Below are 222053 nucleotides of genomic sequence, written 5' to 3' on the forward strand. Positions count from 1 at the left end.
GGTGCGGGCGATGGTGGCGCGGCAACCGGCGCCGCGGCGACTGGAGCGACGACGGGAGCGGGGGCCGGCGGCGATCCCGGCGCTTCAGCGCGTTCGACCAGGTCAAGCACGACCCCGGCCTGGAACCAGCTATGCTTGCAGCTTGCACACCGCACGGTGCGTCCATCCGCTCCGATCGCCGAATCGGGAACGAGATAGCGGGTACGGCACTGGGGACATTCGAGGATCATGCATGGACGCTTTACAGCCGCCGGATGGCCCCGGCTGGTGACCCAAAACTAAACACCCGATGGCCGCGCGTGGCAAGTCCCGCACCGATTCCCGCAGGCATGCTTGATGCCGCGGGGGCGAACGTGCGATGGCGGAGGCGGGGCTGATTTAAGAGCGAGTGGGCGTGCGCCGGTAATGGCCAATATCGTGCAGTTCGAAAATGTGGGGCTGCGCTACGGCACCGGCCAGGAAACGCTGTCCGATGTGAGTTTCACGCTGGCAAGCGGCTCGTTTTATTTTCTGACGGGCGCTTCGGGCGCGGGAAAGACGTCGCTGCTCAAGCTGCTTTATCTGGCGCAACGCCCAACCCGCGGCATGATCCGGCTGTTTGGGGAAGATGCGGTCACGCTCCCGCGCAAGAGATTGCCCGGCTTCCGCCGCCGCATCGGCGTGGTGTTCCAGGATTTCCGGCTGCTCCCGCATTTGTCGGCCTATGACAATATCGCGCTCCCGTTGCGCGTCTCGGGCGTGCCGGAAAGCGATGTCGAAGCACCGGTGCGTGAAATGCTCGCCTGGGTCGGGCTGTCCGACCGGGTCGAAGCCAAGCCGCGTACCTTGTCGGGCGGCGAGCAGCAACGTGTCGCCATTGCCCGTGCGGTGATCGGGCGGCCCGAGATCCTGGTCGCCGACGAACCGACCGGCAATGTCGATCCCGACATGGCCGAGCGCCTGCTGCATCTGTTTGATTCGCTCAACCGGCTTGGCACCACGGTGGTGGTCGCGACGCATGACTTCCATCTGCTTGGACGGATTCCCGGCGCCCACATGATGCGGCTCGACAGCGGGCGGCTGCTCGACCCGACTGGATCGCTGCGCTTCCCGCCGCCGGAGCGTGAGGCATGAGCGTCAGGCTGATCCCTTCCGCCGCCGATCGCCGGTTGCTCGATGAAAGCCGCAGCACGCGCGCCATGACCTGGATCATGGCGATCATGCTGTTCCTGACCGTGCTGGCTGGCGCGCTGGGGCTCGGTACGCGGTCGGCCGCGAGCCTGCTCGACCGACAGCTCGCCGGACGGCTGACGGTACAGATCGTCGAGCCGATCGAGCGCACCCGCGACGCGCAGGCAAATGCAACGGTCGCGGTGCTGCGCGGCTTGCCCGAAGTAGCCAAGGCAACGTTGGTCGATCGTGCCGAACTGGCGGCGTTGCTGCGTCCCTGGCTGGGCGCGGACGGCGCCGATCCCGATCTGCCGATCCCAGCGATGATCGATGTCGATCTCCGCGCCGGCAATGATGCGGAAGTCGCCCGCGTCACCAGAGCGGTGCAGGCGATCGCCCCCGCTGCCCGCGTTGACCGGCACGAGACCTGGATGTCGCCGGTGAGCAATTTCATGACCATGGTCACCAGCCTTGCCGCCGCGCTGGTGCTGTTGATGGCGGCAGCGACGGCAGCGGTGGTGATCCTCGCGGCGCGCGCCGGCCTGGAGACGCACCGCGTCACGATTCAGGTGCTGCACATGCTGGGATCGACCGATGTCCAGGTCGCGCGGCTGTTCCAACGTCGCATCGCGCTCGACACGCTGCTCGGCGGCATCCTCGGCACGATGCTGGCGTGCGGCGCGATCGCGCTAATCGGGTTGCAGCTCGGCACGCTCGGCTCCGACTTGCTCAGCGGCCTGACGCTTGGAACGGGCGACTGGGTCCTGCTCGCGCTGTTGCCCATCGCCTTCGCGCTGCTTGCCACTTTTGCCGCGCGCATCGCGGTGCTTGGCGTGCTGAGGAAGATATTGTGATCTGGCGCACGCTCGCGGTCGCCCTGATCCTGTGGTTGCTCGGCTTCGCGCTGTTTATGCTCGCGCTGCCCAAACCGCTCGATCTTGTCCAGACCGACGCGATCGTCGTGCCGACCGGCAGCGCGGGGCGCATCGACCGCGGGCTTGCGCTGATGAAGCTAAAGGCAGCCAAACGCATGCTGGTCACCGGCGTCGCGCCTGAGGTACGACCAGTCGAACTCGCGGCACAATATAAGAGCTCGTCCAGGCTGTTCGCTTGCTGTGTCGACCTGGGTCATGAAGCGGTCGACACGCGCTCCAATGCCGAAGAAACCGCGCGCTGGGTGCGCGAGCATCATTATAAATCGGTACGACTGGTGACGTCCGACTGGCATGTCGCGCGCGCGCAAATGGAACTGGTCAATGCGCTGGACGACGATGTGACGGTGGTCGGCGACGGTGTGCCGAGCAGCCCGCGCTACACCCTGCTGGTCGCCGAGTATAACAAGCTGCTGCTGCGACGTGTCGCGCTCTGGATCGGGATCGGACGATGAACGCGCTGCGCACATTGCTCTTCCAGCTGGTGTTCTACACCGTATCGGTGCCGATCGTGCTGGCGACGCCGATCAGCGCATTGTTCGGGCGCAAGGCGATCATCGCCAACACGCATCTGTGGACCAAATTCCACCACTGGGCGTCGCGCACCATTCTCGGCATCCACCAGCGGGTCGAAGGATCGCAGTTCGATTCCGGCCCGGTGATTTATGCCGCCAAGCACCAGGCGATGTATGAGACGCTCGAGCTGGGACGGATGCTCAGGACGCCGGCGATTGTGATGAAGCAGGAGCTCGCCAGTATCCCGATATGGGGCTGGGCAGCACGGCGTTACGGCGTCATCGTCGTCGACCGCGAAGCATCGGCCGGCGCACTGCGACGGATGCTGCGCGAAGCCAAGGTCGCGCTGGCGGAGGGACGGTCGATCCTGATCTTCCCCGAAGGCACACGCGTACCGCCAGGCGAACAACCGCCGTTGCGCGCAGGCTTTGCCGGGCTGTACCAGATGCTGAAGATTCCGGTGGTGCCGATCGCGATCGATTCCGGGAAGGTCTGGCCCCGACATGGCCCAAAGCTCCCCGGGATGGTGACCTTCCGGTTCGGCGACGTGATTCCACCCGGCCTGCCCCGCGCCGAAGCCGAGGCGCAAGTCCATGCTGCGATCAATTCGCTGGATGTCGCCCAGCCATCGGCATGAGCGCTGCTCCCGATTATCGCCGGAACCGGGAGCCTGGCGACGATCCCTGCTGATCGTCAGTCCTGAACGAACTCGGCGATCCTGGCTGCGACTTGCCTTGGCTCCTCATGCTGAATCCAGTGAGTCGCTTCGGCAAAGCGTTCGATGCGGGCATCGTCGCACATCGCCGCAGCGGCATCGGCGAGATGGGCGCCGAGAAATCGGTCCTTCATGCCCCATAATATCAGGGCCGGGACATGAATGCGCCCGAGCGGCGCGCGCGGCAGGCGGAGCGCGCGATAATAATTGAGCATCGCGGTGAGCCGTCCGGGACGCGACCAGCCTGCCACATAGGCATCGAGATCGGCGGCATCGAACGCCAAAGGGCGCGATGAGCGCGTGAGCGTACGGCGCAGCGCGCGGCACCGGAACGCGCCGAGCAATGCTTCGGGAAGCCGAGGAATCTGAAAGAAACCGACATAAAGGCTGCGCAGAATCTGGGCGGGATGCGCCCGCAATTCGGCCTTCACGGTGTCGCCATGAGGTGCATTCAGGATGACAAGCCGGCGAATGCGCTCGGGATGCCGCGCCGCGACCGCCCAGGCGATGATGCCGCCCCAATCATGGCCAACCAGCGCGAAGTCCGCTGCGCCCAGCGCATCCGCGAGACCGATCACATCGGCAACCAGCGTGTCGAGCCGGTAGGAGTCGAGGCCGTGCGGCGCATCGCTTTTGCCATAACCACGCAGATCGGGCGCCACGACGCGCAACCCCTTGTCGGCAAGCGGCCGCATGACCTTGCGCCACGCGCGCGATGATTCGGGAAAACCGTGCAGCAGGATGAGGATCGGACCATCCGCCGGCCCCGCCGCCTCGACATGCATATTGAGGGTACCGACCGATATCATCCAGCTCCGGACTATAGAGAGCGATGCCGGCCAGTCCAATCCTTAGATCGGCCAGATTGGCGCCAGTTCCGGATTCAATGAAGCAAATATGCCGGCGGGACCTCAGGCATCACCCGCGCGCATCCGGATCAATCGTGGCTACGTCCGAAATCGGGTGCCGGATCGTCCTGTCCCTGTTCGATGATGCCGCGCCGGATCGCGCGGGTGCGTTCGAAATGGTCGAACAGCTCATCGCCCTTGCCGAGCCGGATCGCACGTTGCAGCGCGGTCAGATCCTCGGAAAAGCGTTGCAGCATATCGAGCACCGCTTCGCGATTGGACAGGAACACGTCGCGCCACATGGTCGGGTCGGACGCGGCGATGCGGGTGAAGTCGCGAAAACCACCGGCGGAATATTTGATCACTTCGGACTGAGTCACTTCCTCCAGGTCGGAGGCCGTACCGACGATGGTATATGCGATCAGATGCGGCAAATGGCTGGTCACGGCGAGTACGCGGTCATGATGGTCGGGCGCCATCATCTCGATATCGGCGCCGAGCCGGCGCCAGAATTCAGCGACGCGCTCCACCGCCGCCGTATCGGCGCCCTCGGGCGGCGTGATGATGCACCAGCGGCGATGGAACAGCGAAGCGAAGCCGGCTTCCGGCCCACTGCGCTCGGTCCCGGCCACGGGATGCGCCGGGATGATCGTCGCACCGGGCAGCGCTTCAGCCAGCGCGCGCGCGACTTCCGCCTTGCACGAGCCGACATCGCTGACGATCGCATCGGCGGGCAGGTCGGCGGCGAATTCGGCGGCGGCGGCACCCATGGCGCCGACCGGAACGCACAGGATAACGAAATCGGCATCGATCACCGCCGCGCCGGCCGTATCGGCAAGATCGTCGCACAATTGCAGCGCATCGGCGGTGGCACGCACGCCGGGATCCATATCATGCCCGGTGAGCCGCACCGTCGGCATGGTCTGACGCACGGCGCGGGCGATCGACGACCCGATCAGCCCCAACCCAATGATCGTGACGCGCGCGAAAGGCAGCATCAGGCGCTCTTGTCGACCAGAGCGCGCAACGCCGCCGCGACGCCGCGCGTCTCCTCCTCGGTGCCGATGGTGATGCGCAAGCCATGCGGCAGACCCTGGCCGGGCAGCCAGCGGACGATATAGCCCGCATCCATCAGCCCCTTGTACGCGACCTCGGCGGTCAGTGCGCCTGCGAACAGCACAAGGATGAAATTGGCCTTTGACGGCACCGCACGCAGGCCGGCGTTGCCCATCGCGGCGATCTGTTGAGCGAACCAGCCGCGCCACTTGGCATTATGGCTGCGCGTATGCTCAACGAAATCCGCATCGCCAACCGCCGCGACGGCGGCATTTTGCCCGGCAATGGTGATGTTGAAGGGCAGGCGGATGCGATGCAGCGCCTCGACGATTGCCGACGAGGCATAGCCCCAGCCGATCCGTTCGGCGGCAAGGCCATGGATTTTCGAAAAGGTGCGCGTGACCAGCACATTGGACGCAGTGGTCGCCAGGGCCATGCCGCCGTCTTCATCCTCGGGTTCGAGATATTCGGCATAGGCCTGGTCGATCACCAGCAACACATCACCGGGCAGGCCGGCATGAAGCCGCGCGATCTCGCTCGCCGACGAATAGGTGCCGGTCGGGTTGTTGGGGTTGGCGATATAGACGACGCGCGTCTTGTCGGTCAGGCACGCAAGGATCGCATCGACATCGGTCGCATAATCCTTGTCCGGTGCGATCACCGGGACCGCACCGACGCGTCGCGCCGCGATCTCATAGACCGAAAAGCCGTAATGGACGTAGATCACCTCATCGCCCGGCCCGGCGAACGCGCCCGCCGCAAGGTGGAGAATCTCATCCGAGCCATTGCCGTAGATCACGCGCTGCGGATCGAGCCCGTGCTTGTCCGCCAACGCCTCGCGCACGATCGCGCCGCTGGCATCAGGGTAGCGCTCGAGCGACATCTTCGCCGCGGCAAAGGCTTCACGCGCCTTGGGTGACGTACCGAGCGGATTCTCGTTCGACGAGAGCTTGGCGACCTTGCGGCCGTCGTCGGTGGTCGAGCGGCCGGGGATGTACGGCGCGATCGCCATGATCCAGGGTTTGGGTATCGGTGCGGTCATGGGCGCGGGGCATAACGTTCCGTCGCGAATTGACAAGGCTGGGGTCTCCCGCCGTTCGCTTCGCGCGACGTCGGGAAGCCGTTCCCTGGGCCTGTTTCTCGACTTCACTCGAAGCCAGCGCGGCGGGATGGTCGCCTCAGGCCGAGAGGGGTGTTCACAATCGTCGGCGAACTCGCTAGCGGCTGATCCGTGTCTTCGACCGATCAACGCTTCGGGCTTGCCCGTACCGTCACTTTGCCCGGCCCACTTCGCCTTGATGGCGGCGTGCTGCTCTCGCCGGTCGACATCGCCTATGAAACCTATGGCACGCTCGCGCCCGATGGCGGCAATGCGATCCTGATCTGTCACGCGCTGACCATGGACCAGCATGTCGCCAGCGCCCATCCGCGCACCGGCAAGCCGGGATGGTGGACCTGCATGGTCGGCCCCGGCCTGCCAATCGATCCCGAGCGTCATTTTATCGTCTGCGCCAATGTGCTGGGCAGTTGCATGGGGTCATCGGGCCCGGCGAGCATCAATCCGGCGACCGGCGCGCCCTGGGCGATGGCATTTCCGGTCATCACGATCCGCGACATGGTGCGTGCGCAGGCAATGCTGCTCGACCATCTCGGCGTCGGCGTGCTGCATGCCGTGGTCGGCGGATCGATGGGCGGGATGCAGGCGCTGAGCTGGCCCGCGACATTCCCGGAGCGAGTCAAGGCAGCGGTGGTGATCGCCTCCACCGCACGGCACACTGCGCAGAACATCGCCTTTCACGAAGTCGGCCGCCAGGCGGTGATGGCCGATCCGAAATGGCGCGGCGGCGATTATTATGCGGATAGCGATCCGCCCGCCGCCGGGCTGGCGGTCGCACGGATGGCGGCGCACATCACATATCTGTCCGAAGCGGGGCTGACCGAGAAGTTCGGACGGCGACTGCAGGCCCGGCCCGACCGGCCGGACGGTGTGAAGTCGTTCGGCTTCGATGCCGATTTCCAGATCGAAAGCTATTTACGCCATCAGGGGATTGCGTTCGTCGATCGCTTCGACGCCAATTCCTATCTCTATATCACCCGCGCGATGGACTATTTCGATCTCGCCGAGGAACATGGCGGGCATCTGGCCAATGCGTTCAAGGCAAGCAAGGCGCGCTTCTGCCTGGTCAGCTTCGATACCGACTGGCTCTATCCGACGCCCGAATCGCGCGCGATCGTCCATGCGCTCAACGCCGCTGGGGCGCCGGTCAGCTTCGTCGAACTGTCGAGTCCGTTCGGGCATGACGCCTTCCTGCTCGAATCACCCGAGCTGAATCGAGTGGTCGACGGCTTTCTGAGAGTGGGCGCGTGATCATATTCTCCGACGACAAGACGCGGCTCCAGGTCGACCGCGTGCACGCCTGGCTCGCCTCGAGCTATTGGTCGCCGGACATCGCCCGGGCACAAGTCGAAAAGGCGATCGCCGGATCGCATTGCCTCGGCGTCTATCGCGATGGCGTGCAAGTCGGATTCGCGCGCATGATCACGGATCATGCGAGCTTTGCCTGGCTCGACGATGTCTGGGTCGAGGCCGAGAATCGCGGCGAAGGGCTTGCCCGGCGCATGGTGCAATGGTTCATCGACCATCCCGACTTCCAGGGCATTCGCCGCATGATGCTGGTCACGCGCGATGCGCACGGCGTGTATGAAGGCGTCGGGTTCCAGCCGCTGATCCGCCCGGAGCGCTTCATGGAACGGCTTACCCCCGAAATCGCCAATCTGCTGCGGGCCAGCCAATGACCCTGCGCCCCGATCTGGCGATCATCGCCGACCATGTCGCGCAAGGGTCGCGCGTGCTCGATGTCGGATGCGGCGACGGCGCGTTAATGGCGGCGCTGCGCGACACACGCGGCGTCGATGCGCGCGGGCTGGAAATCGAAGCGGCCAATGTCGCTGCGGCGGTGTCGCGCGGCCTGTCGGTGATCCAGGGCGATGCCGATACCGACCTGGCCGATTATCCCGACGCCAGTTTCGACTATGCGATCCTCAGCCAGACCTTGCAGACCACCAAGCGGCCCGATGCCGTGCTCGACCATTTGCTGCGGATCGGGCGGCGAGCGTTCGTGTCCTTTCCCAACTTCGCGCATTGGCGGGTGCGCGCGTCGCTATTGTGGGGCGGAAGGATGCCGGTGACGCGGCTGTTGCCCGAACAATGGTTCGACACGCCCAACATCCATCATGTTACGGTCGACGACTTCCGCGCTCTGGTAAACAGCCGCGGAATCACGGTCGAAGGCGCGTGGTTTCTGTCTGGCGACAAGCAAACCAAGTCGGCCGCGGCCAATTTTCTGGCCGAACATGCGGTGTTCCTGCTGAAGAATTGATCTCGATCAAGGAACCAAGCCAGGATTTCATAGTTCTTAGCGGTGACAAACACCTGGAACTGCCTGAAAAAATGTCCGCCACCGCACTTATTGTCGAAGATGAGATCTTCGTCGCCCTCGATTTGGAGCGCATCCTGACCGGTGCGGGCTATACGGTGAAGGCGATCGCGGCGGACCGGCCGGGCGCGCTTGAAGCTGCCGGCCAAGCCGCTGGCGAGTGCAGCTTCGCGCTGGTCGACATCAATTTGCGCGACGGCCCGACCGGCCCCGAACTGGCGAAGACGCTGGCGCGCGATTACGGCATGAAAGTCGTGTTCGTGACCGCCAATCCGGGCCAGATCGCCAACCCCAGCGGTGCGCTGGGGTATGTCCGCAAGCCGTTCAGCGAATCCGCGATACTCGCCGCCGCGGCACTCGCCACCGCCAAGGGCAAGATGGCGATGCGCAAGAGTGACGATTTCATCTTGCTCGACGGCAGCGCTAGCGCCGGCTGAACGCCGTTTGCGGGACTTCGACGGTCACCGTCAATCCCGCCGGATCCCATGACCGGTCGATCCGGCCACCCAACTGGCGCACGACACTCATTTCGATGAGTTGCGAGCCGAAGCCATGGCTTGCCGGCGGTGCCGTCACCGCCGGGCCGCCGCTTTCAACCCAGTTCAGCACCACGGCGTCACCCTTAACAGCACAGTCGAGCGTGACCTGGCCGCTCATGGTCGACAACGCGCCATATTTGGTCGCATTGGTGGCCAGCTCATGGAACAGCAATGCCAGCGGCGTGGCCGAACGGTCGTCGATTTCGACATCGCTGCCGGTAATCATGATGCGCTGTCCGCCGATCGGTTGATAGGGCCGAAACAATTCATCGAAGAGGCCGTGCAGGCTGGTCTGCGCCAGCGCCGGGGCCGATTGCGCGCTATGCGGCCGGACGAAGTCATGCGCTCGTCCCAGCGCTGTCACGCGGGCGCGCAAATCCTCCGCGATCGGCGAGAAACCGGGATTCATCCGCGCCGCGAAGCTGATCAGCCCGGAAATCACCGCGAAGATGTTCTTGATCCGATGGCTTAGCTCCTGCGCAATGACCTCGCGCTCCTCGCTCGCTTCTTTCTGTTCATGGATATCGGTGCATGTGCCGAACCAGCGCGTGATGATGCCCGTATCGTCGCGGATCGGCAGCGCCCGGCCCAGAATCCAGCGATAAGCGCCGTCGGCGCGGCGCAACCTGTATTCGAGCTGATAGGGAGCCCCGCTTTCCAGCGATTGATACCAGATGGTCCAGGCGCGTTCACGATCCTCGGGATGGAAGATGCCATTCCATGCCTCGCCATCGGTCGACCCCTCCGGCACGCCGGTGAAGTCGTACCAGCGCGCGTTATAATAGTCGTGATAGCCATCGGGCCGGCTCGACCAGACCATTTGCGGCATAGAATCGGCAAGCACGCGAAAGCGATTATGGCTTTCGGCAAGCGCGCGATGGCTGGCATTTTCCGAATCGCGCCACGCGGCGGCGTCGCGACTGTCGTTGAGACGCTCCATCACCGAACCGGCCAGCGTCACCAGCCCCTGGTGCTGCAGCGGGGTGAGGGCAGCACGCGGCACCGAATCGATCACACACAACGACCCGAGCGGCACGCCGTCCGCAGCGATCAGCGGGGCGCCGGCATAGAAGCGGATATTGGGATCGCCGGTAACGAGCGGATTATCGGCGAAACGCGAATCGAGCGTCGCATCGGGCACGACCATGATGTCGTCGCCGAGCATGGCAAAAGCGCAGAACGACGTTTCGCGCGGCGTTTCGGACGCAGCCAGCCCAGTGCGGGCGAGGAAGGTCTGGCGCCGTTCCTCGACCAGGCTGACCAGCGCGATCGGCGCGCCGCACAACGCCGCGGCGAAGTCAGTGATTGATTTGAGACCCGAAGAATCACGCAACGATTCGATGTCGTGCCGGGCAATCGCGGCGGCGCGCGCGGATTCATCGATGCGCCAGCCATTCGGCTCAGGCGCATCGGTGGAAGAAATATCGTTCATGCGAACAGGGTAACGCCCATGGACCGTTTCGGGTTCAAAATATCCTGCCCGGGATACTGGCCTTAGAAGGGCACGTCATCGTCGAGGTCGTCGGAGAAGCTGCCACGGCTCGCGCCGCCCGAAGAGCCGCCGCTGCGATTGCCGCCGCCATAGCCGCCGCCCGAACCACCGCCGAAATCATTGCCGCCGCCGAAGTCGTCACGCGATCCGCCGCCGCCCCCGCCAAAGCCGCCGCCAGCGCCACCGCCCGATCCGCCGCCGGCGCCCGGCGCGCCATCGAGCATGGTGAGGACGCTGTTGAAGCCCTGCAGCACGATTTCGGTCGAATATTTATCCTGGCCCTGCGCGTCCTGCCATTTGCGGGTCTTCAGCGCACCCTCGATATAGACTTTCGAGCCCTTGCGCAGATAGCGCTCGGCGACATTGGCCAGACCTTCGTTGAAGATCGCCACCGAATGCCATTCGGTCGCTTCCTTGCGCTCGCCGGTATTCTTGTCCTTCCAGGAGTCGGACGTGGCGATGCGCAGGTTCACCACCTTGCCGCCATTCTGGAAGCTCTTGCTTTCGGGGTCGCGACCGAGATTACCGACCAAAATCCCCTTATTGACGCTGCCCGCCATAACTTATTCCTACAAACCGAGTCCTATTGCGGCCCAGTATGTAGCTCCGGCGGCGACATATGCCAGTGCGAACAGATAGCCGACCATGAAAGCAGGCCATTTCCAGCCATTGGTCTCGCGCCGCGTGACGGCGATGGTCGAAATGCATTGCGGTGCGAACACGAACCACATCAGGAAAGCGAGCGCGGTCGGCAAGCTCCAGCGGCCGCGCAGATTTTCCGACAGCTTGCCCTGGCCGGCCTCATCCTCGGGATTGTCGATCGCATAGACCGTGGCCATCGCGCCAACTGCCGCCTCGCGCGCGGCCATGGCGGGCAGCAGCGACAGCGCGATATCATGATTGAAGCCGATCGGCTTGACCACCACCTCAATCCCCGACGCGATGCGGCCGGCGATCGAATATTCGCTTTGCCGCTGCCCCGCCGGCGCGACCGGATAGCTTGCCAGCACCCAGAGCAGCGCGACGGTCATCGCGATCGTCGTACCGGCGCGCTTGAGGAAGATCAGCGCGCGGCTCCACAGCCCAAGCGCGATATCGCCGAGGCGCGGCCATTGATATTTCGGCATTTCCATCATGAAGCCCGATGACGGGCCCTTGGTCACGGTGCGGCGCAGCGCGAGCGCCGCGAAAAAAGCGCCGACCACGCCGAGCACGTAAAGACCGAGCATCACCAGCCCCTGCAGTCCGACGAATGGCAGGACACGGGTATTGGGGATGAGTGCGCCGATCACCAGCGTATAGACCGGCAAGCGCGCGGAACAGGTCATCAGCGGCGCGATCAGGATCGTGGTCAGCCGGTCCTTCTCATCGTCGATCGAACGCGTCGCCATGATGCCGGGCACCGCGCAGGCAAAGGAGGAGAGCAGGGGGATGAACGCTCGCCCCGACAAGCCGACACTGGCCATCAGCCGGTCCATCATGAATGCCGCGCGGACCATATAGCCGCTTGCTTCGAGCACCAGGATGAAAGCGAACAGGATCAATATCTGCGGCAGGAACACGATCACCGCGCCGACCCCGGCAAGAACGCCGTCCGCCAGGAACGACCGGATCGCGGCGATCACGCCGTCTCCCAATATCGACTGGAGAAAGGTCGGTACCGGCGCGGCGGTGACGCCGCTTTCGATCCAGGCGAACAGCGATTCGATCCAGCCAATCGGCGTTTGCGACCAGGCGAACACCGCCTGGAACATGACGAACAGGATCGCCAGCAACAGGATCGGGCCGGCCACCGGGTGGAGCGCGACCGCATCGAGCATATGCGTCCAGCGCCGCACCGTCGTTTCGGACACAGTCGAGGCGGTGGCGATGCGGCGCGCGCGGCGCTGCAAGGTGACGATATCCTCGCCGACATGGCCTTCGCTCGAGCGCAGCCGCAGCGCGGCGCCCGACCCGATCACCCCAGTCAATGCGGATTTGAGTTCATCCAGGCCGCGCCGGCGCACCGCCACGGTCGGGATCACCGGCACGCCAAGCTCGGCCGACAATTTGGCCGCGTCGAGCGTCAACCCGTCGCGCTCGGCAAGATCGATCATGTTGAGGGCGACCACCACCGGCAAGCCGAGCGCAATCAGTTGCAGCGCAAAGCGTAAGTGATTGTCGAGATTGGCGGCATCGACGACGATGACGATCGCATCGGGCAGCCGTTCGCCGGCCTGAGTCCCGGTGACCACGTCGCGAGTCACGCGCTCATCGGGGCTGGACGGATCGAGGCTGTAAGCGCCGGGCAGATCGACCAGCTCGACCGGGCGTCCATCGGCCAGTGCGAGCTTGCCCGAATGGCGCTCGACCGTGACGCCGGGATAATTGCCGACCTTTTGCCGCGCCCCGGTCAACGCATTGAACAATGCGCTCTTGCCGGCATTGGGATTGCCGACCAGCGCCACCAACGGGATCGTGGTCATGCTATGTATTCAGCCCAACATAGTCAGGGGCGTGACGTGAATCGTCCGCGCGACCGTACGGCGCAATGCAACCGTCATGCGGCCGATGCGGCACGCCATCGGGCCTTGGCCGAGCGGCGAGCGATGCAGCACTTCGACCCCGACCCCCTCATCGAAGCCAAGCTCGCGCAAGCGTCGTGCCTCGGGAATGCTCAGGCCCTGCCAATCGACTTCCAGCACGGTCGCGCGTTGGCCGCGCGGCAGCGACTCGAGGCTGACGGATGCAGCGATGGTGGTAACGGCGTCCATGATGCGATTGATTATCAATAACTGCTTGTCGGCGCCAGCGGAATCACACCACCGGATAGCGCAGCCGACCTATGAAGCGCGACAGGCTGGGCCGGTGTTCGGTCCGCGCGAGGAAGCCGGCCTTGGCCTTTTCGAAGCGCATGATCCCGTCGATGCGGCGCGACAGGAATGCGCGCGTATCGGCCTGGCCGGCGCTTTCATCGTCAAGGAACACCGTCAGTGTCGCGGCATAGACGCCTGCCAGCATTGTACGCTTTGTATAGTGATTATAATCGGTCGCGGTGTCGCCGGCCGCACGCCACATAAGGTCGGCGGCGCGCCAGCCGAGCTTTGCGCCGCGCACGATGTTCTGCGGCAAGCTCAGGATCGCCAGCGCACGGCGCAGCGCTTCCCGGCTGGACGCGGTGAGATCGAGGCGCGCTTCGACCAGGCCGGTGATCTTCGCCCGCACCTTCATCGACGCCAGCCTTTCGGGCGTAAGCGCCACAAGCATGGCGTGGTCGATGCTGGCGAACCAGGCGTCGATCATGTCGACCGGACCATCGGAAAAAGCGAGCAGGGCGATGTCGCGATCGATCCTCGCCGCGTCGGCGGCGGCGTCGCGCGCAGCACCGCCCCAACCGTCGAACGCGGCATTGATGGCGATCAGCGGAGCAAGGTGATCACGGATTTCATCAAGCGTCGGATCCTGGGGCAGCACATCGGTCATCGCGGCGTCTCCTCGGAAGCCAGTTCCTCCGGAACCAATCTAGGCTCGGTAGCGGCCGGTGCAAGCGGCGGGCGGTGCGTGCGCCGTACTAGCACGAGCGCGATCGCGACCAGCACAGCGCCGATCCAGTCGGCAGTGCCAAGACGTTCGTCATAAACCAGCCAGCCGACCGCGGCCGCGACCGCCGGCTGAGTCAGCAAGCCAAGGCCCACGATCAACGGCGACAACTGGCCGAGTGCATAGATCATGAGCCCCTGGCCGAACACCTGGCTGGCCAGCGCGAGACCGATCAGCGGTGTCCAGTTGCCGGGCAGGATGCGCTCGCCCAGCACCCAGGCGAAAATCAGCAGCGGCAGCATTCCGGCGATCGTCGACAGCGCCAGCGCGGGCAGCGGCGACATGGTGTCGCGCACCCGCGCCATGCAGATGAAATAGAGCGTGTAAAGCACACCCGCGAACAGGCAAAGGAGATCGCCGACCAGGTGGCGCGGATTGAGGCTATAGGATTGTCCCATCAGCAGCGCCGCGCCGATCGCGGCGAGGATCAGCGCAACGCCTTGCACGCGAGTCGGCCAGGCGCGCAGGACGAGAAAGCCGTAAAGCGGGAAGATCAGAGTCGCGACATTGCCGAACAAAGTCGCATTGGCGAGCGTGGTGCGCAGGATGCCGAGATGCCAGCTCGCCAGATCGGCGGCGAAGCTGAGCCCGGCAATGGCGATCATCACCCACACCCCCTTGCCCAAGCCGACCGGGCGCCACCCACCCGCCAGCAAGGGGGCAATCAGCAGCGGCGCGGCGAGCGTCACGCGCCAGAAGGCGGCGGCGACCGGCCCGGTGTCCGACAGGCGCACAAGCCATGGCCCGAAGGCGAGCAGGACGTTGGCCACGATCAACGCGGCAAAGGCGAGGCGATGCGGCGCGCGGGGCGTATCGACCGTTTCAGCCATGCTAGTTTTTCTTGGGATCGGACGCGTGCATGCTGCGCCTTAGCGTCCTATCTGGTCGGCGTCAGGTAGCAAAAGGAAACGGAATGCCCAGCCTGTTTGACCCAATCCAGCTCGGGGCGATTCAATCGCCCAATCGAATCCTCATGGCGCCGATGACCCGGGGCCGCGCGACCCAGGAGGGCGTGCCGACCGCCCTGATGATCGATTATTATGCGCAGCGCGCGAGCGCCGGGCTGATCATCACTGAAGGCACCGGGGTCAGCCGCGAAGGCCTGGGCTGGCCGTTTGCGCCGGGACTATGGACCAACGAGCAGGTCGAGGCATGGAAGCCGGTCACCGGTGCGGTGCACGCAGCTGGGGGCCATATCGTCGCGCAGCTCTGGCATATGGGCCGCCAGGTTCATTCGTCGGTGATCGGTGGACAGGCGGTATCGTCATCGGCCACCACCACACCGGGCCAGGTGCATACCTATCAGGGCAAGCAGGATCACGAGACGCCGCGGCCGCTGCGGCTCGACGAGATTCCGCGCTTGCTGAACGATTATGAGCTGGCGACGCGCAACGCACTCGCGGCCGGGTTCGACGGCGTCCAGATCCATGGCGCGAACGGCTATCTGCTCGACCAGTTCCTGCGCGACAATGCCAATTTCCGCGATGACATCTATGGCGGCAGTATCGAGAATCGCGTGCGCCTGATGCGCGAAGTGGTCGAGCGCGTCGTGTCGATCGCCGGCGCCGATCGGACCTCCATCCGTCTATCGCCCAACGGCGAGTCGCAAGGCGTCGACGACAGCAATCCGACGGCCTTGTTCACAGCGGCGGCAAAGGCGCTCGACGAGATCGGCATCGCGTTCCTCGAATTGCGCGAACCCGGGTCCGAAGGCACCTTCGGCCGGACCGATGTGCCCAAGCTGTCGCCGGTGATTCGCGAGGTGTTCAGCGGCCCGCTGGTGGTCAATTCGGACTATACGACAGCCGAACAGGCCCAGGCCGTGCTCGATAGCGGCACGGCGGATGCGATCGCGTTCGGCCGGACCTTCCTGGCCAATCCCGACCTGCCGGAGCGGCTCCGCACCGGCACGCCGCTCAACGCGACGAACTGGAAGACATGGTACAGTCAGGGAGCCGAAGGCTATACCGACTATCCGACGCAGGAGAGCGTCGCGGCGGAATAGGGCTGCCCGACAGGACCTGGCGTGTTTGCGCTGGGCTGGCCCACTTGCCATTCGTTCGCCGCACCCTGTCGGAGGGGAAAACATCCCCACGCCGACAACGGTGCCGCGGCGATTCAATCAAGCAGCGTGATGACGCATTGTGAGGGTCGGACGAGACGCCGCCAGGCGCTCTCGTCCCCTCTTTGCCATGGCCGCGAAGCGCCGGACGCCTGCCGCCCCTGTTTCGATCGGAACGGCCCCTGTTATTGTCCCGGTTCCGCCCCGTTTTCAAAACAGGGGCGGCGCAGCCATATTATTGAAAACAAGCGCATATCCGGCAGCTAGACCCAACAGAACAGGGGCGAGAAAATACAAGCCCGAAAACAGGGGGTAACAGGGGCGAAACCTGGGGCGTCAACAGCTGTGACAGGTCGCCGGGACTTCAGGATTGGCCGGCATCACACTGATGTGATGACCGGCTCGAAACCGCTTCAGCTCAGCGGCACGAAGCGAAGCGGCAGTCCATCCTTTGGCCGGGGGATGGGCACGCTTTGCCAGGCGCGTCCCGATCCCGGGTCGAGCTCGATCCGGTAACGGCTGAGCAATTGCACCATCAGCAGCTTGATCTGCATCGTCGCGAAATGCAGGCCGAGGCACATATGCGCGCCGCCGCCGAACGGTACCCAGGCATATTTGTGCCGTCCCTTGCTCGCCTCGGGCGTGAAGCGCAGCGGATCGAATGTGCCCGGATCGGGCCAGAGCTCGGCCATCTGATGGGTGTGGCGGATGTTGATGCCGACAAAGGTCCCGGCGGGAATGTCGTAGCCGCCGAAACTGAAATCCTTCAATGCGCGCCTGGGCAGCGACGGCACCGGCGGGATCAACCGCAATGCTTCCTTGAAGGCATATTCGGTCAGCACCAGCCGGTCGAGCTGGGTATGCGGCACGCCGGCATCGTTGAGGCCGAGCGAGAGCACCTCCTCGCGCAACCGGTCCTGCCATTCGACATGACGCCCGAGCAGCATGACCAGGCTGGTCGCCGATGAGGTGATGGTGTCGTGCGCCGCCATCATCAGGAAATTCATGTGATCGATGATCGCGGCATCGCTCAGCAACTGCCCGTCATCATCGATCGCGCGGCAAAATTGCGAGAAGAAATCCTGTCCGCCTTCTCCCGCGGCATCGAGCGCGCGGCGTTTCGGAATCTCGCGCGCGAACATGTCCACCAGAAAGGCCCGCGCCTTGACCCCTTTGCGCATTTTCGTACCGGGCAAGGGCACGCGTATCGGGTCGATCGTCGCCTGCACTTCGTCCACGAACGCATGATTAATCTGTTCGGCTTCCGCCCCCAGCGGCATGCCGAGAAAACTCTCCGCCGCAAGATCGAGCGTCAGCGCCTTGATCGCGTCGTAGAATTTGATCCGCTTGCCCGACCAGCCCGCGACCTGACGAGCGATGCCGTCATTCATGCTGTCGGCATAATGGCGCATCGGTTCCGGCTTGAAGGCGACCGACAATGTCTTGCGGTCGGCGCGATGCTTTTCGAAATCCATCAGCATCAGCCCACGCGGAAACAGCAGGTTGAGCAACGGGCCCCAGCCCTGTTCCGATGAAAATATCTTTTCGCGGTCGAACAGCACCAGCTCATTCGCTTCGGGCCCGAGCAGCGCCAGGCTGGGACCGCCGAAGACATTGACGCGATAGACCCGCCCATAAGCCGCTTCCATGCGGCGCGAAAAAGCGATTGGATCCTTCAGCATCCGCAGCGTGCTGCCGATAAAGGGCAGGCCGTCCTCGCCGGGAATTGCCCTTAGCGCGCGCGCTGCCTGAGGCGGCAGCCAGTGGGGATTCGCCTCGTAGCTATGTGCGTAAGCCATGCCGGATCTCCTTACTTACATCAGTATAAGTAAGAGTCGGGACAATTGAAAGTCAGCGTTATGCGGTCTCGCGTTCGGCACGGTCGAGCCATGCCGTAAGAAGCCGGCGTCCCCCCTTACGCAACGCCGGGTTGAGGAGGACGAGCGGCGCGACGAGAAACCAGGGATTGGTGATCACCACCAGCGCGAACACGAACGACGCGGCGAACAGGCCGAGTTTCACGCGTCCGAGCGTCTGCATGCGACCCGGATCTAGCTTGATCGTGCGCGGCGCGCGGTCGTCGAAAAAGGGGTGAGTTGTGATCTCGGCGCTACCGTCGAAGCGGGTCTGCCTGGGCAGCGAGAGCTTTGCCGGCCCGACGAGCGGCGTCATGGACGTTCTGGCCATTGGCGATTGGGTGGGCGGGACCGGCCTGCCGCTCTCGGCCCAGGTGTCGATCACGAAAAGCCGGCGATCCTTCTCGATCACGCGGTAGCGGGATGCCGGCACCCCGCTCATCTCAGTTCATGCCTGCCGAGCGTCGCGCACGCCAGGCCGTTGCGCTCTGGCCCCAATTATCCACCGGGTCGGCTTCGAACGGCGCCGGCAGTCGGATCGGGCCACGATTGGCGCCACCGAGCCGACGCGCCAACGCGATCGACGGCGCATTGCCGGGATCGATCGAATGCATCACATCGTCCCAGCCAAGCACATCGACGGCATAGTCGATCGCTGCAACCGCCGCCTCGAACGCGAAACCCTTGCCGGCGAATTCGGGCAGCACGCCCCAGCCCACCTCGGTGCCGGGCCAGCCTTCCGGTTGCCAGGGCCCTGCCCGGCCGACCCAGCGTCCGCTGCCGCGCTCGACCAGCGCGAACATCGAAAAGCCGCGGATCGACCAGGCGCCGGCCATTGCGCACAGCCCACGCCAGGCGACGCTGCGCGGCTGCACGCCGCCGAGAAATCGCATCACGGTCTCATCGGCATGAAAGCGCGCCCAGTCCTCGAAATCCTCGGCGGCGACGGGCCGCAGGATCAGGCGTTCGGTGAACAGGACGGGCAGAGCCATCAGCCGAAGCGGCCCTTCAGCTCAAACATCGCGATCGCCGCCTTGGCCGCTTCACCGCCCTTGTCCTTCTCGGTTCGGCGCGCGCGGGCAAGCGCCTGCGCCTCATCTTCGACCGTCAGGATGCCGTTGCCGATCGCCACGCCATCCATCGACAGCGCCATCAGCCCGCGCGCGCTTTCGCCCGCCACGATCTCGAAATGATAGGTCTCGCCGCGAATCACCACGCCGAGCGCAACGAAGCCGTCATAGCCGCCACTGTCCGACGCAAGAGCGACTGCGCCAGGAATCTCCAGCGCGCCTGGCACGGTGATCGTTTCATGGCCATGGCCGGCTGCCTCGATCGCTGCACGCGCACCATCGAGCAGCAAGTCATTGAGATGATCGTAGAAGCGCGCTTCGACGATGAGAAACTTGGCCATTATTCGCCTCCGGTCCCGGGAATTGCGCGTTCGCCGACGATCGACAGGCCATAGCCGTCGAGGCCGACCAAGGTATGATGCGTGTTGGACAGCAAGACCATGTCCTGCACGCCCAGTTCGGCGAGAATCTGCGCGCCGACACCGTAATCGCGCAATTCCTCGATCTCGGGTGCGCCCGCGCCCTTCCCTTCGCCGCGCAACTTGATGAAGCGCGATACGCTGTCCTTCATCGGCCGGTTGATCACCACGATCACGCCCGATCCCGCCTCGGCGATCATTTCCATCGAGCGCGACAACAGGCCCGAGCGCTCCGACGTTTCGCCGAACATGTCGACGAACCAGGACGCGGTGTGCATCCGCACCAGCGTCGGCGCATCGGGATCGATGCGCCCCTTGACCAGCGCGATCGTCTCGTCGCCGCTGGCCTTGTTGAAGAAAGTCATCGCACGCCAGTCACCACCCCAGCGGCTCTCGAAAGTCATTTCCGCGCGCTTCTCGACCAGATGATCATGCTTGCGACGATAGGCGATCAGGTCGCGGATCGTGCCCATCTTCAGATTGTGGAGGCGAGCGAAGGCGACGAGGTCATCCATTCGCGCCATTGTGCCGTCATCCTTCATGATCTCGCAGATCACGCCCGACGGATTGAGTCCGGCGAGCCGCGCGACATCAACCGCAGCTTCGGTATGGCCGGCGCGGACCAGCACGCCACCGTCGCGCGCGACCAGCGGGAAGACATGGCCGGGGGTGACGATATCGTCCTTGCCCTTGGCCGAATCGATCGCGACCGAGATGGTCCGCGCGCGGTCGGCGGCGGAAATCCCGGTGGTCACGCCCTCGCGTGCTTCGATCGAGGTGGTGAAGGCGGTTTCGTGCCGTGTGCCATTGGCGCGGCTCATCAATTCGAGACCGAGCGCATCGACTCGCGCCTTGGTCATCGAGAGGCAAATCAGCCCGCGCCCATGAGTCGCCATGAAGTTTATCGCATCTGGCGTCGCCATTTGCGCTGGAATGATCAGATCGCCTTCATTCTCGCGATCCTCGTCATCGACCAGGATGAACATCCGGCCATTGCGCGCCTCGTCGATGATTTCCTCGATCGAGACCAGGGCGGGCGTATCGTCGTTCGAGAAGATGAAGGTTTCGAGCTTGCGCAGCGTGTCAGCCGTCGGATTCCAGTCAAGTTGGTCAAGGTCGCGCAGCGTGTTGGCGTGAAGCCCCGCAGCGCGCGCCAGACCCGATCGGGACATACCGCCGTCGGTCACCAGGCTGCGAAGTTTTTCGATCAGTTGCGTGCTCATGACCATCGCCTAAATCACATCAAGATGTGATCATTAATATGGAGATCACATTGTAATATCAAGAGCGAAGTTCAAGCGGCAGCGAGTCGCTCCTGCATCCGCGCCAGATAGCGCGCCAGCACGTCGATCTCGAGATTGACCGCGCGACCGGCGGCGAAATCGCCAAGTGCGGTCACTGCCCAAGTGTGGGGAATGATATTGAGTCCGAAGGCAGTGGTCCCATCCGACCGATCGACCACATCATTGACGGTCAGCGAGACGCCGTCGACAGTGATCGATCCCTTGGCAGCGATATAGGGCGCGATCTCGGCGGGTGCGATCACGGTGACACGATGCGAGCCGCCCTCCGGGTCGATCGCCTCGACCGTACCAATGCCATCGACATGGCCGGTGACGATATGCCCGCCCAGCTCGTCGCCCAGCTTCAGCGCACGCTCGAGATTGAGGCGCCGGCCTTCGCTCCACTGGTCGCGCGCGGTGCGGCTGATCGTTTCGCCCGAGACGTCGACCGCGAACCAGCCAGGCTCCCCCGGGCCGGATTTGTCGATGACGGTCAGACACACCCCCGAACAGGCGATTGACGCGCCCAGATCCACTGTCGCGGTGTCATAACCGGTCGAGATACGGATTTGGGTGTCGCCCCCCGTCTCGATCGCCGTGTCGATTCGCTCAATCGCGCCGATATCGGTAATGATGCCGGTGAACATTATTCTGGCTCCCTGAGGTCCGTAGCGCTCTGACGACCGTCGCGCTCGTAGACCTGGAGCTGGTCGCTGCCAAGCACCCGGCTGTCGTACAGGCGCCACAAGCCATGAGCGTCGGCGAGATCGCACAGGCCGATTTCGGGCAGCGTCAGGCCGCCTCCGACGAGAATTGGCGCACGATAGATCAGCAGGCGATCGACCAGATCGGCGGCCAGAAAAGCAGCGGCTGTCCGCACGCCCCCTTCGACCAGAAGATGGTCGACATCGGCGAGCGCCGCGATGTCGCCAGGTGTTACCAGCCGCTCCCATTCGTCCTGCGGTCCCACGGATCCGGACAGCAGGATGCGACGTGGACTGCGCGCTTCCAGCCCGGCCACGCGCACGTTGAGCGTCGGAGCATCGGCTTGCCAGGTACCGCGCCCGACCAGAATCGCCTCGTGCCGGGCGCGTTCGACATGGGCATGCGCGCGCGCTTCGGGTCCGGTGATCCACTGGCTCGACCCATTAGCCAGCGCCACCGCGCCATCGAGCGACATCGCCAGTTTTAGCGAGACGAACGGCCGGCCCAACGCCCGCCGGGTCATGAATCCTGCCATCGACCGCCATGCCGCCCGCTCGGCCATGTCCATCACGACCTCGATCCCCGCGTCGCGCAAACGATCCGCGCCCAGGCCGTCAGTGCGTGGATCGGGATCGCGCACGCCGACAACCACACGTGCAACTCCCGCCGCAATCAGCGAGTCGGCGCAGGCAGGCCCGCGCGGCGAAGCGTGCGCACAGGGTTCGAGCGTTACATAGCAAGTCGCGCTATGCGCGGCGTCACCTGCCGCCGCCAGCGCCATCGCTTCCGCATGAGGGCGACCAGCGGGCTGAGTCCAGCCACGTCCGACGACGCGCCCATCGCGGACGATGACGCAACCGACATTGGGATTGGGCGCGGTGCGACCGCGGCCTCGCTCAGCGAGCGCAAGCGCCGCCGTCATCCAGCGCGCATCAGCCCCTCGCCCGCGCGTTTGCGCTGCAATAGTCAGATGCCGAGCTTTTCGAGCTTGCGGTCGAGGCGCTTGAAATCTTCCTGGGTCTTTTTGCGCTGCGCCTCTTCATCGGCCTTGCGCTTGGCCTCGATCGGCGCATCGATCTTCTGCTGCGCGCGGATTTCGGCATCGGTGCGCGATGCGGGCCATTGCTGAACGTAGATGATGTTGGGCCGATAGACCCGCTCTTCATGGCTATCGATCGTGAAGCCGACCAGAATCACCCCGAACAGCGCGACCGACAGCAGCAGGAAGCCGAGTTCATGGGGCCGCCGCTGGCGCAGGAAATCGCGCAGGTCGTTGACTGCGCGGAACATGTTGAAGTGACGAAGGACGCTCATGGCAGCGAAGATAGGCGCGTGGGGACGGCGATGCCAGCCCCACGCGCCTGTGGATCAGGACGGTGCCACAGGAGAGTTGAGCCTGCACCGTCCTGCCCCAATATGCTCAACCGTCCTCGTTGAGCACAAAGCTGACGCTGAGAGTTTGCCATGATTCCTGCGCAACACCATCGCGCATTGCGGGTTTGAAGCGCCATTTGCTCAGCGCCTGGCGCTCGGTCACTTCGAAAAAGGCGTCGCTCGCCGCGCTGACCTTCTCGACTCGCTTCACGCGGCCGTCAGTGCCGATCAGCACGCGCACCGTGACGCGGCCTTCATTGCCTGCCCGACGCTCGCCCGCCGGATAGGTCGGTTGGAACACACCGGCATATCTTGGATCACGTACGGCACCGGTAAGCACCGCGACATGCGGCGGATCAAAGGTGACGGTTCCCGTAACACCAGTGCCGGGGACGAAGGGCGGCTCAACGACCGTCGTGCCGCTGACGACATTGTTCGACTGGGTCGGCATGATCGGATCGGGGTTCACCGGCCGCTCGGGTAGCGCCTGCTGGATTACCCTTGTTTCCACCTTCGGCTTGATCTCAGGTTTAATCGGATCAGGCGGCGGCGGTACGTCGATTGGAATGTTCGTGACATTCAAGATCGTATCGACACCAGTCTTCAATTGGGGAGTCGAGAAAATCAGTGCGGCGAGAATCGCGCCGTTCAATCCGATTGCGACAGTCAGCGAACCGGGCTTGATCCCGGTCTTGCCATAGCGATCCGCATACATTGGCCGTCTCCATCATCTCCTTGAGTGTACCGCCCCGGTCTGGCGCCGGATTGTTGATGGGATGATACAACGTAACTTCTCAAGCTGTCAATGACATAACGTTACACCGCCGTAATGCCACGCCCCGTCGCACGTCGGGGTTCCGTCTCAGCATTCGGACCATGTGAGAGGCTGGTCATTCTGCACGATGGTCGATGGCAGAGCGGGCGATCGCAGCTTGGGCCAGTTGAACCCTTTCGCGCGGGCCCCGATGGACCGACGCGCCGCGCCCGAGCGGGTGGTGCCGACCGAGGGCCGCGAGCGTATCCCCGTTCCTGCAAACGTGACCCCGTTCTTCGGTCCAGCGGCCTTGCACAGCGGCACCGCCGGCACATACTCGAAGAGTGGGATATTGCGTGTCTGCAATATCGTTGCTGGCTCAAAGGCGAACACACGGGGTATCGAAGAGACCAAAGCGGCCACGATCATGCCACAGGAGGCAATGGCCAGCCCAAGTGAGCCAAGCCTGATCCCAGGACCACCGCTGCGATTCATGTACATCGATAGCCCCCTCAAGCTCGCTTGCAGCGACGAATCTAGTTGGGATATATCATTACATGTCAGGCATCAAGGAAAGGCGCTTCTCCGGGAGAACACAAGCCATGCCATCTATGCCGCAAGCCGCTCCATCGCGCGTACGCGGCCAATCAACGGCAGCAGCGTCGCCATGTCCGGACCGTGATCACGCCCGGTCAGCGCACGGCGCAGCGGCAGGAACAGCGCCTTGCCGCCCCGACCACTGGATGCCTTCAACGCGGCGGTCAGCGTATGCCAGGGGTCGGCACTCCAATCGAGATTGCCCGCGACGCGTGCGGCCTCGGCCAGGAAGTCACGGTCGGCTTCTTCGGTCACCGACTCGACCGGTCCCTCAATCACGCGCCACCAGTCAGCCGCCTCGGCGATGATCGCCAGATTGGGACGCACCGCTTCCCATCCGGCGCGGCCCATGCCGGGCGGCAGCCGATCGGCCACGCTGTCGAAATCCAGACCATGGATGATACGGGTATTGACCGCGGCCAGCTCGGCATCGTCGAAACGCGCCGGCGCACGTCCAAAACGCGCGAAGTCGAAGCTGGCGATCAGCGGCGCGGCATCGGCGATCGGCTCGACCGGATCGCTGGTGCCGAGCCGTGCGAGCAATGCGCGAATCGCCTGCGGCTCGATGCCCTGATTGCGAAACGACGCGACGCCGAGCGAACCGAGCCGCTTCGACAATTTACCTTCGCTGCCGACCAGCAATGCCTCATGCGCGAAAGCAGGCGGCGTTGCCTCCATCGCGGCGAACATCTGCAACTGCAGCGCGGTGTTCGACACATGGTCCTCGCCGCGCACGACATGAGTCACGCCCATATCGACATCGTCGATCGCTGACGGGAGCATATAGAGCCAGGATCCGTCAGCGCGGCGAATCACCGGATCGCTCATCGTCGTCGGGTCAAAACGCTGATGGCCACGGATCAGATCGTCCCATTCGATTGCCGCCGAATGGTCGAGCCTGAACCGCCAGTGCGGACGTACCCCGTCCGCCTCCAGCGCGGCGCGATCATCGTCGCTCAGCGCCAGCGCGGCGCGGTCATAGACCGGCGGCAGGCCGCGTCCGGCGGCAATCTTGCGTTTCAGGTCGAGTTCCTGCGCGGTTTCATAAGCCGGATAGATATGCCCCGCATCGCGCAACGCCGCGAAGCGCGTCTCGTACAGGGAAAAGCGCGCCGATTGTCGCTCCTCGCCATCGCGCGCCAGCCCGAGCCAATCAAGGTCGGCGCGGATGGCGGTGACGAATGCCTCCTCGCTGCGTTCGGCATCGGTATCGTCGATGCGCAGCCAGAACTGCCCGCCATTCTTCTGCGCCCACAACCAGTTATGCAGTGCAGTGCGGATATTGCCGACGTGCAGGGTGCCGGTCGGGCTGGGCGCGAAACGGGTGATGACGGTCATATGCGTCGCTTAAGGTCGATAGTCATGAGCCGCAACCGGCGATCGGCGCGGCTTACCCGCCTGCGCGCGCCGCCTGTACCGAAGTGCGAAGGTCGACCAGCTGGTCGGGCGAGAGCGCGCGTTTCGGGATAAAATGATACAGCTGGTCGTTGAGAAAGAAGATGAAAGCCGCCCGCCCCTCGGCCCAGGCATGATAATCCGTCCAGGCGATCATGCTTGTTCCGACATCGGACCTGGTGTCGGTGCCAGCGTCATCCCAGCGAAAGACGAAATCATGCTCCAGGGTGCGCTGCTGGCGAAAAAGCCGCGTCGCGCGGCGCGGTAGCAACGCATAGCTTATCAGCATGAGCATGGTCATGAGGATGAGGAAACCGGCCATCATGCCGAAGACGAACAGCAGCCGGTAACCGAGACTGGAGTCATCCCAGGTAATGAGCACGCCGCCGAACGCCACAAGCGCCGTGATGATCGACAGGCGGATGGAGAAGCGGGGCTTGCGCAAGGCGTGCATGTACCAGACACGCGCCGCTGCGATATAATCGTCGACATTAGGCCGAAAGCTGGTCTCTCCGGGCATCGTCGCACTCCTGCCTTTCGATTTCTCTAGCTCGCCTCTAAGAGACGCTCAATCGGCGAGCAAAAAGGGCGGCCCAAAATGAAGTTACTGACCGGCAATTCGAACCTGCCGCTGGCGCGCGACGTCGCCGCCTATCTCGAGATCGCACTGACCCAGGCGAGCGTGCGACGCTTCGCCGACGAGGAAGTGTTCGTCGAGATCCATGAGAATGTGCGCGGCGAGGACGTCTTCGTGCTGCAATCGACCGGTTATCCGGCGAACGACAATCTGATGGAGCTGCTGATCTGCATCGATGCGCTGAAACGCGCCTCGGCCAAGCGCATCACCGCCGTGGTGCCCTATTTCGGCTATGCCCGGCAGGACCGCAAACCCGGCCCGCGCACCCCGATCTCGGCCAAGCTGGTCGCCAATCTGATCACTGTCGCGGGCGCCGACCGCGTGCTCTCAGTCGATCTCCACGCCGGGCAGATCCAGGGGTTCTTCGATATTCCGACCGACAATCTCTACGGCGCGCCGGTGATGTCGGCGGACATTCTGACTCGGTTCGGGGACCGCAACCTGATGGTCGTCTCACCCGACGTGGGCGGCGTGGTGCGCGCCCGGGCGCTGGCCAAGCGGCTCAACAACGCGCCGCTGGCAATCGTCGACAAACGCCGCGAACGCGCCGGCGAATCCGAGGTGATGAACATCATCGGTGACGTCGAGGGGCGCTTCTGCATCCTGATCGACGATATCGTCGATTCGGCCGGCACCTTGTGCAATGCCGCCGCCGCGCTGAAGGAAGCTGGCGCAGAGGGCGTCGTCGCCTATGTCACGCATGGCGTGCTGTCGGGCGGTGCCGTCGCGCGGGTCGAGGGATCGGCGCTTGAGGAACTGGTGATCACCGATTCGATCGGTAGCCATGACGTGATCAAGGACGCCAAGCGCATCCGCCATCTGACCATCGCCCCGCTCCTCGGCGAGGCGATCAAGCGGATCGCGGACGAAAGCTCGGTGTCGTCGCTGTTCGATTGAGCCGCGTCATATCGTAGAGATCCCACCTCCGTTCGGTTCGAGCGGAGAGAGATCAGGTCAGCGCATCCCAGATGAGCTTCACCCCGACCAGCATCATCAGCGCATAGATCGCGCTGTAGAAGCGGTCGGGCGCGACACGGCGAACCAACCACACGCCGGCCAACGTGGAGGCGATCGCCACCGGCAGCAACAGCCCCGCCACGACGAGATTGTCATGGCTGAACTGGCCCAGCGCCCAATAGGCCGGCACCTTCGCCCAATTGACCGCAGCGAAGAAGATCGCGGTCGTGCCAATCAGCACGTCGCGGTCGAACCGGCGCGGCAACACCCAGACCTGGAATGGCGGCTGCCCGGCATGGGCGATCTGGCTGGTGAAGCCCGAAGCGACGCCGCACAGCATCCCGACCCAACCAGGCGAGCGGGACGAGGCGCGAAGCGTGCCACCCCGCTCGACCCACAGCCGATAGCCGCCGAACAGCAGCGAGATCGCGCCGACCAGCCCGAGCACTGCGTCGGCCGACACCTGCGCGGCGAACAGATAGCCAAGGCAGATACCGATCGCCGCACCCGGCAACATCCAGGCCAGCACATAGCCGTCCCAGCTTTTGCGAAACGCCCACAAGCTCACCACGTCCTGCACGATCAGGATCGGCAACAGGATCGCCGCCGCACGCACCGGCGAGATCGCCAGCGCCATGATCGGCAGCGACAGGGCGCCCATGCCGGCAAACCCGCCCTTGGACAGGCCGAGCAGAATCACGGCCGGCACCGCGAGCGCGAAGAACCAGGCGCTTTCGGTCAATCGACGGGAACGGTGTCCGGCCGCCCGGCGGGCGCGCGGACCCCGGCATGCTGACGGCGCTTGAGTTCGGCCTTCAGCACTTCCGGTTTCGGCGCCCAGAGGAAACCGAAGCTGACCGTGCCGGCCTTGGTCTCGACGACATGGTGGAGCCGGTGCGCCTGGATGATGCGCTTCATATAGGATGACTTGGGCAAGTAGCGCGTCGCGATACGGCGATGGACGATGACGTCATGGAAGCCGAAATAGATCGCACCGTACCCAGCGATGCCCGCCCCGATCCAGATGAAGCCGGGCCACCAGCCAAGCTGTGCGCCGCCGAGCAGCAGCACGAATGACGGGATGGCGAAAATCACCGCATAAAGATCATTCAGCTCCCAATTGCCGGTGCGCGGGCGATGATGGCTTTCGTGCAGGAACCAGCCGACGCCGTGCATCACCCAGCGATGCGCGACATAGGCGACGACTTCCATCACGAGGATCGTCGCGAAAAATAGCGGCAGGCCGGTTGTCCAATGCATGCCGCGCGATATAGCGGGCGCCCCGAATGATTGCGAGGCCGTCGATGCGCCATCCGTTGCTGCTCTCCACGCTGCTGCTTCCAGCCCTGGCCCTCGCCGCCTGTTCGACGCCGGAGACGCTGACCCGTGATGGCCTGATCAAGGCCGGAGTCCCTGCGCCGATCGCGAAATGCATGGCGGGGCGCATGGTCGATCGGCTGTCGGTCCTCCAGCTTCGACGCCTGTCGGGCCTGGGCAAGGCGAAGCAATCGCGCGATCTCGAACAGTTCCTCTATCGGGCGCGCTCGCTCAACGATCCGGAGATCGTCCGCGTGACCACCAGTTCCGCGGCGCTTTGTGCCGTCGGGCTCGGAGACTGATCCGCAGGGCTCATGCCGTAGCCAAGGGGTGGATTCGTCTCCCACCCTGTGCTTAAGGCCCCATGCAACATTGATTTTGCCACATCAGATTTTCGAAAGGCGCTGACGGCCCCATGAACATCCACGAATATCAGGCGAAGGAATTGCTCGCCAAGTTCGGCGTCCCGGTTCCCGCCGGTTTCGCCGCCCTCACCGTGGACGAAGCGGTCGCCGCTGCGGCCAAGCTGCCCGGACCGCTTTATGTCGTAAAGGCACAGATCCATGCCGGTGGACGCGGCAAGGGCAAGTTCAAGGAACTCGGCCCCGACGCCAAGGGCGGTGTTCGCCTGGCGAAAACCGCCGATGAGGTTCGTGCCGCGGCGACCGACATGCTCGGCAACACGCTGGTGACGATCCAGACCGGCGAGCATGGCAAGCAGGTCAATCGCCTGTACGTCACCGACGGCGTCGACATCGCCAAGGAATTCTACCTCGCGCTGCTGGTCAACCGCGCATCGGGCCGCATCTCGATGGTCGTGTCGACCGAAGGCGGCATGGACATCGAGACCGTCGCGCACGACACGCCGGAAAAGATCCAGACCTTCGACATCGACCCGGCGACCGGCTTCATGCCGCATCACGGCCGCGCCGTCGCCAATGCGCTGGGCCTTGAGGGCGACCTTGCCAAGCAGGCCGCATCGACCGCCTCCAAGCTGTATGACGCGTTCCTCGGCACCGATGCCGAGCAGATCGAAATCAACCCGCTCGCCGTCACCGATGACGGGCAGTTGCTGGTGCTCGACGCCAAGGTCGGCTTCGACGGCAATGCGATGTTCCGTCACCCCGACCTGATGGCGCTGCGCGACGAGAGCGAAGAGGATCCGGCCGAGCTCGAAGCCTCGAAGTATGACCTGGCTTACATCAAGCTCGACGGCGATATCGGCTGCATGGTCAATGGCGCCGGCCTCGCCATGGCGACGATGGACATCATCAAGCTCAACGGCATGTTTCCGGCCAATTTCCTCGACGTCGGCGGCGGCGCTTCGAAGGAAAAGGTGACCGCAGCGTTCAAGATCATTCTCGCCGATCCGGCGGTGAAGGGCATATTGGTCAACATCTTCGGCGGCATCATGAAGTGCGACATCATCGCCGACGGCATCGTCGCGGCGGCGAAGGAAGTGAACCTTTCGGTGCCGCTGGTGGTTCGCCTCGAAGGCACCAATGTCGAGGAAGGCAAGCGCATCCTCTCGACCTCGGGCCTGGCGATCGTTCCCGCCAATGATCTGGGTGACGCGGCGCGCAAGATCGTCGCCGAAGTCAAAGCTGCAGCCTGACTTTTCCTCCCCAGGAACGGAACAGGAAGACGGAGAAGTTGCAATGAAGGTGCTGGTGCCGGTCAAGCGCGTGCTTGATTACAATGTGAAACCCCGCGTGAAAGCGGACGGGACGGGCGTCGATCTGGCGAACGTCAAGATGAGCATGAACCCGTTCGACGAGATCGCAGTCGAAGAGGCGATCCGCCTGAAGGACAAGGGTGTCACCGAGATCGTCGTGGTGTCGATCGGCGAGCAAAAGGCGCAGGAAACGCTGCGCACCGCGCTCGCCATGGGCGCCGACCGCGCGATCCTGATCGTGTCGGAAGAGAAGGTCGAGCCGCTCGGCGTGGCCAAGCTGCTCGCCAAGATCGTCGAGGAAGAAAAGCCCGACCTGGTGATCCTCGGCAAGCAGGCGATCGACGACGACAATAACCAGACCGGCCAGATGCTCGCCGGCCTGCTTGGCGTCGGCCAGGCGACCTTCGCGTCGAAGGTCGAGCTCGCATCGGACAGCGTCACGGTGACGCGCGAAGTCGATGGCGGGTCGGAGACCGAGAAGCTCTCACTCCCTGCGATCATCACCACCGATCTGCGCCTCAACGAGCCGCGCTATGCGTCGCTGCCCAACATCATGAAGGCCAAGTCCAAGCCGCTCGCGCAGAAGACCCCGGCCGATTATGGCGTCGATGTTTCTCCGCGCCTGACCACGCTGAAAGTGGTCGAGCCCGCCAAGCGCACCGCCGGCGTCAAGGTCGCCGATGTCGATGAACTGGTCGCTAAACTCAAGGCGATGGGAGTCGCGAAATGAAGACGCTCGTCTGGGTCGAACATGACGGCAAGGTCGTCAAGGATGCCACGCTGGCCGTGGTCACCGCCGCCTCGAAGCTCGGCGACGTTCATCTGCTCGTCGCCGGTTCTGGCGTCGATGCGGTGGCCGCCGAAGCCGCCAAGATCGCCGGCGTGGGCAAGGTCCATGTCGCCGATGACGCGGCCTATGCCCATGCGCTGGCCGAGAATGTCGCGCCTTTGGTCGTGTCGCTGATGGGCGATCATGACGCGTTCCTCGTGCCTGCCACGTCGAACGGCAAGAACATCGCGCCGCGTGTCGCCGCCCTGCTCGACGTGATGCAGATCAGCGACATCCTGTCGGTCGAGAGCGAGGATACTTTCACGCGCCCGATCTATGCCGGCAACGCGATCGCCACGGTGCAGACCAAGGACGCGAAGAAGGTCATTTCGGTACGCGGCACCGCGTTTGAAAAGGCCGCGACCTCGGGTGGGTCGGGCACGATCGAGGCGGTCGCATCGACCGGTGAGAAGGGCCTGTCGACCTATGTCGGCAGCGAGATCGCCAAGTCGGAGCGTCCCGAACTGACCAGCGCGAAGATCATCGTGTCGGGTGGCCGCGCGCTGCAGAATTCGGAAAACTTCCATTCGATCATCGAACCGCTCGCCGACAAGCTTGGCGCGGGTGTCGGCGCGTCGCGTGCCGCGGTCGACGCTGGTTATGTCCCGAACGACTATCAGGTCGGCCAGACCGGCAAGATCGTCGCCCCGGAAGTCTATATCGCGATCGGCATTTCCGGCGCGATCCAGCATCTCGCGGGCATGAAGGATTCGAAGACGATCATCGCGATCAACAAGGACGAGGACGCACCGATCTTCCAGGTCGCGGACATCGGCCTGGTCGGCGACCTGTTCAAGATCGTACCGGAGCTGACCGAAAAGCTCTGATCCTTGGATTCGACGCTCGAACAAAATGGGGCGGTGCGACTGAGTCGCGCCGCCCTTTCGATTCTGGGCGTGCTCGACGATCTGGCGAATCGCCAGCCACGGGACCGTGCGGGGATCAGGTTGCGGGGGATCGCAGCGCTCACACCGCTGGTGACGAAGGACGGGCCGCTCGGCGCGCTCGCCGCCCAGGAACTCGGCAACGGATGCCGGCCGGTACGTGCGATCCTGTTCGACAAGACGGAAGCGGCCAACTGGGCGCTGGGCTGGCATCAGGATCGCACGATCGTCGTGCGCGAGCGGCATGAAACGCCGGGGTTCGGGCCATGGACGATCAAGGCCGGGATGATCCATGTCGCGCCACCGGCCGATCTTCTCGCCGGCATGGTGACGATGCGCGTGCATCTCGACGATGTGCCGGCGGACAATGCGCCACTGCTGATCGCGCCAGGGTCGCATCAGCTGGGCCGAATCGCGGAAGCGGAGATCGACCGCGTGGCGGCACGGTGCGGCACGATTGCGTGCCTGGCCGAGCGGGGTGATGTGTGGCTGTACGCGACGCTGATCCTGCATGCGTCGGCGGCGGCAGCCCGACCGGCACGACGCCGCGTGCTGCAAATCGACTTTGCCGCGAACGACCTGCCCGGTGAGCTCGAATGGCTCGGACTCCGCGGCGGCGATGCCGCGCCGTAGCGCCGATTTTCCCGCAGCTGCGGGAGGTGCTGCGGGAAAATGCCTTTTTGAGCGTTCTGCGGGAATCTGCGGGAAAAGCTGCGGGAATTTTGATGGATCCGCACGGGAGTTTTTCCGCTGCGCTGCGGGAATAACGGGAAATGGCGGTGATCTGGTCATGTCAGGCTCGGGCTTTGCTCGATTCAAATGGTTTGCCGAACGAGGCTTAACCCGACGCGGAGGGCGCGCGCCGGAAACCCGGACATGACACTTGCGGGGACATAACTGAATCGAGCCGACCCCGGGGAGATTGAGCGAGATTTTTGAATGAGTTATCCATCATCGATGATTTGACTATACCATGCGTTCACCCGCCTCACCTGGCCGTTCCCCCGGTGGGCAGGAGAACGGCCATGATCCGTCGATCAGAATTTCGCCGACAATTGCACCCCGTACAGGCGCGGTTCGGCGGGGATGTAGGTGGGAATGCCGAACGCGCCGCCCGTGTTGCCCGCATCGAGCAGATAATCCTTGTTGAACAGGTTGCGGGCGAAGCCGACCAGTTCGAACCGGTCGGCGGCATCGCCGCCAAAGCCGATCCCGGCACGCACATTGACCAGCGTGACCGGGCCCTGCTCGACCGCAGGCGTGTTGGGGATTTCGAAGAAGATACTGCTGCGATAGGTGATCGTCGGAGTCGCGAACAAGCGCAGGCCATGGCCGATCGGCGTATCGATGGTGATGCCGCCCGATGCCTGAACGTCAGGCTGGAGGCGGAATTTCGCACCGCTGAATCCGGGCGCCGTGGTCGCCTTGCGGTCGATACCGCCATCGATATAGCCGATATTGGCGAAGGCACTGAACCATTTGACCGGGCGAATGGTGATTTCCGCTTCGATGCCCTTGTTGGTGGCAGTTCCCGCACTCTTGGTGATGGTCCGGGCGCCGTCGTTCACGCTGACCTGAAAATTGTCATAGGTCATGTAATAGGCGCCGATCGAGCCCGAGACGATGCCCGCCGATCCCTTCAGCCCAACCTCGTAATTCCAGACGATCTCCGCCGCGACCGGCGTGAACGCGGCAATCGGCCCCGTCGCCGTTGACGCCGCGCCGAGTTGCACGGTCGCCGAGCGGCGGCCTTTCGACACCGTGGCATAAGCGTTCACCTTGTCCGACAGGCGGTACAAAGCGTTGAAGCGTGGCAGGACGGCCGCAAAACTGTCTTCGGCGCGGAAGGTCTTGCCGCCGGTATCGACCTGGCCCGGAATGAGCGACGCGCCGCCGGTGATCACTGAACGCGGGACGCGTGCGAAAAAGCCCGACTGGCGCTGTTCGATCAGCAGCCGCACGCCGGCGGTCAGTTCGAGCCGCGGGGTCGGGGTGAACGTGCCGTCGGCAAACACCGAATAGCTGTCGTTGATGCCAGAATTCTGGAACACCGAGCTGTAGGGCACCGGCGTCCCCGCCGCCGCCGGGACGGTACCATTGGCGGCAACGCAGCGCGACCGAGTCGCGGGAGTGGTTTGGGCACATGTCAGAAATACCCGCTCATCGGCGGAGAAAGGCACGTTCTGCAGGCTGTTTTCATGGAAGAAGTTGAAGCCGAACGAGCCACGGAACCGGTCACCGGTATAAGCGAAACGCGTTTCATGGTTGAACTGGTCGCCCTTGGCGCCTTCGGCGAATTCGAGATACCAGGCGGCCGAGCCATCGGCGTCGAACACTTCAAGCGAATCGAATTTGCGATAGGCATTGACCATGGTCACCGACCAGTCGTCGGCAAAATTGTAGCTGAGCGTCAGATTGGCGTCATAGACATCGCGCTTCAGTCCAAGCTTCGCCGCGCCGAGCGCCTGGCGCGAGAGCGGCGATCCACCGAGATAGGCATCGCCGAACGGATTGCCCGGACCCGATGAGGTGGGCAGAGCACGCGAGACGAACGCAGTGCCGGGATTGCGCTGCCGGTCATAGGTCAGGATCAGGTCGGCGGTGACATCCTCGGTCGGCGTGAAGCGCAGCGATCCGCGCACGCCAAGCTGGTTCTGGCCGTTGAGATCATCCTGATTGGGGGCGAGATTGTTCACATAGCCGTCGCGCTTCTTGAACGCGAACGCGATGCGGCCGGCGATCTTGTCCGACCCGAGATTGATGTGGCCGGCAAGCAGGCGCTGGTCGAAATTGCCGATCCCGCCGGTCAGTTCGCCCGAAAACCCCTCTTTCGGACGCGCCGAGATGATGCTGATCGCACCGACCGCCGAAGCGGTACCGAACAGAGTCGCCTGCGGCCCCTTGATCACTTCGATCCGCTCGACATCGTAAATGTCCTGGTACGAGCCGCGCGAGCGCGAGATGTCGACGCCGTTATAATAAAGCGTGACGCGCGCCGCCTGCTGCGCCGAGCCCGAATCCGATGTGATGCCGCGAATGACGATGCCGGGATTATTCGCGCTCTGCTCCTGGATGTTGAGCCCGGGGACGAAGAAAGCCAGTTCGTCGAGATCGGAAACGCCGAGCTGTTTCATCCGCTCGCCGGTCACCGCGCTCAGCGTGATCGGCACATCGACTCCCTTCTCGCTGCGCTTCTGCGCGGTCACGACGATGTCGTTCTCGTCAATCTCAGGGGGTGTTTCCTGCACCTGTGCCATGGCGGGCAGCGCCGCGACCGAGGCGAGCAGAAAGGCGAGTGTAGATGTGATGCGCATGAATAAGCCCCAATTGAAGTACAAAACGCCTTCGCGGGTGCAGCATGGTCGTGACGCGAACATTACCGTTCCGCGTCAGTTTGGATTTCATCGCGACCGCTGGTCTGGTCACGCAGACTCCCGCCGGGTACGACGATCACGCCGCCGCCGGCTCGGCGCCGATCACTCTCCCGGTCTGGGCAGGACGATAGCGATGCATTTCGAACTCGATGACGAACACCGGATGCTCAAGGAGCTGGTGCGGCGTTTCGTCGATACCGAATTGCTGCCGCATGAGGCGGGCGTGCTGGCGCGCGAGGCCGCCGGCCAGCCCAAGGACCTCGCCGCCGAAGATCGCGCGCGCATCGACGCCGTGTCGCGCGACATGGGATTATGGGGCCTGGATGCACCGGCCGATATCGGCGGGATGGATTTGCCGCAGGTGGCGATGGTCGGGGTCAATGAGGAACTGGGGCGCACCATCACGCCCTATATCCTGCCGCCGGATTCACCCAATCTGCGCATGCTGACCGCGACCGTCACCGAGCGCCAGCGCGACGCGTATCTCATGCCCTATGTGCGCGGCGAGACGATCTCCGCGATCGGCATTTCGGAACCCGGCGCCGGCTCGGATCCGTCGGGCATGACCACGCGCGCGGTGCGCGACGGCGACGACTGGGTGCTGAACGGCCGCAAGATCTGGATCACGCGCGCCGATGAGGCCGATTTCACCATCGTCATGGCCGTGACCGAGAAGCGCGAGGGCGCACGCAATGGCATCTCCGCCTTTCTGGTCGATCGCGCTACGCCCGGTTTCAACGTGCTGCGCCGCATCGCCATGCTCGGCGGCGAAGCGACCTATGAGCTGGCGCTGGAGAACTGCCGCGTGCCTGGCTGGAAACTGCTCGGACAGGAAGGCGACGGCTTTGCCCCGATGCAGGTCCGGCTCGGCACGCGGCGGGTCGAAATGGCCGCCTGGTCGATCGGCATGGCGCAGCGCGCGCTCGACATGCTGGTCGACTATGCCCCGCAGCGCACGACCTTCGGCCAGCCGCTGTCGCAGCGCCAGGCGATCCAGTTCTGGGCCGCCGACGCCGCGACGCGCATCCATGCCGCGCGGCTGATGACCTATGACTGCGCCTGGAAGATCGATCAGGGCCGCGATGTCCGGCAGGAAATCTCGATGATCAAGGCCTATGCCACCGAAATGGCCTATGAGGTGGTCGACCATGTCATGCAGGCGTTCGGGGCAATGGGCATGACGCGGGAATTGCCGCTGCACCTGATGGCGTCGAAGCTGCGCATGATGCGCATCTATGACGGGCCGACCGAAGTCCACCAATGGGTCGTGGCCCGCAATTTGTTCGGAATGAAACGCTGAGATGACCGCTGCCGACCACACCATATCGATCGAGCGCGACGGTGATATCGCGATCGTCACCTTCCACCGGCCGCCGCATAATTTCGTCAGCATCGATCTGGTTCGCGCACTGGCCGATGCGTTCGACGCGATCGATGCCGATCCCGGCTGCCGTGCGAGCGTCCTGCGATCCGAGGGCCGCGCATTCTGCGCCGGGGCCGACCTGACGCCGGGGACGGGGGGCGCCGATGGCGTGCGCGAGGATTTCACTCACGCGCTCTACGCTCAGGCCGCGCGCCTCTTCGGCGCGCGCAAGCCGATCGTCGCGGCGGTGCAGGGGGCGGCGGTGGGTGCGGGACTTGGCCTCGCTTTGGTCGCCGATTTCCGCATCGCCGCGCCGGAAGCCCGCTTTGTGGCCAATTTCGTCAAGCTCGGCTTTCATCCCGGTTTCGGCATCACGCATAGCCTGCCCCGGCTGATCGGCGATCAGCGTGCGGCGTTGATGCTGCTGACCGGACGGCGCATTGCCGGCGAGACCGCGCGCGATTGGGGTCTGGTCGACCAGTTGGTCGAGCTCGACGGCCTGGACGATGCCGCCAGCGCCCTGGCGCGCGAGATCGCCGAGAACGCACCGCTCGCCGTGCAATCGACGCGCGCGACGCTGCGCGCCGGGCTGGTTACGGCGATCCGCGACGCGACCGCGATCGAGGCGATACGCCAGGCCGAACTGCGCGATACCGAGGATTTCGACGAGGGCGTCCGCTCGGTCGCGGAACGGCGGCCAGGCCGCTTTACCGGGCGTTAGGCGTTAGTCCTATTCGATATACAGGCTGTTCGAACATCATCAACTCAGGTCGAAACCGCTCAACAGGCTTGTCACATTGGCGCCCAGCGCATCGACCGCATAGCCGCCCTCCATCGCGATGACCGTTGGCCAGCCGCGCGCGGCGATGTCGTGCGCCAGTGTCGCATAGTCGGCGGTGGCGAGCTTGAAGTCGGAAATCGGGTCGCCGTCCCAGGTATCGGCGCCGAAGCTCAGGATCAGCAGCTCGGGGCCGAACCCCGCGATCGCGTCGAGCGCCGTCGCCTGGGCAGCGCGAAACGCGTCGAGCGTCGCACCCTGTAGCAGCGGCAGGTTGAGCGTCGTGCCCGATCCTTCGCCTTCGCCGACTTCATCGGCATGGCCCCAGAAGAATGGATAATCGGTCGCCGGGTCGGCATGGATCGAGGCGTAGAAGACGTCGCCGCGCGTCCAGAAGATATCCTGCGTGCCGTTGCCGTGGTGATAATCGATGTCGAGGATCGCGACGCGCTTCGCCCCCGCATCGCGTGCGGCCTGGGCAGCGATCGCGGCGGTGTTGAGGTAGCAATAGCCGCCAAGATAATCCGCGCCGGCATGATGGCCGGGCGGACGACACAGCGCAAAGGCCGCACGGTCGCCGCCAAGCACGGCTTGCGTTGCCGACAACACGCTTTGCGCGCTCCAATAAGCGGCGTCCCAGGTGTCGGCGGTCAGCGGAGTGGAGGCGTCGAGACTGTATTGCCCCGCCAGTGCATCGATCCGGTCGAGCTTCAACGGACGCCGGCCAACGATCGGCCAGATATAGCCCATCACATCGCCCGGCCGCCCCGCCGCCGCCCAACGTGCCGGGCCGGTCCTGAGGAACGCGACATAGCCGGCATCGTGCACCGCGAGGATCGGCGATTCGCCGTGATCCGCGGGCCGTTCGATACCGGGCAAGGCGGCAAACATGGCTTCCGCCCGTGCCGGGGTTTCGGAATAATCGATGAAGCCGCCATTATGCAGTTCCTGCCGCGGCGCATGGGCAAGCTGGCGTGGATCGAAGAAGCTGCGCATCAAATCTCCCCGGTCATGTCATGCGTCGGCCTGGCGAAACGCAGCACCAGGAACCCGGCAAGCGCCGACAGGATCGATCCCGCCAGCACGCCGATCTTGACCTTGTCGATCAGCACCGCCTCTCCCGGGAAAGCCAGGCCGCCGATGAACAGGCTCATGGTGAAGCCGATGCCGGCAAGCAGCGCGACGCCGTAAAGCTGCGTCCAGCTCGCGCCCTTGGGCCGTTGTGCGATCCGGAACTTCTCGGCCAGTGCGATGCCGCCGATGATGCCGGCCTGCTTGCCGAGGAACAGTCCCGCCGCCACGCCGATCACCAGCGGCTCGACCAGCACCGAGGCCGACATGCCGCCCAGCGCGACCCCGGCATTGGCGAAGCCGAACAAAGGCACGATGAGGAAGGCGACCCAGGGGCTGAGTCCATGTTCGAGCCGGTGGAGCGGCGACTGCTCGGCATCGGGCGCGCCCGGCGTGGCGGTGATCGGAATGAAGGCGGCGGCGAGGACGCCCGCGACGGTCGCGTGCACCCCCGACAGCAGCACCAGCCACCACAACAGCACCGCCGCAATCAGGTAAGGGACAAGCGAGCGCACGCCATGCCGGCTCATCGCCGCCATGATCGCCAGCACCCCGGCCGCCGCCGCCAGCGCGCCGAGATCGAGCCCCTGGCTATAGGCGACCGCGATGATCGCGACCGCGCCCATATCGTCGACGATCGCAACCGTGGTCAGGAACAGTTTCAGCGCCGGCGGCACGCGCGGGCCGAGCAGCGCCATCACCCCGATGGCAAAGGCGATGTCGGTCGCCGCCGGGATCGCCCAGCCGGGACGCAACGCCGCATCGCCCCAGGTGATCGCGAGATAGATCAGGGCCGGGACGATCATGCCCGCCGCCGCCGCGACGATCGGCAAGCGGCGCCGCGCGGGATTGGCCAATTGCCCATCGATCAGCTCGCGCTTGATCTCCAGCCCGACGAGCAGGAAGAACAGCGCCATCAACCCGTCATTGATCCACATATGCACCGTCATCGGCCCCAAAGCGGGCGCGAGGACCGGGCCGGTTTCAAGATGCAGGAACCCGGCATAGGCCGCGGCCCAGGCCGAATTGGCGGCGATCATCGCCAGCACGGCGGCGGCAATCAGCACGATGCCGCCCGCCGCCTCGTCAGCGAGAAAGGCGCGCAACGCGGAGTGTTTATGAGGAACGGCCATACGCCACCCTAGCCGCCGCGCCCGACATGGCAATCACAGCAGCTTCAGTTGATCCTCATCGCTGTCGCCAGACTCACCCGCATCCCTGAGCGCCCAACGGCCGATAATCTCGTGCCGAGTCTGGCCGAGATGGCTGTGGATCAGCACGAATTCGCGCACCTCCCATTCGACCGGCGCGATCCGTTCACTGAACGGTTGACCCTGCCAATAGCCGAGTGTGGTATGCGGGCTGAAGCGATAGCCGCGCCGTTCAGCGATTCCCGCAGCCTGTCGGCGACGGACGATACGCTCGCGAAGCGCGTGCAACCCACCGATACGGCGACGAGGCCGGAGCGCGATCGATCGCGGGCTGCCAACGGCGAGATCGAAGCACGCCCGAAACATACCGTGCGCCACCTCTTCGCCGATCTTCCTCATGCGGCGCCCAAGCGTCTCCACATCCTCGACATCATCGAGGATGTCGACCGTGACATGAACATGTTCCGGCCGCAGCACGCGACCGTCATTGCCGAACCAATGCGCCGCATTGGTCATCTGGCGCGCCAGCGTGAGCGGCGGGCGGATGGCGAAGAAAAGGCGGTGCGCAGGGGGGCCAGACATCATCATCTCCGAGTCGGTAGCGACGATGATGTTCCTTATATGTTCTCGCCCGCCCTGTCGAATCGCCGACCCTATTCCGCCAGCGCCGCGCCGATCAGCTTGCGCGTATTGGCAATACCGTAAAGCGCGATGAAGCTGCCCATGCGCGGGCCCTGTTCGGCGCCGAGCAGGGTTTCGTACAGCGCCTTGAACCAGTCGCGCAGGGTCTCGAACCCACCGGTCTTGCCGATTTCATAGACGATGTTCTGGATGTCCTCGGCGCTGGCATCCTCAGGCAACGCGGCCAGTTCGGCATCGAGCCGTTCGAGTGCGGCAACCTCCACACCCGCGGGCTTGCGGCGCTTGAGCGTCGGGGTGACGAAGTCGCGGCCATAAGCGAGCGCGCGGTCGATCAGCCGGTCGAGCTCGGGATAACGCGCCGCATCGGCATCCTTCACATAGTTGCCGAGATAGCCCCAGACCTGCTCCTTGGTTGCGTCGCCCATCACGCTGACCAGGTTGAGCAGCAGCCCGAAGGTCACCGGCAGCTCACCCTCGGGCAATTTGCCGTCATGGATGTGGTGCACCGGATTGCCGAGCCGCTCCTTCAGTTCCTGCCCGGCATAATTGCCGCGGAACTGCCAGTAATCGTCGACCGCGCGCGGGATCACGCCCATGTGCAGCGACTTGGCCTTTTTCGGCTCGCGATAAATGTAGAAGGCGAGGCTTTCCTCCGGGCCATAGGTCAGCCATTCGTCAAGGCTCAGTCCATTGCCCTTGGACTTGGAGATCTTCTCGCCCTTTTCGTCGAGGAACATCTCATAGTTGAAGCCCTCGGGCGGGCGGCCGCCGAGCACACGCGTGATCTTCGATGATTGCACGACCGAATCGATCAGGTCCTTGCCGGCCATTTCATAATCGACGCCAAGCGCGACCCAGCGCATCGCCCAGTCGACCTTCCATTGCAGCTTGGCCTGGCCACCCAGGATCGACTGCTCGATCCGCTCGCCCTCATCGATGAAGGCGATCATGCCCGTTTCGGCATCGACCACCTCGACCGGCACCTGCAGCACGATGCCGCTCTTCGGGCTGATCGGCAGCACTGGCGAATAGGTCGCCTGGCGATCGGCGCGCAGCGTCGGCAGCATCACGCCGAGGATTGCCTGGAAATGGCGCAACACCGATTTCAGCGCGTCGTCGAAGCGGCCGCTGGTGTAATAGTCGGTCGACGACGCGAAATCATAATCGAAGCCGTAGCGGTCGAGGAAATCGCACAGCATCGCATTGTTGTGCGCGGCGAAGCTTTCATGCGTGCCGAACGGGTCGGGGATGCGCGTCAGCGGCTTGCCGAGATATTCGGTCAGCATCGCCTTGTTCGGGACATTGTCGGGCACCTTGCGCAAGCCGTCCATATCGTCGGAAAAGGCGATCAGCCGGGTCGGCGTGTCGGACAGGGCATGAAAGGCGTTGCGCACCATGGTCGTGCGCAGCACTTCGTTGAAGGTGCCGATATGCGGGAGCCCTGAGGGACCATAGCCGGTTTCGAACAGCACCGGGCCGACCGGTTTGCCGTCAGGATAGCGTTTGAGCAGCTTGCGCGCCTCTTCATAAGGCCAGGCCTTGGATTCCATGGCGGCGGTGCGCAATTCACTCACTTGCTGTTGCCCTTTCGTTCCGGTCGCGCCACTACGGTACGCGAATGGCCGCGTCTTTGCCCTATCCCGCCCTCCACGCAAGCCATAGCGGCATCTGGATCGCCACGACCGATGGCACGCGTCAGGTCGGGCGCGGCGAAGCGATCCGCATCGCCGCCGATACGCCAGTCATCGTGCTCAACGCCGTGCTCGCCGGACAGCGACTCGGCTATGCCGATTTGTCGGGGCTCGATCTGCTCGAACTGTTCGCCTTTCTCTGTCCGGCGCGCTTCATGGTGCCGACGCCGCGCGGCCTGGCGCGCGTCACCGGGATCGCGCTGCCGACGCGCGATGACGAGATGGCGGGGTTCCTGCTGCGCGCGACCCATGCCTTGCTGGCGATCCCCAAGGGCGACTGGCCCGAACGCGAAGGCGCCTGGACCAGCGCGCAGTCGCTGGCCCGGCTGCGCTGGCCCTGGGCGCCCCTGGTCGCCGAGCATGTCGTGATGCCCGAGGCGCATGAACGCTGGCTGTTCTCGCGCTTGCCCGAATGGTCCGAAAACGCGCCGCGCCCCGCGCCGCGCACCGTTTCGATCGACCCGGTCGAGACGCAGGCGCGGCTGACTCACCTGACCGGCAGCGCCGCCGAGCAGCGCCCGGGGCAGCGCGCCTATGCCGAAGCGGCGATCGAAGCGTTCAACCCACGCATGGTGCGCGATGCGCCCAACATGGTGCTGGCTGAAGCGGGCACCGGGATCGGCAAGACGCTTGGCTATCTCGCGCCCGCCTCGCTCTGGGCGGAACAGGCCGGCGGCGCGGTGTGGGTATCGACCTTCACCAAGGCGCTGCAGCGGCAATTGGCGCATGAGACGGTGCGGCTCTATCCGCAGGCCGAAATCCGCAAGGCCAAGGTCGTGACGCGCAAGGGGCGGGAGAATTATGTCTGCCTGCTCAACCTGGAGGATGCGCTGCAGGGCGGGTTCGCGGGACGGGCGGCGGTGCTGGCGCAGCTGGTCGCGCGCTGGGCCGGGTATAGCGCCGATGGCGATATGGTCGGCGGCGATTTGCCCGGCTGGCTGCCGACGCTGTTCCGGCGCAACGGCCCGACCGCGCTCACCGACCGGCGCGGCGAGTGCGTCTATGCCGGCTGCCCGCATTACCGGAAATGCTTTATCGAGCGCGCCGCGCGCAACAGCGCCGAGGCCGACATCGTCATCGCCAACCATGCGCTGGTGATGGTCAACGCCGCGCGCGGCCGCGAACTGACCAGCCGCCCGACCCGCTATGTCTTTGACGAGGGGCATCATATCTTCGATGCCGCCGATGCGATGTTCTCGACCGCGCTGACTGGGCAAGAGACGATCGAACTGCGCCGCTGGGTGCTTGGCCCCGAATCGGGGTCGCGCGGGCGGCGGCGCGGACTGGCCGCGCGGCTGTCGGATGTCGCCAGCTATGACGAACAGGGCGCACGCGCGATCAGCGATGCGGTGACGGCCGCGCAGGGGCTGGCCGGCGAAGGCTGGCTGCAACGGCTGGGCGAAGGCGCGCCGTTCGGACCGATCGAGACCTTGCTCGCAGCGGTACGCGGCCTGACCTATGCGCGCGCCGAAACCGAAGGCGATGCCGGTTATGGGCTGGAGACCGAACTGGCCGAACCCGATGCCGCGCTGATCGAGGCCGCGGGCCCCGCCGCGCATGCGCTCGACGCACTGGTTCGTCCGCTGGTCGCGCTGGGCCGGCGGCTCGAAGCGGTGCTGGCCGAAGCACCCGACTGGCTCGACGGGCAGGCGCGCGCGCGCGTCGAGGGCGCGGTCGCATCGCTTGGCTGGCGCGCCGAGACGGTGGCGGCATGGCTGTCGCTGCTGGCGCGGGTCGGCGGGCCAGCGAGCCCCGATTTCGTCGACTGGCTCGCGGTCGACCGGATCGAGGGGCGCGATTATGATGTCGGGCTGCATCGTCACTGGCTCGACCCGAGCAAACCCTTTGCCGAAACCGTCTTGAAACAGGCGCATGGCGCATTGGTCACCTCGGCGACCTTGCGCGGCGGGGGCGACTGGGAGGTCGCCGAAGCCCGCACCGGCGCACACCATCTGATCAAACCCGCCGCGCGGTTCGAAGCGGTCAGCCCATTCGATTATGCCAGCCAGGCCGAAGTGCTGATCGTCACCGATGTGAAGCGCGGCGACACCGGCGCGCTGGCCAATGCCTATGCGCGGCTGATGTCGGCGGCGGGCGGCGGGACACTGGGCCTGTTCACCGCGATCCGGCGGCTGCGCGCCGTCCATGCGCGAATCGCCGACCGGCTGGCGCGTGATGGGCTGTCCTTGCTCGCCCAGCATGTCGATCCGATCGACACCGGCACCCTGGTCGATATTTTCCGCGACGATGCGTCCGCTTCATTGCTCGGCACCGATGCGCTGCGTGACGGCGTCGATGTGCCGGGCCGCTCGCTGCGGCTGGTGGTGATGGAGGGCGTGCCCTGGCCCAAGCCGACCGTGCTGCACGCCGCGCGGCGGCTGGCCGGGGGCGGCAGCGCTTATGACGACCGCATCGTGCGGGCGCGGCTGGCGCAGGCGTTCGGGCGGCTGATCCGCCGTGCCGATGATCATGGCGCGTTCGTGCTGCTGTCCGCGGCAATGCCGTCGCGCCTGCTCGCCGCCTTTCCGCCCGGCGTGCCGATCACCCGCGTCACCCTCGACGAAGCGGTGGCGCGCGTGGCGCGTCTTCCTTCCGTCATCGAAACGGGGCATGAGGCCGGCGAAGACGTGAGTTTGGAGACGCGACCGGCGCCATGAAGACACTGACGCTGCTCCGCCACGCCAAATCGGGCTGGGACGATCCTGTCGCCCGCGATTTCGACCGCCCCCTGAACGGCAAGGGCAAACGCGCCGCGATCATGGTCGGGCGGCATATGAAGGCGCTTGGCCTGAGCTTCGACCATGTCATCGCCTCGCCGGCCGTTCGCGTGGCCGAGACGCTCGACGAGGTGGCGATCGGCTATGGCGAGGCGCTCGCCCCGGCCTGGGACCGGCGCATCTACCTGGCCTCCGCGGTGACTCTGCTCGACGTGATCCACGACCTGCCCGACACGGTCGATCATGTGCTGTTCGCCGGGCATAATCCGGGGCTCGAGGACCTGGTGCTGCTGCTCGTGCCCGATACGCTGGCCGAACCGCTGCGCGACGCGGTCGAGCAGAAATATCCCACCGCGACCCTGGCCGAGCTGCGCTTCGAATCGGGCAACTGGACCGATGTGGCGGCGGGGACGGCGCGGCTTGCCCGATTCATCCGGCCCCGCGACCTGGATCCGGCGCTGGGTCCCGACGAAGATTGAAGCCCCGAGTCGCGACCGATCCGCGATGCTGTTCGTGCTGTTATTCGCTCGCACATTTTTCCATGCTGTTAAGTTGGATTTTCGCGCCGAATTCGCTCATTCTTTTCAACGGGTTATGAGCCAATATGCTGTTATTCAATAACAGCATCGAAACAGCATGATAACAGCGGCATTTTCAGCCGGAACAGCGTGGTTCCGGGCGGGTTGATACTCTGGTCATGTCAAAGAGCCGCGACGACGCCCGGTTCAGGCGTCGCCCGGCACGATCGTTTCACGATCGGACACGGCATTGAATCGCCGGTCAGTCCTTTTTCTGGTCGAGCAGCCCCTTCAGTCCCGCCAACGCACCGAGCGGCTTCAGTTCGTCCTCGCTGATCACGCCCGCCGCACGCAGCGCCGCCGCCGCATTGGGTCCGCGCGGGAAGGGATCGAGCGCCAGCGCCATGGTTTCCGCCGCCGCTTCGCCGAGATCGATCGCCGACCCGGCATAGAACATGGTGTCGAGCGCATCCTCCGACAGCTCGATCTCCTCCTCATCCACCGCGTCATCGGCGATGAAGCGCAGGGCGACATCCTCCTCGACCTTGGCCGGAATCGGATCGTCGGTGACCGAACAGGCCTGCACCACCGCCGCCGAGACATGGCCGCGCGCGACGATGCCGGCGGCCTCGCTGCGCACCTTGAATTCCCCCTCGAGCCGGTCGACCGCAAGCAGCCCGAAGCGCGCCGCGATCGCCGCGCGTTCGGCTTCATTGGCGGCGATCGACACGGTGCGTTCGCCGGTGCCGAAGGTGTCGATCCGTTCCGGGCGGGAAAATTCGGGCGCGCTCATGGCAATTGCCCCGTCATCACCGCATCCAGCGGCAGCGCGGTGAGCGCGGCGTCGAATGCGACCAGTGAATCGCGCGCATGACCGACCGCCGGGGCGCCCGGATCCACGCCGCGATACAGGTTGCGCAGCAGCGCGGGCGGGAGGTCGCCCGCCGCCAGCCCGTCGCGATAGGCGCCGATTCGCCCGCCGAGCATGCTCATCATCTTGCCGATATGTTTGCCGACCACGACATCGCCAATGCCGAGTTCACGCAGCTGGCCGTCCATGTCGGAGACGAAATGTTCGGTCAGCAGCGCACTGGTCGCGGCACCCGCCGGGTCCTTTTCGAGCCGCAACACGACGAACGACAGGATCGCCGCGACCATGTCGAAACGGCCATCGACCGTGTCGGGCACTTGTCCGTCCAGATACCAATGCGGCGCGCGCGCTCGCGTCACCACCGCATTATAGAGCGGCAGCGCGCTTTCGGACCGGCCCCCGAATATCCCCCCGAACATCTTGGCCATCAACCCCATCTCGACTCCAAACTGCCTCAAACGGCCCTGCGCCCTTGTTTGGCCACGAAGCTCGGCATATTGAGACGAACGGTCCGCGATGCAATGCGCGTTTACCTGAGTATGCGTAGTGCCCCCTGGGAGAGTTTGATGAGCGCCACCACTGCCCAATTGATGAGGGGCCGATTGATACTGGGTGCCGCCCTCGGCCTCGCGACCCTGGCCGCCGGGGCCTGCACGCCGCTGCGTTCGCATCAGGGCTATATCATCGATGCCGATCTGGTGAATTCGGTCCAGCCCGGCGTCGATAATCGCACGTCAGTGCTGCAGACGCTGGGCAAGCCGAGCTTCACCAGCCAGTTCAACCAGGGCGACTGGTATTATGTCGCGCGCGACACGCGCAACATCGCCTTCAACAACCCCAAGGTTGTGACGCAGATCACGCTGCGCGTGATGTTCGATCAGAACGGCACCGTCACCGGGGTGAGCCGCGGCGGTATGGATCAGATCGCCTCGATCAGACCCTCGGGCGAAAAGACGCCGACGCTCGGTCGCAAGCGCGGCCTGTTCGACGAACTGTTCGGCAATATCGGCACCGTCGGCGCGATCGGCGGTCAGCCCGGTGGCGGCGGTGATCGCGACCAGCCGTAAGAATTGGGCCAGCCGGATCTCGCCGAAGAGCGAAATCCGGGACTGCCACCTTACTATTTCCTGACAGACCGGTTCCCGCTCCATTCAGCGCGCGCTTGCGAAAAAGCGCGCGTGACGGCGTGTCCTCCACGCGCCGTCGGCCAACAATGGAGTAAGAATCATGCGTAAACTGATCATCACGGCGCTGATGGTGGCGACTGCCGTTCCCATCCTCGCCCCCAGTGTCGCAAACGCGCAGTCGCAACGCGAAGTGAATCGCGACCGCCAGGATCTCCGCCAGGAGCAGCGCGAATTGCACCGCGCCTATCGCAACGGCGACCGCCATGACATTCGCGAGCAACGCCGCGACGTGCGCGAAGCGCGCCAGGAATTGCGTGAGGATGTCCGCGACCGCAATCGCGCCTGGGGCCGCAACGACTGGCGCGGTTATCGCGATCATAATCGCGGCATCTATGCCCGTGGCAACTGGAATGCGCCGTTCCGCTACACCGCGTTCCGCCCCGGCATCCGCATCGCGCCGAGCTATTTCGGGTCGCGTTATTATATCGCCGATCCGTGGCGCTATCGCTTGCCGCTTGCCGGCCGCTACCAGCGCTGGGTGCGTCACTATAACGACGTGATCCTGGTCGATACGCGGCGTGGGATCGTAATCGACGTGATCCGCAACTTCTACTGGTAAGCAAGCCGGTGCCGGTCCGCTCCGCCGCCAGGCCGCCCATTCAGCATAGCCTGTGGGTGACCAGACGGGGAGCGGGCCGGCACCCCGCTTCACTCCGCCAGCCGTCAGCGGATCGTGAAAATGATCTGATCGACCACCCGGCCGCCGACATCGATCAGGCTGAGTCGGTGTTGTCCCGGACCCGCCAGCACCAATGGATGCGAATCCGCCGCGCCGAGATCGCGCTTGTCGAGCCGCAAGCGGTGCGCGGTAACCTCGCCCGACACGCCGATCGCCAGCCTTTGCCGGTCGGGCGGAATATCCGGGTCGATCGCATACACACTGCCCGATACCGGATTGACGATGCGCGGGCGGCGCGCGCCTTCGGGCGCGACCGCGATGTGCGTCTGGGCCGTGCCGGCGAGAAAATATTCGCGGCGCGGTTGTTCGACCGCATTGGCAAAGCGGATCGCACGCTCCTCGATGCCCGACGGCCGTGCCGGCCGCACGCCGGGGCGATCGGCATGGAGCGCGAGCATCAGGTCGCGCCACACCGGCGCCGCGCCGCTGGTGCCGGACACCGCGCGCATCGGATCGCCCTCCAGATTGCCGACCCACACCGCGACGGTGAAACGGTCGGAAAAGCCGATGCACCAATTGTCGCGCATCGCCTTTGACGTGCCGGTCTTGACCGCCGCCCAGAAGGGCAGACGCAGCGCACTGTCGAGGCCGAAAGTGCCGGCGCGGGCATTGGCGTCGGCGATCATGTCGGACACCAGCCAGGCGGCCTGAGGCGTGGTCACCACGCGCGGCGCGGGGCTTGGATCGTCGGCGGTGAGGCGAAGCGGAGTCCAGCGCCCGCCATTGGCCAGCGCGCGATAGGCGTCGGCCTGTTCAAGCAAGGTCACTTCGGCCGAGCCGAGGGCGAGACTGAAGCCATAATAGTCGCCATCCTCGGTCATGCCGCGATAGCCCGAATCCCAGAGCCGGTCGCGAAAAGCGTCGACCCCGACCAGCAACAAAGTGCGCACCGCCGGCACGTTGAGCGACCCCGCCAGTGCGCTGCGCGCCGACACCGGCCCCTTGAACCCGCGATCGTAATTCTGCGGCACATACAGGCCCGATGCGGTGTCGAGCTGCACAGGCGAATCGTCGAGGATCGACGCGGGAGTAAGATAGCCTTTCTCGATCGCCTGGGCATAAAGGAACGGCTTCAAGGTCGATCCGGCCTGGCGATAGCTTGATGCGCCATCGACGGCGGGCGCGGTCGAGGCGCCCCCGATGCCGCCGACATAAGCCAGCACGTCACCGCTGGCATTATCGACCACCACCACCGCGCCGTCGCGCGCGCGGCTGCCGCCCAGCCCCTGGAGCTGACGGCGCAGTGCGATCGTCGCGATGCGTTGAATCCGCGCATCGAGCGTGGTTTTCACGCGCAGGCCCGGCTTGGTCAGCAGTCGCTGGCTGAGATGCGGGGCGAGGCCGGGATCGAGCGCGAGGCTGCGCGCCGGGCCAAGCATCGAAGCCGCTTCGCCGGGGAAGCGCGCGCAATCCGCTTCGCGCGAAAGCGCACAGGCGCGGCGTGCGACGATACGCGGATCGGCCTGCGGATTGGGCAACAATGCGGCGAGCAGCAGCGCATCGTCCCGTGCGAGCGTTTCGGGCGTCTTGCCGAACAGGCCAAGCGCCGCCGCACCCACTCCCTGTGCTTCGCCGCGGAACCCGGCGAGGTTGAGATAGGCCTCGAGCAGCTGATCCTTGCTCCAGGCACCGTCGATCGCCCAGCCGGCGCGGATCTGGCGCAGTTTTTCCAGCACGCCGCGCGACCCGGGATTGGCAAGGTCGGGTGCGAGGAACCCGGCAACCTGCATCGAGATGGTGCTTGCGCCGCGATGGCGCTTGCCGCGCAGGCGGTCGCGCAGCGCGCCGACCAGGGCGAGACTGTCGACGCCGCCATGACTGTAGAAGCGCCGATCCTCGGCAGCGATCAACGTGTCGCGCGTGACCGGCGAAACCCGGTCGAGCGGCGTCCAGGCGAGACGGCGCGCGGCGAAATCGACCCGGGCGGAATCGATCAGCGTGCCATCCCGGTCATAAAGCCACGCCTCGGACGGGTGCCAGGCGGCGCGGACTTGCCGATAGCCAGGCAAAGGCGGCGGCTGAGTCGCATAATCGGCGGCGGCGACCAGACCGATCACGGCCGCCATGCCGGTCAGGGTCAGGCCCTTCTTGCTGGTCAGCGCCGCCCACCAGCGTTTCGGCTGTGCCTCGCGAAGCGCCGTCTCGCCCTTTTTCCAAAGGTTGAGAAGGGCGGAACCGCCTGCCCGAACCCGAGCCCAAAGGCTCAGGGCGAGCGAGGGTCTTGGATCCGAGTCGGACACCTCACCGTTGCGCCACGGTGACCGGCGCATTGGGCAGCTGGGCACGGATCGCGGGCGAGTACATCGCCTCGACCCGTGTCGGCGGCAGGCTGAAATGGCCGGCGCCGTTCATGCGCATCAGATAGACGATGGTGAAGCTGCCGCGCGGTACCCAAGCGAAATAGCCGCGCCATGAATCGCGCCGCCGTTCGACATAGGAAGCCTGCACCCCGGCCTGCACATCCCAAACCTTGCCATCGCCATCGACCGCGGTGAAATTCTCGCCATCGCCGGCCTTGGCCTGCCCGGCGAGGATCTGCGACTGGCCACCGAGATTGCCGACGATCGTCGCGCCCGCCGGGATCGGGTCATTGACCACCACCCAATTGCGTTCGGCCGAAGCCTCAACCGTGATCGTCACCTTGACCACATCGCCGCGCGTCAGCGTGCCGGGGGTGCGGGCCTGCACCGTTTCGGTTTTTTTGGTCATCTTATAGCCAGCGAACAGCGGCTGTTTGAGCGGCACCGCGGCCGAGACCGAGACCATCGCCCAGGGGCCGGCGGGACCGGCCTGCGCCATTTTCAGCGGCGTCGTCGCGGCCGGAAGCGGGAACGACGCCTTGCGCAGATCGACCGCGAGCGGCCAGGAGCGCGTGATCGTGCTCGAGCCAAGCGACAAAGTGGTGGGCCCGGTGATCGCCGATGCCGGATAAAGCGCGCCGAACTTGCGGGCGGCGACCGTGCCCCAGGCATTGGCGGTGGTCGTGTCCCAATGGCCGCGCAGCTGACGCAGGCTGACGCCGACCATCATCTTCGGCGCATCGTCCTGCCAGCCGGGTCGGCCAAGCGTCGCGATGACCGCCTTGATCGATGCTTCATCGCCCGAGGACATCAGCCACCACGGCGCAGTGTTCTGATCGGACAGATCGAGCCGGGTGCCTTCATAGACCAGGCGCGTGCGCAGTACCGCCTCGGCGCTCGATTTGAGCGCGGCGGCATTGGCGATGCCGGGGATGCGATCAAGCGCGACGAGATAATCGGCGAGCGTGCTGGTCGGCATCTCGTTCGGCGCGATGCCGATCTGACCAAGCATGCCCGGCGTTGCCACGCCCTGCCGCGCCAGCGCGGTGAGGGCAGCGACGCGCTGAAGCCGTACATCGCCATATTCCTCGCGCCGCAAGCGTCCGTCGAGCACCGCCTTCATCGCCTCGATCATCCGCGTGCGCGGCGCTTCGGGGATCGGCAAGCCGGCCTCGGCGGTCATCGACATGACATAGGCGGTCAACGCCTCCGAGCCGGTCAGGCTGTCTGACGGCCAGTAGCGCAACAGCCCGTCCGATGCCTGATAGGTCGGGATGCTCGCCGCAAGCCGCGCCCAGGCGCCGCCATCGCCGAGCGCGACCGCGCGCGACAGCGTCTGTTCGAAACATTCATAGGGATAGGCCGTCATAAAGGCGCGAACGCCCTGCAACGGCGGCTGGAGCGTATCGTCGAGCCGGATATCGACCACGCCGCGGCCAGGCAATGCGCCCGCCGGCGGTGCGATCGCGATCGACGTATCGTTGCCGATGCGGGCAAGCGTCGCCGCCCAGACCTCGACCGGCACCGCGGGGATGACATCCTGGCTGACCGTGATCTGGTCGACCGCCTTCTTGCCGTCGGCCACCGCCTTCACTTGCCAGCGCAAGGTCGCGATATTCTCCGGCGCGGTCAGGTTCCACGCGACCGGCACCGCGCCGCCCGCCGGAATGGTGACGGTCAGCGGACGGCCTTCGGCCACGCGCGGCGACACATCCACCGTCGCGGTGACTTTCATCGGCTTGTCCGAGCCGTTGCGCAGCGTGAACGCGGCGGCATAGAAATCGCCCGAGCGCACCAAAGTCGGCATGCCCGCGAAGATCGAGAGATCCTGCGCGGTGCGCACCGCCGCCATGCCGGTGCCGAACAGATCGGCGCCGTCAGTGGCGATCGCGACCAGCTTGAACGAGCTGAGCGCATCGGACAGCGTCACCGGAACCCGCGCCTTGCCTTGTGCATCGAGCGCGACGCGGCCCTTCCATAGCAGCACCGGCTGGAAATTCTCGCGGTTGAGGCCCGACAGATCACCGCCACCGCCGCCGCCGGCCTCGACCGCCTTGCGGCCATAATGGCGCTTGCCGACGACCTGCATCTGCGCCGTCGAGGTGAGCACCGAGAGCGAGCGTTCGCCCATCATCGCGGTGAGCACATCCCAGCTGTCATTGGGGGCAAGCTGAAGCAGCGCTTCGTCGACCGCGACAAAGGCGACATCAGCGGTGGCCGCCGGCTTGCCGTCGGGTGTCTTTACCTGGATATCGACCTGCGCGGTGTCGCGCGCGGCATAGCGTTCCTTGTCCGCCTTGACCGCGACCTGCAGCTTGTGCGTGTCCCAACCGACCTTCACCTTGGCGATGCCAAGGCGGTAAGCCGGCTTGGCGAGGTCGACCAAAGCGGTCGGTTCCTGCCCTTCGGGCGGTCCGCTGGCGAGGCCAAGGCTTTGCGCGATACCATTGACCCAGCTCCAGAAGCCGCTTTGCACACGCCCGCGCACCGCCATGACCGAGACGAACACGTCGGGTGCATAACTGCCCGGCATCTTGACCTCGACCACCGGATCCTTGCCCGACAGCGTGGTCACGAAGCTGGACAGCACGCCTTCGCGCTCGACCGTGACCAGGGCGGTCGCTTCGCGGAACGGCATGCGCACCTGGAAGCGCGCGGTTTCGCCGGCCTTATAGTCGGTGCGTTCGGGCACCAGATCCATGCGGTCGCCATTGTCGCCGCCGAACCACCAGTCGTCATCGCCGGCCAGCCATACCGAGCGTGTCGCACGCGCGACATTGCCGTTGCCGTCCGCCGTGGTCGCGACGGCATAGACTTCGCCCGAGACACCGGGATCGGCGGCGCATTGCGCCAGCCCCTGCGCATCGGTGGTCGCGCTGCACGTTGCCGACAGCTTTTCAGTGCGCATCTGATTGTCATAGGCATAAAAGCCACCGATCAGCCGGCGCCGCGCGGTCAGCACCTTGCGGCTGTAGAAGGCGACCGAGATCTTCTGGTTGGCGAGCGGCTTGTTCGAGGTGTCGAGCGCGACGAAGCGCAGACGCAGATCGTCCTGCTTCATCAGCCAGCCATCGGTCTTCACGCCGAGCTGCACGCCCGAGGCGTAGATCGGGATACGCCGCGATGCGGTCAGCACTTCGCCATTGGCGTCCTGATAATCCATCTCGACCAGCATATCGGCGCCATTTTCCAGCACCGGCACGTCGATCGTCGTGCGCGTGGTGCCGTCGCCACCCAGGGTCGCGGGCAAAGTCTGGGTCGGCGGCAATGGCGTCGATTGCTCCTCGCCATCGCCATTGAGCGGTTTCACCCCTTCCTTGATGTCCTCGCCGCCGAAGCTGTAGGATTCATAGCCGTCGGGATTGGCGCTGCGCGCGAACCAGCCGACGCGCATATCGACCGCGAGATTCGACGCGCCGCCGCCCGAGAGATAACCGACGAACAGGTCGAGGGGCATCGTCTTGGGCCGGATCGCGGCTTCCTTCGGCCCGGTCACCGTCGCGCGCATCGTTGGCAATTTATACTCGTCAACCTTGAACGATTGCTCGGTGTAGATCGTCCGGTCGCCGACGATCACCTGCAAATCGTAATCGCCCATCGGCGCACCTTGCGGCGCGGTCCATTCGCTTTCGCCGACACCATTGGCGTCGATCGTCAGCGGCAGATCGAATTGCGTGTCCGAGCCGCGATGCGACAGGCGCAAGGTGCCGGTGAAACCAGGCGTCTTGGCAAAGCCGGTATCGATCGGCTTGCGCACGATATGCTTCATATGCACCGTTTCGCCCTGACGGACGAGCGCGCGGTCGAACACGGTATGGAGGATTTCCGACTTGGCCGAATACCCAAAGGGCAAGTCGAAATCATATGGCCGGATGCCCTCGCCCCAGGCGGTCAGGGTGAAGCTGAAATCATCGCCGGCGCGGGCCGAGATCATCAGCGGGCCGGTATTGCCGTTATCGCAGCTGCCATAGGTTTGCGGCTCGGGCAGGCCGGGCGGCACGAACAGCCCGCCCGCCTGGTCGGTCACGCCGCGCGCCAGCAATGCGCCGCTGCAGCTGTCAGTGATGCGCACTTCGGCATTGGCCATCGGCTTGCCGCTGTCGAGCTGAGTCACCCAGGCAAGGCTGCGTTCGCGGCCCCATTTGAAATGCACCGCCATATTGGTGACCAGGGCGGCGCTGGCGACATAACGCGGCGCCTTACGCCCGAGCAGTGCCTGGCCGAGCACCGGGCTGGCCAGTTCCACGACATAGAATCCGGGCCTGGTCAGGTTGATTCCGACGACTTCGAAATCCTTGCCCTTGCCCGGCAGCGGCACCTTGAGCGCAGTGGCCGAGCCGCCGGCAAGGATCGGCGCAGCGCCGGTATTGTTGATTCGGACCTCTTCTCCGCCGCGCTTGATCGTTTCCGATTTTTCATCATCGGCCTTGCCGACGATGCGCAGCCAGTTGGCGATCTGCCCATCCGAGGCATTGACGCGCAGGCTCTGCCCGGCGATCGCGAGGTTGGAGCCTTGCAGGCTATCCTCGACGTTGCGCACGGTGACCGGCAGGACGCCGCCTTCCTTCGCTTCGATGATGCCGAACGGCGCGGCGAACTTCACCAGCGGCGGCGCTTCGTCGAAGCGGACCTCAAGCGGAAAACGCTCGGCATTGGCAAGCGCGCGGCCGCTTTCGTCCTTGAGGCCAGCCGGGATGGTCAGTTTCGCGGTGGTTGCCGCCGGGAGCGGTGCGGCGAACGTGATGTCGCTGATCGTCGCTTTTTTCTTGTCGTCGTCATCGAACACCGGCGCGATCGTCTTGCCGTCGGCGGCGGTGATGCTGATCTGCTGCGCCGCGCTCATCGCGATCGGTGCTGTAAAGCGAATATGCGCCTTTTCGACCGGCGAGCAGCCCGCCTGGGCATTGACCCGGCTGCATTCGAACCGCGCGGTGAAGGGTTTACGCACTGTATAGTCGAAGCGCTGGTCGGCGCCGGCCAGCTTGCCGCCGGCGCCCGCGATATTCGCACCCCATACCAGCGCGACATCGCGGCCGGGGGGCAGCGGACGGCGGCATTTGAGCGCGGTCACGCTTGCATAGGCCTTGGTACGGTCCGCCGCCGCAGCCGGAATCGCCGCTGGCAGCCCGGCGCTCTCCAGGAAACTGCGCACGTTCCAATTGTCGGTGCCCATCTCGCCGAGCAATTTGCCGGCCAGGTCGGCGGGCAGCACGTCGACCGGGATCTTCTCGCCAATGCCCTCGACCGAGCAATAGGCGTTCGCACCGACCGAGGCCGCGGTTGCGGGCAGATTGGCGGCGACCAGGAAAGTCTGGTCCTCCTCGATCTCGCCATTATTGCTCTCGGGCAGGACCGCGCGGGCGACCGGGCCGCCGCTATCGACCTTGAAGCTTTGCTGACCGGTCACGGCATAACCCGACACGCTCTTCAGCTTGCCCTTGAGCTTGAATTCGCAGGTCGTACCGCCGGGCAGCGGATTCTTGAATTCATGCACGAAGGTCTGCGGGTCGACCCAGCGACCGTCGCCGGCGACCGGGCAGGTCACGTCGAACGGACCCGTGGCGCGCGGATCGCCGAGCGCGACCATCGGCTGGCTGAAACGCGCGGTGAAGCGTTCGATCGCGCCGCCGCCAATGCCTGGCGTGGCCATGATGACTTGCGGGCTGTTGTCGCCGAATGCGGCGACCGGCGCGAGCGCGAGGCCCAGCAGAGTGAGACGAACTGCGAGCTTCATCGAACGCTCCCCTAAAGCCAACAAAAAAGGCTAGTGCCTCCAGCGCGGCGAAGTCCAGTGCCGATTTCCCCGTACCGGCTTCCGGTACAGATTTCTCCGCACCGATTTCCGCCACAGATTTCCCCGCACCGATTTATCGGCCGCCCCGCTTCCGCCGCGCCTGCGAACAGGATAGTCACTGGCGGCAATGGACCTGTACCTGCCCATCGCCAATTTGTCGGTCAATGCGCTCGTCATCATCCTGCTCGGCGGCGGGGTCGGGATATTGTCGGGCATGTTCGGGGTCGGTGGCGGCTTCCTCACCACACCCCTGCTGATCGTCTATGGCATTCCGCCGACCGTCGCCGCGGCATCGGCGGCCAGCCAGGTGACCGGCGCGAGCGTGTCGGGGGTGTTCGCCCATGTCCGGCGCAAGGGCGTCGATTTCAAAATGGGCGGCGTGCTGGTCGCAGGGGGGGTGGTCGGCTCCTTTGCCGGCGCGGGAATTTTCCGGCTGCTCCAGGTGAGCGGCCAGATCGATACCGTGATCGCAGTGGTTTATGTCGTGCTGCTCGGGTCGATCGGCGGGCTGATGGCGCGCGAATCGCTTCAGGCGATCAGCGTGTCGCGCGGCGGCACCGCACCCAAGGCGCGCAAGCGCCGGCATCATCCACTGGTCGCGGCCTTGCCGCTCCGCACACGCTTCTATGCCTCCGGCCTGTATATCTCACCGCTTGCGCCGCTGCTGCTGGGGTTTTTTACCGGAATCCTGACCATCCTGCTGGGCGTCGGCGGCGGCTTCATCCTGGTGCCGGCGATGCTCTATCTGCTCGGCATGGGCACGCAGGTGGTGGTCGGCACATCGCTGTTCCAGACCCTGTTCGTCACTGCCGCCGCGACGATGGTCCATGCGACGACGACCAAGGCGGTCGACATCGTGCTGGCGGTGCTGTTGCTGCTCGGGTCGGTGGTCGGCGCGCAAATCGGCGCGCGCTTCGCCAATCGGGTGAAGCCCGAATATCTCCGCCTTGCGCTGGCGATCATCGTGCTGCTCGTCGCGATCCGGATCGGGATCGGATTGGGCTGGCGGCCCGATGAAATCTATACGGTCGAGCTGTCGTGAAGCGGTTGCTGCTGCTGGCGGTCGCTCCCTTGGTGATGGCGCAGGCCAAGCCCGTCCTCGTGCCCGATGTCTCGCAGCGCAATATCGAGATCGCCTATAGTTTCACCGGCGCCGAATTGTTGCTGTTCGGGGCCGTGCTCTATCCCGGCGGGCGCCTGCCGGGGGTGGAGAAGCCGACTGACGTCGTGGTGGTGGTCAAGGGACCGGTGCAATCAATTCTGGTGCGCGAGAAGGAGAAGGTCGCCGGCATCTGGGTCAATGCCGCACGGCTGCGCTACCGGTCGGCGCCGAGCTTCTATGCGATCCTGTCATCCAGGCCGATCGGCGATCTGGTCGACGACCGGACCCGCGCAATCTACGAACTGGGGCTGGGCAGCCTGCAATTGTCGCCCGCCAGCAGCGCTCCGCCCGACGAACAGGACCGTTTCGCCAGTGGCCTGGTCGATCTCAAGCGCCGTTCGGGACTGTATTACGAGGCGCCGCGCGCCGTCGAGATCACCGATGGCGTGCTGTACCGTGCGCGCGTCACCATTCCGGCGCGCGTGCCGGTCGGGCGCTTCACCGCCGAAACTTTCCTGATTCGCGACGGACGTGTGCTGGCGGCAGCGACACGGGATATCGATATCCGCAAATCGGGCTTCGAACGCTATGTCGCGCGCGCCGCCGACAATCATTCGATCGCCTATGGCCTGGTCGCCGTCGCGCTCTCGGTATTGTTCGGCTGGACCGCCGGCTATATCGCGCGGCGCCTGTAATTGAGCCGGCACCGGCTGGTCAGATAAAAACACCAACACCTAATATTTACGAGTTTGCACCATAATCCATCGGGTAACCCCGGGGGACCATCCCAAATGACGGAAATGTTGGGTAGCCAGGCTTTCGACAAGGCGGCGCCCGTGACCTTGGCGGCGTCCGCGAACGCTGTTTTGCCTGGCGCATTGGGCAACGCGATCGGCGTGGTGCTCGAGATCGCCGGATCGAGCAGCCAGGTGATGCTCGATCCGCATGTGCTCGAGACGTTCGCCGACAGCGCCGACCCGGTGGTCGCCAGTGCCGGCTCCGTCGGCAGCCAGATCAAGATGCGCGTCGGCGGTACCTGGCTGATCGCCAATATCCGCTCGCTGCGCCTGGTCGAAGGCACGCAGAACCGGATCGCCGCGCAAGTCGACTTCCTCGGTGAAGGCGATGAGGAGAAGCTGACTGGCAAGCTGTACAAGTTCCGCCGCGGCGTGACGCGCTATCCGGTGCCCGGCACACAGGTCTTCCCGGTATCGACCGCCGACCTGAAGCAGGTCTATGCCGCAGACGACCGCGCCTTTATCGAAATCGGCACGGTCTATCCGACCCGCGATATTCGCGCTTCGCTCTATATCGACGCCATGCTCGGCAAGCATTTCGCGCTGCTCGGATCGACCGGTACCGGCAAATCGACCAGCGCCGCGCTGATCCTGCACAAGATTTGCGAGCTCGCGCCGCAGGGCCATATCGTGATGGTCGATCCGCACGGCGAATATGCCGCAGCGTTCAAGACCAATGGCGCGATCTTCGACGTGTCGAACCTGCAAATGCCGTATTGGCTGATGAATTTCGAAGAACATTGCGAAGTGTTCGTGACCACATCGGGGTCGGAACGCCAAATCGATGCCGACATCCTCGCCAAATGCCTGTTAATGGCGCGCGGCAAGAGCCGGTTGGGGCAGGAAATCAGCAAGCTGACCGTCGACGCGCCGGTCCCCTATCTGCTCAGCGACCTGACCAATCTGATCGGCCTCGAAATGGGTAAGATGGACCGCGCCGGCGACACCGCGCCCTATCTGCGCCTGCGCACCAAGATCGAAGAGATCAAGGCCGATCCGCGCTATGGCTTCATGTTCTCCGGCATGCTCGTCGCCGACACGATGCAAAGCTTCATCGAGCGTATTTTCCGCTTGCCGGGCGACGGCAAGCCGATCTCGATCATCGACGTCTCGGGCGTGCCATCGGACATCACCTCCGTGGTGGTCGCGGTGCTCAGCCGGATGGTGTTCGATTTCGCGATCTGGTCGCGCAACGAACCGAAGCGCCCGATCCTGCTCGTGTGCGAAGAAGCGCATCGCTATATTCCCAACGAACGCAATGCGGACAATTCGTCGGTCGGTCGCATCCTCAGCCGGATCGCCAAGGAAGGGCGCAAATATGGCGTCTCGCTCGGCCTGATCACGCAGCGGCCGTCGGACCTGGCCGAAGGCGTGTTGTCGCAGTGCGGCACGATCATCTCGATGCGCCTCAACAATGATCGCGACCAGGCGTTCGTGCGCGCCGCAATGCCGGAAGGCGCGCGCGGTTTCCTTGATTCGATCCCAGCCCTGCGCAACCGCGAATGCATCATTTGCGGCGAGGGTGTGGCGATTCCGATCCGCGTCTCGTTCGACGGACTGGAAGAGTATAAGCGCCCGGCCTCGGACGATCCGCTCTTTTCCCAATTGTGGCGTGAAGTCGGGTCGGAAGATCAGATCATCGCGCGCACGATCAAGCGCTGGCGCTCGCAAGGGCGGTAAACGCCGTCGTCAATTGACGGTCAGTCCGCAACTGCGGGAAGCCCGCTTCTTCGTTTCGACAGGCGCCAGAGGAATGTCCCTCGCCATGGCGAGGTGACGGCTGACGATGGTCTCCGGGAGAGCGCTTCAGCGTCCGCCCGGCCGGACCGCCATCAGCGCGGCGACGCGTGCCTTGAATGCCTTCAGCGTCGCGCCCGACAGCTGCGCCATCGTCGTGAAGGACACCGAACGCGGGTTGATCGCCACGCCGTTCTTCCACAATTCATAGTGTAGATGCGGGCCGGTCGACATGCCGGTCGACCCGACATAACCGATCACCTGGCCGCGCGCGACGCGGGTTCCCGGACGCACCGCGATGCGGCTCATATGGCCATAGCCGGTGGCCATGCCGCCGCCATGGATCAGTTTCACGAAATTGCCATAGCCGCCATTGCGGCCGGCCAGTGCGACCACGCCGTCCATCGCGGCATAGATCGGCGAACCATAAGCGGCCGCGATATCGAGCCCCTTGTGCATCCGCGCCGTGTGCAGGATCGGGTGGATGCGAATACCGAAGTTCGAGGTCAGGCGACCGGCGACCGGCATGCCCATCGCGCCGCGGCGTTCGCCGACGCCATTGGCCTCGAACCATTGCTCGCGGCCTTCGCTGCCCCATTTGACCAGCTGGACCTTCTTCCGCCCCTGATCGAGCCCGGCATACATCAGGGTACCGAGCCGAACCTCGCCGGTCGCGGCGCGCGCCTGTTCGACGATGATGTCGAACGTGTCGGCCGAACCGACGTCACGGCCGATCGAGATGCGCGAGGCGAGCGCCTTGATATAACCCTCGACCGCCTTGGCCGGCGCCCCGGCGGCACGGGCGGAACGATACAGGCTCGACCCGACCAGTCCCTGAATGCGCATCGGCGTATGATCGATCGCAATCGGCTGGCGCTTGAGGCTGAGCGTATCGCCGCTCCGGGTGAGCAACAATTTGAGATCGAACTTGGCGCGGAAATCAAGCTGTTCGAGCGGCCGGGCGACCGTACGGTCGGGGCGACGCCCAAGAGTCATGCCGATCCGCGTACCGGGCCTGATATCACCCAGCGCCACCGCGCCGGAGATGAGGCGCGCAGCGTTGGCCGAGTCATCCTTCGACACGCCCGCGCGTTCGAGCGCACGCTCAAAACTGTCCCCCTGGCCCAATGTCGTGATCAGGTCGATGACCGGGCGTTCGGGCGTTTCCCGGAGCGGCGCGACCAGGTCATTCGCGGCCATGTGCCGCCCGGTCGCGGCGCCCCAGGCGAGCGGCGCGATCGATTGCGCGCGCGCTTCATCCCATTCGCTGCCCGACAGCGCCGGCGCGACGTCGCCAAGGACGGGACGGTCGAAACCGGGTGACAACAAGCATGTCGTGGCGATCAGTCCGGCGCACGTCGCGGCCCCGCGCCACCAGTCGGCCGAGCCGATCTGCGACCCGAGATCGGGCGCCCAGTCGACCCGGGCGATGGCGGCACGAAGCCGGTCGAGAGTCGAAGGCTGTGCCGGAACGAACGCGGCGCGGCCAAATGACAGGGTGGCTGTGCCACCTGCCTGATCCAGTCCATGATCGCTGCGTAAAAACAAGGCGATGATACCCCCACGCCACTCGCCGCCGTTCCCCCGGCTCGGGTCGAATGACTGTGGCGCGGAAACACTAAAGTCAAATTAAGGAATGTTCTGCACCAGGAAGGGCACGGTCAACCGTTCGGGCGGTGCGGCGAAATGATTTTTTATCCGGAACTTCCAACCATATTAAGTGCTTGGCCGCGATTTCCGTTTTCAACGGGTTGCGCGCGCGCAACGCTGCGCCGATGTTGCTTTTGCCATGAGCCGCGCCGACCACGCCCCGCCCATAACCGCCGTGCTGGGCCCGACCAATACCGGCAAGACGCACCTCGCGGTCGAGCGGATGTGCGGCCATTCGAGCGGCATGATCGGCTTCCCGCTGCGCCTGCTCGCCCGCGAAGTCTATGACCGCGTCGTCAAGCTGAAGGGCGTGAATCGCGTCGCGTTGATCACCGGCGAAGAAAAGATCGTGCCGAAGGATGCGCGCTGGTTTCTGTGCACCGCCGAGAGCATGCCGCTTGACCGCGACCTGGCGTTCGTCGGGATCGACGAGGCACAGCTTGGCGCGGACGCGGAGCGCGGCCATGTCTTTACCGACCGGCTGCTGCGCGCGCGCGGCCGCGAGGAGACCATGATCCTTGGTTCCGAAGCTTTGCGCCCGATGCTCAAGGCGCTGGCGCCCGAAGCGGATATCCAGAACCGCCCGCGCTTCTCGACGCTGAGCTATGCCGGAGCGAAGAAGATCTCGCGCCTGCCCAAGCGATCGGCGATCGTCGCGTTCAGCGCCGAGGAAGTCTACGCCGTCGCCGAGATGCTGCGACGCCTGCGCGGCGGCGCGGCGGTGGTGATGGGCGCGCTCTCCCCACGCACGCGCAACGCGCAGGTCGCGATGTTCCAGGCCGGCGAGGTCGACTATCTCGTCGCCACCGACGCGATCGGGATGGGGCTGAACATGGACGTCGCGCATGTCGCCTTTGCCAGTCTCAACAAGTTCGACGGTCATCGCCAGCGCCGCCTGACGGTTGCCGAAATGGCGCAGATTGCGGGCCGGGCAGGGCGGCACCAGCGCGACGGCAGTTTTGGCGCCCTGGTCGAGGAGGGACCGGGCGCCTTCACGCCCGAAGAAGTGCTGGCGATCGAGGAACATCGCTTTCCGCGGCTCGACTTCCTCTATTGGCGCGACGGCGAACCCGATATGTCGAGCATCGACGATCTGGTAGCGAGCCTGGAAGCGCGGCCCGACGGCCGCGTGCTGCGCGCAGCGCCCGAAGCGACCGACCTTGCGGTTCTGAAGCGGCTGGCCGGCGAAGACTGGGTGCGCGACCGGGTGCGGTCCCCGGCAATGGTTGCGCGACTTTGGGCGGCCTGTGGCCTGCCTGATTTCCGCAAGCTGGGGGTCGATCCGCACACGCGGTTCGTCGGGCGAGTGTTCGGCCACCTCAGCGAGGGAACTGGACATATTCCGCACCAATGGTTTGCCGACGAAATCGCCCGGCTCGACACAATTGCCGGCGATGTCGAGACGCTCGCCGGGCGGATCGCCGGCGCGCGCAGCTGGGCCTATATCGCCAATCGTCCCGACTGGCTGGCCGATCCGGCACATTGGGCGGGTCGGGCAAGCGAAGTCGAGGAGCGGCTGTCCGATGCTCTGCACCTGAGCCTGACGCAGCGTTTCGTCGACAAGCGCACGACGATGTTGCTGCGGCAGATCGGTGCCGACACGCGCGCCTTGCCAGTGGTGATCGGCGAGCAGGGTGAAGTGATGGTCGAGGATCATCCGATCGGCCGGCTCGAAGGGTTCCGCTTCATTGTCGCGCCCGATGCGCGGCACGGCGACAAACGGCTGCTGCTCGCGGCGGCCGAACGCCGGCTGGGCGACGAACGCATGCGGCGCGGCGTGGCGCTGGCCGGCGCGGAAGATGCGACACTGGCGCTGACGACCGAGGGCGGCACGAAACCACTGCTGATCTGGGATGGCTTGCCGGTCGCCGCGCTGGTGGCGGGCCCTTCGCTCATCCGGCCCCGCGTGAAGCTCGACGCTGCGCTCGATTGCCTTGATGCGGCAATGCGCGCGAAGATCGCCGCGCGGCTCGACCGCTGGATCACCGATCAGGCCAAACAGCGATTGCCCGCCCTGGTCGCGCTGGACGCGGCGGCACGCGACGCTTCGGCCAGCCCGGCGCTGCGTGCCGTGGCCGCAGCGCTGGTCGATCGCGGCGGCCTGGCCGTGCGCATCGACCTGCAAGTCGCCGTCGATGGTCTCGACCCGCCGGCGCGCAAGCGATTGCGCGCGATCGGCATCACGATCGGCGCGCTCGACCTGTTCGATCCGCGCTTGCTCAAACCCGCTGCCGCCCGATGGCGGCGCGCATTGCTCGCCGCCCGTAACGGCACGGCGATCGCCGAGGGGCCGCCCGATGGCGCGACGGTGCTGGCGCGCGGGACGCCCGGCGCGACGCTTGAATCCGGGTTTCGCCAGATTGCGACCCAGGCAGTGCGGATTGACCTGGTCGAACGGATCGCCCGTAGCGCGCATGACGCACGCGCCGGGCGTCGACCGTTCACGCCCGATCCCGCACTCGCCACCTCGATCGGGGTTGCACCCGCCACGCTCGAACGGCTGATGGCGGGGCTCGGCTTCCGCGCCGCACCGCCCGACGACGATCGCCCGCGCTGGATCTGGCGCGGCCAAACTCGCGCCAAAGTCGCGCCACCGCCGCGCGACAACGCCTTTTCGGCGCTCGCTGATCTGGCCATGTTCCGGAGCTGAGCGATGCCCGACGGCATGACCATGCGGCTCGACCGGTTCCTGTGGTTCGCGCGGCTGGCCAGGACGCGCAGCGCTGCACAGGCGATCGCCGCCAACAGCCGCTTGCGCATCGACGGACGCCCGGTCGACCGGGCGCATACGCCCGTTCGCGTTGGGTGCGTGCTGACATTCCTTGGCCATGGCGGTGTAAGGGCGATCCGCGTGGAAGCGCTACCGCCCCGGCGCGGCCCCGCACCGGAAGCGAGAGCCTGCTACACCGAGCTCACTGAGAACGTCTCGCAGCAAGCCGCATGCGATTGACGAGGCCGAAAGCGGCGCATAGCAGAAGCGAACTATCTGCCTGTTCGAAGGCCTATTCGGGATACCGCTATGACCTACGTCGTCACCGACGCCTGCATCAAGTGCAAGTATATGGACTGTGTCGAGGTGTGTCCCGTCGACTGTTTCTACGAAGGCGAGAACATGCTCGTCATCAACCCGAGCGAATGCATCGATTGCGGCGTATGCGAACCGGAATGTCCCGCTGAAGCGATCCTGCCCGACACCGAATCCGGTCTCGAGCAGTGGATGGAGCTCAACAACACCTTCTCCGCGCAATGGCCGAATGTCACGCGCAAGGGTGATCAGACTCCTGCGGACGCCGATGAGCACAAGGGCGAGGAGGGCAAATACGACAAGTATTTCTCCCCCGAAGCCGGCGCGGGCGACTGATCGACCGGCTTTCCTGCCCGATATGGGTCGGTTTCAGCGTTAACTGCCTGTGTCCAGCCATGTTTGGCTGGTAATTTTATTACGACTCTGTTAAACAGGCAGGGACGGAAGGCACGGTTGCGCGTTCTTCCGATCTGGAGACGTACTGAAATCAACATTCCCCACCGCGCGTATCCGGCACCGCTGCCGTCGCGCTTCTCCGGGGCATCGGTCCACAGAAAGGCTCAACGGAATGGCTGCCAAGGCGCTGTCCTTCGACGTCGGCGATTATGTCGTTTACCCCAAGCACGGCGTTGGCCGTGTCATCGAGCTGCAACGGCAGGAAATCGCCGGGATGCAACTCGAACTCTATGTGCTGCGCTTCGAAAAAGAACGCATGACATTGCGCGTGCCCACCAACAAGGCCGAGTCGGTCGGGATGCGCAAGCTTTCCTCGGACAAGACGCTGCGCGAGGCGCTCGACACGCTGACCGGCAAGCCGCGGGTCAAGCGCACCATGTGGTCGCGCCGTGCGCAGGAATATGAAGCGAAGATCAATTCGGGCGACCTGGTGTCGATCGCCGAAGTGGTTCGCGACCTGTTCCGTGCCGACGACCAGCCCGAGCAGAGCTATTCGGAGCGTCAGATCTTCGAGGGCGCGACCAGCCGCCTCGCCCGCGAGCTCGCGGCGATGGAGCAGGTCGATGAGCCGACCGCACAGGAAAAAATCCTGGAGATCCTGCGCAAGGCCGCGGCGATCCACAACAAGGACAAGGTTCCCGCCTGATCGGGGCCTGACCGGATGAATGAAAGGGGCGGTCAGCGATGGCCGCCCTTTTTGCTTGCGCCTTCGTTGTCAAGTGTGTTATTAAACCAACACACAGTGGAGAGAGTTTCATGCGCCTGTTCACCCTCATCGCCGCCCTGCCGCTCGCCGCCTGCTCTTTCGGATCGGACTCGGCCGATGCGAAGCAGGGCCTTCCCGGATCGGGCAGCGGTACGACACGCACCTTCGCCGCCACCGGTTTCGACCAGGTCGATCTGCGTGGATCCGACGATGTCGACATTCGCGTCGGCACCGGCTTCTCGGTCCGCGCCGAAGGTCCATCCGAAGAACTCGACAAGCTCAAGATCGAGAAAATCGGTACCACATTGAAGGTCGGCCGGATCAACAGCTCCAGCTTCAACTGGGACGGTGATCACAAGGGCGTGAAGGTCTTCGTGACCATGCCGCGCATCGCCGGCGCGGGAATTGCGGGATCGGGCGATATGGCGATCGATCGCATCGACGGGCAAAGCTTCGCGGGTGAAACCGCCGGGTCGGGTAATATGACGATCGCCGCATTGAACGTTCAGACCGGCAAATTCTCGACTGCGGGATCGGGCGACATGAGCGTGGCGGGCACCGCAAAGCAGCTGTCGATGAAGATCGCCGGATCGGGCGACATCGACGCCGGCGGGGTCAAGGCGCAGGGCGCGAGCGTCTCGATCGCCGGATCGGGCAACGCCAGCGCCGATGTGACCGGACCAGCCGATGTCTCGATCGTGGGATCGGGCGACGCCGATCTCGGCAAGGGCGCAAAATGCACCACGTCGAAGATCGGGTCGGGCGACGTCCATTGCGGCTGATGCCATTCATATTCAAATCCTGAATGACTTGGCACCCTGGCGGATCAATGCGATGCTGGACGCATGATCCGCCACCTGATCGCCGCGACCCTGCTGCTGGCCCCGGCCAGCGCCAGCGCCGCTGACCGGAGCTTCGCCATCGGCAGTTTCGAGCGCATCCGTATCGACGGGCCGTTCGATGTCAGGCTCAGCACCGGCAAAGCGCCGAGCGCACGCGCCGATGCCGATCCCCGCACGCTCGACCGGCTCGCCATCAGGGTCGAAGGCGGCACATTGATCATCCGCATGGGCAATGACGGCTGGGGCGAGACACCGACCAAGGCCGGCAAGGCTCCGGTCATCACCCTGTCCACCCCGACATTGCGTTCGGTCAACGTCAATGCCGGCGCAAGGCTGACCGTCAACGGCATGTCCGGGCAGCGGCTCGATCTTGCGATCAGCGGCTCGGGCGTGCTGACCGTCAATGGGGTTGCCGCCGATCAGCTCAACACGACAGTGATCGGCAGCGGTGCCGTCACGCTGAGCGGTCGCGCGGCGAAGACGCGGCTGATGACCAACGGTCCCGGCACGATCGACGCCAGCGCGCTCGATGTCAGCGATCTGATCGTACGACTGGACGGCACCGGCGAAACCCGCGCCGCGGCACGCTACACCGCGGCCGTCACGACGACTGGCCTGGGCCGCGTTATCGTCACCGGCGAACCCGCCTGTGTCGTCAAGGCGATCGCCGGCGGGCCAGTGACCTGCGGCACGCCAAAGCCGGCTAGATAAGGCCGAGCCCTGACAGCTTGCCCATCAATGCGGCGGGCATCGCGCCGCCGGCAACCTCGTCCACACCCAGATCGACCGGCGCGTCGGCATCCTCCAGATAACGCCAGCCTTGATGCGCACGCTTCGGCCGTGCGTGAGTCAGGATCAGGTGCGGGTCGATATGGATCGCGACCCTCCCGCCCTCCGCTTCACCGAAATGCAGGATCGGCGAGCGCGCGATGAGCTGATGTTTGATGATCCAGAACAGCGAGCCCTGGCCGGCGATTTCCTCATGCCGTTTGGGCAGATAGCGCGTCGTGAGGAAGACCGGTCCGGCCTCGGCGCGGGCCAGCAGGCGTTCGGCAAGGTTTTCGATACCGGTGGCGCCGAACGCGACCTTTGTAAGATGAAGCGGCATGGGTCCGAAATGGGCGCGAAGCGGCTAGCCGCCAAGCCCCCACAGCGTGGCAAGGCCCAGGAAACAGAAGAATCCCATCACATCGGTCATCATCGTCACGAATACCGCCGACGAGACCGCCGGATCGACCCCGGCGCGCTCGAGGCTGACCGGAATCAGTACCCCCGACAGGCCGGCGACAAGATTGTTGATCACCATCGCCATGGCGATGACGATCGCCAGGTCGGATATGCCGAAGATCAGCCAGGTGCCCATGCCGATCAGAATGCCAAGCATCGCGCCATTGGCGGCCGCGATCCGGAATTCGCGCAGGATCATCCGTGCGGTGTTCGAACTGGTCAGCTGATTGGTCGCGAGCGCACGCACCACCACGGCCAGGGTCTGCGTACCGGCATTGCCGCCCATGCCCGAAACGATCGGCATCAGCACCGCGAGCAACGCGAATTTGGCGATCTCTCCCTGAAACAGCCCGACCACCGAGGCCGCCAGCATCGCCGTGCCGAGATTGACGACCAGCCAGGTGATGCGGGTGCGCACGGTCAGTGCGATCGGCTCGTTGATGTCGCCTTCGCCGGCGCCCGACAGGCGCAGAATATCCTCGCCGGCTTCTTCGGAAATAATATGGACGATGTCGTCGACCGTGATCATGCCGACCAGCCGCCCGCCCGCGTCGATCACCGCAGCGGAAATCAGCGCATATTTCTGAAAGCGCAGCGCAACCTCTTCCTGGTCCATATCGACCGGGACCAGCGTCTGTTCGCGCTTCATCACATCGCCGATCGAGACGGTACGCGGCGTGCGCAGGATCCACGACAGCTGGCACGTCCCGACCGGCTTGTGCCCCGGATCGACCACGAAGATTTCCCAGAAATCGGTCGTCAGTTCCTCATGGCCGCGCAGATAGTCGATCGCATCGCCGACGGTCCAATGTTCGGGCACCGCGATCAGTTCGCGCTGCATCAATCGGCCGGCCGATTCCTCCGGATAGGACAAAGCCTCTTCGATCGCGGCGCGATCGTCGGGGTCGAGCGCGCGGAGCACGGCGCGCTGGTCGTCCTCCTCCATGTCCTCGATGATTGCGACGGCGTCGTCGGTATCAAGTTCCGAAGCGATGTCGGCGACCTGAGTCGCACTGAGCGAATCGATCAGGTCCTCACGGACATAATCATTCATTTCGGCGAACACGTCGCCGTCGAGCAAATCGGTGATCGCCTTGGCCAGGTCGCCGCGGCGTTCGTTCGGGGTCAGTTCGAACAGATCGGCGATATCGGCGGGATGGAGCGGTTCGACCAGCGACCGTGCGGCTTCGTCGTCACCCGCTTCGACCGCATCGAGCACGGCACGGACGAATTCGGGCTTGAGCCGGTCATCCTCGTCGAGCTGGCCGGTTTCCAGCTCACCCTCGACGGAATTCAGGTCGGTCTCGTTCATGCTGGACCTCCCCTCTGGAAAACGGCCTGCCTAAACGGCGCGCCCGGTGTCATTGCCGTCTAACGCCGCCTTGCCATAATGCCAATCCAGCTGACGGGCTTTGTCGGCCGCGGCGGTACCGGTCGACGGCAGCGCCAATTTGCCAGCCGTGCCGCAGATCGCTAGGGCGCGGGTTTCCCCTTTCAGGAGCCCCCCATGGCCGATACCCCCGAAACCCTGACGCTGACGCTCGATGGCGGCACCGTGACGATCAAGCTTCGCCCCGACCTCGCCCCGCAGCATGTCGCGCGCATTGCCGAGCTTGCCAATGACGGCTTTTACGACGGCGTCGTGTTCCACCGGGTGATCCCGGGCTTCATGGCGCAGGGCGGCGACCCCACCGGCACCGGCATGCACGGATCGGACAAGCCGAACCTGCCGGCAGAATTCTCCAAGGAGCCGCATGTTCGCGGCACTTGCTCGATGGCGCGCGCGCAAAGCCCCAATTCGGCCAACAGCCAGTTCTTCATCTGCTTCGACGATGCCCGCTTCCTCGACGGCCAGTACACCGTATGGGGCGAAGTGACCAACGGCATGGAGCATGTCGATGCGCTGCCCAAGGGCGAGCCGCCGCGCGAACCCGGCAAGATCGTGTCGATGCGCGCCGAATAACAGAATTCCGGAACGGGGCCGCCACGCGGCCTGCCCCGTTCACGGCCCCTATTTCTCCGCGACCGCCTCGATCAGCCAGTCGTGAAACAGTTTGACCGGCCGCAGCGCGAGCGCGCGCGGGCGGCATACGAACCAGTAGCTATACGGGCTCTCGACCTCGATATCGAACAGCCGCACCAGCCGGTCGTCATGCGCATCCTCGAAATGGCTTTCGTGCATGAAGGCGATGCCGAGCCCCTGCGCGGCGGCCTCGAGCATCAGCGGCCCTGAATCGAAATGGTCGATCGCCAGCGGTTCGAGGTCGCCAAGCCCCGCCGCCTGGCGCCAGGCGCTGAACGTATCGGGCATGTCGCGATGGACCAGCGCGGTCAGCGTGCGGAACTGCGCCGGGTCAGTGACCGGATTGTCGCCCTCGATCAGCGCACGCGCGCCGATGACATAGACCGAATTGCGGTCGAGCCGCTTGGCATAGAGCCCGGGATCGATATCGCGCGCCAGCGCGATCACCGCATCGAGCCCATCGCCAAGCCGCAGCACACCGTGCCCGGCAGTATCGATATCGAGATGCAATTCGGGATGCTTCGCGCGCAATTCGGCGAGCTTTGGAAAGAGCCGCTGCGAAGCGAACAAGGGCAGGATGCCGAGCCGTAACCGCAACACGTCGCTGCCACTCATCATCGCCTCGACCGCATCCGACAGGCTGTCGATCGCCGGGGCGATCTGCGCGAGCAGCCGTTCGCCATCGGCATTGAGCACCACCGCCTGATGGCGACGGTCGAACAGGGGCTTGTCGATAAAACGTTCGAGCGCTTGCACACGCCGGCTGAGCGCCGGCGGCGACAGTGCCAGTTCGGCCGAAGCGGCCTTGATCGATCCCAGCCGCGCGACCTGAACAAAGGCCTCGATCGCGGTCAGGGGTGGCAATCTACGCATGAAAGCTCCGCTCGATTGTGCACTGCACCATATACCCCATACTCGAAACCTATCATCCCCCCTCGTAGTTTGGCTAGCAGTAGTTGCATGAAACGCATCTATCACTGCTCTTTTCGCACTTGCACAATAAACTGAGCCGGTGCAAAAAGACGGTGCCTTTCAGGCATCCTCTCCTAAAACTTTCAAGGCCGATCCTCCGGGGTCGGCCCTTTTTTTGTCTTTTCAATGGCTTGGTGGCCCACACCGCATGAAAAGCGTCGCACTCATGCCCGACGATCCCGCCTTAACTCTCGCATTGCCGGAACCTGCGCCCTATCTCTCGCGCTGAACAGCGCGTTTGCGAGGGAATCTCATGGCCGACAGCGAATCACCGGTCCACAAATTGCAAGTCGCCAATGCCCGACCCGAAGATAGCGGTCGTGGCCTGGCGCATATTCCGCGCGCCTTGATGGCCGCGCTCGGCCTCGCCGAAGGCGATGTGATCGAGATCGTCGGGAAATCCACCACGCCGGCGCGCGCCGTCGCGCCGTACCAGGAGGATGAGGGGCTCGAGATCATTCGGATCGACGGCTTGCAGCGCGCCAATGCCGGCGCGGGCGCAGGCGATTTCGTCGAAGTGCGCAAGGTCGAATCCAAGCCGGCCACTCGCGTCGTCTTTGCCCCCGCGCAGCAGAATCTTCGCCTCGAAGGCTCGTCCAACGCATTGAAGCGGACCTTTTTCGGCCGGCCGCTGTGCCAGGGCGATGTCGTAGCGACCGCCGGCCAGCAGCGCGTCGACAATATGCCGCCGGGCGTACAGCAATTCCTTCGCGCACCGGCCTATGCGTTGCAGGAGATCCGCCTGTCGGTGATCGCGACCAGCCCCAAGGGCGTGGTGCATGTCGATGAGAATACCGAAATCGAGCTGCGTCCCGAATATGAGGAGCCGAAGGAAGCGCGCCGCGCCGACGTCACCTATGACGATATTGGCGGCATGGGTCCGACGATCGACCAGTTGCGCGAAATGGTCGAGCTGCCGCTGCGCTATCCCGAGCTGTTCCAGCGCCTTGGCGTCGATCCGCCCAAGGGGGTGTTGCTGCATGGGCCGCCCGGTACCGGCAAGACGCGCCTGGCGCGTGCCGTCGCCAATGAAAGTGCCGCCGAATTCTTTCTGATCAATGGTCCAGAGATCATGGGATCCGCCTATGGCGAGTCCGAAAGCAAGCTGCGCCAGGTGTTCGAGGAAGCGGCCAAGGCTTCACCGTCGATCGTGTTCATCGACGAGATCGATTCGATCGCGCCGAAGCGCGGCCAGGTGTCGGGCGAAGCGGAAAAACGCCTGGTTGCCCAGCTGCTGACGCTAATGGACGGGCTGGAAGCGCGCGCCAATGTCGTGGTCATCGCCGCGACCAATCGCCCCGAAGCGATCGACGAGGCCTTGCGGCGGCCCGGTCGGTTCGACCGCGAGATCGTCGTCGGCGTGCCCGACGAACGCGGCCGCCGCGAGATACTCGGGATCCACACGCGCGGCATGCCGCTTGGCGACAAGGTCGATCTTGGTGAGCTTGCCCGCACCACTTATGGTTTCGTCGGTGCCGATCTCGCCGCGCTGGCGCGCGAGGCGGCGATCGAAGCGGTGCGCAAGATCATGCCGCGGCTTAACCTTGCCGAGGGCACGATTCCGCCCGAAGTGCTCGATACGCTGGCAGTGACGCGCGAGGATTTCCTCGATGCACTGAAACGCGTCCAGCCGAGCGCGATGCGCGAGGTGATGGTCGAGGCGCCACGCGTCCGCTGGGAGGATGTCGGCGGGCTCGACAAGGCGCAAATGCGGTTGAAGGAAGGTGTCGAGCTGCCGCTCAAGGATCCCGACGCATTCCGCCGCCTCGGCATCCGCCCGGCCAAGGGCTTCCTGCTCTACGGCCCGCCCGGCACCGGCAAGACCTTGCTCGCCAAGGCTGTCGCACGCGAGGCGGAGGCGAATTTCATCGCCACCAAATCGTCCGACCTGCTGAGCAAATGGTATGGCGAAAGCGAACAGCAGATCGCCAAACTGTTCAGCCGCGCGCGCCAGGTCGCGCCGTGCGTGATCTTCATCGACGAACTCGATTCGCTGGTCCCGGCACGCGGCGGCGGGCTGGGCGAGCCGCAAGTGACCGAACGCGTGGTCAACACCATCCTCGCGGAAATGGACGGGCTGGAGGAATTGCAATCGGTCGTGGTGATCGGGGCGACCAACCGGCCCAATCTGATCGACCCGGCCTTGCTTCGCCCTGGCCGGTTCGACGAGCTGATCTATGTCGGGGTGCCCGACAAGGATGGCCGCCGCCGCATCCTGGCGATCCAGACCGGCAAGATGCCGCTCGCCGATGACGTCGATCTCGATTCGCTCGCCGAACGGACCGATCGCTTCACTGGTGCGGATCTCGAGGATCTGGTGCGCCGTGCCGGCCTGGTCGCGCTGCGCCAGTCGCTCAGCATCACCCAGGTATCGATGGCGCATTTCGAGGAAGCGCTGGAGGAATCGCGTGCCTCGGTCACGCCGGACATGGAACGCGATTATGAGCAGATGGCCTCGCGGCTGAAGCAGGACGCCGCCGCGCTGCAGCCGATCGGCTTCATCTCGCCCGGCCAGTTGCATCCGCGCGGCCCGAAGGGAACCGATTGACCGACCATCCGCACCCTCCTTTGGCGGGATCGGTGACAGGCGGCAGGAAGATCAACCCCGGAATCGCATTCGGCATCGCAGCCTATGCGATCTGGGGCTTGCTGCCGAGCTTCATCAAGCTGCTCCATCCGCTGCCTGCGCCGGATATCCTCGCGCATCGTATCCTATGGTCGCTCTTGCTGCTCACGGTGCTGGCGGTGGGATTGCGTCATGGGCCAGCCTTGTACCGGATCGTACGGACGCCGCGTCTGCTGCTTGCGCTGAGCGCATCGGCATCGCTGATCGGCCTCAACTGGCTCTTCTACATCATCGCGGTGAATAGCGGCCATGTCGCCGAGGCGAGCCTTGGCTATTTCATCAATCCACTGGTCAATGTCGTGCTTGGCGTGGTGATCCTGCGCGAGCGGCTCGGCCGGATCGAAACCGTGGCGGTGTCGCTCGCCGGCGCAGCGGTCGCCTTTCTCGCCATCTGGCAAGGCGGCCTACCCTATATTCCACTGATCCTGGCCTTCACCTTCGCTTTTTATGGCCTGATCCGCAAGATGACTCCAGTCGACGCGCTCGACGGATTGCTGGTCGAAACGTCGATCCTTGCGCCGGCGGCGCTCGCCTGGCTGATGCTGGCGGGAACAACACTGACGACAGGGGGGCCGGGCTGGCCATTGCTGGCGGCGAGCGGTGTGGTGACGGCACTCCCCTTGCTGCTCTTCGCCGCCGCCGCGAAACGCATACGCTATTCCGACCTCGGGCTGCTGCAATATCTCTCACCAACCCTGCAGCTGACGCTCGCAGTGTTCGTCTATGGCGAAAAACTGCACGCGGCCCAGATTGCCGCCTTTGTGCTGATCTGGATCGCGCTGGCGATCTATGCCGTCGGCACGTCAATCCGCACGCGCCGGGCCGCTGCGGTCGTCGCCGATTAGGCCTCAGCCTCGTCCAGCATCGGCGGCGTTTTCAGGCTCCGCCAGGCGTAGAAGATCAGGATCAACAGCGCGGCACTCGCGGTCAGATAAGGCAGCGAATGCTGCGCCTCATAAAGTCCGACGCCGATCGACGGGCCTAGCACGAACGATGCGCCATTGACTGAGGTGACCTTGCCCGCAACCGACCCTTGGGCCTCCGGTCCGACGGCGAGCGACGATCCGGCGGTGAAGCCGGGTCGGATCAGGCCGAACCCGGCCGATGCGATCGCATAGGCAAGCGCAATGCCATAGAGCGAGTCGGCGACCCCGGTCAGCGCGGTTCCCACCGCGGCAATCAGCAAGCCGGCCAGCACCAGCCGCCGCGGCGTCAGGTTGAGCAGCGGGATCAGCCCCCATTGCACCAGCAGTGACGACCCCGCGCCCATCATCAGTACGATGCCGGTCGGCTGCAACGCCTCGATCGGCGCGACATGCAGGCGGTCGATCACGAGGAAGCCGATCGCCTGGCCGGTCATTGCCTGGGCATGGCCCATCACCAGGCCCATGATCATCCAGGCGCGGATCCGCGGGTCAGCATAGCCGACCCGTTCGCCCGAGACATGAGTCGCAGCAGTGACGCTCGCGCCGCTCGCTTGTCCGCCGATCGACGGATAGGCATTGGCCGCGCCATGAGTGCCCGGTTCCGCGATCAGGTCGTTGGGCAGCATCCGGCGTACCGCCAGGAAAATGCAGGCGCCGAACGCCGCGCCGAAATAGGCGGGGCCGGCCAGCCCGATATCGATTCCGCCGATATGGCCGAGCGTCAGATAGGGTGCGATCGCCGGCCCGAGGATAGTGCCAAGGCCGAACGCCGATCCGAGCAGCGTGAGCGCACGAGTCCGTTCTTCACGGCTCGTACGCCCCGCGACCAGCGCTTGCACGGCCGGCGGCGCCGCCGATCCGAAGCTGCCATAAATCAGCCGCCCGACGATGAAGGCGAGGAATGCCGCCGTGCCACCGATCCAGCCATTGATGCCCGCCGTCAGCATGACCCCGCACAGCAGCAGCGAAATGGTGAAACCACCGACCCCAAGCAGGATCATCGCGCGTCGCCCGTGGCGGTCGGAGCGGTTGGCCCAGAAGGGGGCGGAGATCACCCAAAGCAGCGCCGAAACCGAAAAAGCGGCGGCCACCGCACTGTCGGGGACCTTCAACGACCGGCCCAGCGCGGGCAGCACTGATTGCAGCGCGGTATTCCCCGCCGCGATGGTCAGCATGACGAGGAACAGCAGGATGAAGTCGCGGTTGACCGGCGTGCCGGCCTTCACGGTCGCGCCCAGGCGTAATTGCGCGCGACACGAGCGACGATCACTTCATAGCTTTCGTACCAGATCTCACGCCCGGTGTTGCGGATTGCGCTATGTTCCGGATTGGCACGCCATGCCAATGCGCTTTCCTCATCCGCCCAATAGCTGATCGTAATGCCCAGCCCTTCGGCCCCGCGCGTGCTGTCGATGCCACGATAGCCCGGCTGGCGCGCTGCCAGCTTTTCCATCGCCTCTGCCGCCTCGCCATATCCCGCATCGTCCGCATCGGTGCGGCGCGACAGGAAGATGACCGCGATCTGCCCGGTCCGGTCGTCGTGCATGCGCCTCGCTTAAGCGAATCCGAGGGGTGTGCAACCCTGGTTGGACACCATACGCAACCCGATCGCTTGAATGTTCGTTACAAGTTTGCGACGGGTGATCCAAACACACCGTCTTTCCTTTATGAACAGGATCATGATGCCAGCATCCACCGCCGCTCAACGCCGTCGGCGCCTTCGCGCCGCAGGCGTCCCCTCGCCCATGGGGATGTTCCTGCAAGGCTTTCTCAAGCATCCGGTGATGGTAGGGGCAATCTTCCCCTCGTCGGGCAAACTGGTCCGCAAAGTGCTGTCCAAGGTCGATTGGCAGAACACGAAATTGTTCGTCGAATATGGCCCCGGCGTCGGCACTTTCTGCCCGTCGGTGCTCGAGAAGCTTGGCCCCGACGCGAAATATATCGCAATCGACACCAATCCCGATTTCGTCCGCTATCTGCGCCATGAGATCGTCGATCCGCGTTTCACCGTGGTGCATGGATCGGCCGCCGATGTCCGTCAGATCATCACCGATCATGGCTTCGATCATGCCGATTATGTCCTGTCGGGCTTGCCCTTCTCGACCCTGCCCGCCGGTGTCGGGGACGCGATCGGGGCGGCCACCGCCGATGTGCTGCGGCCTGGCGGCGCCTTCCTGGTCTATCAATATTCGCCAAAATGCTATGATTTCATCGTGCCCTATATCCCGCGTGTCGAGCACACGATGGAATGGTGGAACCTGCCACCGGCTCAGCTCTACTGGGCATGGAAAGACTAGGCTGACGGATCAGAGCTTTCCCGTGGCGGCTTGTGAGCCGCATGATTAACGCGTAATCTCGGGCAGCTTCATGGCCACCAGATCCAAGCCCAAATTGTCCTCGCCCTGGCGTCGTCGGTTCGTCCGTACGCTGCAGGTGTTGGGCGTGCTCGCCTTTCTCGCGCTGATTGCCCTGGTCATCGCGGTCTATGTCGCGCGTTCGCAACTGCCCAGTTACGAGGAATTGAAATCCTCACCCAACGGGCAGATGATCCGCGTCCATGCCGCCGACGGGACGGTCATCGTGTCGCTTGGGCCGAGCTACGGCGAATGGCTGTCCTACGACAAGATTCCGGCGGTGATGCGCGATGCGATGGTCGCGGTCGAGGATCGCCGCTTCCGTTCGCATCCCGGCGTCGACCCCGTCGGCGTGTTGCGCGCGGTAAAACTCGCTTTGGCCAATCGCGGGACCGACAAAAGGCTGCAGGGCGCCTCGACCATCACGCAACAAGTCGCGCGCACGATCTTCCTGTCGAACAAATATGATTTCGGCCGCAAAGTGCGCGAGGCGATCCTCGCACTGGCCATCGAGCGCAAGTTCAGCAAGGATCAGATCCTCGAACTCTATCTCAACAAGGTTTATTTCGGCGGTGGCGCCTATGGCATCGATGCCGCATCGCGCCGCTTCTTCGGCCATGGTGCCGATACGCTGAACCTCAACGAAGCCGCTGTCATCGCCGGACTGGTCAAGGCCCCGTCACGCTATTCGCCGACCGCCGATGCGGAAGCGGCAATCAGTCGCGCCGGCGTGGTGATCAAGCTGATGCAGGAAACCGGCAAAATCAGCCCCGCCCAGGCGGCCGGCGCCAATCCATCGTCGGTTTCGCTTGCGCCCGAACCCAAGCAGAACAGCGTACGCTATTTCACTGACTGGGCCTTGCCGCAGCTCGAAGTGCTGATCGATGAGACGGAGCGTCCCCTGGAAGTGTGGACGACGCTCGATTTGAACATGCAGAGCGCCGCCGATTCGGCAATTCGCGCCAACGCGCCCAAAAATGCCCAGGGTGCATTGGTCACGATCGACCGCGACGGTGCGATCCGGGCGATGGTCGGCGGCACCGATTATGTCTCATCCAATTATAATCGCGCGACCCAGGCGGTGCGGCAGCCGGGATCGGCCTTCAAGCTGTTCGTCTATCTCGCCGCGCTTGAAGCGGGTCACAAGCCGGAAGACAAGCTGGTCGACGAACCGGTCACGATCAAGGGCTGGACCCCGCGCAACTCTTCGGGCGCCAATCGCGGCGAGATGACGCTGCGCACCGCCTTTGCCTATTCGGTCAATACCATCGCCGCGAAGCTCGGACTGGAAGTCGGTTTCAGCACGATCGCCGACATGGCGCGCCGCTTCGGCATCACCACCCCGGTCGATACCCATCCGGCGATGGTGCTCGGCACGTCCGACGTCCGCTTGATCGACATGACCCGGGCCTTTGCCAGCGTGGCGAACAAGGGCGTCGCGGTCGCCCCCTATGGCATCACCAAGGTCACCGCGCAGGGCGTGACGATCTACGCACAGCAAGTCGATCGCAGCCAGGTGCTGGTCGCGCCCTATGTCGCGGCACAGATGACCGACCTGCTGCAGACCGCGGTCAATACCGGCACCGGCAAGGCGGCCCAGATCGGCCGTCCCGTCGCGGGCAAGACCGGCACCACATCGTCGAACAAGGATGGCTGGTTCGTTGGTTTCTCCAGCGGACTGACCACTGGCGTATGGATGGGCCGCGACGATGCCAAGGTCGTGCCTGGCCTGCAGGGCGGCACCGCGCCGGCCCGGGCCTTTGCCGCCTTCATGAAGGTCGCCGTCGCCAATCGACCGGTGGAACAGTTTGAAACGCAGGTCACCTTGCCCGAATGGCAGCTCGAGCCGGATGAGGAATCCTATTTCGGCGAGGCTGATAACAGCCTGTTCGTCGATGCGGATGGCAACCCGGTCGAACCGGGCGCGGCACCCAATCCGGGTGATGGTTCTCAGGTCGATGCCGATGGTCAGCCCTTACCGCCGGGGCAGGGATCCGAAGCGAAGCCCGAACGGCTCGACCAGGACTGGATCGACCGCGTGCTCGATCGCAACCAGCCACCTCCGCGGCCAAATTCGGGTCCCAACAGAGCGCCCTCCGCGGCACCTCCACCGGAGGCACCGCGTGCGCGACCTCAGGAAAGCCGCCCGAACCAGTGAAGTGCGGCGCCGTTGGCGCGCAGCCATACACGCGATGCCGCCGGATCGCCTTCGGTCAACGCATCGGCCAGTGCGTGGAATTCGGGTCCATGGTGCATATACACGCGGTGCGCGACCTCATGCGCGACGGTCGATCGGCGCACGTACGCGGGCGCCAGGATCAGCCGCCAGCTATAACGAATGACGCCGGTCGAAGCGCAACTGCCCCAGCGCGCGCGCGGATCGCCGATCGCCACCCTGGTCACGCCAACCCCGGCGCGCGCGGCGAATTCGGCGGTTTCCACGCTCAGGATGCGCAACGCCTCCCGTTTCAGCCAGAGCTCGATCCGTCGCGACAAGCCATCGAGCGATCCGCCGCAGCGCAATAGCTGCCCATCCCGGACCACCCGGCGTGGGGCATCGGGGTGCCAGTCGATCGTCAAGGCCGCATCATCGACCGGAATCTCCGCACCGGGCGCGAATGGACGCGCTTGCGGCAGTTTCGCCCGTTGCGCTTCAACCCAACCGCTTTGCTCCTCGGCCCAACGCAGTGCCTCTTTCAAAGGCGCGCGCGGCGGCAAAGTCAGGCGAACGCGCCCGCTCGCCGGATCGACCGACAATTTGGCACGGCGCGCGCGGGCGTTGCGGATGACTTCGACCGATGCCGTCACAGCCCCTCCATCATAGCCACATCATAGGCGCCGATCGACGATATGATGCTCCAGTTCGCCCGCATCGACCTCCGAAATGGTCCAGCCGCGTACCGACTCCCCCGCACGATGCACCGCATCGCGATCGCCGCAGACCAGATAATGCCAGCGTGGCAGTGGCTCATCCGCTGCGCGCAGCCGATAGGCGCAGGTTTCCGGTAGCCAGTCGATGTCGTGCACATTGTCGCGCGTCAGCCGGACGCATTCGCTGACAAAGGCATGGCGATGACGATAATTGGAGCATTGTCCGCTTGATCGATCGAGCAGCTTGCATGCGACATTGGTCGGGATCAGCTCGCCGGTTTCTTCATCCTCGAGCTTGTGGATGCAGCATTTGCCACACCCGTCGCACAAAGCCTCCCACTGCCCACGGTCAAGCTGTTCGAGTGGCGTATCTTCCCAGAACGCGCCGCTCATATGACCCGTCTCATCGGGCCCAGCGCTTGATCTCGGCGGCGATCGCATCGGGTTTGCCATCCTGAGGCAGCAGCGCGAGCGGCTTGCCGTCCGCATCCATCAGATACGCCACGCGCGCATGGTCCATCAGATAACCGCCGCCCGGCGCCGGATCGCCCTTCTTGTAATAGATCGCAAATTCTTTCGCGACCTTGGCGATTGCCTCAGGGCTGCCGGTCAAACCGACCATGCGGGGATGAAAAGCGCTGACGAACTGTTTGAGAACCGGCGGCGTATCGCGTTCGGGGTCGACCGAAATGAAGATCGGCACGATCCGGGCGCCAAGCGTCGGATCGCTTTTTTCCAGCGCGCGCAGGCCGGCACCGAGATTCTGCACATCGACCGGGCAGACATCGGGGCAGAAAGTATAGCCAAAATAGACGATACGATACTTACCCTTGAAGCTGGTGTCGCTGACCTGACGCCCGTCCTGGTCGGTCAGCGTGAAGGGTCCACCGATGGTCGCGCCTTCGAGCGGGGCGCGTGCCGGTGCGGATGGCGAACAGGCGACGGGGAGGGTCGCGATCAGGAGCGCGGCGGCGGCGCGGGCGATCAGTTTCATAGCGTGGCCAGCCATGATCTGTTAAGGCGATGCGCGCAAGTTGGGTTGATTGCCCATCGCCGCATTACATCACCGTATAACAAGGGTCGGCACGACACGATGACCGTTCGTTTGAAGCAGATCGCGCTGGCCGCCGCCGCATCCCTCATGACCATTGCCGTCATGGCCACCGGCACCGCGCACGCGCAGCAGCAATCCGAAAGCTATAAATTTCTGCAAGCCGTGCGCGACAGCAAGGGCGACGACGTGCTGAAGATGCTGAACCAGCCGGGTAGCCGCATCATCAACACGCGCGATATCGGGACTCGCGAGGGCGCGCTCCACATCGTCGTCAAGCGCGGGGATGCGGTGTATCTGCGCTTCCTGTTGCAGCAACAGGCCGATCCGAATTTGCGTGATGGCGACGGGAACACGCCCCTGGCGCTCGCCGTGAATGGCGGTCAGCCTGCGCTGGTCGATATCCTGATCGCGGCCAAGGCCAATGTGAATCTCGGCAATTCACGCGGCGAGACGCCGTTGATCCTCGCGGTTCAGCGCCGCGACGTGGCCACGGCCCGCAGCTTGATCGCCGCCGGCGCCGACCCCGATCAGCCCGACCTGCTCGCTGGCATGTCGGCGCGGGATTATGCGCATGACGATAAGAGGTCGCAGATCATGGCTAAACTGATCGACGAAACGCCGAAAAAGCCACGTCAGGCAGTTTCAGGGCCGAAACTCTGAACCGCCAGCGCAACATGCTCAGGCTATAATCTCGGCCTCAGGGTCGATCACGCCGATCAGCCGTCGCGCCGCACGACGCGCGAACGCCAATGTGCAGCGCTTGCGCGTCGCGGCGGAAAGTGGGTCGGTATGCGCTTCGCGCACGATCGCCGCATCATAGCGATCGGCGATGATGATTCCGGTTCGCTCGGGCAGAAATGCCGCTCCATCAAGTGGCGTCACGTCGAAACCCGCCGGGAGCGCCCAGTAGAAACGGTCGCAGCAACCGAGATAATCGGTCCATTTGCCGTCGCCGAGCAAATCGGCACGCGATACCTTGATCTCGACGATGATAATCTGGCCACGTGAATCGATCGCCATCAGATCGGCACGGCGGCCGCCATCGAGCGATACCTCGCTCATCGCGACAAGATCGTGCCGCAACAGCATCCGTGTCGTGCCGCGTGCGACATCGGCGGCACACAGCCCAGGGTCAGGGGCGGATCCGGAGGCGTCGATACAGGAATCGGGAGGACGCTGCAGCATCCTCCCGATCTAGAACATTAAGCGAACGGAATAAAGCCCCAAGGGCTTTGCCTCAGTACGCCTCAGCGATAGAAAACATGGTTTCCGATCGATGCGACCTTGCTCATCCGCCAGCCCGGCGCGACGCGGCGAGCATGGAAATAGAGCGCATTGGCAGCGGGGCTGTCCCAATGATCAGCCATGGCGACCTGCGCCACGGCGACCGCGGTGCGGAACTGTTTATTGTTGGCAACCGCCGGAATATGACCACCACGCACGAACGAGAATTGTCCGCGCTGAGTCACGACCGAGCAGACCGACTTCGGAAAGCGCCCGGACTTGGTGCGGTTGAGGATGACTTCGGCAACGGCGAGCTGACCGGCAAGCGGCTCGCTCTTGGATTCGAAATAGATCGCGCTGGCCATGCAGCGGAGATCGCCGTCGATGGTCGCGGGTGCGTCCTGGTCGGCAACGGCGGCATCAAGGCTCGCATACTCAACATCATCGGTCGTGACGACGGGCGCAGAATCTTGGGCAGCGGTGGCGGGAGCGGCAGGAATGGAGTCTGGCGCAGATTGGGGCGCGGTGGCCGGAATCTGAGCAGGCAATGGAACCGGAATGAGCGACGATACGTTTATCGTGCGGTCCAGTTCAAAGGCGAAGCCCGGGGTGCTGACGCCGATAAGTCCGGCGATTCCGAGCGACATCGCCGCGAGAGTGGCGGCGCGTTGAAAAAACGACATTCAATCTTCGAACTATGCGGTTGGTGCGCGGAACAACCGGCTCGAATGGAGCGATCGTCCGGGCTGCCCCCCGACTGCGTAATCGAACGGATCGCACCCGCATCGACACAACGCATTGACAGTGGAGACGCTATCTTTGTGCGGCGCAACAATGTCAATCGTCGAGGATCGTTTCAGCGGCGAACCGTTCCGCGAACGGGGTATCCAGTTCGATAACCCATAAATCCGGATCTCGCGATCGCCGCCGTTTCCAATAAGCCGTTATTTCCGATGGATTATCAATTACTTGTCGTGCTGACTCAATCAGCGTAACGGCGCCCTCGGGCCCGATCCCTCGTTCCAATATGCGAGGATTTTGCCCATTTTCCAACGCGATGATCAGTATCGCGCCAGCCTGATCATTGCCCCTGGCGAGCATCATGCCGATCCCCCCGGCATCGTTCACCCGGCGCAGCAACGCGCTGACCAGGACGCCGCTGGGCAAGCGCCCACTCATGAAGTGGCGCGATATCCGGGCAGGCTGGCGAGCGGGACCTGCGACCGCATGAAGGTGCCAGTGCCCCGTGCCGCCTCTTCCCCATCGGCATCGATCAGCCGCGCTTCAGCCACGAAAACACGGCGCTGGCCGCTGACCCAACGCCCCTCCGCCGTGACCGGACCGGCCTTGAGCGGACGCGTGAACAACAGATTGAAGGCAGTGGTGAGCAGAAAACGGTCAGTGACCAGGCTGTTCGCGGCATAGAAGGCCGCGTCGTCGAGCATTTTGAAATAGCTCGTGCCGTGCGCTGCGCCAGCGGCATGATAATAACGCTCGTCGATCAGGAAATGGATGCGCGCGAAACCGCTTTCCGGGATTTTCAGCGTTGAATCGAACAAGCGGTTGATCGGTGCCGCGGCGTATAGTGCCTCAAGGGCTCGAAAATGCGCTTCGGCCCCGCTCGCGGCTTCAGGCGGCATCACGCGCTTCATCCTGTGTGAACAAGGCGTAGAGCGCATCGGGCGAACCCGCACCGCGCAGCTTGGCGAGAAAGTCGCGATCACGCAGCCGCCGCGACACCCGCGCCAATGCTTTTAAATGCGCGGCGCCAGCGTCTGGCGGCGAGAGCAGTACGAATATCAGATCGACGGGAAGGTCGTCGATCGCCTGGAATTCGACCGGCTGCGCAACGCGCGCGAACAAGCCAATCACCTGCGGCAAGCCGGCAAGCTTGCCGTGTGGAATGGCGACGCCACCGCCAAAGCCGGTCGATCCCAGCTTCTCGCGCCCGATCAGCGCATCAGCGACGAGCTTGCCATCGAGCCCATGAATATCGGCCAGCATCGCCGCAAGTTGCTGCAGCAACGCCTTTTTGGTCCCTGCGGCCACCCCCTGGACCACGGTCTCGGGCAGCAGCAGATCGCTGAAATCGGTCATCATCGTCCCTGAAATCGCCCCCGCGTTGGCGCGCCCATAGCGCCGAACGCGGTTTGGTGAAAGTCGCTCAGAATCTGATTGAAGGCGGTGCCGGCCAGGAAAGGACCGCGCCGGCACCGTCGCAATGCGCAAAGTGGCGCATTCTCAAACAGACTCTCAGGCCGAACGGTGCGGCTCGACCCAGCCGATCGTCCCGTCGCCGCGGCGATAGACCATATTATACGCCCCCGATCCGCTATTCTTGAACAACAGGGCCGTGGTGTTACGCAAATCGAGCATCATCACTGCGTCGGAGACGCTGGCATCGGGCACATCGACGCGAGTTTCGGCAATGATCAGCGGGAAGTCCGCTGCCTCCACCTCTTCGTCGTTTTCACGGAACACGGTATAGCCGGCATTGTCGTAGGCGCCGTTCGCCGCGCCATCATTCTCCGCCGCGCCGTTCGCCGCACCAGCGGAATGGCGATCTTTCAGACGCCGCATATAACGGCGCAACTGCTTTTCGATCTTGTCGGCCGCGCCGTCGAACGAGACATGGGCGTCCTTGCCGTTGTTCGTGCCCTTGAGCACCAGGCCATGCATCACATGCGCGACGATATCGCAGGTGAAGCCATTATCGTGCGGGCCCTTGCCGAAAGTGACATGCGCCGAGATCGCGCGCGCGAAATATTTCGTGGCAATGCCCTGGAGTCGATCTTCGACATGGCTTTTCAGCGCTTTGCCGGTGTCGACCTGATGGCCCGATACTCGGATTTCCATGAGCATTCTCCTTATTGGGGGCCACCCAATCTGGGCAGGCTCCGTTACCGCGTCAACCTGACGCCTCGAGACGCCAAAGCGGATTGGCGATCTTTTCGATAAACGCTGCGTGGCGAGCAAGTTCCGCCTCGCTCGGTTCAAAAATCCGCGGCGGGCGCACGACGGCCGGCGCTGCAACAGGTGTGAAGCTGATCTGTTCCTCAACCGTTTCGGTGACCAGGGTCAGCCCGATCTGGCGCCCACCGGTCAGTTCGACATAGACTTGCGAGAGCAATTGCGCGTCGAGCAAAGCGCCGTGCAGCACACGATGGCTGCGATCGATGCCATAGCGGCTGCACAGAGCGTCGAGGCTGTGCTTGGCGCCGGGATGTCGCGTCCGCGCCATCGCCACAGTATCGATCATCCGCCCCAGATCGATCGGCATCCGCCCCGCCCGCGACAATTCGCCATTGAGGAAGCCGAAATCGAACCCGGCATTGTGCGCGATCAAGGGGCTGTCACCGAGAAACTCGAGCAGCGCCTCGGCCTGATGCGGAAAGAGCGGCTTGTCGGCGAGAAAACTGTCGCCCAGCCCGTGAATCCGCTGGGCTTCGGGCGGCATCGCACGCTCGGGATTGAAATAGGCATGAAAGGTGCGGCCAGTTTCGACTCGGTTGACGATCTCGACACAACCGATCTCGACCATCCGGTCGCCATTGTCGAAGCTGAAGCCGGTGGTTTCGGTGTCGAAGACGATTTCGCGCATGCCGGTGATTATCTGCCTTCAGAGCCGATCAGGCAAGCGATCACCGCATCGACCGCAGCACGCGTCTCGCCGAGAGAACCGCCCGTCGGAATGACGAAATCGGCGCGTGCCCGCTTCTCCGCATCCGGCAGCTGACGCGCAAGAATCGCATCGAGTCGCGCAGCGTGCATGCCGGGGCGGGCAAGCACCCGAGCACGCTGCACATCGGCCGGCGCACTGACCACCACCACCTTGTCGACCCTGGTTTCGCCACCGGTTTCGAACAACAGGGGTATATCGAACACGATCAGCGGCGCGGCCTTGTTTTCAGCCAGAAAGACGGCGCGATCTTCCCCAACTGCGGGATGAACCAGCGCCTCGAGTCGCTTAAGCGCCGCCGGATCGCCAAGCACCGCCTCTCCCAACCGCGTCCGATCGACCCCCTCCGCGCTGGTGGTGCCCGGAAACATCGCCTCGATCGGGACGACCAGCCGTCCATCCTTACCCTGCAGCCGATGGACTGCCGCATCGGCATCGAACACCGGCACGCCGCGATCCGCGAACATCGCCGCGACGGTCGATTTGCCCATGCCGATCGACCCGGTCAGCCCGATGACGATCATGACGTCAGCAGATCTCGCAGCTCATCGTCGCGGTCGCGCGGCGGCTCCGCCCCGAACAGCAATTCGAACGCCAGCGCGGCCTGACCAATCAGCATGTCGAGCCCATCAACCGTGTCGAGATCGCGATCCCGCGCCGCGGCGAGTAAAGACGTTTCGAGCGGTGCATAGACGATGTCATAGACCAGCGAGTCGTCCGGCAACGGAGTCAGATCGACCTCAAGCGATGGCTGTCCGACCATGCCCAATGCGCTGGTATTGACCAGCAACGCCGCGGGCGGGATTGCACTGCCCAAAGGCAGAGCATTGCCCTTGAGCCCGAATGACGAGAGCAGCGCCGCAGCCTTGAGGACATTGCGGTTGAGGATCGTCACCGGCCCGACACCGAGTCGGGCCAGCGCGAACAGCACCGCCCGCGCGGCGCCGCCTGCGCCGATCACCACCACAGGTTTGCCGGTCAGGTCGAGTCCGGAGATCGGTGCATAGAATCCGCCGGCATCGGTATTGGTGCCGATCACCGCTCCATCCTCCACACGTAGCGCGAGGTTGATCGCGCCGATCGTATCACGCACGCCGCCGCGATCCTCGATCAGTTCGAGAGCTGCCTGCTTGTGCGGAAGCGTGATGTTGCACCCTCGCCAGAGCGGATCGGCACGGCGTGAGGTGAAATAGGCCGGCAGATCCTCCGGCACGACGCGGTGCGCGCGATATTCGGCATCGATGCCAAGCTCTTCGATCCAGAAACCGTGAATCAGCGGCGATTTGGATTGGGCAATCGGATCGCCGATCACCTCGGCATAAGGTTTCGTCATGCCGGCAAGACCCCCCGAACTCTGAGATAATCAAGCACCGGCAATAATGGCATGCCGAGTACGGTGAACTGGCTGCCCTCGATCCGGCTGAACAGTTGCGCACCGGGACCTTCGATCCGGTAACAACCGACACAACCGGAGATCGCCGGCCATTCGGCATCAAGATAGGTTTCGATGAACGCCTCGGACAAGGGCCGGACGTGCATCTTCGCGCGGTCGACGATTCGCCAGATCGCGCGGCCCTGTTCGGCCATCACTGCGGCACTAACCAGTTCATGCCGTTTGCCCGACAGGCGGCGCAAATGCTCCGCAGCCTGTGCACGATCGACCGGCTTGTCGAGCATCGTGCCGTCCTCGAGCGCAACGATCGAGTCGCTGCCCAGCACCAGCGCTTCGCTATCGCGCTGCGACACTTTCAACGCCTTCAGTTCGGCCAGCGCGTCGGCCATGTCACGTGCGGCCAATCCCTCGCTGGCAAAGGCCGCCTTGGCACTTTCTTCATCGACGCCTGCCGCGAGCGCTTCGAACGGCACGCCGGCCGCGGTCAGCATTGCGCGGCGCGACGCGCTTTGCGACGCGAGGACCAACCTCATGCCGCACCGTCCCGTTCACTGACCAGCGCAATGATTGCCGCCGCCGTTTCCTCAATCGAACGCCGCGTGACGTCGATCACGGGCCAGCCATTGTCGGCAAACATCCGCCGCGCAAAGGCAACCTCGCGCGTCACAGCCTCCTGATTCACATAATCGGTTTCAGGTGCCTGGTTGAGCGACAACAAGCGATTGCGCCGCACCTGGATCAGCCGATCGGCGCTGGTCGTCAGGCCCACCACCAACGGATGCTTCAGCGAATAAAGCGCGTCCGGGGGTGGCGATTCCACCACGATCGGAATATTGGCGGTCTTGAAGCCGCGGTTGGCGAGATAGATTGAGGTCGGCGTCTTCGACGATCGCGAAACGCCAGCGAGCACGATGTCGGCCTCCTCCCAATTCTCCCAGCCGATGCCGTCGTCATGCGCCATGGTGAACTGGATCGCGTCGACGCGCGCGAAATAGGCGGCATCAAGCGCATGCTGCCGGCCTGGCCGCGCCTTTGCTTGCTGCCCGAGCAGCCCCGACAGCGCGTCATTGACCGAATCGAGCGGCGCTACCGCCGGCAAGCCAAGCGCACGGCATCGCGCTTCGAGCGTCCGCCGTGTCGTGCTGTTGACCAGCGTGAAGATCACCAGTCCCGGATTCTGCGCGATCTCCTGCAGGATCCGCTCAAGATGCGCCTCGGTGCGGACCATTGGCCAGAAGTGACGGATCGTCTCGACATCGTCATATTGCGCCAGCGCCGCCTTGGCGATGTTCTCCAGCGTCTCGCCGGTGGAATCGGACAGGAGATGGAGATGCAACCGCATCAGCTGGGCAAGTCTGTGGACAACATGACTCGAATCGGTAGCGGAACTTCGCCGATGCGAAAAGGCGGTGTGGGCCTGCGGATAAGTCGCACTTTGTCCACAATCTCATCGACAGGCGGTGATTCCCCCCACAGCCTGTGGATAAGGGGGACAAATTGTCCGACTCAGCGCCGCGGCGTGAGACTCGCGACGTCAAGCTGTTGGCATTTTCGGGACGACCGCATAAGCCCCGGCATCCACCTGCCAATCACTTCAATCACCTCTTAGATTCTTAAATCTATATAGAAGAAGGAATGCCCGGCGTTGACCGATGCCCCGGTTTCCAAACCTCTGCTTGCCACGCTGAAGGGCGCAAAATTACCGGTTCCGCCGGTCTGGCTGATGCGTCAGGCAGGGCGGTATCTGCCTGAATATCGCGCGCTTAGAGCGGAAAAGGGCGGATTCCTCGCGCTCGCGACCGATCCTGAATCCGCCGCTGAGGTGACGTTACAACCGATCCGGCGTTTTGGCTTCGACGGCGCAATCCTGTTTTCCGATATCCTGATGATTCCCTGGGCGCTGGGACAGGATCTGAGCTTCGGAGTCGGAGAAGGGCCCCGATTGGAGCCGGCACTGGTTGATCATGCTCTGACGGGCCTGAAAACGGCTCCTGAGCGCCTCGAACCGGTCTATGCGACCGTTGCCCGTGTCGCGGCATCGCTGGCGCCCGAAACGACCTTTCTCGGCTTTGCCGGCAGTCCCTGGACCGTCGCCACTTATATGGTCGCAGGCCATGGTAGCCGCGACCAAGGCGAAACACGCCGCTTCGCGTATGGCGACGAAGCCGCTTTCGGCATGATCATCGATGCGATCGCCGAAATGACAATCGAGTATCTCTCGCGCCAGATCAGTGCAGGGGTCGACGCCGTCCAGCTGTTCGACAGCTGGTCGGGCAGCCTGTCGCCGGCGCAATTCGAGCGCTGGGTGATCGCGCCGACCGCACAAATCGTTGCGGCGTTGCACGATCGTCACCCGGATACGCCGGTGATCGGCTTTCCCAAGGGTGCCGGCGGGAAACTCCCTGCCTATGCCCGGGAGACCGGTGTCGATGCGCTTGGGCTTGATGAAACCGTCGATCCATTCTGGGCAGCGGCATCACTGCCGCGGGCTTTGCCGGTGCAGGGCAATCTCGATCCGCTGGTGCTGATTGCCGGCGGTGCTGCCCAGGATGCGGCGGCGGCGCGCATTCTTGAAGCCTTTGCCGATCGGCCGCATATCTTCAACCTCGGCCATGGCATCCTGCAGGATACGCCGATCGCTCATGTCGAGCAGCTGCTCGCTTTCGTTCGGAGACCGTGATGATCGATATGCTCGGCAGCGCCTACCCTTGGGTCAAGGCGGCGCACATCATCTTCGTGATCTTCTGGATGGCGGGCATGTTCATGCTGCCGCGCTATCTCGTCTATCATCAGGAGGCCCTGGAAAGGATGGGCGCGGACTCGGCGGAAGTGCAGAGCTGGATCGAGCGTGAGGCCAAGCTGCGCAAGATGATCCTGAGCCCATCGATGATCCTGGTGTGGGTGCTTGGATTGACGCTGGCGGCCAATCTCGGTTTGTTTTCGGGGACGCCGGGGCTTGGTTGGCTCCATGCCAAGCTCTTCCTGGTGGTTGTGCTCAGCGGTTATCATGGCTGGGCAGTCGGCTATGCGAAGAAGCTTGCCGCGGGCAAGCCGACTTTCACTGGCAGGCAATTGCGCATGCTCAATGAATTGCCGGCGATTCTGGTCACGCTGATCGTCGTACTGGTTATCGTTCGTCCCTTCTGAACGACTTGACTTGAGCGGGGTGCGCACCTAGTTCCGCTGTTAGCCAGTGCGCGTTCCTGCCGTGCTGGTCCTTCCTCCAGCATCGTCGCATATCCTTTGCAGACTGACGCTCCCCGACCAGCCCCGTGACGCCGGACGCCCCAAATGCATCTCAAAGACCTGAAGAACAAGAAACCCGCCGAACTGGTCGAAATGGCCGAGGAGCTTGGCATCGAGGGGGCATCGACCCTACGCAAGCAGGATCTGATGTTCGCGATCCTCAAGGTCCAGGCCGAAAATGGCGAACAGATTATGGGCCTTGGCACGATCGAAGTGCTGCCCGACGGTTTCGGTTTCCTGCGCTCGCCCGAGGCGAATTATCTCGCCGGTCCCGACGATATCTATATCTCGCCCAATCAGGTTCGTAAGTTCGGCCTGCGCACCGGGGATACGGTCGAAGGCGAAATCCGCGGCCCCAAGGACGGCGAGCGCTATTTTGCACTGGTCAAGCTGACCGCGGTCAATTTCGACGATCCCGATGCGGTCCGTCACCGCGTCAATTTCGACAACCTCACCCCGCTTTATCCCGATGAGAAGCTGACGCTCGATCCGCAGGATCCGACGATCAAGGACAAGTCGGCGCGAGTCATCGACATCGTCAGCCCACAGGGCAAGGGTCAGCGCGCCCTGATCGTCGCGCCGCCGCGGGTCGGCAAGACCGTCCTGCTCCAGAACATGGCCAAGGCGATCACCGACAATCATCCCGAGGTGTTCCTGATCGTCCTGCTGATCGACGAACGGCCGGAAGAAGTGACTGATATGCAACGTTCGGTGAAGGGCGAGGTCATCTCCTCGACCTTCGATGAACCGGCGCAGCGTCACGTACAAGTTGCTGAAATGGTTATCGAAAAGGCCAAGCGCCTGGTCGAGCACAAAAAGGATGTCGTGATCCTGCTCGATTCGATCACGCGTCTCGGCCGCGCCTACAACACTGTCGTCCCGTCATCGGGCAAGGTGCTGACAGGCGGTGTCGACGCAAACGCCCTGCAGCGCCCGAAGCGCTTCTTCGGTGCTGCGCGTAACATCGAGGAGGGTGGCTCGCTCTCGATCATCGCTACCGCGCTGATCGATACCGGCAGCCGCATGGACGAGGTGATCTTCGAAGAATTCAAGGGCACCGGTAACTCGGAAATCGTGCTCGACCGCAAGGTTGCCGACAAGCGCATTTTCCCGGCCCTGGATGTCGGCAAGTCCGGCACCCGCAAGGAAGAATTGCTGGTCGATCAGGGCAAGCTGTCCAAGATGTGGGTGTTGCGCCGTATCCTGATGCAGATGGGCACCATCGACGCGATGGAATTCCTGCTCGACAAGATGAAGAATTCCAAGACCAACGAAGATTTCTTCGATTCGATGAATCAGTAGGATGGTTGTCGAACACGCGTTGCTGCAGGTCAGACCGGGGCAGGACGCGGCGTTCGAAGAAGCAATCCGGGCGGCGCGCCCGCTGATTGCGGCGTCGCCGGGGTTCATCTCGATCGAGGTGCGCCCGGCGGCGGAGCAGCCTGGTCTATATCTGCTGATTGTGGCCTGGACCGATATCGCCGCGCACCGCGATGGTTTCCGCACATCGGATCGATATGTGCAGTGGCGCGCTTTGCTTCACGGCTTCTATAAGCCGATGCCGACCATCACCTATTTCGCCCAAGATTTGTTAGCCCAAGATCCATTTGCGGAGTCGATCCCTTGAGCGTCATCGCCCTATTGTCCGCCGCTGCCCCCACGGTCGAACCCATGTCGCTGAGCTGGTTGTGGAATCACATCGTCAGCGATTTCGCGAACATCGGTACGGCCTCGGCTATGACCGCATTTGCGACTGTCGTCCTGCTCGATGTTGCGCTTGCCGGGGACAATGCGATCATCGTCGGCGCGCTCGCTGCGGGATTGCCCGCCGAACAGCGCAAGAAGGTGATCGCGATCGGCATTCTCGCCGCATTGCTGCTGCGCATCGTGTTCGCGGTCGCCGTGCTTTATGGTCTGGAGAGTTTCAAGCATTACGGTCTGGTGCTGGGCGGCGGCCTGTTGCTGCTTTGGGTTGCGTGGAAAATGTACCGCGAACTTCGCCCGCATGGTGCGGCCGGCGGTTCTCCCGAGGTCGATGGCGACGAACAGAGCGGCATCAGACCGGCGAAGAGCTTTGTCGCAGCGGCCTGGGCAGTTGCGGTTGCCGATGTATCGATGAGCCTCGACAATGTCTTGGCCGTGGCCGGCGCGGCGCGCGCTCATCCCGGAATCATGGTGATCGGTCTGATCCTGTCAGTCGCGCTGATGGGCATCGCCGCCAATGTGATTGCCAAATATATCGAGCGCTATCGCTGGATTGCCTGGGTCGGCCTGGTCATCATCCTGTATGTCGCGGGCAAGATGATCTTCGAGGGCTGGCACGACATGCAGCCGTTCATCAGTGCGGTCACCGGGTAAGACACCGAAGAGCCGCGATATTCTCGCGGCTCTTCCAGTAACGAATCTAGCCGAGATGTTCGGCGAAGAACGCGGCGCTGCGGCTGTCGGCCAGGTCGGCGGCTGTGGCCGAGCGCCTGGCGCCCACTTCAGTCGCGAAACCATGATCCTCGCCGGGATAATCGTACAGCGTAACCTTGGGATGATCGTCGAGACCCTGGTGCATCCGCGTCTGGGCCGCCTTGTCGACGAAGTGATCCTCCTGTGGGATGTGCAACAGTATCGGATGGGCGATCGCATGCTTCTCGCTCAGCAGCCCATCAATGCCCACGCCATAATAGCCGATGCTGGCATCCACATCGGTACGCGTCGCGGTCATAAAGGCGAGGCGGCCGCCCAGGCAGTATCCCACCGCACCAACCTTGCCGCCATCGACCAGGGTTCGTGCCCCGCGGATCGTCGCTTCGATATCCGCGACGCTGATCTGTTGATCGAACTGACCCATCAGTTGCAAGGCGCGGTCGAATTCCGGCTTGATGTCGGGATCGAGTTCGATGCCCGGCTCGAGCCGCCAGAACAAGTCCGGCGCGATAGCGAGGTAGCCGTCTTCGGCCAGCCGGTCGCATTTGCGGCGAATGCCGGCATTCACGCCAAAGATTTCCTGAATGACCACGATCGCGGCGCGGGCCTTGCCCGCCGGCTCGGCCACATAAGCCGTGAAGTTGCCGTCATGGTCGAGTGTTTCGATGCTGATCGTCCGGGTCATAACAGCGTCTTTCCTGCGTAGCGGCGCTCATGATCGAGCAGCCATTGTTTGGTGCCGGGTCCATCACCCGCCGAATAAGCGCCGAGCCCGCCATCGACATTGAGCACGCGATGGCAGGGCACGACGATCGGAAAGGGATTGCGTGCGCAGGCCTGGCCGATCGCGCGGGCACTCGATCCAATCGACCGCGATAAGCCGCCATAGCTCATCGTGTCACCGAACGGGATCTCGACTATGGCGTGACGCAGTGCATTGCCCCGCAAGGTCGCCGCCGGGGTGAGGGGAAGAGTGAAACGGGTCAACCTTCCGGAAAACCAGTCGCTGAGTTGGTTCGCTGCGGCGATTACAGCGAGGGCCTTTCCGGCGATCGGATCCAGCGTGCCCGCTTCGATCGAGATCGAATCGACGCTGGTATCCGAGCCCGAAACGCGCACCATACCGATGGGCGTTGCGATCAGGGCAAAGTCGCGCGCATACATGGGCAGGGTTATGCCGGGCGCGCGATGTGCGCTCAAGCGGAGATGACGCGATGAAGATCAATGTTGAGGTGGAATGCACCCCCGAGGAGGCGCGCCGCGTCATGGGCTTGCCGGATTTCACGCCGGTCCACGAAAAATACATCGCGATGCTCAAGGATTCGATGGACGGGGTGGTCGCACCCGACATGCTCGAAAATGTGATGAAGAGCTGGGCGCCGATGGGCGATGTCGGCATGAACTTCTGGCGCAAGATGTTCGACGCCTCGAACAAGTCCAGCGACTGAGCTTATGGAGACGATCTTCGCGGTATCGAGCGGCGCGCCCCCCGCCGCGATCGCGGTGCTGCGGATCAGCGGACCAGGAGCGTTCGCGGCAATGCAGGCACTTGCCGGAGTTTTGCCACCGCCGCGGGTCGCCACGCTGCGCAAACTGCGCGGTGCCGATGGCGACCTGCTCGACCACGCGCTGTTGCTCACCTTTCCCGGACCCGCGAGCGCAACCGGAGAGGATGTGGCTGAGCTTCACCTCCATGGTGGACGCGCGGTCGTCGCCGCAGTCGAACGCGCGCTCGACGACAGGGCTGGGTTGCGCCGGGCCGAGCCCGGAGAGTTCACGCGCCGGGCACTGATGGCGGGACGGATAGATCTGACCGAAGCGGAAGGGTTGGGCGACCTCCTCACTGCCGAGACGGAGACCCAGCGCCGCGCAGCGATGACGGCAGCTGAAGGGGGCGTACGCCGCCGGATCGAAACATGGTCGGCGCGCCTGCTTGGACTGGCAGCGCGGGTCGAGGCGCAGCTCGACTTTGCCGATGAAGATGATGTCGAGCCGGAAGAAGCTGCGCATATCGCGGGTGCGGCGCGGGCGTTGGCTGAGGATATTGCTGTCATTGTCGCCGCCCCACCGGTCGAGCGGTTGCGTGACGGTATTCGCGTCGTGCTGGCGGGGCCGCCCAATAGTGGCAAGTCGACGCTGATCAATGCGCTGGTCGATCGCGACGTGGCGATCGTGTCGCCGATCGCGGGCACAACCCGTGATCGGATCGAAGTGCCAGTCAGCCATGAAGGTGTCGCTTATCTGCTGACTGACACCGCCGGACTGGCCGGTGCGACATCGGATCCGATCGAAGCAATTGGCATCGAGCGTGCGGAGGCGGCGATGGCGACGGCGGATATCGTTCTATGGTTGGGCGATGAATTGCCGACCGTCGCGAACGGTCTCTGGATCCATGCACGCGCGGATCGGCTGGGTCGCGAGACTTTGCCCGAAGGGCGAATGATCGCCGTGTCGGCGGCAACGGGGGCGGGAATCCCTGAGCTATGGCAGTTGATCGAAGCGCGGGCTCTGTCATTGCTACCGCGATTGGACGATGTGGTGCTGAATAGACGCCAACGCTCACTCGCGGGGGAATGTGGAGCGCTGTTGAAGGAGGCGTCGCAGGCATCGGATCTGCTGATCGTTGCCGAGCATTTCAGGTTGGGCCTGGCCGCACTCGACCGGATAACCGGACATAGCGACACTGAAGCCATGCTCGACAATCTGTTCCGCAAGTTCTGCATCGGCAAATGACGTTCCACGTGGAACAGTTGGGGAAACAGTTTTGACAGCGCGCGCGCGGCGACCTAGCGCACAGTCATGATCGAGTTCGACGTCATCGTTATCGGCGGAGGCCATGCTGGCACGGAAGCGGCCGCCGCAGCAGCGCGCTGTGGCGCGCGTACCGCGCTGGTCAGTTTCGATCCGAGCAAGATCGGGGCGATGTCATGCAATCCGGCAATCGGGGGTCTCGGCAAAGGTCATCTCGTGCGTGAGGTCGATGCCTTTGGTGGACTGATCGCGCGCGCGACGGATGCCGCTGGTATCCATTATCGCATGCTCAATCGCAGCAAGGGCAGCGCAGTACAGGGGCCGCGGGTACAGGCGGATCGGCGTCTTTATGCAAGCGCGATTCAGCAGATGCTGGACGAGCAGGATGGTTTAACCATCGTTGAAGGCGAGGCGGCTGCGCTGTCATTTGATCCATCAAGCGCGGTGAATGGCATTGTCCTGGCCGATGGCCGGACCCTGGTGGCGCGGTCAGTGATTCTCGCGACCGGTACCTTTCTCGGCGGGCGGATGTTCCGCGGCGAGGAGCGTCTTGCCGGCGGCCGGGTAGGCGAGGCCGCTGCGACCCGGCTCGCGGTGCAGCTACGCGACGCAAAACTGCCTATGGCGCGACTGAAGACCGGGACGCCGCCGCGACTTGATGGCCGCACCATCGATTGGTCGGCCCTGGCGGAGCAGCCCAGCGATACCGAGCTATGGACCATGTCGCCATTGTCGCAGGGTCGACCCTTGCCGCAGCTTTTCTGCGCGATTACCCGGACGACTGCCCGGACGCATGACATCATCCGCGCCTCGCTCGACCGATCGCCCTTGTTTGGCGGTGCGATCGGCGGGGCGGGGCCGCGATATTGCCCGTCGATCGAAGACAAGATTCATCGCTTTGGTGACCGGGATGGGCATCAGATCTTTCTTGAACCCGAAGGCCTGGATGATCTGGCGATCTATCCAAACGGAATCTCCACATCACTGCCGACCGACGTTCAGGAGGCAATGATCGCGTCGATCCCTGGGTTGGAGAAAGCGGCGATCATGGTGCCGGGCTATGCGGTCGAATATGACCATATCGATCCGCGCGCGCTTGCGCCGACGCTGGAGGTGAGAGCCATTCCGGGCTTATTCTGTGCCGGCCAGATCAACGGCACGACGGGCTATGAAGAGGCGGCAGGGCAGGGGTTGATCGCCGGACTGAATGCCGCTGCGCGCGCGCTGGGCACGGCGTCGATCATTCTCGACCGGTCGAGCAGCTATCTGGGCGTGATGATCGATGACTTGGTGTTACAGGGGATCACCGAACCTTATCGCATGCTGACGGCACGGGCGGAATATCGTCTGCGCTTGCGTGCCGATAATGCCGAGACCCGGCTTGGTGGCATTGCCGAGGCTGTAGGCGCATTGGGGCACGAACGCCGTGGCCGGCTGGCCATGCGCCGTGAAGCTTTGGCCCAGATTGCCACCGCGCTCGATCGACGCGTTTCGGCAGCGGATATTGTTCAGCGTGGCGGTATGAGTGTCGAAGGGCCTTCGCGCCCGGGGGCCGACTGGCTGCGATTGGCGGGGATCGACATTGTCCATGTTGCGCCTGATCTGATCGGCCAGCACGATCCTGTATTGATCGCCGAGGCGGTCGAGGATGCGCGCTATGCGCCCTATATCGCCCGACAAGCAGATGATGTCGCACGGCTGCGCGGCAATGATGCGGTGGCTCTTCCTGCTGATCTGGATTTTGCTGCGATACCGGGCTTGTCGCATGAAATGGTTGAGCGCCTGATAGCGGCGGCACCGACATCCCTCGGCGCTGCGGGAAGGATCAGGGGCATCACGCCAGCCGCTCTGACTGCCATTCTTCTTCATGTACGCCGCCGCGCAGCATGACCGAGGAGGAGGGACAGCAATGGATCGTCGATCGCTTTGGCAACCAAGGCCATTCGCGCCTGGCGCATCTCGCCGCACTTGTTCGGGCGGAAGCGACACATCAGAATCTGGTCTCTGCCTCGACGCTCGATTCCCTATGGGTTCGGCATATCGTCGATTCCGCTCAGCTCTTGCAGTTTGCGGACGGAATCGAAGGGAGTTGGCTTGATATCGGAACTGGTGCGGGTTTCCCCGGCATGGTCGTTGCGCTGTTGCGCGACCGCCCGACCATATTGGTTGAACCGCGCCGGCGGAGGGCTGATTTCCTTACTGTGATGGCTGGTGTCCTTGGCATTTCACACAGCGTCACCGTCATCGCGGCAAAAGTTGAAGCAGCGAATGTGTCTGCCGCAATTATTTCTGCGCGCGCCGTGGCGCCGGTTGATGTTTTGTTGACGTCCGCTGCCCATGTTGCGAGCATCGAGACCCGCTGGCTGTTGCCAAAAGGGCTTCGTGCGCGTGAAGAGGTGGCGCAAGCGCGGCAAGCATGGCATGGTATGTTTCACGTGGAACACAGCGTTACCGATCCTAACTCGCTCATCGTAATCGCCAGCAAGGTGTCTCGTCGATGAATGTCATTGCTGTTGCCAATCAAAAAGGTGGGGTCGGCAAGACGACCACCGCGATCAATCTTGGTACCGCGTTGGCCGCGACCGGAATGCGTGTCCTGATCATCGATCTCGACCCACAGGGTAATGCATCAACGGGTCTCGGCATCAATCGCGCCGATCGTGATAAGTCGACTTACGACATCTTGCTTGGCGAAATGTCGCTTACCGAAGCAGCGATGCCGACCTGCGTGCCGATGCTGGATATCGTACCCGCGACCGCCGATCTGTCAGGTGCGGAGATTGAGCTGGTCGATTATGAGGAGCGCACGCATCGGTTGAGCCGCGCGCTTGGCCGATGCGAAAGCCGTTGGGATGTCGTGCTGATCGATTGCCCGCCATCGCTCGGTTTGCTGACACTCAATGCAATGGTTGCAGCCAATTCGCTACTCGTGCCGCTGCAGTGTGAGTTCTTTGCGCTGGAGGGGCTCAGTCAGTTGCTCGGAACGGTCGAACGCATACGCGAACGCTTCAATCCCGGGCTGACCATACTCGGCGTCGCGCTGACCATGTATGACCGCCGCAACCGGCTCACCGATCAGGTCTCCGCCGATGTTCGCGCGGTGCTCGGCCGTGTCGTCTTCGAAACCGTCATTCCGCGCAATGTCCGTTTGTCTGAAGCGCCGAGCCATGGTGTTCCGGCGCTGATCTATGATTATCGTTGCTCGGGGTCGGAGGCCTATATTGCATTGGCCCGCGAACTGATCGCCCGTCTTCCCAAACCAGCCTCAGCCAGCAGGGCCGCATGACAGATCAGGAACCAGGAGCCCTTGGCCGAATCAAACCTCGCTCTGGTCTTGGTCGTGGCCTCAATGCGCTGCTCGGCGACGTGGCACGCGAAGAACCGGTTGCCGAAGGCAGTGTAAAGTCCACTGGGATCCGCACTTTGCCGGTCGGATCCCTCAGCCCGCATCCCGGGCAGCCGCGGCGGCATTTCGAGGAATCGGCGCTCGAGGAACTGGCCACGTCGATTGCGGCACGCGGGCTGATCCAGCCGATTGTCGTGCGGCCGCATGGTAAGGGCTATCAAATTGTCGCCGGCGAGCGCCGTTGGCGGGCGGCCCAGCGCGCCAGGCTCCATGAAGTACCAGTAATCGTTAGAGATTTTGACGATGCGGAGACTCTGGAGGTCGCGCTTGTCGAAAATATTCAGCGCCAGGATCTGAATGCGATCGAAGAGGCAGAAGCCTATCATCGGCTGATCGATGATTTCGGTCATACCCAGGATGCGCTAGGCAAGCTGGTCCATAAATCGCGCAGTCACATCGCCAATCTGCTGCGCTTGCTCGATTTGCCGCAGCCAGTACAGGAGCGCGTTGTCACTGGCGATTTGACGATGGGCCATGCCCGTGCGCTGATCGGTGCGGCGGATGTAGAAAGCCTTGCCGATCAGGTGGTTGCCAAGGGTCTTTCAGTACGTGAAACCGAGCGGCTGGCGCGTGCCGCGAAGCCCGATGCACAACGTGTGCGGCGCGGAGGGGATGGTGGTCGCGACGCCGATCTTGCTGCGCTTGAGCATCAGCTGGGTGATTTGCTCGGCTTGTCGGTGCGCATCGCGCATGGTCCCAAGGGCGGCACCCTGACGCTGAGCTATGCGACGCTCGACCAGCTCGACATGATTTGCCAGCGCCTGAGCGGGGAGCGGATTTAAAAGGCGAGCGGGGAGCGGATCTGAAAAGATCGGCGGGTAGAGTGGATTCGGCTCAGCGTTGCCGTGCGGCCATCCGTGCGACGGCAAGGATGGCCGATTGTGCGAGGACATTGCCGGCGCTCGCTGATCCCATCATGCCGCGTTCAGCCTGGCGAATGCGGTCGATCGCGACGGTGATCCGGTCGCTCCGCCAATGTCGCAAGGCGCGTGCGGTAATTGCTTTCTCCCGAAAGAACACGCCTTCCGACACTTGGGCGACGCCTGCGCCTGCGTCGATCTGTGCGCGCAGGTCGGCCAGCGTCATTAGCCGGCGAGCGAGCTGACGGAGTATCGGGATCGGCGAAACGCCGGCCTCGTCCAGTCGCGCCAGCTCGGTTCCGAGGATATCCGGCTGACCGTCAATCGCTGCATCGATTGCCCGACTCATCTCGGCATCGCCCAGATCAGCACCGATTGCATCGAGCGCTGCATCGTCGATTTCGCGCGGCCTATCGGGCGCTGCATCAAGATAGAGCGCAATCTTCTCCAATTCGCGCGTCATCACCGATCGGTCACCGCCACTCGCGGTTGCCAATCGCATCGCCGTGTCGCCCGTGGTGCGCAAACCCTGTTCGCGCGCGATCGTCACCGCCAGCTTCTCGGCATCGGCGCCCTCGGGCACATAACAGGCAAAGGCCATCGCACGCGGCGAGGCGAGGGCGAGCTTGACCAGCCTGGCGGAGGATTTGAGTGACGGGGCGATCGCGACCACCGGATTCCCGGCTCGCTCACCGTCGAGCAGCAAGGTAGCAGCTTCCACACATTCTTCGCCCGCACCCGTAATGCGAATATGCCGCGCGCCGCCGAATAGTGACAGCGATGCGGCTTCATCGGCCAACCGGCCGGGATTGGATTTCAGCGTTGAAGGTTCGAGATCGACGCGCTCGGCCTCCGGCCCCATTGTGCGCGCCAGCCGCACCGCCCATTCCTGCGCGCCAGCTTCGTCTGGCCCATGAAGGAGGTAAAGGCGGATGTCGGGATTGGCGGCGTCGATCGCCCCGCGCAGTTGATTGGCGTTCGCCTTCATCGCCCCATCACCATCGGGGCCGTCATGGCGCTTTCGAGGCTTGCGTCCGTTGGGCGTAGAGCGCGACGCGTGAGACGATCTGTTCGGCGACGATGTCCGACAGTCGCTCGAGTGCGGTATTCTCCGCCGCGATCGTCGCATACTCAGATCCGACCACGTCAATGCCGGCGTCCGATCCCGCCGTGGCATCAAGCAGCACCGTGCCTTTAGCGAGGTCGATCAACTGATAGCGTGCCCGCAGTCTCCGTTGCTCTCGTGCGACGCTGTTGTCACGCCGCACGCCGAGCCCAGTGATCTTGTCGTCGAGCCTGACTTCAAGCCGATAAAGCGGTGTGGCACCACCGGCCGCAAACCGGTCATTGAGTGCGTTCCCCATCAGCCAGCCGGCTTTGCCCTCGATCGGCGCAACCTGAATTCGGGTCAGCGTCGTTGCGACCGCGCCCGAGCCGCCACCCACATAAAGCGGCTTCAGGCTACAGCCCGACAGAGCGAGGGCTGCGAGAGCGAGCGGGGCGGCAAGGCTGGCGATGCGCTTCATGCGACGATGTTTATCAGACGATCGGGCACATAGATGATCTTTTTCGGCGTCTGGCCCTCCAGGATGCGCTGGACGTTCGCATTGGTGAGTGCGATCGGTTCGACCGTTTCGCGTGGACTGCCCTTGGGCATGGTCAAAGCATCGCGCAGCTTGCCATTGACCTGCACCGCGATCGTCACTTCGTCCTCGACCAGTAACGCCGGATCGACTTTGGGCCAGGCCGCATCGGCGATCAGGCCTTCTTCACCGGACGCGGCCCAGGCTTCCTCGGCCAGATGCGGCGCCATTGGCGCGACGAGGCGCATCAGCGTGCGAATCGCGTTCGCACGCGAGGCGGATGGGCCGGCGCGCTCGATCGCGTTGACCAGTTCGTACAGCTTGGCGACTGCCTTGTTGAAGGCGAGCGCTTCGATATCGATCGCGATGCCGGCGATCGTCTGATGCAGCTTGCGGTCGATCGCGACATCGCTGCCTTCGGCCGCTTCAAGGCCATCGAACAGCCGCCACAGGCGCTGCGTAAAGCGCCACGAGCCCTCGATTCCGGCCTCGCTCCATGGCAGGTCGCGTTCCGGCGGCGAGTCGGAGAGCATGAACCAGCGCACCGCGTCCGCGCCATACTGGTCGACGATCGGCTCGGGATCGACCGTATTCTTCTTCGACTTGGACATCTTCTCGACCCGGCCGACCGTGACGGCTTCGCCGGTAGTGATCTCGAACACGCCATTGTCGCGCCGCTCGATATCATCGGGCGACAGCCAGAGCGGTTTGCTGATGATGTCGATGCCGTCGGTGCCCGTCTCCTGCACGATTCGGCTATAGGTTTCGTGCGTCACCATGCCCTGAGTGAACAGCCCGGCGAAAGGCTCGGTCACATCGAGCTGTCCGATATGTTTCAGAGCGCGCGTCCAGAAGCGTGCATAGAGCAAGTGCAGGATCGCATGCTCGACCCCACCAATATACTGGCCCACCGGCAGCCATTTCTCGGCCACCTCACGGTCGAACGGCTTGTCCTTGGGCTGGCTGGCGAAGCGGATGAAATACCAGGACGAATCGACGAACGTGTCGAGCGTATCGGTCTCACGCCGCGCCACGCCGCCACAGTTCGGGCAATCGACATGCTTCCAGGTCGGATGGCGGTCGAGCGGGTTACCGGGAATGTCGAAACTGACATCCTCAGGCAGCACCACCGGCAATTGCTCGCGCGGCACCGGCACCGCGCCGCACGCGTCGCAATGGATGATCGGGATCGGCGTGCCCCAGTAGCGCTGGCGCGATACGCCCCAGTCGCGCAGCCGGAATACAGTCGAGCCCTTGCCCCATCCGTCATCTTCGGCGCGGCGGATCACGGTGCGCTTGGCATCCTCGACATCCATCCCGTCGAGGAAATGCGAATTCACCAGCGTACCGGGTCCGGTATAGGCGTCATTGCCCGTAAAGACGGGATTCTCGATTTCGCCATCGGACACGACACGGTGCACGGGCAGGGCATATTTGCGCGCGAAATCCAGATCGCGCTGGTCGTGCGCCGGCACGCCGAACACTGCACCTGAACCATAGTCCATGAGCACGAAATTGGCGATATAGACCGGCAATTGCCAAGTCGAATCAAAGGGATGTGTCGCACGCAGTCCGGTGTCGAAGCCGAGCTTCTCCTGTGTCTCCAGCTCCGCCGCGGTGGTCCCGCCGCGCTTGCACAGCGCGATGAACTCGGCCGCCGCCGGATTCGCCTCGGCAACCGCGCGCGCGATCGGATGGTCCGCCGCGACCGCGACGAAGCTTGCGCCGAAAATGGTATCGGGCCGGGTGGTGAACACCTCGACCTTTCCCCCGTCGCCGAGCGCGAAGTTGAAAGTCAGCCCCTGGCTGCGGCCGATCCAGTTCTCCTGCATCAGCTTGACCTTGTCGGGCCAATGTTCGAGCGCGCCGAGGCCGTCAATCAACTCATCAGCGAAATCGGTGATCTTGAGGAACCACTGGCTCAGCTTGCGCCGTTCGACCAACGCGCCCGAACGCCAGCCGCGTCCGTCGATGACTTGTTCATTGGCCAGCACGGTCATGTCGACCGGGTCCCAGTTGACCGCCGATTCCTTGCGATAGACCAGGCCGTGCGCGAACAGGTCGAGGAACAATGCCTGCTCGTGCCCGTAATAATCGGGTTCGCAGGTCGCCAGTTCACGTGTCCAGTCGAGCGCGAAACCGAGCCGCTTCAGCTGCGCCTTCATCGTTGCGATATTGGCGCGGGTCCAGCCGCCAGGATGGACGCCTTTTTCCATCGCGGCATTCTCGGCCGGCATGCCGAAAGCGTCCCACCCCATCGGATGGAGCACTTCATGTCCGATCATCCGGCGATAACGCGCAAGGACGTCGCCCATCGTATAGTTGCGGACATGGCCCATATGGATCCGGCCCGATGGGTACGGAAACATCTCGAGCACATAGGAACGGGGCTTCGCTGAATCGTCGCGCGCGGCGAAGGTGCGGCGTTCTTCCCACACCGCCTGCCACGCCGCGTCCGCCTTCAGCGCATTGAAGCGCGAGGCCATTGGATTGGGTACCTTTTATCCAGTGAGCGACGCGCGACGCAGATCGCGGGCGCGCGTCAGAATGGCGTCTTCCAGCTTCTGGACCGTCGCGGCCTTGACCGGGGCGGCAATCCATTGGCCGTTCTGGTTGACTTCGCGCAGCGCCGCGACGCGCAGTGCGTCGGCACGCAGGTCCTGATCGAGAATGGTCACCGTCACCTTGACCCGCTCGGTCGGCGCCGAGGGATTGATGTACCAGTCGGTGACGATCACGCCGCCGTTCGAATCGGTTTGCAGCAGCGGCATAAAGCTCAGCGTGTCGAGCGTTGCGCGCCACAAATAGCTGTTTACACCGATGGTGGTGATCTTCGACGCGGCGAGATCGGCCTGGGGGCGATCCTTGCCATGGCCGCACGCACCCAGCGCAAGAGCGGGAGTCAGGGCGAGCAAAGCCAGAAGCGCGGGGGCCGGACGGCGGATCATTGGCGGTTTCCTGGGCGTAATTTGAACATGAGCGTGCATCTATAGATGGTCTCACGCCCGCCGCAAGCACAGGCGAAAAGGGGGCCGGAAAGCAGGCTGGAAACCGGGGCAGGGATCGTTGCCTGTGGGCGGATTGCAACAGTTGTACAGAAAGCGACTCCGGGCAGTAGTGACTAGCGCCAGAATCATGTTAGGCGCGTTATGAATTCGGTGTGGAGTCGCGCCGGAAATGAGGGTGCACGTGGTCGCTGGTCGCACGATTGTCGGGGTTGCTTTGGGGGCGCTGGTCGCCGCCGGCTTCGCTGTCGCGCCCGCACTCGGAGCGCCCGAGGCCCCGAATCGCGCGGAAAAGCGTCCGATCGCCATGCGCGGTATCGGATCTTTCACCCCGGCCTCGGCCGATCCGCGGCTTGCGGCTGTGCTCGCACGCAGCGGTCTCGATGCCACCAGCTTCCGCTTCACACCATCCGAATCACGCCGCAACATCAGCCGCGCAGTGACGGTGGCGGTTCGCGCGCGCTCGACGCGCAGTGCGCTCGACGCGGAACGGGCAGCGATCACGCCAATCCAGCCATCGGTCAGCCTCGCGCCGATCGCTTATAATCTCGGTGTCTCGGTCGGCTGGAAGCGTTTTGCGCTGTCGGGCGAGGTCGCCCGGGTCGACCTCGCCGCGCTGCCTGGCAGCCGCGAAAGCGTCGATCTCGGTATCAGCTATACTGGCCGCAGATTCAGCGGTCGAGTGAAGGCGGTCGCTGATCGTCCGCTCGCGAATTCGCCCAAGCTGGTCGAGGATGCGCCGGCTTATGCGCTCGATGTCGGCGGTTCCTATTCGCTGACCCGCAACCTCGATGTGACTGCGGGCGTACGTTACAAGTCGGAGGCAGAGCGACTGCCGCGTGTTGCCGACGAACGCCGCGACAGCCAGGCTGTCTATATCGGAACCGCGTTCCGCTTCTGATTTTTACGCGTCGGCTGCTGCCACGCATCTATCGCCGCCCAGCCGTAAAAGCCTAGTCGAGCCGATCGACGGCCGCGCGACGGGTTCATGCCGCCAAGCGCGATACACTTCGTGCCGAGACCTTTTGTCATGAGCGCGGCGCGCACCGGCCCCAATGACGCCGCACCGGGATGAGTACGCGTCGGGAAGATCGGCGAAACGAAGATCAGATCCGCACCTGCGCGCTTGCCGGCAATTGCCTCGCGTCGCGAATGCGCCGACCAGGTCCTGATCCCGCCGACCGGCAGCCGGCCTGGTCCATGAATACCCATTTCGCCGATCATCCGCTCCGCCCCCGCCCGGATCAGAATCAGGCCCTTGCGTCGGGCGAGCCGCAACAGGCGATCGAACAGCACGCGCCGCATCGGAAGGGCCGTATCGAAATGGCGAAATACCACTCCCGAACCTCGCGGCAGGGCCTCCAGCGCTCGCCATAATGTGTCGCCCAGGCGCTCGTCGGTCATCAGCCATCGGGCGGGCAACGGAATCGAGACGTCGGGGTGGCGAGCGGGCACAGCGCTCCTTATAGCAGCGCCGATGTCTTCGCACGATCCCGCAACCCGTCTCGCCATCATCAATGAGTCGATCGCTCGCGCTGCCGACCTGGCGAAGCGCCGGTCGGGCGATGTGACGCTGATCGCCGTGTCCAAAACACAAACCGCCGAGGCAATCCTGCCGCTGCTTGCGGCAGGCCAGCGTGATTTCGGTGAAAACAGGGTACAGGAGGCGGAGACCAAATGGCCGGCCTTGCGTGAGGATTATCCCGACACGGTCCTTCACCTGATCGGCCAACTTCAATCGAACAAGGCGGAAGAAGCGGTTGCCCTGTTCGACGGGATCCACTCGGTCGACCGGTCCTCGCTGGTCGCGGCGCTTGCCCGGGCGATGGACAAGACCGGGCGGCGACCGACCTGTTTCATCCAGGTCAATATCGGCGACGAAGGGCAGAAGGGCGGCTGCGCGATCGACGGCCTCGCCGCCTTGCTCGCCGAAGCACGTGTAGCCGGCCTGCCCATTGCTGGCTTGATGGCGATCCCCCCGGCGATGGTCGATGCCGCGCCCTATTTCGCGCTATTGGCGAAGATCGCGCGCGACCATGGCCTGGCCGGGCTGAGCATGGGCATGTCGGGCGATTTCGAAACCGCGGTGACGATCGGCGCGACACATGTTCGCGTGGGCACCGCCCTATTTGGTGCGCGAGCATGAGGTTCGACGCCATCATTTTCGACTTCGACGGCGTGCTGATCGAGAGCGAACTGGTCGGCAACCGCCAAATCGCCCGCTATCTGACCGGTATCGGCCATCCCACCACCACCGAAGAATCGATGGCCAATTTCATGGGCCTGTCGGGTGGCGATTTCATTGCGGCGGTCGAACGCTGGATCGGTCGTGTCCTGCCCGACGATTTCCATGCCGAGCGCAAGGCCGAAGATGAGCGCGTGATGGTCGAAGGCATCGATGCGGTCGCCGGCGCGATCGGCTTTGTTCAAAGCCTGTCCCCCGACTTGCCGATCGCCATCGCTTCGTCGAGTTCGTGCCGCTGGATCAGGCGTCATCTCGACCATATCGGACTGCGCCACCGCTTCGAGCCGATGATTTTCAGTGGCCGTGAACATGTCGCGCACGGCAAGCCGGCACCCGACCTCTATCTTTACGCGGCGCATGCGCTCGGCGTCGAAATCGCGCGCTGCGTGATCATCGAGGATTCGCCGGTCGGCGCCACCGGCGCGGTGGAGTCGGGCGCGCATGTCATTGGCTTTGTCGGTGGTAGTCACTGCGCGCCGGACCATGGCGACCGGCTCAGAGCGCTCGGCGTGCGCGACATCGCCGCGACCTTCGACGATGTGACGGACCTGCTCGCCTAAAGCTGGTGCCCGGTGCGATCGCGCTTGGTCGCCAGATAATGTTCGTTGTGCGGGTTGGTCGGCAGGAAATGCGGCACCCGCTCGATCACGCTGATTCCCGCCGCTTCGAGCTGTGCGACCTTTTGCGGATTGTTGGTCAACAATCGTACCGATCGCTGTCCAAGCAGCGCCAGCATTCGCGCCGCGACCGAAAAATCGCGTGCGTCGATCGCAAAGCCGAGCCGCGTATTGGCGTCGACCGTATCGAAACCCTGATCCTGCAGGGCATAGGCGCGCAATTTGTTGATCAGGCCAATGCCGCGCCCTTCCTGGCGCAGATAGAGCAAGATGCCCCAGCCGCTCGCGGCAATCGCCGCGATCGCCGCATCGAGTTGGGGACCGCAATCGCATTTGAGACTGCCAAGCACATCGCCGGTCAGGCATTCGCTGTGCAACCGGACCAGCGGCGGCTGACCATTGGGTGTGCCGATCAGCAGCGCGATATGCTCGCCCGGCGACTCGGGCGTGCGGAACGCGACGATCTCGGCATGCTCCGCTCCCGCTACCGGCAGCTTCGCCCGCGCCGCGATGGTCAGCCTTATGGCATCCTCATGCGCATCGATATCGGCGACGGAGGTCGCTGGCGCGATGTTCTGGTCAACCTGATCGCCGGGAATGACGAAGAAGGCGGGCAGCATGCCGCTGATCCGGGCTAGTCGCAGCGCTGCCGTGCCAGCCGCTTGCGCGCTGAGCGGAATCGCGCGGAACGGGCCCTTCATCGGCGTCTTGAGGTCGAATTGCGGATCGGCCAATGCGGTCGCGGTGGCGAAATCGAGCCAGGACGCGCGCTCCACCAGTACCGGTGCATCGGGCACTGCCGCGTCGACCTGATTGGCGAGCTTCAGCGTCGCGGCGCGCCCAGCGGACAGCAGGATCGGGGCGATTCCGTCGCGATCGAACGCCGCCAGCCGCACCGGATCGGCGGTCTCGACCGGCAGCAGCGCCAGTGTCCCGTCGCTCCCGGCAATGGCGATCGGCCATCCGCGCCGCAAAGCGTCGATTGCACGGGCGGCGGCGGCTGCATCGCCCGTCTCTTGCCTTACCCCCGTCATAGAGCGAACTCGGTCATGATCGGCACATGGTCCGACGGTTTCAGCCAACTGCGGCAATCCTCGAATACCGTATGGCTGATGGCGGTCTTCGCGACATCGGTGGTCGCCCACATATGGTCAAGCCGCCGCCCGCGGTCCGATGCCAGCCAATCCTTGGCGCGATAGCTCCACCAGGTGAACAATCGCGCTGGATTGGGATGGAAATGCCGCCCGAGATCGACCCAGTCATTCGAAGCCTTTAATCCGTCGAGTGCCGCGACCTCGATCGGCGTATGGCTGACAACGTCGAGCAGTTGCTTGTGGCTCCATACATCGCATTCCAGCGGCGCAATGTTGAAATCGCCGACCAGCAGGGTGGGCACGCGCAATTCCTCCGACCAGCGCGTCATGCGCTCGACGAAATCGAGCTTCTGACCGAATTTCGGGTTCACCTCGCGGTCGGGCACGTCGCCACCGGCGGGCACATAGACATTCTCGACCCGCAACCCGTTGGGCAAGCGGACCCCGATATGGCGCGCTTCCTTGTTCGCCTGCCAGTCGAAGCGATCATCCTCGACCAGTGGCACGCGACTGATGATCGCGACACCGTGATGCATCTTCTGCCCGTGAAGGAAGATATGGTTGTAGCCGAGCGCACGGAACGGCGCGGCGGGGAAATCTCCATCGATCACCTTGGTTTCCTGCAGGCACAGGATATCGGGCGTGGCTTCGCGCAGGAACTGTTCGACGATCTCGATGCGGAAACGCACCGAGTTGATGTTCCAGGAAACGATCTTGAGCGTGTCCGTCATCCCGGCGATGTAGCCATGCCGTCATCATAGCGCCAGTCCGCTGCGCCGAAACGGGAAAGGTGCTGGACCAGGCATTGTCCCGGATAAGGAAAGGCCCCCGCTCCGGGGGCATGGAGCGAGGGCCGACCTAGCGTTCGTCACGCAGGCAGGATGGGGACCTTATTCGAGCAACAGGGGGAAAATCCCGAACTGCCCCACATCCGCGAGGGTCGTATTACTGAAGCAAACCTGTCGCCAATATGAATGAAACCCTATCGCGGCCCGGAAATTCGCCGTGGATCGTTCCAGCGGAACGCTCCGTCGCTGATTGTCGCGTTGAAGCGCTGATTCGTCAGCCGGATAGTGGTGCGATTATTCTGGCTGTCGAGCGCGACCCAGCCTTGCAGCATCAGTTCGCCCGGCGCGGACTCGTTGCGTACAAAGACCAGGGTGATGCGGCCATATTCCGGATGCTTGGGGTCGTTCGCCTCGACCGAGATGATTCGCGGGTCATTGCCCGGGACCACCTTGGCGAAGCGCGTCATGTCGCGCTCGGGGTTGAGCAGGATCGACAGCGGCGAATTGCCGATCGGCCAGCGCTGCACTTGCTTCACCGAATAATCAATGAAGGTCAGCGCCTTGCCGTCGCCGACGATCAGGATCGGCACGCCCTTTTCATATTGGAAGCGGATTTTGCCCGGCTTCTTCAGGGTCAGTTCTCCGGTCACCACCTTGCCGACCCGGTCAGTCTGGGTGAAGGTCGCGGTCATGCTCTGCACCGTTTGCAGATGCGTCTGGACCAGGCCAAGATCGCCGGGGGCATGGGCAGGTGTCGGCGCCGCAGCGACGAGAACGGGGACCGCGGCCAGCGCGGATAACAGACGGAAATTCACGAAACTCTCCCGATACAGGCCGTATGCGCTATGGCCTCGGCCTTGAACCCGTTGTGAACCGCTGGCGCTACAACGGGTTCCCGTCGCGGTCGCGCAACACATCGCGGCGGCCGACATGATCGGGGCGCGAGACGATCCCGTCCTTCTCCATCCGCTCGATCAATCGGGCGGCGGAATTATAGCCGATGCGCAATTGCCGCTGCAGCCAGGAGGTTGATGCCTTCTGGCTCTCGACCACCAGCTGGATCGCCGAGCGATATTGCTGGTCTTCGGCCGAATCCTCGCCGGTCGGGGCACCGTCGAGGACGAAGCCGTCCTCGGGTTCCTCGGTGACCGACTGAATATAGTCGGGCCGGCCCTGGGCCCGCCAGTGATCGGCGACCGCGCGGACCTCGTCGTCGGACACGAACGGCCCATGCACGCGCACGACACCCTTGCCGCCGGGCATATAGAGCATATCCCCCTTGCCGAGCAGTTGTTCGGCGCCCTGTTCGCCTAGAATGGTTCGCGAATCGATCTTGGAGGTGACGTGGAAGCTGATTCGCGTCGGGAGATTCGCCTTGATCACGCCGGTGATGACATCGACCGAAGGGCGCTGCGTCGCCATGATCAAATGAATGCCCGCTGCGCGCGCCTTTTGCGCGAGGCGCTGGATCAGGAATTCGACTTCCTTGCCCGCAGTCATCATCAGGTCGGCAAGCTCGTCAACGATCACCACGATTTGCGGCAGTGGCTGGAAGTCGAGTGTTTCCTCCTCATAGACCGGCTGGCGCGTGTCGGGGTCGTAGCCGGTCTGCACGCGGCGGCCGAGCGGCTGGCCCTTGGCGCGGGCGGCGCGGACCTTCTCGTTGAAGCTGGCGAGACTGCGCACGCCGACCGACGACATCTGCCGGTAGCGGTCCTCCATCTGCTCGACTGCCCATTTCAGCGCGCGCACCGCCTTGGCGGGGTCTGTGACGACCGGGGCGAGGAGATGCGGGATATCCTCATACATGCTCAGTTCGAGCATCTTCGGATCGATCATGATCATCCGGCACTGGTCAGGTCGCAGCCGGTACAGCAGCGACAGGATCATGCAATTGAGCCCGACCGATTTGCCCGATCCGGTGGTGCCGGCAACAAGCAGATGCGGCATCGGCGCGAGATCGGCAATCACTGGATCGCCGGCGATATTCTTGCCCAGCACGAGTGGCAGCGAGGCGGACTGATCCTCGAAGGTCTGCGACCCGATCAACTCGTGCAACCCGACCGTTTCGCGTCGCGCATTGGGCAATTCGATGCCGATCACGGTACGGCCTGGAATCGTCGCGACGCGCGCGGAGATCGCCGACATGTTGCGCGCGATATCGTCGGCGAGTTGGATTACGCGGCTTGCCTTGATCCCCGATGCCGGTTCCAGCTCGTACATCGTCACCACCGGCCCCGGCCGGATATTGATGATCGATCCCTTGACGTGGAAATCGTCGAGCACCGATTCGAGCAGCCGGGCATTGCGTTCCAGCGCTGCCTTATCGATCGGCCCGCCCGGTGCGGGCGGTGCCGGCTTGAGCAAGTCCAGCGGCGGCAGTTGCGAATTGTCGCCCAGGTCGAACGAGGCCTGCTTGGTCTTGGGCTTGGCGACCGAGGGGGCGAGTGACCGTTCGGCGATCACCGGGCCAGGGCGCGAATCAGGCTTGGCGACCGGGCGCGGTTCCGGCCTCTTTGTCGTGATGCGCGGCGATTCGGGCGGCAGGACTTGCTGGTCGGGAATGCTCAGATCGGCCTTGAACGGCAGCAATTGCTGCCAGTCGCGTTCGGCAAGGCTGATCTGCAGTGCGCGGACGTAGATTACTGCGCCCGCCACGCCGGCCAGCAGGCCGGCCGCGCGCCCTGTCCACAGGATCGCGACCGGGTCGCCGATGAAATCGATGCCCCAGCGCAGCAGGTCGGCAAGCGACAGGCCGATCAGCCCACCCCAGCCGGCGGGGAATGCCCGCACCGCCGATACCCACACGAAGGACAAGGCTGTGCCGATCAGCGCCACGCCGATCACTGCGCTGATCAGCATGCGGCGCCAGCGTCCCGCTGAAACGCCGCGCCACAGGCGTGTCGCGAGGATCGGTGCAACCGGCAGCAGCAATATGGTGGGCAGTGGCCCGAACAAAGTGAAGGCGAGATCGGCGAACCAGGCGCCCGGCGGTCCGAGCCAATTCTGTGCCGGGCCGCCCGACGCGGTGTTGAGCGACGGATCGCCCGAATGATAGCTGGCCAACGCGATGATCATCAAAATGGTCAGGGTAAACAAGAAGATTGCGCCGAGCAGCGCGCTGCTGCGCACCGCTCCCGCCTTCATCGTTTCGCGCCAAAGCGGTGGCTGCGCCCGGCTCGCCATGTGTCGTCCTCGTCTGTCCGCTATCTGTTCTGCAATGATCGCGCTTGTCGACTCCCCCGTCAAGCGAATGGCGTCAAGCGGATGACGTCACGGTCCGGGAAGCCCCGGAGCGCATTGGCAGCGGCTCGGCCGGGCGTTACAGCTGGGCAATGGAAAAGGCCGATGTGATAATCCTGGGCGGTGGGCTGGTCGGCAGCGCACTTGCGGTGGCGCTCGATACCCACGGGCTGACGTCGATCGTCGTCGATATCGCCGACTCGGAGGTGATCCTTGCCGCCGGGTTCGACGGCCGCGCCTCGGCAATCGCCAGCGCACCCTATCGCATGCTCAGCGCGATCGGCGTGGTTGACCGGCTAACCGGGCAGGGCTGTCCGATCCAGGGCATCCGCGTCAGCGACGGGCTGGAACCCGGCGCGCTCGACTTCGAACCCGATGCCGATGACGGCGCGCTCGGTCATATGTTCGAGAACCGGTTGTTGCGCGGCGCGCTCTTTGCAGCGGCCAGCGCGGCGCGCGGCGTCGACCTGCGCATGAAGACCCACGCCGTGGCGGTGGACCGTGGCCCGCATGGTGTCACCGCGACGCTCGATTCGGGCGCGATCATCTCTGCGCCGCTGCTCATCGCTGCCGAGGGACGTAATTCGCCGACTCGCGATGCTGCCGGCATTCGCGTCGCGCGCTGGACCTATGATCACGCCGCGATCGTCACGTCGCTCCATCACGAGCATAGCCACGAGAATGTCGCGTTCGAGATCTTCTATCCGCAGGGGCCGTTCGCGATCCTGCCACTCAACGACGATACTCAGGGCCATCGCTCGGCAATCGTCTGGTCGGTCAAGCGCCACGAAGCACCCGGCATGATGAAGCTGTCCGACCGTGGCTTCCTGGCGGAGGCGGAAAAGAAGATGGGCGGCTTTCTCGGCACGCTTGGGCCGCTTGGCGGGCGCTCGAGCTATCCGCTCGGCTTTCACCATGCAGCGCAGATCGTGTCGAACCGGCTCGCTCTGGTCGGCGACGCGGCGCATGGCATCCATCCGATCGCGGGCCAGGGCGTCAATGTCGGCTTCCGCGATGTCGCGACCCTGGTCGAGGTACTGGTCGAGGGGAAAAGGATCGGCCTCGATCTGGGTGACCCGGCCCTGCTCGCGCGCTACCAGCGCTGGCGCAGCCTCGACACGCTGATGGTGTCGATCGCCACCGATGGCCTGACGCGACTGTTCGGCATTCCCGGTAAAACCGCCAATGCCGCGCGACGCTTCGGCCTGTCGGCGGTGCAGAAACTGCCACCACTCAAGGATCGCTTCATGGCCGAGGCGCGCGGCGAGAGCGGTGAAGTGCCGAAACTGTTGCAGGGGCTGTTGGTCTGATGAGCATATTCTTCTTGGCCGCCGCTCTTCTGTTGGATCAGCCAGTGCCGAACAGCAACCCGCTGGAGCCGGCGGCATCGGGCATGCTGCAATGCCATCAGCCCGACACCGTCAAGCGGACCTGCAGATCATTGGCCGCTTATCGCAAACAGGCGGATGGGAGTTTTGACAACACCGCAACCGTGATGCTCTCGCCTTCGCCACTTCTTGTTATGGAGACGGCTACATCCGTCCGCGTCGTATCGGGCGCGGTATGTGGTTCGATCCGGAAGCAGGACATCGAGGTCGCTGTCATTTCAGTCGGCGGCAATAAGTTGAGCGAAGATCTGGCTGTACCGATCCGTGCGCAGATCGCAGTGGCCATGTCCGGGTTGATCGATCGTTCAATCTGTACGACCTATGTCTCCGATGGGGCGACGCTCACAGCGAAGGTCATGATTGGCGGAGTCGCCTCTCCGGCGATGGATCAGAAACTCATCTGGGTGGCACCGACCGATGGCTACAAGGTTGCGGCCTGAGGTCGGTTTGAGGCGGCAGATCAAGCTGGTGCGCTAGCCTCTCACTGGAGTGTCACCGAATCCTCGCCGTCGTGCCGGCCGAAGAACTGCATCAGCTGGATGATCAGTTCAGCGCGGTCCTCGATGCCGCTGGCCTCAAGCAAGGCCTGTTTCGCTGCGACATCGAACGGCGCGATCTGGGCGATGCCGTTAACCAGCGCTTCGTCGTCGAGCCGCGTGACCGCTTCCCAGTCGACCGCATAGCCCTGTGAATCGGCGAAGCGGCGCGATTCCATCTCCAGCGATGAGCGGCGCGAGAGCGACAGGATCTCGGCTTCGGCCGACACCGGCAGCAATTCCGCCTCGACCTGGCGGAAGGCGGTGGTGACGTCGAGTTCGCGGATGACGCGGAACAACGACAGCCCTTCGAGCACGATATTGTATCGCCCGTCCTCGATCGCTTCGAACTCGCCGATCTTGCCGACACAGCCGATATCGAACAGCGCGGGCGGCTCGCCTCGTGTGTCCATATTGGAGCCCATATGAGGACGGGGCTGGATCATGCCGATGCGCCGGTCGCGCGCCATCGAATCGGAGATCATTGCGCGGTAGCGCGGCTCGAAGATGTGCAGCGGCAAATGCATTCCCGGAAACAGTAGTGCCCCCGCCAGTGGAAAGACGGAAAGACGCGTGTTTCGGGGCGTATCGCTCATCCGAACAGGATCGCGGACAATCGGCGGCGCTGCGCCGAGACCCAGGGGTCTTCGAGCCCGACCACCTCGAACAATTTGAGCAATTGCGCGCGCGCCGCGCCTTCGTTCCAGGCACGATCGGCCGCGATGATCGCGAGCAGTGAATCGGCCGCGGCATCGCGGTCGCCGACGGCCATCTGTCCACCAGCCAGCTCGAAGCGCTTGGCATGATCGTCAGGATTGGCCGAGACCTCCGCCGCCAGCCCGGCAAGATCATCGACTGGCCTGGCGTCGCGCGCCAATGCCAGCGCCGATTTGGCGCGCTCGATCTCGGGCAGCTTGGCCATGTCCTCGGGCAGCGCGGCGATCGCAGCATCCGCTTCATCGATTCGCTTCGCTGCGACCAGCGCACGCAGGCGGCCCGACAGCACCGCGGGATGATCGGGCGCCAGGTCGATCAACTGGTCGAACACTGAGAGCGCGCGTTCGGCATCGCCCTCGGCCAGCACTTGCTCGCCCATCGCGATCAGCGGCTCGAGTTCGGCCTCGAGGCTCGCAGCTTCGCTCTGGATCGGCAATTGCTTGAGAATCTGGTCGAGCATCACGCGTAATTGTGATTCGGTCCGCGCCGGGGTCAGGTCGGCGACCAGCTGCCCCTGGAACATCGCATAAACGGTCGGGATCGACTTGATCTGGAACTGCGCCGAGATGAATTGATTCTTGTCGGTATCGACCTTGGCCAACACCACGCCCTTGTCGGCATAGTCGGCGGCGACCTTCTCCAGAATCGGGGTCAGCGCCTTGCACGGGCCGCACCATTCGGCCCAGAAATCGATGATTACGAGGCTGGTCATCGACGGCTCGACCACGTCGCGGCGGAAGGCTTCGACAGCTTCGCGTTCGGCGGCGCTCATTCCAAGGGTAGCCAAGTCATACTCCAATATCGCAGCGGTCCGGGTATGGGGCCTTATGTGGGCGCTTACGTCCTCAAGCCAACCCTTTTCATCGGTAATTGGCATACAGCCGTGTTGGGGCTTGCCGGACCTGAAAGCCGATGCTAGAGGCCGCCCCCTTACCCGCCCGGTCCCAGACCGCGCAGGCGCCAGAGCGGGCGTAGCTCAGGGGTAGAGCACAACCTTGCCAAGGTTGGGGTCGAGGGTTCGAATCCCTTCGCCCGCTCCAGTCTTTTCGAAGGCGTGCCGGAATATCCGGGCGTCGGGGCACATCCGGCCCAGCCGCACGCCATTCCACCATGAATACCGTGCGAGCCTGGCTCCGGTTATGCCATGAGGAGCCCGCATGGGCCCATGGAAGGGTCTCGCGGCGTCGAACCAGCCCGGCTGCCCGCTCATGAATGACGGGGTCAGGCCAGGTCTGGCGCGCGCCGCATGAGATGGCCTGTTGCCGGTGTCGTCGGATCGCCTTCCAGATGCCCGATCCGGGTTTCGGCCAGAACGAAACCTTCGGATCGATAGAGCATGATTGCCGGTATGTTGCCGGCGAGTACCCAGGTTTCGACGGTCCCGATACAGGTCGCCAGCGCATGACGGAGCAGCATCCTGCCGATGCCCGAACGGCCATGGGCGGGGTCGGCATAGAGCCAGGTGATTTCGTCGGCAGTGAACGCGACAAAGCCGGTTACCAAGCCTTCATGATCGGCGACCAGGATCTCGCCGTCGAACAACCCTTCCGAATCGGCAGTTTCCGCAAGCGAACGGAAGGCAGCACGGCCTACGGTGAGCCCGAGTTCCAGCAAGCGCGCCCGGTCATGGACGCGTGAGATGGCATCCCAGTCGGCAGGATCGTACCGCCGAACCATCCGGCCCGTGTTGTTGGCGGCAGCGTTGTTGGGGCATTGTCGCGTCTGCATCGACTTACCTGCATCGAAGATTGCGTGAACATTGCACCGCCATGACTCCGGCGGGACCCGGGTAACTCGCCAAGGGGCCTGATGCCGACCTGGTGGCGATGGCGCACAATTGCGGCCTGAAGCGCCAGCCTGTCGGACGGTGCCGGTGGATGGATCAGTGGCGCGCCGGCGCGCATCCCTGTGGCGTTACTCGCAGCGCTCCCAGCGGCCATCGCGCGTGCGATAGCTGTCGGTGCGGTCATCGTAATTGCCGTAACGATCGGTGCAATAGGCGCGACGGTCGCGCTCCTTCTTCTCTTTCTTCTTCTTGTTGCTGTCGCTGACGATCGCGGCGATGATCCCGGCGGCGACTGCCGTGCCGACGACGCCGGCGACGACACCCTTGGTCTTGGCGTCCTTGCGCTTCTTGTCTTCCCAGTCCCGACGGCGACGTTCCTCTTCCGCGCGCCGATCATCGTGCCTCCGCTCCATGTCGCGCTCGCAGCGCATCAGTTCACGGCCCTCAAGATAATCGCAGCGTCCGCGATTGGGACGGTCGTCCCCGCGCCATTCCTGACGCCGGTCGTCGCGATCCTGCGCGCTGGCGATACTGACCATGGGCAGGGCGCCGGCCAAATGGGCTGACACACCCGCAATCAGCACCAATTTTCCGCACATGGTCGTCATCTCGTTACTCCTGAACATCGCGACCTCCCGGATCGCGACTGCACAAAGCAGGCGGGACATTGCGGCAGCATGGCGTCCGCGGTCGCGCTTCTCAGCAGCCGAATTCCGGCTTGGCGTAATCATCGATGCGCCAGCCATCGGCTGCGCGATGGGCGTACATCGTGTAGAAGCAGCGCTTCTCGCTCGTCGTGGTCGGGCTGAATTCGGTGCGGGAACCGCGACGGCCTTCTTTCGTGACGGCCTCGCCGCCGGAGGTGGTCGTCTCGGCCTCCATCCATTGATAGGCGCGACGGCCATCGGGCAAGTCGCGGACGTCGACGGGTGGCCCATACCGCGCCATCACCGCTTCGGGTGACCGGCCGATATAGCCGCGCATGATGTCGGCCGAGCAACCGGACAGTGACCATGCCATGGCGACACATGCCACCGGCATCGCGCAGCGGACGATCGATACTAGCTGCGAACGCAATCTCAAGGCCCGTCTCCTTACAAGGTCCGGGATCAATTGGATCGGGAAGATTGCGTCAGCCTTGCGCGCTGCCGACAAACTCCAGCCGCATGACCGTGCCGCCATCCGGGGCATCGAAGGCTTCGACGCTGCCGCCATGGCGATCCATCACCTGCTGGACGAGATTGAGACCCAGGCCCGCGCCTGTCTGCTTGGCGTGCAGACGGTGAAATGCCTCAAAGATCCGTTCCCGTTCATCGATCGGAATGCCCGGCCCATCATCCTCGACCTCAAGGGAGTGAGTGCCGACGCGGATCGTGACCCGGCGACCGCCATGCTCGATCGCGTTCTGGATCAAATTGGTCACGACGCGCTCCATGGCGGGCGGATCGCCGCGCACGAGCCCCCCGCCAAGATCCACGAATTCCAGTTCGCCGCCACTCATGATGACATAGGGCGCGGTGTCCGCGGCGACGCGTCGCGCCAGGACGGCGAGATCGACGGCGTCGTTCATCGGCGTGATGCGATCGAGCCGCTGGAGGTCGAGAAGCTGATCGGCCAGCGTCGCCAACCGCCCGATGTCGCGGCCCAGTTGGAGCGCGAGCAGGCGATCCCCGGTGGCTTCGACCTTGGCCTGGAGAATGGCGATCGGCGTCCGAAGTTCGTGCGCCGCATCGATGATGAACCGCTGGTGGCGCTCATATCCTTCGTCGAGCCGTTGCAAAGCGCCATTGACCGCCCCGACGAACGGGACGACTTCGAAGGGAATGTCATTCGCGGGCAAGCGATAGCCACGCCGGTTGATGTTGATGCGCCCGGCTTCGTCCGCGATGACCGAGAGGCCGGCAAAGGCCCGCCGGATGATCAGCGGCGTGGCGACCAATGTGATCAGCGTCAGAATCAGCAATATCGGAACCATCAGCAGGTTGGACAGGAACAGGATGACGAACGTCATGCTGAACAGACTGCCCTTACCGAGGATGGTGAGGTCGCCGCCGGGGCCGGTCACGTGGCGAATGACGGCCATATAGTCGAACGGCGCAGAGATATCGCGAATATCAGCGAAGGTTAGACGGTCCAGATGGGACGCCAACGCCCGATAAACCTCGGGCACGTCACCGACTTCGAGGATTTCCCCCTGATCGCTGCGGGCGACGAACCAGATGTCCGGCGTGGTTCGCCGAAGCTCCCGCCATGCCTCGGTCTCGTGGAGCCGGAGCTTGCCGTCCGCACCACGATCGATCGCGGCCGTCGCGATATCGACAAAGCCGGCGTCGATCAGCGCCCCGCCTTCATCGGCCTGCACGATGAAGGCGACAAAGGCGATTCCGAAGAGGAACAGAATACCGATATGGAAGAACAGCAGTTGCGCGATCAGGCGCCGCATCAGCGACCGTGGTGTGCGTTCGGTCACAAGGGCTGGCGCAGGAGATAGCCTACGCCCCGGATCGGGTGAATCTCGACATTGGCGCCGGCCTCGGCGAGCCGTCGGCGCAAGCGGGATATGTGCGAGTCCAGCGTGTTCGACTGGATCTCATCGTCGAACCCATAAACCGCTTCTTCGAGCGCACCGCGCAGCACCGTGCGCCCGCGGCGGCGCATCAGCGTCGCCAGCACGAGCAGTTCGCGGCGTGGGAGGTCGAGGCGCTCACCCGCGACAGTCGCTTCGTCATTGCCGAGATCGTAGATCAGCCGCCCGAGTTGGACCTGTTGCAACGGCAGGCTGGCCGGACGCCGTCTGACCGCGCGGATGCGCGCCAGCATCTCCTCCATCGCGAAGGGCTTGGCGAGATAATCGTCCGCGCCGGTATCGAGTCCCGATACGCGGTCGATCACATCGCCGCGCGCGGAGATGATGATGACCGGCACGCCGGGATTGGCCTTGCGGAATTCGGGCATGACGGACAGGCCGTCGCCGTCAGGAAGGGTGCGGTCAAGCAGTATGAGGTCGCTATTGCCGGATCGCGCCGCCTCGCGAGCGTCGGCCAGATCGGCGACATGGTCTACGACATAGCCTTCGCGCTCGAGGACGGTGCGCATCGCTGCGGCCATCCCGAGTTCGTCCTCGACCAGCAACACCCGCACAAGCACACCCTTTCGTCGTTTTCTCACTTGCCACGGCAGCCGGGTAGCCCGCGGATCAGGCTACCCGGCATTGGCGTCATTGCTCAAAATAGCTCAAAAGCCGACAGATATTCCGAGCTGAGCTTTGGAGGATTTGAAGCCGTCCCCATAGTTCACGCGATCATATTCGGCGCGAACGAAGACGCCCGGCGAGATGGCCGTCTCGATGCCGGCACCGTAGAGGAAGCCCTTTTCGGTGCCGCTGGTGTTCAGGTCCTTCAATGCGCTATCACGGAAATCGGTCTTTTCGCGTACGCGCAACCAGCTATAGCCGGCCCGGCCATAGAGCAGGACGGTGGGCGCCGCCAGGATGCCGGCCCGGGCTGAGGCATCCCATGACCAGCGCGGCTTGAGCGAATAGTCGCCGATTGGGCTGGACGTTTTCAGCGTCTTGCCACCGCGGCCAATGCCGGCTTCGCCGCCGATGACCAGCATGCTGCCGATTTGCGCATCATAGCCGATATGAGCCCGATAGCCGAGGCTACCCTTGTTCTCGTCGATCTTGGACGCGATACGGGGAAGCTTATATTCGGCATCGGCCCAACGATACTCGACCGAGGCGCCAACTTTTACGCCGGTGAAGGTCGTTTTTTCTTCATGCGACTGGGCGAACGCGGCCGTCGGCGCAAACGCCAGCGCACCTGCGATTAGGTAAAGACTCTTCATACTTGTCTCTTTCCAACTTTACGCGCTGCCGGACGGGCAGCGGCTGTGCCTCTCGGCTCTCAGCGTTGCCTGAGCATTGCGCCGCTGCGTGTCCGGGCTCGCCACCGGCCGTCTGCGCCGCTACCGAGCGCGCATGTCGATGCTCTCGGTCCATCAGGACAATCTCGCGCACCTCGCGACACAAGGCCGGTTGCGGTCGCTGATCCCGCGCTGCGGGGCGGATTTCGCGTCGAACGACTATCTCGCGCTCGCTTCTTCGCCGCGGCTGCGCGATGCCGTGGCCGCCGCGCTGGTCGAGGGCGTGCCGATCGGATCGGGCGGATCGCGGCTGCTGCGCGGCAATGACGCGGAGCATGAAGCGCTGGAAAGCGACGCGGCGCGCTTCTTCGGGGCAGAAACTGCTTTGTTCTTCTCCAGCGGTTATGTCGCCAATGCCGCACTGTTCGCGACCTTGCCGCAACGCGGTGATCTCGTGGTGCATGACGCGCTGGTCCATGCCAGCGCGCATGAGGGCATGCGGCTCGGCCGCGCCGAATGCGCCTCCGTCTCGCATAATGATGTCGGTGCCTTTGAAAGTACGATTGCCCGCTGGCGCCGCGCGGGCGGCACCGGCCGGCCCTGGATCGCGGTTGAGAGCCTGTACAGCATGGATGGCGATCGCGCGCCGCTCGATGCGCTGGCTGAGGTGGCGCATCGGCACGACGCCTTCCTCCTGATCGACGAAGCGCATGCGACTGGCGTGTTCGGCACCATGGGGCGCGGACTGGCTGAGGGGCTGGAGGGGCGCGAGAATGTCCTGACGCTCCGCACATGCGGCAAGGCGCTGGGCTGTGAAGGCGCGTTGCTCTGCGGACCCGCTGTACTGCGCGACTTTCTGGTCAATCGGGGACGCGGTTTCATCTTCTCCACCGCGCCGTCGCCGCTCATGGCGCGGGCGGTGCGTGAGAGCCTGGCCATCCTTGCCGACGAGCCAGAGCGCCGCGATCGGCTTCACTCGTTGATCGACTATGCGGAACAGGTGCTCGCACCGGTCGGCGTCGCGCCCACCGGATCGCAGATTCTGCCGCTGGTGCTGGGCGATGATGCAGTGACGATGCAAGTCGCCGGCGCGATCCAGGCCGCCGGATTCGATGTTCGTGGCATCCGCCCGCCGACTGTCCCTGCGAACACCGCGCGGCTGCGCATCTCGCTGACGCTCAATGTGGCGCCGGCGCAGATCGCGGCGCTGGCCGACGCTCTTCAGGACGCACGCCTATGAGCAATCGGACGATCGTCGTCACTGGGACCGATACCGATATTGGCAAGACGGTGTTCGCGGCCGCGCTGACTGCCGCGCTTGGCGCATCCTATTGGAAGCCGGTCCAGGCCGGGCTGGAAGAAGGCGGCGATACCGCGGTGGTGGCGCGGCTCGGCGATCTTCCGGCCGATCGCATCTTGCCGGAGATATATCGCCTGATCACGCCCTGCTCGCCGCATCGCGCTGCGCAGATCGACGGCGTTGAGATCGACGTCGAGCGGCTGGCGGTCCCGGTGATCGATGGGCCGCTGGTCATTGAGGGCGCGGGCGGTGTGCTCGTACCGTTGACGCCGGACCTGTTGTTCGCCGACGTGTTCGCGCGCTGGCAGCGCCCGGTTGTGCTGGTCGCGCGGACCGGGCTCGGCACGATCAACCATAGTCTGTTGTCGATCGAGGCGCTGCGGCGGCGGCACGTGCCGATCCTCGGCATCGCCTTTGTCGGCGATGCGGTCGAGGACAGCGAGGCGACCATTGCGCGTATTGGCGGGGTGTCCCGCCTCGGGCGGCTGCCGCATCTGCCCGAGCTCGACGCCACGATCCTGAGCGCTGCATTCCAGGCCCATTTCAGCCTCAAGGACTTCCAGTGAGCGGCTCGCCTGTCTGGCATCCCTTCACCCAGCATGGATTGGGCGAACCGATCCCGCTCGTCACGCACGGCGAGGGCGCGGCGCTGTACACCGCCGATGGCCGCCGCATCATCGATGCGATCTCGTCCTGGTGGGTGACCACTCATGGCCATCGCCCTTCGCGCATCGTGGCGGCGATCGCCGAACAGGCGGAACTACTCGACCAGATCATTTTCGCCGGCTGGACGCACGAACCGGCGGAATCGCTCGCGCGCGGCCTATGCGAGATCATGCCGGCGGCGCTCACCCGGGTGTTCTTTTCGGATTCGGGATCGACCAGCGTTGAGGTCGCACTGAAAATGGCGCTCGGCTATTGGCGCAGCCGGGGCGAGCGGCGCGACCGCATCGTGGTGATGCAGCACAGCTATCATGGCGACACGATCGGCGCGATGTCGGTCGGCGCGCGCGGCGTGTTCAACCAGGCCTATGAGCCATTGCTGTTCGATGTGGCGACGATCCCCTTTCCCGTCGCCGGGGCGGAGCAGCATACGCTCGATGCGCTGGAGGCGGCATGCCGGACGGGGCCGGCGGCGTTTATCGTCGAACCGCTGGTGCTCGGCGCCGGCGGCATGCTTTTTTATTCGGCGACCGTGCTGGCCGAGACGCGGCGCATCTGCGCGCAGTACGGGGTGCTGTTCATCGCCGATGAGGTGATGACCGGCTGGGGCCGCACCGGCACGCTGCTGGCGTGCGAGCAGGCGGATGTGGTGCCCGATATACTCTGCTTGTCGAAGGGGCTGACCGGTGGTGTGCTGCCGCTCGCGGTGACCATGGCGAGCGAGCCGATCTATCAGGCGCACTACGCCACCGACCGGGCGCGGATGTTCTTTCACTCATCAAGCTATACCGCCAACCCGATCGCCTGCGCCGCCGCCAATGCCAATCTCGCGATCTGGCGCGACGAGCCGGTTCGCGAGCGGATCGCCGATCTTGGTCGCCGCCAGCAGGCCTGGATCGACAGTCTTGCCGGTCAGCGCGGCATTCGCGGCGCGCGCGTGCTCGGGACGATCGCGGCAATCGAGATCGAGGGCGAGGATGGCTATCTCTCCGATCTCGGCCCGCGCTTGCTCGGCTTCTTCCGTGAACGCGACCTGCTGCTCCGGCCGCTCGGCAACACCGTCTATGTCATGCCGCCCTACTGCATCGACGATGCCGATCTCGGCGCGATTCATACCGCCATCGCGCAGGCGGTTGAGACCTTCTGTTCCTGAGATCATTGACGAACCTAAAGCAATTAGGCAAATTGGCTAATATATTTAGGCGGAAGATATTTCATGGTACGCGCTGGATTGACGACGGAGCGGCTGGTTCGCGCCGGTGCGATATTGGCCGACGAAGCGGGGTTTGACGCCGTGACGCCATCGGCGCTGGCGAAGCTGTTCGACGTCAAGGTCGCCAGCCTCTACTCGCACGTGACCAGCGCGCGTGACCTGAAGACGCGGATCGCGTTCCTTGCGCTCGACGAGCTCGCGGCTCTGGCCGCCGATGCTGTGGCCGGCCGCTCGGGCAAGGATGCGCTGGTCGCGCTAGCCAATGTCCACCGTGACTTTGCCCGCGAGCATCCCGGTCTTTTCGCCGCGTCCCGGTTCCCGCTCGACCAGGAGAGCGCCGCCAGCAGTGGTGGCGTCAGGCTTGCCCGGATGATTCGCGCCGTTCTGCGTGGATATGACCTGGCCGAGCCGGCGCAGACTCATGCCGTCCGGCTGTTGGGCAGCGTGTTCCTCGGCTTTGCGACACTGGAGCTTGGAGGGAGCTTCAGCCATAGCGCGCCGGCGCCGCAGGAGTCCTGGTTCCACACGCTCGAAGCGCTCGACGCCCTATTGCGGCATTGGCCGCAGGTGTCGCGATGACCTGGATCGCCACCCCTATCACTCGGGACATTGTGCGCGGTGCGCTTGAGCTGGAGACGACCGGCGACGGCGTGCTGCCGCACCGTCTGCCCGCCTGGGCGCGGGCGCAGTGCGCCGATCCGCAACTGGCGATGGTGGAATCCCAGCCTTCGGGGGTTCGCCTCGCCTTTCGCACCGATGCGACGGCAATTGAGCTCGATGCCCTCGCTACCAGGCGCATCTATACGGGCATGCCGCCGCGTCTGGCCGGGGTCTATGACCTGCGCATCGACGGCCGGCTGGCGGCTCAGGCCAGCCTGGGCGGCGGCACCATCCTCCATATAGACATGGCGACCGGCGCCATCACGACCGAAGCCGGGCCCCCCGGCACATTGCGCTTCGGCGATCTTCCCAAGGGCATGAAGGAGATCGAGATCTGGCTGCCGCACAATGAGGCCGCCAAACTCCTCGCACTGCGCACCGATGCCCTGGTTCAGGTCCCAATTCCGACCGGCGGCGATCACGGCCTGAAGACATGGCTCCATCACGGCAGCTCTATCAGCCATGGCTCCGATGCCGCCAGCCCGACCGGCATCTGGCCCGCCATTGCCGCCACACTGGCCCGCGTCGAGCTGGTCAATCTGGGCTTTGGCGGTGCTGCGTTGCTCGATCCTTTCGTCGCGCGTGTCATGCGCGATACGCCGGCGGATCTGATCAGCGTGAAGATCGGCATCAATCTGGTCAATACCGACCTGATGCGGCTGCGCGCCTTCGGCCCCGCGGTCCACGGCTTCCTGGATACGATCCGCGAAGGGCATCCGGTGGCGCCCTTGCTAGTCGTTTCCCCGATCCTTTGCCCGATCCATGAAGACACGCCTGGGCCAACCGCGCCCGACTTTGCCGCTGGGCGGCTCCAGTTTCGCGCGGCGGGTGATTCGGCTGAAGTTGCGCAGGGTAAATTGACCCTTGGCGTCATTCGCGATGCGCTGGCGCACATCGTGAAGCAGCGCGCCACAACCGATCCGAACATCCATTATCTGGATGGCCGGGATCTCTATGGTGAAGCCGACCACGCTGAATTGCCCTTGCCGGATCGCCTCCACCCCGATGCCGTCACGCACCGTCTGATCGGCGAACGCTTTGCGGCGCTGGCATTGGCTCCCGTCGGACCATTGGGGCTGCGGCGGGCGATAGCGGATCGATAAAGTCGCGCCGCGCAACTCCGTGCCGCGTCAGTCTGGTCGTTTCTTGCTGTCCAGAGTGAGGAAGGCGATCGCTCCCGATGCCACCGCGAGCGCCGCGCTGATCAGCGCCGCCGCCTGGAACGCCGACGTTAGTGCAGCGCCGACTTGCGCGATCACCGCGCCGGTCAGCGCTGTGGCGATCAGCCCCCCGGTGCGGGCGATCGCGCTGTTGAAGCCTGAGGCGGTACCGGTATGGCGCTCATCGACCGAAGACAGCACTGCGGTGGTCAAGGGCGCGACCGCACCCGCCATGCCAAGTGCGATCACCACCATGCCCGGCAGCACGCTCGTCCAGTAGCTCGCCTGCGGATCGACCCCGACCATCAGCGCGAAGCCCAGGCCAGTGACGATCGGGCCGATGGTCAGCGGCCAGCGCGGCCCGATCCGCTCGGTGGTTCGTCCCATCAACCGCGACGCGCCGCCGATCACGATCGAGAAAGGCAGCAAGGCCATGCCGGCTTGAAGCGGGGTATAGCCGCCGCCCATGATCAACAGATAGGGCAGCAGCATGAGCAGCCCGCCAAGCGCGCCATAAAGCAGGAAAGTGAGTGCAGTCAGGCCGACGAACGCGCGCGACCCGAACAGCGACAGCGGCATCATGGCGCGTTCGCCGCGCCTGTGCTCGGTCATGAGGAACAACGCCAGTAAGGCGAGTCCGGCGCCGGTGCCGATCCAGACCATCGCGTTCGCTTCATGATGACTCGACCACAAGGTCAATGCCCAGGTCAGCGCGCCGAGCGCCGCGGTGGCGAGCAATGCACCGGGCCAGTCGAGCGGCTGTTGGCCCTCCGCGCTTTCCGCGACATAGCGCCAGGCGATAAACATCGCGCCCGCCGCGACCGGCAAGTTGAGCAGGAAGATGAAGCGCCAGCCCAGCCCGTCGACCAGCCAGCCGCCAAGTGGCGGCCCGGCCGCGCTGGCGATCGCACCCGCCGCCGCCCAGGTGCCGATCGCCCGGCCGCGCGCTTCGCCGGCAAAGGCGTTGCCGAGGATCGCAAGGCTGTTGGGCATCAGCATCGCCGCGCCGATCCCCTGTACCGCTCGTGCGGCGAGCAGCACGACGAGGGACGGGGCCAGCGCACAGGCGATCGATGCGGCGGCGAACAGGGCAGTGCCGGCGATCAGCATGCGCCGCCGCCCGAAATGATCGCCCGCCGCGCCGCCAAGCAACAGCAGTGCCGACAGCGGCAGCAGATAGGCGTTGACGGTCCATTGCAGGTCCGCCGCATTGCCGCCGAAGCTGTGCCCGATCGCGGGCAGCGCGACATTGACCACCGATCCGTCGATAAAGGCCAGGCTTGACGCCAGGATCGTCGCGGCGAGTGTCCAGCTTGGATGTGTAGCCGTGCCGCCTGGACCGGTCAGGGCCTGGTCGCACGGTACGGGCAGCGATGTACTCACCTCGCGTCCGGGGCGAGCAGATCCCGCTCTTCGGGATGGCGGTCGAGATAGGCCGCGACGAATTCGCATTGCGGTACGATCGTCAGCCCCTGCGCGCGGACATCGTCGAGTGCGTGCTTGATCAGCCGGCTGGCGATGCCCTTGCCCTGCAACGCGCCCGGCACCACGGTATGAGTGAAGACGATCATCTTGCCGCGCCGCTCATAGGCGGCGATCGCAAGCGCACCGTCCTGGTGAAGTTCGTAGCGCTGCTTTGCGCCATTGTTGACGATCTGAGCCATGCAGGTTTGTCGCCGCTTTCCGCTGGCGGGGCAATATACCGGGAGCAGCGCCGGATTATCGCCGGTCAATCATTCCCGGATCGTTCGATCTCGCCGCCGCAGTCGAACGCGTCGTCGGCGACGGCATTCAGATCCGCTCCATTGCGAATGACGACGGCGTTGCGGTCGATCGCGGCTGAGATTTCGCCGGTATCGGCCCGGGCCAGATGCACCTGTTGCTTCAGGACCTCATGCCAGCGCGTCGCGAACTGGGGTTTGACGTCATCGAGTCCGAGCTCAGCCGCTTGTTGCCGCAGCGCGGGCGTCGCCAGGCTGGAGACGGCCTTGGTGATGGCCAGGCAATGTGCCGCATGGTCGATCCGTTCTGCCCCCAGCCGCTGACGCTGGGCCTCCCGGCCCTTATCTGCGGACTGGGGCGCTGGCTCGCAGGCGGCCATGAACAGCGGGATCGCGATGGCTGCGAAGGGCAGGAGCTTCGTCAGGATATCGTCTCCACCACCAGGATTTCGGCCGCATCGAGCGCGCGCAAGACCAGAGTCCGCTCATGCTGCACGGCACAGCCATCGCCGGCCCCGAGCATCAGGTCGCCGATGCGCACCCGGCCGGCGATCACCATCACATACGCCATCGATCCAGGATCGAACCTGAACGGAAGCTCCGATCGTCGCCTGATCCGCGCCGCATGGACGCGTGTGGACCCATGCAGTCGAAACGCGCCACGATCTTCCGGCCAGGGGCTGGCGATGATGACTGCCTCATCAAGCAGCGCACGCGTGGGAAGAATGGTGGTCCGGTGCATCGGGCGATCCGGCATCGCATCGGCGCGAATGCGCAGCTCGAAATATTCCGCCGGCCGGGCGCCGGGATTGAAATAACCATGTTCCATGCCGCGGCCCGGCGAGACGAGCATGATCTCGCGCGCGACCGCGCGGCATTTCGGCCCGAAAATGCCGGCATGCGCGATGACCCCGCTGCGGACGATGGCAAGGCTTTCGACACCGTCGATCGGCTGTGCGCGGACTTCACCGCGGGGCGGAAGCACATTGTGATTGAGCGTTACCAGATCGCCCCAGTCGATCCGATGGAGGTCCTGAAACGCGCTGAAAGCGAGGTGATGGACCGCCTCGATCCGCTCGTTCCGAGTGCGGCCATGCGAGGCGAGCGGGCGCAGCTCGATCATGACTGGGCCATCGGTCGCATCACTGGGCGGCAACGAGCCGGTAGCCGACGCCGGGTTCGGTCAGGATCAGGCGTGGTGCGCCGGGGTCTTCCTCGATCTTCTGGCGCAGCAAGCCGACATAGACGCGCAGATACTGGCTGTCCGCCATTTCCGATCCCCAGCCGGCGATCAGCAACCGCTTGTGCGTGACGACCTGACCCGCACTGCCGACCAATGTTTCGAGCAGCGCGAATTCCTTGGGTGACAGCCGCACCGGATCGCCGGCCAAAGCGACATGGCGGGTGGCGAGATCGATGGTGAGCTCGCCATGTTTATAGGTGCCGCGCGCTTCGCCGCCCGCACCGTTCCGTCGCAGCGCCGCGCGGATTCGGGCCATGAGTTCGCCGATCTCGAATGGCTTGTTCACATAATCGTCGGCACCTTCGTCGAGCGCGGCGATCTTCTCGCCTTCCTGGTGGCGTGCCGAGATGACGATGATCGGGACGTCGCTGGTGGCGCGCATCCGCGTGATGACGTGCTTGCCGTCCATATCGGGTAAGCCGAGGTCGAGGATGACGATATCCGGTTGCTGCGCGGTCATCGCCGTGATGCCTGACTGCGCATCCATGGCAATGGTGACGGTGTAACCGGCCGCACCCAGCACCGGCTGGAGCACCGCAACGAGCGAGGGCTCATCATCGATCAGCAGGATATGGCTCATGACCGCGTTGCCTCGCACAGCGGCAATTGAATGACGATGCAACTGCCCTTGTCGCCGATGCCGGGCTGCCGTGCCTCGATCGTCCCCGCCAGCGCCTCGACGAACCCGCGCGCGATGGCGAGCCCAAGGCCGCTGCCACGCGGTGACATCTCCGCCCGGGGTACGCGGTAGAAACGCTCGAAGACGCGTTCCAGTTCGGTCGCCGGAATGCCCTCGCCTTCATCGGCGATCTCGACGCGGCAATGGTCGCCGACCTTTTCGGTGCGGATCGCGATCCGCCCGTCGGGGGGGCTGTACAATATGGCATTGTCGATGACGTTGATCAGGACAAGTTCGAACAGCGCGGGATTGGCCGCCACGAGCAGATCCTCGGGGCAATCGGTGCGCTGGATCAGCCGGCCCGGTAGGCGGGCACGGACGCGCTGCAGCGCCGCGCCGATCATTTCCGCAACGCTGAGGATCTGCAATGTCGCGGCGACGCCACCCGCTTCGAGCCGGCTCATCTCGAGCAGATTCGCGGTGTAGCGGTTGAGCCGTTCGCAATCCTCGACGATTCCGGCAAGCAGGCGCTGCGACGTCTCGGCATCGAGCTTGTCGCGATAGGCGATCAGGCTCGAGGCAGACGCGCTGATCGCGGTGAGCGGCGTGCGGAAGTCGTGGCTGACCGACGACAGCAATGCGGACTTCAGTTCTTCGGCGCGCAAGGCCGCATGGCGCTCGGTCATTTGTTCGGACAGCAGCGCACGTTCGGCGGCAAGCGCGACGATGTTGCCACTGGCGTCGAGCAGTGCATCATCGACCTTGCGTCGCGTCGCCGGTGTCAGTGCGGTCCCTTGCTCCAGCACGATGGCGCCGAAAACATCATCCCCGCCATGCAACGGATGAATCAGGCCGTTGTTCGTTTCGATCGTAGTGCCGCCGGCTATCGCCGCTTCCGCCATGACCAGAGTTTCGGGCGTCAGGTCGTCATTGCCGACCGGCATCAGCCGGCCCTGGTCGCGACGCAGTAGGACGGCATTCCCGCCCAGGGTCTTTGCGGCGAAGCTGGACAGCGTCACAGCGATCTCCTGCTGGCGCAATGCCGATTGAAGGCTGCGGCTGAGGTCGAGCAAATTGCGCAGCCGCTCATTGCTGTCGCGCGCCGCCTCGGCATGGTCCCGCAGCCGCCCCGCGAGAATGCCGCTGACCACCGCACACAGGTTGAAGATTACCAACGGGGCAACGTCGCGGCCCGTGGCGAGCCGGAACGTCAATTCGGGCTCGGTCAGATAGAAATTATAGGTCAGGAATGCGACGACGGCAGCAGCCAGCGCGCAGATCAGGCCACCAAAGGCCCCGGCAATGGTGATGCCGAGCACGAAGATCAAAGCGGCTGCGACCTCACCGTAAAGATGGCCGACCAGCGCCGCGCCAGCCGCCGTGACCGCGATGATCGCCACGGTCGAGAGAAACTCCCGGCGATCGGGCAGCGCAGAGATGGTACCGATCAGATTGGGATAGGGCGCGCGTCGCGCAGGCATCGCAGTTCTCATGGTTCAATCTCTGGTCCACGGCGGCGGGTCGGTTTTTGGCATACTCTCTTATATATCCACCGCCGTGGTGAAGTGGCATCGGAACGCGTCCGGGCCTGAGGGGACGCCCGGCCGGACCGATGTGCCACGATCATGATTGTCGCTGTGCGGCGGCAAGGTCCATGCATAAAAATATTATAGTAACGCCCCGCCGCTCTTGCGACCTACGCTATATCCGAACCGGCCGGAAAGGTCGGATGGATCGGCGGCAAATTGCGAAACACGGCAGGAAAACCGGTCGATCATGGCCAGCGGAGCGCCGCACTCGCCTGGTTTCTGGGCCTGAGCGCCATGTGCCTTGCATCGGCGGCATGTGCGGCGGTGGGCATGAAGCCAAGGCCGGATCGCGCGATCCGGTTCACCTGCGCTGATGGCCGCTCCTTTACGGCGGATTTGCGCGCTGGGAGCGCCCGCATCATGGCCGGGAGCACGCGTTACGACTTGCCGAAGGTACGCTCTTCGATCGGCTTGCGCTTCGTGTCGAAACAGGTCGCGTTCGCTTATGACGATCGCGCGGCGTTCCTGATCGGTGCGGCCGGGGGCCCTTACAGGGATTGCGCGCGCGGGGCGTCTCCCCGGCGCAACTGACGTCACCGATCGGCCGCAGTTTCCCCGGCAGCGAGATGATAGGAGGTGATCGCGTCGTCCAATATGTCGGACCAGCGATAGCCCAAGGCTGCCTTGCGCGCGGCGCGGCCCAACGCAACGCGCGCGTCGTGGTTGAGCATTAATTCCAGGACGGCCTCGGTGATGTCGACCGGGTTCGGTGTCACGAGCCGTCCCGTTATCCCGTTATCGATCAGCGCGCGCGCACTGCCGACATCCGCGCTGACGATCGCCAGCCCCACCGCCATCGCTTCGAGATTGACGTTGCCGAACGCTTCGGTGACGCTGGGGTTGATGAGGATGTCGGCGCTGGCGACTGCCCGGCCAAGGTCGCGCCCCTCCAGATGACCGGCAAAGACCGCGTCGCCAAGCCGGTCGCGGAAATGCTGTTCGGCCGGGCCGATGCCGACGACCAGGGGCCGGACCCGATGGCCGCGCTCGCGGAGCTGATCGACCGCATCGGCGAAGATATCCAGGCCCTTTTCTCGCACCAGCCGGCCGAAAAAGAGCGGGATCGTCTCTTCGTCGGCGAAGCCGTGCTCTCGGCGCCACGCCAGATCGCGCGATGCCGGGGTGAAAGTGTCGGTATCGACACCGCGTCCCCATAAGCGGATCGCGGCGGGCGGGACGCCCATCTCGGCAAGCGCGGCGGCTTCGAACTGGTTGGGAGCCAGCACCATGTCGCACCCGCGATAGAAACGCGACAGCAGCGCGGTGGCCGGCCGGCGCAGCAGTCCCAGGCCATAATAAGCGAAATAGGTGTCGAAGCGGGTATGGAGGCTGGCCACCACCGGCACAGTCATCGCCCGGGCGAAACGGCGCGCTTTCATGTTCAGCACGTCCGGCGCGGAAAGATGCACGATATTGGGGGCGAAACGCCGGATGTCGTCGCGGATTCGCGTCGGAAGACCCGTCGCCAGCCGATATTCGGGGCGACCGGGAATCGATACCGACGGGACCGGGACAAGGTCGCCGGCCGGGGCGAATGCCGGTTCGGCTGCCGTCGGAGAGTAGACTCGCACGGCAGCGCCGCGATCGAGCAGATGCGCGACGAGCCGGTTGAGCGCCTTGTTCGCGCCGTCCCGAACACAATTATAGTTTCCGGAGAACAATGCGACACGCAGGCCGTTCGCAGAGACAGCGGCATCGGGTGTGGAGCGTGTCGCGCCGGGAGCGGCGACCATGTCGAGACGGTCGAACAGCGTCGAACCGGCTGGCCGGTGCCGGGCATAGGCCCGGACGCTCGGTCCGCCGCTGGGGATTGCGGAGGTTTTCATGTCAGCCGTTCTTCACGCGCAACATGGCGGGCAGATTGCGCCGGTGGCGCCATCCGATGGATCGGTCATACGCTTTCACTCGCCTACATCGCAGCGGACAGGGCCTAAACGCGGGCGTGAGAGCGGCGTTATTATGGATTTTTTATAGTGCTGAGCCCGTCGTCGAGCGAATATGGGGTCGGATCAGCCGAGGAAATTGCTCAATATATCGGGATGGAATGCCCAGCCGGCAAAGCCGCATATGCCCATGAACAGGCCGAACGCGCCGAACGCCCATGACGCCGCGATCAGGCCGAAGCTTTCGGTCAGCGCAGCGACGGCAGCGAGCGAGATCGCGGTCGAAAGCAGTGCCTCGCTGGCATCGAATTGATCGTCATGGACGTTGAGCGCATCATATTGATCGGCAAAGCCCTGCGCCTGCACGGCGAGTTTCGGTGCTTCAGCGCGGTATTTGGCAATCTTCGCATCGGTCTCGGCCAGCGTGGCCGCCGCCGCGGCCTTGGCGGAGGGCAGCGCGCTGGCCAGGATCGCGATCTCGCTGCGCGCGGTCTCGGCGATATGCGTCTTGGTCTTGGTCGCCTGATACTCGCCCCAGCGGTCGACCGAATCGGCCTTGGCCTGCTGCATCGCCTGGACGATGTTGCCATCCTTGATATTGCCCAGCCCCATGGACACCGACAGGATCACGACGGTGATCGCGACCCAGCGGTTCAGGCGCTTGTCCTTGGCTTCGGCAGTGACTTCGACTTCCATGTCGTGCTCCTTCGGCCCGGAATGTCGGGCGTCGTCGCGGCAATCGCCAATGAATTCTTCGTCATGAAAGGCGGCGCACCTGTCGATATTTAACCGCGCCGATTTTCGCGCTACGCTACCCGTCATGACACAGGCGAACATCCGGATCGGCATCGGAGGCTGGACCTTCGAGCCATGGCGCGGCACCTTTTTCCCCGAAAAATGGCCGCAGAAACGTGAGCTGGAATATGCCGCCGGCAAGATGACCGCGATCGAAGTCAACGGCACCTATTATAGTGGCTTCAAGCCAGCGACGTTCGAGGGCTGGGCGAAGGCCGTGCCCGACGGCTTCGTCTTCACGCTCAAAGCGTCGCGCTTCTGCACCAACCGCAAGATATTGGCCGAAGCGGGCGAATCGGTCATGCGCTTCGTCGATCAAGGCATCATCGAACTGGGCGACAAGCTCGGCCCGATCCTGTGGCAGTTCATGGCGACCAAGAAGTTCGACGCCGACGATTTCAGCGCGTTCCTGAAGCTGTTGCCGGCGCGGCATGGCGGCATCGCGCTGCGCCACGCGATCCAGGTACGGCATGAAAGCTTCGCGGTGCCCGAATTCGTCGCGCTGGCGCGCGCCGCCGGGGTGGCGATCGTCTATGCCGATTCGGCGGAATATCCCGCGATCGCCGATGTCACCGGCGATTTCGTCTATGCCCGGCTCGAAAACGCGCAGGAAGAGGCGGTCACCGGTTACACCGATGCCGAGCTTGACCGCTGGGCCGATGCCGCGCGTGCCTGGGCGGCGGGGGGACAGCCCGATGGCCTACCCTATGCAGCACCCGAACCGCCAAAGGCCTCGCCCCGCGACAGCTTCATCTTCTTCATCAACGGCGCGAAGGTCCGTGCGCCGGCCGGCGCGCTGGCGTTGATCGAGCGGGTCGGCCGGCCCGGCTAGAGCTTGTCCATCACTGGCCGGTGCCGCGCCTCAGCGCAGCGGGATTGAGCTCCCGGCCCCTAGCGTGCCGGGCTGCCGGGTCCGGTCGGCGGTACGGGTACGAGTTCGTACAGGTCGAGCAACGCGCCCTTGCCGGCATGGGCAAGCACGAAGCGCCAGCGGAACGGCCCGACGCGTTCGATCACGCCGGCGACATCGCGCTCGGGATCATGACCATAGGATGGCGCGATCTTTTCGGCGCCATTGCGGAACGTGCCGAGAAACACCTGACGCTTGTTGGTGTCGGCATACACCCAGCCGCCGGGCAGAATCGTGCCGGTCTGCTTGGTGAAGGACAGGCTCTTGGTGTCGCCCTCCACATAGCAGAAATCCGGCGCGAAGCTGGTGAAGGCGGCGCGCCCGCCGAAGCGTAGCAAGCGACAGCGATAGGGGCCTGGCGGCAGTGCCGGCAAATCGAGCGCCGCATCGGGTTGAACCAGCGGCCCCTCGGCGGCGAGCTTGCTCGCCAGGCGTTTCGGCACTGCGGCGCGAGCGGCTGCCCAGCGTGACGGCAGCGCCTCGAGGCGGACAAGATCCTCCGGCGTCGCGACCGATTCCCAGCCCGAGGGTTGCGCCGATGCCTCGACCACGACGCTCGTATGGTTCCGCGTCGTTGCACAACCAGCGGTCAGCGATCCGAACAGGGCAAGCGTCAACAGAGCGCGATACATGTCGGCTGGGATCCTTCAGCGGTAAAGTTACAAGACCGCCACAGCGAAGGGTGTCAGCGGGTTAACAATTCGTATGCGGAGATAGTTAACAAAAGGTAAACGCTGTTTGATGCGCACGACCAGCCGTTGAAAACGGCGCGCCGAAAGCGACGAACCGAATGGCGAGGTCAAATGGCGGGGTCAAAGGTCCGTGACGCGCGGGAAAAATCCCCGAGCGTGATGGCGTCAGCCCGCCGGGGTGGGATCGGTTTCCGGCAGGTCGGCCGCGCCCGACTGGCCGAGGATTGCCGCCGCCTCGATCGTATCGAGTGCGCGCCGCGCGCCGATATAGCGCCGGGCGGCGGCGGTCCAGCGCGTCGCCTGGGCGGCACCCGGCATCCGCGCCACTTCCGCCAGCGCTGCCTCGACCTTGCCCTGCTCGAGCATCTGCTTGGCCCGGGCGAGCCGATCGACCGGCAAAGGCGAGGGGGTGGTAGCCTGATGCAGCACCACGAGATTGCCGAGTTCCCGGCGAAAGCTGCTCCACCAGCCCGAGCTGCGCGCGCCGGTCACCAGCTCGGGGGCGATGCCGTCGAGTCCGGCGCGAAGTTCGGCGATCGTCACCGGCTCGCGGGCGGCTTGCAGGATCGCCGCCACCGCGCGCGGCTGGCCGGGGCCGAAGCGGGCGCGCAAATGCTGTTCAACATAACCGAGCGTCAGCCCGCGATCGAGCGCACGGCGCGCGGCAAAGGCGATCATCATGCCCTCCGCGCGTGTCGCATAGCCCGAGGCGGTCTGGGCATCGCTGCTGACCCGGGCAGTCCGCGCTTCGAGATCGGCGAGCCGCGCGGCAAGATCGGTTTCGCGTGACGACAGCGCATTGAGATCGATTACCGGCGCCGTGGTGGCAGGCGTGCCGGCGGCGGGCACGACCACGACGGGCAATTGCCCTTTCGGCATCGCGTCGGCGGCGGTCTGCGCGGGGAACCAGCGGCTTTGATAATGCAGCACCGCAGCCATCGCGATCAGCCCGCCGACAAACGCCAGCAAGGCAATGATCGCGGCGGGACGCCAGGCGGATTTGGCGGCCGCCGTCATGGGTGCCGGGGCAATGGGATCGATCGGCATGTCGCTCATGTCCGCCTTATCCCTGCGCACGGGGCCCCGGTCAATCGGCCAGCAACCGGGCGGCGTCGAGCAAGGCCGCGTCATCGGGCCTCACCGCAACGGCATGGCCGGCCCAGCCCGAACCCGCCGCCGCCAGGATCGCGCCGCTCAATGCGGCGATCCGGATCACGGCCCGGCCGTCGATCAGTTCGGCTAGCCGGGAGGCTGCCCGGGCGGAATGGAGCAATGCGACCGAGCCCGCGAGCATGCCGAGAATGTGGGGCGGTACCGCCACGACATCGCTTTGATAGACAATGATCGTGCTGTGGATTGCCGGGCCGAACACCGACACGCGGTCGCGGCCGCCGAGATGAACGGCCTTCCTGACCCCGTGCGTTTCCGCCAGCGCCAGCAACGCCGCCATATCGCCGGTGCCGGTCGCCATGACGTCAAGGCCCATCTCCCGCGCGGCCTGCGCCGTCTTTTCTCCGACGGCGAGCACCGGGAGGGCGCGCAATGCGACCAATCCCGCGCCCGCATGCCGTACTGCGTTGGCGCTGGTCAGGATCAAGGCGTCATGGGCAGCGAGATCCGGCACCGTCCAGTCGACCGGCCGCACCTTGAACAGCGGCAAGCGAATAATGTCGAACCCCAGTGCCTCGGCGCGCGCGGCGGTCGCCGCATTGCCTGGTTCGGGCCGCAGGACCGCGAGCGGCCTGGTCATGCCGCGAACAGCACCCGCACGGCTGCCGGTGCCCGATCGAGCAAATCACGCGCCAGGCGTTTGGACAGTCCCGTGTCGGCGACCGGCCCGCTCGCCGCGCCGGTCACATGCTCGCTGCCGTCTTCGGACAGGAGTTCGGCGCGCAGCGTCACCTGATCGCCCGAGATCAGGGCGAGCGCCGCGACCGGCGAGTGGCAATCGGCATCGAGCGCGGCGAGCAGCGCGCGTTCGACCAGCACGCAGCGATGCGTTTCGTCATGGTCGATCGCCCTGACCAGCGTGATTGCGCGCCCATCATCGGCACGGGTCTCGATCCCCACCGCGCCTTGCGCCGGGGCCGGCAACATGACGTCAATCGGGATCGCCGTGCCGACATCGCTGCGCCCGAGCCGGTCGAGCCCGGCGGCGGCGAGCAAGGTCGCATCGACATCGCCCGCTGCCAGCTTGGCCAGGCGGGTATCGACATTGCCGCGGAACAACACTGCTTTCAGATCGGGCCGCACGCGCATGATCTGCGCGCTGCGCCGCGGCGAACTGGTCCCGACGCTGCCGCCATGCGGGATATCGGCAAGGCTTGCCGCGCCGATCAGCCGGTCACGGACATCGGCGCGCGGCAGCATCGCCACGATTGCCAGCGTGTCGGGACGAATCGTCTCGACATCCTTCATCGAATGGACCGATCCATCGATCTCACCGGCAAGCAGTGCGCGATCGAGCTCCTTGGTCCACAGCGCCTTGCCGCCGATTTCGGCGAGCGCACGATCCTGCACGCGATCGCCGGTGGTGACGACGGTGACGATCTCGACGTCATCGGGATGCCAGCCATGCGCGTTACACAAGGCATCGCGGACCATATTGGCTTGAGTAAGGGCGAGCGGCGACCCGCGGGTGCCGAGACGGAAGAGAACGGGCATGGCTTGTGCTAGCGATGGATGCGATTAGAGGAAAGCCGTGGCGCTGATCCTCGGCCTTGAATCCAGTTGTGACGAAACCGCCGCCGCGCTGGTGACGAGCGATCGCGGCATCCTCGCGCATCGTCTTGCCGGGCAGGAAGCCGCGCATCGCCCGTTTGGCGGCGTCGTGCCTGAAATCGCCGCGCGCGCGCATGTCGAGGCGCTGATGCCGCTGATCGAGGGTGCGCTGAGCGATGCCGGCGTCACGCTGGCCGAGGTTGACGCCATTGCCGCGACCGCCGGGCCGGGTCTGATCGGTGGCGTCATGGTCGGACTGGTGACGGGCAAGGCGCTGGCGCATGCCGCGGGCAAGCCGCTGGTTGCGGTCAATCATCTCGAGGGGCATGCGCTCAGTCCGCGCCTGACCGATCCCGATCTCGCCTTTCCCTATCTGCTGTTGCTCGTCTCGGGCGGGCATTGCCAGTTGCTGCTGGTCGAAGGGGTCGGTGCGTATCGCCGGCTTGCCACGACGATCGACGATGCGGCGGGCGAAGCGTTCGACAAGACCGCCAAGCTGCTTGGCCTGGGTTTCCCTGGCGGGCCGGCGGTCGAGCGCGCCGCGCTGGCGGGCAATCCCGACGCCGTGCCCTTGCCGCGACCGTTGAAAGGATCGGCCGAGCCGCATTTCTCCTTTGCCGGCCTGAAAAGCGCCGTGTCGCGCGCGCGCGACACGGGCGCCTGGAGCGCAGAGGATATCGCTGCCTCGTTCCAGGCCGCCGTGGTCGATTGCCTGCTCGATCGCACCATCAGGGCGCTGGGCAAGGCGCATGGCGCCACCGCCCTGGTCGTTGCCGGTGGAGTCGCCGCCAATCAGGCGGTGCGATCGGCGCTCGAGGGGCTGGCGATCGCCAACGGCCTGCGCTTCGTCGCGCCGCCCTTGTGGTTGTGTACCGACAATGCCGCGATGATCGCCTGGGCGGGGGCGGAGCGCTTTGCCGCCGGGTTCACCGATCCGCTCGATATCGCCGCACGGCCACGCTGGCCGCTCGACCCGGATGCCGAGGCAGTACGCGGTGCGGGGGTGAAGGCATGAAGATCGGAGTCATTGGCGGCGGTGCCTGGGGCACCGCGCTGGCACAGGTTGCCGCTCGGGGCGGCGAGTCTGTCCTACTCTGGGCGCGTGAGCCTGACGTCGTGACGTCAATCAATACGATCCACGAGAATTCGGTATTCCTCACCGGCGTGACCTTGCCCGACACGATCCGCGCGACCGGGACGATCGGTGACTTGTCGGGCTGCGACGCACTGCTCGTCGTCGCGCCCGCACAGCATGTTCGTTCTGTGCTGGGCGATATCGATAGCGGGGCGACACCGCTGGTGCTGTGCGCCAAGGGGATCGAGGCGGGCACGCAATTGCTGGTCGGGCAGGTTGCCGGCCAGGTTCATCCACAGGCGCCGATCGCGGTGCTCTCCGGGCCGACCTTCGCGCATGAGGTCGCCGCCGGTCAGCCGACCGCTGTGACGCTGGCTTGTGAGAATGATGCGCTTGGTACGGCGCTGGCCGAACGGCTCGCCGGGCCGGCATTCCGCACTTATGCCTCGAATGACGTCATCGGCGCGGAGATTGGCGGCGCGGTCAAGAATGTCCTCGCCATTGCCTGTGGTGTGGTCGAGGGCGCGGGGCTTGGCCAGAATGCCCGCGCCGCGCTGATCGCGCGCGGCTTTGCCGAAATGACTCGCTTCGGCCTGGCGCGTGGTGCGCGCGCTGAGACATTGGCTGGCCTGTCCGGGCTTGGCGACCTGGTGCTGACCTGTTCCTCAACCAGCTCGCGCAATTTCTCGCTTGGCGTCGGGCTGGGACAGGGGCGCAGCGCGAGCGAGATGCTCGCCGACCGCCGCACCGTGGCGGAAGGCGCGTTCACCGCGCCGGTGTTGTGTCAGGCGGCCAGCGCGGTCGGCGTGGCGATGCCGGTGGTCGATGCGGTGTGTGCGCTGCTTGACGGCGCCGATGTTCGCGAGGTGGTCGGCGCGCTGCTTGCCCGACCGTTGACGCGCGAAGCGTGATGCGCCGGGCGGCATTGCTGCGCGGGGTCAATCTCGGCGGTCGCAAGCTGCTGATGACTGACCTCAAGGCACTCACCGAAGCGCTCGGCTTCACGCGGGTCGAGACGCTGCTCGCCTCGGGCAATGTCCTGTTCGACGCGGAGCCGCCGGGATCCGAGATCGAGACGATGCTGGAGGCGGCGCTGGAACAGCATGGTCTGACGACTGACGTCATGGTGCGCGACCTGACCGAAATCCGCGCAGTGATCGCGGCCAATCCCTTTGTCGACGCGGCGCTCGACCATCCCAGCCATGTGCTGGTCACCTTTCACCGCGATCCCTTTCCGCCCGACCGGATCGCACGCCTTGCCGAGGTCCATGCCGGCCCCGAACGGCTCCACGCAGTCGGGCGTGAACTCTATACCGACTTCCTTGGCCAGCAGCAGATGCGGGACTCGAAACTGCTCCAGGGCATGAGCAAGGCGAAATTCCCCAGGATCGCCACCGCGCGCAACTGGAACACGGTGGCAAAGCTCGCCACGCTGCTTGAGCCATAACGGGCGCCGATTCACGAACAGGATCGAATTGAGCAAGGTGCGGGTCGGACGGGACACATGTCTCCTCCCGCTCTTTGAAATCGTTGACATCACAGATAGTCGCTCATCGTGCGACCATCAAAGACAGGTCCTGCTACGCTGGAAACAGGACCTGTTATCGACCTGTTATTCAATAACAGGTGAGCGTCAATCAAGTTATTGATTAACAACCAAAATTTTTCACCGGATATCCAACTTAACAGGGGTGAGGGCCGGTCAGCCGCTCAGTGCCTGTGCCGACAAAGTGCCGCAATCGGCATCGGTAGCCCTGGGCCCCTGCGTGCCGGCGATCGAGCGCCCGATTGCCTTCAGCACATTGCCGACTGACTTCACCCTGGGCGGAATAGTGACGTCAGGCTCGCGGATCGTACCGGCGATGGTGACCGACCCGGGCAGGCGCAGCACGCTTTTCAGCTTCGGCGCACCGGTCAGGGTGATCGCCAGTGTTTCGGCCGGGAAGCTGATGCTGCCCTGGCCGTTCGACTGGCTGAGCGTGGTGTCGAGCACCAGCGGATCGACCCGCCCGGTTCCGTCGCGCATCGCGAGCCGCAGCACGACGCAGCGCAGGCCGGCGCGCGCATCGTCGTCGGTGGTCAGCGCGCGCGATGCGTCGAAGCCGATCATCGCGGCGACCTTGGCCGGCAGGCCGCCGTCGCGCGCGACCAGGCCGATGCTGCCAGTGGCATTGCCGACCGCTTCGCGGATAGTGCTGCCGCGGCCGGCCAGCCTGGCGCGCGCATCGACTCGTCCGTCGACCGCGCCTGCTCCGCCGGCCAGCGTATCGACATTGCTGCCGCTCAGCTTCAGATCGATCGTCACCAGTGGCACCTTGACGCCACCGCGCTGGTCGACGCGCATCGATCCGGCGATCTCGCCCTGTTTCAGCCCGATCGTCAGCGGCGCGATATCGAGCAATTGATGGTCGAGCTTCAGCGTGCCGCGCAGCGATGTGATCGATGACGGCCGCTTGCCACCGAACACCTGGCGCACAGTGAAACGGATGCTGCCATCGGTATCGTCGATCTTGACGATATTGATCCGCATATTGGGCACCAGCCTCAGGCCGATCGACTGCTCCAGCGCCGCGGCCTTGGCCAGCCCGGCATCCGACGCGAAATCGTCGAAGTCGAGCCGGTTCGAACTGACATCACCATCAAGCAGCGTGCGCCCGCCGCGCTTGCGCACCGTCACGCTGCCGGCAATGTCCGACTGGCCGATCGTGCCGCTCAGCCTGGTGATGGTCCAATCCGGCCCGTCATGCCGCGCATGCGCTGTCAGCTGCACGTCCTGCGTGCCGAACAGCCCGGCCTCGATGACGGCATCGACCATCTTCAGATCGTCGGCGCGTGCGGTCAGGTCGATCGTCATGGCATTGGTGTCGAACGGCGTGTCCATCCTGCCGATGATCGTCATGCCCAGCCGTGGCCCGTCGATCCTGGCTTCGAACGGCCAGGGCCGTCCGGTAGCGCCTTCAATCGCGGCGCCCCTGGCGCTCAGCGTCACCGGCGCACCGAGTATCTCGCCCGTGCCGTCAAGTGTGAGCCCCTTTGTGATGTCGGCTGTCACCTTGGCCGTGAAACTGCGCCCGACCTTGGCGTCACGATAGCTGACCATGGTGTCGGCGATGTGCAGGCCGGTCAGGCTCGGGATCGACTCATCGGATGCGGGCTGACGCCAATTTTCGCGTCCATCCTTCGCCCGGACAAGGTTGAGGCGCAGCCCGGCCACGTCGATCGATTCGGGGCGGACTTTGCCGAGGAGGAGCGGAAAGACCGGGAAGCTGACGGTCGCCGTCTTGATCGTCGCCAGATCGCCGGACCCGGCCCAGCCGGCCTGTGGGATGCGTACATCGCGAATCGCGATCGTCGGGGTGAAGGAGAAGCCGTCGAGGCGGTCGATTCGTCCGATCGTCACCGGCTGGCCGAAGCTCTTGCTCATCCTGCTTTCGACGGTCGATTTCAGGCTGCCCCAGGGAAAGGCCGCGAGCCCGATCAGTGCGAGCAGGATCAGCCCGACGATCCCGCCGACGGTCCAGTGAAGCCGGCGATCGGCAATCAGTGTTCTGAAAGTCACCCATAAGTGACGCGCCAGCGCGCCGTTTCGTTCCGTTTCGGTCAGAAATCGACCGCAATGCCCTTCAACGCCCAGTCGCCATAGCGCACCGGGTTGAGGCCCAGAGGATCATCGCGCGGATCATCGAGCGGATCATCCGGGCCTGGCTCGGCCTTTTCCTTCGGTTCGGGGTCCGGCACCGGCGGATTCTTCGACAGATAGGCGGGTGGCTTCACATGTGGTGGCCGTTGGGCCATGGGCTGCTCCCTTGCATGCGGGCGATTGAACCGTGCCCCTCCCGATGCCACATCGGGCCTGAAAGGAGTTGGTTCAAGTGAATCAGCTGAAGACGATGATGTTGCTGGCGGCGCTGACCGCTTTGTTCATGGCGCTGGGCTATACGCTCGGCGGCAGCGGCGGGGCCGTGATCGCGCTGATCGTGGCGGCGGGCATGAACCTGATCACCTTCTGGAATGCCGATCGGATCGTGCTGGCCATGCACAATGCGCGCGAAGTCGATATGGCAAGCGCGCCCGAATTCGTCGGGATCGTGCGTCAGTTGGCGGCACGCGCCGGTTTGCCCAACCCGAAAGTCTATATCATCGATTCACCGCACCCGAACGCCTTCGCCACCGGGCGCGACCCCGATCATGCCGCGGTCGCCGCCACGACGGGCTTGCTCGGCATTCTGTCGCGTGACGAAATCGCGGGGGTGATGGCGCATGAATTGGGCCATGTGCGCAACCGCGACACGCTGATCATGACCATGGTCGCGACAATTGCCGGCGCGATTTCGATGCTGGCCAATTTCGGGCTGTTCTTTCGGTCGGGCGATGGGCGCAGCGCCGGGATTGCCGGCTTGCTCGCGGTGTTCGTCGCGCCGTTCGCGGCGATGATCGTGCAAATGGCGATCAGCCGCACGCGCGAATATGGCGCCGACCGCGCGGGCGCGGAGATTTCCGGCAACCCGCGCGCGCTTGCCTCGGCGCTGGCCAAGCTCGCACGCGGCGCGGCGGTGGTGCCGAGCGATGTCGCGACGCGCATTCCCGCCGCAGCGCAGCTCTATATCGTTCCCGGCCTTGCCGGCGGCGACAATATGTTCTCGACTCATCCCGACACCGGCAACCGCATTGCCGCGCTGGAGGAAATCGCGATCGAGATGGGCGCCCCTGCCGCGATGCCGGCGGTCGCGCGCCGCACCGGTTCCGCCAGTGTCCCCAGTACGCGATCTGGTTCTCGGGCCAGTTCTCGGGCCAGTTCTCAGGGGCGTGTCAGTGCACTCAGCCCGCTCGCCCCTCCGTCCGATCGTCGCTGACCTTGGCTTATTCCAATACCACCCAGCCCGAACCCGCCGGCGTTCCCGCACGTCGCGCCGCACTGCGGCTGCTTGATGCGGTCCTGCGCCAGGGACTGCCGCTCGAAGCGGCGCTAGACCGCGCGACCTCGGGGATCGATCGCGCCGATGATCGTGCGCTGGCCCATGCCATTGCGGCAGAGACGCTGCGCCGCTTGCCCGATCTCGACGCGTTGATCGATTCGGCGACAGCGCGACCCCTGCCCGATGACGCCAAGGCGCGCTTCGCGCTGCGCATCGCGCTGGTTCAGACACTGGCGCTCGGTACGCCGGCGCATGCCGCGATCAGCACGGTGCTGCCGTTGGTCGATGGCGGGCCGCGCAAGCTGGTCCACGGCGTGTTCGGCACCTTGTCGCGGCAGAACGCCTCGCTGCCCGAAATCCCGACCTTGCCCGACCCGGTCGCGATTCGCTGGCACGCCGCATGGGGCGATGACGCGATTGAAGGCGCCGAACGCGCCATCGCTGCGCCGCCGCCGCTCGATCTGATCATCGCCGATCCCGCCGCGACCGATCGCTGGGCCGAGGAGCTTGGCGGTGTGTCGCTGATGCCGGGGCATGTGCGCTTGCCGAACGGGCATGTGCCCGAGCTGCCTGGCTTCGAGGAGGGCGCCTGGTGGGTCCAGGATATCGCCGCGTCGCTGCCCGCGCGCCTGATTGGTCGCGGGGACGGCATCGCGCTCGACCTGTGCGCCGCGCCGGGCGGCAAGACGATGCAATTGGCCTCGGCCGGTTGGCGGGTGACGTCGGTCGACAGTGCGCAAAGTCGTCTGGCGCGACTTCACGATAATCTCGCCCGGACAAAATTGTCCGCCGATGTGGTGATGGCCGACGTGCTGACCTGGACGCCGGCGGCGCCTGCCGATGCGGTGCTGCTCGATGCTCCCTGCAGCGCGACGGGCATTTTCCGCCGCCACCCTGATGTGCTGCACCGCGTCCGGCCCTCGCAGATCTCGGAAATGGCCGCGCTGCAGGAAAAGATGCTCGCGCGCGCCGCCGACTGGGTCCGCCCCGGCGGGGTGCTGGTCTACGCCACCTGCTCGCTCGAACCGGCGGAGGGTGAGAAGCAGCTCAAACGCTTCCTTGGGACGCGCGGCGACTATGTGGTCGACCCGATCCGCGCCGAAGAACTGCCCGACGGTCTGGCCGCTCATGCCGGGGGCTATTTGCGCACCGTGCCGGGTGCGCTGGCCGATCGGGGCGGTTGCGACGGGTTTTTCATGGCGCGGATGATGCGGACTGGCTGATCCACACCTTGCGGGGTGAACCTGCCATGCTAGAGGGTCCGGTCATGCAAAACCCTGTCCGTATCGCCCCATCGATCCTGTCCGCCGATTTCGCCCGGCTGGGCGAAGAAGTGCGCGCGATCGATCTTGCCGGCGCCGACTGGATCCATGTCGACGTCATGGACGGCCATTTCGTGCCCAATATCACGATCGGCCCGGGCGTCGTGAAGGCGCTGCGCCCGCACACCACCAAGCCGATCGACGTTCATCTGATGATCGCGCCGGTCGATGCGTTCCTCGACGACTTCGCCGCGGCGGGCGCCGACACGATCAGCGTGCATGTCGAGGCATCGCCGCACACGCACCGTACGATCCAGCATATTCGCGGTCTCGGCAAGCGCGCCGGCGTTGTGCTGACCCCGCAGACGCCGGCCAAGGCGCTCGATTACCTGCTTGAGGAAATCGACCTGGTGCTGGTGATGAGCGTCAATCCGGGATTCGGCGGGCAAAGCTTCATCGAAAGCCAGCTTCGCAAGATCGAGGCGATCCGCAAGATGATCGACAAGGCCGGCCTGTCGGTCGACCTGGAGGTCGATGGCGGCATCGACCGCAACACCGCGCCGCGCGCGATTGCGGCCGGGGCCGATGTGCTGGTTGCCGGCACTGCCACTTTCCGCGGCGGCCCGTCGGCCTATGCCGATAATATCGCTGCATTGAGGGGCTGAGTGAGCGATCCCAAAGAGACCGACAGCATCGATGAAGGCAAGCGGCTGATCCGGCTGGGCGGCGACAAGGGTCTCTCTCTGTCCGAACGTATTTCAGAACGACTGCACCGCCTGACCTGGCGGACGCCGATCCATGGGCTGAAGCTCAAGGGCCGTCATCCGCTCAAGCTGACCGCCGTGCCCGACGATCCCTTTCTGGGTGACGTCAAGCGCGGGCATGCGCTGCTCGACGGCAATCTCAGCTTTCGTGGCGAGACGCTGGCGATCGCCGATATCAACCTGAACAAACCGGATTTTTCGCGCGCGTTCGGCGATCATCTGCACAGCTTCGCCTGGCTGCGCGACCTGTCGACCGTCGCGACGCGCGCCCAGGCGACGCCGGTCGCCGAAGAATTGATGCGGCGTTGGCTCGACGCGCATGCCGATAAGGTCAGCGAACCGGCCTGGCGCGCCGATCTGTGGGGGCGGCGCATCCTGTTCTGGACCGCGCATGCGCCGTTGATCCTGTCGTCGACCGACCTGGTCTATCGCAGCCGCATGCTCAACACGCTCGCGCGCGGTGCACGGCATATCGATCGTGGTGCGGACAAGATGGCGCCGGGCGCGCCGCGCGTCGCGGCTTTGTGCGGGGTGGTCGCAGCCAATTTGCTGATCGCCGGGGGCGATGCGCGCCGCGGCTCGACCGAATCCGCCCTGATCAAGGCGCTGTCGGCGTCGGTGTTCGACGATGGCGGCAGCGTCGCGCGCGCGCCGCTCGCGCAGCTCGACATCATCATGCTGCTGACGATGGTGCGCGAAACCTATGACTCGCGTCGGTTGGAGCCACCCGCCGCGCTCCTCGAAATACTCAACCGCATGGTCCCGGCATTGCTTGGGGTCAGTCACGGCGACAAAGGGCTGTCGAGCTGGCAGGGCGGCGGACCCGTTTCGGGCGAAACGCTCGGGCAAATCCTCGACGCGACCGGAGTCCGCGCAAGGCCGCTGCGCCAGGCGCGTGACTGGGGGTATCAGCGCCTCGCTGCGGGGCCAGCGGTGCTGATCATGGACGCGGCGCCGCCGCCGGTCGCGCGGCTGGTCGAGGGCGGGTGCGCGTCGACTCTCGCCTTCGAATTCTCTGATGGTGCCCATCGCCTGGTGGTCAATTGCGGGGGCGCGCGGACCGCGGTGGTGCAGCTTCCCGCCGCGCTGGCCGATGGCTTGCGCACCACGGCAGCGCATTCGACCCTGATCGTCGGTGACAGCAATTCGACCGCGATTCACCCCGACGGCACGCTCGGGCGCGGCGTCGCCGAAGTCGAGCTGGCGCGGCAGGAGAGCGACGCCGGCAGCCGGATCGAGGCAAGCCATGATGGCTATGCGCGGCGCTTCGGCTTCGTCCATCGCCGTCAGCTGGTGCTGGGGGCGGATGGCCGCGATCTGCGCGGCGAGGATATGCTGTTGCCCGTGGGCAGGCGCCGCAAGATCGCCACCACCGCCTTCGCCATTCGCTTCCATCTCGGTACGGGTGTGCGGGTGTCGCCGACCGCCGACGGCATGGCCGCCCTGCTGCGCATGCCCGGCGGGGCGCTGTGGCAATTCCGTTGTCGCGGCGGGATGCTGGCGATCGAAGACAGTTTGTGGATCGATGCCGATGGCCGTCCGCAATCGACCTACCAGCTCGTGATCACGGGCGAATCCCCTGCCGGCGGGTGCAGCGTGAGCTGGGCCCTGAAGCGCGCCAATTGATACCGGAGTTTCCATGACCAGCATTCCCATCCGCCGCGCCCTTTTGTCGGTATCGGACAAGACCGGCATCATTGATCTGGGGCAGGCGCTGGTCCGTCACGGGGTCGAGCTGGTCTCGACCGGCGGCACGGCCAAGGCGTTGCGCGAAGCCGGGCTGACCGTGCGCGACATTAGCGACCTGACCGGCTTTCCCGAAATGATGGACGGCCGGGTCAAGACGCTGCATCCGAAAGTGCATGGCGGGTTGCTCGCGGTGCGCGACGATGCGGCGCATGTCGCATCGATGGCCGAACATGATATCGGCGCGATCGACCTGGTCATCGTTAATCTCTATCCGTTCGAGCAGACCGTCGCGAAGGGCGCCGACCGGCCGGAAGTGATCGAGAATATCGATATTGGCGGTCCGTCGATGGTGCGTTCGGCGGCCAAGAACCATGCCTTTGTCGCGCTCGTCACCGATCCGTCCGACTATGCCGAATTGATCGCCGAGATGGATGCATCGCAGGGTGCGACCACGCTGGAATTGCGCAAGCGCCTCGCTGCGCGGGCCTTTGCCGCGACCGCGGCCTATGACGGCATGATCGCCAGCTGGTTCGGTTTTGTCGATCAGGGCGAAGCCTTTCCTGAAACCCTGCCCGTCACGCTGAAGCGCAGTGCCGCGCTGCGTTATGGCGAGAATCCCCACCAGTCGGCCGCTTTCTACACCGCGACGGGGCCGCATGCGCGGGGCATTGGCCAGGCGCGTCAGGTGCAGGGCAAGGAATTGAGCTACAACAACCTCAACGATGCGGATGCCGCGCTCGAACTGGTTGCCGAATTCCGCGATGCGGCGCCAAGCGTGGTGATCGTTAAGCACGCCAACCCGTGCGGCGTCGCCACGGCTGCGACGCTCGAAGAAGCTTATGCCGCCGCTTTCGCCTGCGACACGGTATCGGCGTTTGGCGGTATCATTGCCCTCAACCGCAAACTCGATGAAGCGACGGCGCGCGCCATTTCGGGCATTTTCACTGAAGTCGTCGTCGCGCCCGATGCCGATGAAGCGGCGCTGGCGATTTTCGCGGCCAAGAAGAATCTGCGCCTGTTGCTGACCGGCGAGCTGCCCGATGCGGCGCGTGCCGGGCTGCAGGCCAAGTCGATCACCGGCGGTTGGCTGGTCCAGACGCGCGACAATGGCGTCTTGCCCGAGCTGAAGGTGGTGACGAAGCGCGCACCGACCGATGCGGAACTGGCCGATTGCCGTTTCGCCTGGACCGTTGCCAAGCACGTCAAATCCAACGCGATCGTCTATGCCAAGGACGGCAGCACCGCCGGGATCGGCGCGGGCCAGATGAACCGCCTCGAATCCGCGCGCATTGCCGCCTGGAAGGCAAAGGACGCCGCGGAAAAGGCCGGCTGGGCGACGCCGCGCACGATCGGCTCGGCGGTCGCGTCGGACGCCTTCTTCCCCTTCGCCGACGGCTTGCTTGCGGCGGTCGAAGCCGGCGCGACCGCGATCATCCAGCCGGGCGGCTCGATCCGAGATGACGCGGTCATCGCCGCGGCGGACGAAGCCGGTCTGGCGATGGTCTTCACCGGCATGCGCCACTTCCGGCATTGATGCCGGGATTGCTCGCAGACCATTCGGGCTGAGCTTGTCGAAGCCCTGCTGTTCATTTCCGGCCGAAGGAAGAACAGTTCTCCGACAAGCTCAGGGCGACAGGATAGGGCGGGTCAAATCGGCAGGGTCGCCTCGCTGGGCTTGGGCATCTTGCCGAACAAGGCTCGGTCGGCCGGGCGGAATGCCCATTTGAACAGCACGAACAAATAGGTCGCGCAGATCGAAGGGATGCCGATCGCGGCTTCCGCCCATTCATAGCTTTTCGGCAGTGTAGAGAAGGCGGCGCCGACCAGTCCCGCCGCCAGTGCCGCCCAGAGCAAGGGCCAGCGCCAGCCTGCGACGCCTGCATCGAGCAGGCGCGAGAGGAATTTCGACTTGATCACCGAGGTCAGGCTGACCGACAGCAGCAAGGCGATCGCCGGTCCTGCCGCCTGGTAGTTGACTGGCCATCCCTCGCTTCGGATCGCGAAGATCAGGGTGAAGCTCAGCGCAATCTGGAAACACAGCATGCCAAGCGAAATCAGCAGGTTCTTTATTCGCGCGATATAGATCAGCGCGCTTTCGCAGACCGCGCCGGTCGAGGCCGCCGCTTCCGCGGTCAGCAGGAAGGCGAGCGCGGCCGTGCCGGCGACGAACTGTGGTCCGACCACGCCCATCACCGCTTCGCCCGGGATCGAGCCCATCAGCGCGAGGCCGACTTGCGCCGCCATGATCCAGAAACCGACCTGCCTGACCTGTGCCGCCACCGCCTCGCGGTCGTCGCGCGCCAGCGCGGTGGTGACGACGGGACCGAGGATCGGGTCGAAACTGGTCTTGAGCTTGGCCGGGATCGAGGCGACCTGCTGCGCCATATAATAGATGCCGACGACCTTGGGTTCGAACATCACGCCGAGGATGAAACGGTCGACATTGCGCGTGCCCCATTCGACCGCGTCGGCCCCGGCAAGCGGCATGTTGCGCCCGGCAAGCGCAAGCAACGGCCGCACGCGCGGCTTCCAGCCATAGGGGATGCCATAGCTGCGCACGAACGGGATCAGCGATGCGATCAGCGCCGCCGCCATCGACAGGATATAGGACAGCACCAGACCGTCGCGCAGCGAGTAATAGGAAAGCGCCCAGGCCGCGGCGCTGATCGTCCAGGGTTCGACGATCGCGCGCGCCGTCACCGTCGCCTTGACGTTGCGGCGATAGGCGAGCGCCGCAAGGCTGACGTCCGACCAGGCGGTGGCGAAGATGATGCACGGCAACCACCGGTCCATGCCGGTGATCGGCGTATTGGGATACATCGCCTCGGGAAAGATGATCAGGATCGCGCTGGCGACGAGCGAGACGACGAATGCGACCGCCATCGCATCCCACACGACATGGACATGTGGCCGATCGGTATTCGACAACGCCTGGGCGAGCCCGCGCTTCAGCCCGAGCGTCGCAAGCAAAGCCGCAAGCTCGACCACCACCACCGCGATCGCGAAGCGCCCGACCGTGTCCGGCCCATAGACGCGGCCGGCGATGAACAGGAACGGCAGGCGCGCCGCGAGCCGCAGCAGGAATCCGATGATGTTGGTCCGGCCACCCTTGGCGAGCGCGTTCAGATCATCGATGTCGCCCGTGGCGGAGGTCAATGTTCCGCGCCCCAAAAGCCAGCGTGTTTAGTCACTTGCGTAAAAACCAGACGCTTTTGGAGCCGTTCTTTTTGAGACCGGCTTTGCCAGTCTCGCGGAGGCGCTGAGCAGCCCATCTCATATCATATTGCCAAGAATAGAAATGTTCACCTTCGCCTCTTAGGTCCTGCTCGTGGTCAAGCCATATCTGGCGCGCGACGTCGTTGACCGAGCCCTCGCCGCCCAATGCGCCAAGTGCCTCTCGGACCCAAAGCTGTAGTTTCTCCCTATACATCTTGGTTCCTCAATGCGCCGCGCCCCAGCTCTTCCCCGTGCCGATCTCGATGCCGAGTGGCACGCTGAGCACCACCGCCGGTTCGGCGGCGGTCGCCATGACGCGTTCGATCACCGGCTTCGCCGCTTCGACATCGCCCTCGGGCAGCTCGAACACCAGTTCGTCATGCACCTGGAGCAACATGCGGACATTGGGCAGCCCCGCTTCAAGCAAGGCCGGGCCCATCCGCGCCATCGCCCGCTTGATGATGTCGGCGCTGGTGCCCTGGATCGGTGCGTTGATCGCGGCGCGCTCGGCGCCCTGGCGCTCGTGCTGGATCTTCGACGCGATACGCGGAAAGTGCGTCTTCCGGCCGAACAGGGTGGTCGTATAGCCCTTCTCGCGCACCGTCTCGATCGTCTGGACGATATAATTGTTGATGCCGGGGAAGCGTTCGAAATAGCGGTCGATCATCGCCTGGGCTTCCTCCGGCGTGACGTCGAGCCGGCCGGCCAGACCCCAGCGGCTGATGCCGTAGAGGATCGCGAAGTTGATCGTCTTGGCGCGTCCGCGCGTGTCGCGATTGACCTCGCCGAACAATTCCTGCGCGGTCAGGCTGTGAATGTCGTCGCCCCGGGCAAAGGCGTCGCGCAGCGCCGGGACGTCGGCCATATGCGCGGCGAGGCGCAATTCGATCTGCGAATAATCGGCGGCAAGCAGGACATTGCCCTCCTCCGCCACGAACGCGTCGCGAATCTGGCGGCCGACTTCGGTGCGGATCGGGATATTCTGCAGATTGGGATCGGTCGAGGATAGTCGTCCGGTCTGCGCGCCGGTCAGCGAGTAACTGGTATGGACACGACCGGTCGCCGGGTTGATCTGCGCCTGCAGCGCATCGGTATAGGTGGATTTGAGTTTCGACAGCTGACGCCAGTCGAGCACTTTGCGCGCAATATCCTTGCCGGGCGAATCCTTGTCGGCGGCGATCCGCTCGAGTTCATTGACGTCGGTCGAATAAACCCCCGACTTGCCCTTGCGTCCGCCCTTGATGCCCATGCGCTCGAACAGCACATCGCCCAGTTGCTTGGGGCTGCCAATGGTGAAGGCGCCGCCGGCCAGTGCATGGATCTCAACCTCGAGCGCGCCCATCTGATGCGCGAACTCGGTCGAGAGCTGCGACAGCTTTGCCGCATCGACCCGGATGCCGTGCCGCTCCATCCGCGCGATGACCGGGATCAGTGGCCGGTCGACCATTTCATAGACGCGCGTGACCTGTTCGGCGGGCAAACGCGGCTTGAAACGACGCCACAGCCGCAAGGTGACGTCGGCATCTTCGGCGGCATAGCGCGTCGCGGTCTTCAGGTCGATTTCGGCGAAGCCACGCTGGTTCTTGCCGGTGCCGACCACGTCCTTGAAGGCGATGCAGCTGTGCGAGAGGTGCGTCGCGGCGAGTTCGTCCATGCCGTGACCATGCAATCCGGCATCGAGATCGAAGCTCATCAGGATCGTGTCGTCGAACGGTGCGACGTCCAGGCCGGCGCGCCCGAGCACGATCATGTCATATTTCAGGTTATGGCCGATCTTCAGGACGCTGGGATCCTCGAACAAGGTCTTCAGCTTGGCCAATGCCACCGTCCGGTCGATCTGCACCGGCACTTCGGCGAACATGTCGGTGCCGCCGTGCGTCAAGGGTATGTAGCAAGCGAGATTGGGATGCAGCGCCATGCTCACCCCGACCAGTTCGGCGCGCGTCGCATCGACTCCGGTGGTCTCGGTATCGATCGCGATCCAGCCCTGATGCTTCGCAATGGTGATCCAGCGGTCGAGTGCGGCCTCATCGACCACAGTCTCATACGCGTCATGGTCGCAGGGTGGGTCTTCCTCCTGCGGTACCGTCGATGCCGGTGCCGCGACCGGCGTGTCGGCGACCGCCGACAGCTTGGCGAGCAGCGACTTGAAGCCATGATGTTGCAGGAATGCGCGGAGCGGCGCGTCGGGAATGCCCTTCAACTCAAGGTCGTCGAGTGGTTCGGGCAACGGCACATCGCATTTCAGCTCGACCAGCACCCGGCTCAGCCGCGCCATATCGGCCTGTTCGATCAGATTGTCGCGCAGCTTGCCCGGCTTCATCGACGGTGCGGCGGCGAGCACCCCTTCCAGGTCGCCATGTTCGTTGATCAGCTTCGATGCGGTCTTCGGGCCGACTCCGGTGACGCCGGGAACGTTGTCGACACTGTCGCCCATCAGCGCGAGCACATCGCCCAGTCGCTCCGGCCCGACGCCGAATTTTTCCTGTACATGCTCCGCGCCGAGCCGGCGGTTGTTCATCGTGTCGTACATGTCGAGCCCAGGCTCGATCAGCTGCATCAAATCCTTGTCGGAGCTGACGATCGTCACCAGCCAGCCCTGCGCCAGCGCCGCCTTGGCATAACAGGCGATGATGTCGTCGGCTTCCAGCCCCTCGGTCTCGATGCAGGGCAAGGAGAAGGCGCGCGTCGCGTCGCGAATCATCGGGAATTGCGGGATCAGATCTTCCGGCGGCGGTGGCCGCTGCGCCTTGTACTTGTCGTAGAGTTCGTTGCGAAAGGTGTGGCTCGACTTGTCGAGAATCACCGCCATGTGGGTCGGGCCGTCGGCCTTGTGCAGCTCATCGGCGAGCTTCCACAGCATGGTGGTATAGCCATAGACCGCACCGACCGGTTCGCCATGAACGTTGGTCAGCGGCGGCAGGCGATGATAGGCGCGGAAGATATAACCGGAGCCATCGACGAGATAGAGATGAGGCATGTCCGGCAGATAGCCGAAGCAGCGGGCGGGACAAAGCCCCTGTTCGCGCCCCGATCAGGCCGCGTCGTGAAAGATGATCCCCATCGTGTGCCGCTCGCCTGACCGAACGGTGCTGACGCCATGACGCATCGTCACGCGATAGTCGCCGCGCCCGCCGCGTACTGGACGGTGATTCACCGCGAAGACCACCGCATCGCCTTGGACAAGCGGCACCACCTCGACGCGCGATTGCATGCGCGGCCGCTGTTCGGTCAGGACGAATTCGCCGCCGGTGAAGTCTTGCCCGGGCTGCGACAACAGGACCGCGACCTGCAGCGGAAAGACATGCTCGCCATAGAGGTCCTGATGCAGGCAATTATAGTCGCCCGGGCCATAGCGCAGCAGCAGTGGCGTGGGTCGTTGTTGTCCCGCCGCGTGGCAGCGGTCGAGAAATGCGCCATGGGTGTCGGGAAAGCGGATCGCGCTGCTCAGCCGCTCGGCCCAGTCGTTCGCGATTGGCTGCAACCATGGATAGAGCGCCGCGCGCAGGATCGCGACGGTGCGCGGCAGCGGATAAGCGAAATAGCCATAGGCGCCGCGACCGAACCCGTGCCGCGCCATGACGATGCGGCTGCGAAACAGGCTGTCGTCGGTGTAGCTCGCGGCGATGGCGGTGCAGGTCGCGGGATCGAGCAGACCGGGCAGATGTGCGCTGCCGCTGGCGTTGAGCGCGATCCGGGCGTCAGCCCAATTCTGCGCGGCGATGCGCGTTTCGATATCTGTGCTTGTCATGCCGCAGGGATCGCATGACCAGGCTCAGGGCGCTTCCCGCCGCTTGCGCTCGAAGCCCGGCTCAGCCCGCCCGCCCCTGAAGGGAGGCGGCCTTGAGGTGAGGATCAGTGGTGATTCACCACCACGGCGGCGACCACGGCCTGCATCAGCGCCTGGCGGTCGGGAATCGGGCGCGGCGTGTCGCCGATCATCACCGCGAGCGCATAGCTTTTGCCGTCGGGCGCAGTGAGCAGGCCGACATCATTATAGCCCGCGGTCCGTCCGGCGAGATCCTGGCCGGTGCCGGTCTTGTGCCCGAAGCTCCAGCCTTCCGGTACCGCGCCGCGCAAGCGCATCTTGCCGGTCTTGGACGATTGCATCGTGCCGATCAGATACTCGGTCGAACTCGCTGACAGCAGCTCGCCTCTTTTCAGCTTCATCAGCGCACCGGCGATCGCCATCGGCGCGGCGCCGTCGGGCGGATCGGTGACGTAGCGCTCGAACGCTGCGATCCGGTCGGTCTGCGGCAAGCGCGCCCGCGCCCGGGTAAAGGCGTTGCCAAAGGCATATTCGGGTTTCCAAGCCAGGCCGGCGGTGGCGCTTTGCAGCAGCCGTTCGCCCGGGCCGAAGCGGATGTCGCCAAGCTGCTTGCGCTGGATGAAGGCGCGCACCGCCTTGGGGCCGCCGACATAGCGCAACAGCCGGTCATTGGCGGTGTTGTCGCTCATCGTCAGTGCGCGTTGCAGCAATGCGCCGATCGTCGTCTGATAGCCATCCGCCTTGATCAGAGCCGCGATCGGCTGATGGAACAGGGTCAGATCCTCGGGCTTCAACGTCACCGGATCTTCGAGCCGCAATTTGCCCGCGTCGCGGAAATCGAGCACCGTCATCGCCACCCACAGCTTGCTCACGCTTTGCTGCGGCAATAGCGCATCGCCATTGGTCTGGACGCTCCAGCCATTGTCGACGCTGCGCACTGCAATACCGACGCGGCCGTTGAAGCTGCGCCCGAGTGCCGCGATATTGGTGACCAGCGCTTGCGGCGCGCTCATCGGCCGCGGGGTGGCCGGCGGCACGGGAACCACGACCTGATATCGCGGCGGTGCCTGATAGGGTGCGGGGCGATAGACGGGCGGTGCCGTCCGCGAATCCGCCACTTTCGGGCTGGCGGCAACGCATGACGCCACCGCCGCCGCAGCGAACACCATCGTTGCCGGTCGGCGCCAGTTGGAATTGGACAAGTCGGAATTCAAAATTTGTTCAGTCACGCAACAATGCCCCGCCCCCGGAGGATGTCGACCCTTATGCCCATAATCTTGCGGAGAAATAGCTGAACGGCAAGATTGCGATGAAATGCCGCTGATGCGCGGTGGGACGGTCGCGTAACGATGTATGCAACCCACTGAGAGTCTGTTTGAAATTCGGACGGGGCCGGGGACGGGGACGAGCCGGTGCCGCCAAAACCCGGCCTTGGCAGTTTTTCAAATAGGCACCCGACCCTTTACGGGATCAGGACCGTATCGACTGCTTCGGGCAACATCTCGGGGTAATCGAGCGTGTAGTGCAGCCCGCGCGATTCATGGCGGTGCAGCGCCGAGCGGACGATCAGATCGGCGGTCTGGAGCAAGTTGCGCAGCTCGATCAGGTCCGGCGTGACGCGAAAATGTCCATAATAATCATTCACTTCCTCAGTCAGCAGGCGAATGCGGTGCTGCGCGCGCTCAAGCCTTTTGGTGGTGCGGACGATGCCGACATAATTCCACATGAAGCGGCGGATTTCGGTCCAGTTCTGCTTGATGACGACTTCCTCGTCCGAATCCTCGACCCGGCTTTCGTCCCAGGCACGGATCGCGGGTGGTTCGGGCAGTTCGTCCCAATGCGCATTGATATGCTTTGCCGCCGCCTCGCCGAACACAAAGCATTCGAGCAGCGAATTGGAAGCAAGGCGATTGGCGCCATGCAGCCCGGATTCGCTGCACTCGCCAGCGGCATACAGGCCGGGCAGGTCAGTGCGGCCATCGAGATCGATCACCACGCCGCCACAGGTGTAATGCTGGGCCGGCACCACCGGGATCGGATCTTTGGTCATGTCGATGCCGAGGCCCATGAGCTTTTCGTAGATGTTGGGAAAATGCTCCTTCACGAAATCCGGGCCCTTGTGGCTGATATCGAGATGGACATAATCGAGCCCGAGCCGCTTGATCTCATGGTCGATCGCGCGCGCGACGATATCGCGCGGCGCGAGTTCGGCGCGTTCGTCGAAATCGGGCATGAAACGATAGCCGGTTTCCGGGATCAGCAGATGCCCGCCTTCACCCCGTACCGCCTCGGTGATCAGGAAATTCTTGACCTCGAGATTGTACAGGCAGGTCGGATGGAATTGCATGAATTCCATGTTCGACACCCGGCATCCCGCACGCCACGCCATGGCGATGCCGTCACCGGTCGCGCCGCGCGGCGCGGTTGAGAAGAGATAGGTCCGCCCCGCGCCGCCGGTCGCGAGAATGGTCGCGCGTGCGGTGTAGAGTTCGACCCGTCCGGTGGCGCGGTTGACCGCATAGACCCCCCACACATGGCCCGAGCCCGAATAGCGTTCTTCGTGACGCCCGGTGGCGAGATCGATCGCGACCATGTCGGGCACCAGGGTGATATTGGGATGGGCGGTCGCGGCGCGAGTCAGCGCTTCCTGCACTGCCCAGCCGGTGGCATCGTCGACATGGACGATGCGGCGATGGCTATGCCCGCCTTCGCGGGTCAGATGCCGCGCGTCGCCGTCCATGTTGAACGGGACACCCAGCGCCGCAAGCCGTTCGATCGCGGCCGGCGCGCTTTCGACGACGAATTCCACCGTGGCGCGGTCGTTGAGGCCGGCGCCGGCCACCATCGTGTCCTCGATATGGCTTTCGAACGTGTCACCGGGCTCAAGCACCGCGGCGATCCCGCCTTGCGCCCAGGCGGTCGACCCTTCGTTGAGTCCGCCCTTGGCGAGTACCGTCACCTTGAACCGGTCGGCCAGGTTGAGCGCGGCGGTCAGCCCGGCCGCGCCGGAACCGATGATCAGAACGTCGCTTTGCTTTGAGTCCGGCACACCCACTCCGTTCTTGACCACAGGCTAGGCGTTGGAGGCCCGTGTCAGGTTGAGGAACACATCCTCCAGATCGGCCTCGCGGGTCGACACGTCAACGATGCCATAGCCATCGGCCTGTACCGCGGCGAGTACTTCACCGGCATTGGCCACATCCTTGCGATACGTGATCGCAAGCGTCCGGCTGCCTTTCAGCTCGATCTTCTGGAAGCAGGCTGCGGCGGGTGGCGTCACGACGTCGCGATCGACCGTGACCTCGACCAGCTTCTCGGTCGCCATGCCAACCAGTTCGCGAGTCGGCTTGTCCGCGATCAGCTTGCCATGATTGATGATCGCGATCCGGTCGCAGAGCTGTTCGGCTTCTTCGAGATAATGGGTGGTCAGCACCACCGTCACGCCTTGCGCGTTGAGCTGGCGGACATAGGCCCAGAGCTGCTGGCGCAGTTCGATATCGACCCCGGCGGTCGGTTCGTCGAGTACCAGTACCGGTGGAGAGTGGACCATTGCCTTGGCGACCATCAACCGCCGCTTCATGCCGCCCGACAGCGTGCGGGCATAGGCATTGGCCTTGTCCTCCAGATGCACCGCGCGCAACAATTCCATCGAGCGGCGCTTCGCCCTGGGCACGCCGTAAAGCCCGGCCTGGATTTCCAGCGTCTCTACGGGTGTGAAGAAGGGGTCGAACAGGATTTCCTGATTGACGATGCCGATCGACACCTTGGCGTTGCGCGGGTGCTGATCGATGTCGAAGCCCCAGATCGAGGCAGTGCCGCTGCTCTTGTTGACCAGCCCGGCAAGAATATTGATCAGCGTCGATTTGCCCGCGCCGTTCGGCCCGAGCAGCCCGAAGATGCTGCCGCGCTCGACATCGAGCGTGACATCGTCGAGCGCGCGTTTGCCGCCCGCATAAGTCTTGCACAGATTGGCGATCGAGATTGCGGCTTCGGTCATGACAGTGGCGAATAAGCGCGTGATGCGACATCGCCAAGTGCCGATTGCCCGTCGCGTCCAGCCTTGCTATCCGCAGGTGCATGATCGCACCGCCCGAAACCCTCCGCGTCAGCCATGCCCGTGTCTCCTGTGACGGCGCGACCGATATTCCCGGCGGCGCCTCGCTTGGCCATCCGCGCGTGTTCCTGCAGATCGACGAGCAGGGCTATGTCGATTGCGGCTATTGCGATCGGCGCTTCGTGCTGATTGGAGGACCCGCTGACGGGGTCGATCCGGCGACGCTTCACGATATCGCGTCTGGCGCCAGCCTCTAAGCCAACTATATTGTCGGGCATGACCAGTCCGACAGACCCCCGCACCTTTCTCTACCATGCCGGCCAGCTTGAGCCCGAAGAGGCCCAGCGCCTGACCGCGAAAGCCTTGTCCAAGGCGGACGATGGCGAACTCTATCTGCAATATCGCAAGGCCGAGGCATTCGGCTTCGATGATGGCCGGTTGAAAACCGCGAGCTACGACACCCAATCGGGCTTTGGCCTGCGCGCCGTGTCGGGCGAAACCACCGCTTTCGCGCATGCCAATGAATTGAGCGCGGCCGCGATCAACCGCGCCGCCGAGACGATGGCGCTGATCGATCCTTCCGCAGGTCCCAAGGCCGGCCCGCCACAGGGCACCAACCGGCATCTTTATACCGATGCCGATCCGCTCGACCTCGTGCCCTTCGCCGACAAGGTCAATCTGTGCCAGACGATCGATGCTGCTGCGCGCGCGCGCGATCCGCGCGTCGCGCAAGTCTCGGTCGCGCTCTCGGGAACGTGGAGCGTGGTCGAGATCGTCCGCGCCGATGGCTTTATCGCGACCGATATCCGTCCGCTGGTGCGCCTGAACGTGACGATCGTGGTGGAACAGAATGGCCGACGCGAAACCGGCACTTTCGGACTCGGCGGGCGCTATCTCTACGATCAGCTGATGCAGCCCGAGACCTGGAACCGTGCGATCGATGAAGCGCTGGCGCAAGCGGTGGTCAATCTCGATTCGGTCGCCGCGCCGGCGGGCGAGATGACCGTGCTGCTTGGGCCGGGCTGGCCCGGCATCCTGCTGCATGAGGCGATCGGCCATGGGCTCGAGGGCGATTTCAATCGCAAGGGCACCAGCGCCTTTTCCGGCCGCATCGGCGAACGCGTTGCGGCGCCGGGCGTGACCGTGGTCGATGACGGATCTATCGCCGACCGGCGTGGTTCGCTGTCGATCGACGACGAGGGTACGCCGACCCAGGAGAATATCCTGATCGAGGATGGCATCCTCAAGGGCTATATCCAGGACCGGCTCAATGCGCGGCTGATGGGCGTCGCGCCGACCGGCAATGGCCGGCGCGAAAGCTTCGCCCATGCGCCGATGCCGCGCATGACCAACACGTTCATGCGCGCTGGCAAGGATGATCCGGCCGAACTCCTGTCTCGCGTGAAGTCGGGCATCTTCGCCAAGAGCTTCGGCGGCGGCCAGGTCGATATCGTCTCGGGCAAGTTCGTGTTCAGCTGCACCGAGGCGTACAAGATTGAAAATGGCAAGCTCGGCGCACCGATCAAGGGCGCGACGCTGATCGGCGACGGCCCATCCTGCCTGACTCGGGTCGAAGGCATCGGCAACGACTTCGCGCTGGATGAAGGCGTCGGCATGTGCGGCAAGGCTGGGCAGAGTGTGCCGGCCGGTGTCGGCCAGCCGACCCTGCTCGTTGCCGGCCTGACCGTCGGCGGGACCGCGATGTGATCGCCGCGCTGCTCTTCGTCGCGCTTGCCGGTCAGGCGGCGCCTGCCCAGGCTGCTCCGGCGCCCGCGCCTCAGGGTGAACCGATGGCCTGCACGATCGGCCCGGTCGAACGCAGCTTCGGCGGTTCCGACTGGGCGGTGTTTGCCTGCAGTGATGGCAAAAGCGCCGTGGTGCTGTCGAAACCGGGAAGCCCGGCCGCGCCCTTCTACTTCGCGATCCAGCCACAACCCGATGGTCATTTCGATATTGCCGGTGAGGGCACGGGCGACAAGGCGCTGAGCGAAGCGGCCGGCAATGCCTTGCGGGACCTCGGCAAGGCGGGGCTGGCGCAGCTCGTCGCGGACGCGCGGGCTACTGCCAAAAAGGGTCGCTGATATGAGGGCATGGCCCGTCCTTGACTGGGCCACATGGCGCGAGACCGCGATTGGCCTGCAATTGCGCACGCAGATCATCGGCAAGGTCCGGCTCGCGCTGACGCCATGGCTCAACCATAGCTGGCATGTGCCGCTCTACCTTACCGCGCGCGGCCTCTCGACTTCGCCGATCCCGTGCGGCGACCGCATTCTGCAGATCGATTTCGACTTCATTGCCGACACGGTGGTGCTGGCGACCAGCGATGGCGGGATGCGCACGATTCCGCTCACCGCCGGGACGATCGCCGATTTCCATGCCGCGGTGATGGCGGCGCTGGCCGGTTTCGGAATCGATTGCCGCTTTGATCCGAAGCCGAGCGAAATGCCCGATGGCGTACCCTTTGCCGAGGATCGTGCCGAGCGGCCTTATGATGCCGAAGCGGTACGGAATTTCTGGCACGCGCTGATCCGCGTGGCGCGGATCTTCGGAGAATTCCGCACCGGCTTTCTTGGCAAGGCGAGCCCGACCCATTTCTTCTGGGGCAGCTTCGATCTCGCCTCGACGCGTTTCTCGGGACGCAGCGCGCCGCGCCATGCGGGCGGCCTGCCCGGCCTTCCCGACGCGGTGACGTGCGAGGCCTATAGCCATGAGGAAGCGAGCATCGGCTTCTGGCCGGGCAGCGACGCCTATCCGCATGCGTCATTCTACGCCTATGCCTATCCCGCACCCACCGGCTATGCTGCGGCGACGGTTGAACCGGCCGAGGCGGCGTTCAACAATGATCTCGGCGAATTCCTGCTATCCTATGACGTGGTGCGCACCGCCGCCGATCCCGATGCGGCATTGCTTGCCTTTTGTCGCTCGACCTATGATGCCGCCGCCGATCTCGGTGACTGGAACCGGACGGCGCTCGAATGCCCGCTCGGGCGCCCGCGTATTCCGCGCGCGGTCTGAGCGGAACCAGTGTCGCCGGCCAGCGCTGGCATGATCGAGGTGTTGCGATGGCCGAATTCTTCGACGCACTGACCGACGACCACCGCGCCTTCATCGCGCGCCAGCCGGTCTTCTTCGTCGCGACGGCGGCGGAAGGGGCGCGAATCAACCTCAGTCCGAAAGGCATGGATTGCTTCCGCGTGCTCGACGGGAAGCGCGTCGCCTATCTCGATGTTGCGGGCTCGGGCAACGAGACCAATGCGCATCTGCTCGCCGACGGGCGCATCACCATCATGTTCTGCGCGTTCGACACTCCCGCCCTGATCTTCCGCATCTATGGCCGGGGACAGGCAGTGCTGCCGCAGGACGGCCGTTGGGCCGAACTCACCCCGCACTTCGCCTTGTTGCCCGGCACGCGCCAGATCTTCGAAGTAATGATCGACCAGGTGCAGACCAGTTGCGGCTGGGGCGTGCCATACATGGCGTTCGAACGCGAACGGCAGACATTGGTCAAATATCATGCCGCATCGAACGATGCCGAGCGCTTCGGCAAATATGCCAAGCGTACCACCAGCATTGATGGCCTGCCGGTGCGCAACCCGACCGTGGCGGCGCGATAATGGCGCTTGTCGAACTGGGCCGATTCAATCGCAATGAAGCGCATATCCTGATCGGCCGGCTGGACTCGGAAAATATCGCTGCGCTCGCCTTTGACGGTGAATCGAGCATCGGCGACGGCAGCTATCTGTTCATCCCGGTGCGGGTGATGGTCGACGAGGACGATCTGCATGCCGCGCGGGCGATCGTCGGAGACGCTGCCTGATTCTCGGGCATTTGTTCGCAACTGCACAAATTTTTACCTTCGCTTAATCCCTGAGCCGGGGGCGGCGTGCGGAATCCGCGCGATTCCGCCCCGATTCCACGTTATTTCGACTCTGGCATGACCATTGCTGTGTTGCTCCCGGGACAATGAAAGGGGGCGCGAATGAAGCTCGTCATAGCAATCATCAAGCCGTTCAAACTCGATGAGGTGCGCGAAGCGCTCACCGAAATCGGCGTCGCGGGCATGACCGTGACCGAGGTGAAGGGCTTTGGCCGGCAGAAGGGCCAGACCGAAATCTATCGCGGTGCCGAATACAGCACCAACATGGTGCCCAAGATCAAGATCGAGATCGTCTGCGCGTCGGATCTCGCGGGACGCGTCGTCGAGACGATCCAGGCGTCCGCCAACACCGGCGCGATCGGCGACGGCAAGATCTTCGTTCTCGATGTCGGCCAGGCGGTGCGCATCCGCACTGGCGAAACCGATCAGACAGCGCTGTGAGCAAGGGGGTAATGATGAAGCATGGATTGAAACTTGCTGCCGGCGCAGGTCTTGCGCTGTTCGCGGCAATGCCCGCCTGGGCGCAGGTGGCCAATGCGGTCGCCGAAGCGGCGCCCGCCGCCGCAGCCGCTCCCGCCGCCTTTGTCCCGACCGCCGCGATGGTCAACAAGGGTGACGTCAGCTGGATGCTGATCTCATCGGCGCTGGTGCTGATGATGTCGGTGCCTGGCCTGGCGCTGTTCTATGGCGGTCTGGTCCGCACCAAGAACATGCTGTCAGTGCTGATGCAGGTGCTGACCATCGTCTGCGTCGCCTCGCTCGTCTGGGTGTGCTGGGGCTATTCGATGGCCTTTACCAATGGCGGCGCGCTGAACTCCGTCGTCGGCGGCTTTTCCAAGGTGTTTCTCAAGGGGGTCGATGCGACGACCTTCGGCGCCACCTTCAGCAACGGCGTCTATCTTCCCGAATATGTCTTCGTGATCTTCCAGATGACCTTTGCCTGCATCACGCCCGCGCTGATCGTCGGGGCGTTCGCGGAACGCATCAAGTTCACGCCGTTGATCATCTTCGTGGTCGCCTGGCTGACCATCGTCTATTTCCCGATGGCGCACATGGTCTGGTACTGGGCCGGCCCGGACTTCCTGGCGGCGTCCCCGGACGACCATGGCCTGTTGTGGGGCTGGGGCGCGCTCGACTTTGCCGGCGGCACCGTGGTGCACATCAATGCCGGTATCGCGGGCCTGGCCGGTGCGATCATCGTGGGCAAGCGTCTCGGCTACAAGACCGAGCCGATGCCGCCGCACTCGCTGACCATGACCATGATCGGCGCTGCGCTGCTGTGGGTGGGCTGGTTCGGCTTCAATGCCGGCTCCAACCTCGAATCCAATGCCGTGACCGCGGTCGCCTTCATCAACACCTTCGTCGCCACGGCTGCCGCCGGTGTGATGTGGGCGGTGATCGAACAGATCATCCACAAGAAACCATCGCTGCTTGGTGCGGCTTCGGGTGTCGTCGCCGGTCTGGTAGCGATCACTCCGGCGGCCGGCTTTGCTGCGCCGATGACCTCGATCGTCCTCGGTGCGGTGGCCTCGATTGTCTGCTTCTTCTTCGTGACGACGGTGAAGAACAAGTTCGGCTATGACGACTCGCTCGACGTGTTCGGGGTCCATTGCATCGGCGGCATCGTCGGTGCGCTCGGCACCGCGATCGTCGCGTCGCCCGCGCTCGGTGGCCAGGGCTATTTCGACTATACCGTGATGCCGGCGGCGTTCCATCCGGAACTCTACAGCATCGGCGCTCAGCTGATCACCCAGGCAAAGGCCGTGGGCGTGACGCTGATCTGGTCCGGCGGCGTTTCGACGGTGCTGTTCCTGGCGCTCAAATACACCATTGGCCTGCGCCCCTCCGCCGAAGTCGAGCATGACGGTCTCGACATCAGCGAGCACGGCGAACGCGCCTATAATTATTGACCAGATTGGGGGCCGGCCTCGGGGGAGACCGGCTTCCAAACCATGTTCCTCCTGCGGACGACCTCAGGCCGGTGCGGCAACGCACCGGCCCTTTTTTACGTCTCGGATTGGCCTTCGGGCTGATCGGGTTCCGCCGTCTCTTCGGCTTCGACCCCAGCCTTCTCATCCTGCTGTTGACGATAGCGCCGGGCAGCGAGCGTCGCGCCGAGAATGAATCCGCCCGGCACGAGGCAGACCGTGGCGATAAGCCCGACCCGGCTCCACAATTTCTTGTCCATGCCGCGCCCTTAGCGCGTCAGGCGAGATCCGCCTTCACGAAATCGGCACAGCGCTCGCCGATCATGATCGATGGCGCATTGGTGTTGCCCGACACCAGCTTGGGCATGATCGAGGCATCGGCGACGTACAGTCCCTCGACTCCGCGCACGCGCAGTTGCGGGTCGCACACCGCCATCTCGTCCGATCCCATTCGCGCGGTGCCGACGGGGTGGTAGATGGTGTCGGCCCGCGCGCGGATCAGCCGTTCGAGCGCCTCATCGTCATCCAGGTCGATCGGATAGCGGTCCTTGCCCTTGTGATCCGCCAGTGGCGGCGCTTCGAGGATGCGGTACATTGCCCGCACGCCTTTCTTCAGCAATTCGACATCGCGGCGGTCGCTCAGGAAAGCGGGGTCGATCAATGGCGCGGCGCGCGCATCGATCGATTGCAGCGTCACCGTGCCATGGCTTTCCGGGCGCAACACGCAGACATGGCAGGAAAAGCCATGCGTCTTGAGCTTGGTGCGGCCGTGATCCTCAAGCATCACCGGCACGAAATGCAGCTGGATGTCGGGCGCCGGCGCGTTCGAATCGAGCGTCAGGAACCCGCCCGCCTCGGCATAGGGCGTGGTCATCGCGCCGCTGCGCTTGCGGAACCACTGGATCACCGCGCCGGCCGATTTCAGCGTGCCGGCGAGCGACTGGCCGATGAAATAGCTGCCCTGGGTCTCGAACCCGGCGACATAATCGACATGGTCCTGCAAATTGGTGCCGACCGCGGGCCGGTCGGTGCGCACCGCAATGCCGTGCTCGTTGAGATGCGCGCCCGGACCGATGCCCGACAGCATGAGCAATTGCGGCGTACCGAACACGCCGCCGGCCAGCACCACCGCGCGCCTGGCCTTGATGATCTTCTCCTTGCCGTCCTGCAGATAGGCGACGCCCCAGGCGCGGCCTTCGTCGAACAGCACGCGCTCGGCGACGACGTCGGTCAGGACTTCGAGGTTGCGGCGATCACGCGCCGGCTCGACATAGGCGCGCGATGCGCTCCAGCGCTCGCCGCCATGCTGTGTCACCTGGTAAAGGCCGATGCCTTCCTGCCGCGCCCCGTTGAAATCGTCATTGCCGGGGAGTTGCAGGTTGCGCGCCGCCTCGACGAACTCAAGGCTGCCGGGGTGCGGCGAGCGCTGGTTGCTGACCCTGAGCGGGCCATCGCCGCCGTGGAAGTCATCGCCGCCGCGCTCGTTTGATTCGGATTTCCTGAACCAGGGCAGCACATCGTCATAGGACCAGCCGGGACAGCCCATCGCCGCCCAATTGTCGTAGTCCCAGGCGGCCCCGCGCAGATAGAGCATCGCGTTGATCGCGCTCGACCCGCCCAGGCCGCGCCCGCGTGGCTGATAGCCACGCCGGCCATTGAGCCCGGCCTGCGGCACGGTTTCGAATTGCCAGTTGGTCTTCTCGGTCTGGAAGGCGAGGAAACCGGGGATGCGGGTGCGAAGTCCGGTATTGCGGCCGCCCGCTTCAAGCAGGGCGACGGTGTACTTCCCGTCTTCGCTCAGGCGGCCTGCGGCGGCGCTCCCGCCCGATCCTCCTCCGACGACGACGATATCGGCTTCTTCCACGGCGCACCCTCCACCCGGCGCTGCTTTTCCAGCCAGCGCTCTTTGATAATTTCCGACGTATCGCGGCTGCCGTCGTGGCTCCACCCCGGCGGCATGGTCATATAGCCCAGTTTGGCACGCCAGCCCGGCGCCGCCCACACGTCCTTCGCGATGCCGATCCATTCGTGGAACGCGGCCCAGAGTATGTTGAAGCTGCCGAGATTGTGCACGATCCCATAGCGCGGCCGGTCATCGTCGCGCTCGGGCTCGAACGTGCCGAACATCCGGTCCCAGATGATGAACACGCCGGCATAATTCTTGTCGAGATAGCGCGCATTGGTCGCATGATGGACACGGTGATGCGACGGAGTGTTCATCACCGCTTCGAACCAGCGCGGGCAGCGCCCGATCACTTCGGTATGGATCCAGAACTGGTAGATCAGATTGATCGCGCCGACGAACAGCAGCATTGCGGGCGGAAAGCCGATCAGCGCGAGCGGCAGGCGGAAAATGAAGCCAAGCGAGACGAAGCCGGTCCAGGTCTGTCGTAGCGCGGTCGACAGATTATAATGCTGGCTCGAATGATGGATGACATGGCTCGCCCAGAACCACCGTACGCGGTGCGCCGAGCGGTGAAAGGCATAATAGGCCAGGTCGTCGATCACGAAGGCGAGCAGGAACCAGTACCAGGCATAACCGATGTCGAAGAGACGGAACTGCCACACCCAGACGGCGATGGCGTAAGCGATGCCGGCGGTGAGGACGCCCGCCACCGTGCTGCCCAGCCCAAGCGCGAGCGAGGTCAGTGTATCGCGGGGTTCGTAGCGCGTCCGGTCTCTGAATCGCGCGACCACCATCTCGATCGCGACGAGCAGGACAAAGCCCGGCACGGCATATTTGACCGGGTCGAAAGCGACGAGGAAATGCAGATCCATAAGGCTGCTTACACTCTTGTCAGCGACGCTTCCAGTCCGCGTACATCCTCATCGATCACGCCGAGCAGCACGACGCCGCCGAACAGGCGCTCGCCGGTGTCGATCTCGACCCCCTCGACCGCCGGACGGATGCGCAGTGGCGCGAGCAGGCGGCGCGCGGCGACCTTGGCGCCGTGGCGCTTCAGCACCGCGATCGCGCCATTGCCCGCGACCAGGGCGGCATTGCCGTCGGTGCTGACGATCGCGGCGCGCGCTTCGAATCCAGCAAGCATGTCCTCGGCCATTTCACGCGCCTTGGCCGCATCGCCGATCCGGCTCTCACCCAGCTTGAGCAGATGCGCGATCCCGGCCAGGCCAAGAATCGCGACCAGGCTGCCGCCAAGCTGGATCCAACTCATCTGCCCGAGGCCCCGGAATTTCCCGAAGACAACGCATCGAGCAGCGGCCGGATGCCGGTCAGGTCGTATCCGGTGGCGGCGGCCTTCGCCATCACGGTGTCGGGATGATCGCCCATCTTGACCCGTGCCAGCGCCCAGAGATTGCACGACCGCGTGCCCGAGCGGCAATAAGCCAGTACCGGTCCGCCCGCATCCTCGAGCGCCGCGACCATCGCATCGACCTGATTGCCGGAGAAACCCGAATGCGTAACCGGGATCTCGGTATATTTCAGGTGCAGCGTCTCCGCGATCAGCCGGATCGCCGCGCCCTCGGGCTGGCCGGCCTCCTCATCGTCGGGCCGGTTGTTGATGATCGCGGTAAAGCCGGCGCGCGCGATTTCGGTCACGTCGGCGGGCGTGATCTGCGGGGCGACCGAAATCGAGTCGTCGATGGGGCGGATATTAGTCATGACCCCGACCTTGCCGCCCGCCGCGCGCAAAGTCGAGATGGCTGCGGACAAGGAATTATTGTTGGAGATCCTCATAGCCGACAAGTGCTGAGGTCACCGCCGCGTCGCGCGCATATTTCCTGCGCAATGCCGCCGCCTCGGCATCGATTCCCTTGCAGGTTTCCGCGACCGCCTTTTCCAGCTCGGCGCGGCGTTCTGCATCGTAATCGGGCTCGCCGATGAAATGCTCGCAATCCTCATAGCGCGCGACGAAACGCTGCATGTCGCCGGGCAAGCCGCGCGCCTTGGGATAAATGGTCAATTGCTGTTCGTTGAAGGCTGAGGCTTCGTCAGGCGTGGGTGATGGCGTTTCGACCGGCGCGGGAGCCGCCGGTATGGGCGTGGGATTGGTGGGGGAGGGCGTTGTGGGCGAAGGTGCCGGGGAGATCATCACCGCCTCATTTTCCACCATCATTGGCGCGCCGGTCGCGGTCGCGACATTGCCGGGCTGAGATTCCGACGTGCAGCCACACAGGGCGGCGCTCGCGATCAATGCCGCCAGGACTCTCATGCCGCCTCCCGGATCACCTGCAGGAACGCCTCGCCATAAGCCTCGAGCTTGCGCGCGCCAACGCCGGAGATGCGGCCCAGCGCGGCGGCATTGGGGGGGCGCGAGGTCGCCATCTCGCGCAGTACCGAATCGTGGAAGATGACATAGGGCGGCACGCTCGCCTCCGCTGCCAGCGCGCGGCGCTTGGCGCGCAGTGCTTCGAACAACGGGTCACCGGTCGGATTGGCCGCCGTGCTGGCCCCGCCACGACGACGGCGCTCGCGCTTCGGTTGGACGATCAGCGCCACTTCGGCCTCGCCCTTCAGGATCGCCTTGGCCTCGGGCCCGAACTCCAGCCCGCCGAAATCATTGGCGCGCAGCGCGTCGCGCAGCAGCAGCGCACGCGCCACCGGCTTGATCAGCGCGGCTTCCTCGGGCGAGGAGGCAATGCCGAACACGCCCAGCGCTTCATGCCCGTTCATCAGGCTGCGCTCGCTCGACTGACCGGTCAGGATGCTTTCGATATAGCCGACGCCGAAGCTTTGCCCGGTGCGAAACACCGCGGAGAGGAATTTGCGCGCCACTTCGGTCGCATCGACCGCGCTCGGCGGGCTCAGACAATTGTCGCAATTGCCGCAATTCTCCGGTGCATCGTCGCCGAAATGCTTGAGCAGGATGCGCCGTCGGCACCCCGCCGTCTCGACCAGCGCGCCGAGCGCGGTCAGCCGGGTGCGCTCACCGGCCTGGCGATGCGGCTCCACCTCCGAAATGCGTTGCCGCGCCTTGGCGAAATCCTCCGCGCCCCAGAACAGATGTGCGATGGCGGGATCGCCGTCGCGACCGGCGCGGCCGGTCTCCTGATAATAGGATTCGATCGATTTGGGCATGCCGGCATGCGCGACGAAGCGCACATCGGGCTTGTCGATACCCATGCCGAACGCGACCGTCGCGACGATCACCATATCCTCGCTGGCGACGAAATCGGCCTGGTTCCTCGACCGGACATGCGGTTCGAGCCCGGCATGATAGGGGCGCGTCGCGCGGCCCGTGGCGGCGAGTTTCTCGGCCAACTGCTCCACACCCTTGCGTGTCTGGGCATAAACGATGCCCGGGCCCGGCTGCTCGGCGATCAGGTCGGCGATCTGCCGTGTCGTATTGTCCTTCGGGCTGATCATGTAGCGGATATTGGGCCGGTCGAAGCCGGCGACGATCATGCCCTCGCGGGGAATACCGAGCTGATCGAGGATGTCCGCGCGCGTCACGGCGTCGGCGGTCGCGGTCAGCGCGAGGCGGGGAACATCCGGGAAATGATCGAGCAGCGGGCGGAGCAAGCGGTAATCGGGGCGGAAATCATGCCCCCATTCGGACACGCAATGCGCTTCGTCGATCGCGAACAACGCGAGCGGCGCCTGACCCAGAAGATTGCGGAAACTCTCGCCCGATGCGCGTTCCGGCGCGACATAGAGCAGGTCGAGGTCGCCGCGCCGGAAGCGCGCGATCGTCTCCATCTGGTCGGTATCGACCGAGGTCAATGTCGCCGCACGGATGCCCACCGCCGATGCCGCGCGCAACTGGTCGTGCATCAGCGCGATCAGCGGCGAGACGACCACGCACGTACCCTCGAGCGCCACGGCGGGCAGCTGATAGCAGAGCGACTTGCCCGCCCCGGTCGGCATCACCGCCAGCGTATTCTCGGCCGCGAGCACGCGGTCGACCACTTGCCGCTGTACCCCGCGAAACTCGGGAAAGCCGAAAGTGGATTGCAGGACGGGCAGGGGATCGATCGACATTGCTGCCGACCTAGAAGCCCCTGCCGTCAATCGCAACGGCGACGCCTATTTCGCGTTCAGCCCGAGATAGTCCAGCATCGGACCGACATCGGGATCCTTGCCGTAGAAGGTCTTGAACATCGGCCCATAATCCTGGGTATGGCCGCGCGACAGGATCAGGTCGCGGAAGCGCTGGCCATTGGCGCGGGTCAGCCCGCCATTGGCGACGAACCAGGCATAGGCGTCATGGTCGAGCATCTGCGTCCAGGCATAGGCATAATAGCCCGCGGCATAGCCGCCGCCCCAGATGTGCGAGAAATAGCTGCTGCGATAGCGCGGCGGGACCTTGTCGGTCTCCAGCCCCATCGCCGCCAGCGCTTTAACCTCGAACGCATCGACATCCTGTTTCGGCGCATCGGCGGGCAGCGAATGCCATGCCATGTCGAGCTGCGCGGCCTCCAGCGCTTCGCCAGTGGTATAGCCCTGGTTGAATGTCGCCGACCTGCGGATCTTGTCGACCAGCGCCTGCGGCATCGCCGCCCCGGTCTGATAATTCACCGCATAATGCGCCAGCACCTTGGGATCGAGCGCCCAATGTTCGTTGAACTGCGACGGGAATTCGACGAAATCGCGCGCCGTGTTGGTGCCCGACAGACTCGGATAGACCTGGTCCGCAAACAGGCCGTGCAACGCATGGCCGAATTCATGGAACATGGTCGTTACATCGTCGAAGCTGATCAGCGCCGGCTTGCCCGCCGCCGGCTTGGTGAAATTGGCCACATTATAGATCACCGGCTTGGTGCCGAGCAGCTTGGACTGGCCGACAAAGTTCGACATCCACGCGCCGCCCGACTTGTTGTCGCGCTTCCAGTAATCGAAATACATCAGGCCGATGGTCGTGCCGTTCGCCTCGGACACCTCGAACACGCGGACATCGGGATTATAGACCGGGATGTCCCTGCGCTCCTTGAAGCTGATCCCGTAAAGCTGGTTCGCGGCATAGAAAACGCCGTCTTTCAATACCTTGTCGATCTCGAAATAGGGTTTCAACTGGTCTGCGTCCAGGTCGTATTTGGCCTTGCGCACCTGGTCGGAATAGAAATCCCAATCCCAGGGCTTCAGCTCGAAAGCGCCGCCGGTCTCCTTGATCCGCGCCTGGATCTCGGCCGCTTCGCTGCGCTGCTTTGCCGATAAAGCGGGGCCGAACTGCTTGAGGAAATTGCTGGCCGCGCCCGGCGTCTTCGCCATCTGGTCGACCAGGACATAATCGGCAAAGGTCGGGAAACCGAGCAATTTGGCCTTTTGCGCGCGCAGCACCGCCAGTTCGGCGATGGTGGCGCGGGTGTCGTTGGCGTCGCCCTGTTCGGTGCGCGTCCAGCTTTTCTCGAACAATGCCTGGCGCGTGGCGCGATCGGTCAGCGACGCGAGCGCCGGCTGCTGCGTGGTGTTCTGCAGCGGCAGCACCCATTTGCCTTTCAGCCCACGATCCGTGGCGGCCTTCGCCGCGGCGGCGATGCCGTCGGCGCCAAGTCCGTCGAGCTTCTTCACATCGTCGACCACCAGCCCGCCGACCTTGGTCGCGGCGAGCAATTTCTGCTGGAATGCGGTCTGCAGCGACGCGATCTGTGTGTTGAGCGCACGCAGGCTGGTCTGGTCGGCGGCCGACAGCTGCGCCCCGGCGCGCACGAACTGCTGATAATCGACCTCGAGCAATTGTGCCTGTTCAGGGGTCAGCTTGAGCGTCGCCTTTTGATCATACAGCGCCTTGACCCGCGCGAAGAGCTTGGCGTTGAGATAGATCGCATCGGAATGCGCGGTCAGCTTGGGCGAGATTTCGGTATCGATCGCCTGCAGCGCGTCATTGGTATCCGCCGAGCTGAGCGCGGAAAAGACCTGGCTGACTCGGCCGAGCATCTGGCCTGATCGTTCCAGCGCGGCGATCGTGTTGTCGAAGGTCGGGGCGGCCGGGTTGTTGGCGATGATCGCGATCTCGACCAGCTGCTGCTTCATGCCTTGCGCGAACGCCGGCAGATAGTCGCTGTCCTTGATCTTGCGGAAATCGGGCGCCTGGTACGGCAAGCCGCTTGCCGTGGCGAAGGGGTTGGCGCGCGCCGGCGCCGCTGCGCTGCTGGCGGGCGCACTCCACAACGTGGCGGCAAGGGCGGTGGTGGTAAGCAAACGTGTGACGATCATGGCCATTCCTTGGGGAGTTCAGGCGTGTCTTGTTGGTCGCGTGGCGGCGAACGGCAAGTGAAATCGACCCATTACTCCGCCGCCATCACCCCGTCCTCATCGGCGCGCTCCTGCGCCTGGCGGTTCCACATTTCGGCATAGAGCCCGCCCTTGCGCAGCAGCTTGGCATGCGTGCCGCGTTCGACCACCTGACCCGCCTCGAGCACGACGATCTCGTCGGCATTGACCACGGTCGACAGGCGGTGGGCGATGACGATCGTGGTGCGCCGCGCGGAAATCGCCTCGAGCGTGTCCTGGATCTCGCCCTCGGTGCGGCTGTCGAGCGCACTGGTCGCTTCGTCGAGGATCAGGATCGGCGGATTCTTGAGCAGGGTGCGGGCGATCGCCACGCGCTGCTTCTCGCCGCCCGACAATTTCAAGCCGCGTTCGCCGACCCGTGTCTGATACCCGTCGCTCTGGCCCTCGATGAACCCGGCGATCGCCGCACCGCGCGCGGCGGTTTCGATCTCGTCCTGATCCGCGCCTTCACGGCCATAAGCGATATTGTAGCCGATCGTGTCGTTGAACAGCACCGTGTCCTGCGGCACGATGCCGATCGCGGCGCGCAGGCTCGCCTGGGTGACCTGTGCGATGTCCTGGTCGTCGATCGTGATGCGGCCACCGGTCAGATCGTAGAAACGGTACATCAGCCGTGCGAGCGTGGACTTGCCCGCGCCCGACGGCCCGACCACCGCCAGCGTATGGCCGGCCGGGATATTGAGGTCGATGCCCTTCAGGATTTCGCGCCCGCCATTTTCCGGATCGTCATAGCCGAATCGCACATCCTCGAACCGGACATGGCCCTTGTCGACGACCAGCGCCGTCGCACCCGGTGCATCGACCACTTCCGAGGGCGTATCGATCAGGTCGAACATCGACCCCATGTCGATCACGCCCTGGCGGATCGTGCGATAGACCATGCCGAGCAGGTCGAGCGGGCGGAACAGCTGGGCGAGCAGAGTCGAGACGAGCACCACGTTACCAGCGGTAAAGCGCCCGCTGCTCCAGCCCCACACCACCAGCCCCATGCCGAACGCCATCATCATGTTGGTGATCAGCGCCTGGCCGATATTGAGCCAGGCGAGCGAATTCTCGCTGCGCACCGCGGCGCTGGCATAGGCCGCCATCGCCGCATCGTAGCGCTTCGCCTCGCGTTCCTCGGCGCCGAAATATTTCACCGTTTCGAAATTGAGCAATGAATCGACCGCATGGCTGACCGCGCCGGTGTCGAGGTCGTTCATCTGCGTGCGCAGCGCCGCGCGCCAGTCGGTCACCGCGCGGGTGAAGGCGATATAGGCGACCACCATGATCAGCGTGGCCGTGACCAGCCAGCCGCCGAATTTGGTCCAGAAGATGCCGACCACCATGGCCAGCTCAAGCACGGTCGGCGCAATGTTGAAGAGCAGGAAATAGAGCATCGTGTCGATACTCTTGGTGCCGCGCTCGACCACCTTGGTGACCGCGCCGGTGCGCCGTTCGAGATGGAAGCGCAGCGACAATTGGTGAAGGTGGCGGAACACCGTCGCGGCGAGCCGCCGGGTCGCATCCTGGCCGACACGCTCGAACACCGTGTTGCGCAGATTGTCGAACAGCACCGATCCGAAACGCGCGGCGGCATAGCCGATGACCAAGGCGAGGATCAGCGTCGTTGCGCTGCGGTCGCCTTTGGCCATGCCGTCGACCGCGCCCTGCAGCGCGAACGGGGCGCCATATACCTGCACCACCTTCGACACGACGACCAGCGACATCGCCAGCACGATGCGCAAGCGCAGCGCCGGCGCATCGGCGGGCCAGAGATACGGGAGGAACCGCCGGAGCGTCGGCAGGAGCGGACGCTCTCGGGATGTCGGTTCGGTCATTGGCGGCATAGGGATGCTATGTAGGTCACCCGTACCGCCGGTGAAAGGTCAATCCCCCGGACAATCATTTCATGGAACCGGAGTGTCGGTTCATCGATTTATGCCCGTGATACGGGAGACGAGACATGGAACCGCTGTTCTACGTCATGGCGATCATGGGATGTTCGGACGGCAGCGCCAATTGCGCCGAGGCGCGGGTCGAATCCGCGCGCTATGCGACGATCCAGCAATGCCAGGCGGCGATGCCCGCGGCGCTCACTCGCAACAGCGATATCGACTATCCGGTGGTCAGCGCCGCCTGCCGCGCGAATGGGGAGCGCATGGTGCAGCTGAAGCAGGATCGCCGCACCAGCTGAACGCGATTGGCCGGGTCCCGGCGAGCTGATAGATCGGCCCCTGTCGTTCGGACGATGGGGGCTTTTTCATGGGCAAGCGGATCTTGAGCGTCGTCCTCGGCGCGATTGCCGCAATGGCGATCGTCTCGCTGGTCGAACTGCTGGCCGGGAGGCTCTATCCACTCGGCGGGGAACTCGACGTCGCCGATGCCGATGCCGCCGCTGCGATCATGGGTGCCGCACCGTTTCCGGCGAAGCTGCTGGTGGTGCTGGCCTGGTTTCTCGGTGCGCTTGGCGGTGCCTGGCTGGCGTTGCGGATTTCGGACTGGCGCTGGTCGGGCTGGATCATTGCCTTGCTGGTTGTTGCCGGCGCCATCACCATGATCGTGATGCTGCCCCATCCGCTCTGGATGCAGGCCTGCGCGATCGTCATGCCGCTGATCGGCGGATGGATCGCGGTGCGCGTTCACCACAAGCCCTATCCGGGGGAACCGTTACTCGGTTGAAACGGGCCTGTTTTGCGGAAACAGGCCTATTCTGCTGAAACAGGGTCGCGCTCGATCGGCAGCGACCAGCGGATCTGGTCGCGCAGCAGGGCTTCGAGCTCCTGCGCCCCGACATTATGCGCGGCAGCGCGTTTGCGCAGCAATGACGCCAGCAGCGCCGCCCGGCTAGGGGGTTCGGGCCGGGCGGCGCGCCCCTGCGCCAGAGCGCGGGACAAGCGAAGGGATAGCATGGTCACGTCGCCAGCGATGCTGGATACGGGGTAACCAATCGGTGACTGATAATGGTTAGCGCGGCATTGTCCGGTTCGATTCAGGATCTCGCGGGCCCGAATCCGCGGTTTCATGACCTTTCAGACGCGCGGTCGTGTCCATAATGCCGGGCTGCGCGGCGCGTCCGGATAGAGCGCCCGCCGCCTTATGGCCTGGCCCAGGGCACGACCGATAAAACCGATCTTCGCTACCTTGGACGTCGTCACGCGGTGATCCCAGGCATGCTCGCCACTCGCGGCGACCTTGCGCGCGATCGCACCATAGATGCCGGCAGCCGACAACACCGCCCAGGCCGATCGCAGGTCGAGCTTCGTCGTCCCAATCCGCGAACTTGCCTCGAACAAAGCGGCGCGATCGGCCAGCCGCCGCGCCAGCACCGCCAGACGGCCGCGAAATGGCGGCTTCATATGCTGGCCGGGCGGGATATCCATTTCGACCAGCCAGTCCTCGGGCACATAGCAGCGCCCGACCCGGTCATCTTCTTCGATATCGCGGGCGATATTGGCGAGTTGAAACGCCATGCCCAGGTCGCACGCGCGGTCGAGCGTCGCGTCATCGTCGGGCGACACGCCCATGATCACCGCCATCATGCAGCCGACGACGCCGGCGACATGATAGCAATATGTGTAGAGATCCGCCTCGGAACGCGGCCGCCAGTCGCGCGCGTCGAGCGCAAATCCTTCGATCAGGTCGCGCGCGAATTCGTGCGGCAGACGCGTCTCGGCCGCGACGATGCGCAGTGCGTCGAACGCGGGGTCGTCGACATGCTCGCCGGCCAGCGCCGCTTCGGTCATCGCCCGCATGCGCTCGAGCCGTTCCGGCGCGTCGGTCACGACGCTCATGTCATGGCCATGGTCCTGCCCGTCGGCGATGTCGTCGCAGGCACGGCACCAGGCATAAAGCAGCCAGGCGCGTTCGCGTGTCGCGGGGCCGAACAATGTGCTGGCGGTCGCGAAGCTCTTCGATCCGCGTGCGATCGAGTCCCGCGCCGCGATGACGACCGCGGCGCGGGCGGGGAGGGCCAGGCTCATCTTATTCTTTCCGCTCGGAACGAGCGGGGGGATGGAATGTGCACTGCGACGAGGAAAAACTCACAGGTCGGACGCGCTCATCGTCGTGATCGCCTTGATCGGCTGGCTGTCGGCCATCTTCGCCAGCAACCCGTCGATCGCGGTATCGACGATCAGCAGGCCCTGATGCTGCGCGCGCACGAAACCGACGTCACCCATCTTGTGCCAGAAGGCGACCAGATGGTCGTAATAGCCGGCGACATTGAGCAGTCCGACCGGCTTGGCATGATAGCCGAGCTGCGCCCAGCTCATCGCTTCCCACAACTCGTCCATTGTTCCCGTCCCGCCGGGCAGGTTGACGAAGCCGTCGGACAGGTCGGTAAAGGCCTGTTTGCGCTGGTGCATCGTCTCGACGACATGCAGTTCGGTGCAGCCTCTGTGCGCGACCTCAATGTCGACCAGCGCCTGAGTGATGATCCCGATCACTTCGCCGCCCGCCGCCAGCGCGCTGTCGGCGACTGCGCCCATCAGCCCGAGCCGCCCGCCGCCATAAACCACACCGATGCCGCGCTCGGCGAGCAGGCGGCCGACGTCACGGGCGGCCTCGATATAGACTGGGTCGGCGGGGGTGGCGGACCCGCAATAAATGGCAAGACGCTTCATTTCGCACTCTCCAGCATCAGGGCTGCCGTCGCCTTGGCGCTGCCGACCACGCCGGGAATGCCCGCTCCGGGATGCGTGCCCGCGCCGACGAAATACAGGTTGGGAATATGGTCGTCGCGATTATGCACGCGAAACCAGGCGCTCTGCGTCAGGATCGGCTCCAGGCTGAAGGCACTGCCGAGATGCGCGTTGAGATCCTGGGCGAAATCATTCGGCGCATAATGGAATTTGGTCACGATCCGCTCATGGATATCGGGGATCAGCCGCCGCCCGACTTCATCGAGGATGCGCTTTTCCAGGATCGGTCCGACTTCGTCCCAATTGACCGGGAACTTGCCCATGTGCGGCACCGGCGCGAGTGCATAGAAGGTCGAATGCCCCTCCGGCGCCAGCGATGGGTCGGTCACGGTCGGGTGATGGAGATAAAGCGAGAAATCCTCCGGCAGGATGCCGGTGTCGTAGAGATCGGTGAGCAGGCCCTTATAGCGTGGCCCGAACAGGATCATGTGGTGCGGGATGCCCGGCCAGGTGCCCTTGATGCCGAAATGGACCACGAACAGCGACGGCGAATAGCGTTTGCGCTCCAGCTTCGCCTTGGTGCGCTGTGCGCTGCGCGACGTCTTCAGCAAGTCGCGATAGATATGCATGACGTCGCCATTGCACGCGATCATGTCGGCGGTGCCGACCCAGCCGCCCTTGGTGGTCACGCCGGTCGCCTTGTCGCCAAGCGTCTCGATGCTCGTCACGGGATCATCGAGGCGCAGCTTTCCGCCCAACCGCTCGAAATGCGTCACCATGCCGGCGATCAGCTTGTTGGTCCCGCCCATCGCGAACCACACGCCGCCATCGCGCTCCAGCTTGTGGATCAGGGCATAGATCGCGCTGGTGGTCATCGGATTGCCGCCGACCAGCAAGGTGTGGAACGACAGCGCCTGACGCAGATGCTCGTCCTTCACGAAGCTCGACACGATCGAATAGACCGACCGCCACGCCTGATATTTGGCCAGTGACGGTGCCGCCTTGATCATCGAGGCGAAGTCGAGGAACGCGACATGGCCGAGCTTTTCATAGCCTTCGCGGAACACCCCGGCGGAATAGTCGAGAAACTTGCGGTAGCCGGCGACATCCTCGGGATTGAGCTTGGCGATCTCGGCGTTCAGCACCTGGTCGTCATTGGTGTAGTCGAAACTGACGCCATCGGGCCAGTTGAGCCGATAGAAGGGCGTGACCGGTTCCAGTGTGACGTCGTCGGCCATGTCGCGCCCGGTCAGCGCCCATAATTCCTGCAGGCAGGGCGGGTCGGTGATCACCGTCGGCCCGGCATCGAACGTGAACCCGTCCTTCTCCCAGACATAGGCGCGGCCCCCGGCCTTGTCGCGCGCTTCGACAATGGTCGTGTCGACGCCGGCCGATTGCAGCCGGATGCCGAGCGCAAGCCCGCCGAACCCGGCACCGATGACGATGGCGGAACGTGGTGGCGCGCTGCTCATCGCATGCCGCCGGTGATACCGCCTGTGATGGCGCGGAGCGCGCGGCCGATCGGGACCGGCGGCTTGCCGGTGAGAATTCGGGCCTTGTCGGTCATGGTCGAACGTCCTGCATAAAAACGGCCTATAAGCGCAGGCGACAGTCGATAGAAGCGCTCAAGGACCCGGTAACGCTCTTCGGGTTCCGCGGCACGGAACAGCATCTTGTCGAGCATCCGGTAAAAGCCGCGTTCACGCCATGTGCGCCGGGCGAAACCATATGTCAGATCGTGCAGCGCCTTGCCCGACAGGTCGGTCGATCGCGCGACCAGCGCGGCGGTGCGTACCGCGTCGGGCAGCGAATAGCCGGTGGTCGGGTGGAACAGCCCGGCGCGCATCCCGGCCTTGGCGGTCTTGTTGCCGCCCGACCGCCAATATTCCTCGAAATCGCCGCCCATCGTCACCGGCAGCACCCCGGTCTCCTCGCGCGATGCCTGTTCGATCGCCCAGCCGCGCGCGGCGACATAGTCGTGGATCCGGTCGGCCAGTACCGCGCGGTCGAGATCGGGCGTGTCGCTATAATAAGTGTCCTCGACGAACATCCGCGTCGCCGCGAAGGGCAGGCAATACAGGAAGCGATACCCGTCGAGCTGCGGCACCGTCGCATCCATCACCATCGGCCGCGGCTCATCATGCGGTTCGGTCAGGCGGAATTCGCGACCCATGAATTTCTGCCAGCCGACCTCAAGCATGCCGAGGTCGCCGGGTCCGCGCGCGTCGATCACACCTTTTGCTTCGATCCGGTCGCCATCCGCCAGCACCACCGCGCTCGCGCTCGCGCCGAGCACCTTGCGCCCGAGAATCAGCGCGTCTCCCGGCAATGCCGTCCGCACCACCGCATCGAGCCGCTCGGATTCGATCGAATAATAGCTTGCCGCGATCGTCCGTCGATGCGCGGGAAACGCGATGTCGTATGATTTCCAGCCAAAGCTGATCAGCGGCGCGACGATCCAGCGATCTTCTTCCGTGATATCGCTGGAAAAGAACGACCAGACATGATTGCCGCCGATCGTACCGCTGCCTTCGATCAGCCGCACGTCGAGCATGGGGTGGCGGCGCTTCAGCGCCAGCGCCATCAGCCCGCCGGCAAGCCCCGCGCCGACAATCGCGACATCGCAGGAAATGATCGTCGCCATGGCGTCAGCGCCTAACCGATCCACGTCTCCGCGCAAGCGCGGAATGGGGCGGAATGACGACGCGGTACAGCCTGTCGTTGGGGCGTATGCGCTCGCCCGTCGTCAAATCGCTTGTCTTCAATGTCGCCCCCGCCCGCTTTCGACCTGGATAAGGGGTCGATCGCGCCGCGTCACCTGGCTTGCAGCGCGCGCCGCCGATGCTAGGAATTGCGCAGGGAGATTGCCGATGCGCTTGTTCGGGCCTGGGGCGCTGGCGCTGGCCGCGACGATATTGATCCCCTCGGCGCAGGCGGGGGAAACCGGCAGGCCATCGACCATCCCGACCGCCGATCTTGCCACTGTCGCCGCGCGCGGCGCTGAAATCTATGCCTTCGATCAAGCCGCCTGGCACAGCACCGATGCGTTGACGGCGCGCAAGCTGCCGATCGATGTGATGCACGCGATCCGCGGCTGGGTGGTCGAGCCGGCAGGCGACGTGCTGACCGTGACCTATTATGGTCTGAGCGGCACGACGCCCTATGCGATCTATGTCGCTGAGTATCGCGACGGCAGGATCGTTGCCGATCGCGTGCCCGATGCGACCGGCGATCGCAGCCTGTCGGCGCAAGCGGTGCGCATGGCGGCGGCGCATGACGTGGCGATGGCGCAGCCCTTCGGCGCTTGCGTCGAGCGGCCGTTCAACACCGTCACCCTGCCGCCGCGTCCCGGCAGCGGGGTCATCCCGGTCTATCTGCTGACCCCGATGCTGAAATGGAATGCCTATCCCGTTGGCGGACACCATGAGGTGGATATCGGCGCCGACGGCACGGTGCTGGCGACGCGCGACTTCAGCAAAGGCTGTATGGTGGCGGAGCTACCCGACAAGCCAATGCTGTTCCCGGCCGTGTCGCATCTGCTCGATCCGCAGCCGACCGAAATTCACGTCTACCTCTCGCTCTGGTCGCGCCGGCCGATGATCGTCGGCACGCCGGACAATGTCCTGTGGAATGTCGATGGCACGAAAGTCGCGAAAATGGACGTGAAAAAGGCCGGCGCCACGCGGAAGAAGTGACGCCGGCCTCCGGCTTCACGCCGCTTGCAGCAATGGCATCTCCTCAGCCATCGCCCGGGCGACCGATGACCGCCGCCGTGTCTTCGTCCGCCAGCCCAGCAGCACTGGCCAGTCCGCGATCGGCACGCCGGCATGTTCGCACCAGTTGAGAACGGCGAGCAGATAGGCGTCGGCGACGCTGAAGCTGCCGATGAGATAATCCTGTCCGTCGAGCTGCCGCGACAACAGGTCGAAGCGTTTCGCGATCATGCCTCTTGCCCATTCGCGCGCGCCGTCGCTCGACTTGTTCGTCATCAGCGGGGAGAAGATGCCCTTGTGGATCTCGGTCGCGACGAAGTTCAGCCAGCGCATCATCTGATAGCGCTCCTCGGTATAAGGCGGCGGCGCGAGCACGCCCTCGGCGGCAAGGTCGGCGATATAGGTCAGCACGACCGGCCCCTCGCTCAGCACCATGCCCCCCGCTGTTTCCATCGCCGGAACATAATTCATCGGGCTGATCGCCGCGAACGGACGGCCGTCGGGCAGCGGCTGGCCGGGAACGACGCGAATGAACTCGGCATCGAGCTCGGCTTCCTCGATGGCGATCCGCGTTGCGAGCGAGCAGGCTAAGGGGGTGAAATACAGCTTCATGATGATTCTCCCTGGGGCACGATTGATTTCTGTACTATTTCGCATAATATAAGCTCGGTCAATGATTCTTTGCGAAACGGTATATAATTGTCGAAACCGCCAACCGAACCAGTTGCCAAAGGCCGATCCCGCGGCCGCCCGCGGGGTTTCGATCTCGACGTTGTCCTCAAGGCGGCGAGCGAGCGCTTTCGCTCGCGCGGTTATGCGGCGACGTCGCTTGACGACCTGGTCGATGCGACCGGCCTGGCGCGGCCCAGCCTCTATGCGGCCTTTGGTGACAAGCGCGCGCTCTACCTGGCGGCATTGGCGCGCGTCAGCGCGCGTGCCGAGCGCGGTTTCGACGCGATCGCGGCGCAGCAGCTTGGCTTGCGCACCCTGGTCGAATGCATGCTGATGTTCACGATCGACGGCTATCTGACCGGCGAGAATGGTCCCTCGGGCTGCCTTGCGGTGAGCACGGCCAGCGCCGAATCGGCATCGGACCCCCAGGTGCGCGGGGCGCTGGCCGATTTCCTCGCCATGGAGGATCGCCGGATCGAGGAATTGCTCGCCGCCGCCGGCAGCATGCACCCCGCCGCCCATGCCCGCATCGTCGCGGCGGTGATCCATTCGCTCAGCGTCCGCGCGCGGGCCGGAGAACCGCGCGAGGCGCTTGAGCGGATCGCGCGGGATTGCGCCGCGCTGGTCGGATAAGGGGCCGCGTGACGCGAGCGACCAAGCGTCTATAAGGGCGCCAGATGACCGCCGCTTCCGCAATTCTGTTCTCCGCGATCGCCATGACGCTGATCGTCGGCGTGCGCTATCTGATCGTCAGCGGCGCCTTCGCGCTTGCCACGCGCTGGCGTTTCCCCGGCCTTTATGCCGGTCTCGATCCGCAGATCCGGCGGGAGATTCGCTGGAGCCTCGCATCCGCGGCAATCTATGGCATTCCGGCGGGGGTGGTTGCCTGGGGCTGGCAGAATCGCGGCTGGACGCAAGTCTATGGCGATCTCAACGCCTGGCCGCTCTGGTATCTGCCGTTGTCGGTGCTGCTCTATCTCTTCGCGCACGACACCTGGTTCTACTGGACGCACCGTTGGATGCACCGCCCGCGTCCCTTCCGCATCGCGCATGCCGTCCACCATGCCAGCCGCCCGCCCACTGCCTGGGCGGCGATGGCGTTTCACCCGTATGAGGCACTGACCGGCGCTGTGGTAATTCCGTTACTGGTCTTCGCGATTCCGATCCATGTCGGCGCACTTGGGCTGGTGTTGACGATCATGACCGTTATGGGGGTGACCAATCATATGGGCTGGGAGGTTTTCCCGCGCTTCATGTGGAGGGGGCATCTGGGGGCCTGGCTGATCACCGCAAGCCATCATCAGCGGCATCATGAACAATATAGGTGCAATTATGGTCTCTATTTTCGGTTCTGGGACCGGGTTTGCGGCACCGATCGGGGGGTTGGAAGCTTTGAGGGAAAATAATGCTGCTCAAGCGAGCATCGGTCGGGGGCAGCGTTTCGCGCGCCGGCTTGGCGCCGCGCTGACTGTCGTCGCGTTGTTGCCGGGGGCGATGCCGGTCGCCGATCTGCACGTCGATATCCAGAAACTGCGCTCGGCCAAGGGCATGATCCGCGTCTGCCTGACCGCCGATCCGAAGAATTTCCCCGGCTGTGTCGACGATTCCCGCGCGGTGACCCGCTCGGTCCGCGCCGATGCGCCGAACATCGTCTTCCAGGCCTTGCCGCAGGGCGATTATGCGGTCGCGGTGATTCACGATGAGAATGGCAACAAGAAGCTCGACACTTTTGCCGGCATTCCGCGCGAAGGTTTCGGCTTCTCGCGCAATCCGGCGATCGGCTTCGGCCCACCGAAATTCGCCGCCGCGCGCTTCTCCTTGACGAGCGATGCCACGGAGCAGCCGATCAGAATGAAGTATCTCCTCTGACCTGACCAGCGGAGCCAACGCCGCGAGAAAGCGTTCGGGTAAGGTGACTCGCCTTATCCGGAGCCGCCAGTGTCGCTTGAAATTCGCGTTATCCTGTCCGCTGTCCTGTTTTCGTTCCCGCTAGCGGCGCCGGCCTTTGCCCAGGACATGAATCCTCCCGTCGAACCGGCGCCACCGCCGCCACCTGAGATTGGCGGCGACAGTTTCTCGATCGCCATCGGTGGCGCCAGTGTGCCGAGCTATGAAGGGTCGAACAGCAACCGCGTCGTGCCGGTCGGCATGATCCGCGGTTCGCTCTCCGGCATCAATTTCAGTACGCGCGGCACGCGATTGCTGGTCGATGTCGTGCCCGACAAGCCGGGTCCGGGCTTCGACTTTCAGCTCGGCCCGGTGGTCGGCGTCAATCTGGACCGCACCAATCTCAAGAATATCAGGGACGCGCGCGTGGCGGCGCTGGGCGACCGGAAGACCGCGATCGAGCTTGGCGGTTATATCGGTATCGGCAAGACCGGGGTGATCACCAGCGACTACGACAAGCTCACGGCGAGCGTCTCTTACGTCCATGACGTCAACAACGCGCACAAAAGCTATCTCGTCACGCCGCAGATCGACTATGGCACGCCGCTCAGCCACAAGGCCTATATCGGCGTCTCGGCCAATGCGGTCTATGCCGGCGGCGGCTATGCCCGGACCTATTTCAGCGTCGATGCACCGGGCTCGCTCGCCAGCACCCTGCCGGTGTACAGTGCGGGCAAGGGCTGGAAGAGCTATTCGCTCACTGGCCTCGCCACTTACTCGCTGACCGGCGACCTGACCCATGGCCTCGCGATCATTGCCGGCCTGTCCTATTCGCGATTGCTGGGTGACTTTGCCGAAAGCCCGGTGACGCGCATTGCGGGTGACCGTAACCAGCTGCTCTTCGGGGCGGGCATGGGCTATACGTTCTGAGCGCCTTGTTTGGGCCTGCGCCGCCATGTGCCTGCCCGGGCCGACACTGATCGACGGCATCTTATCGGGAAATTCTTTCGGCGATCATACGGGTCCGGCGCACAATCTCCGTCTATCTGGTTGCGCTGATTGAACAGATCAGCCAGTGTCGCGCCATGCTTGGGGGCGGCACCACATCATCGTAACGGATGTTATCGCAGCTATTGCCCAACCAGCCGCCAGCCATCACAGCGCGCCAGTATAGAATCAAAGGGAAGGCCCGTGCCCATGACCGACACGAATCAGCAATTGATCGAAACTCTCGACGACGGGGTCGAACCGCGCAACGAGCGCCGTGAATTCTTCAAGGCTGCAATCGGCGCGGCGGCGGTTGCCGGCGCGGGCGCGACGGCGGTTTCGCTCGGCGGTCTCGCGTCGGCGGCGACTCCATTGATCGACACGGATTACTTCAACTTCCTGCTCAACCTCGATTATCTCGAGGCGCAATTCTACAGCTATGCGACCTCCGGCGCCGGCCTGGCCAATACCGACCTGACGGGCGCGGGCACGCAGGGCGCAGTGACCGGCGGGGCGCAGGTCAGCTTCACTGACGCGGCGGTCGGGCGCATTGCCCGCGAAATCGCCGCGGACGACCTTGCCCATGTCCGCTACCTGCGCAGCGCCACGCTGACCGGCGCCGTGACCGTGGCGCAGCCGGCGATCGATCTCGGTGTCACCCCGACCAGCGCCTTCAGCAAGCTTGCGCAGGCGGCCAATGTCGTCGGCGCGGGCCAGGGCTTCGATGTTTATGCCAACGACAACAACTTCCTGCTGGGCGCTTTCATGTTCGCTGACGTCATCGTCACCGCCTATAAGGGTGTCGCGGCCAAATTGACCGACCGGCTCAATCGCGACAAGCTCGCCGGGCTCCTCGCGGCCAAGGCCTATCACGCCGCGACCATCCGCACATTGCTCTATGCCAAGGGGGCGACGACCGCGTCGCTGCGCACCTCGGCCGATGCGATCTCGAACGCACGCGACGCGCTGGATGGCACCGACGACATTGATCAGGGCATCTCCCCCACCGGCACCGGCGCCACTTTGGCGTCCAATATCACGCTGCTCGATGGCAACGGCCTTGCTTACAACCGGTCGCCGGGCCGAGTGCTCAACATCTTCTATCTCTCATCGGCGACGACGACGACGGGCGGCTTCTTCCCCGCCGGTCTCAACGGTGACATCCGCAGCACGGCAAGCTGATCGGCGCGCCACGCCTGATCCCATCGTCAAAAGAATCCAGGGAAGTTGACCCGATGACCGACACCGAAAAGCTGATCGAAACCCCCGCCGCCGACGATGTGCGTCGTGCCGAGCGCCGTACCTTCCTGCGTCACGCCAGCGGCATCGCCATGGCGGCGGGCGCCAGTTCGCTGCTCGCCGCCTGTGGTGGCGGCAGCGACAATCCCTCACCGACCCCCACGCCGTCACCCACGGCAAGCGGCAGCCCGACCCCGACCCCGACGGGCTCGCCGACGGTGAGCCTGACCGATGCGGACGTGCTCAACTTCGCGCTCAATCTCAAATATCTCAAGGCGCAATTCTACGCCATTGCCGCGAACGGCGCTGCCCTGGCTGCCACGGATACCGACGGCATCGGCACCGCCGGTGCGGTGACCGGCGGGCGCGCGGTGACCTTCACCGATCCGCTGCTCCAGCAATATGCCAAGGAAATCGCGGCGGACCAGCTCGCGAATCTCAGGATATTGCGGACGTTCCTCAACACGATCAGGGTCGCGCAGCCCGCACTCAACATCGATAGCGCCGTCACCACCACCACCACGGGCACCACCGTCGGCGCGTTTACCAAGCTGGCGCGCGATGCCGGCGTGGTTGGCGGCGCGGCGACGTTCGATCCTTATGCCAGCGATGAGAATTTTCTCACCGCTGCCTTCCTGTTCGAAGATGTCGGCGTCACGGCGCTCAGGGGCGTGTTTTCCCAGGTGACCAGCGCGACCTTTGTCGAACTGGCAGCGGGGATAATCGCGGCCGAAGGTTATTCTTCGGGCCTGATCCGCACCGCCATCTATCAAAAGGGCGGGACCGTGCTCGCCAATGCGGACAAGATCTCCGCCCAGCGCGATGCCTATGACGGCACCACTGCGACTCTGGACCAGGGCATCACCGGCACCGCATCGGTTGCGAACATCGTCCCCGCCGATGCGAACGGCCTCACCTTCCTCCGTTCGACTGGCCAGGTGCTGAACATCTTCTATTTGAACAGCGCGTCGGTCGTTGGTGGCGGGTTCTTCCCGTCCGGTTGCACCGGCACGGTCAAGACCAGCAGTGCGAACGGCGTCCAGGGACCCTTCTGACGTCACATACCGAGCGTTTCTCCCGGCCGCGCGATCCTCGGGTCGCGCGGCCTTTTTCTTGTCCGCGCCTTGTCCGGCTTTCCCGGCAATGAATCCGCCAGCCGCTTCCCTTGTCCCGCCAATCTGCTAGACCGGCGCCATCCCCGGGGGGCTACGCTTGAGTAGCTGAGATATGGCTGATGCCATGACCCGCCGAACCTGATCCGGCTCACACCGGCGGAGGGAGGGAGCGGTCCACATCCGGAAACCGCCCTCGCTCCGAGTCATTTTGGAGCGAATATTCATGGCCGACATCCCCGCGCGTACCGAAATAGGCGTCACCACCGGCCCCATTCGCGGCAGCCGCAAGATCCATGTCGAGGCCCCGACCAACCCGGGCGTGCGCGTCGCGATGCGCGAAATCATGCTCGACCCCAGCTGCGACGAACCGCCGCTGCGTGTCTACGACACCAGCGGGCCCTACACCGATCCCAAGGCGCTGATCGATATCAATGCCGGCCTCGGTCAGCTCCGCCGCGACTGGATTGTCGCGCGCGGCGACGTTGAAGAATATGACGCGCGCGAAATCCGGCCCGAGGATAACGGCCTGTCCGGCCCCGACCGCTCCGCCGGCGTGCCGCAATTTCCGGGGGTCGTGAAGCGCCCGTTGCGGGCGAAGGCCGGCGCGAATGTCAGCCAGATGCATTACGCCCGGCGCGGCATCGTCACGCCCGAAATGGAATATGTCGCGATCCGCGAGAATATGGGCCGCGCGCAGCTGAAGGAAGCGCTGGTCCGCGACGGCCAGGATTTCGGCGCGTCGATCCCCGATTTCGTCACCCCCGAATTCGTCCGTGACGAGGTTGCGCGCGGCCGCGCGATCATTCCCAACAACGTCAACCACCCCGAATCCGAACCGATGGCGATCGGGCGCAACTTCCTGGTCAAGATCAACGCCAATATCGGCAATTCCGCCGTTGCCTCGAACGTGGCGAGCGAAGTCGACAAGATGGTCTGGTCGATCCGCTGGGGTGCCGACACGGTGATGGACCTGTCGACCGGGCGCAATATCCATGACACGCGCGAATGGATCATCCGCAACTCGCCGGTGCCGATCGGCACCGTGCCGATCTACCAGGCGCTGGAAAAGGTCGGCGGCGTGGCTGAGGACCTGACCTGGGAAATCTTCCGCGACACGCTGATCGAGCAAGCCGAACAGGGCGTGGATTATTTCACCATCCATGCCGGCGTGCGCCTCGCTTACATCCCGATGACCGCCAAGCGCGTCACCGGCATCGTCAGCCGCGGCGGATCGATCATGGCGAAATGGTGCCTCAGCCATCACAAGGAAAGCTTCCTCTACGAACGCTTCGACGAGATCACCGAGATCATGAAGGCGTATGACATCGCCTATTCGCTCGGCGACGGCCTGCGCCCCGGCAGCATCGCCGACGCCAATGACGAAGCGCAGTTCAGCGAACTCTACACGCTCGGCGAACTCACTCACCGCGCCTGGAAGAGCGACGTGCAGGTGATGATCGAAGGCCCCGGCCATGTGCCGATGCACAAGATCAAGGAGAATATGGACAAGCAGCTCGAGGTGTGCGGCGAAGCGCCCTTCTACACGCTCGGGCCGCTCACCACCGACATCGCGCCCGGCTACGACCATATCACCAGCGGCATCGGCGCCGCGATGATCGGCTGGTACGGCACCGCGATGCTTTGCTACGTCACGCCGAAGGAGCATCTCGGCCTGCCGGATCGCGATGACGTGAAGGTCGGCGTGGTTACCTACAAGCTTGCCGCGCACGCCGCCGATCTCGCCAAGGGTCATCCGGCGTCGAAGATGCGCGACGACGCCCTGTCACGCGCCCGCTTCGAATTCCGCTGGCGCGACCAGTTCAACCTGTCGCTCGATCCCGACACGGCGGAACAATATCACGACCAGACCTTGCCGGCGGAGGGCGCCAAGACCGCGCATTTCTGCTCGATGTGCGGGCCGAAATTCTGCTCGATGAAGATCACGCAGGAAGTGCGCGATTTCGCGGCGAAGCAGAACCAGCCGGCCGATGCATTCATCGCGGCGGGCGATGCCGAGAAGGGCATGGCGGAGATGAGCGAGGTGTTCAAGGAGATGGGCGGGGAGATTTACCTGCCCGCGGCCGAGTGACTCGCGCATGGCTGCGCGGCGGCCTGTCAGCCGCCGCGCTGCTCGCCTCCGGCACGGCCGTGGCACAGGAGGTGCCGCAAAAGGACGACAAGGAGATCGTCGTCACCGGGGTCCGCGACCCGGAGCGCGAAATCAAGGATTTCGTTCAAGCGTTCACGCCGGGATCGACGCTGGGCCAACTCAGCCGCTTCGAATGGGCGGTGTGTCCCATGGCGACCGGAGTCGGTCCCGCCCAGAAACTCGCGGTCGCCGATCGTCTCCGCAACGTCGCCAAGGCAGCCGGGGTCAGGATCGCGGGTGACGGATGCGCGCCCAATGTGCTGGTCATCGTCACCCCGGACAAGCGTGGATTGCTGGAGGCGCTGTTCCTCAAGCATCCCGAATATTTTGTGGACCTGAGCAAGGCCGAACGCCGCGCCCTGGTGGAATCAGCAGAGCCCGCCGTCGCCTGGCATCTGAAGGGCCCGCCGCGCTCGGCGGACGGCAAGGACCTCCAATATGATTCGGGGCCAGGCTATTACGTCAATCGCACGACCCGGCCCCCGTCTCGCCTCAGCTTCGCCTCCCGTCCGCAATTCGCAGCGGCGATTGTGGTGGTGGAGAACCGCGCGCTCGATGGCCTGACGACCATCCAGCTCGCCGACTATGCCGCGATGCGCACCTTGATCCGTGTCGACTCCACCAAGCTCGCGGGCAGCACCGCGCCGACGATACTCAAGGTATTGGAAGCCCCGATGGGCAGCGAAATCCCGCTCGGTCTGACCAAATGGGATCTGGGCGTGCTGCGTGGCTTCTACGCCAGCAACCCGAATGTGACCGCAGCCTCGCAACGCTCCGAGATGCGAAAGCGGCTGAAGAAGGAACTCGATCCAGCCGCGGAAGAGAAGAAATAGGGCCTTTCGGCGTCAGGGAGCGGAAGGCGCCGGAACGGACGATTCCACGGGCCGCAAGTTTCGTGGTTTCGGTGACAGCTTACTTAACCCCCGTGGTCACCTACACGCTCGCCGCCCACGCCGCCGATCTGGCCAAGGGGCACCCGGCGTCGAAGATGCGCGACGACGCCCTGTTACGCGCCCGTTTCGAATTCCGCTGGTGCGACCAGTTCAACCTCCGCCTTGATCCCGATACGGCGGAGCAACATCACGACCAGACCCTCCCGGCCGAAGGAGCCAAAACGGCTCATTTTTGCTCTATGTGCGGGCCGAAATTCTGCTCAATGAAGATTACGCAGGAAGTAAGGGACTTCGCCGCGAAACAAAACCAGTCGGCAGATGCGTTCATCGCCGCCGGGGATGCGGAGAAGGGTATGGCGGAGATGAGTGAGGCATTCAAAGAGAAGGGCGCAGAAATCTACCTTCCGGCAGAATAAGGCGTTCATTATCTTTGAGGCAGTTGAGGCGTCTATGACAATTGGGGCTTATGTTTTAAATATACCGTCTGTAGATGCGCAATGGCAGCTTATTGGTCAGTTATTAGCCAGTCTAACAACGATAGGCGCGGTGCTGCTGACAATAAAAATGGCAGCTAACGCAGATTTAATACGGATAGCACGTGTCATCAGGCCAATTACAAAAATTGACATACAACAGGCTCATGATCGTTTAAACGAAGCATTGCTCGTAAAAACAGACCCCATCAAAGTATATGGCCTTGTTGTAGGACAGGACGGCGCAGTATTATTCCGACAGCATGGAGTCTCATTGGGGGCGCTTCCTAAAGAACAGGCCCAGCCGATACTTGAATTTTACGAGCGCTTCATATCGACGACGTCGGAAATATTTCGAGATGGTGGAACGGTCTATAGCAGAATATCGCTAAATGACGGGAATGAATTACTTAGATTGTCAGATATAGCTTTGCGGTCGTTGAAATAATAGGGGGTAATATGTTCGGTAATGTGATGAATAATAAGCAGATTTCCGAAGCTATCGGATCGAATTGTATTAAAATTAGCCCATTTGATAACGGAAAGCTGAAAACAATACACTACCCTCTCACCCCAGGGAAAATTTTATCAAAATCTTTGGAAACGCCGGAAGGTAATTTTCGCCTCTTGCCAAAGAGAGATTGTTCGATTGACAATGAAGACCCATACTTCTTAGATAGTGGAGAGTTCGTTGTCGTTGAGATCGCAGAACACATCAGTCTGAAAGAATCTATTGTTGGACATATTGTTCCTGCATCCATTATAGCTCGAAAAGGGTTATGCCTTTCGGCAGGTAGGATCGAAGCGCCCTTCGGTGATTACGCAAAGAAAAAGCAGATATTACAGTTTGGGCTGAAAAATCTGACGAACAATCCAGTTCGATTAAACGACGATGAAATTATAGCTTACATATATTTTATTGACCTTAGGGGTCTAGATAAAGCAGCGGTACTTTTAACGGATGACGAAGCACGTAAGTTCGCGTCCTGGACAAGGAGGCAATATTTGGCGGACAGCGATGGTGTGTCGCACGGCACTGGTGATGGGATACCCGGGTAGTCAGATTTCGGGGATACGTCACTTAATGCTGGAAAGAAGGTACTAGGTCGTGAACCCATAATTCGGATTAGGCCATGGGTTGCTGTTGGGCGAATTTTGCCCAGCGCTTCTCCAGCTTCTGAACCATCGTCGTTTCGGGCGTCCGGGTGTCGTCAATCGATTTGAGCCATTTGTCGAAGGACGCTTTGACAAAGGCTTGGCCGACATGGTTCAGCTCAGACCATTTGATCACGAGATCGGGTGTGCGAGCTATAGCGCTCCTGCCGGGTGCCAACCCCTTGGCGACGAGCAGTTCTGCAAAGACATACTGGCTTGTGGAGACATGGCGGTGCCATTCGCCATCGTCGGGAATTTGTTTCCCGTCCGCGTCATAGGAACTCACAGGAACACTCAGCATGCCCGGGACGTCAATCACCTTAAAATCAGTCATGGGCACCTCGTTGCCGCAGGCACTTCGAACATAGAAGCTTTTACTCGATGGCGGAATCTGATTCAGCTTCCACATGAGCCGATATGATCTGACCGACTTCGAGTGGCGCGTGATCGAGCCGCTGCTGCCCAACAAGCCACGAGGCGTGCCGCGCGTTGACGACCGCCGCGTGCTGAACGGCATCTTCTGGGTGCTGCGTTCCGGCGCACCATGGTGCGACATGCCGGATCGCTACGGCCCGCGCACCACCTGCTACAACCGCTTCGTGCGATGGCGAAAGGCAGGCGTATGGGGCCGGTTGATGGACGCCATCAGCGCAGCGCACGACGGCGAGATACAGATGATCGACAGCACCTCCGTTCGCGCCCACCAGCAGGCCGCGACGGCAAAAGGGGGGTGCAGATCACTGTCTCGGTCGATCACGCGGCGGGCTCACGACCAAGATCCATGTCGTCGTCGACGCGCAGGGGCTCCCGATCCGGCTCGGCCTGACGGCCGGGCAGACACACGATGGGCAGATCGCCGACGCGCTGCTCGATCATCTCGGCCCGCGCACCATCGTCCTGGCCGACAAAGCATATGATGCCGACCGCATCCGCGAACTGATCCAGGACCAGGGCGCCACGCCCAACATCCCGCCGAAGAACAACCGCAAGTGGAAGCCGTGCTTCAGCAAGCGCCTCTACCGCGAGCGCAACCTGATCGAGCGGTTCTTCTCCAAGCTGAAACACTTCCGCCGCGTCGCCACCCGCTACGACAAGCTGGCCGCCAACTTCCTCGCCATGGTCCAACTCGCCTCAATGCGGCTGTGGCTGCGCGCTTATGAGTCTACGGCCTAATCCTTCTGCGGATAATGCAGCCTGATCCGATCCCTTTCTAAAGCCACCGCTCCACATCCATCGACTGATGCAAGACGGGCTGCACGACGACGCGATCCACGAACACATCATAGAATATCCGATGGCTGCCGCTCGGCAGGCCGCGGGTCGGTGGCCGCACGACCGAATGAGCCGATCCGGCGAGCGGATGTGTCCGGATCAGATCGAGTACGTCTTCGAACTCGAGTAGGTGTGCCTCGGCCATGTCTTCGCCGAACATGGCGACACCATGATCGAGGATCGTCGCGAGATCGGCCTGAGCCGCCTCGCTCAGTTCGAGCCGGATCACGCCTTCGCGCGCCGCTGCCGTCCTTCCACGACGATGTCGGCGAGGCTCCGTTCGGCTGACATGGACACGGTGCCAATCTGCTCAACACCCGAATTTCAGTGACAATTCGCCAAATCACCGAAACCCACCGGTCGGCAGCGCCCGGCAACCGCAGCTCCCCCACAACACCGTCATCTGCTACACTTCACCCATGCGCGCCCGTAACCCGCTCTACATCATGGCCAAGCCGCCGCCTGATGCGCAGGCGCAGATCACCGCGCTCGCCCGCAACGATCCCGGCCGCGGCGCGGGCCTGCTCCACGTCACCCTGGTATCGCTGTTCGACCTCCATTACGCCCCGCCCGACTGGCTCCCCGCGGTGATCGCCGCGCTCGACAGCGTCGACGCTCCGGCCTTCCCGCTTGCCTTCGACCGGATCGAGAACCGGAAAGCCGTCACGCTGCGCACCCGCGCGCCGCTGGCCGAGGCCCGCGCATTCCAGGCGGCGTTGGTCCGTCATCTCCTCGAACGCAAAGCCCCGATGATGCTCGGCACCACGCCCGAACCGCATGTGACGATCAACTATCACGGCGACCGGCTCGGCAGCCAGAAGATCGCGCCGATCGGTTGGACGGTGGAGGAAATCCTGCTGGTCGAGAGCATTGTCGGCCAGACCACACATGTCGAACATGGCCGCTGGCGACTTGGGGGTGCCGACTGATGCCCATCTGGCCCGCATCGCGATTGTCGTCCGCGGAACGACCCCCGCATCATTCATGTCGGATATGGCGACACGCTAGGTGCCTCACATCAACCCGCGCCGCCGCTTCCAGTCCAGATCGACCCTGATCCGCGTTTCCCAGCGACCGTCCCAATCGGTCGAAAGCCCATGCTCCTCCAGCCGGCTCACAATCTCCTGCCCGATCGCCAGCGCCGCTTCTTCGCCCTCCGTGCAGGCGCCGTAATTGAGATACAGCCCATCCCCCTCAGCCGCGGATTCGGTGTCCTGCATATGGTAAAAGGCATAGCCGCGCGCCGCGCTGCCGCCTTTCTCGACCGCCGCGATCTCGTCCCAGATTTCGGACGATCCGCAAGTCCCGCAACAGGAGAAATTCTGCCGCGAAATCACGCCCTCCGCCTCGAGCTCCTCGAACGCCGCGTCCAGCCGGTCGCAATCGGTATGGGCGGGCCAGTTCTTCTGATCCGCGGCATGGACGGCCAGCGCGCGTTTGAGATGCGCTTGCGCCTCCCTGCGCAAGTCCGCGCTCTCCAGCTCGCCGTCGAACGCGGCCACGCCGTTCTTCAATATCTCGTCTTCGTCGTAAAAGCCGCTGGCGACATCCCGGTCGATATGACCGCGCAGCCCTTCGAGTATTTCCTCGCGTGTGTCGGACGCACTAGGAGCGCTGGAGGGAGCACTGGGCTCGTCCATGGCGGCCCCGGACCCGAACAGACGACTGAGCAGCGATTTCACCTTGGTCCTCCCGATATGGCCCGCACAGCGTAGCAAAAGACCCGGCATATTGGCCATGCCGTCGCGTGATCCGTGTCCGGGATGCGCCCGCCGCTCACCCATTTCCGGCCCCGACGCATCATCATCGATTCAGATCGCGCTTCATTGTCGTCATACCTGCTCTCCGGTGCGCATTCTGCACGCCACTAAGCCCATTCGACCGACCATTTGAATCGAGCAGAGCATGATTTCCGCCATTTCCCGTTATTCCCGCAAGCACCCGGAAAAACTCCCGTGCGGATCCATCAAAACTCCCGCAGCTTTTCCCGCAGACTCCCGCAGAACCCTCAAAAAAGCATTTTCCCCCGAAACTCCCGCAGCATCTCCCGCAGCGACGGGAGTTTGACGTGGCGGCGCGGGCGCATCGGAACGCACCGATCCCATCGATTCAACACGGTCCGCCCCATCGCTACACCGGGTCCGGACAGCGCATTTGTCACCGCCCCGCTCTTTGACATGACGAGTATCGCAATAACCCGCCGCCTGTTCGTGCCGGCCACGTCGGCACCCGCAAGACCGGCGTGCCGGTTCCGCCATGCGCAGCCGGCGCTCGAAACACCGGATTGTCCGCGCCGGCTTCGTCTGCCATGCAGGCGAAGCCGCGGCGACAGACAGCAGCGCGGTGCAGAGGGGGCTCGGCATGTTCTTTATTTCCTGGGGATCCAAGGGTGCGGTGGCCGATGTCGGCCCGGCAGGCGACCGGCATTGCGACCGGTGCAATCACGACGGGCCTTTTACCAGGATGGTCGCCTATCGCGTGCGCCATGTTTATTGGCTGTTCCGCTGGGTGACCGACCGCACGCCGTATCTTCTGTGCGGCAATTGCGGTTCGGAATATCTCGCCGGCGATGACGACCATGATGTGAAGGAAGAACGTGCCGCCATCCCGTTCTGGGACCGGCGCGGCTGGACGATCGGCCTGGGCGCGATCGGCAGCGTCGTCGCGATGGGCACGATCGCCGCCGCGGCCGACAATGTGGCGGACAGCGGCTATGTCCTGGCGCCGCATGTCGGCGACATCTACGAAGTCGATCTGGCGAAGATGACGGACAAGCCCGAGGCCCGGGTGATGAGGAGCGCGATGCGCGTGACCGGCGTGAAGGGCGGCTCGGTCGAAATGGCGGTGGCCAACCTCTATTATAACGACTGGCGTGGCGTCGATCGCGACATCTCCAGCGGCAAGGCGGCGCAGGCTGATTATTACGCGCCCGAACATGCCATATTCCCGCTGGCGAATCTGAAACGCATGCGTGACGACGGCGTGGTCTACGATATCCGCCGCTGACCGGCGGATATCGGCCGGGCGTCGGCCTGTCGGCTATCGCGCCGGCTTCTCGCCCAACCCGGCCAGCCGCGTGCGATATTCCATCAGCAAGCCGGGATCGGCATCCGCTCCATGCTGCGCGATGAAAACGCTCAGCGCTTTTCGGTAATCCTCGCGAAATCCGACATTCCTCGGCGCTGCCGCCAGCTTCGCCGCCGCCGTCTCGACCGGCTCGCGATCCTCGGCGATCCGGCGCTTGCGGCCATAAGGCGACTGATCGACCATGATCGCGATGTTGCGCGGAAAGCCGGGGATATATTTCACCACGAACCGCTCGCCCTGGGGCGGGATCAGGATCTGGTTGCGCCACGGATAGATCGATGCCGACATGGTGTCGAAGCTGGTCTCGACATCATGCCCGTTCGCGGTCCGCACCACGGCCTCATAATACCAGATCGGGCTGTCGTTCAGCGTCGAGCTGGTTTCCTCGGCATGGACGATCACCGCGCTGCCCGTGACCCCGGCGGCATTGACGACCATCGCATTCACCGCCGATCCGAAGAACGGGCTGACCGCCGCCATCACCAGCCCGGGCACGCCGAGGAACAGCCACCCGCCCCAGCCGGTGATCCTGGCCAGCAGCGCGCCGATCGCCAGCGCGAACAGCGGATAGAGCGGCAAGGCCAGAAAGGGATGCTGGCTGAGGAAATAGAAGATCGCCGAAACTACACTCATCTGTGTCTCCACCGCAGGGAGGATCAATCGGATCGCCCGCCGTGCCGGCTATTCGGGATTCAGGCGGCGCTGCATGATCAGCAAGTCGACAAAGCCCAGGTCCGGATGCCGAAAACCTTCCTCGACCGTGCCGATGATCCGGAAGCCGAGCTCCTGCCACAGATGGACCGCCGCGACATTGCTTGCGACGACGGCGTTGAACTGCATCGATCGGAACCCGGCCTGGCGCGCCCAGTCGATCGCCCATGACCCCAATATCCTGCCCAGGCCCTTGCCGCGCTGCCCGCCGCCGACCATGAAACCGGCCGTGGCGACATGATCGCCATGGCCGGGCTGGTTGGCGCCGATCTTCACCATGCCGGCAATCGCGCCGTCGCTCAGCGCGACCGCCACGATGCCGCGCGGCGGGTTCAGCCACATCGCCCGGATGTCGTCGTCCGACTCGGGCATGGCATGGGTATAGGTATCACCGCGCCCCACGACCTCGAGATAGATGGCGCGCACCGCGTCCCAATCCGCATCGCGATAGGGCCGAATGACAATCTCCGTGTTGCTCATTCATCTCTCCTTCCGCACGCGTACGACCGCGATGCCGAACCCCGGCATCCGCGCCGGCCTTCATTCCGCGGCCCTATATCCACCGGGCAAGGTTCGAAAGGCCTTGCGCGGGGAGATGCCGTCCGGTCGTTTCCGCGCGAACAGAACATTCTTGCCCAAACCGACCATCCCGGCTTGAAGGGTGGCGCGCTCAAGGAACCCACATGGCCCATATCGCCCATATCTCGCTGGTCGTTCGCGATTATGACGAAGCGCTCGCCTTCTATGTCGGAAAACTCGGCTTCACGCTGGTCGAGGACAGCTATCAGCCCGCACAGGACAAGCGCTGGGTCACCATCCGCCCGCCCGGCACGGCGGCGGGGGCCACCACCATCCTGCTCGCCCGTGCCGCCACGCCGGAACAGGAGGCGTTCATCGGCAACCAGGCCGGCGGCCGCGTCTTCCTGTTCCTCGCCACTGACGATTTCGCCCGCGACCATGCCGCGTTCAGTGCGGCCGGGGTGGAATGGGTTCGTCCGCCTGCCACTTATGATTACGGCACCGTCGCGGTGTTCAGGGATCTCTACGGCACGCTCTGGGATCTGGTGCAGTTCGCCGACGACCGCTGACCGGCGTGTCTCGCGACTGAGTCGGGGCCGGCATCATGGGCCATGACAGGCCCTGTCAGGCCGCCTGTCGCCGCACCGCTTCCTGCCCCAGGGCACGCCCCTTGCCGCTGCGCTTTGCCGCATAAAGCGCCTCGTCCGCCGCGCGCAGCAACGTGTCGAGATCGCGTCCGTCCGCCGGCGACGAGGCGAAGCCAAGGCTGCCCGAGACGGGCAGGGTCAGCTCCTCGATCCGCGCCGGCTGGCACAATCGTGCGATCACCCAGGTCAGCCGCGCATCGACTGACAGGCCGCCCGGTTCCTCGCGCAGCATCAGCACGAATTCGTCGCCGCCCAGCCGCCCGACCAGAGCGCACGGCCCGGCATGAGCGGTCAGCCGTTCGCCGACGATCCTGAGCAGCGCGTCGCCGACATGATGGCCATGCGTATCGTTGATGCCCTTGAACCCATCGAGATCGACCAGCGCCACGGTCACGCTCTCGCCGCGTGTCTCGGCGTGCGCCAGCGCGGTCTCGATCGCTTCGCAGGCCGCGCGCCGGTTGGCGAGGCCAGTCAGCGTATCGGCATTGGCCAGCGTCTCGACCCGGTGATGCAGCGCCAGCATCGCGATCATCTGGCGGTGATAATCGCGCAGGAAACCGATCTTGAGCAAGGCGACGCTGGTCATGCTCACCGCCAGCACCATCGCCATGAAATCGCCCGAGGCGAACATCACCGCGGCGGTCGGCACGATCCCGACCAGCAGCGCCGCGATCGACGCGAAGCGCAGTGGGGCGAGGCAATGCGCGATGCTGAACGTGCCGAGCGCGAGCGAAATCGGGATGAGCAGCGGAAAGTCGAGCCCGCCACTGGCATAGCTGACCGCGCTGAACAGACTGACCAGCGCGACCGATCCGGTCGCGGCGATGTTGGTGCCGCGCAGGAACCGGATCAGCGCGGCCGGATCGGTCCCCGCCGCGCGGCGGCGATGCCACATCACCATGCGGCACAGGCTGAACAGCGCCACCGCGGCGGTCCAGCCATAATAGCGCAGCGGGACATGTTGATGCCACAACACATAGTCCACCAGCACGATGTTGATCAGCGCGGCGAGGTGCAGCGTCGGGATTTGCCGGTGAATGCTGGTGAACTGGAACGCGACCAGGCTGTCGGTCACCTCGGGCGGCGGCGCCGGCGAGCAGCGGCTGGCCCATTGGCCGACCCATGCCGGCAGGCGGGGGGTAAACGGCGTCGATCGCATCCTTCCCCCTCCTGTCCCGGCCCAATGGACGCGACTATCGGGCGGCGTGGTAAACAAGCGGTAAAACCGATTGGCCCGTGCACTTGGCCCGCGCATTTGGCCCAGTGTATTTGGCCCGGTGCATTTGGCATGTCCGGGCATTGGCGCTAGGGGCCTCAGCGGGCCGGAAAGGGCAGTATATGCAGCGTGGGACAAGCATGGGTCGCCTCTGGCTGATCCTGGTGGCGGCATTGGCGCTGAGTGGCTGTTACGGCCATGCCTTTCCCGTCGCGCAGCACTTCATCTACGCCAATGGCGGGACCAAGGTCGCGGCCGAAGCGGAAGTGTTCGTCGATCCCAATGGCAGCTTCTATCCCGATGACTGGTGCACCTGGTTCGGATCGCGCACCCAGCCCTGCGCCACCTGGCACGGACCGCGCCGCTGGAAAGCGCAAAGCCTGCTTGCCGAAACCTATCGCGAAGCCAAGGGCGATGTGCAGGACGGCCCGGCCTTCCGCGCGCATATCGAAGCCGACGAGCAGCGGCAGCTGCGCGAGCTCCGCGATTTCGGCAGCGCCAAGAAGCGCATCTTCATCCTCATCCATGGTTACAACAACACCGTTGCACAGGCCGATCCGCCGTTCGACGCGATCAAGGCCAAGCTCGACCTGCGCCCCGATGACGGGGTGCTGCGCTTCTATTGGGACGGGCTGACCGCCAAAGGCATTTTCGGCGCCAAGATCTGGTTCAATGCGGTCGGCTATAGCCAGCTTGCCGGATCGCGTGGCTTGCGCCGCGTGCTCGACCAGTTCCAGGACAAGGAAATCTACCTGATCTCGCACAGCCGCGGCGCGTCGGTCATCCTCTCGGCACTGGGCAATCCGATCTATGCCAAGACCTTCCGCGACAAGACCTATCAGGCGATCGAGCCCTGGGGGAATGCGTACAAGGATTTGCTGTCGCCCAAACCGCCCGAGGCCGGTCGCCACAATCGTCTCCACATCCTGCTGATGGCCGCCGCGGTCGGGCGGATCGATTTCTGCGACGTGAGCGAACAGGACCGGGTCGACCAGGGCCAGGGTTGCCGCACGCTTCGCCCGCTCCCGGATGTGAAGAGCTTCCGCTACACCATCAACACCGGCGACCCGGTGCTGCGGAAATTCTTCGGCCTCGCTTCGCGGCTCAACCCGACCAATTTCGGCCTCGATCCGGAGATCGGGCGCGCGATCAATGACGAGGGTTATGGTCTGATGCGGCAATATTATACCGACCCGCCACGGCTGAAGCACAAGTTCGAGGGCTATGTCGCCGACCAGACCTTTGCCCGCATGCTGGCCGATGAAGGGATATTGCGGCCCGGCCAATAGCCGGAACCCGGTTCGGGAAAGGGGCGTTTCTAGTGGTCCGGTCAACCGCGGGAGCGTTTCGATGTATATCATTCTCGGCGGAACAGGCCATGTCGGCTCGGCGGCGGCCAAGGCGCTGCTGGCGCGAGGCGAAGCGGTCACGATCGTCACGCATGACAAGGACAAGGGCGCCGCGCTGAACAGGCCGCGTGGTGAACAGGATTGGCGAAGCGCGCGCTAATTGGGCAAGTCTCTTCCGTTCAGGGCAATTTCTTTCGCTTGGTCGTGCAAATATTGTCTCAAATCCAGCCCGGCGCGTGGACGACCTCCAGCTTCATGCCGTCCGGATCTTCGAAGAACACCGCATAATAGTCGCCGGAATATTGCGGATAATGCGCCGGCGGATCGAGCACCTTGATGCCGTTCGCGACGAGCAGGTCATGCAGCGCGTCGACATCGGCACGGCTATTGGCTCGCCACGCCAGATGATGCAGTCCGGGGGCATGGCGTTGATGGCGATTTCCGGTCAGCGCCGGATCGCACGGCTTGAGGCCCAGCGACGCGCCACGACCATCGGCCTGCAGATCCCATTCATATCCGTCCGAATCCTTTACCTGAACATAGCCGAGGAACTCCAGCACCGGACCATAGACAGCCTTGGCCGCCGCCAGGTCGCTGACATTCAGGTCGACATGATGAAATCCGCCGCGATTAACGTGTGTCATCCTGCTTTCCTCTCCTTGCCGCCGCTCATCGCCTGAATCTCCCGCCGCCAGCGCGACATTGCCTCAGCTCGATTCATAACATTTGCGAAACGACCTGACGGGCCTATGCTCCCGCTTCTCGGGGGAGACGGCAGATGATTCTGGGCCTTTCGATATCGGCGTTCACGCAACTTCATACGATCATCAGCCTGATCGGCATCGCGGCCGGGCTGGTCTTCCTCGTCGCGCTGCTGCGCGGGTGCTGGCTGGCGCGCTGGAACCTGGTGTTTCTTGTCATGACCATCCTGACGAGCGTGACCGGTTTCATGTTCCCGATCGCGGCGATCGCGCCGCCGCATATCGTCGGCGCGATCTCGTTGGTGGTGCTCGCGGTGGCGCTGGTCGCGCTCTGCGTCTTCAAGCGCGCCGGCATCTGGCGGGCGATCTATGCCGCAACGGCGGTGATCGCGCTCTACTTCAACGTCTTCGTGCTCATCGTGCAGATGTTCCAGAAGATCCCGTTCCTCAATGCTTTCGCTCCCAGCCAGACCGAGCCGCCCTTCGCCATCGCACAGGGCCTGGCGCTGATCGTCTTTGTCTGGGCCGGCTGGCGCGCGATACGCCGCCCGGTCTGAGCTCAGGCCGGTAGGGCGGGAAGAGCCCAGTCGATCGGGGTGCGGCCATGCGCCTCCAGGAATGCGTTCGCCTGGGAAAAATGCCGGCACCCGAAGAACCCGCCATAAGCCGATAGCGGCGAGGGATGGACCGCTTTCAGCACCAGATGCCGCCCACCGCGCTCGACGCTGTCGACGAACGCGGCCTTTTTCTGGGCATAGGAGCCCCATAGCATGAACACCGTCGGTGCTTCCTGCGCATTGACCAGCCGGATCACCGCATCGGTGAACTTCTCCCAGCCGCGCCCCTGATGTGAGGCGGCGGCGCCCATCCGCACCGTCAGCACCGAATTGAGCAGCAGCACGCCCTGCTGCGCCCAATGTTCGAGAAAGCCATGTCGCGCTGGCGGGATGTCGAGGTCGGCCGCCAACTCCTTGTAGATATTGACCAGCGAGGGCGGGGGCCGGACGCCCGGCTTGACCGAAAAGCACAGGCCATGCGCCTGGCCCTCGCCATGATAGGGATCCTGGCCGAGGATCACCACGCGCACCGCCTCTGGCGGGGTCAGGTCGAGCGCGCGAAACCATTCGTCGCCGCGCGGGAAGATGCGGGTGCCCGCCGCCTTCTCGGCGACCAGGAAACTCTTCAACGCCTGCATGTACGGGCTGTCGAACTCGGCGCGCAGCGGTTCGAGCCAGCCGGGATGCAGCTTGATGTCGGACATCGGCGTTCCTCCTTCGCACCATGCAGTGCCGGGGGAGCGCGCCTGCTGTCAATTGTGCGCCGATGGGCAATCGCGCCGCAAAGGGCACGCGCCGCAGATCGGGGCGTCGGGACGGCAGGCGATCTGGCCCAGCCGCTTGAGCAGCATGTGGAGGGTCAGAAAGTCATCGGCGTCCCAATCGGGCATCGCCGCCGTGACGGCTTCGCTGGCGGTGCGCGCGTCGCTCCGCGCGGTCACGAAACCGAGCCGGATGAGGACGCGAAGCACATGGCCATCGACGATCAGCACCGGCCGGCGCAGCGTGCTGGCGTTGAGCGTCGCCGCGGCGACCTTGCGCCCAACGCCGGGCAGCCGCTCAAGCCAGGCAAGCGCCGTGTCGAGCGGCGGTTCGCCGAGAAAGTCGAGGCAGAAGTCCGGCCGCTCGCGCCCGACCATCCGCAGCGCAGTGACCAGCCATTCGGCTTTTTCCCGGGCGAAAGTCACCTCGGCGATCGCCTGCGTCACCATCCGCGGATCCGCCCTGGCAATGCCGCGCGCCGAACCGAAGCGGGCACGAAGGCTATGATAGGCGGAGAGCGAGACGGGGTCGCGCGTCCGCCCGCTGATCAGCGATTTGACCAGCTGGCCGATCGGCTTGCGGCGCGGCAAAGGCTCGATCTCGGCCAGCATCGGCATCAGGCGGTCGCGCCACCGCCCGATATCCCGCGTCGTGAAGTCGAACAGCGACTGCATGTCCGGCGTATAGAACAAAATAGGAACAAAGGCAAGCGCCAACCGGCGCGCGTCGCTAGCGCTTCTTCACGAACTCCGCGCGCAGGACGAGGCCTTTGATGCCTTCATAACGGCAATCGATTTCCTGGGGATCCCCGGTCAGCCGGATCGACTTGATCAGTGTGCCGCGCTTCAGCGTCTGGCCTGCGCCCTTGACCGTGAGGTCCTTGATCAGCGTGACCTGATCGCCATCGGCGAGCAGATTGCCGACCGAATCGCGCACCTCGATCGCGGCGGCGCCCTCGGCGCCGGCTTTGGCGCCGGCTTTGGCGTTCGCATCAGCCGCGCTGATCCATTCGCCGCTCACCTCGTCATAGACGAATGCGTCGTCATTCTCCGGCATGAAGGGCGGCGATCAGCTTTTAAGGGTCGTGATTTCGACCGCCTTGCCCTTGGTCGAGCTGTTGGCGGCGATCGTCTTGACCTTTTCCGCCTTGGGTTTGCGGACTTCCTTGTTCGATTTCTTCTGGCTCTTGGCCATGACGGCTCTCCTGAAGGGCGAGGCGCCCCTGGGGCCGTTCTACACGAAAAGCCGAAGTCCGGCATAAAAGCTTCGGATGGAAGGGCGGATAAGATCCGCCGGCAATTCGGGGGCCGGATCGGGCGCGGCGTTATCGCGGTCGCGCCCTGCCGGGCCTGGGGTTCAGCCGATCATGCTCGCGCCGTTGGCGGCATGCTGGCTGAGGATCATGAGGACGGTCATCGCAAAGGAAGCGAGGCCGATAAAGATGCTGCGAGTCATTGTCTGTGTCCGGGTCGAGGAACCTTCGGGTCAGGCGACCGGAAGGACGGGAACTGCTGCGCTGATCATCACGGCGGCAACGAAGAGTGATGCGACGAGCGAGAAGGCAACGCGCTGGGCGGATTCGAAACGGATGGACATGGTATTCACTCCCTGATTTTCGGCGATCCGGACCATCCGGTTGCCGATGCCAAGGGGATTGCACGGAGCGTGCCAGTTTTATAACTCATTGTATTTACGCAATAAGTAATTTTATTGCGGCGCAAATGCTCAGGGATTGCCAATTTACGCAGTATTTTTTGCCAATATTTGGCGCTGATCGGGTTCAGCCAATTTTGCCCCGGTTCCGGCCCGCATGTTTTGCGGCATAAAGCAGTGCATCCGCGCGCGCGAACACCGTCCCGAACTGTTCGTCCGCCGCCGCGCCGGTCAATCCCGCGGAGAAAGTGACGGCACCCAGCGGCTCGTCCGATTCGCGCAGGCGGTAGCGTTTGCCCGCGACGGTTTCGCGAGTATTCTCCAGCATCGCCATGGCGACGTCCCGCGGGATGCCCGTGAACAGGACGGCGAACTCCTCGCCGCCATAGCGCGCGACAAGATGCCCTTCGCAACCCAGGCGCAAGGCTTCGCCGATCGCCTTCAGCACCCGGTCGCCGATCATATGGCCGAACCGGTCGTTGACCCGTTTGAAATGGTCGATGTCGCAGACCGCGACGCAGACCGGGATGCCGGTTGCGACCTGTGCGGCATAGGCTTCTTCAAAGGCGCGGCGATTGGGCAGGTCGGTCAGCGGGTCGCGCCGCGCATTGTCACGCGCTTCTTCCAGCCGGGCGCGGAGTTCGGTCGCTTCGTGCGTCGCCGCTTCGAGCCGGGTTTCGGCTGTGCGCACCCGGTCCAGCATCCGCGTGGTGATGCGCACGACCTCATCGACGTCCAATGTTTCCGACCCGAGCGTGTCGTGCGCCAGCTTGTCATGGCTGTGCAGGATCGCATCCGCGCTGGCGGCGAGGTCGCGGCCAAAGCCTTCGGTCTCGGCGCGCATCGCCAGCACCATGTCGGTAAAGCCCTCGACCTGCATCTGGGTCTGGGCGACCAGCCCGTCGCTCCTGGCGCGGACCATCTGCTCGGTCGGAGTCGGCGGCGCGAGCGCGCCGATTTCTCCGCCGAGATTTTCGATGTCGCGCCGTGACAGGCACACGCCGCCATCCGTCAGATGGGCGACCGCCCGGGCCAGGGGGCCGTGAGTATCGGTAAGAACACGATAGGCAAAGGCATAGTGAAGCGGGTCGGGACTGAGGTGGTTGTCGCGCAGGAATTCACCGATGCGGCAGAAGAGCTGAGCCGACGTCTCATCGGTGTCTGCCACCCGCTGTGCACTCGCGCCCGTCATAGCCGCCTCTTCATCCCTTGCCACCGCGGCCTCCGCTCACCGAGCACGGCACGACTTCCCCTTCCGACAAAGGTGATAAGGTCGAACTGCTAATAACCGATGACCGACCGTAACGACTTCGTCGCCCGCTGTTATCAACGGGTGAAGGCGATGCCGATCCGCGCGTGGCTATCGCTGCTGTCGAACCGACTCAATGCTTCGCCGTAACCGGTAAAGGCCTGGCCGAAGAAATACAGCCCGACCGGACCGACCCTGGTCAACGGATAGGATATGAACAGCTCGCCGGAGCCCTTGCCCGTGCCCGGATTGCCGCGCACGGTGCCCGCGATCTTCAATCCGTCGGCTTGCGCGATCGAAGCGCTGAGCGAGGTATAGCCCCAATAACGGTCGAGATCGGTGCCGCGCCCGACGCGACTGGCGTAAAACCACGCTTGCGGCGTCAGTTCGAAGCGCCAGTCATTGCCCAGGTCGAAAGTCCTGGTCGCGCGAATGAAGATGCGGTTGACGTCGATCGACTGGCCGCCGGCCTCGCCGTTCGAATCATGGCGATAGCCAGCGGCAATGATCGCCGACCGGCCGATCGGCAATTCGGCGAACAGCTCGGGACTATAGGTCGTCGGACGGATCGGCCCCGATGGTCGGTCGAGCGCCCAGAACATCGTCTGGGTATAAGCGCCCTTCAGGCGCAAGCCGTCCGCGTCGCCGAGCAGCCGGATCGCGGCGCTGAACTGCATCTTGGCGCCGGCAGCGCCGGGGCCATAGACGCCATAGGTCGGTTCATAGGGGCTGATCCGGCCAGCAAGCGCGGTCGCGGTGCCGTTGGAACTGCGCGACAGCTCTTCTACCGGCGGCTTTGACGGTGCTGTGGCTTGTATCGGTGGGGCGTCGTTCGCGATGACCAGCTGAGTGGGCGTCCGGGCCGTCATCTGAACCGCGGCAAGGCGGTAGTGCATTCGTGCGAAGCCGCCCGGCGGCACCATCGCCTGCCCATCGGGCGCGGCGACGAGGCGCAGCTTGGCGCCGTCCTTCGCCACGGTTTCGATGGTGCCGGGGCCGGCGGCGGGCAGAGCGATATTGCCTTCGTTGAGCAGGAAGACCTCGACTCCCTCCCGGGCTGCGTCGGCGGTGGCGGGTGGCTCGACCAGCGGGCGAAGCTGGGCCGCGGCTGGCGTGGCGACGACCAGCAGCGCCAGAACGGGAGCGATGGCAAGGCTATGCATCGCGGCGTGATGCCAGCCGTTTGTTACGGAAGCGAGTCTCGATTAGCGGCTGGCGATCTGCGGCCGGGAAAGCTAGGCGAAGGCAATGCGCGTCTCTCCATCCGATATTGCCTTTGCCGACCGTCTCGCCGATGCGGCGGGCGCGGCGATCCGTCCCTATTTCCGTGAGCCTCACGGCCTGGAGGCGAAGGCCGATGCCTCGCCGGTCACGCTGGCCGATCGCGCCGCCGAACGCGCGATGCGCGCGCTGATCGAAGCCGCCTATCCCGACGATGCGATCATCGGTGAGGAATATGGCGTGCGGGAAGGCACCAGCGGCCGCGCCTGGGTGCTCGATCCGATCGACGGGACGCGCGCGTTCATTTCCGGCCGGCCGATCTTCGGCACGCTGATCGCCCTGGTCGTCGATGGCTGGCCGGTGATGGGTGTGCTCGACCAGCCGATCCTCAAGGAGCGCTGGCTTGGGGTGGTTGGGCGGCCAACCCTGTTCAACGGCCAGCCGGCCCGGACGCGGCGTTGTCCCGATCTTGCCCAGGCTTTGCTGGCGACCACGTCGCCCGCCTTGTTCGACGATGGCCAGCTCCATGCTTTCGAGCATCTCGAAGCCGGGGTGATGAGCACGGTGCTGGGCGGCGACTGTTATAATTATGGCGGTGTCGCCAGCGGCTGGCTCGATGTGGTGGTCGAGGCGGGGTTGAAGCTGCACGACTTCGCCGCGCTGGTGCCGATCGTCGAGGGGGCGGGCGGGCGGATGTGCGACTGGTCGGGCGACCCGCTGACCGCCGACAGCATCGGCGAGGTGATCGCGGAGGGCGATCCGGCCCGGGTCGAGGAAATTCTCGAAGCGCTGGGGTGCCGGGGGCATGAGCATGGCTAGGTGATGTCGCTCGCCGGGGAAATGAATCTTCCTGATGGTTGCATTTGCGACGACTCCCCGGTATGCGCCCGCCTTTCGCGAGTAAGAGGAACTGCCCGGCCGGTATGGGCTGCCGTGGCTGTTCATAAATCGTCGCGTTTATAAGGAGACGAAAATGCCCAAACTCAAGACGAAGAGCGGCGTCAAAAAGCGCTTCAAGCTCACTGCTACTGGTTTGTTGAAGCACGGCGTTGCCGGCAAGCGTCACCGCCTGCTGCATCACAACGGCAAATATATCCGCCAGAATCGCGGCACCAAGGTGCTGTCCAAGGCCGATACGGCAACGGTTAAGGCCTGGGCGCCTTACGGTCTCGGTTGAGCGGAAGGAATTAGAGAATGGCACGCGTCAAACGGGGTGTAACCACCCACGCCAAGCACAAGCGGGTACTTGAACAGGCGAAGGGCTTTTACGGCCGTCGCAAGAACACGATCCGTATCGCCCGTCAGGCCGTCGAAAAGGCCGGACAATACGCCTATCGCGACCGCAAGGTTAAGAAGCGTTCGTTCCGCGCCCTGTGGATTCAGCGCATCAACGCGGCCGTCCGCGTCGAAGGCCTGACCTATGGCACGTTCATGCACGGCCTGAAGCTCGCTGGCGTCGATCTCGACCGCAAGGTCCTGGCCGACATCGCGATGCACGAAGGTGCGGCGTTTAGCGCCATCATCGCTCAGGCGAAGGCGGCTCTGCCCCAGGCCGCCTGAGGCGACCTGTAGCGACCGAATTTGGGGCGCGGGAGGCTATGCTTCCCGCGCCCTTTTCGTTGGAATTCGAGGTTCATGATCACACTTCACGCCATGACCGACGCTGATTTCGCCTGGCTGCTGGGCGAAACGCCGATTCGCCCTCATGCGCTGACTCAGTGCGAAGGCGGCATCGGCCCGGTCGAGGTGACGGCGCTGATGCGCGACGTGACCCGGCGAGTCGTCGCCACCACCGATCGGCCGGTGGCGTGGATGATCGCCGATGGCGACGAAGTGGTCGGCATGGCCAGCTTCACCAGACAGGCGGCCGATGGTCGTTATGAAATCGGCTATGGTATCGCCCCGACACGCGAAGGGCGCGGCGTGATGACGCGCGCGATCGCGGCATTGCTGCCGCTGCTGCGTGCCGATGGCCATTCCGGCTTGACCGCCGAGACCAGCGTGGACAATCCGGGATCGCAGCGCGTGCTCGACAAGAACGGCTTCGTTCGAACCGGCACGCGTGACGATCCCGAAGACGGCGCGCTCATCACCTGGGCGATCGACCTGACCAGCAACGGAAGACCAGTATGACCGATCTCGACCAGATGCAGGGCGACCTATTGGCCGCGATTCAGGTTGCCGATGGCCTGGATGGCCTCGAATCAGTGCGCGTCAGCGCGCTTGGCAAGCAGGGCTCGGTCACGGCTCTGCTCAAGACGCTGGGCGGCATGTCGCCCGATGAGCGGCTGGTGCAGGGCCCGCGAATCCAGGGGCTGCGCGAGGCGGTGACCACCGCTTTGGCCGAGCGCAAGGCGCTGCTCGAACGCGCCGAGCTCGACGCGCGGCTGGCGCGCGAGACGATCGACATGACCTTGCCGGCCGATGTGCTGCCGGCGGGCACGATCCATCCGGTCAGCCAGGTGATGGACGAGCTGGCGGAAATCTTCGCCGATCTCGGTTTCGCGGTCGCGACGGGTCCGGAGATCGAGGACGACTGGTATAATTTCAGCGCGCTCAACATTCCAGAAACGCATCCGGCGCGGGCGATGCACGACACCTTCTATTTCCCCGAGGGCGGCGAGGGGGAGAAAAAGATGCTCCTGCGCACGCATACCTCACCGGTGCAGATCCGCGCGATGCAGGCGGCGGGCGGCGACAAGCCGATCCGCATCATTGCACCCGGCCGCACCTATCGCTCGGACAGCGACGCCACGCACACGCCGATGTTCCATCAGATCGAAGGACTGGTGATCGACAAGGGCATCACGCTCGGCCATCTCAAATGGACGCTGGAGACTTTCCTGCGTGCCTTTTTCGAACGCGATGACGTCGTGCTGCGGCTGCGCCCGAGCTACTTCCCCTTCACCGAACCCTCGGCGGAGGTCGATGTCGGTTACAGCCTGGTCAATGGCAAGCGCGTGATCGGCGGTTCGGACGGCTGGATGGAAGTGCTGGGCAGCGGCATGGTCCACCGCAAGGTGATCGCCGCCGGCGGCTATGATCCTGACCAGTGGCAGGGCTTTGCGTTCGGCTGCGGTATCGACCGGCTGGCGATGCTCAAATACGGCATGGACGATCTGCGCGCCTTTTTCGACGGCGATGCGCGCTGGTTGAAGCATTATGGATTCTCGGCGCTGGACGTACCCACGCTGAGCGGGGGAGTCGGCGCATGAAGTTCACCCTGACCTGGTTGCACGAGCATCTCGACACCAATGCCTCGCTCGACGCGATCGTCGAGGCGCTGACGCGTGTCGGCCTTGAAGTCGAAGGCGTGGAGAATCCGGGCGAGAAACTCGCCGCATTCAAGGTCGCAAAAGTGCTGAGCGCCGAGCGTCATCCGCAGGCCGACAAGCTCCAGGTGCTGTCGGTCGATGCCGGTGACGGCCCGATGCAGGTGGTGTGCGGTGCGCCCAATGCGCGCGAAGGACTGGTCGGCGTGTTCGGCGCCCCCGGCGCCTATGTGCCGGGCAGCGACATTACGCTGAAGGTCGCGGAGATTCGCGGCGTGGTGTCGAACGGCATGATGTGCTCGACGCGGGAGCTGGAATTGGGCGACGATCATGACGGGATCATCGAGCTGCCGGCCGATGCGCCGGTCGGCACGCCCTATCCCGATTATGCCGGGCTCAACGATCCGGTGATCGATGTCAGCGTCACGCCTAACAAGCAGGATTGCATGGGCGTGCGCGGCATTGCCCGCGATCTTGCGGCGGCGGGCCTGGGCACGCTCAAGCCATTGAAGGTCGATGCAGTGACCGGCACCGGCGAAGGACCGCAGGTCGGCACCGACGATCCCGAAGCCTGCCCCGCATTCTTCGGTCAATCGGTGTCGGGCGTGACCAATGGCGCGGCGCCGGCCTGGATGCAGGCGCGATTGAAGGCGATCGGACAGAAGCCGATCTCGGCTCTGGTCGACATCACCAATTATGTGATGTTCGATCTCGGCCGGCCGCTGCACGTCTATGACCGCGCCACGCTGACCGGCAGACTGGTGGCGCGCAAGGCGCGTGACGGCGAGCAGGTGCTGGCGCTCAACGGCAAGACCTATACGCTCGACGCGACCATGACGGTGATCGCCGATGAGGCGCAGGTGCATGATATTGGCGGCATCATGGGCGGCGAACATTCGGGCGCGTCGGACACCACGACCGACGTGCTGATCGAATGCGCCTATTTCGATCCCGACCATATCGCCCGCACCGGGCAGAAGCTCGGCCTGACCAGCGATGCGCGGCAGCGCTTCGAGCGCGGCGTCGATCCGGCGTTCCTCGATGACGGCATCGCCATTGCCGCGCGGCTGATCACCGAGATTTGCGGCGGGACCGCAAGCCAGGTGACGCGTGCCGGCACGCCGCCGGTCGAGGCGCGGAGCATCGCCTATGATCCGGCGCGCGCGGAAACGCTTGGCGGTCTTGCGGTCGCACCTGATCGGCAAAAGGCGATCCTCGAAAGCCTCGGCTTCACCGTCTCGCCCGACTGGCAGGTCGGCGTGCCGAGCTGGCGTCGCGATGTGGAGGGCTATCCCGACCTGGTCGAGGAAGTGATCCGCATCGAGGGTATCGACAATGTTCCCTCGACCCCACTGGAGCGCCTGCCCGGCGTGGCCAAGCCGACCGCCACGCCCGAGCAGAAGCTCGAGCGCCGCGTCCGTCGTGCCGCCGCCGCGCGTGGCCTCGATGAAGCGGTAACGTGGAGCTTCCTGTCCGAAGCCGAGGCCGCGCCGTTCGGTGGTGGCAGATGGAGCCTGGCCAATCCGATCAGCGAAGACCTGAAGGTGATGCGGCCGACCCTGCTTGCCGGACTGTTGTCGGCGACGGCGCGTAACCTCAAGCGCGGGCAGCAGAGCGTGCGCCTGTTCGAGGTCGGGCGGCGCTACCTTGCCGATGCCGAGCGGCCGACCTTGGGCGTGATCCTCGCCGGCAATGCGCGTCCCCGCGGCTGGCGTGGTGGCAAGGCAGCCGGTTTCGACGCGTTCGATGCCAAGGCCGAGGCGCTGGCACTACTCGTCGCGGCGGGTGCCCCGGTCGACAATCTGCAGGTCTTCGGAGAGGCAGGCGATGCCTGGCATCCCGGCCAGTCCGGCACGCTTCGGCTCGGGCCGAAAACGGTGCTGGCCGCGTTCGGCATGGTTCATCCGATCGTACTCAAGGCCTTCGACCTCGACGGTGCGGTCGCCGGGGTGGAACTGTATCTCGACGCGATCCCGCCGAAGCGCGCGACCGGCTTCATGCGCCCGGCCTATGCACCGCCTGCGCTGCAGGCCGTGACGCGCGATTTCGCTTTCCTCGTCCCGGCCGATCTTGCCGCCGATGCGCTGGTCCGTGCCGTGAAGGGCGCCGACAAGGCAGCGATCACCGCGGCGCGGCTGTTCGACGTCTTCACCGGCGCCGGCGTCGAGGACGGCAAGAAGAGCCTGGCGGTCGAAATCACGCTGCAGCCGAGCGCGAAGAGCTTCACCGATGAGGAGTTGAAGGCGGTCGCCGACAAGGTCGTCGCGGCGTCGGCGAAGCTTGGAGGGGTCCTGCGAGGGTGAGCCGTCAGTTTCCGTTCGTGTCGAGCGACGTCGAGACACGGATAGCGGGGACTGGCTGCTCGACTTCGCTCGACGCGAACGGATAAGGTGTGGAGTATGGCTGAAACCACACTTGTTCAAATCGCCAGCGACGGCCTCTCCGCCGCGATCGATCCCTATGGCGCGGAACTGACCTGGCTGCGCGATGCCGAAGGGCGCGACCTGATGACTGATGCCGATCCGGCGTTCTGGACCGGGCGAGCGCCGATCCTGTTCCCGATCGTCGGGCGGGTGAGCGACGATGTCATCCGGCTCGATGGTATCGAATACCCGATGCCCAAACACGGTTTCGCGCGGCGCACCGAGTTTGCCGTGGTTCGACAGGAAGCGTCGCGGGCAACCTTCCGGCTGGTCGACAGCAGCGAGACACAGGATAATTATCCGTTCCACTTTCTGCTCGAACTCGATTTCGTGCTGACTGGGACGGTGCTGACCATGACCGCGCGGATCGGCAATACGGGCGATGTGGCGATGCCCGCCAGCTTTGGTTGGCACCCCGCCTTTGCCTGGCCGTTGCCCTATGGCGTGGACCGTGCCGATCACCGCATCCGGTTCGAGCGGGACGAGCCAGGACAGTTGAAGCAGATCACCGAGGGCGGCTTCATCGCGACCGAGGAGCGGCCGTCGCCGGTCGAGGGCGATACGCTTGTCCTGCGCGATGCGCTGTTCGAGCATGATGCGCTGGTGTGGAATCCCGTGCGGTCGCAGCGGTTGAGCTATGGCGGTTCGACCGGCCCGACGCTCGACATCGAATTCCCCGATACGCCGATGCTTGGCATCTGGACCAAGCCGGGCGCGCATCATGTCTGTGTCGAACCGTGGCACGGCATCGCCGATCCGGAAGGCTATGCCGGCGATTTCCGCGCCAAGCGGGGCATATTCGAGCTCGCGCCGGGCGAAGAGCGGCAGATCGTGCTGCGCGTGACACTGGTGTCCTGAATCATCGTCTCTCGACTTCACGCGGGGCCAGCGGGTAGGGGATCGCGATGACGACCCCTTTCGACCATATTTCCGACCGGCGTACTTTTGCGATTATTTCGCATCCCGACGCCGGCAAGACCACATTGACCGAGAAATTGCTCTATTTCGGTGGCGCGATCCATCTCGCCGGCGAAGTGAAGGCGCGCGGGCAGAACCGGCGCGCCCGCTCCGACTGGATGAAGATCGAGCAGCAGCGCGGCATTTCGGTCACCTCGTCAGTGATGACCTTCGAAAAGGATGGCCTTACCTTCAACCTGCTCGATACGCCGGGCCATGAAGACTTTTCCGAAGATACGTATCGCACCCTGACCGCGGTCGATTCCGCGGTGATGGTGATCGACGCGGCGCGCGGCATCGAAGCGCAGACGCGCAAATTGTTCGAAGTGTGCCGGCTGCGTTCGGTGCCGATCATCACTTTCGTCAACAAGGTCGATCGCGAGGGCCGTCCGCCGTTCGAGCTGCTCGACGAGATTGCCGACATGCTCGCGCTCGACGTCACGCCGATGAGCTGGCCGGTCGGCATGGGCAGCGATTTCGAGGGCGTGTACGATCTCCACGCCAACACGCTGAGCCAGCCCGAAGGGCCGTCGCGTGAATTCATGGGCAAGGCGGTCGCGTTTACCGGGCTCGACGATCCGGCGCTGGCGAAGACCATTTCCGGGCCCGGCCTCGCGACGCTGCGTGACGAGGCGGAGCTGGCAATGGGCGGCTATGGCGCGTTCGATGTCGAAGCCTATCGTGCCGGCGACCAGACGCCGGTCTATTTCGGATCGGCGTTGAAGGATTTCGGCGTTGCCGAACTGATCGCCGCGCTCGGCACGCATGCGCCGGGCCCGCGTCCGCAACCGGCCGAGCCCGCGCCGGTTCTGCCAAGCCGTGCCGACGTCACTGGCTTCATCTTCAAGGTCCAGGCCAATATGGACCCCAATCACCGCGACCGTATCGCGTTCATGCGGTTGTGCTCGGGCACCTTCAAACGCGGCATGAAACTGACCCCGACCGGGCATGGCAAGCCAATCGCGGTGCATTCGCCGATCCTGTTCTTCGCGCAGAATCGCGAACTCGCCGATGAGGCGTTCCCGGGCGACATCATCGGCATTCCCAACCATGGCACGCTCAGGGTCGGCGATACGATGAGCGAGCGCGCCGATGTGCGCTTTACCGGCCTGCCCAATTTCGCGCCCGAAATCCTGCGCCGTGTCGCGCTGAAGGACCCGACCAAGACCAAGCAGCTGCGCAAGGCCCTGGACGACATGGCCGAGGAGGGCGTGACTCAGGTCTTCTATCCCGAGATCGGGTCGAACTGGATCATCGGCGTGGTCGGCCAGTTGCAGCTCGAAGTGCTACTCAGCCGGCTCGAGGCGGAATATAAGGTCGATGCCGGGCTGGAAATGGCGCCGTTCGACACCGCGCGCTGGGTCTCGGCGGAAAATCCGGCCGACCTCAAGGCGTTCATGGACGTCAATCGCAACGCGATGGCCAAGGACCGCGATGGCAATCCGGTCTATCTCGCCAAGACCGCCTGGGACGTGGGCTATGTGTCGGACCGCTATCCCAAGGTAAAATTCGCCGCGACGCGCGAACGTTAGGAAGGTCGTTCGCGCAGCGGCAATCCTGTTTTCGACGCTAAGAAAAAGCGCGCCGGGATAAGTCCGGCAGCGATGCTATGCCCGACCCTGAGTGATCGTTGAATCGCTGCCGGCACAAGGGCTGTGGGACGAGCAATTGCCGGTTTGAGAGGCAAATAGGGCGAGATATGTTACACCGATATGTAACATATCTCTCCCACCGCCGTCTTGCTGAGCCGGTAATATATTTATTATATTTCAGATGCTTAATATGATCTAAGACGCCGCTGGCTCGTCCACCCAGTCCTTGCGCAGCGGCTTGACCGCCACAAAGGCGAGGACCGTCGCGATCAGGTAGAAGCAAGCGACGATCACCGCCGAATAGCGCAGTGCCTCAGTCCCGAAACGCACGGTCAGCACGTCGGACAATGCGCCGATCGCGACCGATCCGACGCCGAGGCCGATCAGATTGTTGATCAGCAGGAAGCTGGCCGATGCCGTCGCGCGCATATGCGGCGGCACCAGATGCTGGACCGCGGTCGTGATCGGCCCGAGCCACAGGATGTTGAGCGCATTGGGGATGAGGAAGAAGCACCAGGCGATCACCGGCGACGGCGACAGGAAGCCGGCGACGAACAGCGGCGCCGTGATCAGCCAGGCGATCGCCGGCAGCTTGGCATAGGCGCCGCGATCGGCGCGCCCCATCCGGTCGGCGAGCACGCCGCCAAGGAACACGCCGCTGGCGCCGCCGATGAGCAGCAATGAGGCAAAATAGAGCGCGGTGGTCTGCAGGTCGAAATGATAGCTGCGGATCAGCAGCGACGGCACCCAGAAGGCGAGCCCGTATCCGGCCAGGCTGCTCATCGAGGCGGCGAACGCCATCAGCCAGAAGCTCGGCTTGCGCGCGAGAATCGCGAACACCGCGCCCACTGGCGCACGTCCGGCGACCGGCGCGGCGCGCCTGGGCTCCTTGACCACCAGGCGGAAGATCGGGGCGATGACGACGCCGGCGATGCCGACGGCGATGAAGGCCGCGCGCCAGTCGACATAGGCGGCGATGAACGCGCCGATCAGCGTCCCCCCGGCAAGGCCGATTGGAATGCCCATCGAATAGATGCCGAGCGCGCGTGCACGGCGCTCCGGCGGGAAATAATCGGCGATCAGCGCATAGGATGGCGCAACGCCGCCCGCTTCACCCACGCCGACACCGACGCGAAAGGCGAACAGGTGCCAGAAACTGGTCGCCACGCCGCACAGGGCGGTGAACAGGCTCCACACTGTCAGGCTGATGGTGATCACCCAGGAACGGCTGGTACGGTCGGCGATCAGCGCGAGCGGGATGGCCAAAGTGGAATAGAGCAGAGCGAAGGCCGGCCCGCCGAGCAGCCCCATTTGCGTATCGGTCAGCCCGAGCTCGGCCTTGATCGGCTGCACCAGGATGCCGAGGATCTGCCGGTCGAGGAAATTGAAGGTGTAGACGAGCAGCAGCATCGCCAGCACGAGGGCGGGATAGCGGCTGGAGGCAGGTGCGGGGGCTGTCGGCATCATCTGTCCCTGAAACGAGAGGACCGGAGGCTCGGGGTTTTCGAGCGTCCGGTCCAGCGTTCTTTTGTCGGTGTCGGTCCGTACTTTCAGAAACGGAAGCCGGCGGTCACGCTCCAGGTACGCGGATCGCCATAATAGGCGGTCTGGATATTGCCGATGGAGGAGAATTCCTGGCCATCGGTTTTGTAAAGCGACTTGGTCAGGTTCTTGACGCCGCCACGGACATAATATTTGCCGCCCGGCGCATCATATTGGACGAAGCCGTTGAGCAGCCAATAACCCTGTTCGGTCAGGCCCGGGCGATTGTCGACCGAGAGGAAATGCTTGTCGACGAAGCGCCCGTCGGCGCCGAAGGTCAGCGTGCCGGCACTGCCCAGCGGCACGACATAATCGGTCGAGGCCGAGAAAGTCAGCGGCGGGGCAAAAGCCGGCTGGCACACGATCTTCTTGCCGGTCGGGTTGCAAGAGAAGGCGGCGGCCGGCGCGCGGCGCGCATCGTTGAACTCGAGATATTTGGCGTTGAGATAGCCAAAGGTCGAGCGCAGCGTCCAATGTGTGGTCGGCCGGACCGTGGCCTCCGCCTCGATGCCCCAGATACGCAGCTTGCCCGCGTTGAGCACCGGCAACGCACCGCCCAGGCCGGTATTGTTGCCCGCGCCGACCCGCGCCTGGAAGTCCTTGTAGTCGGTGTAGAAGGCATTGGCCGCAAGGCTGACGCGCCCGCCAAGGAAATTGCCCTTGGCGCCCGCCTCGTAGCTCCACACCGATTCCGGCTTGAAATAGGGGCGGATCGTGGCGACGCCGTTCACGATTTCGGTGACATCGTTCAGGCTGTTGACGCGGCCGTTGAAACCGCCCGACTTGAAGCCGCGCGATGCGGATGCGTAGAGCAGCGTATCGCGCGTCGGCTTGAACGACAGCGTCGCGGACGGCGTCCAGGCGCCGAAGGTCACTTCGTTGCGCGCGTTGAGCGGTGCGGGCAGATTGTCGGGGAAGCGGAAGACGAGACCGTTGAGCGCTCCCAGGTTCGATGCGGTGGTGGTGAATCGGTTATACTGCTTCTCCTCCCGCGTGTAGCGCAGGCCGCCGGTGAGCGAGAGCCGATCGGTCAGATCATAGGTCAGCTGACCGAATGCGGCATAGCTTTTCAGCCGCTGGTCGTCGTCGATGAAGCGCGTGAAGGTGTAGTGCGTCGCCGGAGTCAGTTCGAACAGATCGTCGGCATAGGCTTCCTGATGCGATGTCACCTTCTCGTACAGATAATAGAGCCCGAACACGCCGTTCAGCCGGTCGGATGAATATTTGAGCTGCAGCTCCTGGCTCAGCTGATGCTGGCGTACGCCGACGAACACGTCGCCAAGCTCGAACTGCGTCGCGTCGATATCGATAAAGGCATCGGTCTTGAGCTTGCGATAGGCCGAGATCGAGGTCAGCGAAAAGGGCCCGCCAAGATCGATATTGGCGGTCAGCGATATGCCCCAATGATCGAGGTTCTGGCCCTGGCCGGGCGCAAGCGAAGTGCGCGCCTTGTAATCATAGGGTCCGAGCGGATTGGCCGGGCTCAGCACGCGCGTGCCGGCGGTGAAGCTGGTGGCGATCAGCGGCGCGGTGGCATAGCCGAGCGTCGGCGCGGTCTTCATCCGGGTATAGTCGGCGTTGATCAGGAATTCGACGCCGTCAGTCGGCGCGATGCGCAGGATACCGCGCCCGGCAAGCGTGTCGCGATCATTATATTTGCGCCCGGTGGTGGGATCGGTGACCAGCCCGTCGCGCTTATCATAGACGGCCGCGAGGCTGAGCGCGACCTTGTCGCCGACCAGCGGGGCGGAAGCATAACCATTGATCAGCCATTGATTATAGCTGCCATAGGTGACGCTGCCCGCTGCCTTCACGTCGGACAGGCTGGGCTTGCGGCTGACGACATTGACTGCGCCGCCGATCGTGTTCTTGCCGTAGAGCGTGCCCTGCGGCCCGCGCAGCACTTCGATCCGCTCGACATCGAACAGGTTGAACAAGGCGCCCTGGATGCGGCTGATATAGACGCCGTCGACATAGATGCCGACCGCCGGATCGAAAGTCTGCAGCGCATCGGGCTGGCCAATGCCGCGAATGAAGATATTGGCGTTGGTCGAGGTGCCGCGGCCCTGCACCAGATTGACGTTGGGCACTGAGCCTTGAATGCCCGCAAGATCGGTCGCCTGCAGCTTGCTGAGCTGCTCGGCCGAGATCGCGCTCACCGCGATCGGTACATCGACCAGCCGTTCTTCGCGCTTGCGGGCGATCACGACGATATCCCCGATCTCTTCGTCCGACACTTGCGCATCGGCAAGCTGCGGATCGGCCGCCTGGCTGGCCTGCGCAAAAGCGGGCATGGCGGCGAAGGCGGCGAGCGCCACACCGGCGCTGAGCAGGATTCGTGCAGATGTATGGCGTGACATGTCGTCTTCCCCTCCTGATGCGCTTCGCAAGATGCGGCCGGTATCATCCGGGTTGTGCGCCGTTCGTGGACGCTATACTGAAACATGAACCAGGTTTCAACTTGGACGTAAGGGGATGGTCAAAATGGCTGGCGAGCGTGTCGAAATGGCAACGCGGGAGCAGAACGGGTCAGATCAGGTCGAGCGCGATCGCGGCGCGAGCGCGGCGGGGGCGGGCAAGGCCCCGCGTACCGAGCGTGGTCGCAGGACGATGCGCGCGATTCTCGATGCCGCCGCGCTGGAATTCGGCGAGCGTGGTTTCCACGAGGCGTCGATCAGCGGCATCACGCGCCGCGCCGGTGTCGCGCTGGGCAGTTTCTATACCTATTTCGATTCGAAGGATGCGGTGTTCCGGGCGCTGGTCCGCGACATGTCGGACCAGGTTCGCGACCATGTCGCGCCGCTGATTCGCGCCGCGCCCGACCAGCTTGCCGCCGAACGTGCCGGCCTGCTGCACTTCATCGAATTCGTGCGCGGCCACAAGGAATTGTACCGCATCATCGACGAGGCCGAGTTCGTCGACCCCGAAAGCTTCCGGCTGCATTATGCCACCACCGCCGAGCGTATCGCCAAACGGCTTCAGGCGGCGGCGACGCGCGGTGAGGTGCGTGGCGACGTGTCCGAGGTCCATGCCTGGGCGATCATGGGAATGAACGTGTTTCTCGGCTTGCGCTACGGCGTATGGGAGGAGGATGTGTCGCCCGAGGCGGTGGCGGAAACGATCGGCGATATGCTCGCCACCGGAATCGCGCCGCGCTGAACCGGGCGGATCCCGGCGGGAAAGGCCCTAAAGCTGGTCGTCCCGCAAGGCCTTGACCAGGGTATCGCGTACCGCTTTCAGGGCCCGCGTGTCGCTGCCGCCACTCCTGCTGCCGCCGCCATCACCGCCGGACGGCCGCTTTCCTTCCGCCGCGAGCAATTTCTGCACGCCGCGGATGGTATAGCCCTCCTGGTCGAGCAGCGCGCTGATCCGCAGCACCAGCGCGACATCGTCGGGCCGATAATAGCGGCGCCGTCCCGCGCGTTGCAGTGGGCGCAACTGCGGAAAGCGCGTTTCCCAATACCGTAGAATATGCTGCGGAATGCCCGCTTCGTGCGACAGTTCGCCGATCGTCCGAAACGCCCCCGCCGCCTTGTCGGAGACGACCACCATGATTCGATCAGCTGCCGCTGACGATACGGTCGCGCATCATCTGGCTGGCGCGGAAGGTCAGGACCCGGCGCGGTGCGATCGGCACTTCGACGCCGGTCTTGGGATTCCGGCCGACTCGCTCGCCCTTGTCGCGCAGGACGAAGGTGCCGAAGCCGGAAATCTTCACATTCTCGCCCTTGGCGAGCGCTTCGCACATGTGCCCGAGAATATGTTCGACCAGTTTGGCCGAGTCGGCACGCGACAGCCCCACCTGATGATGTAGTGATTCGGCCAGATCAGCTCTTGTCAGCGTACCCGCAGTCGCCATGTGATTCCCTCCCCCATAGCGTGGCAGAAAGCCTGCCTAACACAATGAGGTAGCGGACCGAAAGGGGTTTGTGACGCTAGCGTTTCAATGACATTAATGTCTACATTTATGTCAATTAAAACCGGACGACGGCGGCACCCCAGGTGAAGCCGCCACCCATCGCTTCCAGCACGATCAGCTGGCCGGGTTTGATCCGTCCGTCGCGCACGGCGGTGTCGAGCGCGAGCGGCACCGATGCGGCCGATGTATTGGCGTGCTGGTCGACCGTCACCACGACCTTCTCCGGCGCAAGGCCAAGCTTGCGTGCGGTCGCGTCGAGGATACGGGCATTGGCCTGATGCGGCACGACCCAGTCGACATCGTCGGAAGTCAGGCCGGCGGCGGCGAGTGATTCGCCCATCACCGTCGCCAGATTGACCACGGCGTGGCGGAACACCTCGCGTCCCTTCATGCGGACCTTGCCGACCGTGCCGGTGGTCGAGGGACCCCCATCGACATAGAGAAGCTCATTGTGGCGGCCATCGGCGTGCAGCTTGGTGGCGAGGATGCCGCGCGTGCCGTCACCTTCGTCGGCTTCGAGCACGATCGCGCCCGCGCCGTCGCCGAACAGCACGCAGGTGGTGCGATCTTCCCAATCGAGGATGCGGCTGAAGGTTTCGGCGCCGATCACCAGCGCGCAACGGTACACGCCGGCGCGAATCATGCTGTCGGCGACCTGCACCGCATAGAGAAAGCCCGAACAGACCGCGGCGACGTCGAATGCGACGCAATCGTCGATGCCGAGCATCGCCTGCACCTTGGTCGCGCTGGCCGGGAACGTCTGGTCGGGGGTGGCGGTCGCCAGCACGATCAGGTCGACGTCCTGCGCGGATCGGCCGGCGGCGACAAGCGCCGCGCGGCATGCGTCGGCGGCGAGCGTCGCGGTCGTTTCATCGGGACCGGCGATATGGCGAAAGCGGATGCCGGTGCGTTCGACGATCCATTCGTCGGTCGTGTCGACGGTTTCGGCCAGTTCGGCATTCGACACGCGACGCGTCGGCAGCGCCGATCCGGTACCGGTGATCACACTGCGAATCATGCCGCTTTAGCCTCGAAATTGCCGAGGTCCTCGGCGATGCGACGGGTCAGATCGTCGCGCACCATCTTGGCGGCGGCGGCGATCGCGGTCGCCACGCCGATTTCATTGGCGCCGCCATGACTTTTCACGACCAAGCCGTTGAGCCCGAGAAACACCGCGCCATTATGATTGTTGGGGTCGAGATGATGGCGCAGCAATTCGGTCGCCGGCTTGGAGATCAGGAACCCGATCTTGGAGCGAATCGAACTGCGAAACGCGCGCTTCAACAGGTCGGCGACGAATCGCGCCGTGCCCTCGGCGGTCTTGAGCGCGATATTACCGGAAAAACCGTCGCACACGATCACATCGACATCGCCATGCGACAATTGATCGCCTTCGACGAAACCGGAAAAGGTCATCGGCAGATGCGTCGCGGCCTTCAGGTCGCGGGCGGCGTCGCGAATCTCGTCGGTGCCCTTCTGATCCTCGCTGCCGATATTGAGCAGGGCGACGCGCGGTGACGCGAGATCAAGCGTGGTGCGGGCATAGGCCGCGCCCATCACCGCGAACTGCACCAGGTTGCGCGCATCGCATTCGGTATTGGCGCCAAGGTCGAGCACGACCACGTCATTGGCGCCCAGCGTCGGCAGCAAGGCGGCGAGCGCGGGGCGATCGATGCCAGGGATCATGCGCAGCGACAGCTTGGCCATCGCCATCAGCGCACCGGTATTGCCCGACGAGACGCAGGCGGCGGCGCGGCCCTGCTTCACCATGTCGATCGCAATGCCCATCGAGGTTGTCTTGGCGCGGCGCAGCGCCTGGCCGGGCTTGTCGCTCGACCCGACCACTTCCGGCGCATGAACGATCTCGGAATGCGCGGTCAGGTTCGGGTGACTAAGCAATCCGTCACGGATCGCCGTCTCGTCACCAACCAGGATGAACTGCATCTCGGGAAAACGGCGGCGCGCACGCGCGACGCCGGCCAGCATCACTGCCAGTCCCTTGTCACCGCCCATCGCATCGACGGCGATCCGGGAGCTGTTCGACACGTCGCTTGCCCCCTTCCGAAGTGAAGCCTGGGTCAGCCTTCGACCGAAACGATCTCGCGGCCATTATAATGGCCGCACGACCCGCACAGATTGTGCGGACGCTTCAGTTCGCCGCA

At 64.3% G+C, this 222053-nt stretch carries 230 protein-coding genes, 1 tRNA gene, 1 pseudogene and 1 riboswitch (1 of these 233 running past the window's edge); of the genes and pseudogenes, 106 read left to right on the forward strand and 126 right to left on the reverse strand.

The window, feature by feature from the left end; all coding sequences use genetic code 11:
- Positions 1-230, reverse strand: a 230-nt coding sequence (locus tag OO12_RS05415) for an MJ0042-type zinc finger domain-containing protein (RefSeq protein WP_034157644.1), incomplete at its 3' end; no start/stop codon positions are given.
- Positions 231-405: 175 nt separating this feature from the next.
- Between OO12_RS05415 and ftsE the strand changes: the two genes are divergently transcribed.
- The 4 genes from ftsE to OO12_RS05435 are packed head-to-tail and all read left to right on the forward strand — an operon-like array spanning position 406 to position 3234.
- Positions 406-1113: a cell division ATP-binding protein FtsE gene (ftsE, locus tag OO12_RS05420; RefSeq protein WP_034157645.1), complete on the forward strand. Its 708-nt coding sequence runs from the start codon at positions 406-408 to the stop codon at positions 1111-1113.
- Positions 1110-2003, forward strand: coding sequence for a cell division protein FtsX (locus OO12_RS05425; RefSeq protein ID WP_034157646.1), 894 nt, complete (start codon positions 1110-1112; stop codon positions 2001-2003). Before ftsE ends, OO12_RS05425 begins: the two co-directional genes overlap by 4 nt.
- Positions 2000-2536, forward strand: a complete 537-nt coding sequence (locus tag OO12_RS05430; RefSeq protein ID WP_034157647.1) for a YdcF family protein — start codon at positions 2000-2002, stop codon at positions 2534-2536. Before OO12_RS05425 ends, OO12_RS05430 begins: the two co-directional genes overlap by 4 nt.
- The gene (locus tag OO12_RS05435; RefSeq protein WP_034157648.1) at positions 2533-3234 is read left to right on the forward strand and encodes a lysophospholipid acyltransferase family protein; all 702 of its coding nucleotides are present in this window, start codon (positions 2533-2535) and stop codon (positions 3232-3234) included. Before OO12_RS05430 ends, OO12_RS05435 begins: the two co-directional genes overlap by 4 nt.
- A 56-nt stretch (positions 3235-3290) precedes the next feature.
- Here OO12_RS05435 and OO12_RS05440 read toward each other — a convergent pair whose 3' ends face one another.
- From OO12_RS05440 to hisC, 3 genes are all read right to left on the reverse strand, one after another.
- The gene (locus tag OO12_RS05440) at positions 3291-4121 is read right to left on the reverse strand and encodes an alpha/beta fold hydrolase (protein ID WP_034157649.1); all 831 of its coding nucleotides are present in this window, start codon (positions 4119-4121) and stop codon (positions 3291-3293) included.
- A 128-nt stretch (positions 4122-4249) separates the two neighbouring features.
- Positions 4250-5158, reverse strand: a complete 909-nt coding sequence (locus OO12_RS05445; RefSeq protein WP_034157650.1) for a prephenate/arogenate dehydrogenase family protein — start codon at positions 5156-5158, stop codon at positions 4250-4252.
- Positions 5158-6258 carry a histidinol-phosphate transaminase gene (gene hisC, locus OO12_RS05450; RefSeq protein ID WP_034157651.1) on the reverse strand — a complete coding sequence of 367 codons (1101 nt, stop codon included), beginning with the start codon at positions 6256-6258 and terminating at the stop codon, positions 5158-5160. Before hisC ends, OO12_RS05445 begins: the two co-directional genes overlap by 1 nt.
- A 189-nt stretch (positions 6259-6447) precedes the next feature.
- On the opposite strand from hisC, the gene metX reads away from it, so the two are divergent.
- From metX to OO12_RS05470, 4 genes are all read left to right on the forward strand, one after another.
- Positions 6448-7584 carry a homoserine O-acetyltransferase MetX gene (gene metX, locus OO12_RS05455; RefSeq protein ID WP_034157652.1) on the forward strand — a complete coding sequence of 379 codons (1137 nt, stop codon included), beginning with the start codon at positions 6448-6450 and terminating at the stop codon, positions 7582-7584.
- Positions 7581-8012, forward strand: coding sequence for a GNAT family N-acetyltransferase (locus OO12_RS05460; RefSeq protein WP_034157653.1), 432 nt, complete (start codon positions 7581-7583; stop codon positions 8010-8012). The genes metX and OO12_RS05460 overlap by 4 nt, the downstream gene beginning before the upstream one ends.
- The gene (metW, locus tag OO12_RS05465) at positions 8009-8596 is read left to right on the forward strand and encodes a methionine biosynthesis protein MetW (RefSeq protein ID WP_034157654.1); all 588 of its coding nucleotides are present in this window, start codon (positions 8009-8011) and stop codon (positions 8594-8596) included. Before OO12_RS05460 ends, metW begins: the two co-directional genes overlap by 4 nt.
- A gap of 71 nt (positions 8597-8667) precedes the next feature.
- A complete protein-coding gene (locus OO12_RS05470) occupies positions 8668-9090 on the forward strand; it encodes a response regulator (RefSeq protein ID WP_034157957.1) in 423 nt (140 codons plus the stop codon).
- Here the strand turns inward: OO12_RS05470 and OO12_RS05475 are convergent.
- From OO12_RS05475 to OO12_RS05500, 6 genes are all read right to left on the reverse strand, one after another.
- Complete coding sequence (locus OO12_RS05475; protein ID WP_034157655.1) at positions 9077-10624, reverse strand: sensor histidine kinase; 1548 nt, start codon at positions 10622-10624, stop codon at positions 9077-9079. The genes OO12_RS05470 and OO12_RS05475 overlap by 14 nt on opposite strands.
- 62 nt (positions 10625-10686) lie before the next feature.
- Positions 10687-11244, reverse strand: a complete 558-nt coding sequence (gene ssb, locus OO12_RS05480; protein ID WP_034157656.1) for a single-stranded DNA-binding protein — start codon at positions 11242-11244, stop codon at positions 10687-10689.
- 9 nt (positions 11245-11253) lie between these two features.
- A complete protein-coding gene (feoB, locus tag OO12_RS05485) occupies positions 11254-13149 on the reverse strand; it encodes a ferrous iron transporter B (RefSeq protein WP_034157657.1) in 1896 nt (631 codons plus the stop codon).
- A 9-nt stretch (positions 13150-13158) separates the two neighbouring features.
- Positions 13159-13437 (reverse strand): FeoA family protein, encoded by a 279-nt coding sequence (locus OO12_RS05490; RefSeq protein ID WP_034157658.1) that lies wholly within the window; start codon positions 13435-13437, stop codon positions 13159-13161.
- A gap of 43 nt (positions 13438-13480) precedes the next feature.
- Positions 13481-14146: a COQ9 family protein gene (locus OO12_RS05495; protein WP_034157659.1), complete on the reverse strand. Its 666-nt coding sequence runs from the start codon at positions 14144-14146 to the stop codon at positions 13481-13483.
- Positions 14143-15093, reverse strand: a complete 951-nt coding sequence (locus tag OO12_RS05500) for a DMT family transporter (protein WP_034157660.1) — start codon at positions 15091-15093, stop codon at positions 14143-14145. The genes OO12_RS05495 and OO12_RS05500 overlap by 4 nt, the downstream gene beginning before the upstream one ends.
- An 83-nt stretch (positions 15094-15176) precedes the next feature.
- Between OO12_RS05500 and OO12_RS05505 the strand changes: the two genes are divergently transcribed.
- Positions 15177-16268 carry an alkene reductase gene (locus OO12_RS05505; RefSeq protein ID WP_034157661.1) on the forward strand — a complete coding sequence of 364 codons (1092 nt, stop codon included), beginning with the start codon at positions 15177-15179 and terminating at the stop codon, positions 16266-16268.
- A gap of 470 nt (positions 16269-16738) precedes the next feature.
- Here OO12_RS05505 and OO12_RS05510 read toward each other — a convergent pair whose 3' ends face one another.
- From OO12_RS05510 to OO12_RS05565, 11 genes are all read right to left on the reverse strand, one after another.
- On the reverse strand, positions 16739-18124 hold the full coding sequence (locus OO12_RS05510; protein WP_034157662.1) for a cytochrome P450: 1386 nt from the start codon (positions 18122-18124) through the stop codon (positions 16739-16741).
- Positions 18125-18182: 58 nt separating this feature from the next.
- Positions 18183-18623, reverse strand: a complete 441-nt coding sequence (locus OO12_RS05515; protein ID WP_034157663.1) for a hypothetical protein — start codon at positions 18621-18623, stop codon at positions 18183-18185.
- A 1-nt stretch (position 18624) separates the two neighbouring features.
- On the reverse strand, positions 18625-19173 hold the full coding sequence (locus tag OO12_RS05520; protein WP_034157664.1) for a GNAT family N-acetyltransferase: 549 nt from the start codon (positions 19171-19173) through the stop codon (positions 18625-18627).
- Entirely contained in the window at positions 19173-19592 is a 420-nt protein-coding gene (gene ribH / locus OO12_RS05525; RefSeq protein ID WP_034157665.1) for a 6,7-dimethyl-8-ribityllumazine synthase, read from the reverse strand. The genes OO12_RS05520 and ribH overlap by 1 nt, the downstream gene beginning before the upstream one ends.
- Complete coding sequence (gene ribB / locus OO12_RS05530) at positions 19592-20893, reverse strand: 3,4-dihydroxy-2-butanone-4-phosphate synthase (protein WP_034157958.1); 1302 nt, start codon at positions 20891-20893, stop codon at positions 19592-19594. The genes ribH and ribB overlap by 1 nt, the downstream gene beginning before the upstream one ends.
- A 71-nt stretch (positions 20894-20964) precedes the next feature.
- Positions 20965-21600 (reverse strand): riboflavin synthase, encoded by a 636-nt coding sequence (locus OO12_RS05535; protein WP_034157666.1) that lies wholly within the window; start codon positions 21598-21600, stop codon positions 20965-20967.
- Positions 21600-22580, reverse strand: coding sequence for a bifunctional diaminohydroxyphosphoribosylaminopyrimidine deaminase/5-amino-6-(5-phosphoribosylamino)uracil reductase RibD (gene ribD / locus OO12_RS05540; protein ID WP_034157667.1), 981 nt, complete (start codon positions 22578-22580; stop codon positions 21600-21602). Before ribD ends, OO12_RS05535 begins: the two co-directional genes overlap by 1 nt.
- 44 nt (positions 22581-22624) lie before the next feature.
- Positions 22625-22972 (reverse strand): hypothetical protein, encoded by a 348-nt coding sequence (locus tag OO12_RS05545; protein ID WP_034157668.1) that lies wholly within the window; start codon positions 22970-22972, stop codon positions 22625-22627.
- Between the two features lie 106 nt (positions 22973-23078).
- Positions 23079-23747, reverse strand: coding sequence for an energy transducer TonB (locus OO12_RS05550; RefSeq protein WP_034157669.1), 669 nt, complete (start codon positions 23745-23747; stop codon positions 23079-23081).
- A 648-nt stretch (positions 23748-24395) separates the two neighbouring features.
- Positions 24396-25721, reverse strand: a complete 1326-nt coding sequence (locus OO12_RS05560; RefSeq protein ID WP_034157671.1) for a glutamate--tRNA ligase — start codon at positions 25719-25721, stop codon at positions 24396-24398.
- A gap of 52 nt (positions 25722-25773) precedes the next feature.
- Positions 25774-26298, reverse strand: coding sequence for a YcxB family protein (locus OO12_RS05565; protein WP_034157672.1), 525 nt, complete (start codon positions 26296-26298; stop codon positions 25774-25776).
- Positions 26299-26376: 78 nt separating this feature from the next.
- Here OO12_RS05565 and OO12_RS05570 point away from each other — a divergent pair, with 78 nt between their 5' ends.
- Complete coding sequence (locus tag OO12_RS05570) at positions 26377-27312, forward strand: ribose-phosphate pyrophosphokinase (RefSeq protein ID WP_034157673.1); 936 nt, start codon at positions 26377-26379, stop codon at positions 27310-27312.
- A 52-nt stretch (positions 27313-27364) separates the two neighbouring features.
- On the opposite strand, the gene OO12_RS05575 is transcribed toward OO12_RS05570, so the two are convergent.
- Together OO12_RS05575 and OO12_RS05580 are read right to left on the reverse strand one after the other, a co-directional pair.
- Positions 27365-28114 (reverse strand): sulfite exporter TauE/SafE family protein, encoded by a 750-nt coding sequence (locus OO12_RS05575; protein ID WP_034157674.1) that lies wholly within the window; start codon positions 28112-28114, stop codon positions 27365-27367.
- Complete coding sequence (locus OO12_RS05580; RefSeq protein WP_034157675.1) at positions 28111-28632, reverse strand: sterol desaturase family protein; 522 nt, start codon at positions 28630-28632, stop codon at positions 28111-28113. The genes OO12_RS05575 and OO12_RS05580 overlap by 4 nt, the downstream gene beginning before the upstream one ends.
- 26 nt (positions 28633-28658) lie before the next feature.
- Between OO12_RS05580 and OO12_RS05585 the strand changes: the two genes are divergently transcribed.
- The 5 genes from OO12_RS05585 (at position 28659) to OO12_RS05605 (ending at position 32710) form a co-directional block, all read left to right on the forward strand.
- Positions 28659-28991, forward strand: a complete 333-nt coding sequence (locus OO12_RS05585; RefSeq protein ID WP_034157676.1) for a hypothetical protein — start codon at positions 28659-28661, stop codon at positions 28989-28991.
- A 113-nt stretch (positions 28992-29104) separates the two neighbouring features.
- Positions 29105-30304, forward strand: a complete 1200-nt coding sequence (gene sucC / locus OO12_RS05590; RefSeq protein ID WP_034157677.1) for an ADP-forming succinate--CoA ligase subunit beta — start codon at positions 29105-29107, stop codon at positions 30302-30304.
- A gap of 43 nt (positions 30305-30347) precedes the next feature.
- A complete protein-coding gene (locus OO12_RS05595; RefSeq protein WP_034157678.1) occupies positions 30348-31094 on the forward strand; it encodes an electron transfer flavoprotein subunit beta/FixA family protein in 747 nt (248 codons plus the stop codon).
- Positions 31091-32020, forward strand: a complete 930-nt coding sequence (locus tag OO12_RS05600) for an electron transfer flavoprotein subunit alpha/FixB family protein (protein WP_034157679.1) — start codon at positions 31091-31093, stop codon at positions 32018-32020. The genes OO12_RS05595 and OO12_RS05600 overlap by 4 nt, the downstream gene beginning before the upstream one ends.
- Positions 32021-32023: 3 nt before the next feature.
- A complete protein-coding gene (locus OO12_RS05605) occupies positions 32024-32710 on the forward strand; it encodes a phytanoyl-CoA dioxygenase family protein (RefSeq protein ID WP_034157680.1) in 687 nt (228 codons plus the stop codon).
- 404 nt (positions 32711-33114) lie between these two features.
- Here the strand turns inward: OO12_RS05605 and OO12_RS05610 are convergent, their stop codons facing one another.
- Complete coding sequence (locus tag OO12_RS05610; RefSeq protein WP_034157681.1) at positions 33115-35391, reverse strand: TonB-dependent receptor; 2277 nt, start codon at positions 35389-35391, stop codon at positions 33115-33117.
- Positions 35392-35584: 193 nt separating this feature from the next.
- On the opposite strand from OO12_RS05610, the gene OO12_RS05615 reads away from it, so the two are divergent.
- Both OO12_RS05615 and OO12_RS05620 read left to right on the forward strand, forming a co-directional pair.
- Positions 35585-36751, forward strand: a complete 1167-nt coding sequence (locus OO12_RS05615) for an acyl-CoA dehydrogenase family protein (protein WP_034157682.1) — start codon at positions 35585-35587, stop codon at positions 36749-36751.
- A gap of 1 nt (position 36752) precedes the next feature.
- Positions 36753-37535 carry an enoyl-CoA hydratase/isomerase family protein gene (locus OO12_RS05620; protein ID WP_034157683.1) on the forward strand — a complete coding sequence of 261 codons (783 nt, stop codon included), beginning with the start codon at positions 36753-36755 and terminating at the stop codon, positions 37533-37535.
- 39 nt (positions 37536-37574) lie between these two features.
- Here the strand turns inward: OO12_RS05620 and OO12_RS05625 are convergent, their stop codons facing one another.
- From OO12_RS05625 to OO12_RS05640, 4 genes are all read right to left on the reverse strand, one after another.
- The gene (locus tag OO12_RS05625) at positions 37575-38588 is read right to left on the reverse strand and encodes a histone deacetylase family protein (protein WP_034157684.1); all 1014 of its coding nucleotides are present in this window, start codon (positions 38586-38588) and stop codon (positions 37575-37577) included.
- A complete protein-coding gene (nhaA, locus tag OO12_RS05630) occupies positions 38588-39796 on the reverse strand; it encodes a Na+/H+ antiporter NhaA (protein WP_034157685.1) in 1209 nt (402 codons plus the stop codon). Before nhaA ends, OO12_RS05625 begins: the two co-directional genes overlap by 1 nt.
- A 33-nt stretch (positions 39797-39829) precedes the next feature.
- Positions 39830-40396 carry a 2'-5' RNA ligase family protein gene (locus OO12_RS26735; RefSeq protein ID WP_152616284.1) on the reverse strand — a complete coding sequence of 189 codons (567 nt, stop codon included), beginning with the start codon at positions 40394-40396 and terminating at the stop codon, positions 39830-39832.
- 71 nt (positions 40397-40467) lie between these two features.
- Positions 40468-42030: a lysine--tRNA ligase gene (locus OO12_RS05640; RefSeq protein WP_268747910.1), complete on the reverse strand. Its 1563-nt coding sequence runs from the start codon at positions 42028-42030 to the stop codon at positions 40468-40470.
- 44 nt (positions 42031-42074) lie between these two features.
- On the opposite strand from OO12_RS05640, the gene OO12_RS05645 reads away from it, so the two are divergent.
- Positions 42075-44804 (forward strand): ATP-dependent DNA helicase, encoded by a 2730-nt coding sequence (locus OO12_RS05645; RefSeq protein ID WP_034157687.1) that lies wholly within the window; start codon positions 42075-42077, stop codon positions 44802-44804.
- Positions 44801-45343 (forward strand): SixA phosphatase family protein, encoded by a 543-nt coding sequence (locus tag OO12_RS05650; protein ID WP_034157688.1) that lies wholly within the window; start codon positions 44801-44803, stop codon positions 45341-45343. Before OO12_RS05645 ends, OO12_RS05650 begins: the two co-directional genes overlap by 4 nt.
- Positions 45344-45644: 301 nt before the next feature.
- Here the strand turns inward: OO12_RS05650 and OO12_RS05655 are convergent, their stop codons facing one another.
- Both OO12_RS05655 and OO12_RS05660 read right to left on the reverse strand, forming a co-directional pair.
- Positions 45645-46175, reverse strand: a complete 531-nt coding sequence (locus OO12_RS05655; protein WP_034157689.1) for a YceD family protein — start codon at positions 46173-46175, stop codon at positions 45645-45647.
- Positions 46172-46681 carry a ubiquinol-cytochrome C chaperone family protein gene (locus tag OO12_RS05660; RefSeq protein WP_034157960.1) on the reverse strand — a complete coding sequence of 170 codons (510 nt, stop codon included), beginning with the start codon at positions 46679-46681 and terminating at the stop codon, positions 46172-46174. The genes OO12_RS05655 and OO12_RS05660 overlap by 4 nt, the downstream gene beginning before the upstream one ends.
- Before the next feature lie 138 nt (positions 46682-46819).
- On the opposite strand from OO12_RS05660, the gene OO12_RS05665 reads away from it, so the two are divergent.
- Positions 46820-47320, forward strand: coding sequence for an outer membrane protein assembly factor BamE (locus tag OO12_RS05665; RefSeq protein WP_082006365.1), 501 nt, complete (start codon positions 46820-46822; stop codon positions 47318-47320).
- A gap of 160 nt (positions 47321-47480) precedes the next feature.
- On the forward strand, positions 47481-47999 hold the full coding sequence (locus OO12_RS05670; RefSeq protein WP_034157690.1) for an RcnB family protein: 519 nt from the start codon (positions 47481-47483) through the stop codon (positions 47997-47999).
- A 104-nt stretch (positions 48000-48103) separates the two neighbouring features.
- On the opposite strand, the gene pbpC is transcribed toward OO12_RS05670, so the two are convergent.
- A complete protein-coding gene (gene pbpC, locus OO12_RS05675; protein WP_052215620.1) occupies positions 48104-50185 on the reverse strand; it encodes a penicillin-binding protein 1C in 2082 nt (693 codons plus the stop codon).
- A 175-nt stretch (positions 50186-50360) separates the two neighbouring features.
- Positions 50361-56153 carry an alpha-2-macroglobulin family protein gene (locus OO12_RS05680; protein WP_034157691.1) on the reverse strand — a complete coding sequence of 1931 codons (5793 nt, stop codon included), beginning with the start codon at positions 56151-56153 and terminating at the stop codon, positions 50361-50363.
- Positions 56154-56340: 187 nt separating this feature from the next.
- On the opposite strand from OO12_RS05680, the gene OO12_RS05685 reads away from it, so the two are divergent.
- The 3 genes from OO12_RS05685 to OO12_RS05695 all read left to right on the forward strand — a co-directional run bounded on the left by OO12_RS05685 (position 56341) and on the right by OO12_RS05695 (position 59792).
- On the forward strand, positions 56341-57255 hold the full coding sequence (locus OO12_RS05685; RefSeq protein ID WP_034157692.1) for a sulfite exporter TauE/SafE family protein: 915 nt from the start codon (positions 56341-56343) through the stop codon (positions 57253-57255).
- Positions 57252-58010 (forward strand): TIGR02186 family protein, encoded by a 759-nt coding sequence (locus tag OO12_RS05690; protein WP_034157693.1) that lies wholly within the window; start codon positions 57252-57254, stop codon positions 58008-58010. The genes OO12_RS05685 and OO12_RS05690 overlap by 4 nt, the downstream gene beginning before the upstream one ends.
- Before the next feature lie 96 nt (positions 58011-58106).
- Complete coding sequence (locus tag OO12_RS05695) at positions 58107-59792, forward strand: ATP-binding protein (RefSeq protein ID WP_034157694.1); 1686 nt, start codon at positions 58107-58109, stop codon at positions 59790-59792.
- Between the two features lie 126 nt (positions 59793-59918).
- Here the strand turns inward: OO12_RS05695 and OO12_RS05700 are convergent, their stop codons facing one another.
- Complete coding sequence (locus OO12_RS05700) at positions 59919-61397, reverse strand: M23 family metallopeptidase (protein WP_034157695.1); 1479 nt, start codon at positions 61395-61397, stop codon at positions 59919-59921.
- Positions 61398-61638: 241 nt separating this feature from the next.
- Here OO12_RS05700 and OO12_RS05705 point away from each other — a divergent pair, with 241 nt between their 5' ends.
- The 6 genes from OO12_RS05705 to OO12_RS05730 all read left to right on the forward strand — a co-directional run bounded on the left by OO12_RS05705 (position 61639) and on the right by OO12_RS05730 (position 67239).
- Positions 61639-64149: a helicase-related protein gene (locus tag OO12_RS05705; protein WP_034157963.1), complete on the forward strand. Its 2511-nt coding sequence runs from the start codon at positions 61639-61641 to the stop codon at positions 64147-64149.
- 3 nt (positions 64150-64152) lie between these two features.
- Complete coding sequence (locus OO12_RS05710) at positions 64153-64449, forward strand: RNA-binding S4 domain-containing protein (RefSeq protein ID WP_034157696.1); 297 nt, start codon at positions 64153-64155, stop codon at positions 64447-64449.
- Positions 64450-64518: 69 nt separating this feature from the next.
- A complete protein-coding gene (gene fdxA / locus OO12_RS05715) occupies positions 64519-64860 on the forward strand; it encodes a ferredoxin FdxA (RefSeq protein ID WP_034157697.1) in 342 nt (113 codons plus the stop codon).
- 232 nt (positions 64861-65092) lie between these two features.
- Positions 65093-65626, forward strand: a complete 534-nt coding sequence (locus OO12_RS05720; RefSeq protein WP_034157698.1) for a CarD family transcriptional regulator — start codon at positions 65093-65095, stop codon at positions 65624-65626.
- 110 nt (positions 65627-65736) lie between these two features.
- Entirely contained in the window at positions 65737-66468 is a 732-nt protein-coding gene (locus tag OO12_RS05725; protein WP_034157699.1) for a head GIN domain-containing protein, read from the forward strand.
- Between the two features lie 63 nt (positions 66469-66531).
- Positions 66532-67239 (forward strand): GIN domain-containing protein, encoded by a 708-nt coding sequence (locus tag OO12_RS05730; protein WP_034157700.1) that lies wholly within the window; start codon positions 66532-66534, stop codon positions 67237-67239.
- Here OO12_RS05730 and OO12_RS05735 read toward each other — a convergent pair.
- Both OO12_RS05735 and mgtE read right to left on the reverse strand, forming a co-directional pair.
- Positions 67232-67636: a DUF1489 family protein gene (locus OO12_RS05735; protein ID WP_034157701.1), complete on the reverse strand. Its 405-nt coding sequence runs from the start codon at positions 67634-67636 to the stop codon at positions 67232-67234. The two genes, OO12_RS05730 and OO12_RS05735, sit on opposite strands and share 8 nt — an antisense overlap.
- Positions 67637-67660: 24 nt before the next feature.
- On the reverse strand, positions 67661-69067 hold the full coding sequence (mgtE, locus tag OO12_RS05740) for a magnesium transporter (protein WP_034157702.1): 1407 nt from the start codon (positions 69065-69067) through the stop codon (positions 67661-67663).
- A gap of 195 nt (positions 69068-69262) precedes the next feature.
- On the opposite strand from mgtE, the gene OO12_RS05745 reads away from it, so the two are divergent.
- Positions 69263-69718 carry a peptidylprolyl isomerase gene (locus tag OO12_RS05745; protein ID WP_034157703.1) on the forward strand — a complete coding sequence of 152 codons (456 nt, stop codon included), beginning with the start codon at positions 69263-69265 and terminating at the stop codon, positions 69716-69718.
- A gap of 48 nt (positions 69719-69766) precedes the next feature.
- Here the strand turns inward: OO12_RS05745 and OO12_RS05750 are convergent, their stop codons facing one another.
- Entirely contained in the window at positions 69767-70651 is an 885-nt protein-coding gene (locus OO12_RS05750) for a LysR substrate-binding domain-containing protein (protein WP_034157704.1), read from the reverse strand.
- 352 nt (positions 70652-71003) lie between these two features.
- Between OO12_RS05750 and OO12_RS05755 the strand changes: the two genes are divergently transcribed.
- Both OO12_RS05755 and rarD read left to right on the forward strand, forming a co-directional pair.
- Positions 71004-73298 carry a CDC48 family AAA ATPase gene (locus tag OO12_RS05755; RefSeq protein ID WP_034157705.1) on the forward strand — a complete coding sequence of 765 codons (2295 nt, stop codon included), beginning with the start codon at positions 71004-71006 and terminating at the stop codon, positions 73296-73298.
- Entirely contained in the window at positions 73295-74221 is a 927-nt protein-coding gene (gene rarD / locus OO12_RS05760; RefSeq protein WP_235364692.1) for an EamA family transporter RarD, read from the forward strand. Before OO12_RS05755 ends, rarD begins: the two co-directional genes overlap by 4 nt.
- On the opposite strand, the gene OO12_RS05765 is transcribed toward rarD, so the two are convergent.
- Positions 74218-75477 (reverse strand): MFS transporter, encoded by a 1260-nt coding sequence (locus tag OO12_RS05765; RefSeq protein ID WP_082006389.1) that lies wholly within the window; start codon positions 75475-75477, stop codon positions 74218-74220. The two genes, rarD and OO12_RS05765, sit on opposite strands and share 4 nt — an antisense overlap.
- A gap of 47 nt (positions 75478-75524) precedes the next feature.
- Entirely contained in the window at positions 75525-75848 is a 324-nt protein-coding gene (locus tag OO12_RS05770) for an antibiotic biosynthesis monooxygenase family protein (RefSeq protein ID WP_034157707.1), read from the reverse strand.
- Positions 75849-75984: 136 nt separating this feature from the next.
- Between OO12_RS05770 and OO12_RS05775 the strand changes: the two genes are divergently transcribed.
- Together OO12_RS05775 and OO12_RS05780 are read left to right on the forward strand one after the other, a co-directional pair.
- Positions 75985-76599 carry a class I SAM-dependent methyltransferase gene (locus OO12_RS05775; RefSeq protein WP_034157965.1) on the forward strand — a complete coding sequence of 205 codons (615 nt, stop codon included), beginning with the start codon at positions 75985-75987 and terminating at the stop codon, positions 76597-76599.
- A gap of 70 nt (positions 76600-76669) precedes the next feature.
- A complete protein-coding gene (locus tag OO12_RS05780; protein ID WP_034157708.1) occupies positions 76670-78814 on the forward strand; it encodes a transglycosylase domain-containing protein in 2145 nt (714 codons plus the stop codon).
- Here OO12_RS05780 and OO12_RS05785 read toward each other — a convergent pair.
- From OO12_RS05785 to OO12_RS05795, 3 genes are read right to left on the reverse strand one after another with little or no spacing between them, the layout of a single operon-like run.
- Complete coding sequence (locus OO12_RS05785) at positions 78790-79464, reverse strand: M48 family metallopeptidase (protein WP_034157709.1); 675 nt, start codon at positions 79462-79464, stop codon at positions 78790-78792. The two genes, OO12_RS05780 and OO12_RS05785, sit on opposite strands and share 25 nt — an antisense overlap.
- Positions 79465-79485: 21 nt before the next feature.
- Positions 79486-79920: a YcgN family cysteine cluster protein gene (locus OO12_RS05790; RefSeq protein ID WP_034157710.1), complete on the reverse strand. Its 435-nt coding sequence runs from the start codon at positions 79918-79920 to the stop codon at positions 79486-79488.
- 10 nt (positions 79921-79930) lie between these two features.
- The gene (locus tag OO12_RS05795) at positions 79931-80536 is read right to left on the reverse strand and encodes an SCO family protein (protein WP_034157711.1); all 606 of its coding nucleotides are present in this window, start codon (positions 80534-80536) and stop codon (positions 79931-79933) included.
- A gap of 84 nt (positions 80537-80620) precedes the next feature.
- Here OO12_RS05795 and OO12_RS05800 point away from each other — a divergent pair, with 84 nt between their 5' ends.
- Positions 80621-81241, forward strand: a complete 621-nt coding sequence (locus OO12_RS05800) for an ankyrin repeat domain-containing protein (protein ID WP_034157712.1) — start codon at positions 80621-80623, stop codon at positions 81239-81241.
- A gap of 18 nt (positions 81242-81259) precedes the next feature.
- Here the strand turns inward: OO12_RS05800 and OO12_RS05805 are convergent, their stop codons facing one another.
- From OO12_RS05805 to OO12_RS05855, 11 genes are all read right to left on the reverse strand, one after another.
- Entirely contained in the window at positions 81260-81766 is a 507-nt protein-coding gene (locus tag OO12_RS05805) for an MmcB family DNA repair protein (protein ID WP_034157713.1), read from the reverse strand.
- A 62-nt stretch (positions 81767-81828) separates the two neighbouring features.
- Positions 81829-82488, reverse strand: coding sequence for a cell wall hydrolase (locus tag OO12_RS05810; RefSeq protein ID WP_034157714.1), 660 nt, complete (start codon positions 82486-82488; stop codon positions 81829-81831).
- Between the two features lie 154 nt (positions 82489-82642).
- Positions 82643-82972, reverse strand: a complete 330-nt coding sequence (locus OO12_RS05815; protein ID WP_327196000.1) for a DUF1491 family protein — start codon at positions 82970-82972, stop codon at positions 82643-82645.
- A gap of 8 nt (positions 82973-82980) precedes the next feature.
- Positions 82981-83445, reverse strand: a complete 465-nt coding sequence (locus OO12_RS05820; protein WP_034157966.1) for a PaaI family thioesterase — start codon at positions 83443-83445, stop codon at positions 82981-82983.
- Positions 83435-83902 carry a PTS sugar transporter subunit IIA gene (locus OO12_RS05825; protein ID WP_034157967.1) on the reverse strand — a complete coding sequence of 156 codons (468 nt, stop codon included), beginning with the start codon at positions 83900-83902 and terminating at the stop codon, positions 83435-83437. Before OO12_RS05825 ends, OO12_RS05820 begins: the two co-directional genes overlap by 11 nt.
- A 156-nt stretch (positions 83903-84058) precedes the next feature.
- A complete protein-coding gene (gene hpf / locus OO12_RS05830; protein ID WP_034157716.1) occupies positions 84059-84661 on the reverse strand; it encodes a ribosome hibernation-promoting factor, HPF/YfiA family in 603 nt (200 codons plus the stop codon).
- A 52-nt stretch (positions 84662-84713) separates the two neighbouring features.
- Positions 84714-85406, reverse strand: coding sequence for a DNA polymerase III subunit epsilon (gene dnaQ / locus OO12_RS05835; protein ID WP_034157717.1), 693 nt, complete (start codon positions 85404-85406; stop codon positions 84714-84716).
- Positions 85407-85414: 8 nt separating this feature from the next.
- The gene (gene coaE, locus OO12_RS05840) at positions 85415-86008 is read right to left on the reverse strand and encodes a dephospho-CoA kinase (protein WP_034157718.1); all 594 of its coding nucleotides are present in this window, start codon (positions 86006-86008) and stop codon (positions 85415-85417) included.
- On the reverse strand, positions 86005-86817 hold the full coding sequence (locus tag OO12_RS05845) for a shikimate dehydrogenase family protein (protein WP_034157719.1): 813 nt from the start codon (positions 86815-86817) through the stop codon (positions 86005-86007). Before OO12_RS05845 ends, coaE begins: the two co-directional genes overlap by 4 nt.
- On the reverse strand, positions 86814-87410 hold the full coding sequence (locus OO12_RS05850) for a Maf family protein (protein ID WP_082006366.1): 597 nt from the start codon (positions 87408-87410) through the stop codon (positions 86814-86816). Before OO12_RS05850 ends, OO12_RS05845 begins: the two co-directional genes overlap by 4 nt.
- The gene (locus tag OO12_RS05855) at positions 87407-88219 is read right to left on the reverse strand and encodes a pyruvate, water dikinase regulatory protein (protein WP_443024548.1); all 813 of its coding nucleotides are present in this window, start codon (positions 88217-88219) and stop codon (positions 87407-87409) included. The genes OO12_RS05850 and OO12_RS05855 overlap by 4 nt, the downstream gene beginning before the upstream one ends.
- Before the next feature lie 303 nt (positions 88220-88522).
- On the opposite strand from OO12_RS05855, the gene hemE reads away from it, so the two are divergent.
- The 5 genes from hemE to OO12_RS05880 all read left to right on the forward strand — a co-directional run bounded on the left by hemE (position 88523) and on the right by OO12_RS05880 (position 92481).
- Positions 88523-89557: a uroporphyrinogen decarboxylase gene (gene hemE / locus OO12_RS05860; protein ID WP_034157721.1), complete on the forward strand. Its 1035-nt coding sequence runs from the start codon at positions 88523-88525 to the stop codon at positions 89555-89557.
- Positions 89557-90024, forward strand: coding sequence for a CopD family protein (locus tag OO12_RS05865; RefSeq protein WP_034157722.1), 468 nt, complete (start codon positions 89557-89559; stop codon positions 90022-90024). The genes hemE and OO12_RS05865 overlap by 1 nt, the downstream gene beginning before the upstream one ends.
- 144 nt (positions 90025-90168) lie before the next feature.
- Entirely contained in the window at positions 90169-91425 is a 1257-nt protein-coding gene (gene rho / locus OO12_RS05870) for a transcription termination factor Rho (RefSeq protein ID WP_034157723.1), read from the forward strand.
- A gap of 1 nt (position 91426) precedes the next feature.
- The gene (locus OO12_RS05875; RefSeq protein ID WP_034157724.1) at positions 91427-91750 is read left to right on the forward strand and encodes an antibiotic biosynthesis monooxygenase family protein; all 324 of its coding nucleotides are present in this window, start codon (positions 91427-91429) and stop codon (positions 91748-91750) included.
- The gene (locus tag OO12_RS05880; RefSeq protein ID WP_034157725.1) at positions 91747-92481 is read left to right on the forward strand and encodes a YjbE family putative metal transport protein; all 735 of its coding nucleotides are present in this window, start codon (positions 91747-91749) and stop codon (positions 92479-92481) included. Before OO12_RS05875 ends, OO12_RS05880 begins: the two co-directional genes overlap by 4 nt.
- Before the next feature lie 46 nt (positions 92482-92527).
- On the opposite strand, the gene OO12_RS05885 is transcribed toward OO12_RS05880, so the two are convergent.
- Both OO12_RS05885 and OO12_RS05890 read right to left on the reverse strand, forming a co-directional pair.
- Positions 92528-93226, reverse strand: coding sequence for a dienelactone hydrolase family protein (locus OO12_RS05885; protein ID WP_034157726.1), 699 nt, complete (start codon positions 93224-93226; stop codon positions 92528-92530).
- On the reverse strand, positions 93223-93705 hold the full coding sequence (locus OO12_RS05890; protein WP_034157727.1) for a methylated-DNA--[protein]-cysteine S-methyltransferase: 483 nt from the start codon (positions 93703-93705) through the stop codon (positions 93223-93225). Before OO12_RS05890 ends, OO12_RS05885 begins: the two co-directional genes overlap by 4 nt.
- A 50-nt stretch (positions 93706-93755) precedes the next feature.
- Between OO12_RS05890 and OO12_RS05895 the strand changes: the two genes are divergently transcribed.
- The 6 genes from OO12_RS05895 (at position 93756) to OO12_RS05920 (ending at position 99480) form a co-directional block, all read left to right on the forward strand.
- On the forward strand, positions 93756-93989 hold the full coding sequence (locus OO12_RS05895; RefSeq protein ID WP_034157728.1) for a DUF6489 family protein: 234 nt from the start codon (positions 93756-93758) through the stop codon (positions 93987-93989).
- Positions 93990-93993: 4 nt separating this feature from the next.
- Entirely contained in the window at positions 93994-95274 is a 1281-nt protein-coding gene (gene mnmE / locus OO12_RS05900; protein WP_034157729.1) for a tRNA uridine-5-carboxymethylaminomethyl(34) synthesis GTPase MnmE, read from the forward strand.
- 66 nt (positions 95275-95340) lie between these two features.
- Positions 95341-97182 (forward strand): tRNA uridine-5-carboxymethylaminomethyl(34) synthesis enzyme MnmG, encoded by a 1842-nt coding sequence (mnmG, locus tag OO12_RS05905; protein WP_034157730.1) that lies wholly within the window; start codon positions 95341-95343, stop codon positions 97180-97182.
- Positions 97179-97793, forward strand: coding sequence for a 16S rRNA (guanine(527)-N(7))-methyltransferase RsmG (locus OO12_RS05910; RefSeq protein WP_034157731.1), 615 nt, complete (start codon positions 97179-97181; stop codon positions 97791-97793). Before mnmG ends, OO12_RS05910 begins: the two co-directional genes overlap by 4 nt.
- Positions 97790-98578, forward strand: coding sequence for a ParA family protein (locus OO12_RS05915; protein ID WP_034157732.1), 789 nt, complete (start codon positions 97790-97792; stop codon positions 98576-98578). Before OO12_RS05910 ends, OO12_RS05915 begins: the two co-directional genes overlap by 4 nt.
- The gene (locus OO12_RS05920) at positions 98575-99480 is read left to right on the forward strand and encodes a ParB/RepB/Spo0J family partition protein (RefSeq protein ID WP_034157733.1); all 906 of its coding nucleotides are present in this window, start codon (positions 98575-98577) and stop codon (positions 99478-99480) included. The genes OO12_RS05915 and OO12_RS05920 overlap by 4 nt, the downstream gene beginning before the upstream one ends.
- Positions 99481-99532: 52 nt before the next feature.
- Here OO12_RS05920 and holA read toward each other — a convergent pair whose 3' ends face one another.
- The 4 genes from holA to OO12_RS05940 are packed head-to-tail and all read right to left on the reverse strand — an operon-like array spanning position 99533 to position 104089.
- Positions 99533-100546, reverse strand: a complete 1014-nt coding sequence (gene holA, locus OO12_RS05925; protein WP_034157734.1) for a DNA polymerase III subunit delta — start codon at positions 100544-100546, stop codon at positions 99533-99535.
- A 22-nt stretch (positions 100547-100568) separates the two neighbouring features.
- On the reverse strand, positions 100569-101084 hold the full coding sequence (gene lptE / locus OO12_RS05930) for an LPS assembly lipoprotein LptE (protein WP_034157735.1): 516 nt from the start codon (positions 101082-101084) through the stop codon (positions 100569-100571).
- The gene (gene leuS, locus OO12_RS05935) at positions 101081-103627 is read right to left on the reverse strand and encodes a leucine--tRNA ligase (RefSeq protein WP_034157736.1); all 2547 of its coding nucleotides are present in this window, start codon (positions 103625-103627) and stop codon (positions 101081-101083) included. The genes lptE and leuS overlap by 4 nt, the downstream gene beginning before the upstream one ends.
- 15 nt (positions 103628-103642) lie before the next feature.
- On the reverse strand, positions 103643-104089 hold the full coding sequence (locus OO12_RS05940) for a DUF3576 domain-containing protein (RefSeq protein WP_034157737.1): 447 nt from the start codon (positions 104087-104089) through the stop codon (positions 103643-103645).
- 241 nt (positions 104090-104330) lie between these two features.
- Here OO12_RS05940 and OO12_RS05945 point away from each other — a divergent pair, with 241 nt between their 5' ends.
- On the forward strand, positions 104331-105047 hold the full coding sequence (locus OO12_RS05945) for a hypothetical protein (RefSeq protein ID WP_327196001.1): 717 nt from the start codon (positions 104331-104333) through the stop codon (positions 105045-105047).
- Here OO12_RS05945 and OO12_RS05950 read toward each other — a convergent pair.
- On the reverse strand, positions 105020-105601 hold the full coding sequence (locus OO12_RS05950; RefSeq protein WP_235364693.1) for a thiamine phosphate synthase: 582 nt from the start codon (positions 105599-105601) through the stop codon (positions 105020-105022). The two genes, OO12_RS05945 and OO12_RS05950, sit on opposite strands and share 28 nt — an antisense overlap.
- Before the next feature lie 22 nt (positions 105602-105623).
- Here OO12_RS05950 and OO12_RS05955 point away from each other — a divergent pair, with 22 nt between their 5' ends.
- Both OO12_RS05955 and OO12_RS05960 read left to right on the forward strand, forming a co-directional pair.
- Positions 105624-106292, forward strand: a complete 669-nt coding sequence (locus OO12_RS05955; protein WP_034157738.1) for a YggS family pyridoxal phosphate-dependent enzyme — start codon at positions 105624-105626, stop codon at positions 106290-106292.
- Positions 106289-106951: an HAD family hydrolase gene (locus OO12_RS05960; protein WP_034157739.1), complete on the forward strand. Its 663-nt coding sequence runs from the start codon at positions 106289-106291 to the stop codon at positions 106949-106951. Before OO12_RS05955 ends, OO12_RS05960 begins: the two co-directional genes overlap by 4 nt.
- Here the strand turns inward: OO12_RS05960 and ribA are convergent.
- The 4 genes from ribA to OO12_RS05980 all read right to left on the reverse strand — a co-directional run bounded on the left by ribA (position 106948) and on the right by OO12_RS05980 (position 112076).
- Positions 106948-108042 (reverse strand): GTP cyclohydrolase II, encoded by a 1095-nt coding sequence (gene ribA, locus OO12_RS05965; protein WP_052215580.1) that lies wholly within the window; start codon positions 108040-108042, stop codon positions 106948-106950. The two genes, OO12_RS05960 and ribA, sit on opposite strands and share 4 nt — an antisense overlap.
- Positions 108039-108833 (reverse strand): exodeoxyribonuclease III, encoded by a 795-nt coding sequence (xth, locus tag OO12_RS05970; RefSeq protein WP_034157740.1) that lies wholly within the window; start codon positions 108831-108833, stop codon positions 108039-108041. The genes ribA and xth overlap by 4 nt, the downstream gene beginning before the upstream one ends.
- Before the next feature lie 251 nt (positions 108834-109084).
- Positions 109085-109705 carry a LolA family protein gene (locus tag OO12_RS05975; RefSeq protein WP_052215581.1) on the reverse strand — a complete coding sequence of 207 codons (621 nt, stop codon included), beginning with the start codon at positions 109703-109705 and terminating at the stop codon, positions 109085-109087.
- Between the two features lie 67 nt (positions 109706-109772).
- On the reverse strand, positions 109773-112076 hold the full coding sequence (locus tag OO12_RS05980) for a DNA translocase FtsK (protein WP_034157741.1): 2304 nt from the start codon (positions 112074-112076) through the stop codon (positions 109773-109775).
- A gap of 149 nt (positions 112077-112225) precedes the next feature.
- On the opposite strand from OO12_RS05980, the gene OO12_RS05985 reads away from it, so the two are divergent.
- Both OO12_RS05985 and OO12_RS05990 read left to right on the forward strand, forming a co-directional pair.
- A complete protein-coding gene (locus OO12_RS05985; RefSeq protein WP_034157742.1) occupies positions 112226-113443 on the forward strand; it encodes a UbiH/UbiF/VisC/COQ6 family ubiquinone biosynthesis hydroxylase in 1218 nt (405 codons plus the stop codon).
- A complete protein-coding gene (locus tag OO12_RS05990) occupies positions 113443-113961 on the forward strand; it encodes a hypothetical protein (protein ID WP_052215582.1) in 519 nt (172 codons plus the stop codon). The genes OO12_RS05985 and OO12_RS05990 overlap by 1 nt, the downstream gene beginning before the upstream one ends.
- Positions 113962-114002: 41 nt before the next feature.
- Here OO12_RS05990 and OO12_RS05995 read toward each other — a convergent pair whose 3' ends face one another.
- The gene (locus tag OO12_RS05995; protein ID WP_034157743.1) at positions 114003-114653 is read right to left on the reverse strand and encodes an LON peptidase substrate-binding domain-containing protein; all 651 of its coding nucleotides are present in this window, start codon (positions 114651-114653) and stop codon (positions 114003-114005) included.
- Positions 114650-115546 carry a tetratricopeptide repeat protein gene (locus tag OO12_RS06000; RefSeq protein WP_034157744.1) on the reverse strand — a complete coding sequence of 299 codons (897 nt, stop codon included), beginning with the start codon at positions 115544-115546 and terminating at the stop codon, positions 114650-114652. Before OO12_RS06000 ends, OO12_RS05995 begins: the two co-directional genes overlap by 4 nt.
- 193 nt (positions 115547-115739) lie before the next feature.
- Here OO12_RS06000 and OO12_RS06005 point away from each other — a divergent pair.
- Positions 115740-115814: transfer RNA gene (locus tag OO12_RS06005), tRNA-Gly, on the forward strand.
- Positions 115815-115995: 181 nt separating this feature from the next.
- On the opposite strand, the gene OO12_RS06010 is transcribed toward OO12_RS06005, so the two are convergent.
- From OO12_RS06010 to OO12_RS06035, 6 genes are all read right to left on the reverse strand, one after another.
- Positions 115996-116502 carry a GNAT family N-acetyltransferase gene (locus OO12_RS06010; RefSeq protein ID WP_200887389.1) on the reverse strand — a complete coding sequence of 169 codons (507 nt, stop codon included), beginning with the start codon at positions 116500-116502 and terminating at the stop codon, positions 115996-115998.
- Between the two features lie 186 nt (positions 116503-116688).
- Positions 116689-117168 (reverse strand): hypothetical protein, encoded by a 480-nt coding sequence (locus OO12_RS26740; RefSeq protein ID WP_052215583.1) that lies wholly within the window; start codon positions 117166-117168, stop codon positions 116689-116691.
- A gap of 91 nt (positions 117169-117259) precedes the next feature.
- On the reverse strand, positions 117260-117643 hold the full coding sequence (locus OO12_RS06020) for a hypothetical protein (protein WP_152616285.1): 384 nt from the start codon (positions 117641-117643) through the stop codon (positions 117260-117262).
- Between the two features lie 49 nt (positions 117644-117692).
- Positions 117693-119030, reverse strand: a complete 1338-nt coding sequence (locus OO12_RS06025) for a sensor histidine kinase (protein WP_200887390.1) — start codon at positions 119028-119030, stop codon at positions 117693-117695.
- Positions 119027-119701 (reverse strand): response regulator transcription factor, encoded by a 675-nt coding sequence (locus OO12_RS06030; RefSeq protein ID WP_034157977.1) that lies wholly within the window; start codon positions 119699-119701, stop codon positions 119027-119029. The genes OO12_RS06025 and OO12_RS06030 overlap by 4 nt, the downstream gene beginning before the upstream one ends.
- Positions 119702-119794: 93 nt before the next feature.
- Positions 119795-120406: an outer membrane protein gene (locus tag OO12_RS06035; protein WP_034157746.1), complete on the reverse strand. Its 612-nt coding sequence runs from the start codon at positions 120404-120406 to the stop codon at positions 119795-119797.
- A gap of 133 nt (positions 120407-120539) precedes the next feature.
- Here OO12_RS06035 and OO12_RS06040 point away from each other — a divergent pair, with 133 nt between their 5' ends.
- The 5 genes from OO12_RS06040 (at position 120540) to OO12_RS06060 (ending at position 125363) form a co-directional block, all read left to right on the forward strand.
- Positions 120540-121664: an 8-amino-7-oxononanoate synthase gene (locus OO12_RS06040; RefSeq protein WP_052215622.1), complete on the forward strand. Its 1125-nt coding sequence runs from the start codon at positions 120540-120542 to the stop codon at positions 121662-121664.
- Positions 121661-122290, forward strand: a complete 630-nt coding sequence (gene bioD, locus OO12_RS06045; RefSeq protein ID WP_034157747.1) for a dethiobiotin synthase — start codon at positions 121661-121663, stop codon at positions 122288-122290. The genes OO12_RS06040 and bioD overlap by 4 nt, the downstream gene beginning before the upstream one ends.
- Positions 122287-123540, forward strand: coding sequence for an adenosylmethionine--8-amino-7-oxononanoate transaminase (locus OO12_RS06050; protein ID WP_034157748.1), 1254 nt, complete (start codon positions 122287-122289; stop codon positions 123538-123540). Before bioD ends, OO12_RS06050 begins: the two co-directional genes overlap by 4 nt.
- Positions 123541-123603: 63 nt before the next feature.
- Positions 123604-124179: a TetR/AcrR family transcriptional regulator gene (locus tag OO12_RS06055; protein ID WP_034157749.1), complete on the forward strand. Its 576-nt coding sequence runs from the start codon at positions 123604-123606 to the stop codon at positions 124177-124179.
- A complete protein-coding gene (locus tag OO12_RS06060) occupies positions 124176-125363 on the forward strand; it encodes an SGNH/GDSL hydrolase family protein (protein ID WP_034157750.1) in 1188 nt (395 codons plus the stop codon). The genes OO12_RS06055 and OO12_RS06060 overlap by 4 nt, the downstream gene beginning before the upstream one ends.
- A gap of 27 nt (positions 125364-125390) precedes the next feature.
- On the opposite strand, the gene OO12_RS06065 is transcribed toward OO12_RS06060, so the two are convergent.
- The 6 genes from OO12_RS06065 to OO12_RS06090 all read right to left on the reverse strand — a co-directional run bounded on the left by OO12_RS06065 (position 125391) and on the right by OO12_RS06090 (position 130484).
- Positions 125391-126803: an MFS transporter gene (locus OO12_RS06065; RefSeq protein WP_034157751.1), complete on the reverse strand. Its 1413-nt coding sequence runs from the start codon at positions 126801-126803 to the stop codon at positions 125391-125393.
- Positions 126800-127084, reverse strand: coding sequence for a GNAT family N-acetyltransferase (locus tag OO12_RS06070; protein ID WP_034157752.1), 285 nt, complete (start codon positions 127082-127084; stop codon positions 126800-126802). The genes OO12_RS06065 and OO12_RS06070 overlap by 4 nt, the downstream gene beginning before the upstream one ends.
- A gap of 65 nt (positions 127085-127149) precedes the next feature.
- Entirely contained in the window at positions 127150-127521 is a 372-nt protein-coding gene (locus OO12_RS06075) for a hypothetical protein (RefSeq protein ID WP_034157753.1), read from the reverse strand.
- A 41-nt stretch (positions 127522-127562) separates the two neighbouring features.
- Positions 127563-128264, reverse strand: coding sequence for a pirin family protein (locus OO12_RS06080; RefSeq protein ID WP_152616286.1), 702 nt, complete (start codon positions 128262-128264; stop codon positions 127563-127565).
- A 19-nt stretch (positions 128265-128283) separates the two neighbouring features.
- Positions 128284-128964 (reverse strand): response regulator transcription factor, encoded by a 681-nt coding sequence (locus OO12_RS06085; RefSeq protein WP_034157755.1) that lies wholly within the window; start codon positions 128962-128964, stop codon positions 128284-128286.
- Positions 128961-130484, reverse strand: coding sequence for a sensor histidine kinase (locus tag OO12_RS06090; RefSeq protein ID WP_034157756.1), 1524 nt, complete (start codon positions 130482-130484; stop codon positions 128961-128963). Before OO12_RS06090 ends, OO12_RS06085 begins: the two co-directional genes overlap by 4 nt.
- 468 nt (positions 130485-130952) lie before the next feature.
- Between OO12_RS06090 and OO12_RS28445 the strand changes: the two genes are divergently transcribed.
- A complete protein-coding gene (locus OO12_RS28445) occupies positions 130953-131123 on the forward strand; it encodes a hypothetical protein (RefSeq protein WP_160296746.1) in 171 nt (56 codons plus the stop codon).
- 2 nt (positions 131124-131125) lie between these two features.
- Here OO12_RS28445 and OO12_RS06100 read toward each other — a convergent pair whose 3' ends face one another.
- Together OO12_RS06100 and OO12_RS06105 are read right to left on the reverse strand one after the other, a co-directional pair.
- Positions 131126-132418 carry a glycosyltransferase family 4 protein gene (locus OO12_RS06100; protein ID WP_235364694.1) on the reverse strand — a complete coding sequence of 431 codons (1293 nt, stop codon included), beginning with the start codon at positions 132416-132418 and terminating at the stop codon, positions 131126-131128.
- Between the two features lie 183 nt (positions 132419-132601).
- Positions 132602-133171: a DUF4337 domain-containing protein gene (locus OO12_RS06105; RefSeq protein ID WP_034157758.1), complete on the reverse strand. Its 570-nt coding sequence runs from the start codon at positions 133169-133171 to the stop codon at positions 132602-132604.
- Between the two features lie 124 nt (positions 133172-133295).
- Here OO12_RS06105 and OO12_RS06110 point away from each other — a divergent pair, with 124 nt between their 5' ends.
- Positions 133296-134102, forward strand: a complete 807-nt coding sequence (locus OO12_RS06110) for a DUF72 domain-containing protein (RefSeq protein WP_034157759.1) — start codon at positions 133296-133298, stop codon at positions 134100-134102.
- A 59-nt stretch (positions 134103-134161) separates the two neighbouring features.
- On the opposite strand, the gene OO12_RS06115 is transcribed toward OO12_RS06110, so the two are convergent.
- The 4 genes from OO12_RS06115 to hemC all read right to left on the reverse strand — a co-directional run bounded on the left by OO12_RS06115 (position 134162) and on the right by hemC (position 137536).
- Entirely contained in the window at positions 134162-134812 is a 651-nt protein-coding gene (locus OO12_RS06115; protein WP_034157760.1) for a DUF4893 domain-containing protein, read from the reverse strand.
- A 225-nt stretch (positions 134813-135037) separates the two neighbouring features.
- Positions 135038-135928, reverse strand: a complete 891-nt coding sequence (locus OO12_RS06120) for a hypothetical protein (RefSeq protein ID WP_052215584.1) — start codon at positions 135926-135928, stop codon at positions 135038-135040.
- Positions 135929-135959: 31 nt separating this feature from the next.
- Positions 135960-136622, reverse strand: a complete 663-nt coding sequence (locus OO12_RS06125) for a uroporphyrinogen-III synthase (RefSeq protein WP_034157761.1) — start codon at positions 136620-136622, stop codon at positions 135960-135962.
- Complete coding sequence (hemC, locus tag OO12_RS06130) at positions 136619-137536, reverse strand: hydroxymethylbilane synthase (RefSeq protein ID WP_034157762.1); 918 nt, start codon at positions 137534-137536, stop codon at positions 136619-136621. Before hemC ends, OO12_RS06125 begins: the two co-directional genes overlap by 4 nt.
- A gap of 37 nt (positions 137537-137573) precedes the next feature.
- Between hemC and tsaD the strand changes: the two genes are divergently transcribed.
- Genes tsaD through OO12_RS06145 form a run of 3 tightly spaced genes read left to right on the forward strand, consistent with a single transcriptional unit; the run spans position 137574 to position 140115 of the window.
- A complete protein-coding gene (tsaD, locus tag OO12_RS06135; RefSeq protein WP_034157763.1) occupies positions 137574-138608 on the forward strand; it encodes a tRNA (adenosine(37)-N6)-threonylcarbamoyltransferase complex transferase subunit TsaD in 1035 nt (344 codons plus the stop codon).
- Entirely contained in the window at positions 138605-139579 is a 975-nt protein-coding gene (locus tag OO12_RS06140) for an NAD(P)H-dependent glycerol-3-phosphate dehydrogenase (protein ID WP_034157764.1), read from the forward strand. Before tsaD ends, OO12_RS06140 begins: the two co-directional genes overlap by 4 nt.
- On the forward strand, positions 139579-140115 hold the full coding sequence (locus tag OO12_RS06145) for a DUF1697 domain-containing protein (protein ID WP_052215585.1): 537 nt from the start codon (positions 139579-139581) through the stop codon (positions 140113-140115). The genes OO12_RS06140 and OO12_RS06145 overlap by 1 nt, the downstream gene beginning before the upstream one ends.
- A 255-nt stretch (positions 140116-140370) precedes the next feature.
- Here the strand turns inward: OO12_RS06145 and OO12_RS06150 are convergent, their stop codons facing one another.
- The gene (locus OO12_RS06150) at positions 140371-142227 is read right to left on the reverse strand and encodes an AsmA family protein (protein ID WP_082006369.1); all 1857 of its coding nucleotides are present in this window, start codon (positions 142225-142227) and stop codon (positions 140371-140373) included.
- 41 nt (positions 142228-142268) lie between these two features.
- Positions 142269-142463 carry a DUF1674 domain-containing protein gene (locus tag OO12_RS06155; RefSeq protein ID WP_034157766.1) on the reverse strand — a complete coding sequence of 65 codons (195 nt, stop codon included), beginning with the start codon at positions 142461-142463 and terminating at the stop codon, positions 142269-142271.
- A 77-nt stretch (positions 142464-142540) separates the two neighbouring features.
- Here OO12_RS06155 and htpX point away from each other — a divergent pair, with 77 nt between their 5' ends.
- From htpX to purH, 5 genes are read left to right on the forward strand one after another with little or no spacing between them, the layout of a single operon-like run.
- Positions 142541-143521, forward strand: coding sequence for a zinc metalloprotease HtpX (gene htpX, locus OO12_RS06160; protein WP_034157767.1), 981 nt, complete (start codon positions 142541-142543; stop codon positions 143519-143521).
- A gap of 2 nt (positions 143522-143523) precedes the next feature.
- Positions 143524-144807, forward strand: a complete 1284-nt coding sequence (locus tag OO12_RS06165; RefSeq protein WP_082006370.1) for an RsmB/NOP family class I SAM-dependent RNA methyltransferase — start codon at positions 143524-143526, stop codon at positions 144805-144807.
- 44 nt (positions 144808-144851) lie between these two features.
- A complete protein-coding gene (gene rpe, locus OO12_RS06170; RefSeq protein ID WP_034157769.1) occupies positions 144852-145511 on the forward strand; it encodes a ribulose-phosphate 3-epimerase in 660 nt (219 codons plus the stop codon).
- Positions 145512-147236 (forward strand): heparinase II/III family protein, encoded by a 1725-nt coding sequence (locus tag OO12_RS06175; protein WP_034157770.1) that lies wholly within the window; start codon positions 145512-145514, stop codon positions 147234-147236.
- A 13-nt stretch (positions 147237-147249) separates the two neighbouring features.
- Positions 147250-148833: a bifunctional phosphoribosylaminoimidazolecarboxamide formyltransferase/IMP cyclohydrolase gene (gene purH, locus OO12_RS06180; RefSeq protein WP_034157771.1), complete on the forward strand. Its 1584-nt coding sequence runs from the start codon at positions 147250-147252 to the stop codon at positions 148831-148833.
- Between the two features lie 113 nt (positions 148834-148946).
- Here purH and OO12_RS06185 read toward each other — a convergent pair whose 3' ends face one another.
- The 6 genes from OO12_RS06185 to OO12_RS06215 all read right to left on the reverse strand — a co-directional run bounded on the left by OO12_RS06185 (position 148947) and on the right by OO12_RS06215 (position 158281).
- Entirely contained in the window at positions 148947-150455 is a 1509-nt protein-coding gene (locus OO12_RS06185) for a lipopolysaccharide biosynthesis protein (RefSeq protein ID WP_200887391.1), read from the reverse strand.
- Positions 150456-150738: 283 nt separating this feature from the next.
- Positions 150739-153495 carry a DNA polymerase I gene (polA, locus tag OO12_RS06195; RefSeq protein WP_034157773.1) on the reverse strand — a complete coding sequence of 919 codons (2757 nt, stop codon included), beginning with the start codon at positions 153493-153495 and terminating at the stop codon, positions 150739-150741.
- A gap of 54 nt (positions 153496-153549) precedes the next feature.
- Positions 153550-154266, reverse strand: coding sequence for a 2OG-Fe(II) oxygenase (locus OO12_RS06200; protein ID WP_034157774.1), 717 nt, complete (start codon positions 154264-154266; stop codon positions 153550-153552).
- 104 nt (positions 154267-154370) lie between these two features.
- Positions 154371-155453 (reverse strand): serine hydrolase, encoded by a 1083-nt coding sequence (locus OO12_RS06205; protein WP_052215586.1) that lies wholly within the window; start codon positions 155451-155453, stop codon positions 154371-154373.
- Between the two features lie 293 nt (positions 155454-155746).
- A complete protein-coding gene (gene nadB, locus OO12_RS06210) occupies positions 155747-157333 on the reverse strand; it encodes an L-aspartate oxidase (protein WP_034157984.1) in 1587 nt (528 codons plus the stop codon).
- 24 nt (positions 157334-157357) lie between these two features.
- On the reverse strand, positions 157358-158281 hold the full coding sequence (locus OO12_RS06215; RefSeq protein WP_034157775.1) for an ABC transporter ATP-binding protein: 924 nt from the start codon (positions 158279-158281) through the stop codon (positions 157358-157360).
- 80 nt (positions 158282-158361) lie between these two features.
- Between OO12_RS06215 and OO12_RS06220 the strand changes: the two genes are divergently transcribed.
- The 8 genes from OO12_RS06220 (at position 158362) to OO12_RS06255 (ending at position 164125) form a co-directional block, all read left to right on the forward strand.
- A complete protein-coding gene (locus OO12_RS06220; RefSeq protein ID WP_034157776.1) occupies positions 158362-158595 on the forward strand; it encodes a zinc-finger domain-containing protein in 234 nt (77 codons plus the stop codon).
- 19 nt (positions 158596-158614) lie between these two features.
- Entirely contained in the window at positions 158615-160045 is a 1431-nt protein-coding gene (gene tldD, locus OO12_RS06225; protein WP_034157777.1) for a metalloprotease TldD, read from the forward strand.
- A complete protein-coding gene (locus OO12_RS06230) occupies positions 160042-160419 on the forward strand; it encodes a hypothetical protein (protein ID WP_034157778.1) in 378 nt (125 codons plus the stop codon). Before tldD ends, OO12_RS06230 begins: the two co-directional genes overlap by 4 nt.
- 1 nt (position 160420) lies before the next feature.
- The gene (locus tag OO12_RS06235; protein WP_034157779.1) at positions 160421-161353 is read left to right on the forward strand and encodes a DUF5996 family protein; all 933 of its coding nucleotides are present in this window, start codon (positions 160421-160423) and stop codon (positions 161351-161353) included.
- Between the two features lie 47 nt (positions 161354-161400).
- On the forward strand, positions 161401-161952 hold the full coding sequence (locus tag OO12_RS06240) for a pyridoxamine 5'-phosphate oxidase family protein (protein ID WP_034157985.1): 552 nt from the start codon (positions 161401-161403) through the stop codon (positions 161950-161952).
- Positions 161952-162155: a putative signal transducing protein gene (locus OO12_RS06245; protein ID WP_034157780.1), complete on the forward strand. Its 204-nt coding sequence runs from the start codon at positions 161952-161954 to the stop codon at positions 162153-162155. Before OO12_RS06240 ends, OO12_RS06245 begins: the two co-directional genes overlap by 1 nt.
- Before the next feature lie 162 nt (positions 162156-162317).
- The gene (locus OO12_RS06250; protein ID WP_034157781.1) at positions 162318-162656 is read left to right on the forward strand and encodes a P-II family nitrogen regulator; all 339 of its coding nucleotides are present in this window, start codon (positions 162318-162320) and stop codon (positions 162654-162656) included.
- 14 nt (positions 162657-162670) lie between these two features.
- On the forward strand, positions 162671-164125 hold the full coding sequence (locus tag OO12_RS06255) for an ammonium transporter (protein WP_034157986.1): 1455 nt from the start codon (positions 162671-162673) through the stop codon (positions 164123-164125).
- A gap of 95 nt (positions 164126-164220) precedes the next feature.
- Here the strand turns inward: OO12_RS06255 and OO12_RS06260 are convergent, their stop codons facing one another.
- The 9 genes from OO12_RS06260 to OO12_RS06300 form a co-directional block, all read right to left on the reverse strand.
- A complete protein-coding gene (locus OO12_RS06260) occupies positions 164221-164403 on the reverse strand; it encodes a hypothetical protein (protein WP_034157782.1) in 183 nt (60 codons plus the stop codon).
- Positions 164404-164420: 17 nt separating this feature from the next.
- Positions 164421-166007: a GMC family oxidoreductase gene (locus OO12_RS06265; protein ID WP_034157783.1), complete on the reverse strand. Its 1587-nt coding sequence runs from the start codon at positions 166005-166007 to the stop codon at positions 164421-164423.
- On the reverse strand, positions 165941-166921 hold the full coding sequence (locus OO12_RS06270; RefSeq protein ID WP_034157784.1) for a sterol desaturase family protein: 981 nt from the start codon (positions 166919-166921) through the stop codon (positions 165941-165943). The genes OO12_RS06265 and OO12_RS06270 overlap by 67 nt, the downstream gene beginning before the upstream one ends.
- A gap of 8 nt (positions 166922-166929) precedes the next feature.
- On the reverse strand, positions 166930-167319 hold the full coding sequence (locus OO12_RS06275; RefSeq protein ID WP_034157785.1) for a hypothetical protein: 390 nt from the start codon (positions 167317-167319) through the stop codon (positions 166930-166932).
- The gene (locus tag OO12_RS06280) at positions 167316-167768 is read right to left on the reverse strand and encodes a TIGR01244 family sulfur transferase (RefSeq protein WP_034157987.1); all 453 of its coding nucleotides are present in this window, start codon (positions 167766-167768) and stop codon (positions 167316-167318) included. Before OO12_RS06280 ends, OO12_RS06275 begins: the two co-directional genes overlap by 4 nt.
- A 55-nt stretch (positions 167769-167823) precedes the next feature.
- Positions 167824-168318, reverse strand: coding sequence for a hypothetical protein (locus OO12_RS26745; RefSeq protein ID WP_052215587.1), 495 nt, complete (start codon positions 168316-168318; stop codon positions 167824-167826).
- A complete protein-coding gene (gene recQ, locus OO12_RS06290; RefSeq protein ID WP_034157786.1) occupies positions 168315-170087 on the reverse strand; it encodes a DNA helicase RecQ in 1773 nt (590 codons plus the stop codon). The genes OO12_RS26745 and recQ overlap by 4 nt, the downstream gene beginning before the upstream one ends.
- 45 nt (positions 170088-170132) lie before the next feature.
- Positions 170133-172259, reverse strand: a complete 2127-nt coding sequence (gene dcp, locus OO12_RS06295; RefSeq protein ID WP_034157787.1) for a peptidyl-dipeptidase Dcp — start codon at positions 172257-172259, stop codon at positions 170133-170135.
- Between the two features lie 71 nt (positions 172260-172330).
- Complete coding sequence (locus OO12_RS06300; protein ID WP_052215589.1) at positions 172331-174166, reverse strand: ABCB family ABC transporter ATP-binding protein/permease; 1836 nt, start codon at positions 174164-174166, stop codon at positions 172331-172333.
- Between the two features lie 116 nt (positions 174167-174282).
- On the opposite strand from OO12_RS06300, the gene OO12_RS06305 reads away from it, so the two are divergent.
- Together OO12_RS06305 and OO12_RS06310 are read left to right on the forward strand one after the other, a co-directional pair.
- Positions 174283-174513 (forward strand): hypothetical protein, encoded by a 231-nt coding sequence (locus OO12_RS06305; RefSeq protein ID WP_034157789.1) that lies wholly within the window; start codon positions 174283-174285, stop codon positions 174511-174513.
- Between the two features lie 68 nt (positions 174514-174581).
- Positions 174582-174998, forward strand: coding sequence for a hypothetical protein (locus tag OO12_RS06310; RefSeq protein WP_034157790.1), 417 nt, complete (start codon positions 174582-174584; stop codon positions 174996-174998).
- Between the two features lie 26 nt (positions 174999-175024).
- Here OO12_RS06310 and OO12_RS27900 read toward each other — a convergent pair whose 3' ends face one another.
- The 5 genes from OO12_RS27900 to crtY form a co-directional block, all read right to left on the reverse strand.
- Complete coding sequence (locus OO12_RS27900; RefSeq protein WP_160296747.1) at positions 175025-175213, reverse strand: hypothetical protein; 189 nt, start codon at positions 175211-175213, stop codon at positions 175025-175027.
- A 135-nt stretch (positions 175214-175348) separates the two neighbouring features.
- Positions 175349-176299, reverse strand: a complete 951-nt coding sequence (locus OO12_RS06320; RefSeq protein WP_034157792.1) for a phytoene/squalene synthase family protein — start codon at positions 176297-176299, stop codon at positions 175349-175351.
- A gap of 60 nt (positions 176300-176359) precedes the next feature.
- The gene (locus OO12_RS06325; protein WP_034157793.1) at positions 176360-176941 is read right to left on the reverse strand and encodes a TIGR00730 family Rossman fold protein; all 582 of its coding nucleotides are present in this window, start codon (positions 176939-176941) and stop codon (positions 176360-176362) included.
- The gene (locus OO12_RS06330) at positions 176938-178431 is read right to left on the reverse strand and encodes a phytoene desaturase (protein WP_034157794.1); all 1494 of its coding nucleotides are present in this window, start codon (positions 178429-178431) and stop codon (positions 176938-176940) included. Before OO12_RS06330 ends, OO12_RS06325 begins: the two co-directional genes overlap by 4 nt.
- Positions 178428-179603 carry a lycopene beta-cyclase CrtY gene (gene crtY / locus OO12_RS06335; protein WP_034157795.1) on the reverse strand — a complete coding sequence of 392 codons (1176 nt, stop codon included), beginning with the start codon at positions 179601-179603 and terminating at the stop codon, positions 178428-178430. The genes OO12_RS06330 and crtY overlap by 4 nt, the downstream gene beginning before the upstream one ends.
- A gap of 226 nt (positions 179604-179829) precedes the next feature.
- Here crtY and OO12_RS06340 point away from each other — a divergent pair, with 226 nt between their 5' ends.
- Complete coding sequence (locus OO12_RS06340) at positions 179830-180654, forward strand: hypothetical protein (protein ID WP_034157796.1); 825 nt, start codon at positions 179830-179832, stop codon at positions 180652-180654.
- Positions 180655-180669: 15 nt separating this feature from the next.
- On the opposite strand, the gene OO12_RS06345 is transcribed toward OO12_RS06340, so the two are convergent.
- On the reverse strand, positions 180670-181284 hold the full coding sequence (locus tag OO12_RS06345) for a glutathione binding-like protein (RefSeq protein WP_034157797.1): 615 nt from the start codon (positions 181282-181284) through the stop codon (positions 180670-180672).
- Between the two features lie 87 nt (positions 181285-181371).
- Here OO12_RS06345 and OO12_RS06350 point away from each other — a divergent pair, with 87 nt between their 5' ends.
- The 11 genes and pseudogenes from OO12_RS06350 (at position 181372) to OO12_RS27910 (ending at position 191146) form a co-directional block, all read left to right on the forward strand.
- Positions 181372-181977 (forward strand): TetR/AcrR family transcriptional regulator, encoded by a 606-nt coding sequence (locus OO12_RS06350; RefSeq protein WP_034157798.1) that lies wholly within the window; start codon positions 181372-181374, stop codon positions 181975-181977.
- A gap of 44 nt (positions 181978-182021) precedes the next feature.
- Complete coding sequence (locus tag OO12_RS06355) at positions 182022-182750, forward strand: sterol desaturase family protein (protein WP_034157799.1); 729 nt, start codon at positions 182022-182024, stop codon at positions 182748-182750.
- A complete protein-coding gene (locus tag OO12_RS06360; protein ID WP_327196002.1) occupies positions 182737-183213 on the forward strand; it encodes a DUF2141 domain-containing protein in 477 nt (158 codons plus the stop codon). The genes OO12_RS06355 and OO12_RS06360 overlap by 14 nt, the downstream gene beginning before the upstream one ends.
- A 69-nt stretch (positions 183214-183282) precedes the next feature.
- Positions 183283-184161, forward strand: coding sequence for a MipA/OmpV family protein (locus tag OO12_RS06365; protein WP_034157800.1), 879 nt, complete (start codon positions 183283-183285; stop codon positions 184159-184161).
- Positions 184162-184428: 267 nt separating this feature from the next.
- Positions 184429-185400 (forward strand): ferritin-like domain-containing protein, encoded by a 972-nt coding sequence (locus OO12_RS06370; RefSeq protein WP_034157801.1) that lies wholly within the window; start codon positions 184429-184431, stop codon positions 185398-185400.
- Positions 185401-185453: 53 nt separating this feature from the next.
- Positions 185454-186512, forward strand: coding sequence for a ferritin-like domain-containing protein (locus OO12_RS06375; protein WP_034157802.1), 1059 nt, complete (start codon positions 185454-185456; stop codon positions 186510-186512).
- 134 nt (positions 186513-186646) lie between these two features.
- Positions 186647-186754, forward strand: a riboswitch (TPP riboswitch).
- Between the two features lie 41 nt (positions 186755-186795).
- Positions 186796-188661, forward strand: a complete 1866-nt coding sequence (gene thiC / locus OO12_RS06380) for a phosphomethylpyrimidine synthase ThiC (protein WP_034157803.1) — start codon at positions 186796-186798, stop codon at positions 188659-188661.
- Positions 188658-189554: a hypothetical protein gene (locus tag OO12_RS06385; RefSeq protein ID WP_034157804.1), complete on the forward strand. Its 897-nt coding sequence runs from the start codon at positions 188658-188660 to the stop codon at positions 189552-189554. Before thiC ends, OO12_RS06385 begins: the two co-directional genes overlap by 4 nt.
- A 92-nt stretch (positions 189555-189646) precedes the next feature.
- Positions 189647-190030, forward strand: a pseudogene (locus tag OO12_RS06390) (phosphomethylpyrimidine synthase ThiC); the annotation flags it as partial.
- Between the two features lie 34 nt (positions 190031-190064).
- Positions 190065-190535, forward strand: coding sequence for a hypothetical protein (locus tag OO12_RS27905; protein WP_152616288.1), 471 nt, complete (start codon positions 190065-190067; stop codon positions 190533-190535).
- 11 nt (positions 190536-190546) lie between these two features.
- The gene (locus tag OO12_RS27910; RefSeq protein ID WP_152616289.1) at positions 190547-191146 is read left to right on the forward strand and encodes a dCTP deaminase domain-containing protein; all 600 of its coding nucleotides are present in this window, start codon (positions 190547-190549) and stop codon (positions 191144-191146) included.
- A gap of 67 nt (positions 191147-191213) precedes the next feature.
- On the opposite strand, the gene OO12_RS29055 is transcribed toward OO12_RS27910, so the two are convergent.
- Entirely contained in the window at positions 191214-191798 is a 585-nt protein-coding gene (locus OO12_RS29055; protein ID WP_034157806.1) for a hypothetical protein, read from the reverse strand.
- Here OO12_RS29055 and OO12_RS27395 point away from each other — a divergent pair.
- Positions 191686-192415 (forward strand): IS5 family transposase gene (locus OO12_RS27395; protein WP_235364695.1). Its coding sequence is split into 2 segments (ribosomal slippage): positions 191686-191966 and positions 191965-192415, totalling 732 coding nucleotides; the frame shifts between segments, so codons are not numbered across the junction. The genes OO12_RS29055 and OO12_RS27395 overlap by 113 nt on opposite strands.
- A gap of 37 nt (positions 192416-192452) precedes the next feature.
- On the opposite strand, the gene OO12_RS06405 is transcribed toward OO12_RS27395, so the two are convergent.
- Positions 192453-192743 carry a type II toxin-antitoxin system RelE/ParE family toxin gene (locus OO12_RS06405; protein ID WP_034157808.1) on the reverse strand — a complete coding sequence of 97 codons (291 nt, stop codon included), beginning with the start codon at positions 192741-192743 and terminating at the stop codon, positions 192453-192455.
- 190 nt (positions 192744-192933) lie between these two features.
- On the opposite strand from OO12_RS06405, the gene OO12_RS06410 reads away from it, so the two are divergent.
- Entirely contained in the window at positions 192934-193443 is a 510-nt protein-coding gene (locus OO12_RS06410) for a 2'-5' RNA ligase family protein (RefSeq protein WP_034157809.1), read from the forward strand.
- An 84-nt stretch (positions 193444-193527) separates the two neighbouring features.
- Here OO12_RS06410 and OO12_RS06415 read toward each other — a convergent pair whose 3' ends face one another.
- The gene (locus tag OO12_RS06415) at positions 193528-194196 is read right to left on the reverse strand and encodes a DUF6891 domain-containing protein (protein WP_034157990.1); all 669 of its coding nucleotides are present in this window, start codon (positions 194194-194196) and stop codon (positions 193528-193530) included.
- Positions 194197-194875: 679 nt separating this feature from the next.
- Between OO12_RS06415 and OO12_RS06420 the strand changes: the two genes are divergently transcribed.
- Positions 194876-195520, forward strand: a complete 645-nt coding sequence (locus OO12_RS06420) for a hypothetical protein (protein WP_152616292.1) — start codon at positions 194876-194878, stop codon at positions 195518-195520.
- A 33-nt stretch (positions 195521-195553) separates the two neighbouring features.
- Here OO12_RS06420 and OO12_RS06425 read toward each other — a convergent pair whose 3' ends face one another.
- Positions 195554-196234 carry a hypothetical protein gene (locus OO12_RS06425; protein WP_052215591.1) on the reverse strand — a complete coding sequence of 227 codons (681 nt, stop codon included), beginning with the start codon at positions 196232-196234 and terminating at the stop codon, positions 195554-195556.
- 48 nt (positions 196235-196282) lie between these two features.
- Positions 196283-196792 (reverse strand): GNAT family N-acetyltransferase, encoded by a 510-nt coding sequence (locus OO12_RS06430; RefSeq protein ID WP_082006373.1) that lies wholly within the window; start codon positions 196790-196792, stop codon positions 196283-196285.
- A 203-nt stretch (positions 196793-196995) separates the two neighbouring features.
- On the opposite strand from OO12_RS06430, the gene OO12_RS06435 reads away from it, so the two are divergent.
- Positions 196996-197400: a VOC family protein gene (locus OO12_RS06435; protein WP_034157810.1), complete on the forward strand. Its 405-nt coding sequence runs from the start codon at positions 196996-196998 to the stop codon at positions 197398-197400.
- Between the two features lie 55 nt (positions 197401-197455).
- Here OO12_RS06435 and OO12_RS26750 read toward each other — a convergent pair whose 3' ends face one another.
- On the reverse strand, positions 197456-198637 hold the full coding sequence (locus OO12_RS26750) for a GGDEF domain-containing protein (RefSeq protein ID WP_052215592.1): 1182 nt from the start codon (positions 198635-198637) through the stop codon (positions 197456-197458).
- A gap of 197 nt (positions 198638-198834) precedes the next feature.
- On the opposite strand from OO12_RS26750, the gene OO12_RS06445 reads away from it, so the two are divergent.
- Positions 198835-199983 (forward strand): alpha/beta hydrolase, encoded by a 1149-nt coding sequence (locus tag OO12_RS06445; protein WP_034157811.1) that lies wholly within the window; start codon positions 198835-198837, stop codon positions 199981-199983.
- A 61-nt stretch (positions 199984-200044) separates the two neighbouring features.
- Positions 200045-200203: an NAD-dependent epimerase/dehydratase family protein gene (locus OO12_RS28880; RefSeq protein ID WP_200887392.1), complete on the forward strand. Its 159-nt coding sequence runs from the start codon at positions 200045-200047 to the stop codon at positions 200201-200203.
- A 58-nt stretch (positions 200204-200261) separates the two neighbouring features.
- Here the strand turns inward: OO12_RS28880 and OO12_RS06450 are convergent, their stop codons facing one another.
- Entirely contained in the window at positions 200262-200687 is a 426-nt protein-coding gene (locus tag OO12_RS06450; protein ID WP_034157812.1) for a VOC family protein, read from the reverse strand.
- Between the two features lie 134 nt (positions 200688-200821).
- Here OO12_RS06450 and OO12_RS06455 point away from each other — a divergent pair, with 134 nt between their 5' ends.
- Positions 200822-201301 (forward strand): hypothetical protein, encoded by a 480-nt coding sequence (locus tag OO12_RS06455; protein WP_034157813.1) that lies wholly within the window; start codon positions 200822-200824, stop codon positions 201299-201301.
- Positions 201302-201303: 2 nt separating this feature from the next.
- On the opposite strand, the gene ung is transcribed toward OO12_RS06455, so the two are convergent.
- The 6 genes from ung to OO12_RS06480 all read right to left on the reverse strand — a co-directional run bounded on the left by ung (position 201304) and on the right by OO12_RS06480 (position 206128).
- The gene (ung, locus tag OO12_RS06460; RefSeq protein WP_034157814.1) at positions 201304-202005 is read right to left on the reverse strand and encodes a uracil-DNA glycosylase; all 702 of its coding nucleotides are present in this window, start codon (positions 202003-202005) and stop codon (positions 201304-201306) included.
- Positions 202006-202053: 48 nt separating this feature from the next.
- On the reverse strand, positions 202054-202737 hold the full coding sequence (locus OO12_RS06465; RefSeq protein ID WP_034157815.1) for an endonuclease III domain-containing protein: 684 nt from the start codon (positions 202735-202737) through the stop codon (positions 202054-202056).
- A 55-nt stretch (positions 202738-202792) separates the two neighbouring features.
- Positions 202793-203119, reverse strand: a complete 327-nt coding sequence (locus tag OO12_RS06470; protein ID WP_034157816.1) for an alkylphosphonate utilization protein — start codon at positions 203117-203119, stop codon at positions 202793-202795.
- A 12-nt stretch (positions 203120-203131) separates the two neighbouring features.
- The gene (locus OO12_RS29270) at positions 203132-203257 is read right to left on the reverse strand and encodes a hypothetical protein (RefSeq protein ID WP_261300299.1); all 126 of its coding nucleotides are present in this window, start codon (positions 203255-203257) and stop codon (positions 203132-203134) included.
- 586 nt (positions 203258-203843) lie between these two features.
- A complete protein-coding gene (locus OO12_RS06475) occupies positions 203844-204884 on the reverse strand; it encodes a GGDEF domain-containing protein (protein WP_327196004.1) in 1041 nt (346 codons plus the stop codon).
- Between the two features lie 158 nt (positions 204885-205042).
- Positions 205043-206128 carry a phospholipase A gene (locus OO12_RS06480; RefSeq protein WP_034157818.1) on the reverse strand — a complete coding sequence of 362 codons (1086 nt, stop codon included), beginning with the start codon at positions 206126-206128 and terminating at the stop codon, positions 205043-205045.
- 85 nt (positions 206129-206213) lie between these two features.
- Here OO12_RS06480 and hisN point away from each other — a divergent pair, with 85 nt between their 5' ends.
- The 8 genes from hisN to OO12_RS06520 all read left to right on the forward strand — a co-directional run bounded on the left by hisN (position 206214) and on the right by OO12_RS06520 (position 214370).
- Positions 206214-207005, forward strand: a complete 792-nt coding sequence (gene hisN, locus OO12_RS06485; RefSeq protein ID WP_034157819.1) for a histidinol-phosphatase — start codon at positions 206214-206216, stop codon at positions 207003-207005.
- A 154-nt stretch (positions 207006-207159) separates the two neighbouring features.
- On the forward strand, positions 207160-207363 hold the full coding sequence (gene rpmI / locus OO12_RS06490) for a 50S ribosomal protein L35 (protein WP_034157820.1): 204 nt from the start codon (positions 207160-207162) through the stop codon (positions 207361-207363).
- Positions 207364-207380: 17 nt separating this feature from the next.
- Entirely contained in the window at positions 207381-207746 is a 366-nt protein-coding gene (gene rplT / locus OO12_RS06495; RefSeq protein WP_034157821.1) for a 50S ribosomal protein L20, read from the forward strand.
- A 75-nt stretch (positions 207747-207821) separates the two neighbouring features.
- Positions 207822-208319, forward strand: a complete 498-nt coding sequence (locus OO12_RS06500; RefSeq protein WP_200887393.1) for a GNAT family N-acetyltransferase — start codon at positions 207822-207824, stop codon at positions 208317-208319.
- Positions 208316-209401, forward strand: a complete 1086-nt coding sequence (gene pheS, locus OO12_RS06505) for a phenylalanine--tRNA ligase subunit alpha (RefSeq protein WP_034157823.1) — start codon at positions 208316-208318, stop codon at positions 209399-209401. The genes OO12_RS06500 and pheS overlap by 4 nt, the downstream gene beginning before the upstream one ends.
- Positions 209398-211761: a phenylalanine--tRNA ligase subunit beta gene (gene pheT, locus OO12_RS06510; protein WP_034157824.1), complete on the forward strand. Its 2364-nt coding sequence runs from the start codon at positions 209398-209400 to the stop codon at positions 211759-211761. The genes pheS and pheT overlap by 4 nt, the downstream gene beginning before the upstream one ends.
- A 96-nt stretch (positions 211762-211857) precedes the next feature.
- Positions 211858-212739, forward strand: a complete 882-nt coding sequence (locus tag OO12_RS06515) for an aldose 1-epimerase family protein (protein WP_034157825.1) — start codon at positions 211858-211860, stop codon at positions 212737-212739.
- A 47-nt stretch (positions 212740-212786) separates the two neighbouring features.
- Complete coding sequence (locus OO12_RS06520; protein ID WP_034157826.1) at positions 212787-214370, forward strand: peptide chain release factor 3; 1584 nt, start codon at positions 212787-212789, stop codon at positions 214368-214370.
- A 255-nt stretch (positions 214371-214625) separates the two neighbouring features.
- On the opposite strand, the gene OO12_RS06525 is transcribed toward OO12_RS06520, so the two are convergent.
- The gene (locus tag OO12_RS06525) at positions 214626-215897 is read right to left on the reverse strand and encodes a spinster family MFS transporter (protein WP_034157827.1); all 1272 of its coding nucleotides are present in this window, start codon (positions 215895-215897) and stop codon (positions 214626-214628) included.
- A gap of 83 nt (positions 215898-215980) precedes the next feature.
- A complete protein-coding gene (locus OO12_RS06530) occupies positions 215981-218332 on the reverse strand; it encodes a TonB-dependent receptor (protein WP_034157828.1) in 2352 nt (783 codons plus the stop codon).
- 124 nt (positions 218333-218456) lie between these two features.
- On the opposite strand from OO12_RS06530, the gene OO12_RS06535 reads away from it, so the two are divergent.
- Positions 218457-219131, forward strand: a complete 675-nt coding sequence (locus tag OO12_RS06535) for a TetR/AcrR family transcriptional regulator (RefSeq protein WP_034157995.1) — start codon at positions 218457-218459, stop codon at positions 219129-219131.
- A gap of 27 nt (positions 219132-219158) precedes the next feature.
- Here OO12_RS06535 and OO12_RS06540 read toward each other — a convergent pair whose 3' ends face one another.
- From OO12_RS06540 to rpmF, 5 genes are all read right to left on the reverse strand, one after another.
- Positions 219159-219524, reverse strand: a complete 366-nt coding sequence (locus OO12_RS06540; protein ID WP_034157829.1) for a MerR family transcriptional regulator — start codon at positions 219522-219524, stop codon at positions 219159-219161.
- 7 nt (positions 219525-219531) lie between these two features.
- The gene (locus OO12_RS06545) at positions 219532-219831 is read right to left on the reverse strand and encodes an integration host factor subunit alpha (protein ID WP_034157830.1); all 300 of its coding nucleotides are present in this window, start codon (positions 219829-219831) and stop codon (positions 219532-219534) included.
- 115 nt (positions 219832-219946) lie between these two features.
- Positions 219947-220909: a beta-ketoacyl-ACP synthase III gene (locus OO12_RS06550; RefSeq protein ID WP_034157831.1), complete on the reverse strand. Its 963-nt coding sequence runs from the start codon at positions 220907-220909 to the stop codon at positions 219947-219949.
- On the reverse strand, positions 220906-221937 hold the full coding sequence (plsX, locus tag OO12_RS06555; protein WP_034157832.1) for a phosphate acyltransferase PlsX: 1032 nt from the start codon (positions 221935-221937) through the stop codon (positions 220906-220908). The genes OO12_RS06550 and plsX overlap by 4 nt, the downstream gene beginning before the upstream one ends.
- 32 nt (positions 221938-221969) lie before the next feature.
- Positions 221970-222053, reverse strand: the 3' portion of a protein-coding gene (gene rpmF, locus OO12_RS06560) for a 50S ribosomal protein L32 (RefSeq protein WP_034157833.1). 96 nt of this gene lie beyond the right edge of the window; 84 of the gene's 180 nt are visible here — the last part of the coding sequence; the start codon falls outside the window, past its right edge — the gene reads right to left on this strand; the stop codon is at positions 221970-221972.

Source organism: Sphingomonas sp. ERG5, from assembly GCF_000803065.1.
GTDB lineage: Bacteria > Pseudomonadota > Alphaproteobacteria > Sphingomonadales > Sphingomonadaceae > Sphingomonas.

What these genes read in the sequence shown, in the direction of transcription:
- pheS (WP_034157823.1), top strand. Translation starts at nt 208,316, where the DNA reads ATGACCGATCTCGACCAGATGCAGGGCGACCTATTGGCCGCGATTCAG.
- OO12_RS05505 (WP_034157661.1), top strand. Translation starts at nt 15,177, where the DNA reads ATGCCCAGCCTGTTTGACCCAATCCAGCTCGGGGCGATTCAATCGCCC.
- hisC (WP_034157651.1), bottom strand. Translation starts at nt 6,258, where the DNA reads ATGACCGCACCGATACCCAAACCCTGGATCATGGCGATCGCGCCGTAC.
- OO12_RS06245 (WP_034157780.1), top strand. Translation starts at nt 161,952, where the DNA reads ATGGCGCTTGTCGAACTGGGCCGATTCAATCGCAATGAAGCGCATATC.
- OO12_RS05670 (WP_034157690.1), top strand. Translation starts at nt 47,481, where the DNA reads ATGCGTAAACTGATCATCACGGCGCTGATGGTGGCGACTGCCGTTCCC.
- OO12_RS05745 (WP_034157703.1), top strand. Translation starts at nt 69,263, where the DNA reads ATGGCCGATACCCCCGAAACCCTGACGCTGACGCTCGATGGCGGCACC.
- OO12_RS06145 (WP_052215585.1), top strand. Translation starts at nt 139,579, where the DNA reads ATGCGCCGGGCGGCATTGCTGCGCGGGGTCAATCTCGGCGGTCGCAAG.
- thiC (WP_034157803.1), top strand. Translation starts at nt 186,796, where the DNA reads ATGGCCGACATCCCCGCGCGTACCGAAATAGGCGTCACCACCGGCCCC.
- OO12_RS06280 (WP_034157987.1), bottom strand. Translation starts at nt 167,768, where the DNA reads ATGACTAATATCCGCCCCATCGACGACTCGATTTCGGTCGCCCCGCAG.
- OO12_RS06240 (WP_034157985.1), top strand. Translation starts at nt 161,401, where the DNA reads ATGGCCGAATTCTTCGACGCACTGACCGACGACCACCGCGCCTTCATC.
- OO12_RS28880 (WP_200887392.1), top strand. Translation starts at nt 200,045, where the DNA reads ATGTATATCATTCTCGGCGGAACAGGCCATGTCGGCTCGGCGGCGGCC.
- OO12_RS05780 (WP_034157708.1), top strand. Translation starts at nt 76,670, where the DNA reads ATGGCCACCAGATCCAAGCCCAAATTGTCCTCGCCCTGGCGTCGTCGG.
- mgtE (WP_034157702.1), bottom strand. Translation starts at nt 69,067, where the DNA reads ATGAACGAGACCGACCTGAATTCCGTCGAGGGTGAGCTGGAAACCGGC.
- polA (WP_034157773.1), bottom strand. Translation starts at nt 153,495, where the DNA reads ATGCCTCATCTCTATCTCGTCGATGGCTCCGGTTATATCTTCCGCGCC.
- OO12_RS05520 (WP_034157664.1), bottom strand. Translation starts at nt 19,173, where the DNA reads ATGGCTCTGCCCGTCCTGTTCACCGAACGCCTGATCCTGCGGCCCGTC.
- recQ (WP_034157786.1), bottom strand. Translation starts at nt 170,087, where the DNA reads ATGTCGATCGATCCCCTGCCCGTCCTGCAATCCACTTTCGGCTTTCCC.
- OO12_RS05425 (WP_034157646.1), top strand. Translation starts at nt 1,110, where the DNA reads ATGAGCGTCAGGCTGATCCCTTCCGCCGCCGATCGCCGGTTGCTCGAT.
- rpe (WP_034157769.1), top strand. Translation starts at nt 144,852, where the DNA reads ATGCAAAACCCTGTCCGTATCGCCCCATCGATCCTGTCCGCCGATTTC.
- OO12_RS06375 (WP_034157802.1), top strand. Translation starts at nt 185,454, where the DNA reads ATGACCGACACCGAAAAGCTGATCGAAACCCCCGCCGCCGACGATGTG.
- OO12_RS06345 (WP_034157797.1), bottom strand. Translation starts at nt 181,284, where the DNA reads ATGAAGCTGTATTTCACCCCCTTAGCCTGCTCGCTCGCAACGCGGATC.
- OO12_RS05820 (WP_034157966.1), bottom strand. Translation starts at nt 83,445, where the DNA reads ATGCCGCCTGAAGCCGCGAGCGGGGCCGAAGCGCATTTTCGAGCCCTT.
- OO12_RS05720 (WP_034157698.1), top strand. Translation starts at nt 65,093, where the DNA reads ATGGCTGCCAAGGCGCTGTCCTTCGACGTCGGCGATTATGTCGTTTAC.
- OO12_RS06100 (WP_235364694.1), bottom strand. Translation starts at nt 132,418, where the DNA reads ATGAAAACCTCCGCAATCCCCAGCGGCGGACCGAGCGTCCGGGCCTAT.
- OO12_RS06105 (WP_034157758.1), bottom strand. Translation starts at nt 133,171, where the DNA reads ATGGAAGTCGAAGTCACTGCCGAAGCCAAGGACAAGCGCCTGAACCGC.
- OO12_RS06340 (WP_034157796.1), top strand. Translation starts at nt 179,830, where the DNA reads ATGCGCTTGTTCGGGCCTGGGGCGCTGGCGCTGGCCGCGACGATATTG.
- OO12_RS06140 (WP_034157764.1), top strand. Translation starts at nt 138,605, where the DNA reads ATGAAGATCGGAGTCATTGGCGGCGGTGCCTGGGGCACCGCGCTGGCA.
- pheT (WP_034157824.1), top strand. Translation starts at nt 209,398, where the DNA reads ATGAAGTTCACCCTGACCTGGTTGCACGAGCATCTCGACACCAATGCC.
- OO12_RS06355 (WP_034157799.1), top strand. Translation starts at nt 182,022, where the DNA reads ATGACCGCCGCTTCCGCAATTCTGTTCTCCGCGATCGCCATGACGCTG.
- OO12_RS05560 (WP_034157671.1), bottom strand. Translation starts at nt 25,721, where the DNA reads ATGACCGTCATCACCCGTTTCGCGCCCAGCCCGACCGGCACCCTGCAC.
- OO12_RS06540 (WP_034157829.1), bottom strand. Translation starts at nt 219,524, where the DNA reads ATGGTGGTCGTCTCCGACAAGGCGGCGGGGGCGTTTCGGACGATCGGC.
- OO12_RS06200 (WP_034157774.1), bottom strand. Translation starts at nt 154,266, where the DNA reads ATGACAAGCACAGATATCGAAACGCGCATCGCCGCGCAGAATTGGGCT.
- OO12_RS05535 (WP_034157666.1), bottom strand. Translation starts at nt 21,600, where the DNA reads ATGTTCACCGGCATCATTACCGATATCGGCGCGATTGAGCGAATCGAC.
- OO12_RS06235 (WP_034157779.1), top strand. Translation starts at nt 160,421, where the DNA reads ATGAGGGCATGGCCCGTCCTTGACTGGGCCACATGGCGCGAGACCGCG.
- OO12_RS05585 (WP_034157676.1), top strand. Translation starts at nt 28,659, where the DNA reads ATGATTGCGAGGCCGTCGATGCGCCATCCGTTGCTGCTCTCCACGCTG.
- OO12_RS05980 (WP_034157741.1), bottom strand. Translation starts at nt 112,076, where the DNA reads ATGGCGAGCCGGGCGCAGCCACCGCTTTGGCGCGAAACGATGAAGGCG.
- leuS (WP_034157736.1), bottom strand. Translation starts at nt 103,627, where the DNA reads ATGGCCTCGCGCTTCAATGCGCTGAAGGCGGACGCGGCGTGGCAGGCG.
- OO12_RS05445 (WP_034157650.1), bottom strand. Translation starts at nt 5,158, where the DNA reads ATGCTGCCTTTCGCGCGCGTCACGATCATTGGGTTGGGGCTGATCGGG.
- OO12_RS05850 (WP_082006366.1), bottom strand. Translation starts at nt 87,410, where the DNA reads ATGAGGTTGGTCCTCGCGTCGCAAAGCGCGTCGCGCCGCGCAATGCTG.
- lptE (WP_034157735.1), bottom strand. Translation starts at nt 101,084, where the DNA reads ATGAAGCGCATCGCCAGCCTTGCCGCCCCGCTCGCTCTCGCAGCCCTC.
- xth (WP_034157740.1), bottom strand. Translation starts at nt 108,833, where the DNA reads ATGACGGACACGCTCAAGATCGTTTCCTGGAACATCAACTCGGTGCGT.
- ribD (WP_034157667.1), bottom strand. Translation starts at nt 22,580, where the DNA reads ATGACGGCGGCGCTTGCGCTCGCTGAGCGAGGCCGCGGTCGCACCGCG.
- OO12_RS06220 (WP_034157776.1), top strand. Translation starts at nt 158,362, where the DNA reads ATGATCGCACCGCCCGAAACCCTCCGCGTCAGCCATGCCCGTGTCTCC.
- OO12_RS05595 (WP_034157678.1), top strand. Translation starts at nt 30,348, where the DNA reads ATGAAGGTGCTGGTGCCGGTCAAGCGCGTGCTTGATTACAATGTGAAA.
- dcp (WP_034157787.1), bottom strand. Translation starts at nt 172,259, where the DNA reads ATGATCGTCACACGTTTGCTTACCACCACCGCCCTTGCCGCCACGTTG.
- OO12_RS06255 (WP_034157986.1), top strand. Translation starts at nt 162,671, where the DNA reads ATGAAGCATGGATTGAAACTTGCTGCCGGCGCAGGTCTTGCGCTGTTC.
- OO12_RS06215 (WP_034157775.1), bottom strand. Translation starts at nt 158,281, where the DNA reads ATGACCGAAGCCGCAATCTCGATCGCCAATCTGTGCAAGACTTATGCG.
- OO12_RS05885 (WP_034157726.1), bottom strand. Translation starts at nt 93,226, where the DNA reads ATGACCCGGACGATCAGCATCGAAACACTCGACCATGACGGCAACTTC.
- OO12_RS05660 (WP_034157960.1), bottom strand. Translation starts at nt 46,681, where the DNA reads ATGGCCAAGATGTTCGGGGGGATATTCGGGGGCCGGTCCGAAAGCGCG.
- OO12_RS05755 (WP_034157705.1), top strand. Translation starts at nt 71,004, where the DNA reads ATGGCCGACAGCGAATCACCGGTCCACAAATTGCAAGTCGCCAATGCC.
- OO12_RS05600 (WP_034157679.1), top strand. Translation starts at nt 31,091, where the DNA reads ATGAAGACGCTCGTCTGGGTCGAACATGACGGCAAGGTCGTCAAGGAT.
- OO12_RS06550 (WP_034157831.1), bottom strand. Translation starts at nt 220,909, where the DNA reads ATGATTCGCAGTGTGATCACCGGTACCGGATCGGCGCTGCCGACGCGT.
- OO12_RS05495 (WP_034157659.1), bottom strand. Translation starts at nt 14,146, where the DNA reads ATGACCGATGTGCTGCCCCAGGATCCGACGCTTGATGAAATCCGTGAT.
- OO12_RS06125 (WP_034157761.1), bottom strand. Translation starts at nt 136,622, where the DNA reads ATGACCAGGCCGCTCGCGGTCCTGCGGCCCGAACCAGGCAATGCGGCG.
- nhaA (WP_034157685.1), bottom strand. Translation starts at nt 39,796, where the DNA reads ATGGCCGTTCCTCATAAACACTCCGCGTTGCGCGCCTTTCTCGCTGAC.
- OO12_RS05570 (WP_034157673.1), top strand. Translation starts at nt 26,377, where the DNA reads ATGAAGTTACTGACCGGCAATTCGAACCTGCCGCTGGCGCGCGACGTC.
- OO12_RS05825 (WP_034157967.1), bottom strand. Translation starts at nt 83,902, where the DNA reads ATGACCGATTTCAGCGATCTGCTGCTGCCCGAGACCGTGGTCCAGGGG.
- rho (WP_034157723.1), top strand. Translation starts at nt 90,169, where the DNA reads ATGCATCTCAAAGACCTGAAGAACAAGAAACCCGCCGAACTGGTCGAA.
- holA (WP_034157734.1), bottom strand. Translation starts at nt 100,546, where the DNA reads ATGAAGGCGAACGCCAATCAACTGCGCGGGGCGATCGACGCCGCCAAT.
- OO12_RS06455 (WP_034157813.1), top strand. Translation starts at nt 200,822, where the DNA reads ATGATTCTGGGCCTTTCGATATCGGCGTTCACGCAACTTCATACGATC.
- OO12_RS06120 (WP_052215584.1), bottom strand. Translation starts at nt 135,928, where the DNA reads ATGAGCGACATGCCGATCGATCCCATTGCCCCGGCACCCATGACGGCG.
- OO12_RS06500 (WP_200887393.1), top strand. Translation starts at nt 207,822, where the DNA reads ATGATCACACTTCACGCCATGACCGACGCTGATTTCGCCTGGCTGCTG.
- OO12_RS05910 (WP_034157731.1), top strand. Translation starts at nt 97,179, where the DNA reads ATGACCGAGGAGGAGGGACAGCAATGGATCGTCGATCGCTTTGGCAAC.
- OO12_RS05545 (WP_034157668.1), bottom strand. Translation starts at nt 22,972, where the DNA reads ATGAGCGTCCTTCGTCACTTCAACATGTTCCGCGCAGTCAACGACCTG.
- OO12_RS06450 (WP_034157812.1), bottom strand. Translation starts at nt 200,687, where the DNA reads ATGACACACGTTAATCGCGGCGGATTTCATCATGTCGACCTGAATGTC.
- OO12_RS06155 (WP_034157766.1), bottom strand. Translation starts at nt 142,463, where the DNA reads ATGGCCCAACGGCCACCACATGTGAAGCCACCCGCCTATCTGTCGAAG.
- OO12_RS06060 (WP_034157750.1), top strand. Translation starts at nt 124,176, where the DNA reads ATGACCTGGATCGCCACCCCTATCACTCGGGACATTGTGCGCGGTGCG.
- tldD (WP_034157777.1), top strand. Translation starts at nt 158,615, where the DNA reads ATGACCAGTCCGACAGACCCCCGCACCTTTCTCTACCATGCCGGCCAG.
- OO12_RS05655 (WP_034157689.1), bottom strand. Translation starts at nt 46,175, where the DNA reads ATGAGCGCGCCCGAATTTTCCCGCCCGGAACGGATCGACACCTTCGGC.
- OO12_RS05650 (WP_034157688.1), top strand. Translation starts at nt 44,801, where the DNA reads ATGAAGACACTGACGCTGCTCCGCCACGCCAAATCGGGCTGGGACGAT.
- OO12_RS05435 (WP_034157648.1), top strand. Translation starts at nt 2,533, where the DNA reads ATGAACGCGCTGCGCACATTGCTCTTCCAGCTGGTGTTCTACACCGTA.
- OO12_RS06330 (WP_034157794.1), bottom strand. Translation starts at nt 178,431, where the DNA reads ATGAGCAGCGCGCCACCACGTTCCGCCATCGTCATCGGTGCCGGGTTC.
- ribA (WP_052215580.1), bottom strand. Translation starts at nt 108,042, where the DNA reads ATGACGGGGGTAAGGCAAGAGACGGGCGATGCAGCCGCCGCCGCCCGT.
- OO12_RS05800 (WP_034157712.1), top strand. Translation starts at nt 80,621, where the DNA reads ATGACCGTTCGTTTGAAGCAGATCGCGCTGGCCGCCGCCGCATCCCTC.
- pbpC (WP_052215620.1), bottom strand. Translation starts at nt 50,185, where the DNA reads ATGGCGGCCGTGATCGGTCTGGTCGCCGCCGCCGATTATGCGACTCAG.
- OO12_RS06325 (WP_034157793.1), bottom strand. Translation starts at nt 176,941, where the DNA reads ATGAAGCGTCTTGCCATTTATTGCGGGTCCGCCACCCCCGCCGACCCA.
- OO12_RS06370 (WP_034157801.1), top strand. Translation starts at nt 184,429, where the DNA reads ATGACCGACACGAATCAGCAATTGATCGAAACTCTCGACGACGGGGTC.
- OO12_RS05470 (WP_034157957.1), top strand. Translation starts at nt 8,668, where the DNA reads ATGTCCGCCACCGCACTTATTGTCGAAGATGAGATCTTCGTCGCCCTC.
- ribH (WP_034157665.1), bottom strand. Translation starts at nt 19,592, where the DNA reads ATGGCCAAGTTTCTCATCGTCGAAGCGCGCTTCTACGATCATCTCAAT.
- OO12_RS05775 (WP_034157965.1), top strand. Translation starts at nt 75,985, where the DNA reads ATGCCAGCATCCACCGCCGCTCAACGCCGTCGGCGCCTTCGCGCCGCA.
- OO12_RS06275 (WP_034157785.1), bottom strand. Translation starts at nt 167,319, where the DNA reads ATGAGTTGGATCCAGCTTGGCGGCAGCCTGGTCGCGATTCTTGGCCTG.
- OO12_RS05770 (WP_034157707.1), bottom strand. Translation starts at nt 75,848, where the DNA reads ATGCACGACGACCGGACCGGGCAGATCGCGGTCATCTTCCTGTCGCGC.
- bioD (WP_034157747.1), top strand. Translation starts at nt 121,661, where the DNA reads ATGAGCAATCGGACGATCGTCGTCACTGGGACCGATACCGATATTGGC.
- OO12_RS05985 (WP_034157742.1), top strand. Translation starts at nt 112,226, where the DNA reads ATGGAAAAGGCCGATGTGATAATCCTGGGCGGTGGGCTGGTCGGCAGC.
- hpf (WP_034157716.1), bottom strand. Translation starts at nt 84,661, where the DNA reads ATGGAAATCCGAGTATCGGGCCATCAGGTCGACACCGGCAAAGCGCTG.
- OO12_RS27910 (WP_152616289.1), top strand. Translation starts at nt 190,547, where the DNA reads ATGTTCGGTAATGTGATGAATAATAAGCAGATTTCCGAAGCTATCGGA.
- hemC (WP_034157762.1), bottom strand. Translation starts at nt 137,536, where the DNA reads ATGCCCGTTCTCTTCCGTCTCGGCACCCGCGGGTCGCCGCTCGCCCTT.
- OO12_RS05810 (WP_034157714.1), bottom strand. Translation starts at nt 82,488, where the DNA reads ATGTCGTTTTTTCAACGCGCCGCCACTCTCGCGGCGATGTCGCTCGGA.
- metW (WP_034157654.1), top strand. Translation starts at nt 8,009, where the DNA reads ATGACCCTGCGCCCCGATCTGGCGATCATCGCCGACCATGTCGCGCAA.
- OO12_RS06525 (WP_034157827.1), bottom strand. Translation starts at nt 215,897, where the DNA reads ATGATGCCGACAGCCCCCGCACCTGCCTCCAGCCGCTATCCCGCCCTC.
- fdxA (WP_034157697.1), top strand. Translation starts at nt 64,519, where the DNA reads ATGACCTACGTCGTCACCGACGCCTGCATCAAGTGCAAGTATATGGAC.
- OO12_RS05610 (WP_034157681.1), bottom strand. Translation starts at nt 35,391, where the DNA reads ATGCGCATCACATCTACACTCGCCTTTCTGCTCGCCTCGGTCGCGGCG.
- OO12_RS05735 (WP_034157701.1), bottom strand. Translation starts at nt 67,636, where the DNA reads ATGCCGCTTCATCTTACAAAGGTCGCGTTCGGCGCCACCGGTATCGAA.
- OO12_RS06090 (WP_034157756.1), bottom strand. Translation starts at nt 130,484, where the DNA reads ATGCCTGCGCGACGCGCGCCCTATCCCAATCTGATCGGTACCATCTCT.
- OO12_RS06055 (WP_034157749.1), top strand. Translation starts at nt 123,604, where the DNA reads ATGGTACGCGCTGGATTGACGACGGAGCGGCTGGTTCGCGCCGGTGCG.
- OO12_RS06420 (WP_152616292.1), top strand. Translation starts at nt 194,876, where the DNA reads ATGTTCTTTATTTCCTGGGGATCCAAGGGTGCGGTGGCCGATGTCGGC.
- ftsE (WP_034157645.1), top strand. Translation starts at nt 406, where the DNA reads ATGGCCAATATCGTGCAGTTCGAAAATGTGGGGCTGCGCTACGGCACC.
- sucC (WP_034157677.1), top strand. Translation starts at nt 29,105, where the DNA reads ATGAACATCCACGAATATCAGGCGAAGGAATTGCTCGCCAAGTTCGGC.
- OO12_RS06545 (WP_034157830.1), bottom strand. Translation starts at nt 219,831, where the DNA reads ATGGCGACTGCGGGTACGCTGACAAGAGCTGATCTGGCCGAATCACTA.
- OO12_RS05915 (WP_034157732.1), top strand. Translation starts at nt 97,790, where the DNA reads ATGAATGTCATTGCTGTTGCCAATCAAAAAGGTGGGGTCGGCAAGACG.
- OO12_RS05895 (WP_034157728.1), top strand. Translation starts at nt 93,756, where the DNA reads ATGAAGATCAATGTTGAGGTGGAATGCACCCCCGAGGAGGCGCGCCGC.
- OO12_RS05890 (WP_034157727.1), bottom strand. Translation starts at nt 93,705, where the DNA reads ATGTATGCGCGCGACTTTGCCCTGATCGCAACGCCCATCGGTATGGTG.
- OO12_RS05705 (WP_034157963.1), top strand. Translation starts at nt 61,639, where the DNA reads ATGAGCCGCGCCGACCACGCCCCGCCCATAACCGCCGTGCTGGGCCCG.
- OO12_RS05795 (WP_034157711.1), bottom strand. Translation starts at nt 80,536, where the DNA reads ATGGCTGGCCACGCTATGAAACTGATCGCCCGCGCCGCCGCCGCGCTC.
- OO12_RS05615 (WP_034157682.1), top strand. Translation starts at nt 35,585, where the DNA reads ATGCATTTCGAACTCGATGACGAACACCGGATGCTCAAGGAGCTGGTG.
- OO12_RS06035 (WP_034157746.1), bottom strand. Translation starts at nt 120,406, where the DNA reads ATGAAGAGTCTTTACCTAATCGCAGGTGCGCTGGCGTTTGCGCCGACG.
- OO12_RS05440 (WP_034157649.1), bottom strand. Translation starts at nt 4,121, where the DNA reads ATGATATCGGTCGGTACCCTCAATATGCATGTCGAGGCGGCGGGGCCG.
- OO12_RS26740 (WP_052215583.1), bottom strand. Translation starts at nt 117,168, where the DNA reads ATGACGACCATGTGCGGAAAATTGGTGCTGATTGCGGGTGTGTCAGCC.
- ssb (WP_034157656.1), bottom strand. Translation starts at nt 11,244, where the DNA reads ATGGCGGGCAGCGTCAATAAGGGGATTTTGGTCGGTAATCTCGGTCGC.
- OO12_RS05625 (WP_034157684.1), bottom strand. Translation starts at nt 38,588, where the DNA reads ATGCGCAGCTTCTTCGATCCACGCCAGCTTGCCCATGCGCCGCGGCAG.
- OO12_RS29270 (WP_261300299.1), bottom strand. Translation starts at nt 203,257, where the DNA reads ATGGCCAAGAGCCAGAAGAAATCGAACAAGGAAGTCCGCAAACCCAAG.
- OO12_RS06305 (WP_034157789.1), top strand. Translation starts at nt 174,283, where the DNA reads ATGGAACCGCTGTTCTACGTCATGGCGATCATGGGATGTTCGGACGGC.
- OO12_RS06075 (WP_034157753.1), bottom strand. Translation starts at nt 127,521, where the DNA reads ATGGCCGCCTGCGAGCCAGCGCCCCAGTCCGCAGATAAGGGCCGGGAG.
- dnaQ (WP_034157717.1), bottom strand. Translation starts at nt 85,406, where the DNA reads ATGCGCGAAATCGTCTTCGACACCGAAACCACCGGCTTCAGCTTCGAC.
- OO12_RS05500 (WP_034157660.1), bottom strand. Translation starts at nt 15,093, where the DNA reads ATGGCTGAAACGGTCGATACGCCCCGCGCGCCGCATCGCCTCGCCTTT.
- OO12_RS06085 (WP_034157755.1), bottom strand. Translation starts at nt 128,964, where the DNA reads ATGAGCCATATCCTGCTGATCGATGATGAGCCCTCGCTCGTTGCGGTG.
- rpmI (WP_034157820.1), top strand. Translation starts at nt 207,160, where the DNA reads ATGCCCAAACTCAAGACGAAGAGCGGCGTCAAAAAGCGCTTCAAGCTC.
- OO12_RS06480 (WP_034157818.1), bottom strand. Translation starts at nt 206,128, where the DNA reads ATGCATAGCCTTGCCATCGCTCCCGTTCTGGCGCTGCTGGTCGTCGCC.
- OO12_RS06310 (WP_034157790.1), top strand. Translation starts at nt 174,582, where the DNA reads ATGGGCAAGCGGATCTTGAGCGTCGTCCTCGGCGCGATTGCCGCAATG.
- OO12_RS06445 (WP_034157811.1), top strand. Translation starts at nt 198,835, where the DNA reads ATGGGTCGCCTCTGGCTGATCCTGGTGGCGGCATTGGCGCTGAGTGGC.
- OO12_RS05805 (WP_034157713.1), bottom strand. Translation starts at nt 81,766, where the DNA reads ATGCTGCAGCGTCCTCCCGATTCCTGTATCGACGCCTCCGGATCCGCC.
- OO12_RS06110 (WP_034157759.1), top strand. Translation starts at nt 133,296, where the DNA reads ATGACACAGGCGAACATCCGGATCGGCATCGGAGGCTGGACCTTCGAG.
- OO12_RS05490 (WP_034157658.1), bottom strand. Translation starts at nt 13,437, where the DNA reads ATGGACGCCGTTACCACCATCGCTGCATCCGTCAGCCTCGAGTCGCTG.
- OO12_RS06260 (WP_034157782.1), bottom strand. Translation starts at nt 164,403, where the DNA reads ATGGACAAGAAATTGTGGAGCCGGGTCGGGCTTATCGCCACGGTCTGC.
- OO12_RS05510 (WP_034157662.1), bottom strand. Translation starts at nt 18,124, where the DNA reads ATGGCTTACGCACATAGCTACGAGGCGAATCCCCACTGGCTGCCGCCT.
- ribB (WP_034157958.1), bottom strand. Translation starts at nt 20,893, where the DNA reads ATGAGCACGCAACTGATCGAAAAACTTCGCAGCCTGGTGACCGACGGC.
- purH (WP_034157771.1), top strand. Translation starts at nt 147,250, where the DNA reads ATGACCAGCATTCCCATCCGCCGCGCCCTTTTGTCGGTATCGGACAAG.
- OO12_RS05790 (WP_034157710.1), bottom strand. Translation starts at nt 79,920, where the DNA reads ATGAGCGGCGCGTTCTGGGAAGATACGCCACTCGAACAGCTTGACCGT.
- OO12_RS06205 (WP_052215586.1), bottom strand. Translation starts at nt 155,453, where the DNA reads ATGGTGTTCGCTGCGGCGGCGGTGGCGTCATGCGTTGCCGCCAGCCCG.
- OO12_RS06535 (WP_034157995.1), top strand. Translation starts at nt 218,457, where the DNA reads ATGGCTGGCGAGCGTGTCGAAATGGCAACGCGGGAGCAGAACGGGTCA.
- OO12_RS05940 (WP_034157737.1), bottom strand. Translation starts at nt 104,089, where the DNA reads ATGATCCGCCGTCCGGCCCCCGCGCTTCTGGCTTTGCTCGCCCTGACT.
- OO12_RS05730 (WP_034157700.1), top strand. Translation starts at nt 66,532, where the DNA reads ATGATCCGCCACCTGATCGCCGCGACCCTGCTGCTGGCCCCGGCCAGC.
- OO12_RS05855 (WP_443024548.1), bottom strand. Translation starts at nt 88,219, where the DNA reads ATGCGGTTGCATCTCCATCTCCTGTCCGATTCCACCGGCGAGACGCTG.
- OO12_RS06040 (WP_052215622.1), top strand. Translation starts at nt 120,540, where the DNA reads ATGTCGATGCTCTCGGTCCATCAGGACAATCTCGCGCACCTCGCGACA.
- OO12_RS05620 (WP_034157683.1), top strand. Translation starts at nt 36,753, where the DNA reads ATGACCGCTGCCGACCACACCATATCGATCGAGCGCGACGGTGATATC.
- OO12_RS27905 (WP_152616288.1), top strand. Translation starts at nt 190,065, where the DNA reads ATGACAATTGGGGCTTATGTTTTAAATATACCGTCTGTAGATGCGCAA.
- mnmG (WP_034157730.1), top strand. Translation starts at nt 95,341, where the DNA reads ATGATCGAGTTCGACGTCATCGTTATCGGCGGAGGCCATGCTGGCACG.
- OO12_RS06300 (WP_052215589.1), bottom strand. Translation starts at nt 174,166, where the DNA reads ATGCCGCCAATGACCGAACCGACATCCCGAGAGCGTCCGCTCCTGCCG.
- OO12_RS26745 (WP_052215587.1), bottom strand. Translation starts at nt 168,318, where the DNA reads ATGAGAGTCCTGGCGGCATTGATCGCGAGCGCCGCCCTGTGTGGCTGC.
- OO12_RS06410 (WP_034157809.1), top strand. Translation starts at nt 192,934, where the DNA reads ATGCGCGCCCGTAACCCGCTCTACATCATGGCCAAGCCGCCGCCTGAT.
- OO12_RS06070 (WP_034157752.1), bottom strand. Translation starts at nt 127,084, where the DNA reads ATGGCTCAGATCGTCAACAATGGCGCAAAGCAGCGCTACGAACTTCAC.
- hisN (WP_034157819.1), top strand. Translation starts at nt 206,214, where the DNA reads ATGCGCGTCTCTCCATCCGATATTGCCTTTGCCGACCGTCTCGCCGAT.
- OO12_RS05920 (WP_034157733.1), top strand. Translation starts at nt 98,575, where the DNA reads ATGACAGATCAGGAACCAGGAGCCCTTGGCCGAATCAAACCTCGCTCT.
- OO12_RS06320 (WP_034157792.1), bottom strand. Translation starts at nt 176,299, where the DNA reads ATGAGCCTGGCCCTCCCCGCCCGCGCCGCGGTCGTCATCGCGGCGCGG.
- OO12_RS05550 (WP_034157669.1), bottom strand. Translation starts at nt 23,747, where the DNA reads ATGTATGCGGATCGCTATGGCAAGACCGGGATCAAGCCCGGTTCGCTG.
- OO12_RS06470 (WP_034157816.1), bottom strand. Translation starts at nt 203,119, where the DNA reads ATGCCGGAGAATGACGACGCATTCGTCTATGACGAGGTGAGCGGCGAA.
- ung (WP_034157814.1), bottom strand. Translation starts at nt 202,005, where the DNA reads ATGTCCGACATCAAGCTGCATCCCGGCTGGCTCGAACCGCTGCGCGCC.
- OO12_RS26750 (WP_052215592.1), bottom strand. Translation starts at nt 198,637, where the DNA reads ATGCGATCGACGCCGTTTACCCCCCGCCTGCCGGCATGGGTCGGCCAA.
- OO12_RS05765 (WP_082006389.1), bottom strand. Translation starts at nt 75,477, where the DNA reads ATGCTGACCATCGCGGCGGGGAATACCGCGCTGCAATCAGTGCTGCCC.
- OO12_RS05710 (WP_034157696.1), top strand. Translation starts at nt 64,153, where the DNA reads ATGCCCGACGGCATGACCATGCGGCTCGACCGGTTCCTGTGGTTCGCG.
- feoB (WP_034157657.1), bottom strand. Translation starts at nt 13,149, where the DNA reads ATGACCACGATCCCGTTGGTGGCGCTGGTCGGCAATCCCAATGCCGGC.
- OO12_RS05875 (WP_034157724.1), top strand. Translation starts at nt 91,427, where the DNA reads ATGGTTGTCGAACACGCGTTGCTGCAGGTCAGACCGGGGCAGGACGCG.
- OO12_RS05515 (WP_034157663.1), bottom strand. Translation starts at nt 18,623, where the DNA reads ATGAGCGGGGTGCCGGCATCCCGCTACCGCGTGATCGAGAAGGATCGC.
- OO12_RS05995 (WP_034157743.1), bottom strand. Translation starts at nt 114,653, where the DNA reads ATGAGCGATACGCCCCGAAACACGCGTCTTTCCGTCTTTCCACTGGCG.
- rplT (WP_034157821.1), top strand. Translation starts at nt 207,381, where the DNA reads ATGGCACGCGTCAAACGGGGTGTAACCACCCACGCCAAGCACAAGCGG.
- OO12_RS05955 (WP_034157738.1), top strand. Translation starts at nt 105,624, where the DNA reads ATGTCTTCGCACGATCCCGCAACCCGTCTCGCCATCATCAATGAGTCG.
- OO12_RS05695 (WP_034157694.1), top strand. Translation starts at nt 58,107, where the DNA reads ATGACGGAAATGTTGGGTAGCCAGGCTTTCGACAAGGCGGCGCCCGTG.
- OO12_RS05680 (WP_034157691.1), bottom strand. Translation starts at nt 56,153, where the DNA reads ATGAAGCTCGCAGTTCGTCTCACTCTGCTGGGCCTCGCGCTCGCGCCG.
- coaE (WP_034157718.1), bottom strand. Translation starts at nt 86,008, where the DNA reads ATGATCGTCATCGGGCTGACCGGGTCGATCGGCATGGGCAAATCGACC.
- OO12_RS06520 (WP_034157826.1), top strand. Translation starts at nt 212,787, where the DNA reads ATGACGACCCCTTTCGACCATATTTCCGACCGGCGTACTTTTGCGATT.
- OO12_RS06010 (WP_200887389.1), bottom strand. Translation starts at nt 116,502, where the DNA reads ATGCAGACGCGACAATGCCCCAACAACGCTGCCGCCAACAACACGGGC.
- OO12_RS05960 (WP_034157739.1), top strand. Translation starts at nt 106,289, where the DNA reads ATGAGGTTCGACGCCATCATTTTCGACTTCGACGGCGTGCTGATCGAG.
- OO12_RS06270 (WP_034157784.1), bottom strand. Translation starts at nt 166,921, where the DNA reads ATGGATCTGCATTTCCTCGTCGCTTTCGACCCGGTCAAATATGCCGTG.
- OO12_RS05665 (WP_082006365.1), top strand. Translation starts at nt 46,820, where the DNA reads ATGAGCGCCACCACTGCCCAATTGATGAGGGGCCGATTGATACTGGGT.
- OO12_RS06530 (WP_034157828.1), bottom strand. Translation starts at nt 218,332, where the DNA reads ATGTCACGCCATACATCTGCACGAATCCTGCTCAGCGCCGGTGTGGCG.
- OO12_RS05475 (WP_034157655.1), bottom strand. Translation starts at nt 10,624, where the DNA reads ATGAACGATATTTCTTCCACCGATGCGCCTGAGCCGAATGGCTGGCGC.
- OO12_RS06250 (WP_034157781.1), top strand. Translation starts at nt 162,318, where the DNA reads ATGAAGCTCGTCATAGCAATCATCAAGCCGTTCAAACTCGATGAGGTG.
- OO12_RS06080 (WP_152616286.1), bottom strand. Translation starts at nt 128,264, where the DNA reads ATGATCGAGCTGCGCCCGCTCGCCTCGCATGGCCGCACTCGGAACGAG.
- crtY (WP_034157795.1), bottom strand. Translation starts at nt 179,603, where the DNA reads ATGGCGACGATCATTTCCTGCGATGTCGCGATTGTCGGCGCGGGGCTT.
- OO12_RS05865 (WP_034157722.1), top strand. Translation starts at nt 89,557, where the DNA reads ATGATCGATATGCTCGGCAGCGCCTACCCTTGGGTCAAGGCGGCGCAC.
- OO12_RS05580 (WP_034157675.1), bottom strand. Translation starts at nt 28,632, where the DNA reads ATGCATTGGACAACCGGCCTGCCGCTATTTTTCGCGACGATCCTCGTG.
- OO12_RS06435 (WP_034157810.1), top strand. Translation starts at nt 196,996, where the DNA reads ATGGCCCATATCGCCCATATCTCGCTGGTCGTTCGCGATTATGACGAA.
- OO12_RS05725 (WP_034157699.1), top strand. Translation starts at nt 65,737, where the DNA reads ATGCGCCTGTTCACCCTCATCGCCGCCCTGCCGCTCGCCGCCTGCTCT.
- OO12_RS06465 (WP_034157815.1), bottom strand. Translation starts at nt 202,737, where the DNA reads ATGCAGTCGCTGTTCGACTTCACGACGCGGGATATCGGGCGGTGGCGC.
- OO12_RS05845 (WP_034157719.1), bottom strand. Translation starts at nt 86,817, where the DNA reads ATGACGAAACCTTATGCCGAGGTGATCGGCGATCCGATTGCCCAATCC.
- OO12_RS26735 (WP_152616284.1), bottom strand. Translation starts at nt 40,396, where the DNA reads ATGTCTGGCCCCCCTGCGCACCGCCTTTTCTTCGCCATCCGCCCGCCG.
- OO12_RS06515 (WP_034157825.1), top strand. Translation starts at nt 211,858, where the DNA reads ATGGCTGAAACCACACTTGTTCAAATCGCCAGCGACGGCCTCTCCGCC.
- OO12_RS05645 (WP_034157687.1), top strand. Translation starts at nt 42,075, where the DNA reads ATGGCCGCGTCTTTGCCCTATCCCGCCCTCCACGCAAGCCATAGCGGC.
- OO12_RS06000 (WP_034157744.1), bottom strand. Translation starts at nt 115,546, where the DNA reads ATGAGCGCCGCCGAACGCGAAGCTGTCGAAGCCTTCCGCCGCGACGTG.
- OO12_RS05565 (WP_034157672.1), bottom strand. Translation starts at nt 26,298, where the DNA reads ATGCCCGGAGAGACCAGCTTTCGGCCTAATGTCGACGATTATATCGCA.
- OO12_RS28445 (WP_160296746.1), top strand. Translation starts at nt 130,953, where the DNA reads ATGGCCGGGAGCACGCGTTACGACTTGCCGAAGGTACGCTCTTCGATC.
- OO12_RS05990 (WP_052215582.1), top strand. Translation starts at nt 113,443, where the DNA reads ATGAGCATATTCTTCTTGGCCGCCGCTCTTCTGTTGGATCAGCCAGTG.
- OO12_RS05685 (WP_034157692.1), top strand. Translation starts at nt 56,341, where the DNA reads ATGGACCTGTACCTGCCCATCGCCAATTTGTCGGTCAATGCGCTCGTC.
- OO12_RS05750 (WP_034157704.1), bottom strand. Translation starts at nt 70,651, where the DNA reads ATGCGTAGATTGCCACCCCTGACCGCGATCGAGGCCTTTGTTCAGGTC.
- OO12_RS06425 (WP_052215591.1), bottom strand. Translation starts at nt 196,234, where the DNA reads ATGAGTGTAGTTTCGGCGATCTTCTATTTCCTCAGCCAGCATCCCTTT.
- mnmE (WP_034157729.1), top strand. Translation starts at nt 93,994, where the DNA reads ATGGAGACGATCTTCGCGGTATCGAGCGGCGCGCCCCCCGCCGCGATC.
- OO12_RS06115 (WP_034157760.1), bottom strand. Translation starts at nt 134,812, where the DNA reads ATGTATCGCGCTCTGTTGACGCTTGCCCTGTTCGGATCGCTGACCGCT.
- OO12_RS29055 (WP_034157806.1), bottom strand. Translation starts at nt 191,798, where the DNA reads ATGTCGCACCATGGTGCGCCGGAACGCAGCACCCAGAAGATGCCGTTC.
- OO12_RS06430 (WP_082006373.1), bottom strand. Translation starts at nt 196,792, where the DNA reads ATGAGCAACACGGAGATTGTCATTCGGCCCTATCGCGATGCGGATTGG.